The sequence below is a fragment of the Microbacterium luticocti DSM 19459 genome, from assembly GCF_000422405.1.
GTDB lineage: Bacteria > Actinomycetota > Actinomycetes > Actinomycetales > Microbacteriaceae > Microbacterium > Microbacterium luticocti.
Window position 1 is genome coordinate 1 of record NZ_AULS01000005.1, and the last position, 196367, is coordinate 196367.

Below are 196367 nucleotides of genomic sequence, written 5' to 3' on the forward strand. Positions count from 1 at the left end.
CCTCGCGCAGGTGCCATCCGATCGTGAGTGGTCCCGCGTCCAGCCCCTCTGCCGTCAGCGACCGGCGCAACGCGATGACGCGTTCCCGAACCCGGTCGGTGACCCGCTGCGGCGAGGACAGCGGTGCCCGGGACCGGGGTTCGACCGCGTCGATTCCACCTTCCCGGTAGCGGGCGAGGAGACGGTGGATATGGCGGCGCGACATCTGGTAGGCGTCAGCGGCTTCGGTGACCGTCAGCTCCCGGGCAACGATCTTCAACACGACGACACGATGCTTCGACATGCCCCCGACTGTGACCTATGACCCGACTCACCAGCGACCCATCATCTGTGACCTATGTCGCGAACCCAGACACTCCCGGGGGGGCTTTTCGGGTACGTCGGGCGCTCGCGCGCCGAGGGGGTGTCCGGGTCCGTCACTAGGATGAACGCATGGTGGGATCATCCGAGAACGACCGGCTCGTCTGGATCGACTGCGAGATGACGGGCCTCGACCTCTCGGTCGACGAACTCGTCGAGATCGCCGTGATCGTGACCGACTTCGACCTGCATCCGCTCGATGCGGGCCTGCAGCTGGTGATCCGTGCGGGCGAGGCCGCGCTGGCCCACATGAACGACTTCGTCACCAAGATGCACACCCACTCGGGCCTGATCGATGAGATCCCGCACGGCATCCCCCTTGCCGAGGCCGAGGATCTCACCCTCGCCTACATCCGCCGGTTCGTGCCGGTGCAGGGCAAGGCGCCGTTGGCGGGCAACACCATCGGCACCGACCGGATGTTCCTGGCCAAGTACATGCCACAGGTGGACACCTGGCTGCACTACCGCAGCGTCGACGTGTCGAGCATCAAAGAACTCGCCCGACGCTGGTACCCGCGCGCGTACATCCACGCGCCGGCCAAGGACGGCGGTCACCGGGCACTCGCCGACATCCGCGAATCCATCCGCGAACTCGCGTACTACCGCGACGCCGTGTTCGTGCCGACGCCGGGGCCGACCAGCGACGATGCGAAGGCCGTCGCGGCGGCCACCGTGTCGTCGTTCGCCCCGAAGGTGTGAGAGAATCTTCTGGCTGCCTGCTTCGGTGGGCGCATGGTGGGTATAGCTCAGTTGGTAGAGCACCTGGTTGTGGTCCAGGGGGTCGCGGGTTCAAGTCCCGTTACTCACCCCAGACAACTTTGCCCCCGGTTTCGATCCGGGGCAAAGGTTTTTCGTGAGACGCCTGGTCGGGGTGGTTTCCCCCGGCGGCCCGCGATGGTGATGGATTCAACATCCAGCTGACGGGCAGTCGCGCGCAAGCTTGCACCGTCCGCGATCGCGCTTCGGGCGGTCGCCACGGCGCCGCTCGCGACCGCCGGTCGCAACGGCAAGCCGATCATCAGTCATCCCCAGTGGCCGCTGATGGTGCAGGACGGACGCGAGCAAGACGTTCCCGACGCTCGGTTCATGGCCTCCGTTGCCCGCCGGGAAGAGAAGGGCTCCGACGTCAACGTCGCATCCCATCTCCTCATCGACGTGCTCACCGAGGTCGTGGCTGCCGCCGTCGTGATTTCCAACGACAGCGACCTGGCGTACCCCATTGCCTTCGCACGAGATCGAGTACCAGTCGGCCTCGTCAACCCCACCAGGGGCTATCGCGCGGGCAAGCTCGCCGGGAATCACACCGACGGCGTGGGCAACCACTGGTGGTACCAGATGCAACCCTCCGACTGGTACGCACACCAGCTTCCGCCGACCATCGGCCCGCGCATCACCAAGCCCCCAGACTGGTAGTCGGCGCCGTGGCGCTGCTACACTGGAGACACACCACCCGGCCCCTCTGGGGCCGGGTTTTCTCGTCATAGCGCTTCTGCGGCTACTCACCTCGGTACATCTGAGTCACAAGCGGCGGCGTGACACATGCGTCGCACCTGATCCGGACACGAGCCAGAGTAAGCCTCGGAATGGTCAGCCCGAACGAGTTCGAGACTGCCGACTACGGGACCCTCGTCCGCGAGCCTCTCCCCACACAGAAGCGGCAGAGAACCTGCGGCGGTTCATCTTCAACTCATGCGCTGGTCGAGGATGCTTCGACCAGGGCGCGGCGGATCGCCTTCCGATCCACTCCCGTACTCTGCGCGATCGTCGGCATGGAGGCACTGCCCGGGTAGAGCTTCACGGACTCGGCCGCCTCACCGACTCCCAACTCCGGACGACGCCGTGACACCCGGTGGCGACTCAGGTGCGCCGACAGCGTGGCACCATGTGCGCTGTACCGCTCGACCGACTCGTTGACACCCGCTTCCGCGAGATAATCGTCCACGAGACGATCGACCTCGGAGGTGGTGAGAAGAGTTTGAAGATCTTCCATCCTCAGCACCACGCCCCGAGAGTCCCGAATCGGGGCGGAGTCCCGCCGTTGAGGCACCCGGTAGACACCCCGCCTCCACAGGGTGACCAAGGTGTTTAGCCGTGGGGAGAAGTTGACGAACGTGCTATGAAGGGACCCCAAGTGAGGGAACGGCCGATGCTGCAGATGGATGCCACCAGCTTCGAGGCCCTCGTCGTCGACGAGTTGGACCGGCTGCCCGACGACATGGTGGACGGCCTGGACAATGTCGTGTTCGTCGTCGAGGACCGCCCCGAAGACGGCAGCCTCGACCTGTTCGGCCTCTACGACGGCTGGGCGTTGACGGAACGCGACCGCTACGGCGTCGGAGAGTTACCCGACCGCATCATCGTCTACCGCGAACCGCATCTGGCCGCCTGCGCCGACGAAGACGAACTGCGCGACGAAGTGCACACCACCCTTGTGCACGAGATCGCGCACTTCTACGGCATCGACGACGACCGCCTGCACGAACTGGGGTGGGCATGACCGCGCTCGCCGTGCCCGACACCCGCGAGGACGTCGACCTGCACGACGCAGTCGATCCCGACCGGCCGTGGCAGACCGTGGTCTGGAACGACCCGGTCAACCTCATGAGCTACGTGGTGCGCGTGCTGCGCGAGTACTTCGGGTATTCGCAAGAGGTCGCCACCCGGCTCATGCTCGCCGTGCACCACGAAGGCCACGCGGTGGTCGCCACGGGGCCGCGAGAACAGATGGAGCTGCACGCACAGGCCATGCACGACTACGGCCTGTGGGCCACGATCCGAAAGGCCCCGGCATGACCGCGCCGCGCACCGTCGTCCTCGAGATCACCGCGCTCGAGGCCGCACACCTCGCCGACCTGGTGCGCCAGTTCCGCGATCTGTTGCACAGCAGCGAGGCGATGGATGCCACCACCCCGCGCGATCCCGCGGTGGCCCGGCTGGTACCGGATGCGTACTCGGACGACCCCGAGGCATCCCGTCAGTTCCGCGACCTCACCGCAGCCGACCTGCTCGGTCGGCGTGATGAGGACGCGCAGGCGGTGCTGGCGGCCCTGCCGGACCATGACGCGCCCACCACCGAGGACGAGGCGCTGCAGACGCTGTCGATCGTGCTCGCACCCGACCGTCTCGACGCCTGGCTGCGCACTCTGACCGCACTGCGGCTCGTGCTGGCCTCACGGCTGGGCATCCGCAGCGAGGCCGACCACGACGACGACGATCCGCGGTTCGGCATCTACGAATGGCTCGGGTACCGGCTGGAGGGCCTGGTGCAGGCCGCCGACGGCGCCCGGTAGCCGGCCACGCGAACGCCCGCCGGGTCATCGGCGCAGCTGCGCAGCGACTCAGCGGCTCAGCCTCAGGCAGTCCACGGCGTCGTCGATCGACCAGAACTCCCCGAGTTCGAGGAATCGGCGTGCCGCCGGCTGGTAGCGACGGGCCCGATACCTCGTACCGTGCGGATCTGCGCGCGCGTCGACATGGCCGACGATGAGCCCGGCGGCGTCGAGCACCCGCCAGTGGTCGCAGCCGATCGGCACGAGACGCAGCGAGGCCTGCAAGCGCGGCCGCGTGCGCGGGGTGGGCGAGAGTGTGGTACGCATGATGTCCTCCTGCTTCGAAGATAGATGCGACCTCCGACACTGCGCCGCCGCCTCCCCAACCGGCCGTGATCGGGCATTCCGGTCGATGTGTCCACAGATCGTGCGATCGGTCCCACGACGCGGGCGCGGGCGGGCACAGTGGGGAGTGCTCCGGTGCCCTGTCGGGCACGCGGGCACCGGAGCAGCCGGGGAAGGTCTCCGGCATCCCATGTCGGAAAGGACAGCGAGATGAGCGACATGATCACCATCACCGGCAACATCGCCACCGAACCGGAGCGACGTCTCACCGGCGGCGGCGTTCCCCTGACCACGTTCCGTGTGGCCAGCAGTCAGCGGTACTTCGACCGCGACAAGAAGGAGTGGGTGGAATCCACCACCAACTGGTACCAGGTCTCCGTGTTCCGCACCCTCGGCGAGCACGCCGCCGCGTCGCTGCACAAGGGCGAGCGTGTCATCGTGACCGGCAAGCTCCGGCTGCGCGAGTGGCAGGCCGGCGAGAAGAAGGGCCTGAGCGTCGAGATCGACGCCGACGCGATCGGCCACGACCTGCTCTGGGGGACCACCAGCTACACCCGAGCCGAGCGCACGCCGCAGTCGTGGCCGGTCCCGCAGACCTCGGATGCCACGGCCACCCCGACCGGCGAGGCACAGGCCTCGTCGTGGCCGACCTCGCAGCCGGTCAGCGACGACGGGTCGGCGTGGGCGCCTGCGCCCGGCACCGAGGCGGAACCGGCCGGTACCGATCGGCAGGCCGACCTCGCCGATGCGCCGTTCTGAGAGCCACCCGCGCGCCCGCGCCCGAACGTGGGCGTGCGGGTGTGGCCGGCACCGGCGGACGTGCTCGGGCGGGGGTGCCGCCTAGACTCGGGGCATGCCCGGAACCCGTGTCGCGCCCCGACGCGTCGCCCGTCCGCGGGTGATCGCCGCGTCCACCGCCGCGTCCGTGCTCGCGCTCGCCCTCATGGTGACCGGGTGCTCGCCGACGACGCCGCACCCGACCGCTTCGACGTCGGGGCCCACCCACTCGGCGACCCCGCATCCCACGCCGTCCGCGACGCCACGGCTTGTTCCGGACGGGACGGCGAAAGACAACCTTCCGTTGTTCCGCGCCGTCGTCGAGCACGTGTGGGCCGGCGCCGACAAGGTGAAGGGGCGTGCATATGTGGACGCGCTCGTGAAGGCGGGGTTCGACAAGAAGGCCATGCAGGTCACCGCAGACCTCTCCACGGTCGGCAACCCGGCCGAGAGCCTGCAGTTCTCGGTGCGATGGAAGGACGGTCAGTGCCTGGTCGGACAGGTCGGTCCTGACACCGGCACACCGGTCACCGCCGTGCTGCCGGGTCTTGCCGGCGGGGGATGCCTGCTCGGGAGGACACGGGTCATCGACTGGTGACCGCGCCCCGCTCCGACCGGTGACGACGACCGGCATCGACGACCTGTCACGACGACCGGCATCGACGACCGGTGACGACGACCGGCATCGACGACCGGTGACACGACCGGCATCGACGACCGGTCACGACGACCGGCATCGGTGACCGGTGACGACGACCGGCATCGACGACCGGTGACGACGACGATCGGTGAGGACGTCGCCGCACCCCGCCGTCGCCCCAGGCGGACCTCCTCCGGTCCGCACCCCCCGCCGCGGCCCTGCCGGGGCCGATGCGGCCGCTGCGCAGATCGCCCGGGCGGGTCTCCTCCGGTCCGCACCCCGCCGTCGCCCCAGGCGGGTCTCCTCCGGTCCGCACCCCGCGATCACCCCGGGCGGGTCTCCTCCGGTCCGTACCCCCCGCCGCGGCCCTGCCGGCGCCGATGCGGCCGCTGCGCCGATGCCCGGTAGGCTGGGAGGCTGACCGACCAGGGCTCAGAAGGAGCGTGCGTATACCCGTGGCTGAGTACATCTACCAGATGGTCCGTGCCCGCAAGACCGTCGGCGAGAAGCTGATCCTCGACGACGTGACGATGGCGTTCCTCCCCGGGGCCAAGATCGGCATGGTCGGTCCCAACGGTGCCGGTAAGTCCACGATCCTGAAGATCATGGCCGGCCTCGACCAGCCGTCCAACGGTGAGGCGACCCTCTCACCCGGCTACAGCGTCGGCATCCTCATGCAGGAGCCTGAGCTCGACGAGTCCAAGACGGTGCTCGAGAACATCCAGTCCGGCGTCGCGATCAAGGCCAAGCTCGACCGCTTCAACGAAATCTCGGCGCTGATGAGCGACCCCGACGCCGACTTCGACACCCTGCTCGCCGAGATGGGCACCCTGCAGGAGGAGATCGACGCCGCCGACGCCTGGGACCTCGACTCCCAGCTCGAGCAGGCCATGGACGCGCTGCGCACCCCGCCCGGCGACGCCCAGGTCGCCACCCTCTCGGGCGGTGAGAAGCGCCGGGTCGCGCTCACCCGGCTGCTGCTGCAGAAGCCCGACCTGCTGCTGCTGGACGAGCCCACCAACCACCTCGACGCCGAGAGCGTGCTCTGGCTCGAGCAGCACCTGCAGAAGTACCCCGGTGCGGTGATCGCCATCACCCACGACCGGTACTTCCTCGACAACGTCGCCGAATGGATCGCCGAGGTCGACCGCGGCCGCCTCATCGGCTACGAGGGCAACTACTCCACCTACCTCGAGAAGAAGGCCGAGCGCCTGCAGGTGCAGGGCAAGAAGGACGCCAAGCTCGCGAAGCGCCTCGCCGACGAACTCGAGTGGGTGCGCTCGAACGCGAAGGGCCGTCAGGCCAAGTCCAAGGCGCGACTGGCCCGCTATGAAGAGATGGCGGCCGAGGCCGAGCGCACCCGCAAGCTCGACTTCGAAGAGATCCAGATTCCGCCGGGGCCGCGCCTGGGCAGCGTCGTGATCGAAGCGAAGAACCTGCAGAAGGGCTTCGACGGCCGCTCGCTCATCGACGGGCTCAGCTTCAGCCTGCCGCCCAACGGCATCGTCGGCGTCATCGGCCCCAACGGCGTCGGCAAGACCACGTTGTTCAAGACCATCGTCGGCCTCGAGCCGCTCGACGGCGGCGAACTGAAGGTCGGCGAGACCGTCCAGATCAGCTACGTCGACCAGTCCCGTGCCGGCATCGACCCCAACAAGACGTTGTGGGAGGTCGTCTCGGACGGGCTGGACATCATCACGGTCGGCAAGACCGAGATCCCGTCCCGCGCCTACGTCTCGAAGTTCGGATTCAAGGGACCCGACCAGCAGAAGAAGGCCGGGGTGCTCTCGGGCGGTGAGCGCAACCGGCTGAACCTGGCGCTGACCCTCAAACAGGGCGGCAACCTGCTGCTGTTGGACGAGCCCACCAACGACCTCGACGTCGAGACCCTGCAGTCGCTCGAGAACGCACTGCTGGAGTTCCCCGGCTGCGCGGTCGTCATCACCCACGACCGGTGGTTCCTCGACCGCATCGCCACGCACATCCTGGCCTACGAGGGCACCGACGACAAACCCGATCAGTGGCACTGGTTCGAGGGCAACTTCGAGGCGTACGAGAAGAACAAGATCGAACGGCTGGGTCCGGATGCCGCGACCCCGCACCGGTCCACCTACCGCAAGCTCACCCGTGACTGAGCCGCGCCGTCTGCACGTGCCCATCCCGCTGCGGTGGGGAGATCTCGACGCGTACAACCACGTCAACAACACGGCGATGCTCAAGCTGCTCGAAGAGGCGCGGGTGCGTGCGTTCTGGCAGCCGGAGCCGGGGGAGGACGCCCCCGACACCGCGGTGCTGAAAAGCGGCCCCGACAGCGGCGTGCTCACCCTCATCGCCCGGCAAGAGATCGAGTACGTGGCACCGGTGCCCTACCAGCGGCATCCGCTCGACGTGCAGATGTGGTTCGGGTCGCTCGGCGGCTCGAGCATCGAGGTCTGTTACGAGGTGTGCTCGCCTCGCCAGACCGCCGGCGCCGCCGGTCAGCAGGTCTACGCGCGCTCGACGGCGGTGGTGGTGAAGGTGGATGCCACGACCGGCCGACCGCTGCGGCTGAGCGCCGCCGAACGGGACGCCTGGACGCCCTACCTGGGCGAGCCGATCGTGTACGCGCACCGGCGCTGACGTCGGCGGCGATCAGCGCGGGTCGGGCACGCGCACCATGACCTCTTGCGCGACCGACGCCAGCAGCCGGCCGTCCCGCGCATAGATGCGGCCCTGGCCGAGGCCGCGGCCGGCGCGGGCACTGGGCGAGGATTGCACGTACAGCATCCACTCGTCGACCCGCCCGTCGCGGTGCCACCACATCGCGTGGTCGAGGCTGGCGACCTTCAGTCCGGGCGTGTTCCACGCGACGCCGTGTGCGCGCAGGATCGACTCCTGGATCGTCATGTCGGTCAGATACACCAGCGCCGCGCGGTGCACCGCCGGATCGTCGGGCAGGCGTCGGCGGGCACGCATCCACACCGCCTGGCACGGCGTCGCCGGCTCCTCGACCGACGTGTAGATCGGCGAGGGCACATGTCGCACGTCGACGGGACGCTCGGCGATCATCCGCCGGGTGTGCGGGTGGATGCCGGGCGCTTCGCCGTCATCGGAGGGCAGGTCCTCGGGGCCGGGTACGTCGTCGGGCATGGGTGCCTGGTGCTCGAGGCCTGCCGTCTCGTGCTCGAACGACGCGATCATCGAGAAGATCGGCACCCCGCCCTGGAAACCCTGGGTGCGGCGGGTCGAGAACGACCGGCCATCGTGTATGCGGTCGACGGAATACGTGATCGGCTCACGGGCGTCGCCCGGTCGCAGGAAGTAGCCGTGCATCGAATGTGCCACCCGGTCGGGCTCGACCGTGCGCTGTGCGGCGACGATCGACTGGGCCAGCACCTGACCGCCGTACACCCGGCCGTGCGGCATCGGCTGTGAGACGCCCACGAAGATGTCCTCGGTGGTGCGCGCCCGCGAATCCGACAGGTCGAGCACCTCCAGCAGCGACGCGATCGGATCGGCGAGGTCGGCAGAGGCGGGGTCCGTCACGTCGACTAGCTTAGAACCGATGGCCGAGCGGCTCGTGTTCCCCGATGCGTACGCCGCGGCCGACCTGCTCACCTTCGCCGGTCGCGCCGCGCGCGCCGGCGACGGTGCCGTGCACCTGCATGCCGCCGGCGGCACCCTCGCGTGCACGGCCGCACCGCTGGTGCGGCAGGGGCTGCTGGATGCCACCCCCACGGTGCTGGGCCTGCGGGCGCTGCCGATCGATCCCGAGCTGGAATGCGACCTGGTCGTCGAGGCGGTGCTGCTGCAGCCGGCCGCCGACGACCCGCGCTGCGTGCAACTGCCCGAGGTGGCGATCGAGCGCCCGCTGTGGGCGTCGGCGCCGGTGCCCCGCGCCGGGTGGCGCCCCGCCGGGGCACTGGATGCCGCGCGGCTGCGCGAACGCGCCCAGTGGGGCATGTCGGCGGTCGCGCACGCCCTGCCGCTGGAACCGGGGGAGCAGGTGGTGCAGGCGGTGCGCGGCCGGGTGTGGAGCGAACCCGACGACGATCTGGGCGGGTTGCCCCGCGGCGTCGCGTTCGCGGCCCTCACCCTGGGGTTCGTGGGCGAGGACGAGGAGGCGGCACCGGTGCGCATCTGCGGGCGGTGGACCCGCATCTCGTTGCGGCGCGGCCACGTGCTGTGGCGCGGCCCCGCGCACACCGGCATGACCGCGGTGCGTGCCACCGGTTCCTGACGCGTGCCGGTGGCGGGGGCCGTCAGAGCGCGGCGGCGGCCGCCCGGCCGGCGATGCGGCCTGAGAACAGGCATCCCCCCACGAACGTGCCCTCCAGCGCCCGGTACCCGTGCACGCCGCCCCCGCCGAACCCGGCCGCCTCGCCCGCGGCGTACAGCCCCGGCACCGGTGCACCGTCGGCGTCGAGCGCGCGTGACGACAGGTCGGTCTGGATGCCGCCCAGTGACTTGCGGGTGAGCACGTGCAGCTTCACGGCGATCAGCGGCCCGGCGTCCGGATCGAGGATGCGGTGCGGCGCCGCCGTGCGCACCAACCGGTCGCCGCGGTAGGCCCGCGCCGAACGCAGCATGGCGATCTGCGCATCCTTGGTGAACTCGTTGTCCATCTCGCGGTCACGGGCCTCGACCTCGGTGCGTACTCGTTCCGGATCGAGCGCGTCACCGCCGGGCAGCTCGCGCATCCCCGCGATGAGCGCGTCGAGGGTGGGCCGCACCACGAAGTCGGCGCCGTGGTCGAGAAACGCCTGCACCGGACCCGATGCGCCCTTGCCGAGACGGGACTTCAGGAGCAGCGGCACGTCCTTGCCGGTCAGGTCGGGGTTCTGCTCGCTGCCCGAGAGCGTGAACTCCTTCTCGACGATGCGCTGCGACAGCACGAACCAGGAATGGTCGTACCCGGTGCGTCGCAGGTGCACGAGCGTGCCGAGCGTGTCGAACCCCGGGAACAACGGCACCGGCAGGCGCCGGCCGGTGGCATCCAGCCACACCGACGACGGCCCCGGCAGGATCCGGATGCCGTGGCCCGGCCACACCGGGTCCCAGTTCTGGATGCCTTCGACGTAGTGCCACATCCGATCGCCGTTGATCAGGCGGGCGCCGGCTTCGGCGACCACCGGCTGCATCGACCCGTCGACGTAGGCGGGCACGCCGGTCACCATCGAGTCGGGCGGCGTGCCGAGGCGCTCGGGCCACTGGCGGCGTACCAGGTCGTGGTTGCCGCCGATGCCACCCGACGCGACGATCGTGGCCCCGGCGGTGACGACGAACGACCCGACCGTCTCACGTGAGGTGGCCACGCCCCGGGCGGCGCCCGAGGGGGCCAGGATGTCGCCGGCCGCACCGGTGATCGTGCCGTCGTGGCTCGTCAGGTGCGTGACCCGGTGGCGGGGGAGGATCGTGACGCGACCGGATGCCTCGGCCTGCTCCACGGCGGCCTGGAACGGTGCGACGATGCCCGGACCGGTGCCCCACGTGATGTGGAACCGGGGCACCGAATTGCCCGGGCCCGTCGCGGTGTAGCCGCCGCGCTCGGCCCAGCCCACCACCGGAAAGAACCCGACGCCCTTCTCGCGCAGCCAGGCCCGCTTCTCATGGTGGGCGAACTGCAGGTACGCCTCGGCCCAGCGGCGCGGCCAGGCATCCTCGTCACGGTCGAACCCCGCGGTGGCGAACCAGTCCTGTCGGGCGAGCTCGAGCGAGTCGCGGATGCCGAACCGGCGCTGTTCGGGGGAGTCGACGAAGAACAACCCGCCGAACGACCACCACGCCTGCCCGCCGAGATTCGTGCGCGGCTCCTGATCGACGATGACCACGTGCTTGCCGGCCGCGACCGCTTCGGACGCGGCGACCAGGCCCGCCAGGCCCCACCCGATCACGAGGAGGTCGGTACTGTGCGCAGAGCGGTGCACGGCATCCGTGGTCATCACGTCTCCTTCGACGGCGGGGCAGGGGTCGGCTCGAACGTGTTCACCAGGGAGTGGGCGGCGCGTTGCAGGTAGTCCCACAGCGTCACGTCGTGCAGCGGCGGCAGCCGCAGCTGATCGAGGGCCGCGCGCATGTGGCCGAGCCAGCGGTCGCGTGCGTCGGGGTTGACGTGGAAGGCGACGTGCCGCATCCGCAGTCGGGGATGCCCGCGTTCCTGGCTGTAGACCGAAGGGCCGCCCCAGTACTGCTCGAGGAACAGACACAGCCGCCGCTCGGCGCCGTCCATGTCGTGGGCCGGGTACATCGGGCGCAGCACCTCGTCGGTGGCCACACCCTGATAGAACAGGTGCACCAGCTTCGCGAAGGTGTCGTGGCCGCCGATCTCGTCGAAGAACGACAGGGGCGTGGCATCCGTCATGACGTCGCCTTCGGGTCCGTCTCGCCGTCGCCGCCGCGCTTGCCCTTCTTCTTCGGCTTCCACACGACGTCGGCCTGCACCGGGTTCGGCTTGGTCTTGGGCGGGTGGGCACCGCGCACCCGCTGCGCCCCTTCGGCGCCTTCGAGCACGACCGACCCCAACCCCGACAGGTCGATGCCGGCCTCGTCCAGCCCCGAGCGCAACCGCAGGCGCAGCTCGGCCGCCACATCGTCCTTGGCGTGCGAGCGGGTCTTCAGCACGATCCGCAGCACCAGGGTCTCGCCGGCCACCGACTGCAGGCCCCACAGCTCGGGGTAGCCGGTGATCCGGGTGCGCCACTTCGCGTCCTTCGTGAGCGTGGTGGCGGCATCCATCATCTGCTTCTCGACCGCCGCCACGTCGGCGTCGACGGGCACCGTCACGTCGACGATGACCCGCGACCAGCCCTTGGACATGTTGCCGATGCGGGTCACCTCACCGTTGCGCACATACCAGAGCGTGCCGTTGACGTCGCGCACGTGCGTGACGCGCACGCTCACGTATTCGACGACGCCGGTCGCCAGCCCCAGGTCGACCACGTCGCCGATGCCGATCTGGTCTTCGGCGACGATGAAGATGCCGTTGAGCACGTCTTTCACGATGTTCTGCGCACCGAAACCGAGGCCGGCGCCCAGCGCCGCGGTGAGCAGGGCGAACGAGCCCAGGATGCCGGGGAACAGCACGTTCACGATGAGGATGATCGCGATCACCCCGACGAGCACGTTCACCGCGTTGCTGAGGATCGTGCCAAGGGTGCGGGTGCGCTGCACGAGCCGTACCGACGCGAGCGGCGAGCGCTCCAGCGCCTGGGTGTCCTGCACCTGCGCCTTGTTCTTGGCGCCGTTGACGATGCGGGTCACGACGCGGCGTATGAGGATGCGCAGCAGCCACGCCACCACGACCGCGCCGACCACGATGCCGACCGCGCCGAGCAGGCGCCAGCCGGCCTCGATGACGAACGCGAGGATCTTCTCGAACTGCGTCGTCGCACCCGTGCCGGACGCGGCGGCCCAGGTCACCGGGGAGAAAAGGAGAGAGGCCATCGCCTCGATCCTAACGAGGGATGCCTTTCCGGCGGCTGAACGGACCGGTCCCTCCTGCGCACCACCGACCCACGGCCCGCGGGGATGTCCCACAAGGTGCGGGATGTCTCACAAGGTGCGGGATGCGGCATCCCGAACCCGCGTCTTCTGAGACACGGTGCGTGCGCGGCTCGGTCAGCGTGCCAGACCCAGGCGGTGTGCCAGGATCACCAGGTGCACGCGGTCGCGGGCGCCGAGTTTGGCCAGCACACGGCCGACGTGGGTCTTCACGGTCGATTCGCTGAGGAACAGTTCCGCCGCGATCTCGGCGTTGGAAAGCCCCCGGCCGATCGCCTCGAAGACGTCCCGTTCGCGGTCGGTGAGTTCGGCCGGCAGGTCGCCGGCGCGCTGGGCCGGGACCGTCGCGTATGCGTCGATCAGCAGCCGGGTGGCGCGCGGGGCGAGGATCGCGTCGCCGCGATGCACCGCCCGCACCGCTGCGACCAGGTCGTGCCGCGGCGCGTCCTTGAGCAGAAAACCGCTGGCCCCGGCATCCAGTGCCCCGAAGGCGTACTCGTCGAGATCGAACGTGGTCAGCACCAGCACGCGGGTCTGCGCCCGCGCGGCGACGATGCGCCGGGTGGCCTCGATGCCGTCCAGGCGCGGCATCCGGATGTCCATCAGCACCACGTCGAACTGCGCCTGCGCGCACGCCTGCACGGCTTCTTCGCCGTCGGCGGCCTCACCGACCACGACGATGTCGGGTTCGGCTTCGAGGATGAGTCGGAACCCGACGCGGATCAGCTGTTGGTCGTCGACGATGAGCACACGGATCGGTTCGGTCATCTCGGCTCCGGGTCGGTGCTGGTCATGGGCAGGTGCGCGTGCAGCACCCAGCGCCCGTCGGCGGGGCCGCCGTGCAGCGTGCCGCCCAGGTGGGCCGCCCGTTCGGCCAGGCCGCGCAGACCGTAGCCCGGTGGGGCGGATGCCACGCGCAGGCCGTCGTTCTCGATCCGCACCGACACCCCCTCGGGCAGGTACGCGATCTGCACGGCGATGCGCGTGGCGCCGGGCGCGTGACGCATCGCGTTGGTCACACCCTCCTGCACGATGCGCCCCACCGCGAACGCGACCGCGGCGGGCAGCTGCGGCGTACCGGTCACGGTGAGGGTGACCGGGAAGCCCGCCCGCTGCGCGGTGGCGACGACCTCGTGCGGGTCGGCGACGGCTACAGGCGCGAGCGGGGTCGACGTCTCGTCGGTGCGCAAGACACCCAGCATGGCGCGCATCTCGCCGAGCGCCTGCCGCGCCGTGGCGGCCGCGGCATCCGTCGCCTCGCGGGCGCGAACGACATCGTCCGTCGCGCCCGCCCCCTCGGTGAGGGCGACGATGACGGTGAGTGAGTGGGCGACGATGTCGTGCATTTCGCGGGCGATACGTGCCCGCTCGGCGGCGGCGGCGAGCTCGGCCTGCTGGTCACGCTCGGCGACCAGCTGCCGGGACCGGTCGAGCACGGCGGCGATCCACCGCCGCCGGTTGCCGACGTTCACGCCCACGAGCGCACCCACCAGCACCGAGAACCCGGTGTTGACCATCGTGTTGATCGACGCCGGCAACGCCGCCCCCGGATCGGTCATGGCGAGCACGACCAGGCTGATGCCGGTGACGGCCGCGGTGCCGGTGACCGCCGCGATCGTGCACCAGCGGGTGGACCGGTAGACCGCGAGGGCGTAGGTGCTGACCACGAGCAGCGGCACCGCGGCGCCGTGCGGCACGACGATCGCCGTCAGCTGCAGGGCGACCGACAGCACGAAGCCGACCAGCGGCGCGTGCCGCCGGAACAGCAACGCCGTGCAAGTGCCCAGCATCAGCACGACGATCCCGGCGACCACCCACGCCGGCGGGGAGGTCTGCGGGAGCGAGCCGACCGTCGTGCGCGCCGAGGCGAACCCGCCGAAGCTCAGGGCCGCGCTGACCAGCGCGATCAGCACGTCGCTGAGCACCGGATGCCGGTCCCAGAACCGCCGGATCACGCCGGGCGGGCGCGGCAGCCGCAGCCCGGCGTCGTCGACGCGCGGGCTGCGGTCTGCGGTGGTGGGCACGGAACCGACCCTACGTGCGGTCGGCGGGGGTGCGATCTCGCTCACGCATCGCGGGTGCGCAGCACGAGCCACGAGCCGACCAGGCCGGCGGCGACCCAGCCTCCGAGCGTGAGCAGGGCCACCGGAACGGTCATCATGCCGTGCTCGCCGGGGGTCGTGGTCAGCGCCTGCGCCGCGTTCATCGGCAGGTAAGCCGCAACCGTGTGCAGCCAGCTCCACGCCCCCTCGGAGGGGAACATCGACCCGACGATCGGCAGCACGAACAGCAGCCCGGCGGTCGCGGCGATGGCGCCGGGACCGTTGCGCAGGATGAAGCCGAACGACAGCCCCAGCACGGCGAACACTGCCATCGACAGGCATCCGTACAGCACGGGCAGCAGCAGGGTGCCCGGGTCGGTGACATCCAACGGCGCCGCCTTCAGGATCGCGCACACCGGGATCAGCGCGAGCGCGAACACCACCAGGCTCACCACCGCCAGCAGGGCGGCGACGACGATCGTCTTGGCGGCCAGGACGACGCCGCGGCGCGGTTCGGCGGCGAGCGTGGAGCGGATCATGCCGGTGGAGTACTCGCCGGTGATCGCGATGGCGCCCAGCGAGCCGGCCAGCAGCATCGTGAACTGGATCGGCGCGATCACCGCCATCGGCACCGCGTGCGCGAGATCGGTCGCGCTGACACCCTGCTGCATCGACGCGGCGATCGAGGCGGCGATCAATGCCGACAGCGCGACCGAGAGCAGCGCGACCACGATGATCGACCACCAGGTGGATCGCAGAGTGAGCAGCTTGATGGTCTCGCTGCGCAGCACGCGGGCGAAACCGAGGCGGATGCCCTCGTCGGTGGTGCGGGCGCGAGCCGGGGCGGGGGAGGTGACGGTGGTCATGCGATCTCCTTGGTGGCGTACTCGACGGACTGCTCGGTCAGGGCGAGGTAGGCGTCCTCGAGCGAGCCGGTCGTCGGGGTGAGTTCGTGCAGCGGGATGCCGCGGGCCGCGGCGAGATCGCCGATCCGGGCGGCGGGGCTGCCGGTGATCTCGGCGGTGTCGGGTCCGGTGGCGGTGAACTGCACGCCGGGGCCGGCGACCGCGGTGGCGAGGTCGGCGAGCCGGGGAGAGCGCACGCGCGTGGTGGCGACGGTCCACTGTTCCACCAGGTCGGCCAGCGCCGCATCGGCGAGCACCCGGCCGCGGCCGAGTACGATCACGTGGTCGGCGGTCTGGGCCATCTCGCTCATCAGGTGGCTCGACAGCAGTACGGTTCGGCCTTCGCCGGCGGCGTGGCGTACGAAGTGGCGCACCCAGCGCACGCCCTCGGGGTCGAGGCCGTTGACCGGCTCGTCGAGGATGAGGGTCTGCGGGTCGCCCAGCAGCGCCGCGGCGATGCCCAGACGCTGTCCCATGCCCAGTGAGAACTTGCCGGCCCGTTTGCCGGCGACCGAGGTGATGCCGGTCAGCTCGATGACCTCGTCGACACGGCGCCGCGAGATGCCGTGCGTGGCGGCCATCGCGCGCAGGTGGCTGCGGGCGGTACGGCCGGTGTGCACGGCCTTCGCGTCCAGCAGCACCCCCACCTCGCGCAATGGAGCGCGCATCGAGACGTACCGGGCTCCGTTGACGGTGACGCTGCCGGCCGTGGGGCGGTCGAGCCCCACGATCATGCGCATCGTCGTGGACTTTCCGGCGCCGTTGGGGCCGAGGAATCCGGTCACCTTCCCGGGCTGGACGGTGAACGACACATCGTCGACGGCGGTCTTGGACCCGAATCTCTTGGTCAGGCCTTCTGCGGTGATCATGCCCTCGACGCTATCGGCCCTTCACCCGCGGGCACATCCGACCGCGGTACCGATTCCCGGTGGCATCCGTCATACCGGAGAGGTACTCGGTGCGCCGGGCCCGCACACGGATGCCTGGGTTCGGCACCCACTCCGGGCGGGCGGGCCTGGCGACCGCGGTCCACCGGCGAGCGTGTCTGGCAACGTGCGAGCTGGTGCGTCATGAAGCCGCACGTTGTGGGACACGCGCCGCAGGGATGTCTCACAAGATGCGGGATGCCAGGGGCAGAGCCCGCATCTTCTGTGACACATCCGGGCCGGCGGGCGCCGGCGATGACCGTCGAGGCCCGCGGTCAGTCCTGCCGGTCGCGGGCCTGCACCGACAGCGCGCGCTCGGTGCCGGCGAGGTTTTCGGCCACGATGCGGCGCAGTGCCGCCGGTGCGTCCGCGTGCTCGGTCAGCCAGGCGCGCGTCGCGTCACGCAGGGCGGTGTTCGCCAGCGCCGCCGGGTACAGCCCGGTGATCAGGTAGTTAGCGATCTGGTAGGTGCGGTTCTGCCACACCGGCAGCAGCATGTCGAAGTACTGCGGCACGAACGCCTCGAGCAGCTGTGCACCGGCGGGGTGGACGAACCCGGCCGCAGCCGAGCGCACCACCGTGTTGGGCAGATCGTCGCGCGCGACCAGGCTGTCCCACGCGGCCTGCTTGGCCTCGGGTGTGGGCAGGGCCGCCTTGGCCTGGGCGGCGAACTCGCCGCCCTTGGCGGTGTTGTCGGCGGCGAGCGCCTCGTCGATGTCGGCGACGGTCACCTTGCCACCGGCGGCCAGCGAGACCAGCAGCTGCCACGACAGGTCGGTGTCGATCTGCAGACCCGGCAGCACAGTCTGCCCGTCGCGCAGCGCGCGCACCTGCTCCCACTGTCGGTCGTCGGCCGCGCCGGCGGCGAACGAGGTCACCAGCTGCAGTTGGCTGTCGCTGCCGGCCTCGGCCGCCTGCGCCAGCTCCCACAGCCGGTCGGCCACCCGCACCCGGGTCTGATCGCGGTGCTCGGGTGCGACGTACGCGGCCGCCGCCAGCAGCAGCTGGTTCAGCGTGGTGCGGATCGTGGTCGACTCGGTCTCGGCGCCGATGTTGCCCAGCACCAGGTCGACGTAGTCGCTGGGGGATGCCTCGGCGTCGCGCGTCTGGTCCCAGGCCGCGCCCCACACCAGGGAGCGGGCGAGCGGATCGGTGATCTTGTCGAGGTGGGCCACCGCGGTGGCCAGCGACCGGTCGTCCAGGCGGATCTTCGCGTAGGCGAGGTCGTCGTCGTTGAGCAGCACGAGGTCGGGGCGCGCCATGCCCTTCAGCTCGGCCACGTCGGTGCGGTCGCCGTCCACGTCCAGCTCGATGTGGTGCACGCGCACCAGGGCGCCGTCCTGCAGGTTGTAGAAGCCGATGCCCAGCCGGTGCGGCCGGATCGTCGGGTAGTCGGCGGGGGCGGTCTGCACCACCGCGAACCGGGTGATGACGCCGTTCGCGTCGTTCTCGATCAGCGGGGTGAGGGTGTTCACCCCGGCCGTCTCGAGCCACTTGCGCGACCAGGCGCCCAGATCGCGCCCGCTGGTGGTCTCGAGTTCGGTCAGCAGGTCGGAAAGCTCGGTGTTGCCCCACGCGTTCTTGCGGAAGTACGCGGCGACACCGGCGAAGAAGGCGTCGATGCCGACCCAGGCGGTCAGCTGCTTGAGCACCGAGCCGCCCTTCGCGTAGGTGATCCCGTCGAAGTTGACCTGGACGTCCTCGAGGTCGGTGATCTCGGCCACCACCGGGTGGGTCGACGGCAGCTGGTCCTGACGGTACGCCCAGCTCTTCTCCATCGCGTTGAACGTGGTCCACGCCCCGGTCCACTCGGTGGCCTCGGCGGTGGCGATGGTCGACGCCCATTCGGCGAACGACTCGTTCAGCCACAGGTCGTTCCACCACTTCATGGTGACCAGGTCACCGAACCACATGTGCGCCAGCTCGTGGAGGATCGTGACGACGCGGCGCTCCTTGACCGCATCCGTCACCTTCGACCGGAACACGTAGGTCTCGGTGAAGGTGACCGCTCCCGCGTTCTCCATGGCGCCCGCGTTGAACTCGGGCACGAACAGCTGGTCGTACTTCTCGAACGGGTAGGGGCAGTCGAACTTCTGCTCGTAGTACGCGAACCCGGCGCGGGTGATGTCGAAGATGTAGTCCGCGTCCATGTGCTGCCACAGGCTCTTGCGCGCGTACACCCCGAGCGGGATCACCCGGCCCGAGGCGCTGGTCAGCTCAGAGAACGTCGCCTCGTACGGACCGGCGATCAGCGCGGTGATGTACGACGAGATGCGCTGCGTGCGCGGGAACGTCCATGTCGCCGTGCCGTCACCGGCCGGCACCGGCTCGGGGGTGGGCGCGTTCGAGACGACCTTCCACTGCGCCGGCGCGGTGACGGTGAACTGGAACGCGGCCTTCAGGTCGGGCTGCTCGAACACCGCGAACATGCGCCGCGAGTCGGGCACCTCGAACTGCGAGTAGAGGTACACCTCGCCGTCGACGGGGTCGACGAAGCGGTGCAGACCCTCGCCGGTGTTCGTGTACAGGCAGTCCGCGTCGACGACCAGTTCGTTCTGCGCGGCCAGGCCGTCAAGCGCGATGCGCGAGTCGGCGAACGCGACCGCCGGGTCGATGGCGCGCCCGTTCAACGTGATCGAACGCACCTCGCGGGCGATCAGGTCGATGAACGTCGAGGCGCCCTCGGTCGCCGCGAACCGGACCGTGGTGGTGGACCCGAAGACCTCCGGACCCCTGGTCAGATCGAGGACGACGTCGTACTCCTGGGTGTCGACGACGGCACGGCGCTCAAGCGCCTCGATGCGGGTGAGGTTCTCTCCTGGCACTGCGATTCTCCCGTGGGTGTGGGGTGATGGATGCCGTGCGCAACGCTGCTGGCGTCGGCGACAACCTCTCCAGCCTAAGCGGTTCGGGCGGCGCCGTTGTGCCCGGCGGCCGATCGGCCGGGCCAAGACCTGCGCCAATAGGATTGGGGCATGCGCATCCACATCGCGACCGACCACGCCGGCCTCGAGTTCTCCACCCGGCTGCAGCACCATCTGGGCGACCAGGGGCACGAGGTGATCGACCACGGTCCGGTGGAGTACGACGCGCTCGACGACTACCCGGCGTTCTGCATCCGCGCTGCGCAGGCGGTGATCCGCGATCAGGAGGCCGGCATCCCGACCCTCGGCGTCGTGTTCGGCGGGTCGGGCAACGGTGAGCAGATCGCCGCGAACAAGGTGCCCGGCATCCGTGCCGCACTCGTGTGGAGCATCGCGACGGCGGAGCTGGCCCGCGAGCACAACGACGCGAACGTGATCGCGATCGGGGCCCGGCAGCACACGTTCGACGAGGCCGCGTCGTTCATCGACCGTTTCATCGCCACCCCGTTCTCGGGCGAAGAGCGGCACGCACGCCGGATCGCCCAGATCCGGGCGTTCGAGCAGGACGGTTCGCTCGAGCCCGACCCGCGCGCCTGATGCCGGAGGGGCACTCGGTCCACCGCATCGCGCGGCAGTTCGACCGCAACGTCGTGGGACGCCAGGTGGCGGCATCCAGTCCCCAGGGCCGTTTCGCCGAGGGCGCCACGCTCATCTCGGGCCGTGAGGCGACCGCCGTGCAGGCGGTGGGCAAGCAGATGTTCCTCGCCTTCGACGACGAACTGTGGTTGCGCGTGCACCTGGGCCTGTACGGCGCGTGGGACTTCGCCGGCGAGATCCTCGTCGACCCCACGATCGCGGCGTCCAACGGCCGGATGGGGCAGACGAACCAGCGCGGCACGGTGCTCGAGGGCGATGCGGTGATGGATGCCGCGGGCGAGAACTCGCTGGCATCCATCGGCGCGCCGCGCCGCACCCGCGTGCATGTGCGCATGAGCGAGCAGACCAGCGGGCTGGCCGACGAGGACGGTCAGTGGCCGCCCCCGGTGATCGGGCAGGTACGGCTGCGGCTGCTGACCGAGATCACGTGCGCCGACCTGCGCGGACCGACCGCGTGCGAACTGCAGACCCCCGACGAGATGGCGGCCACGGTCGCCCGGCTCGGCCCCGATCCGCTGGTGGGCGACCCCGACGAGGGCGAGGAGCGGTTCACGGCGGCGGTGCGGCGCCGGCAGACCCCGATCGGCCTGCTGCTGATGGATCAGGCGGTGGTCAGCGGCATCGGCAACGTGTACCGGGCCGAACTGCTGTTCCGTGCCCGGCAGAACCCGCACACGCCCGGGCGGGAGGTGCCCGAAGATGTGGTGCGCGGCATCTGGCGCGACTGGGTGCGGCTGTTGCGCATCGGCGTCGAGACCGGCCAGATGATGACGATGGACGGGCTGAGCCCCGACGAGTACCGCAAGGCGATGGCGCACCGCGACGACCGGCACTGGGTGTACCACCGGGCGGGCCTGCCGTGCCGCGTGTGCGGCACCGCGATCGTCGTGGAAGAGGCGGCGGCCCGCAAGCTGTACTGGTGTCCGCGCTGCCAGGCGTGATGTGCATGCGACGAAGCCCCCGGCGTGGACGCCGGGGGCTTCGTCGTGGCGCTGCGCGGACTACGCGGCCAGGTGGGCGAAGAGGAACCAGCGGTCCTTCTCGATGCCCTCCTTGATGGTGATGACGATGTCTTGGCTCGTCAGGTCGATCTCGTCGAGCCCGTCGATCGCGGCCTGCACGTCGGCGATCACGGCATCCATGTCGGCGATGATCGCGCGGATCATGTCCTCCCACGGGGTGAAACCGGCCGGCACCTGCGTGGCGGCGACCTTCTCGTCGATCGTCGCCAGCCGCGCGTCGATCGGCAGCCCCAGCGCGACGACCCGCTCGGCGGCGAGGTCGGCCCAGTCCTGGGCGTGTGCGACGACGGAGTCGAGAAGCTCGTGGATGGCGATGAAGTTCGCCCCGCGCACGTTCCAGTGCGCCTGCTTGCCGTTGACCGCCAGGGCCTGCAATCCCAGTGCGACCGGGGTCAGGAACTGGGCGGAGCCGGCCGCGACGGTCGCGTCGACGGCAGCAGCCGGGGTGGTGTTGGTTTCGGTCATTCGATGGCCTCCGTTTCGTGATGGCGCCTCACTGACTCCAACGTTACGGGGCGGTGTGAATTCCGCAAGCAAGCCAAGGCTCGGCTCACCGGCCGTGAGAAATGCCCGGCGTGCGGCTGCGGGTCGACTACCGTCGAGGGGTGCCTTCCGCAGACCACGACCTCGGACCGCAGGACCTGAACGCCCCGGCGGGCCCGCGCGCCCGGCTGCGCCGCGACCGCTCGCCCGAGCACGCCGAACCGTCCCGGTTCATCCCGCACGTGCAGGGGCTGCGCGCCATCGCCGTGCTACTGGTGGTGCTCTACCACTTCTGGCCCGGGCGCCTTCCCGGCGGCTACGTCGGCGTCGACGTGTTCTTCGTCATCTCGGGCTATCTGATCACCGCGCACCTGTGGCGTGAACTGTCGCTGACCGGTGGCATCCGGCTCGGCCAGTTCTGGGCGCGTCGGGCGCGGCGCCTGCTGCCGGCTTCGCTGCTGGTGCTGCTGTTCTGCGCGATCGCGGTGATGTCGCCGTACCTGATGCCCACCTCGGCGCTGCAGAACGAGGTGAAAGAGATCACCGCCGCGACGTTCTACGTCGAGAACTGGTACCTGGCGCTGAACTCCGCCGACTACCTGAACCACTCGGGCAGCCCGACCACGGTGCAGCACTACTGGTCGCTATCGCTCGAGGAGCAGTTCTACGTCATGTGGCCGCTGCTGATCCTGCTGGCGGCGTGGCTCGCGGTGCGCTGGCTGCGGCGTGGGCGGCGCGGTGCGGTGGTGGTGACGCTCGCGGTGGTGACCGTGGCATCCTTCGTCTTCTGCGTGGCGTTCACGCTCACCAACCCGGCGCCGGCCTACTTCGTCACGTTCGGGCGGATGTGGGAGTTCGGGCTCGGTGGCCTTGTCGCACTCATCCCCGCGCTGCAGGTGCGCGGGCGGGTGCTCAGCTTCGTGCTCGGCTGGGGCGGCATCATCGCGCTGGTCTGGACGGCGTTCCGGTTCGACGGGCAGACCCCGTTCCCCGGATATGCGGCCGCGCTGCCCGCGCTCGGGGTGGCCGCGATCATCGCCGCGTCGAACACCGACCGGTGGTGGTACCCGACCCGGGTGTTGTCGTGGCGCCCCGCGCAGTTCACCGGTGACATCTCGTACTCGCTGTACCTGTGGCATTGGCCGCTGATCGTCATCGCGCCGTCGGTGCCGTTCTGGGGGCTGAGCATCTACCACCGTGTCGCCCTGCTGGTGATCTGCTTCGTGCTGGCGTGGCTGACCAAGCGGTTCGTCGAAGACCCGGTGCGCCGCTGGAAGGTGCTCACCACGCGCAAGGCGCGGGTGTCGCTGCTGTCGTCGCTGGCGGCGATGGTGCTCGTGGCCGGAACCGCCGGTGCCGCCTGGGCGGTGAACGCCCCCGCCTACCGTGAGGGGGTGCAGGCGATCCAGCAGGTGCGCGACAACCCGCCGGACTGCTTCGGCGCGGCCGTCGTGCTCGATCCGTCGTGCGTGGGCACGACCTTCGGCGATACCGTGCTGCCGGCGCCGGGTTTCGCCGGGGCCGACAAACCCGACGACGACGGATGCTTCGTGCAGCTCAACGACGCCCGTCCGGTCGAGTGCACCTTCGGCTCGAAGGCCGACGGCGCGCCCAGTGTCGTGCTCATCGGCGACAGCCATGCGTACCAGCTGCTGCCGACGCTGCAGCGGATGGCCGAGCGCAACGGGTGGCGGCTGACCACGTTCTTCAAGGGCGCGTGCCCTTGGAGCACGACGCCGCTGGCCACCCCGGGGGCGTTCGGCGACGCGTGCACGCAATGGCGGCACGCCGTGACGCAGCGGCTCGAGCATCTGCAGGCCGATGTGATCGTCACCGGGGCGTTGGCCACCACCCCGTTCGCGGCCGACGGGCACGCCTCGGCGCACGACGCCGCCGTGGCCGGATACCGCGACGCGTGGAAGCCGGAACTGGACCGTGGTGCCAAGATCATCGCCGTCGTCGACAATCCGGTGTGGGAGACCGACCCGAACAAGTGCCTGCGCACCCGCGCGCAGTCCAGCTGCACCGGTGCCCGTGCCGACGTGCTCGTCGCCGACGACCCGCTGAAGGCCGCGGCACAGGGCGTGGACGGGGTCACCCTGCTCGACTTCACCGACGCCTACTGCGACCAGACCACGTGCTTCCCGGTGGTGGGCGGCGCCGACCTGTATCGCGATCAGGACCACCTGACCGTGACGTGGGTCGACAGCCTGGCCCCCTGGTACGAGAAGGCGATCACCGGCGCGCTCGCCGCCCGCTGAGCGGGGGCCGTGCGGGGTAGGGGTGTGGGCCGGGTCCCGGTGCGGGCGCGGCTGTGGCCGGTGCAGCCCGGGGTGATCGCAACGCTCGGTGGGCGCGAGCCGCCCGGGGATAGGGTCGACGCATGACGATCGACTCCGCAGCATCCGTTCTCGCCCTCGGAACGAGCACCCCGCAGATCGACGACTCGGCGTTCGTGGCCGCCGGCGCCCGCGTGATCGGGGCGGTGCGCCTCGAAGCCGGCTCGAGCGTCTGGTACAACGCGGTCCTGAGAGCCGACGGCGACTCGATCACGGTCGGCGCCGGCAGCAACCTGCAAGACAACGTGTCGGTCCACGTCGACCACGGCTCACCCGTGGTCATCGGCCGTGACGTCTCGGTCGGGCACAACGCCGTCGTCCATGGGTGCACCATCGGCGACGGCTCGCTCATCGGCATGGGCGCGGTGATCCTCAACGGCGCCAAGATCGGGGCGGGATGCCTCGTGGCCGGCGGTGCCGTCGTGCTCGAGGGTGCCGAGATCCCCGACGGGTCGTTGGTCGCGGGCGTGCCCGCGAAGGTGCGCCGCGAGTTGGACCCCGCCGAGCGCGAGCGGCTGCACGGCAACGCACGCATCTACCGCGACGAGCACGCCGTCGCGCACCGCGACGCCCGCCCGGCCTGACCTCGGCTGCACCGCCGTGCGTCGGAGTGATGGAGGGGCGGACGGGAATCGAACCCGCGTAATCAGTTTGGAAGACTGAGGCTCTACCATTGAGCTACCGCCCCGCGTGCGGAGCACCTCGGCAAGTGTACTGGATGACAGCATCCTGCCCGCGCGCGGTCTCACACCGGCGTCGGCTAGACTCGACCAGGCCGTTTCGGCGCCGCGCGCCCCGGGGCGTAGCTCAGCTTGGTAGAGCGCCCGCTTTGGGAGCGGGAGGCCGCAGGTTCAAATCCTGTCGCCCCGACGCAACGGCCCCACAGACCCCGACTTGAAGCCACGTCCGCGTGCGCGAACCAGAGGAGAACGAGAAGGCATGGTCACGAGCACCGTCGAGAAGCTCAGCCCGACCCGCGTGAAGCTGCACATCAGCGTCACGCCGGATGAGCTGCGGCCGAGCATCACGCACGCGTACGAGCACATCGCGCAGGACGTGCAGGTCCCCGGCTTCCGCAAGGGCAAGGTGCCCGCGCCCATCATCGACCAGCGCATCGGCCGCGGCGCCGTCATCGAGCACGCCGTCAACGAGGGTCTCGACGGCTTCTACCGCGAGGCGCTGACCGCGCACGAGGTGCGCACCGTCGGTCGGCCGAGCGCCGAGATCGTCGAGTGGCCGAACGAGAAGGACTTCTCGGGCGACCTCAAGGTCGACATCGAAGTCGACGTGCGGCCCGACTTCGACCTGCCCGCCTACGAAGGCACCACCATCACCGTCGACGAGGCCGAGACCGACGACGCCGCTGTGGACGCCGAGCTCGACCGCCTGCGCGGCCGCTTCGGCACCCTGGTGACGGTGGATCGTCCGGCCAAGACCGGCGACTTCGTCGAACTCGACCTGGTCGCCACCATCGACGGTGTCGAGATCGACCGCGCCGAGAGCGTCTCGTACGAGGTCGGCTCGGGCGAGCTGCTCGAGGGCATGGACGAGGCCGTCGACTCGCTCACCGCCGGCGAGGAGACCACGTTCCGCTCCACCCTGGTCGGCGGCGACCACGCAGGCGAAGAGGCCGAGGTGTCGGTCACGGTCAAGAGCGTCAAGGAGCGCGAGCTGCCCGAGGCGGACGACGACTTCGCCCAGATCGCGAGCGAGTTCGACACCATCGCCGAACTGCGTGCCTCGCTCGCCGAGCGCGTCGGCCAGCAGGCCGTGTTCGCCCAGGGGACGGCGGCGCGTGACAAGCTCGTCGAAGAACTGCTCGCCCAGGCCGAGATCCCGGTGCCCGCCCAGCTCATCGAGGAGCAGGTGCACGAGCACCTCGAGCAGGAGGGCCGTCTGGAGGACGACGAACACCGTGCCGAGGTCACCGAGGCCAGCGAGAAGCAGTTCCGCACCCAGATGCTGCTCGACAAGATCGTCGAGGCCCACGACGTGCAGGTGTCGCAGGACGAGCTGACCCAGTACATCGTGCAGTCGGCCGCGCAGTACGGCATGGCGCCGCAGGAGTTCGTCGAGGTGCTGCAGCAGAACGGCCAGCTGCCGGTCCTGGTCGGTGAGGTCGCCCGCAACAAGGCCCTGGCCATCGTGCTCGGCAAGGTCACCGTCGTCGACACGGCCGGCAACCCCGTCGACCTGACCGGGTTCGTCGCCGAGGAGCAGGACGGGCAGACCGCCGAGGACGAGGTGGTCGAGGAAGCGGAGCAGATCGCGGATGCCGCGGCCGACGCCGACGAGGTCATCGCGGCCGAAGAGAAGCCGAAGACGAAGGCAGCCGCGAAGAAGACCGCCGCCGACAAGCCCGCCGCGAAGAAGCCAGCAGCCAAGAAGGCGGCCCCGAAGAAGGACGCCGAGTAAGAGCTCACCGAGGGGCGGATGCTGCGGCATCCGCCCCTCGTGCTCTGCACGGGAGGGACATGACCGAGACCACCGACGACTGGCAGCGCCGCATCGACGCCGTGTGGGCGGATGACGCGCTCGACGACGACGACCGCGTCGCCGCGATCGACGCCCTTGCCGCCGAGCTGGGCGACGAGCATCCCGTCGCGCTGTTCGAACGGGCGGGAGCTCGCGACAGCGCCGGACGCGAGACCGAAGCCGAGCCGCTATATCGCGCCGCGCTGGGGGCCGGACTCGACCCCGGGCGGCGCACCCGCGCGGTGATCCAGCTGGCCAGCACGATCCGCAACCTCGGGCACCTCGATGAGGCGCTGGGGCTGCTGCGCGCCGAATACGAGGCGACCCGCGGCGCCGACATGCAGGACGAGGCCGCCGCGTTCTACGCGCTCGCGCTCGTCTCGTCGGGCGACGCCGTGCGCGGCGCGTCCGTCGCGCTCACCGCGCTCGCACCCCACCTGAGCCGCTACACGCGGTCGGTCCGCGGCTATGCCGCGGAGCTGCTCGACCCCCGACCGCGCAACGAGTGAACGGTCGCGTCGACGCCCGCGGGACCGCGGCGGCCGGCTGCGGCATCCGCCTGGCTATGCCGACGGCGAACAGGGGCGGGTCGCGCGATCCGCGCCGGTAGATTCGAAGCACGCAACCGAATCAGGAGCACGAATGGCTGAACCCCTTGTCGCGACCAGCGTCTTCGACAGGCTGCTGAAGGACCGCATCATCTGGCTGGGATCAGAGGTGCGCGACGACAACGCCAACGAGATCTGCGCGAAGATCCTCCTGCTCGCCGCAGAGGACTCCCAGAAGGACATCTACCTGTACATCAACTCGCCGGGCGGTTCGATCACCGCCGGGATGGCGATCTACGACACGATGCAGTTCGTGCCGAACGACATCGTCACCGTCGGCATCGGCATGGCCGCGTCGATGGGCCAGCTGCTGCTGACCAGCGGCACCAAGGGCAAGCGGTACATCACCCCCAACGCCCGCGTGCTGTTGCACCAGCCGCACGGCGGTTTCGGCGGCACCGCGAGCGACATCCAGACCCAGGCGCAGCTGATCCTCGACATGAAGAAGCGGCTCGCCGAGATCACCGCCGAACAGACCGGCAAGACCGTCGAGCAGATCAACGCCGACGGCGACCGCGACCGCTGGTTCTCGGCCGACGAGGCGCTGGAGTACGGCTTCGTCGACCACATCCGCGAGCACGCCGAAGACGTGCACGGCGGCGGCGGAACCAACCAGTGAGGCACGAAGGAGACATGCGCATGAACACCCCCTCTTTCGGTCTTCCGACCGTGCCCCGCGGACTGCACACGCCGTCCAGCCGCTACATCCTGCCGCAGTTCGAGGAGCGCACCGCCTACGGCTACAAGCGCCAGGACCCGTACAACAAGCTGTTCGAGGACCGGGTCATCTTCCTCGGCGTGCAGGTCGACGACGCGTCGGCCGACGACGTGATGGCGCAGCTGCTGGTGCTCGAGAGCCAGGACCCCGACCGCGACATCATCATGTACATCAACTCGCCCGGCGGCTCGTTCACGGCCATGACCGCGATCTACGACACCATGCAGTACGTGTCGCCGCAGATCCAGACGGTCGTGCTCGGCCAGGCCGCCTCGGCCGCCGCGGTGCTGCTGGCCGCCGGTGCGCCCGGCAAGCGGCTCGCGCTGCCGAACGCCCGCATCCTCATCCACCAGCCCGCCGTCGGCGAGGCCGGCCAGGGGCAGGCGTCCGACATCGAGATCCAGGCGAACGAGATCATGCGCATGCGCACCTGGCTCGAAGAGACGCTCGCCAAGCACTCCAAGCGCACCCAGGAGCAGGTCAACAAGGACATCGACCGCGACAAGATCCTGTCGGCTCAGGATGCCGTCGAGTACGGCCTGGTCGACCAGGTGCTCACCACCCGCAAGCGCGGGCAGAACGCGATCACGGCGTAGTCGCACCGCGCCGAAAGAGCCCCGACATCCCGCCCCGGATGCCGGGGCTCTGCTGTGGGCGGAGCAGAACGCGTCGCAATGCGGACGGATGTCGGGGCCAGCGATTAGGCTCGAACCACGCGGGCACACCTGCCCACGGCACACGAGGAGGGGCCCATGGCACGCATCGGCGAGAGTGCTGACCTGTTCAAGTGCTCGTTCTGCGGAAAGAGCCAGAAGCAGGTGCAGCAGTTGATCGCCGGCCCCGGCGTGTACATCTGCGACGAATGCGTCGAACTGTGCAACGAGATCATCGAAGAGCGGATGGCCGAATCCGCCGACGGGACGGTCTCGGAGTTCGACCTGCCCAAGCCGCGCGAGATCTTCGCGTTCCTCGAGGAGTACGTGGTCGGGCAGGACGACGCCAAGCGTGCATTGTCGGTGGCGGTGTACAACCACTACAAGCGGGTGCGGGCGCACTCGACGATCCAGTCGGCCGAGCAGCGTGCCGAAGAGGTCGAGATCGCCAAGAGCAACATCCTGCTGCTCGGCCCCACCGGCTGTGGCAAGACGTACCTGGCGCAGACGCTCGCCAAGCGCCTGAACGTGCCGTTCGCGGTGGCGGATGCCACAGCCCTGACCGAGGCCGGGTATGTCGGCGAGGACGTCGAGAACATCCTGCTCAAGCTGCTGCAGGCCGCGGACTTCGACACCAAGCGGGCCGAGACCGGAATCATCTACATCGACGAGGTCGACAAGATCGCCCGCAAGGCCGAGAACCCGTCCATCACGCGCGACGTGTCGGGCGAGGGTGTGCAGCAGGCGCTGCTGAAGATCCTCGAGGGCACGGTCGCATCTGTGCCGCCGCAGGGCGGGCGCAAGCATCCGCACCAGGAGTTCATCCAGATCGACACGACGAACGTGCTGTTCATCGTGGCCGGGGCCTTCGCCGGGCTCGAAGACATCATCTCGTCGCGGGTCGGCAAGCACGGCGTCGGGTTCGGAGCATCCCTGCACCGCAAGGACGAAGACCTCAACCTGTTCACCGAGGTGCAGCCCGAAGACCTGCACAAGTTCGGCCTGATCCCCGAGTTCATCGGCCGCCTGCCGGTCGTGGCCTCGGTGTCACCGCTGGACCGCCACGCGCTGATGGAGATCCTCACCACGCCGAAGAACGCGCTGGTCAAGCAGTATCAGCGGATGTTCCAGCTCGACGACGTCGAACTCGAGTTCGAGACGGATGCTCTCGAGTCGATCGCCGATCTCGCCGTCGCCCGCAAGACCGGCGCGCGCGGGCTGCGCGCGATCCTCGAGGACGTGCTGGGCCCGATCATGTTCGAGATCCCGTCCACCCAGGACGTCGACAAGGTCATCGTCACCAGGGCCGCGGTCGAGGAGGGCGCGGCTCCCACCCTCGTGCTGCGTCAGAAGCGCAAGAGCGCCTGAGCAGCCCCGTTCGATCCGACAGGGGAGCCGGATGAACACCGACTCGGAGCAGAGCCCGCAGGAGCGTACGGCGCAACCGGAACGGCCGCCCCGCAGACGGTGGACGCGGCGGACGACGGTCTGGGTCTCGACGGGTGTGGTCGCGCTGCTGGTGGTGGCGGCGTCGATCGCGGTTCCGCTGGGCATCACTGCCGCCGACCGTGCGAACGCCGCGGACGCCGCCCGCGCCGACGCCCCGACGCTGTCGGCCGCAGCGGATGCGGCGCAGGCAGCCGCCGACAGACACGAGCGCGCGCAGAAGATCGCGACAGCCGCGCTGGCGGCCGCGCGGCCGGCGGCGAAGACCGTCTCGGCGCATGTCGCGGAGTTCGGCCAGGATGCGGCGGACCTGCTCGCCACCGCCGTCGCCGACGTCGAGAAGGTCGCCGCGGCCGGTTCGGACGAAACCGGGTCGGCCGAGGCCGTGGTCCGGCTCGACGGGCTCGGTGACGGGCCGATCGCTGCGACGCTGGAGCAGTACTACCTCGAGGCGGACGACCGGGCGGCCGCCCGACACGAAGTGGCCGACGAGGCGGCGCGACTGCGCGCCGCGGGCGAACGCCTCGATGAGGACGAGGCGCGCGTGCGGCTCGCCGTCGAGAACCTCGACGCGGCCGTGGCGGGTGCGGCGCAGTCCGGGGCCGTGCAGGGCCGCAAGACGCTCACGTCGCTGCCGCATGCGAGTGCGAAGACCCGCTCTGCGCTGACCAAGGCGCTCGGCAAGCTCGATGCCGTCGCCAAGGCGCCGTCGCCGCAATGGCAGGCGCGCACCGCGGACGATCCGCTCGCGGTCGCCGACGGCGCGTCCGCGCTGAACGGCTACGTCTCCGGAGTCGACGCGGCCCGCAGTTCGAACAAGGCCAACACCCCGCCCCCACCGACCACCGGCGGGGGCGGAAGCGGCGGCGGCGGAACCGGCGGCGGCGGAAGCGGCGGGGGCGGAAGCGGTGGCGGTGGCGGTGGCACGTGCTGGATCTGGGGACCCTACGGGTCCATCCCGTACCGGTGTTGAGCGGGCCGCGGGTGGTGCGACGCAGACCCGCTCACCGTGTGGGCATGATCAGACTCACCGTGTGGGCATGATCAGATCGGTGCGCAGCGGCACGGCGCCCGACCGCGGGTCGGTGACGTAGGACTCGATCCAGATACCGATCGGTTGCGCACCGGAGCCGGCGACCAGGGCACCCCAGGCGGCGCCGAGCCCGTCGTAGTCTCCGACGTACGTCGTGGCGACGGCCAGCCCTTCGGGCAGCGCGGACGCCTCCACGGTGAGACCGTCCACCTCGATCGGCTTGGACGGCGCCGAGACGACAGGGAATCCGAGTTCGAGGTCGAACGTCTGCGACGGATCGCCGCGGTAGACGGCCACCGGCGGCCCGGCAGGGGTCAATGTGCCCGCCGCGAACAGCGATCCCAGCGCGGTGAAACCGTGGTCGAACACCTCGTTTAACTGGGCGACCGTGATGCCGGTGCGGCGGATGACGGCCAGCGGAGCGGCGTCGAGGTCGAGGCGGACGATGCCGTCGAACGGCTCGGGGGGAAACACGGTCTCGGTCACCCCTCGATCCTCGCAGGGCGCGGCATCCTCCGCCAGCCCGGCCCGCCGACGCCCGACCGGGGGATCCGCCCGATCAGTCGGCCCGGACGGCCTCGGCGATGAGTACACGGTCGTCGGCGCGCACCCAGGTCGCGAGCCGGTCGATGCGCAGGCCGACGGGTGCGAAGAGCGATTGCAGCCGGTCGGGCGTCGCGAACGACGCGTGGTCGCGCGGGAACGGCACGGCGGCAGGATGCTGGGCCGAAGAGTGCTCGGCATGGCTCTTGCCATGATGCCCGCCGCTGACGAAGGTCGCCGTGACGACACGGCCTCCGGGCCGGAGCACGCGCGCCCATTCCGCGATCGCATGCTCGGGCTCGGCGAAAAGATGAAGGGCCGTGACACAGGTGACGAGATCGACCGAGGCATCGTCGAGCGGCAGAGTCGTGGCATCCGCCTCGATCCAGTCGAGGCGCGGCTCGGCGGTGCGGGCGACGGCGAGCATGCCGGGGGAGATGTCGACGCCCGTGATGTGCAGACCGGGGCATCGGGCGAGCAGGGCTCGGGCGACGAGACCGGTGCCGGTCGCGGCATCCACCACCGTCCCGTCATCCGGCACGCGCGCGAACCGTGCGACCGACATGGCGAGAGCGCGGTGCATGGCATTCTCGTCATAGTCGCCCGCGCGGGCATCGAACGCCTCGCGGATCGCGGCCAGCTGATCGAACCGGTCCGTCATCCGAGCCTGCCTGCCCTCAGCCGTCCAGGCCGCGGCGCTTGAGCAGCGGGGCGATGTCGGCGTCGCGGCCGCGGAAGTCGCGATAGGCCTCGAGCGGGTCCTTCGAGCCGCCCACGCCGAGCAGCTTCTCGCGGAAGCGGTCGCCGTTCTCGCGGGTGAGCCCGCCGTTCTCTTTGAACCACTCGACGGTGTCGGCGTCGAGCACTTCGCTCCAGATGTACGAGTAGTACCCGGCGCTGTAGCCGCCCGAGAACACGTGCTGGAAGTACGTCGACGAATAGCGCGTCGGCACCGCCGGGTTGTCGAGTCCGATGTCGGCGAGGGCGGATGCCTCGAACCCGGCGACGTCGATCTCTTGCGCGGCCTGCTGTTCGGTCAACGTGTGCCACGCCTGGTCGAGCCATGCGGCCGCCAGGTACTCGCTGGTGGCGAAGCCCTGGTTGAACGTCTCTGACGCCCGGAGCTTGTCGACCACATCGGCCGGCAGCGGCTCGCCGGTCTCGATGTGCCGGGCGTAGTTGTCCAGCACCTCGGGCCACAGCATCCACATCTCGTTGACTTGGCTGGGGAACTCGACGAAGTCGCGGAACACCTCGGTGCCGGCGAAGTGCGGGTAGGTGACCGTCGCGAACAGCCCGTGCAGCGCGTGTCCGAACTCGTGGAACAGCGTGCTCACCTCGTCGAAGCTAAGCAGGGTGGGCTGCCCTGGTGCGGGCTTGGACACGTTGAGGTTGTTGACCACCACGGCCTTCGTGCCGCGCAGTGCCGACTGGTCGACGATCGAGTTCATCCAGGCGCCGCCGCGCTTCGTGTCGCGCGTGTACAGGTCGAGGATGTACAGGCCCTGCGCCGAGCCATCGGCGTTGTGCACCTCGAACACCCGTGCGTCGGGGTGGTAGGCCTGCAGGTCGTCGCGTTCGGTGAACGTGACGCCGTACAGCCGCGTCGCCGCGAAGAAGACGCCGTCGCGCAGCACGCGCTCGGCCTCGAACCAGGGGCGCAGCGCGGCGGTGTCGATCGCATACTCGGCCTGGCGCACCTTTTCGGTGTAGAACGCCCAATCGTGCGCGGCGAGCTCGAACCGGTCGCCGGACTCGTCGATCATCGCCTGCAGCGCGGCCTGCTCGCGGCGAGCATTGCGCGCGGCGGGCGCGGCGAGTCGGTGCAGCAGGTCGCGCACCGCCTGCGGGTTGCCGGCGGTCTCATCGGCGGTCACATACGCCGCGTGCGAGTCGTAGCCGAGCAGCGCGGCGCGCTCCGCCCGCAACCGCACGATCTGGCGCAGCACGTCACGGTTGTCGTTCGCGTTGCCGCGCGAGCCCCGCGCCCGCGACGCGTCCATGATCCGCCGCCGGGCGTCGCGATCGTGCATACCGGCGAGGTAGGGGTGCCCGGTGAACAGGGGGAGCGTGACCAGGTACGCGCCGTCCAGACCGCGCTCGGCCGCGGCCTGCGCCGCCGCCGACAGCTCGCCGTCGGTCAGGCCCGCCAGATCGTCGGCGTCGCGGAACAGCACGGCAAGGTCGTTGGTGTCGGCCAGCAGGTTCTTGTCGAACGTCGTGGTCAGGGTCGATAGCTGGGTGTTCAGCGCGGTGACCTCGGCCTTGGCGGCGTCGTCCAGCCCCGCGCCGGCGTGTGTCATCTCGCGGTACCAGCGCTGCACCAGGTAGTGCTCCTCCGGCGCCAGGTCGAGGTCGTCCAGCCGGTCGTGCAGGCTCTTGATGCGCGCGTAGAGCCGGCCGTCGAGCTGGATCGCGTCCTGGTGCGCGGCCATCAGCGGGGCGAGCTGCTCTTCGATCTGCTGGATCTTCTCGGTCGCATCGGCGGATGACACCGTGTAGAACGCCGTCGCGACGTCGTGCAGCAGGCGGCCCGAGTTCTCCAGCGGCACCATGGTGTTCTCGAACGTCGGCGTCGAGCGCACCCGCGTGATCGCGGCGATCTCCTGCAGGTGTTCGTCGAACGCGACCTCGAACGCCGGCAGATAGTGTTCCGGGCGGATCTGCGCGTACGGCGGAAGGCCGTACGGGAGGGTGCTGGGGGACAGAAGAGGGTTGGCCGAGGCATCCGTCATGGACCCAGCGTAACGGAGCCGGCGCGATCGCAAAGAACCACTTGCAAAGAAACACTTGCAAAAGATCATTCGCAAAGGTATCTTTGCAGACATGGACGAGAACACCCAGTCTCAGACGCCTGGCGGTGCGCGCAAGCCGCGGCTCATCGACGGCGGTGCGCTGCGCGCCCTGGCTCACCCGCTGCGCGTGCAGATCTACGACATCCTGTCGCAGTACGGGCCGCAGACCGCCAGCAGCCTGGCCGCCATGACGGGGGAGTCCACCGGGGCCACCAGCTACCACCTGCGTGCGCTCGCCAAGCACGACCTGATCCGCGAGGTCGACGGCCGCGGCACCGCCCGGGAGCGGTGGTGGGAGCGGCCCCAGGGGTCGGTCACCTTCGGCAGCCCCGAGGGGCTGAAGACCCCGGCGGGTCGTGCCGCCACTCAGGTGGTGCTGACCGAGTTCCTCAACCGCCGACACCAGCAACTGCTGCACTACGTGGCCGAAGGGCTGCGCAAGCCGGATGATCCCGACGAGACCGGCATGATCACCACCGCGACCGCCCGATTGACCGCGGACCAGATGGCCGACCTGACCGCGCGGCTCACCGTCATCATCGACGAGTTCGTCGACAAGTACCGCGACCAGCCCGGTGACGGTCTGCGCACCGTGACCATCCGCGCCGACGTCTTCGCTCTTCCCGAGGAGGGACACTGACATGACCGCCATGACCACCCGTGCCATCCGCACGCCCGACCTGACACCGCTGGAACGGATGCTGTTGACCTCGGCACGCGCGCTCGAGTGCGCGGTGCGGCGACGGATGGCGCGACGCCAGGCCGCGGCATCCACCGGCTTCGACCCGGTCGAGCAGCGCCGGGCCCACGCCGTCGACGCCTACCGGCGGCTGCACCTGCGGTGAGCGCACCGGTGCTCCGGCGCAACGCAGGCCGCACCGTCGGCCCGCCGATCGCGGTCTAGCCGAACTCGTCCTCGTCGTCGTGGCGCACGACGACCTGCCCGGTGTGGTCGAGGGTCACGATGACGCCGAGATCGAGTTCGGCCACGGGCCGGCCCTCGAGCCAGGTGAGCGTCCAGCGTGCGACGCCCTGTTCGTCGGGCGGCAGGTCGACCTCGACGGCGCGCAGCTGCGCGACGAACTCGGGCGAAAGCTGTGCCGGCGGTTCAGCTCCCGCGGCCCACCGTGTGCCCAGCTGCATGTCAGGCCTCCGGCGCCGCGAGCTCGATGTCCGACACGGTGAGTTCGTCCGCCTCGGCGTACGTGATCTCGGCGATGCGACCGACAGCCTTGAGGTCGCCTTCTGCCAGACGGATCGCGGCGACCACGTCGGCGGGGCCGGCGATCGTCACGTGCGAGACCGGCGTCTTCTGGGATGCCTTGGCCTCGGTCTTGGCGCGGCGGATGCCCACCAGCGCGGCGCTCACGGCCGACAGCACCTGCGTGTCGCCGGCGATATCCAGCGGCTCGGGCCAGTTCGCCCGGTGCACCGACCCCTGCTCGAACCACGACCACGCCTCTTCGGTCGCGAACGCGAGCACCGGGGCGAGCAGCCGCAGCAGCGTCGAGAGCGCCAGGCGCAGGGCGAGAGCCGCCGAGGCCTGACCCACGTCGCCGCGGTCGTATGCGCGCTCCTTCACCAGCTCGAGGTAGTCGTCGCAGAACGTCCAGAAGAACGCTTCGGTGACCTCGAGAGCCCGCGCGTGGTCATACTGCTCGTAGGCGGTGGTCGCCTCGCGGATCACACGGTCCAGCATGGTCAGCATCGAGGCATCCAGCGCATGCGTCACCTCGGCGCCCTCGGGAACCGGGAACGACAGCACGAACTTCGCGGCGTTGAGCACCTTGATCGCCAGCCGACGGCCGATCTTCACCTGCGTCGGGTTCTGCGGATCGAAGGCGGCGTCGGCGCCGAGCCGGCTGGATGCCGCCCAGTACCGCACCGCGTCGGTGCCGTGCTGGTCGAGGATGTCGGCCGGGGTGACGACGTTGCCCTTGGACTTGGACATCTTCTTGCGGTCGGGGTCGACGATGAAGCCCGAGATCGCGGCATCCGTCCACGGCGCACGGCCGTCTTCGAGCGCACTGCGCACCATCGTCGAGAACAGCCAGGTGCGGATGATGTCCTGCCCCTGCGGGCGCACGTCGAACGGTGCGACCAGGTTCCACAGTTCGTCGTCGCGCTGCCATCCGCCGGCCAGCTGCGGCGTCAGCGACGAGGTCGCCCAGGTGTCGAGGATGTCTTTCTCGGCCTCGAACCCACCGGGCATGCCGCGCTGGTCTTCGGTGTAGCCGGGCGGCACGTCGGTGGTGGGGTCGACGGGCAGGCTCGCCGGGTCGGGCGTGAGCACGCGGTCGTGGTCGATCTCGCCGTTCTCGTCGATCGCGTACCAGATCGGGAACGGCACGCCGAAGAACCGCTGCCGTGACACCAGCCAGTCGCCGGTGAGCCCGTTGGTCCAGTTCTCGTAGCGCACGCGCATGAAGTCCGGGTGCCACGACATGCTCTGGCCGAGTGCGATGAGCGTGGCGCGCAGCTGTTCGTCGCGGGCGCCGTTGCGCAGGTACCACTGCCGGGTCGACACGATCTCGAGTGGCCGGTCGCCCTTCTCGTAGAACTTCACGGCGTGGCTGAACGGCGTCGACACCGCGTGCAGGTCGCCGGATGCTTCGAGCAGCTCGACGATCTGTTTGCGGGCGCTGAACACGGTCTTGCCGGCCAGCTGTGCGTATGCGGCGCGGCCGGCCTCGCCGGTGATCGCCTCGGGGGCTTCTGCGATGACCCGGCCGTCCTTGCCCAGCACGGTGCGGTTGGGCAGGTCGAGTTCGCGCCACCACACGATGTCGGTCACGTCGCCGAACGTGCAGATCATCGCGATTCCCGAGCCCTTGTCGGGCTGGGCGAGGGGGTGTGCGAGCACCGGCACCTCGACGTCGAACAGCGGCGTGCGCACCGTGGTGCCGAACAGCGGCCGGTACCGTTCGTCGTCGGGGTGGGCGACCAGGGCCACGCACGCGGGCAGCAGCTCGGGCCGCGTGGTCTCGATGAGCACGTCACCGGCGCCGTCGGTGCGGTGGAAGGCCACCCGGTGGAATGCGGCCTGCTGCTCGCGGTCCTCGAGTTCGGCCTGGGCGATGGCCGAGCGGAAGTCGATGTCCCACAGCGTGGGGGCCAGGGCCTGGTAGGCCTCGCCGCGCTGCAGGTTGCGCAGGAATGCCAGCTGGCTGACGCGGATGGTGTCGTCCGAGATGGTGCGGTAGGTCTGCGTCCAGTCCACCGACAGACCGAGCTGACGGAACAGGGCCTCGAAATGCTTCTCGTCTTCGAGGGTGAGCGTCTCGCACAGCTCGATGAAGTTGCGACGACTGATCGGCACCTGGTCGGCGGGCTTCAGGCTCTTGGCATCGCCGTGGAACGGCGGCTCGAAGTCGGCGTCGTACGGCAGCGACGGATCGCAGCGCACGCCGTAGTAGTTCTGCACGCGGCGTTCGGTCGGCAGGCCGTTGTCGTCCCAGCCCATCGGGTAGAAGACGGTCTTGCCGCGCATCCGCTCGAAGCGCGCCTTCAGATCGGTGTGTGTGAACGAGAACACGTGACCGATGTGCAGGCTGCCCGACGCCGTCGGAGGGGGAGTGTCGATCGAGTACACGCCCGGGCGGCCGCCGGCCTTGGCGGCGTCGCGGTCGAACAGGTACGTCCCCTGCTCGCGCCAGACGGCATCCCACTTCTGCTCGAGACCCTCGAGTGCGGGCTTGTCGGGAATGCGGGCATCGGCCATCGGGGTCTCCTCGAGCGATATAGGCGGCACTGTGTGAGCGTGCCTGAGTGTGGGATGCCCGGCCATCCTACCGGACGACGTTTCACCTCACCCGAGACCCCGGGGGCGTCACCCGAGCTTCCCATTGTCCTGCGTACGGATTGCGCAGCGCTTGCCACGACGCAGAAGCACCCCCGGTGTTGTGGGGCGTGTACGCAACGTGAATGAAGATTGCCGGCTCGACGGGCGGTAGTGGGCTCAGGCCCGCCGGCGGCGGGCCAGTGCGGTGACGGCGAGAGCGACCGCGATCAGGGCGAGCGCCGCCGCGATGATGCCGATCAGGGCGGGGGCGGGCAGCACGGTCGGCGACGTCGTCTGTGCGGTCGCGGGCGGCGTCGGATCCGATGACGTCCCCGGCGATATCGCGGCCGGTGAGGGTGTCGCCATGGCTGACCCGGGGGTGGATGCCCGGGCGGACGCGCTCGGACGCGCCGATGCCACCGGTGTCGCCGCTGCCGGGTGTGACGTCGCCGGCGCGTGCTTCGCGGGTGCGGGCTTCGCGGGGGCGGGCTTCGCGGGAGCCGGCTTGGGCTTCGGCTTCGCCGGGGCCGGCTTGGGTTTCGGCTTGGCCGCCGCCGGGGCGGCGGAGTATGTCCCGAACACCTGCACGCCCCAGGTGTGGCCGCCGACGACGACCCAGCCGACGCCGATGTCGGTGTAGCCGCCGAGGATGTTCGCGCGGTGCCCGGGCGAGGCCATCCAGGCCGCCTCCATCGCCTGCGGGGTGGGTTGGCCGTTCGCGACGTTCTCGCCCAGTGCGCGCCACCCCGTGGGCACCTGCCCGCTCAGGTTCGGGTTGTGCGACATCGTGGCGGTGTCGGCCATGTGCTGCGCCCAGCGCTGGGCGACCGCATCCAACGCGGTGCTCTCACGCAGGGCCGGGAACCCCTGGGCGGCTCGGTCGCGGTTCACCAGCGACACGATCGTCGACGCCGTCGACGCGGATGCCGGGGTCGCAACACCGGCGAGGGTGATCGTCGTTGCCGCCAGTGCCAGCACGGCCGCGGCGGCGACGCGTCGCAGGAGGGCGACCCTCATGCGGCACCGGCCGAGGACGACTCCACCTCGACGTCGTCGTCGTGCCCGGGCTGCGGCATCCGTCGCCATGCCGCCCACGCGGCGACGAGCGTGACCGCCGACATCACGGCCAGGATGACTCCGGGATGCCACCAGGCGTAACCGGTGGACTCGCCGAGAGCGACGGTCAGCAGCGGCACGAACCCGCTCACCGTCGCCGCGATCGCGTACGAGAACGACAGGGCCGAATAGCGGAAGTGGTCGGGGAACAGATCGTTCATCAGGCCACCCAGCGCCGCCCACGACATGGTCGGCAGAATGCCTCCGATGATCATCGTGCCCACCAGGATCGGGAAGGTCGCGAACTGCAGCATCCAGTACATCGGGAACGTGATCAGCAGCGTGCCGACCGCACCCCACAGCACGACCGGTGCGGATCCGATCCGGCGGGCCCACGCGCCGAACAGCGGGATCGTCACGAACTGCAGCAGCGCGCCCACGGTGGTGGCCACCAACAGGTCCTGGAAGCTGAAGCCGAGGTGCGCGACGCCGTAGTTCACCGTGTACGTGTTCATCAGCGAATACGAACCGATGCCCAGCAGCGCCGCGCCCGTGGCGATGAGCAGAGCGGCGGGCCGCTGCGCGAACATCGTGGCCACCGGCATACGGTCGCGCCGGTGTTCGGTCACGACCCGACGGAACACGGGCGTCTCGGAGATCGACCAGCGCAGATACAGCGAGACGGCCAGCAGCGGCAACGCGAGCAGGAACGGGATGCGCCAGCCCCACGCCGCGAGCTGGTCGGCGGGCATGATCGCGGCCATCACGATGAACACCGCGGCCGACAGCGTGGAGCCGACGGGGGAGCCCAGCTGCGGGATGGCGGCGTAGAACGCGCGCGACAGGCGGCCGGAATGCTCGGTGGCCAGCAGGATCGATCCGCCCCACTCGCCGCCCAGTGACAGCCCCTGCACGACGCGCAGCACCACCAGCAGCACGGCGCCGAGCCATCCGGTCTGGTGATACGTCGGCAGCAGGCCGATCAGGCCGGTCGCCACGCCCATGATGCCGACCGTCCACAGCAGCGTGGCGCGGCGGCCGAGGCGATCGCCCATGTGCCCGAACAGCGCCGCACCCAGCGGCCGCACCACGAACGCCACCGCGATCGTCGAGAACGACGCCAGTGTCGCCCCGAACGGGCCGAGCGGATCGAAGAACAGCGGCCCGATGAAGTACGCCGAAAAGTAGGCGAACACATAGAAGTCGAAGGACTCGAGCGAGGTGCCGACCATGGAGGCCCACGCGACGCGGCGGGTGGGGACGGATGCTGCGGGCAGAACGGTCACGGGCATCCATCCTGGCACGAGTCCGGCCCAGTTGGACGCGATCCAGTAATCCTGGTTCGTGCCCGGCGCGTCGCGCGGGATGCCCTGGCCCGCGTAGAATGTCGGCACAGGCATCGATCCGGCCATCACCGGGGAGCCCTCGGAAGAACAGCGCCCGCCGCCCGCCGCGGATGGCGCCCAGTAGAACCGAGCGGGGCAGGCCCGTCACAGCCGCTGTGAGAGTGGGGCGCGTGCGCCCACGCGGGGTGGTACCGCGGTCCGGTGTCCGAAGCACAGGGTCGTCCCGGCGGATCCGGAACGAGACCTGCGAGACGCCCATGACCTACCCCCGCGAATCCGCCTTCGGCCCCGCCGCCGCGCCTGTTCCGAGCCCCCGCTTTGCCGACATCGAGCGTGAGACGCTCGCGTTCTGGCAGCGCGACGACACCTTCCGCGCCTCCATCGCGCAGCGCGAGGGCGCCGAGGAATGGGTGTTCTACGATGGCCCCCCGTTCGCGAACGGGCTGCCCCACTACGGGCACCTGCTCACCGGGTACGCCAAGGACGTGTTCCCCCGGTTCCAGACCATGCGCGGCAAGAAGGTCGACCGCGTGTTCGGCTGGGACACGCACGGTCTGCCCGCCGAGCTCGAGGCGATGAAACAGCTCGGCATCACCGAAAAGGACCAGATCGAGCAGATGGGCATCGCGACCTTCAACGCGAAGGCCCGGTCCTCGGTGCTCGAGTACACCCGCGAGTGGCAGGACTACGTCACCCGCCAAGCCCGTTGGGTCGACTTCGATCGCGGCTACAAGACCCTCGATGTCTCGTACATGGAGTCGGTGCTCTGGGCGTTCAAAACCCTCTACGACAAGGGCCTCGCCTATGAGGGATACCGGGTGCTGCCGTACTGCTGGCGCGACGAGACCCCGCTTTCCAACCACGAGCTGCGCATGGACGACGACGTCTACAAGATGCGCCAGGACCCGTCCGTCACCGTCACCTTCCCGCTGGTCGGCGAGAAGGCCGAGGCCCTGGGTCTTCACGGCGTGCGCGCCCTCGCCTGGACCACCACCCCATGGACGCTGCCCACCAACCTCGCGCTCGCCGTCGGTGGTGACATCCGCTACGTGGTCGTGCCCGCCGGGCCTGCCGGTGCGCGCGACGGCGGCGACCACCGTTACCTGCTGGCCGCCGATCTGCTCGCTAACCACGCCAAGGACCTCGGATACGACAGCCCGGATGCCGCGGCATCCGCCGTCGTGACGACCGTGACCGGCGCGGACCTGGCCGGGATCGGCTACCAGCCGTTGTTCGACTACTACGCCGACACCGACGCGTACGGCACGCAGAACGCCTGGCGCATCCTCGTCGACGACTACGTCACCACCACCGACGGCACCGGCATCGTCCACCAGGCCCCGGCCTACGGTGAGGACGACCAGCGCGTGTGCGAGGCCCACGGCATCCCGGTCGTCGTCAGCCTCGACGACGGCGGCCGCTTCCTGCCGCAGGTGACGGATGTCGCGGGGCAGCTGTGGATGGATGCGAACCGCCCGCTCATCCGGATGCTGCAGGCGAACGGCCGCCTGCTGCGCGAGCAGAGCTACGAGCACTCGTATCCGCACTGCTGGCGCTGCCGCAACCCGCTCATCTACCGTGCGGTGTCGAGTTGGTTCGTGCGGGTCACCGAGATCAAAGACCGCATGCTGGCGAACAACGAGCAGATCACCTGGGTGCCTGCCGGCGTCAAGCACGGCCAGTTCGGCAAGTGGCTCGAGGGCGCCCGCGACTGGTCGGTGAGCCGCAACCGGTACTGGGGCTCGCCCATCCCGGTCTGGCGCAGCGACGACCCTGCCCACCCGCGCATCGACGTGTACGGCTCGCTCGACGAGCTCGAGCGTGACTTCGGCACGCTGCCGCGGAATCCTGACGGCGAGGTCGACCTGCACCGCCCGTACATCGACGAGCTCACCCGGCCGAACCCCGACGACCCCACCGGCCGCAGCACGATGCGGCGCATCGAGGACGTGTTCGACGTGTGGTTCGACTCCGGCTCGATGCCGTACGCGCAGGTGCACTACCCGTTCGAGAACCAGGAGTGGTTCGACACGCACGCGCCCGCCGACTTCATCGTGGAGTACATCGGGCAGACCCGCGGCTGGTTCTACGTCATGCACGTGCTGTCGACGGCGCTGTTCGACCGCCCCGCATTCACCGGCGTCAGCTGCCACGGCATCGTGCTCGGCAGTGACGGGCAGAAGATGTCGAAGTCGCTGCGCAACTACCCGGACGTCAGCGAGGTCTTCGACCGCGACGGCTCCGACGCGATGCGCTGGTTCTTGATGTCGAGCTCGGTGCTGCGCGGCGGCAACCTCGTCGTCACCGAAGAAGGCATCCGCGCGGGCGTGCGCGAGTTCCTGCTGCCGCTGTGGAACGCGTGGTACTTCTTCGCCACCTATGCCAACGCGTGCGGGTACGAGGCGAGGTGGCGCACCGACTCCACGGACGTGCTCGACCGGTACATCCTGTCGCTGACCGGGCGGTTGGTCACCGACGTGGCCGCCGACCTCGAAGGTCTGGACTCCACGACCGCCACCGAGCGGCTGCGCGACTTCGCCGAGGCGCTCACCAACTGGTACATCCGGCGCTCCCGCGACCGCTTCTGGACCGGGGTGGATGCCGCCGACCCCCGCACCACCGAGGCGTTCGACACCCTCTACACCGTGCTCGAGACGCTGTGCCGGGTGGCCGCTCCGCTGATCCCGCTCGTCGCCGAGCGTGTGTGGCAGGGACTGACCGGCGGCCGCAGCGTGCACCTGACCGACTGGCCAGATGCCGGCGCGTTCGGCGAGGCAGCCGCCATCCGTGCCGCGATGGACGCGGTGCGCGAGATCTCGAGCGTGGGCAATGCGCTGCGCAAGAAGGCGGGTCGCCGGGTGCGCCTGCCACTGGCCGAGCTGACGGTCGTGACGACGGATGCTGCGGCCCTGGCGGCATACGAAGACATCCTGCGCGATGAGCTCAACGTCAAGGCCGTGCGCCTGGTCGAGCTGGGCGAGACGACCGCGGCCGAGTACGGCATCACCCACCGGCTCAGTGTGAACGCACGCGCGGCCGGCCCCCGCCTGGGCACGCAGGTACAGCAGGTCATCCGGGCCGCGAAGGCCGGGGACTGGTCCGAGCGCGACGGGGCCGTCACCGCCGGGGGCGTGGCGCTCGAGCCCGGGGAGTACGACCTGGTGCTCGAGACCACCGGGCGGCCCGACGGCGAGGCGCTCGCGCTGCTGCCGCGCGGCGGGTTCGTGCTGCTCGACACCCAGACCACGCCCGAGTTGGAGGCCGAGGGCCTGGCCCGCGACGTCATCCGTGCCGTGCAGGACACCCGCAAGGCGGCCGGGTTCGACGTCAGCGACCGCATCCGCCTCGAGCTGCTGTTCGGCGCCGCCGCCGACGGCGACGCGGTGGCCGCCGCGTTCGAACTCGCCGACGTCGCCGGCGAGACGCTCGCGCTCTCACACGCGCTGAAGGTCGTGGGTCGCGACGTGCAGCTCGCCGAAGACATCGCCGAACTGCCCGACAGCTGGGCGGGCGAGGTACGCCAGGGCGTGCTGTTCGACCACGACCCCGACAAGATCGCATCGTTCGCCGCCGGCGCCTACGCCAACACCGGGCCGTTCTGGGTCGCCGTCACGAAGGTCGAGGCATCCGCATGAGCAAAAAACGCCACCCGAGCGATCGGGAACGCGCCGACGCGGTCTACGCCGAACTGCTGACCCGGCAGGGCGAGCGGTGGGTGCAGCCCCGTGTCGAGCGCACCCGGCGGGTGCTCGAGCTGCTCGACGACCCGCAGCGGACCTACCGCGTCGTGCACATCACCGGTACCAACGGCAAGACCTCGACGGCTCGCATGATCGAGAGCCTGGTGCGCGCGCACGGCCTGCGCACCGGCCTGTTCACCAGCCCGCACCTGGAGCGGTTCACCGAGCGGATCATGATCGACGGCAGCCCGGCCGACGACGCAGCGGTCGCCGACGCCTGGGACGAGGTCGAACCGTTCGTCGGCATCGTCGACGCCGAGCTGACCGCCGCCGGCGATGCGCCGCTGACGTTCTTCGAGATCCTGACGGTGCTGGCGTTCGTGGTGGCCGCCGACGCGCCGGTCGACGTGCTCGTGCTCGAGGTGGGCATGGGCGGGTCATGGGACTCGACCAACACCGCCGACGGGGATGTCGCGGTGTTCACCCCGATCGACATGGACCACGCCGACCGGCTCGGCGACACGATCGAGGCGATCGCGGTGGTCAAATCGGGCATCATCAAGGACGGCGCCGCCGTGGTCTCGGCTGCCCAGCGTCCCGAGGTCGATGCGGTGCTGCGCGACGCGGCGGCCGCGCACGGGGCGAGCATCGCGTTCGAGGGGCAGGACTTCGCCCTCGTCGAACAGCGCCTGGCGGTGGGAGGCCAGCAGATCACCGTGCGCGGGCTGGGCGGTGTCTACGAAAACGAGTACCTGCCGCTGTACGGCGAGCACCAGGGCTTCAACGCCGCCCTGGCGATCGCGGCGGTGGAGTCACTGATCGGCGAGACGAGCGACCCGATCCCGGCGGGGATCGTCGCCGAGGGGCTGGCCGAGGCGACCTCGCCCGGTCGCCTGCAGTTGGTGGGCACCGCCCCGACGGTGCTGGTGGATGCCGCACACAACCCGCACGGTATGCACGCGCTGGTCGCGGCGCTGCGCACGGCGTTCGACTTCGACGAGTGGGGGTTCGTGTTCGGCGTGTTCGCCGACAAGGACGCCGCAGGGATCGTCGCCGAGTTCGCCCCGATCGCCGCGCACGTGTTCGCCACCGCACCCGAGTCCGACCGCGCGCTCGACGCGGATGCGGTCGCCGACCTGGTCGAGGCATCCGGTGTACCGGTCACCGTGCACACCGATCTGACCGCCGCCGCGGACGCGGCACGCGAGTGGGCGGCGGAATCGGAGCGTCGCGCCGTCGTGATCGCCGGGTCGATCGTGCTGGCCGGCCAGGCGGTGACCCTGGCCGCCGGGCAGGACTGGGCCCACCGGCGGGGCGGCTCGCCCGGCGGTGCCGGGAGCGCCTCGTGAGCGGGGTCGCACATCAGCGGCGGCGACGCGGGGCGGCGGAGTCGCTCGGCCAGATCGTGCTGGTGTTCGAGTCGGTCATCGTCTTTCTCGCCGGGCTCGTCGTCTTCGGGCTGAAGGCGCTCGCGCCTGCCGGCCTTCCGGACTGGTGGGGCATCGTCGGCGGTGCGGTCGTCGCCGTGCTGATGATCGCCGTCAGCGGCCTGCTGCGGCACCGGTGGGGGATCGTGCTCGGCTGGGTGCTGCAGGTCGTCGTCGCGCTGGCGGCCTTCCTCGTCCCGGCGATCCTGCTGGTGGCGCTGGTTTTCGGCGGCATGTGGGCGTATGCCACCATCAAGGGGGCGTCGCTGGACCGGCGCAATGCGCGACTGCAAGCAGAACACGACCGTGCGAATGGAGAATGACATGGCCACCGAAGAGACCCTCGTCCTCGTCAAGCCCGACGGAGTGGCGCGCGGCCTGACCGGGACGATCCTGGCCCGCATCGAGGCGAAGGGGTATTCCCTGGTCGACCTGCGCCTGGTCGAGCCCGACCGGCAGCGGCTGGAGGATCACTACGCCGAGCACGCCGGCAAGCCGTTCTACGAGCCGCTGCTGGAGTTCATGATGTCGGGTCCGTCGGTCGCGATCCGGCTGGCGGGGGAGCGGGTGATCGAGGGGTTCCGCTCGCTGGCCGGCACCACCGACCCGACGACCGCCGCGCCCGGCACGATCCGCGGCGACCTCGGTCGGGACTGGGGTCTTCCCGTGCAGCAGAACCTCGTGCACGGCTCCGACAGCCCCGAGTCCGCGGCGCGCGAACTGGCGATCTGGTTCGGTTGAGCCGGGCGCGTCACGCCCAGCCGAGGGTGACGCGGATCGTCTGCCAGATGTTCGGGATGGCGTTCAGCCGCACCTGGGCGAGCAGGATGACGACGCCGTAGGCGATGATCGTCATGAGCGGCACCCAGCCCATCAGCTGCTCGGCGACGTGCCGCGCACGCGTGCCCAGGGGCACCTGCCCCGAGCGCAGCAGGTGCACCGTCACGGCGAAGAACGACGGGATCGTCACCGCCCAGGTGACCATGCACCACGGGCACAACGTGTGCAGCTGGAAGATGGACTGGTAGATCAGCCAGCCGACGAACGAGATCGCGAACGCGAAGCCCGCCCAGAACAGCCACCAGAACCAGCGCGCGAACCGGGCGCCGGCCAGGATGGCCGCCCCGACGACGATCGGTGCGACCCAGCAGGCGACGCCGAGGATCGGGTTGGCGAATCCGAACACGCTGCCCTGCCACGACTCGATGTTCTTTCCGCACTGCACCAGCACGCTGAAGTCGCATGACGCGCTCTGATCCGGGTGCTCGAGCAGGAAGATCTTCTCGACGGTGAGTTGGAACGCCGCCCACCAACCGATGACGCCGGCGATGATGAGCCACACGGCGAGGCCGGTCGGACGGGTGTGCGTCTGTGTCTGCGGCATGCGTCGGATTATGGCACCGCCCGCTATGGTGTGCGGCGCTTCGCGCAAACCGTGTCGGAGGTGCGATAATGACACGAAGGTGCATTCGCGGCCGCGCTGCGAGACGCATCGCCGAAGACTTCGGGCGCCAGGCGCCCAGCGCAGTCAGTGCCGAGAGCCTGCTGCAGACCGAGTGAGTTCGCGGCCCCGTCCACACGGGACGGCGTCGCACGAGATTTCGCCGGGTGACGCGCGGTGTCACCCGCAGGGAGTACGCCGGTGACGGTCGATGAGAACAACGAGACCCTTGACAGCGCGACGGAACCGGAGGCGCCCCTGGCGCTGACCGGCGCCGACGCCGAGCAGGCCGCCGTGCCGACGACGGATGCCGCGGCCCCGGCCGCCGGCACGTCCGACACGGCCGCGGGCGAGGCGGATGCTGTGCCGGAGGTTGCGGAGCCCGCGGGCGAGGAGCCTGCGGCGGTGGAGCCCGAGGCTGTCGCGGCGGCGGCCGAGGAGCCTGCGGCGGTGGAGGTCGAGGAGCCTGCGGCGGTGGAGCCCGTGGCGACCGAGCCGACTGCGGCCGAGGCGACCGAGCCGGAGCCGACCGAAGTGGCCGAGCCCGAGGCGGCTCTGCCCGCGGCGGTGACGGCCGAGGCGACCGAGCCGGAGGCGGCGACCACGGGTACCGATTCGGCCGCGACTGAGGGCGCCGATTCGGAGGCGACCGAGGGCGACGAGCCGGAGGCATCCGAACCCGTGGTGGCCGAGCCGGATGCGGCGAGCGAGTCGGAGACGGGCGAGGACGCCGAACCGGCCGGCGAGGGCGCGGCGGCCGAGCCGGAGGCATCCGAACCCGAGATCCCCACCGCGGTGAGCCTGGGATTGCTGCCGGAGGAATTCGTCTCGTCCGTCAGCACGCAGTTGCACTTCTACGCACCCGAGATCACCCTGCTGCCGGCGCTGCCGGCGTCCGCACCGGCCGCCGAGGGCGGCTCGCGGCGCCGCAACCGCCGCCGGGGCGGCGAGGGACGCGACGACGACCAGCACGAGCGCACCGTCGAGATCATCACCGAGCCGCAGCGCATCAAGGGCTCGACCCGCCTCGAGGCCAAGAAGCAGCGTCGTCGCGACGGGCGCGAGGCCGGTCGCCGGCGCGCGGTGGTCACCGAGGCCGAGTTCCTCGCCCGCCGCGAATCGGTCGACCGCGAGATGATCGTGCGCTCGAAGAACGGTCGCATCCAGATCGCCGTGCTCGAAGACAAGGTGCTCGCCGAGCACTATGTGGCCCGCAGCCAGGATGCCTCGCTCATCGGCAACGTCTACCTCGGCCGCGTGCAGAACGTGCTGCCGAGCATGGAGGCCGCATTCGTCGACATCGGCCGGGGCCGCAACGCAGTGCTGTATTCGGGTGAGGTGGATTGGGACGCCGTCGAGACCGGCAACCAGCCCCGCCGCATCGAGCTGGCGCTGAAGACCGGCGACAAGGTGCTGGTGCAGGTCACCAAGGACCCGGTGGGTCACAAGGGCGCCCGCCTCACCAGCCAGATCTCGTTGCCGGGCCGGTACCTGGTGTACGTGCCCGGCGGGGCCATGAACGGCATCTCGCGCAAGCTCCCCGACACCGAGCGGGCGCGGCTCAAGCGCATCCTCAAAGAGGTGCTGCCCGAATCGTCGGGTGTGATCGTGCGCACCGCCGCCGAAGGCGCCACCGAAGAGCAGCTCACCCGCGACGTGCAGCGCCTGACCAGCCAGTGGGAGCACATCAACACGGTCGTCGAGACCACGCAGGCCCCGGCGCTGCTGCACTCCGAGCCCGACCTGCTCGTCAAGATCGTGCGCGACGTGTTCAACGAGGACTTCTCGAAGATGCTCATCCAGGGCGAGGACGCGCAGCGCACCATCGAGGGCTACCTGCAGGCGGTCGCCCCCGACCTGCTCGAGCGCGTCGAGCGCTACGAGGGCGACGGCGACCCGTTCGACGAGTTCCGCATCACCGAGCAGATCGAGAAGGCCCTCGACCGCAAGGTGTGGCTGCCCTCAGGCGGCTCGTTGGTCATCGACCGCACCGAGGCGATGACGGTCATCGACGTGAACACCGGCAAGTTCGTCGGCACCGGCGGCAACCTCGAAGAGACCGTCACCAAGAACAACCTCGAGGCCGCCGAAGAGATCGTGCGTCAGCTGCGACTGCGCGACATCGGCGGCATCATCGTGGTCGACTTCATCGACATGGTGCTCGAGTCCAACCGCGACCTGGTGCTGCGCCGGCTGGTCGAGTGCCTGAGCCGTGACCGCACCAAGCACCAGGTCGCCGAGGTCACCTCGCTCGGGCTCGTGCAGATGACCCGCAAGAAGATCGGTCTGGGCCTGGTCGAGACCTTCAGCGAGCCCTGCGAGGTCTGCGCCGGCCGCGGCATCATCGTGCACCACGACCCGGTCATCAAGCATCGCTCGTCGGGCGGCGGTTCGCGCCGGTCGCGGCCCGCCGTGCCCACGGCGACCCCGGCAGGCGGCGCCCACGTGATCACCGAGGGTGCGAAATCCGCACTCGCGCAGATCGTGGCATCCACCATCCACCACGAGCCCGGTGACGAGCAGCCGGCCGCACCCGCTCCGGCGCCCGACGCGACCGAGCCGGCGCCCAAGCGCAAGAAGCGCAAAGAGCGCAAAGAGAGAGACAAGGACCGCTCCGGCGAGCCCAAGACCGAACGCGACCTGCTGCTCGACTCGGTGCTGAACGCCCTGCCCGAGCCCAAGGCGCCCGGTCAGGGGCGCTCGCGCCGGCGGGTGACCACGGCCGCGCTCACCGGCACGCCCGTCTCGACGGCGCCGGTGTCGACCGACCCGGCGGGCGACTGAAAGGTCAGCGCCGGTCGCGGGCGCGCACGCGCAGCCCCGAGGCGATCAACCGCCGCACCAGTTCGTGTCCGTCGACCGGTTCGGCGCCGGCGGCCACCAGGCGGGCGTGCATGTCGGCGGGCACGTCATAGTGGTCGCGGTCGAACGCGCGGGGCGGGATGCCGTTGGCCCGGGCGAACGCGTGCAGTTCGTGAAGTGACGTGTCGGTGACCAGGTGCGACCACAGCCGGCCGTGCGCGGGCCAGCGAGGATCGTCGATCAGGATGGCCACGGCACGATCCTAGGCGCGACACAGCGCCGGTGTTTTGCCGGGCGCCCGGTATCCGGTAAAGTAGACCCCTGGTGCAACCGGTCGCGGCGCCGTCCCGACGCGTGACGCCGGCCAGTGAGGCCGCGGGCACCAAGACTTCAACTCTTCCAGAGCAGAGTCTCGCAAGACAACCGGAGCCGTGCGCTCCCAGACGAAACAGGTGTGAAGTGGTTTACGCAGTTGTGCGCGCCGGCGGCCGGCAGGAGAAGGTCGAGGTCGGCACGGTCGTCGTGCTCGACCGTCAGCAGGCGAAGGTCGGCGAGACCGTCGAGCTTCCCGCCGTGCTGCTGGTCGACGGCAGCACCGTCACCAGCGACGCCGACAAGCTCGCCAAGGTGACCGTGACCGCCGAAGTGCTCGGCGAGGAGCGCGGCCCGAAGATCGTGATCCAGAAGTTCAAGAACAAGACCGGCTACAAGAAGCGCCAGGGCCACCGCCAGGACCTCACGCGCGTCAAGGTCACCGGCATCAAGTAGGCCAGGGAGAGACGCAGAGATGGCACACAAGAAGGGCGCAAGCTCCACCCGCAACGGTCGTGACTCGAACGCGCAGCGCCTCGGCGTGAAGCGCTTCGGCGGCCAGTCCGTCAACGCCGGCGAGATCCTCGTCCGTCAGCGCGGCACGCACTTCCACCCCGGCGTGAACGTCGGCCGTGGCGGCGACGACACGCTGTTCGCGCTGTCGGCCGGTGCCGTCGAGTTCGGCACCAAGGGCGGCCGCAAGGTCGTCAACATCGTCGCGACCGCGGAGTGATCCGGGTTCGCACGCGATAACTTACGAGGGGCGGGCTTCGGCTCGCCCCTCGACGCATTTCCACACGAGAGCCGGGAGCACCATGGTCACCTTCGTCGACCGCGTGACGCTGCATCTGCGCGCGGGCAAGGGCGGCAACGGCTGCGTGTCGGTGCGGCGCGAGAAGTTCAAGCCGCTCGCCGGTCCCGACGGCGGCAACGGCGGCAACGGCGGTGACATCGTGCTGGTCGCCGACCCGCAGACCACCACGCTGCTGTCGTACCACCACTCGCCGCACCGCTCCGCGGGCAACGGCGGGTTCGGCATGGGCGACAACCGTTCGGGTGCGCTCGGCGAGTCGCTCGAGCTGCCCGTGCCGGTGGGCACCGTGGTGCGCTCCGCCGACGGCGAGGTGCTCGCCGACATGATCGACCCCGGCATGCGCTTCGTGGTGGCCCCCGGCGGCCGCGGGGGACTGGGCAATGCGGCGCTGGCGACCCCCAAGCGCAAGGCGCCCGGGTTCGCGCTGCTGGGCACGCCCGGCTGGGAGGGCGACGTCGTCCTCGAGCTGAAGACGGTCGCTGACGTGGCCCTGGTCGGGTTCCCGTCCGCAGGCAAGTCGAGCCTGATCGCGGCCATCTCGGCGGCACGCCCCAAGATTGCCGATTACCCGTTCACCACCCTGCACCCGAACCTCGGCGTCGTGCAGGCGGGTGAGGTGCGCTTCACCGTCGCCGACGTGCCCGGCCTGGTCGAGGGCGCCAGTGAGGGCAAGGGGCTCGGGCTGGAGTTCCTGCGCCACGTGGAACGCTGCACCGCGCTGGTGCACGTGCTCGACTGCGCCACGCTCGAGCCCGGGCGCGACCCGTTGACCGACCTCGACGTCATCCGTGCCGAACTGGCCGCCTACGAGGTGCCCGACGGGCAGGTGCCGCTGCTGGAACGTCCGCAGCTGGTGGCGCTGAACAAGGTCGATGTGCCCGAGGCGAAGGACCTCGCCGACCTGGTGCGCCCCGAGCTCGAAGAGCGCGGTTACCGGGTGTTCGAGATCTCCACGGTCAGCCACGAGGGCCTGCGGCAGCTCAGTTTCGCGCTCGGTGAGATCGTGGCCGCGCACCGTGCCGCACAGGCCGCCGCGCCGGCGGCCGCGCGCATCGTCATCCGCCCGCAGGGCTCGCGGCGCGAGTTCGAGGTGCGTGTCGAGGGCGGCACCTACGGGCCGCTGTATCGCATCCTGGGCGCCAAGCCCGAGCGCTGGGTGGCGCAGACCGACTTCCAGAACGACGAGGCGGTGGGCTTCCTCGCCGACCGGCTCGACAAACTGGGCATCGACGACGAGCTGTACAAGGCCGGCGCCGTCCCGGGCGCGACGGTCGTCATCGGACCTGGCGACGGCGTGGTGTTCGACTGGGAACCGTCGCTGACCTCGGCGGCCGAGGTGATGACCGCGCCGCGCGGAACCGACCCGCGCATCGACCCCAACACCCGCCGTACCACGGCCCAGCGCCGCGAACGCTACCACGAGCGGATGGACGCCAAGGCCGCGGCCCGGGCCGAGCTCGAAGCCGAGCGGCGCGCGTCGCGCGAGGCGGAGGACGAGCGGTGACCGCGAGCGACCGCGCGGATCTGCCGGGCGCCCGTCGGGTCGTCGTCAAGGTGGGGTCGTCGTCGGTCAGCGGCGATCGCGCCGCCGCCATCCCGCCGCTGGTGGCGGCCTTGGCGGGGGCGCACGGGCGTGGCACCGAGGTGGTGCTCGTTTCGTCGGGCGCGATCGCGACCGGCATGCCGTACCTGCAGCTGACCAGCCGCCCCTCCGACCTGGCCACCCAGCAGGCCGCCGCCGCCGTCGGGCAGAACGTGCTCATCTACCGTTACCAGGCCGCGTTGCGCGAGTTCGGCATCGTGGCCGGGCAGGTGCTGCTGACCGCCGGTGACCTGGAGAACCGGATGCACCGCTCCAACGCGCGCCGTGCCATGGAACGACTGCTCGGCCTGCGCATTCTGCCCATCGTCAACGAGAACGACACCGTCGCCACCCACGAGATCCGGTTCGGCGACAACGACCGGCTCGCCGCGCTGGTGGCCCGGCTCGTCCGCGCCGACGCACTCGTGCTGCTCAGCGACATCGAGTGCCTGTACACCTGCCCGCCCGAGCAGCCCGGTGCGCGTCCGATCGACCAGGTCGCGTTCGGTGAAGACCTCGGCGCGTTCGAGTTCGGCTCGGTGGTCGTCAACAGCGTCGGCACCGGGGGAGCGGCGACCAAGGTGTCGGCCGCGCGTCTGGCCGCGGCATCCGGTATCGGCGCCCTGGTCACCAGCGCCGAACTGGTGGCACCCGCCCTGGCCGGCGAGCACGTCGGCACCTGGTTCGCCCCCAATCCGGCACCGGTCGAGTCCACCCTCACCGGGGCGTTGCATCTGGCGTCGTCACCGCACGGCCCGCACGACTGAAGCCGGCCTGCCCGGCGCACCGTCACAGGGGCCCTGCCACCGGTCCGGCGGCACGGCCGCCGGATAGACTGACCGGATGACGCAGCCTGCCGCCACCGCCCACGACCGCATGGTGCAGGCGCAGCAGGCCGCCCGCACGCTGGGATTGCTGGGCGACGCGGCGAAACGTGACGCGCTGCTGGCCGTGGCGACGGCGATCGAACGGTCCGTGGCATCCGTCCTCGCCGCCAACGAACGCGACCTGCATCACGGCAGGGAGGCCGGACTGTCCGAGGCGCTGCAAGACCGGCTGCGGCTCGACGAGGCACGCGTGGCGGCCCTGGCGGCGGCCGTGCGTGAGATCGCCGCCCTGCCCGACCCGGTCGGGCGCGTGCTCGATGAGCGCACGCTCGACAACGGTGTGCGGCTGCAGAAGGTGTCGGTGCCGTTCGGTGTCGTCGGCGTGATCTACGAGGCGCGACCCAACGTCACCGTCGACATCACCGCCCTGGCGCTGCGCAGCGGCAACGCGGTGGTGCTGCGCGGCGGCAGTGCGGCGTTGCAGACGAACGCGGTGCTCGTCGAGGTGATGCGCGACGCCCTTGCCGGAGCGGGTGTCGACCCGCAGGCGGTGCAGACCCTCGACGAGTTCGGTCGCGACGGTGCTCGCGAGCTCATGCACGCCCGGGGCCTCGTCGACGTGCTCGTGCCGCGCGGCAGTGCGCAGCTGATCGAGACGGTGGTGACCGAATCCACCGTGCCGGTCATCGAGACCGGTGCCGGTGTGGTGCACATCGTGCTCGACGAGAGCGCGCCGCTGGAGTGGGCGCGCGACATCGTCGTCAACGCCAAGGCGCAGCGGCCCAGTGTGTGCAATGCGGTCGAGACGGTGCTCGTGCACCGGGATGCCGCGCCCCGGCTGGTCGGCCCCGTCGTGGCCGCGCTGGCGCACGCCGGCGTGACCGTGCACGGCGACGCCGAGGTGGCATCCCTCGCACCCGGTGTGGTGCCGGCCGGCGACGAGGACTGGGCCACCGAACACCTGAGCCTCGACCTGTCGATGCGCGTGGTCGACGACCTCGACGAGGCGCTCGAGCACATCCGCCGCTACTCGACCGGCCACACCGAGTCGATCATCACGACCGACGAGCGCAACGCCGAACGGTTTCTCGCCGAGGTCGACTCGGCCGTGGTGATGGCCAACGCGTCGACGCGGTTCACCGACGGCGGTGAGTTCGGCTTCGGGGCCGAGGTGGGCATCTCGACCCAGAAGCTGCACGCCCGCGGACCCATGGGGCTCGCCGAGCTGACCAGCACGAAGTGGCTCGCGCGCGGTGCCGGGCAGATCCGGGCGTGACGGCCTAGACTTGGGGCAGGCGCGCCGCGCCGCCGATGTCGTGTGAGCCGCCGCGCTCACCTGCCGTGAACGGAGTACCGATGACCCTCGCCCCGCTGATCGCCTTCGCCGCCGAAGAGGCCGAGCACTCGGGCAACATCATGCTCGAGACGATCTGGTACCCGATCGTGGCGATCGTGGTGTTCACCTTCCTCGCGCTGGTCACGCTGTCGTACCGCAACGTGGCCAACCGCCACGCGTCGAAGGCCGAGGCGTACGCGAAGGAGCACGCCACCGACGTGCAGCGGACGGGGCACGGCCACTAGGGCCCACCGCATGACGGCGACGCGAGCGCCCCGCGTCGGGGTGATGGGCGGCACATTCGACCCGATCCACCATGGACACCTCGTCGCGGCGTCCGAGGTCGCCCAGTCGTTCGGGCTGGACGAGGTGGTGTTCGTGCCGACCGGGCAACCGTGGCAGAAACACGACGTCACCACGAGCGAACACCGGTATCTGATGACGGTGATCGCCACAGCATCCAACCCCGACTTCACGGTGAGCCGCGTCGACATCGACCGGGACGGCCCGACCTATACGATCGACACACTGCGCGACCTGAAGGCGGAGCGGCCCGACGCCGAGTTCTTCTTCATCACCGGGGCCGACGCCGTGGCGCAAATTCTCAGTTGGAGGGACCATGATGAACTGTGGGGTCTCGCCCACTTCGTCGCGGTCTCCAGGCCCGGACATGTCCTGAACACGGACGGCCTCCCGAGCGACGGCGTCACCCAGCTCGAGATCCCCGCACTGGCGATCTCTTCGACAGACTGTCGGAAGCGCGTGCGCGCGGGCCACCCGGTGTGGTACCTCGTGCCCGACGGGGTCGTCCAATACATCGCGAAGCATCATCTCTACCGGAGCAAGGCATGAGCACACCCGACCAGCCGAGCACTCCGCCGCTGACACGCCGGCAGCTGCGGGAGCTGCGCAACACCGGGGCGACCCCGGTCATCGTCACCCCGTCGCCCGCCGTCGACGACGCCGAACCGGCGACGCCCGACGCCGCATCCGAGCAGCCCACCGCGGCCGAGGCCGGCGGGTCCACGCCTGCGCCCGCCGCACCGTTGCCGCGCCCGGCGAAGCCCGTCGACGTGCACACCGCGCCGGTGCCCGATGCCGCGGTCGACCTCGGAGCCGCCCCGCTCACGCGACGACAGGCCCGGGCGCAGGAGCGCATCCGCACCGCATCCGTGCCGGTGATCGGCCCCGACCACCTGGCCGCGCCCGCGGGGGAGAAGGCAGCGCCGGCCGACGAAGACTCAGCGTCGGCGCAGCAGGATGTCGCCGCCGACACTTCGGTTCCGGTCGAGCAGGATGCCGCAGCGCGCACCGAGACACCGGTCGACGCCGCGAAGGCCGAGAAGGCCGAGAGCGAAGCGATCGAGGACGAGACAGCCGAGAACGACGCGGTCGTCGTCGACGCCGAGGTCGTCTCGGAGCCGGTCGAGCCCGCTACCAGAGCCGGCAGTGAGCCGGAGTCGTCCGACGATGCGTCGACGCCGTTCGCGCCCACCCCGGCCGCGCCCTTCGCGGGCGAGCCGGTGATCGCATCGGTGCCGGGGGTGGCTGAGGATGCCGCCGGGCTTGCGCCCGAGCCGGCGCAGGATCGCCCGATCGCGGTGGCCGCGGCATCCGTCGCCGCCGATGCGCCGGCCGACAAGCCTGTGCTGAACCCGATGTTCGGTGCCGGGCTGCTGGCGGGTGAGGCCGCCAAGCCTGAGCCGGTGCCGTCGTTCGAGCAGCTGCTGGGCCGTGACACCGACACGACCGGCTCGGTGACCGCGCCGAGCGCGCTGATCGTGTCGCACACGTCGGCCGCGCCGCTGGTCGCACCGATCGCCGGTACCGGCGAGGTGCTGGTCACCGGCACGTTCGCCCTGCCCGAGGGGTTGGGTTCGACCGGTCAGGTGCCCGGCACCGCCGACGGCAAAGAGATCGATGCGGTGCTGGTCGACGGTGAACTGCCCGCGCACTCGTCACCGACGCCGATCGCGGCCAGTGCGGCGGTGAGCACCATCAAGACCAGCGAGGACATCATTCAGCCGCCGACACCTGAGAAGGGCGGCAAGCTCATGCTGACCCTGGCGATCACGGCCGGGGTGCTGGCACTGGCGCTGGTGGGCGTGCTCGTGTATGCGCTGGTGACCGGGGTCATCTCATGACGGCGACGCCGCAGGGTCTGCGGATGCTCGAGGTCGCGGCCCGGGCGGCGCAGGCCAAGGGCGGTGAAGACCTGGTGGCGCTCGACGTGTCCGAGCCGCTGCCGCTGGTGGACGTGTTCCTGCTGGTGTCGGGCCGCAGTGAGCGAAACGTCGCCGCGATCGCCGACGAGGTCGAAGAGAAGCTGCTCGAGGCCGGCTACAAGCGGCTGCGGCGCGAGGGTCGTCGCGAGGCGCGTTGGGTGCTGCTGGATTTCGGTGACCTCGTGGTGCACGTCTTCCACGAGCAGGAGCGGGTGTTCTACGGCCTCGAACGGCTGTGGAAGGACTGCCCGACGCTGCCGGTCCCCGAGATCGCCCCGGCGTCGGCGCCGTGACCGCTCGATTTCGTGGCCGGTGCGGAATGTAGTAATCTGAACGGGTTGTTCCGGAGTGATCCGGAGCCCGATCCGGGCCTGTGGCGCAGCTGGTAGCGCACCTGCATGGCATGCAGGGGGTCAGGGGTTCGAGTCCCCTCAGGTCCACCGAAGAAACCCCCGTCTTATCGGGGGTTTTCTGCATCTCAGGACGGCCTGGATGTCACGGAATCCGGGCAATTTCGGGCCCCCGTTGCCCGCATTCGCATGTGATGCCTCCGAACGCGTGTCTCTCGTCGCCGCATCTCGCGCGGGGCGGCGGGTGGTCTGGAGCGGTGCCGCAGGACCGCCCGTGCTGCACCGGGAGACTCGGACCGCGCATAGAGAGTGCATGACCACTCCCATACCGACCGACCTGGCGACCGTGCCGCTCCTGCTGACCACCGACGAAGCTGCGGCCCTGCTGCGCATCGCTCCCAAGACGCTGCGCAACTGGGTGTCGAGCGGGCATGAGCTCGGCCTCTATGGCTTTCGAGGCGGTGCGCATGGAGGCGATCAGGTCCGCGTGACGGTCTGCGGTGAAACGGATGGCCACGGCTCAGACCACGTCGGTGTGCACGCGCAGGGCGTAGTGGTCGGTCAGGGTCTCGTGGTGGTAGTAGTCAACGAAGATGTCGCCGGCTTCGGTGGCGTCATACACCTCGTCTGGGTAGACGTAGGTGACGGCCTCCCCGTCATTGAAGTGGATGGGGATGGTCGGTTCGTCGTCGCGCGGACCACCGCGCCCGAGAGTGTAGAGCCGCACCTTGCCGTCGTCGCCCAGTTTGCGCCACTCGACGGTCATCGCCTCAGCCGTTCCCGCAGCCTGCAAGAACACCGTTGGCGACCACGACGTACCCGCTTGATCCGGGAAGATACCCTCCGGCACGCGCGCGAAGGTCATCCAGGAGCGGTGGGCGGAGCCGATTTTCAACACGATGTTACGCAGAGTGCCCTCATATCCGAGCACTCCGTCCCCAAGTGTGGTCACCGACCCGTCCGAGTCGAAGTAGACGAAGTCGCGGTAAACCATCACGAGACCTTCCTCAGAATGACACTGGTGAGACCGGCACGAAGTACTCGCCGCCCTCGATGTTCTTGCGGATGTCCACGGTGCGCAGTTCCCCGGCCCAGCCGTAGATTGCCTCGAACAGGGTGCGATGGATCGCTCGGAGTTCGGTCAGATCGCGGGTTGGCTTCGGCAGACGCGCCCGCAGCCGCACCTCGCGGATCGGCACGAGGTCGGCTTCGATGGCGTCGAGTTCGGCCTGCGTCCGCGCACCGACGAGGTTCTTGAGGATGCCGGTAGCCGGATCGACGTAGGGGTCGACGACCTCACTCAATCCCGTACCGGGATCGGACGCGGGCCTCGAGCTGGTCGAGGTCGATCTCGCCCGCGACGTAGTCGGCGGTGTCGGCCCGGGTCGCCTCGGTCATCGGGAGCCCTTCCATCTCGCCGCTGTGGATCGCGGCGGTGACCGCCTTCTCGCGCTCGGCGCGCTCGGCCGCGGTGATCGTCGTCAGCGACATGGCGGGCCTCCCGGGGTCTCGATGGTGTCCTCCATTCTACCGGCGGAGCCCCGACATCGGCGGTTCGGATCAGTGCGTTCACTCCTTGGACGGGCCCGCAGGTGGGCGCAGAGATCGCCGACCATGACTGACGCCACGTCGGCGACCTGCGGCGGAGCCGACGAGGATCACTGCGCGTAGCTGCGCAACTCCGGCCCCGGGTGCAGCACGCCGTTGACGATCGAGCGGATCGCGAACTCGCTGGCTTCGCCGAGTTCGACGGCCGTCGGGTCGAGCAGCCACTGCAGCTGCAGACCGTCCATGACGGCGAGGATGCTGGCGGCCGCGGCATCCACTCGTTGCGGCTCGGCGACACCTGCGCGCGCGCACAGCACGGCGAAGGCATCGGCGACTTCGCGTCGCAGCGTGACGTACCGCTGCTCGAAGAACTCGCGCGCGGGGTGGTCGTCGGTCACCGATTCGGCGGAGAGGACCGTGTACACCTGCACGATGCCGGGCCGTCGTGCGTTCGCGAACGCGGTGCGTACAAGGTGCAGGAACAGTTCGGGGCCGTCGGGAATGTGCTTCTCTTCGAGATCCGCCACGTCGCTGGCGTCGCGATAGGAGAGCACCTCGAGCAGCAGATTCTGCTTCGAGCCGAAGTGGTGCAGCACACCGGCGTGCGTCATGCCCACCTGCTCGGCGATGTCGGTGAGGGTGCCGTTGGTCGAGCCCTTCGCTCCGAAGGTCTCGATCGCGGCCTTCAGGATCTCCGTGCGCTTGCGCTCGGTTTCGGGGCGCGACCGCGCCCCATGACCATGCGAACCGGACATGCGGCCTCCTTCCGAAGTCGGACTTGACCTTCCAACTTACTATCCAGTAACCTCCCATCTAACTTACTGGCGAGAAAGTAAGTACACAGCGGGGCAGCGGTTCGCCCCACACGACGAAGGAGAAGCAATGAGGCTCAGACTCGCTCTTGCGGCGACGGGTATCGTCGCGGCACTCGCGTTGGCCGGCTGTTCCGGCGGAGGCGGGAGCGACAACACGTCACCCGAGCAGGGCGCGGCGCTCACGATCGCGAAGCCCGACGGCGCGATCACGACAGAGTCGAACAACCCGTTCATCAGCAACGCGTCCGCGATGACCCTCGGGTATGCGAACGCGATCTACGAACCCCTGGCGATGGTCAACCTGGTGGGCAGCGACACCGACATCACCCCGTGGCTCGCCGAGAAGATCGACTGGAACGACACCTACACCGAGCTGACCGTGACCCCGCGCTCCGGCGTGAAGTGGAGCGACGGCCAGGACTTCACGGCGGACGACATCGCCTATACGTTCCAGCTGCTGAAGGACAAGCCCGAGCTCGACCTGACCGCGCTGGGGATCAAGAGTGTCACGGAGGGCGACGGCACCGTCACCATCGCGTTCGAGAACCCGATGTACGTGAAGCAGGACAAGGTCCTGCACAAGTTCATCGTCCCCAAGCACATCTGGGAGAAGGTCGCCGACCCGACGACCGAGACCAACAAGGACCCGGTGGGAACCGGCCCCTACGTGCTCTCGAAGTTCACCACGCAGAGCGTCGAGCTCACCGCCCGCGATGACTACTGGGGCGGCAAGCTCGCCGTGCCGACGCTGTACTACGTCTCGTACAACGACAACACGGCACTGACCACGGCCCTCGCCAGCGGCGACGCCGACTGGGCGCAGGCGTTCATCCCGAACGTGCAGTCCGCGTTCATCGACAAGGACCCCGACCACAACGTCTACTGGGCGGCCGCGGGTCTGGGCATCGACGCGATGTTCGTGAACACGCAGACCAAGCCGTTCGACGACGTGGCGTTCCGCAAGGCCGTCAACATGGTCATGGACCGCGAGAAGCACGCCTCGATCGCCCGTGAGGGTGGCGTGCCCGTGCTCGACTCGGTGACGGCTCTGCCGAGCCCCGCCGGCGACAGCTGGATCTCACCCGAGTTCCAGGGCAAGAAGCTCACGGTCGATGTCGACGGCGCCAAGAAGGTGCTCACCGACGCCGGGTACACCTGGAAGAACGGCAAGCTCGTCGACCCCGACGGCGACACGGTGACCTTCGAGCTGAAGGTGCCGCAGGGGTGGAACGACTACGTGACGGGCATCAGCCTGATCTCGGACTCGGTGAAGGCCCTGGGCGTCGACGCGAGCGTGCAGACGCCCGACGCCGACAGCTGGCTCGACGCCATCGCCAAGGGCGACTTGCAGGCGATCCTGCACTGGACCGACACCGGCATGACCCCGTACGACCTGTACTCGGACATCATGGACGGTCGTTTCCTCAAGCCCAAGGGCGAAGTGGCCAACTACAACTTCGGCCGCTACGACAACAAGGAGGCCACGGCGGCACTGCAGGAGTTCGCCACGGCGACCGATGATGCCACCCGCAAGGCGGCGCTCGAGAAGGTGCAGAAGATCTTCGTCGAGGACGTGCCCGGCATGGCCGTGGGCACCCGGCCGTTCATCGGTCAGTACAACACCCGCAACTATGTGGGCTGGCCCGGCCCGGACGACCCGTACATCTCGCCCGACCCGACTCAGCCCACCGCGGCGCTGATCCTCACGAAGCTGAAGCCGGCGTCCTGACACCCCAGCACGTGGAGGGCGGGTACGAGCCCGCCCTCCACGTCGAGCCCGAAAGACCCCCTGTGAACGACGCTCTGACCGACGCCCCTCTCCTGACGGTGTCCGGCTACTCCATCGTCTACGACGTGGAACCCCCGGTGCAGGCCGTGCGGGATGTCACCCTGACCCTGCACCGCGGCGAGATCCTCGGCCTGGCCGGCGAATCCGGCAGCGGCAAGACGACCCTCGCCTACGGCATCCAACGCCTTCTGCGCCCGCCCGCCGTGATCACCGCCGGGAGCGTCGTCTTCCACGACGAGGACGGCACGCACGTCGACATCAACGCGCTCGACGTGAAGGCGCTGCAGCGGTTCCGCTGGGACAAGGTGTCGATGGTCTTCCAAGGCGCCATGAACGCACTGAACCCGGTCGCCGACATCGGGAGCCAGCTCGAGGACGTCTTCACGGTGCACCGCCCGGGTATGCGCCGCCGCGAGCGGAAGGCCGCGATCGCCGAGCTGCTCGACCTCGTCGGCGTGGGGAGCGAGCGTGCGCGCTCATACGCCCACGAACTGTCGGGTGGGATGCGGCAGCGCGTCATGATCGCGATGGCGCTGGCCCTGCGCCCCCAGCTGATGGTGATGGATGAACCCACGACCGCGCTCGACGTGCTCGTGCAGCGCGAGATCCTGCAGAAGATCTCTGAGCTGCGTCATCAGTTCGGCTTCTCCGTGATCTTCATCACCCACGACCTTCCCCTGCTGCTGGAGATCTCCGACCGCATCGCGGTCATGAAAGACGGCGCGATCGTCGAACTCGCGACCGCCGAAGATCTCTACCGCAGCCCGCAGCATCCCTACACCCGGCGCCTGCTCTCGTCGTTCCCTAGCCTCACCGGGGCACGCGGAGCCTACGCCGGCCGCACCGGCTCGAGCCAGGAGAACGCATGACCACCCTCGAGTTCTCGCACATCACCAAGAAGTACCGCGTTCGCGGATCAGGAGAAATGCTCGCGCTCGACGACGTCAGCTTCACGCTGAGCTCCGAGCAGACCATCGCGCTGGTCGGCCAGAGCGGAAGCGGCAAGTCGACGATCGCGAAGATCCTCACCCAGCTCGAACAGCCCACCAGTGGCGAGGTCCTTCTCGACGGCACGCCGATCCCGCGCCGCGGCAAAGGACTGCGCCGTTACCGGCAGCAGTTGCGCATGGTCTTCCAGGATCCGTTCGCGTCCCTGAACCCCGCCCGCACCATCCGCTACCACGTCCAGCGGCCGCTCGAACTCGATCGCATCGTGCCCGCGCGCGAGGTCGAAGCCGAGGTGGTGCGTCTGCTCGAGCGTGTGCAGCTCGACGCCGACGCCGTCATCGACCGACGACCGCACGAACTGTCGGGCGGCCAGCGTCAGCGCGTCGCCATCGCGCGTGCCCTCGCTTCGCGGCCCGCGCTGCTGGTCGCCGACGAGCCCGTGTCGATGCTCGACGTGTCGTTGCGGCTGGGCGTGCTGACGCTGCTGGCCGATCTGCAGCGCGAGTCGGGCCTCGGTGTGCTCTACATCACCCACGACCTGGCCACGGCGCGTCACTTCAGCGACGAGATCATGGTGCTGCACCACGGCCACGTGGTCGAACGAGGACCGTCCGACGACGTGATCCTCAACCCCCGGCATCCCTACACCCGTGCGCTGCGCGACGCCTCACCCGATCCGCACGCGCTGTTCGGCGCCGCCCAGGAGGGCCGCTCATGAGATTCTTCCTTCGCCGCGCGGTCTTCTACCTGTTCACGGCGTGGGCCGCCATCACGATCAACTTCTTCCTGCCGCGCATGATGAAAGGCGACCCGGTCAGCGCCTTCATCGCGTCGAACCAGGGACGTATCAGTCCCGAGGCCATCGACTCCCTGAAGATCCTCTTCGGTCTCGACAACCACATGTCGCTCTGGCAGCAATACGTCCAGTACTGGGGGCTGCTGCTGCACGGCGACCTCGGCCGCTCGTTCTCGCGCGGCCTCGCCCCGGTGACCGACGTCATCGGCGCCGCGTTGCCGTGGACGGTCGGCCTCGTGGGGCTGGCCACGATCATCTCGTTCGTGCTGGGCACGGCGTTCGGCGCGATCATCGGGTGGCGCCGGGGCAGCAAGGCCGACCTCGCAGTTCCCTTCGCGACCTTCTTCTCGACGGTGCCGTACTTCTGGATGGGACTCATCGCGATCGCGGTGTTCTCATCGACGCTCGGATGGTTCCCGGCATCCCACGCGTACGGAAAGGGGAGCGACCCGGGGTTCACGTTCTCGTTCATCGGCGATGTCATCGCGCACGGAACGCTGCCCGCTCTCACCATCGTCATCTCGTCACTGGGCGGCTGGATCCTCGGCATGCGCAACATGATGATCACGGTGCTCGACGAAGACTTCGTCACCGTGGCGCAGGCCAAGGGGCTTCCGCGCGGGCAGGTGCTCTGGCGCTATGCCGCACGCAACGCGATGCTGCCCCAGCTGTCGAGCTTCGCACTGTCGCTCGGGTTCATCGTGAGCGGCACGATCGTGATGGAGCTCGTGTTCTCCTACCCCGGCGTCGGGAAGCTGCTGCTGGACGCCACGACGGCCAAGGACTACCCGCTCATGCAGGGGCTCTTCCTCGTGATCACCCTCACCGTGCTCGTCGCGAACATCCTCGCCGACGTCGCGTACGCCATCCTCGATCCCCGTACCCGCCAGATGGAGGGCTGACCCGTGGCACAGACACAGACGCTCACCGGCCCGGAGCGCACGACCTTCGTGCGTCAGCTCGGCTCGTCGTTCGCGATGTTCCGCAACCCCAAGTCGCTGGTCGGTCTCGCCATCCTCGGCGTGTTTGTCCTGGTGGCGATCTTCCAGGACCTCATCGCCCCGTACGGTCCCCTCGAAAAGGACTACACCGCCCTGCGACAGGCGCCGTCGTGGCGGCACCTGTTGGGCACGACGCACATGGGCGAGGACGTGTTCAGCCAGATCATCTACGGCACCCGGGGCGTCCTGGTGGTCGGCTTCCTCGCCGGCATCATCGCGACAGCGACCGCGATCCTCATCGGTGTGCTGTCGGGATACGTGCGCGGGTGGCGCAGCGAGTCGCTCTCGGCCCTGACGAACGTGTTCCTCGTGATCCCGGGGCTGCCGCTGATCATCATCGTGGCCTCGCAGTTCGAGAATCCGCCACTGCTGCTGATCTCGGCGGTGCTCGCCGTCACCGGGTGGGCCTGGGGCGCACGTGTGCTGCGGGCGCAGACGATGTCGCTGCGCAACCGCGACTTCATCCAGGCCGCACGGGCCAACGGCGAGCCGCTGCGGCGCATCATCTTCGTCGAGATGCTGCCCAACCTGCTCGCGATCATCGCGTCGAGTTTCGTGGGCACGGTCACCGCGGCGGTACTGAGCCTGACGACCCTGGCCTTCATCGGCGTCATCCCCATCACGAACCTCAACTGGGGCACCATCCTGTTCTGGGCACAGCAGAACGGGGCGTTCCCCGACTACTGGTGGTGGTACATCCCGGCCGGTCTGTGCATCGCGCTGTTGGGGATGGCGCTCTCGCTCATCAACTTCGGCATCGACGAGTACGTGAACCCGCGTCTGCGATCGGCGGGCGAGCGTGCCCGGGCCCTGAAGAAGCGCGGGCTCAACGTGAACTCCGCCGCCACCGCCGTCACGACATCGACCACCTCCGTGAGAGAAAGCCAGGCATGACCAGCGACCTTGTATCCACCACGCTCCCGTACCGCGATCCGACGCGCACGACCGCCGAGCGCGTCACCGACCTGCTGGGGCGGATGACCCTCGAGGAGAAGGTCGGACAGATGCTGCAGCTGGACGCCCGCGGCGACCTGGACGACATCGTGCTGCACCGGCACGCGGGTTCGATCCTGCACACCTCACCGGAGAGGATCCTGCAGGCGAACGCGCTCACGGCCCGCACCCGACTGGGCATCCCGCTGCTGGTGGCGGAGGATTGCATCCACGGCCACTCGTTCTGGCCGGGCGCGACGATCTTCCCCACCCAGCTGGGGCTGGCCGCGAGCTGGGACGCCGACCTGCTCGAGCGGGTCGCGCGCATCACCGCCGTGGAGGTGGCGGCCACCGGCATCCATTGGACCTTCTCCCCGGTGCTGTGCATCGCCCGGGATCTGCGTTGGGGCCGTGTCGACGAGACGTTCGGCGAAGACCCGTTCCTCATCGGCGAGCTGGCCTCGGCCATGGTCCGCGGTTATCAGGGCGCGGGGCTGGGCGACTCGACGGCCATCCTGGCGACGGCGAAGCACTTCGCCGGCTACTCCGAGACGCAGGGCGGCCGGGATGCCAGTGAGGCGGACATCTCGCGTCGCAAGCTGCGCAGCTGGTTCCTGCCCCCGTTCGAGAGGGTGGCGCGGGAAGGATGCCGCACCTTCATGCTCGGCTACCAGAGCACCGACGGTGTGCCGATCACCGTCAACGACTGGCTGCTGGGCGATGTGCTCAGGGGGGAGTGGGGCTACACCGGCACCCTCGTCACCGACTGGGACAACGTGGGTCGCATGGTGTGGGAGCAGCATGTGCAGCCCGATGTCGCCCACGCGGCGGCGGCCGCGACCCGCGCCGGCAATGATGTGATCATGACGACCCCCCGCTTCTTCGAGGGCGCATTGCAGGCCGTGGGCAGCGGGATGCTGTCACCGGACGCCTTCGACGATGCCGTGGCGCGCATCCTGACTCTGAAGTTCGATCTGGGTCTCTTCGAGGATCCGCGCCTGCCGCTTCCCGGTCTGGAGCGCATCGTGGGCTCGGACGAGCACGCTGCCGTGAACCTCGAGGCCGCGCGGCGGTCCATCGTGCTTCTGGAGAACGACGGCACTCTGCCGCTGGCGCCGCGTGCGGCGTCCATCGCCGTTGTCGGTCCTCTCGCCGACGACGCGCAATATCAGCTCGGCGACTGGGCCGGCGGATCCGGGCAGGCCGGCTGGCTCGACGGGCAGCCGCGCGAGATGATCACGACCGTGCTCGACGGCATCCGCGAGCTCGCGCCCGAGGGCTCGACCGTGTCGTACGCGCGCGGCGCCGAGATCCTGACCATGCAGCCCGACCCGGCGGGGGCCACGTTCCCCGACGGGCAGCCGCGGCCGCCGATCGTGCATGCGTGTCCGCCCGACGAGGCCATGATCGCCGACGCGGTGCAGGCGGCGTCGCACGCCGACCTCGTCGTGGCGGTGGTCGGCGATCACATCGAACTCGTCGGCGAGGGCCGCTCCACAGCGACGCTGGAACTGATCGGTGGGCAGAATGCGCTGCTCGACGCCGTGATCGCCACCGGCACGCCGGTGGTCGTGGTGCTGCTGGCCTCCAAACCGCTCGTGCTGCCGGCCAGCGTGCAGCGCGCGGCTGCGGTGCTGTGGATCGCCAACCCCGGCATGCAGGGCGGCCGGGCGCTCGCCGAGGTGCTCACCGGGCGCATCCAGCCGTCGGGCCGCCTGCCGATCTCGTTCGCGCGGCACGCCGGGCAGTTGCCGATCTACTACAACCAGGTCCGCGGGCAGCACGGCGACCGCTATGCCGACCTGACGCAGGCTCCCGCCTGGGCGTTCGGTCACGGCCTGTCGTACACGACGGTCGAGTACGCCGACCTGACGCTTGGGGCCACCGAACTGAGCACGGCAGACACGCTCGTGGCCGAGGTCACGGTGCACAACACGGGGGAGCGGCCCGCGCGCGAGACCGTGCAACTGTACATCCGTGACGAGGTGACCTCGGTCAGCTGGGCCGACAAAGAGCTCAAGGCCTTCCAACAGGTCGAGGTCGCGCCCGGACAGTCGCAGCGGGTGCGCGTCGAGTTGCCGGTGGCGGATTGCACGATCGTGGATGCCGCCGGCCGCCGCATCGTGGAGGCCGGCCGCTTTCAAGCGCTGGTGGGATCGTCGTCGCGCGACGAGGACCTGTTGGCCGCGGAGTTCATCGTCCGCTGAGCACGGCGGCGGTGGCGGTGGCCGTCCAGGGCCGGGCGCGGTGACCTGCCGCGGCATCCGGCATGCCCGCGGCGTCCGGCACCGGCGCACACAGTGTGCGTATGGGCGCGCTTTCATCATTGGTGGAAAAGTCCCTGGTCAGAAGGGACGTATCGGTTCAATCATTGATCGGACGCCGTTCTCGGGCGTAGACTCGCGAGCCCGGCGCACCGAGGGTTGCGCGACACAAGAGAAAGAAGCGAGCATGGCCAAAGGCCACCAGTGTCCCAACTGCGGCAAGCACACGCTTCAGCCCTACACGACCAATCAGCTCCGCTGTTCGAACTGTGGCACCGTGGTGAAGAAGGATCGACTGACCGTCGCCGCAGGCGCGGGCGCAATGCGCTGAGGCACCCCGACTCGGGAGGGGTTGCGGCACTGTTCGATGTCAGTGGGCACGCCTTGGATGCGGTGCTGTCATCTGCACCGACACCCCACCCCTGTCGCGCACGGCGCTCGGCACGGGTGATCCCCATCCGCCGGCGCTTGGCGCGCGAGCGGCCGCGGGGGCGGGGATCACCGCGCGGGGCGCCACGGTTCGCGCTGGTGCGACATCCAGACCAGCCCAGGCTCGAGCGCACGAATCAGGCGCTGTCCCTCGGTCTGCGGATCATCGAGCTCGCCGGCGAAGACCGCGGTGTCGCCGGCGATGACGATCGGGCCGTGATCCGTCTCGATGACCACGATCTGCGACCCTCTGGTGTGGCCGGGGGCAGGAACCAGCCGCACACCGGGCAACAGGGTGAACTCGCCGTCGACCGGTACGTACGCCGCCGTGGCACCCGGCGGATCGACCCACTCGCGGATGGTGTAGTCGTCTTGCTGACGCGCGTCGTCGAGTTCCTGCCGCTGCACGTAGATCGGCGTGCCTGAGAACAGATGGTTGCCGCCGCAGTGGTCGAAGTGCAGGTGGGTGTTGACGACCATGTCGACGCTCGCAAGATCGAGGTCCTGCTCGCTGAGCGGGTGCAGTTGCGGATCGAGGTCGGCGACTGCCGGATGACGTTCGGTCAGCCCCGTGTCGACCAGCACGCGCCCGGCGGGATGATCGATGAGATGAACGTAGATCGGCAGGTCGACCCCGGCCAGGTCGCCGACGTGCACGGGTGTGACGGTGATGCCGGCGGAATGAATCATCGCGGCTGTCCTCTCCGATGGGATGATGCGGGGCCTCACCTGTGCGGGCGAGGGAAGGAGAATCGGGTCAGGGCAGGAGTCTGAATCGATCAGATCTCCTGCTCTCGGCCGATTCTCCTGCACTCACCGCAAGAGCCGGCCTGCTCGGCGTGGACGACCACACGGCCCGGGCCACCCGGATCACCCGACCAGGGCGGCGGTGTCGGTGAGGGTGATCTGCGGCTCGTACAGGCTCATCACCTGTACGGCGGCGTCATGGTTCGCCTGCGTCGAGCCCGCGCACGCATCGGTGACCACGGTCACATAGGCTCCGGCATCCGCCGCCGCCAGTGCGGTCGAGATCACGCAACAGTCGGTCGACACCCCGCACAGCACCAGCCGCGGCGCGTGGCCGGTCACGGCGAGCAGCTCGGGGCTGAACTTGCCGAACGAGGGACGGTCGATCGTCGGCCGCGACGTCAGACCGCCGGCGGCGGGCACGAGCGCGAACAGCGGATCGGTCTCGGGCTTGTCGGCGAACGGCCACGCCTGGAAGTACGCGCCCCACGACGTCGCCCGGTCGGCGGTGGGCACCCATCGCGTCACCAGCACCCGGTCACGGTGCGTCGCCGCCAGCCGCTGGATGCGCTCCATCGCGTCGTCGAAGAACGGTGATCCCCACGGCGATGCCGGGTCGGCGAACACATGCTGCGGGTCGATCACGACCAGCCAGGCCGAGGCATCCACGCTCATGCCGCCTCTTGACGGCGGATCTTGCCGCCCCGCGCGAACCAGGCCACCAGGAACGACAGCACCAGCGCGAAGAACACGCCGAGGTTCGCGTACGCCCACACGCCGTCATGGCCGCCGACCAGGAACAGCAGGTACCCCTGCCAGTTGTTCCACGGCGCATCCTCGGCGAACCCGTTCACGACGAATCCCCAGCCGATGACGGATGCCACCACCATGGTGCCGATCGAGACCCAGTCCCACGAACCGTAGCGGCCCTTCGGATCGAACAGGGCGTTCTCGTCGTAGTCGGCACGTCGACGCAGGATGTCGGCGATGAGGATCCCCGCCCACGACGCCAGCGGCACGCCCAGGGTGATCAAGAAGCTCTGGAACGGGCCGAGGAACCCCTGTGCGAAGAACACCACCCAGATGGTGCCCGCGGTGAGGATCACCCCGTCGATCGCTGCCGCAGACGGCCGCGGGATGCGGATGCCCAGGCTCAGCAGGGTCAGCCCCGACGAGTAGATGCCGAGCACCGCCCCCGAGACCAGGGCGAGGATCGCGGTGATCAGAAACGGCACCAGCACCCACACCGGAAGGATCTGCGCCAGCGCGCCGACCGGGTCGTTCTGCACCGCCTCGAACAGCTTCTGATCCGACCCGGCCAGCAGCAGACCGAAGATCACCAGGACCACCGGCGCGACCGAGCCGCCGAACGTGTTCCAGCCGACGATCGCGCCGTCCGATGCGGTGCGCTTCTGGTAGCGCGACCAGTCGGCGGCGATGTTGATCCACCCGAGCCCGAACCCGGTCATCACCATCACCAGGGCACCGACGACTTGGCCGACGTTGCCACTGGGCAGGGCCATCACCGCCCCCAGATCGATGTGCGGGATCGCCAGCACGATGTACAGGATCGTGACGATGCCGGTCACCCAGGTGAGCACCGACTGCAGCTTCATGATGGTGTGGTAGCCGAGCACGGATGCCGTCACGATGAGCGCCGCGACGATCACGGTCGCGATCAGCTTGACGGCCACCCCGCCATCACCGCCCAGCTGGGTGATGATCGTCGCCGTGGCCAGCACAGCGGTGATGGCCAGGAACGTCTCCCAGCCGATGGAGGTGAGCCACGACACGATGCCGGGCACCTTCTGGCCGTGCACGCCGAACGCGGCACGCGAGAGCACCATGGTCGGCGCCGAGCCGCGCTTGCCGGCGATCGCAATGAGCCCGCACAGCAAGAACGAGACGACGATGCCGATCACCGCCACCAGCGTCGCCTGCCAGAACGAGATGCCGAAGCCGAGCACGAACGAGCCGTACGACATGCCGAACACCGACACGTTCGCGGCGAACCACGGCCAGAACAGGTCGCGGGGCTTCGCGGTGCGCTCTGACTCGGGGATGATCTCGATGCCGGTGCGCTCGATGAGCGGGGACTCGGAACGGGCGGGTGCGGACACGGCGGCTCCTGCGGGTCGGTTGCCCCCATCCTGGCATCGGCGTGGCCGCCGCGCCAGGACCGCCGCGGGCTTGCGGTCGGGCCGGGCACGGCGCACCCTGGTGGAGGGGGTGCGAGATGACACCGACACGCCCGTGGCCGGCCATGGCGGCGATCGCTGTGGTGGTGTGCGCGGCGCTCGCCGGCTGCACCGGGGCACCGCCGGGCCCGACCCCGACCGTACCGCCCATCTCGACGGCTCCGGCCCCCGGACCTTCTGCCGCCGGCGTCGTGACCACGGTCGCCACCGACCTGGTCTCGCCCTGGTCGCTCGTGCCGCTACCCGACGGCGGCGCGCTGGTGTCGCAGCGCGACGACGGGGCGATCGTCGAGATCGGCGCCGACGGCGTCACCCGCCGGGTCGGCACGGTGCCCGGCGTGGTGCCCGGCGGCGAGGCGGGGCTGAACGGCATCGCGCTGTGGCACGGCGACGGCGGCACCTGGCTGTACGCGTACCACGCGGCATCCGACGACAACCGGGTGGTGCGGATGCCGCTGCTCGGCGCACCCGGCACGTACCGACTGGGCGCGGCCGAGACGGTGCTGCGCGGCATCCGCAAGGCGCAGTTCCACAATGGCGGACGGCTGGCCTTCGGGCCGGACGGGATGCTGTACGTGACGACCGGCGATGCCGGCGACCCCGCCGACGCGCAGGACCGGCACAGCCTGAACGGCAAGATCCTGCGGCTCACCCCCGAGGGTGATCCGGCGCCGGGCAATCCGTTCGGCACCGCCGTGTACAGCTATGGGCACCGCAATGTGCAGGGAATCGCCTGGACCCCGGACGGCACGATGTGGGCCAGCGAGTTCGGGCAGAACACCTGGGACGAGCTCAACGTGATCGTCCCCGGCGGCGACTACGGCTGGCCGGTGGTCGAGGGCATCGCGCACGACTCCCGCTTTCGCGACCCGGTGCTGCAGTGGCCGACCGACCAGGCGAGTCCGAGCGGGCTGGCGGCGCGGGGGAACGACCTGTACCTGGCGTGCCTGCGCGGCGAACGCCTGTGGCAGGTCACCACCGACGGGGACCGGGTCGTGGGTGGGCCGGTGTCGCTGCTGGCGGACAACGGGCGGCTCCGGGATGTCGCGGTCGCGAACGATTGGTCACTGTGGGTGCTGACCGACAACACCGACGGCCGGGGCAGTCCGCGTCCCGGTGACGACCGGGTGCTGCGCGTGGCGGCACCGGGGTGAGCGTCCGGGTCGCAGCATCCGGGTCACGCGTACTTGCTGGGCATGCAGCACATCACGATGACCGCGATGCCGCCGAACGGAAGCAGGCTGAGGAAGATGAGCCCCCAATGGAACCCCGCGTCGCGCAACCGGCGCACCGTCACCGCCAGCCAGGGTACGAACACCGTGATCCACCAAGCCAGCATCAGCAGGCCGACGAGCGACATCACGACCCCGGCCATACCGCCGGAGGAGCGGTAGGAGGCGGTGTTGGCGATCACCACGAAGACCGTCACCGCGACGTACCAGGCGCAGGCGATGAGGCCATTGAACAGCGTCCAGTACCAGAACTCGGGGCGCCCGGCACGGCCTGCGAACGTCGCGTACTTGGCGAACACGGTGCGCACCGCGCCGCCGAGGCCGGTCACGACGGGCCGGTCGTCGGCGGGGGAGCGCCATATCCCGATCGGCGGTGCGTACGCGGCATAGCCGGGGTATGCGCCCGCGCCGGGGTAGGTGCCCGCGGCCGCGCCGGGGTAGGTGCCGCCGGTCGCACCCGGGTACGAGGATGCGGTGACGCCCGGGTGCTGTGTACCGGCGGCTCCGGGCGAGGTGCCTGCGGCGGCGCCGGGGGAGGTCTGCGGCCACGTCGGCTGCGCGGCGGTCGGTGCCGCGGTTCCCGCAGTCACCGGCGCGGCCGGACGCGTCTGGGTCGACCAGCCGACGCCGTTCCACCACCGTTCCTGCCCGGAATCCTGCGGGTCGGGGTACCAGCCGGCCGGCGGCTGTGGGGTGTTCGTCGTCACACTGCCCTCCAGATGAGATCGGGTCTTCCACGGTACCGGCAGCCGTAGGCTGTTCGCGTGAAGCATGCGCGTCTGCTGTCGGCGGGTGCCCTCGCCCTGGCGCTCGCGATGCCCGCGCTCACCGGCGCGGCGGCGCCTGCGACATCCACCCCCGGTCCGACGGCGACCGGCGCGTCGTCTTCGGTCGCCGACCCGGACGGCGCCGATCAGCAGCCGGTCACGGTGCGGCCGGCGACCGCCACCGAGATCACCGATGAGGCCGTCGCCCGCGTCGAGGCGATGAGCCTGCGTGAGCGGGCCGCGTCGGTGGTGATGGGACACATCCCCACCACCGACACGTCCCGGCTGGCCGAGTACATGGCCGACACCGGTGTCGGCGGCTTCATCCTGATGGGCGCGAACATCCCCGACGACGAAGCCGCCCTGCGCCGGGTCACCACCGCACTCATCCCTGACGCCGACGTCCCCCGCTGATCGCGGTCGACGAGGAGGGGGGAGATGTCACCCGCCTGCCGTGGGACCGATTCCCGGCCGCACGCGCGCTGCGAGACGCACCCGCCGCGCAGGCGCAGACCGCGTTCGCGGCACGGGCAGCACTCGTGCAGCGCGCGGGCATCGGCGTGAACTTCGGCATCATCGCCGACGTCACCGCCGACCCTCGCTCGTTCATCTACGATCGGGTGCTCGGCACCACCCCGCGCGCGTCGGCCGACCGCGTCGTCGCCGCCCTGCGCGGCGAAGACGGCGAGGTCGTCTCGACCCTCAAGCACTTTCCGGGCCACGGCGCGGTCGAGGGTAATTCGCATGTGATGATCCCGGCGACACCTCTGCCCCGCGCGCAGTGGCAGGCGACGGATGCGGTGCCGTTCCGCACCGGCATTCAGCAGGGCACCCCGGTGCTGATGTTCGGCCATCTCGTGTACAGCGCGGTCGATTCCGCCCCGGCGTCGCTGTCGCGCACCTGGCACGACATCGCCCGCACCGAGCTCGGTTTCGACGGTGTCGCGATCACCGACGATCTCGGCATGCTGCAGGCATCCGGCCTGGCACGGTATCGCGACCCGGTGGCCAACGCGGTGCAGGCACTGCGCGCCGGCAACGACATGGTGCTTGCCGTCATGTTCTCCACCCCGTCTTCAGCCGCGCAGATCACCGACGGGATCGTCGCGGCGGTGCAGGACGGCACCCTGCCGACCGAGCGACTCACCGACGCGGCGGTGCGGGTGATGGCACTGCGGCTGCAGGTCGGCGCCGGCGGGCTCGTCCCGTGCCCGGCATGCGACCCGGTCGGATGATCAGGCGTCGAGAACCGCGAGCAGGCTCGTGCGCAGCGTGCCGGCCCGCTCGGAGAAGCCGCGCTGCCGGCGCACATACTCAGCCTTGCCCTCGGCGGTCTCGATCCGCACCGGGTCGCCCGCCCAGGGGCGCACGTCGTACGGCGAGGCCTGCATGTCGAGGTGACGGATGTCGCGGGCCAGTTCGAACGCGTCCAACAGCACCTCGCCGGGCACCAGCGGCCCGAGTTTGACCGCCCACTTGTAGAGGTCCATGTTGGCGTGCAGGCACCCCGGCTGCTCGGTCGCGACGCGGTCGTCGCGGGTGAGCGCGCGGGAGTTGCGCGGTGACGCCTCGGGGGTGAAGAAGCGGAACGCATCGAAATGGGTGCACCGCAGCTCGTGCGCCTCGACGACCGCGTCGGTGCCGTCCTGGCCGAGCCGCAGCGGAGCGGGATGCCGGTGCTCGCGCTGCCGGTACACCATCGCCCACTCGTGCAGACCGAAGCAGCCGAACCGCCCCGGGTTCTCGGCGGTGATGCGCAGGATGCGGCCGACCGCCTCGAGCAGCGGCGCCTTCGCGGCGCGGAAGGCCGCCGCATCCACCATCGCGCTCTGCGGGGCATCGCCGGGCCGATACCAGCGCCACGCGGCGCGGTCGGCGGCGTCTTCGAGCCCGACGCCTGCTCCGGGATGCCAGCGCCGCAGCAGTGCCGGCTTGTACGAGTAATAGGTGAACAGGAAGTCTTCGACCGGATGCTTCTCACCGCGCCGGGCGCGCCGTCGATGCCCGGCGGTGAGCGCGTCGGCGCGGGCGGCATGCGCGGCCGCGCGGGCACGCCAGTCGGCCGCATCGAGCACGGTCGCGGGGGTGGTGGTGACGGCGGGCATCGCTCGAGGGTGTCTCAGTCGACCGGTTCGATCAGTTCGGGACCGTTGTTGCGCACGTTGCCGACCGCGCGCGAGACGACGTGGTCGTCGAGGGTGGCGGCGACGTCGGGTGCAGCATCGACGGCCGCATCGAGGATGTCGCCGACGTTCTCGGTGGTCGGGTCGAGCCAGGCGTCGGCGAAGTCGGGGTCGAGGAACAGGGGCATCCGATCGTGGATCGAGCCGAGGCGGCCGATCGCGTCACGGGTGAGGATCGTGAAGCTCAGCACCCACTTCGCGGGGTCGTCTTCGGCGGCCGACGGGTTCTTCCACCACTCATACAAGCCGGCGAACAACAGCGGCCCGTCGTCGGCGGGGTGGATGTAGTGCGGCACCTTCTGGTCGTCCACGAGCTTCCACTCGTAATAGCCGGATGCCGGGATGACCGCGCGTCGCTTGATCAGGGCGTTGCGGAACATCGGCTTGTCTTCGACCTCTTCGGCTCGCGCGTTGATGGCGCGGGCGCCGACCGAAAGGTCTTTCGCCCACGACGGCACCAGGCCCCAGCGGGCGGCCTCGAGCCGGCGGGTGGGTGGTTCGGTCTTGGTCGAGTCGAGCACGATCGCCGCCATGTCGGTGGGCGCGACGTTGTAGGAGGGTGCCGGCAGGTCGTCGGCGATCAGATCGACCCGCAGCACTCCGACCAGTTCGGATCCGGCATCGGCCACCACGAAACGTCCGCACATGCCCGCCAGCCTACGCGGGGCGGCCGACACCGGCGTCGTCGGGGGAGCGCCGCGATCCGGTCATCTTCGTGTCGGATGCGGAGGCTGACCCCCGCGACCGGGGATCAGGCGCCGATCACACCGGCCTCTTTGAGGCGTTCCAGGAGGGCGGCGCCGTCGCCCCCGGTCACCCAGGGCACCTGCGATGCGGAGTGGTCGTCGACGGTGGTGCGGCCTCCGGCGAACATCGCCTCGGTGGACGAGAGCCGGCGGATCGCCACCCCGGCCACGTTGTGCGGGTGGGCACCGGCGAACTCGGTGTAGATCGCGTCATCGTGCTGGCCGTCGTCGCCGACGAGCAGCCAGCGCACCTGGGGGAACTCTTCGACCAGGCGAGCCAGGTTCGAGGTCTTGTGCTCGGTGCCGCTGCGGAACCAGCGGTCGTGGGTCGGTCCCCAGTCGGTGAGCAACAGCGCGCCCGGCGGAAACAGGTGCCGGCCGAGGAACCGCAACAGGGTCGGCCCGACGTTCCAGGCACCGGTGGACAGGTACACGATGGGCGAGCCGGGGCTCTCGCGCACCAGCCGCTCGAGCAGCACCGACATGCCCGGCACCGGCTGGCGGGCATGCTCGTCGACGACGAACGAGTTCCACGCCGCCACGAACGGCCGCGGCAGCGTGGTGACCATCACGGTGTCGTCGATGTCGCAGACCACCCCGAACCGCACGTCGGAGCCCACGACGAACACGCGCGAGTCGACGGGCGCCCCGTCTTCGACCGACATCGAGATGCTGTGCCAGCCGGCGGTCAGGGATGCCGGCAGCACGGTGTCGACGACGCCACCCCGGTCGGCCACGACGTCGTGCGCGATACCGTCGACGGTGACCGTGACCTGCGCGAACCCGATCGGCACCGACACGAAGCTGCGCCACCCTCGCACCGACGCGTACTCGCCGTCTTCGCGTTTGCGGGCCGGCGGTGTGATGAGCACCCGGCCGAGCACGCGCACCCAGTTCTGGGACCCGTAGCCGGGGAAGGTCGCCACCGTCGGCACCAGTCCCTTGCGGCGTGCGCGACGCTCGCGCCAGGCGTGGAAGCGGTACTCCAGGCGCGCCGGCCAGCGGGCACCGCGCGGAGCGGAGGTGTTGTCGGGCATCCGGGTCAGTCTCCCACGCCCGGTGCCGCGTCCGCACCGTGCCGGTGCGCCCGGATGCCGGGGGAGTCGGATGCGGCCGGATCGGTCGCGTCGCCGCGGGCCGAGGCATCCGTCGCCGGCACAGCCTCGCCCAGGTGTCGGCGCTCGATGTGCTGGATCATCTTCTTGGCGACGATCACCGCCACCAGGAACAGCACCATCACACCGATGAAGATGTAGCCGGCGAAGTGCAACTGGTCGGCCAGATCGCGGTACGTGCCCGCGGCCAGACTCGACACCGTCACATACAACACCGCCCACAGCGTGCAGGCCGGGGCCGTCCACGCGATGAACCGCCGGTACCGGAACCCGCTCATGCCGACCGTCATCGGCACCAGCGAATGCAGCACCGGCAGAAACCGCGACACGAAAACGGCGATGCCGCCGCGGCGCTCGAGGTAGCGTTCCGCGCGTTGCCAGTGCGTCTCGCCGATCCAGCGACCCAGGCGTGAGTGCCGGATGCGGGGGCCGAGCACGCGTCCCAGCCAGAACCCGACGCTCTCGCCGGCGAGCGATCCGGCGATCACCGCCAGTACCAGCCACACGCCCTGCCACAGGTCGGTGACCGCAGTGGCCGCGACGATCACGATCGTGTCGCCGGGCACGAACAGCCCCAGCAGGATGCTGGTCTCGAAGAACATGGCGGCGCCGGCGATGAGCACGCGGAGCACCGGATCGACGCTCTGCACGGCATCGAGGATCCCGGTGAGCACCTCGTTCACTCCGTCGAGCTTACGGACGTCCGGTCGCTCTAGCCTGGGAAGGTGCTTCGGACCCTGCCGACCCGCGCCGCGCCCTGGCGCGGGCCGGACGACCTCTTCCGCGCCCTCGCCGCGCGGCACCGTGACGTGTTCTGGCTCGATGCCGGGCCGCACGCCGCCTTCGGGCTCAGCGCGATCGGGTGGGGGAGGCCCGACGACCCGTTCCGGGTGCGGGCCGTGCGCTGCGGGGCGGATGCCGGTGGCACCGGCGACCGCGTCGACCCGGCCGGCTGGGTCGGCTGGGTCGGTTACGAGACCGGGGCACAAGCCGCAGGTGCCCCGGCGGCCACCGACCACGCGGATGTTCCCGCTGAGCTGTGGCTGCGGGTGCAGGGCATCGCGGTGTTCGATCATGCACGCCGCACGATGCGCATCGGTGGCGAGATCGACCCGGCCGACCCGGCGCCGGCGTTGCCGGCGGCCCCGCCGGCGCGCACCGCGACCGGGCGGCACACGCCGGACGAGTACGCGGCGCTCATCGGGCGGTGCCGTGACGCGATCCGCGCCGGTGACGCGTACCAGCTGTGCCTGACCACCCGGTTCGAGGTGCCGGGTCAGGTCGACGCGGTGGCCGCATACCTGGCGCTGCGCGCGGCATCCGGCGCCCACCACGGCGGGTTCGTGCGCAGCGGACCGGTGGCGCTGCTGAGCGCCAGCCCGGAGCGGTTCCTGCAGGTGGAGTCGGGCACGGTGCGCACCCAGCCGATCAAAGGCACCCGACCACGGGGGCGGGATGCCGCGGCCGACGCGGCGCTCGCGGCCGAGCTCGCCGCCGACCCCAAGGAGCAGGCCGAGAACGTCATGATCGTCGACCTGATGCGCAACGACCTGTCCCGGGTGTGCCGGTCGGGCTCGGTGCACGTGGAGAGCCTGCTGCAGGTGGAGACCTACCCGACCGTGCACCAGCTGGTGAGCACCGTCGCCGGACGGCTGCGGGACGACGTCACAGTGGGCGATCTGCTGGCGGCGGCGTTCCCGGCCGGCAGCATGACCGGCGCGCCGAAGCTGTCGGCGATGACGAACCTGCACCGGCTCGAGGGCGGGCCGCGGGGCGTGTACTCGGGGTGCTTCGGCTGGGTGGACGTCGGCGGCGATCTCGACCTGGCGATGGTGATCCGCTCGATCGTCGTGCACCCGCACGGCGCGTACGTCGGCGCCGGGGGAGGGATCACCTGGCGCTCGGTCGCCGCTGCCGAGGTCGCCGAGGTGGGCGTCAAGGCGCGGGCGCCCCTGGCGGCGCTCGGTGCCGCGGTGCCCGACGGGTGGTGACGCCCGGCACTCGCTGGGACGGCTCAGGCTCGGGCGCTCGGGGTGATGCCGGGGCGTCGGGTACCCTGAAAGGTGCGGGTTTTCCGCGGCATCCCGACTTCTTGCGATTGGCTCCCTTCGTGTCACAGACCACCTCCATCGAGACCGCCGCCCCGGACGAGGGCGGCTACGATCCGCACGCGATCCAGGCGAAGTGGCAGCGGCTCTGGGAGGAGCGCGACCCGTTCCGCGCGCACGACGACGACACCCGACCGCGCAAGTACGTGCTGGCGATGTTCCCCTACCCCTCGGGCGATCTGCACATGGGGCACGCCGAGAACTACCTCTACTCCGACATCGTCGCCCGCTACTGGCGGCACCGCGGCCACAACGTGCTCAACCCCATCGGATGGGACTCGTTCGGCCTGCCCGCCGAGAACGCGGCGATCCTGCGCGGCGCCGACCCGCGGGAGTGGACGTACGCGAACATCGACCAGCAGAAGGCCGGCTTCCGGCAGTACGGCGTCTCGTTCGACTGGAGCCGGGTGCTGCACACCTCCGACCCCGAGTACTACCGCTGGAACCAGTGGCTGTTCCAGCGGCTCTATGAGCGCGGGCTCGCCTACCGCAAATCCAGCCCCGTGAACTGGTGCCCGAACGACCAGACCGTGCTCGCCAATGAGCAGGTCGTCGACGGGCACTGCGAGCGGTGCGGCGCCGAGGTCGTGAAGAAGAAGCTCACGCAGTGGTACTTCCGCATCACGGACTACGCCGACCGGCTGCTCGACGATCTCGACACCCTCGAGGGGCACTGGCCGAGCAAGGTGCTGCAGATGCAGCGCAACTGGATCGGCCGGTCCACCGGCGCCGACATCGACTTTCAGATCGAGGGCCGCGCCGAGAAGGTGACCGTGTTCTCGACCCGGCCCGACACCCTGTACGGCGCGACCTTCTTCGTCGTGGCGCCCGACTCCGACCTGGCCGCGGAACTGGTCACCGAAGCCCCCGCCGACGTGCGTATGCAGTTTGAGGCATATCTCGATCAGGTGCAGAAGCAGACCGACATTCAGCGGCAGAGCACCGACCGGCCGAAGACGGGTGTGTTCCTGGGGCGTTACGCGATCAACCCGGTCAACGGCGAGCGACTGCCGATCTGGGCGGCGGACTACGTGCTGGCCGACTACGGTCACGGCGCGGTGATGGCGGTGCCCGCGCACGACCAGCGCGACCTGGATTTCGCCCGGGCATTCGGTCTGCCGATCAGGGTCGTGGTCGACACGACGGCGGACGATGAGGCATCCCTCGACGACCTCGACCCGGCGGTCACCGGCGTCGCGTTGGCCGGCGAGGGACGCATGGTCAACTCCGGCAGCCTGGACGGGCTGGGCAAGAAGGATGCCATCGCCGGCATGATCGCCGAGCTCGAGCGCCGCGGCACCGGCCGCGCCGCCACGACGTTCCGGCTGCGCGACTGGCTGATCTCGCGGCAGCGGTTCTGGGGCACGCCGATCCCGATGATCCACACCGACGACGGCCGCATCGTGCCGGTGCCCGAAGACCAGCTGCCGGTGCGCCTGCCCGAGGTGACCGGGCTCGACTTGAAGCCGAAGGGATCGTCGCCGCTGGGCGCCGCCACCGAATGGGTGACGACCGTCGACCCCGCCACAGGTGGGCCCGCCCGGCGCGACCCCGACACCATGGACACGTTCGTCGACAGCTCGTGGTACTTCCTGCGGTTCCTCTCGCCGGGGTCGGCACTCGAGGCGTTCCCGCCTGCACAGGCGGCGAAGTGGGCACCCGTCGACTTCTACATCGGCGGTGTCGAGCACGCGATCCTGCATCTGCTGTACGCCCGGTTCATCACCAAGGTGCTGCACGACATGGGGCTGGTCGAGTTCGAGGAACCGTTCTCGAGCCTGATCAACCAAGGAATGGTGATCCTCGACGGCGCCAAGATGTCGAAGTCGAAGGGCAACCTGGTGCTGTTCCAAGAGGAGCTGGACGCGCACGGCGCCGACGCACTGCGCGTGGCGCTGGCGTTCGCCGGCCCGGTGGAGGACGACAAGGACTGGAACGACGTCTCGACGACGGGCGCCACGAAGTTCCTCGCCCGCGCCCTGCGGCTCGCGCACGACGTGACCGCTCCTGCGGGGGTCGATTCCGCGCGAGGCGATGCGGCGCTGCGCAGGGTCACCCACCGATTGTTGGCGGATGCTCCGGGGCTGATCGAGCAGACGAAGTTCAACGTCGTCGTCGCCCGGCTGATGGAGCTGGTGAACGCGACGCGCAAGGCGATCGACACCGGTGCCGGTGGTGCCGACCCCGCGGTGCGTGAGGCGGCTGAGGTCGTCGCCCAGGTGCTCGACATGATCGCCCCGCACACCGCCGAGGAGATGTGGGCGGTGCTCGGACACGAACCGTTCGTCGGGCTGGCGGTATGGCCCGATGCCGACACCGCGCTGCTGGTCGAGCAGACCGTGACCGCGATCGTGCAGATCGACGGCAAGGTGCGCGCCACCCTCGAGGTGCCCGCAGACATCGACGGCGACGCACTCGAGGCGCTGGCCCGGGCGGACGAGCGGGTGCTGCGATCGCTGGACGGCCGCGCCATCACCCGCGCGATCGTACGGGCGCCAAAGGTCGTCAGCTTCAGCACCAAGTAGCGTCCGGACCGGACCTGCGCCCGTTCCTGCACAGCCGGGGACGGGCGGTCGGTTCTCCACTGATCGGGCTCCCGGCCGCCGGCGGGGCACCGGCCGCGCATAGCGTGGTGCGGTGCCGCCTGCCGACCTCGAACCGCGGGCGTCCGCACGACACCGGCTCGGTGCGGGCGCCGTGGTGGTCGTCGTCCTGGCGGCGCTGGCGGTCACCGTGCTGATCGGCATCCTGCGCGGCACCGGAAGCGGCAGCACCCAGACGGTGCCGAGCACACCCACCGCGTCGGCCACGCTGGCTCCCGGACGGGTCTATGTGCACGTCTCGGGGGCGGTGCGGCAACCGGGACTGTACGTGCTCCCCACCGGATCGCGGGTGATGGACGCCGTCGCCGCCGCGGGCGGTTTCGCCGACGGCGCTGCGCGCGACGGGGTGAACCTCGCCCAAGTGCTCGACGACGGCGAGCAGCTGTCGGTGCCCACCGAAGAAGAGCAGAAGGCCGCGGCCGCGACCGGAGCGGGCACGGCCACGGGCGGAACGTCGTCGCCCGGCGGAAAGGTCGACCTGAACACCGCCGACCAGGCCGCGCTCGACACCCTGCCGCGCATCGGCCCGGCGCTCGCGCAGCGGATCATCGCCTGGCGAGACCAGAACGGCCGGTTCACCAGCGTCGAAGACCTGCTGGCGGTGCCGGGCATCGGCGAGAAGATGCTCGAATCGCTGCGCGACCTGGTGACGGTGTGAGATGCGCGTGCGCGACCTGCGGCTGGTGCCCGTCGCGGCCGCGGCGTGGGCGGCCTGCGCCGCCGCCGTGTACCTGCCGGCCGCGGCCGGTCCCATCGCCCTCGCGCTGTGGGCGACGGTCGGGGTGCTGGTGCTCGTGCTCGCCGTCGGGGCCGGGCGGCGGTGGCACACACTGTGGGCCATCGCGGCCGTCGCCTTCGCACTGGCGGCGGCCGCGGCATCCCACGTCGCCCTCACCATGCCGGCGCGCGAGGCCGCCGCACACCTCGCCGTCGGCGGCGGACGGGCGATCGTGGTGCACGCGACGGTGCAGGGCAAGGCCGAGCGCACCGCGCGTGGCGACATCGCGTTCGACGCCGTCGCCGACGAGATCGACATCGGCACGCAACGCCACCGCGTCGACGTGCCCGTCTCGATCCGCGTCGACGACACCCGGCCCGACGTGGGCGCGCGGGTGGTCGTGGCCGGCACCGCGATGCGCACCGATCCGGGCAGGCGCGCGGTGCTGGTCGTTCGCGCATCGGGCGAGATCACCGTCGTCGCGCAGCCACAGGGACCGGCCGCGGTCGCGGCGGGCATGCGGCACGCGCTGGCGCGCGCCACCGAGGGGCTGCCCGAGCCGGCCGCGGGGCTGATCCCGGGGCTGGCGGTGGGCGACACCGGCGGGGTGAGCGTCGAACTGGATGCCGCGATGAAGGCGAGCTCGCTGTCGCATCTGACCGCGGTCTCGGGCGCCAATTGCGCCATCGTGGTCGGTCTCGCGTTCGGTGCGGCGGCACTGTGCGGCGCGCGCCGAGCGATCCGCGTGCTGGCGGGGCTGCTCGCCCTGGCCGGATTCGTGCTGCTGGTCACGCCGGAGCCGAGCGTCGTGCGCGCGGCCGCGATGGCGGCCATCGCCATGCTCGGGGTGCTGCTGGGGCGTCGCGGCACCGGCGTGGCGCTGCTGTGCGCGGCGGTCACCGGCTCGCTGCTGCTGGACCCGTGGCTGAGCGGCTCGCTCGGTTTCGCCCTGTCGGTGGCCGCCACCGCCGCCCTGCTCGTGCTCGCCGCGCCGCTGGCGGCCGGAATGGGCCGCGTCCTGCCGCGAGCGATCGCGCTCGGCCTGGCGGTGCCACTGGCCGCGCAACTCGCCTGCGGGCCATGGCTCGTGCTCATCAACCCCACGGTGCCGCTCTACGGCGTCGCCGCCAACCTGCTCGCCGCCCCCGCCGCACCGATCGCCACCGTGCTCGGGCTGGCCGCGTGTGTGGCCGCGCCCGTGCTCGCGCCGCTGGGATCCGGGCTGGTCGCGCTCACCTGGCTTCCGGCGGCCTGGATCAGCGCCACCGCGTTCACGGCGACCGAGCTGCCGGCCGCGGCGGTGCCCTGGCCCGAGGGTGTCGCCGGGGCGATCGCGCTGACAGTGATGGGTGCGGCGGTCACGGTGCTGCTGCTGCCGCCGGGTGCGGGCAGGTTCGCGCGGCTGTTGCGGCGCGTGTCGGCGGCGGGCGTCGCCGTGGTCATCGGCGTGTGCACAGGGACTGCCGCCACCCGCACGGTCGCCGGGCCGCTGACCCTGCCCGCGAACTGGGCGATCGCCGCCTGTGACATCGGGCAGGGCGATGCCCTGCTCGTCAGGTCGGCCGGTGCGATCGCGCTCATCGACACCGGACCCGACCCGGCGCTGCTGAAGGCCTGCCTCGACCGCTTCGGCATCGGCCGCATCGACCTGCTCGTGCTCACCCATTACGACCTCGACCACATCGGCGGGTTGGAGGCGGCGGCACCACTGGCCGTACGGGTGTTGCACGGGCCGCCCGACGGGGCCTCCGACCGGCGCCGCCTCGCCGAGGCGGCATCCGGTGGGGCCGAGGTGGTCGATGCCAGTGCCGGGATGACGGGTGTGCTCGGCGGCGCGACCTGGACGGTGCTGTGGCCGCGGGCAGGCGACCGCGCGTTCGGGCCGGGCAACCAGTCCAGCGTCACCGTCGACATCCGCGGCGGCGGCGTGCCGCCGGCCGTCTTCCTCGGGGATCTGGACGCCACCGCGCAGCGCGCGCTGGCCGCCAGCGGAGTGCTGCGGCCGCCGTACGCGGTGGTGAAGGTCGCCCACCACGGCAGTGCCGACCAGTCTCCGGATCTGTACCGCCTGCTGGCCGGCACAGTGGCGGTCATCTCGGTCGGCGCGCACAACGACTACGGGCATCCACGGGCACCGACACTGCAGTTCCTGCACGCCGACGGCTACGTCGTGGCGCGCACCGACCAGGACGGTGTCGTGACCGTCGGTGTCGACGGCGACCGGCTTCAGGTGTGGCGGGAACGGGCGCCGCCGGCTGTCGCAGGCCGCGGATAGGCTGGACGCATGCCACCGCGCCGCACGTCCACACGCTCTCAAGGATCGGCGCGCGCGGCCATTCCGCAGCTGGACTGGCGCAGCCCGCAGCCGGCGCCGATCGTGCTGGTGTCGGGGCCGGAGGACGTGTGCGCTGAGCGGGCGATCGCAGCGGTGCGCGACTACCTGCGCGCCGAAGACCCGAGCCTCGAGGTGTCGGACCTGCGTGCCGACGACTACGAGGCCGGCACGCTCATGGCGCTGACCTCGCCGTCGCTGTTCGGCGAGCCGCGCCTGGTGCGGGTCACCGGCGTCGAGAAGGCGAGCGACGCGTTCCTCACCGAGGCGCTCGCCTATCTCGACCACCCGCAGGACGGAGCCACCGTCGTGCTGCGTCACACCGGTGCGAGCGTGCGCGGCAAGAAGCTTCTGGATGCCATCCGGTCGGGCACCGGCGGGGGAGTGGAGGTGCCGTGCGCTGCGGTGAAACGTGACGCCGACCGGCATGACTTCGCGGCTGGAGAGTTCCAGGCCGCGCACAAGCGGATCGCCGCCCCCGCGCTGCGCGCACTGGTCTCGGCGTTCGCCGACGACCTCACCGAGCTGGCCGCCGCCTGCCAGCAGCTGATCGCCGACGTGCCGGGTGACGTCACCGTCGAGGTCGTCGAGCGTTACTACGGTGGTCGGGTCGAGACATCCGCCTTCACCGTCGCCGACACGGCCATCGCGGGGCGTTACGGCGACGCGTTGATCGCGCTGCGGCACGCGCTGGCATCCGGCGCTGATCCGGTGCCGTTGGTGGCGGCGGTCGCGATGAAGCTGCGCACCATGGCGCGGGTCGCCGGGCGACGCGGCCCGTCGGCGCAGATCGCCGCCGCGGTCGGCATGAAGGACTGGCAGGTCGACCGGGCGCGGCGTGACCTTTCGGGGTGGAACGAAGAGAGCCTCGGCCGCGCCATCCAGGCCACGGCACGGGCGGATGCCGAGGTCAAAGGCGCCTCGCGGGACCCGGTGTTCGCGCTGGAACGCATGATCACCGTGATCGCCACCCGCGCGCCGTTCGGCGGCTGAACCGCCGGCTTCACGCCGGCCCCGTCACCACCCGCACGGCGGCCCGACCGGAACGGCTCGGCCGGTGACCACGAAGCCCGCCCCCGACAAGGGGACGGGCTTCGGACGACTCGGCGTCACGCGCTCAGAGCGAGGCGACCTGCTTGGCCATCGCCGACTTGCGGTTCGCGGCCTGGTTGCGGTGGATGACACCCTTGCTCACGGCCTTGTCGAGCTTGCGCGACGCGTGGGCCAACGCCTTCTCGGCGGTGGCCTTGTCGCCGGCGGCGACGGCCTCGCGGGTGCGGCGTACCAGCGTCTTCAGCTCGCTCTTGACGGCCTTGTTGCGCTCGCGCGCCTTCTCGTTGGTCTTGTTGCGCTTGATCTGCGACTTGATGTTTGCCACGTGTGGACGTTCTTTCGTTCAGGTGATCGGTTGAGTGCCGTCCGGCACGAGAGGGGCGCCGTTCGGCGTGTGCGGGAAAAACCCACACGCAAGCCAATCAGCGAGTCTACCAGCAAACGCCTGCGCGCCCGTGCGCCAGGCGGCCGTGCACCGGTACCGCGCGCCGAGTGGCGGGCCGCGTCGGCGTGCACCATGATCGAGACATCCGCACTCGCACAACGCTGTCCGAGGAGAACGATGCCCCCCATCGCAGATCCGATCGCGCTCGCCCGCCGATTTCCGGCCGGCTTCCGCTGGTCGACCGCCACCGCCGCCTTCCAGATCGAAGGCGCCCGCCATGCCGACGGCCGCGGCCGCAGCATCTGGGACGTCCAGGTCGAGGTCCCCGGCTGGGTCGCCGACGGCAGCACCGCCGAGCCCGGGCCCGACAGCTACCACCGGTGGGCCGATGACGTCGCCCTGCTGCAGCGGCTGGGTGTGGACCGGTACCGGTTCTCACTGTCGTGGGTGCGCATCCAGCCCGACGGGCGCGGCGCGGCGAACCCGCTCGGTCTCGACCACTACGACCGGTGCGTCGACGCGCTGCTGGACGCCGGCATCACACCGTTCCCCACGCTCTACCACTGGGATCACCCGCAGCAGCTCGAGGATGCCGGTGGCTGGATGTCGCGCGACATGGTCGAGCGGTTCGCCGACTACGCCGAGATCGTCGCCGCCCGACTCGGTGACCGGGTACGGCAGTGGTACACGATCAACGAGCCCGCATCGATGACGCTGCAGGGCTATGGCATCGGCACCCTGGCCCCCGCCAAACACCTGCTGTTCGACGCCCTGCCGACGGTGCACCACCAGCTGCTCGCCCACGCCCGTGCCGCGGCGCTGCTGCGCGGGCACGGCGCCGACCAGATCGGGCTGCCCAACAACCACACCCTGGTGCGGCCCCGGCACGACACCCCCGCCGACCACGCGGCGGCGGCGACGTACGACCTGCTGCACAACAGGCTGTTCGCCGATCCGCTGCTGTCGGGCACGTACCCCGACGTCGCCGAGTTCGGGCTGCCGCCGATGCCCGTGCACGACGGCGACCTCGAGGCGATCGCGTCGTCGATCGACGTCTATGCGGTGAACTTCTACAACCCCACGACCGTGACCGCCGCGACCGAGCCCGGCCCGCTGCCGTTCGAGATCGTGCCCACGCCCGGCGTGCCGGTCACCGGGTTCGGCCCGGAATGGCCGATCGACCCGCCCGCGCTGCGTGACCTGCTCCTCGACCTGCGCGAACGCTACGGCGCGCAGCTGCCGCCGGTGGTGATCGCCGAGAACGGGGCGTCGTTCCCCGAGCCCGACGGGGCCGTCCGTGTCGACGACGCCGACCGCATCGACTACCTCGCCGGCCACATCGCCGCCGTCGCCGACGCGATCGACGCGGGTGTGGCCGTGCAGGAGTACACGGTCTGGTCGCTGCTGGACAACTTCGAGTGGGCTGACGGCTTCACGCAACGATTCGGCCTGGTGCACGTGGACCAGACCAGCTCACAGCGCACCCCGAAGGCATCCTTCGACTGGTACCGCACGCTGATCGCGCAGGCCGGGACCGCGCGGGCCGAGACCGCGCAGGCCGACGCATGAACACCACCGGTGCGAAGGTCGGCAGAGCCTGGTTCGTGCTGTTCACCCTCGCCTGGCTGGCGATCTGGACCGTGCAGCTCACCCCGGTGCAGCTGCTGCTGCCTGACCAGCTCGACACCCCCGGGGGCGCCGGCACCTGGGTGTACGGGGTCGTCTACTCGGGCATCGTGCTCGGGGTCGGCGGGCTGGCCGGTGTCATCGCCGGGCCGTTGTCGGGCGCGCTCTCGGACCGCACCCGCTCGCGCTGGGGCCGCCGCCGCCCCTGGGCGGTCGGGGCGAGCTGGCTGGCCGCCGCCTGCCTGGTGCTCACCGGACTCGCCGAGGGGCCGTGGCCGATCGGCCTGGCGTGGACCGGGGTGTCGATCGGCATCGCCGTGGCATCCGCCGCGTTCACCGCGCTGATCGCCGACCAGTTGCCCGAGTCGCAGCGCGGCGGCGCCTCGGCGGCGGCGAGCTCGTCGCAGGCGGTGGGCATCGTGCTGGGCGTGGGGGCCGTGGTGCTGCTCGGTCTCACCGTGCTGGCCGGCTATCTCACCCTCGCTGTGTTCATCGCCGTGGTCGGCACGGTCACAGCCGCGGCCCTACCCGACCCGCAACCGGATGCCGTGCAACGGCCCGCACGCGAACGTCGGGGTGTGCCGTGGGAATCACTGCGCGACCGTGATTTCGCCTGGGTGGTGGCGGGGCGCTTCGTCACGAACGTCGGCAATGCGCTGCCGACGACCTTGTTCCTGTTCTTCTTGATGTACGGACTGGGCGAGAAGAAGGCACAGGCCGAAGACGACCTGCTGCTGGTGATCGTGGTCTACACCGTGTTCGTCGTGCTCGCCTCGGTGCTCGCCGGGTGGCGGTCCGACCGCACCGGAGCACGGCGCGGCCTGACCGTGCTGTCGGCACTCGTACAGGCGCTCGCGGCGATCGTGATCCTCGTCGCCCCGTCGCTGACCACGACCATGGTCGCCGCAGCGGTGCTCGGCGTCGGCTACGGCGCGTTCTCGACCGTCGGCCTCGCGTTCGCCGCCGACCGGCTGCCGCATCCCGACGACCACGCGCGCGACCTGGGTCTGGTCAACACGTCCGCCGCGCTCGGCCAGCTGGTCGGCCCACTGGTCGGTGCCGGGCTGGTCGCCCTGGTGGGCGGGTTCTGGCTGCTGCTGATCGTCAGCACCGTGCTGTCGGCGGCCGGCGGACTCATCTCGGGGCTCGCGCGCGAGTCTCGATCGTCGCGACGGCCAGATCCAGCACGGCGTTGAACACGCGCGGACGCATTGCGGTCACCAGGTGTGTGGTGCGCGGCACCACGATCAGCTCGGCATGGGGCACCAGAGAGGTGAACAGCCGCTCGTTGACGCGCAACTGGTCGTACTGGCCGTTCACGAACCACATCGGGATGCGGATGCGCCGCAGCGCCGCCACCAGGTCGAGCACCGAGAGGCTTTTCAGCGCCACGTCCTGCGCGGCGAACGCGTAGCCGCCGGCACCGAAGTCCCGCCGGGTCTGTTCGGGCAGCGTCAGCTGCAACACCCGGTCGGCCAGCCACTGGCCGTGGTCGGGCAGACCGTCCATGCTGCGGGCCAGCCAGCGGTAGGCGGCCAGCCCCGCACCGCGGGGGATCGCCGTGCACGAGGCGGCGATGTACGCGGCCACCGGCGGCGGATGCTCGGCGCCGACGTACGCGGTGCACAACAGCCCGCCCATGGAATGGCCCACCAGCAGCACCGGGCCCCGGCCGGCGGCATCCTGCACCGCCTGATCGATCGTCGCGAACGCCGCATCGAGCGTGAACGGCTCGGTCATGCGTGTGCCGTGCGCCGGCAGGTCCACCGCCGTGGCCGGGATGCCCGCGGCGTGCAGGTGCTCGACCTGGGCGCGCCACATCGTCGCGGAGGTGCGGATGCCGTGCACCAGCACCACCTGCACCGTCATGCCGTCCAGGCTACGACGGTCCCGGGCCGGATCCGGGCAGCCGCCCCCGTAGAATCGACGGGACATGTCACCACGCGCCACCACGCCCCTCGAGCCGTCGCAGACGCCCCCGGAGCTGATCCGCAACTTCTGCATCATCGCCCACATCGATCACGGCAAGTCGACGCTGGCCGACCGCATGCTGCAGATCACCGGAGTGGTTTCGGACCGCGACATGCGCGCCCAGTACCTCGACCGCATGGACATCGAGCGCGAGCGCGGCATCACCATCAAGAGCCAGGCGGTGCGGATGCCGTGGGCCACCGCATCCGCCACGTACGCCCTGAACATGATCGACACCCCCGGGCACGTCGACTTCACCTACGAGGTGTCGCGGTCGCTGGCCGCCTGCGAGGGCGCGATCCTGCTGGTCGACGCCGCGCAGGGCATCGAGGCGCAGACGCTCGCGAACCTGTACTTGGCGCTGGAGAACGACCTGCACATCATCCCGGTGCTGAACAAGATCGATCTGCCCGCCGCCGACCCCGACCGCTTCGCCGCCGAGCTCGCGAACCTCATCGGCGGCAGCCCCGATGACGTGCTGCGCGTGTCGGGCAAGACCGGTCAGGGCGTCGAAGAACTGCTCGATCGCATCGTCGCCGAGATCCCGGCGCCCACCGGTGACGCGGATGCCCCGGCCCGCGCGATGATCTTCGACTCGGTGTACGACGCCTACCGCGGCGTGGTCACCTACGTGCGGATGGTGGACGGGCGGTTGCAGCCGCGGCAGCGCATCCAGATGATGTCGACCAAAGCCACGCACGAGCTGCTCGAGATCGGCGTGTCGAGCCCCGAGCCGGTGCCCACCCGGGGCCTCGGCGTGGGCGAGGTGGGCTATCTCATCACCGGCGTGAAGGACGTGCGCCAGTCCAAGGTGGGCGACACCGTCACCGACGCGCGCAAGCCCGCAGCCGCGGCCCTGGCGGGATACACCGACCCCAAGCCGATGGTGTTCTCGGGGCTGTACCCGATCGACGCCAGCGACTACGCCGAGCTGCGCGAGGCCCTCGACAAGCTGAAGCTGTCGGACGCCGCGCTGGTGTACGAGCCCGAGACATCCGTCGCCCTCGGCTTCGGGTTCCGCTGCGGATTCCTGGGCCTGCTGCACCTCGAGATCGTCACCGAGCGACTGGCGCGCGAGTTCGACCTCGACCTGATCACCACCGCCCCGAGCGTCGTCTACGAGGTCACCACCGACACCGGCGACACGGTGACCGTCACCAACCCGAGCGAATACCCCGACGGGCGGGTGGCGAGCGTGTCGGAGCCGATGGTGAAAGCGGCGATCCTGCTGCCCAAGGACTACGTGGGCGCTGTGATGGAGCTGTGCCAGAGCCGGCGGGGGAGCCTGCTGGGCATGGAGTACTTCTCGGAGGAACGCGTCGAGCTGCGCTACAACATGCCGCTCGGCGAGATCGTGTTCGACTTCTTCGACCAGCTCAAGAGCCGCACCCAGGGCTACGCCTCGCTCGACTATGAGCCCAACGGGTCGCAGGAGGCCGACCTGGTCAAGGTCGACATCCTGCTGCAGGGCGAGCGGGTCGACGCGTTCAGCTCGATCGTGCATCGCGACAAGGCGTACGCGTACGGCACGATGATGACCGAGCGGCTGCGCAAGCTCATCCCGCGGCAGCAGTTCGAGGTGCCCATCCAGGCCGCGATCGGCGCGCGCATCATCGCCCGCGAGAACATCCGCGCGATCCGCAAGGACGTGCTCGCCAAGTGCTACGGCGGCGACATCACCCGCAAGCGCAAGCTGCTCGAGAAGCAGAAGGAGGGCAAGAAGCGCATGAAGATGGTCGGGCGTGTCGAGGTCCCTCAGGAGGCATTCATCGCCGCGCTCTCGGGCGACGTCGAGGGCAAAGACAAGAAGTAGCGGGGGCGGACCCACGGCATCCGTCGCCGTCACACGACTGCGCCTGTAATCAGCGACTGCGCCGAAAATCGGTGGCGCAGTCGCAGCGAACAGGCGCGGTCGTGTGGACTGCGGGTTCAGGATGCCGCGGCCCGGCCGCCCGGCACGCTCACGCGCCGCGCGGCCCGCGCCGCGACGTTCACGCGACGCCGGGCACGGCCTCCCGTTCCGTCCCAGCGGACGCCGGGATGACCGCGACGCCGAGCCACTGCGCCGGAGCGCACCGGGCGATCCGCACCGCGATCCAAGTGCACGCCGCGAACAGCAGCACGTCGGCCGCGAGCGTGGCCGCCATCGTCCCCACGACGGCGTTGACCGCGATGCCGACCACGACGATCGGCAGCACCCACACGCTCACCAGCCGCGCCCGAACCAGCCCGAGGATCACGAGCAGCATGCCGAGCTGGGCGAGGATCTCGAGCACGAACCCGACCGTGCCCATCGTGGCCAGCGCCCCGTCGCCGCTGATCGCCATCGCGGTGCGGAACGCGGCATCCTGATCCGGCTGCTGCGCCAGCGCCACGATCGCGAGCCCCGTCGCGTTCGAGATCGCGAAGCCGGCGATCCCCGGTACCGCGAGCGCCGCGCCGATCGTGCCGAGCACCCCGCCGCGGGTGCGCAGCGCCCCGGCCGCCCCTGCCAGCGACGCGAGCACCAGCACGAACCCCACTGTCTCGAGCACATCCTGCGCGAGCACCGTCGTCGCGTGCGCCCCCATGCTCGCGAACTGCGCGCGCATGTCGTCCCCGTCCACGCCGAGCCCGATCGCCACCGACACCGCCGCCAGCAGCGGACCGACGACCAGACCGACCACGACGATCCACCGCCGTGCGGCGTCCGTGCGTGTCCATCCCATGATTGCCTCCCATCGCCCGGCCCGCTCGGCCGGGGCACGCCCACGGTAGGCGGCGGCATCCGACCGGCGCGTCCGCCGCACGGCCGCAACGTGTCTGTCCCGAGACGGATGCGGGTCTGTCGCAGGACGGACGCGCCCGTCGCCGCCCAGGCAGTACCGTGAACGCATGGACGGCGAGCGCCGAGGCTGGTGGGCGCGGCACGGGCGGGACGTCGTGTACGACGTGGCGCCGCCGGCGGTGCTGCTCGCGCTGGGGCTGCTCGACGTCTTCACCGGCGCGTTCGCCATCCCGGTGGGCGACGCCCCGACGGTGACCGCGTTGATCCCGGGTGCGCTCTGCTGTGCGGCGCTGCTGTTGCGGCGGCGGTGGCCGCTGGCCGTGCTCGTCGCGATCCTGCTGTTGGTGTTCGTGCCGCCGCTGGTGTGGCCGACCTCGCTGACCTACTGGGACGAGTTCGCGGTGTGGCTGATCGCGACGTACTCGTGCGCGCGGCACCTGCGGCTGCGGTGGGCGCTGATCGGCCTGGCGCTGAGCGCGGCGGGCATGGTGGTGCTGCCGTGGGAGTTCGCCGAGCTGCGCGACGCCGGCGACGTCGTCTACAACTCGTTCCTGGTCGCGGCCGCGTTCGCGCTCGGGCTGCTGACCCGCAGCTGGGCGGCGTACCGGCTGCGCGCCGTGCAGGAGGCGGCCGAACGGGCGGTCGCCGAGGACCGGGCGCGCCGCCGCGAGCGCACTCGCATCGCCCGCGAGCTGCACGACGTGATCTCGCACACCATCACGGTGATCGTGCTGCAGGCCGGCGGCGCGAGGCTCGCCGCCGCGCACGATCCGCAGGCCGCGGTCGAGGCGCTCGGCCGCATCGAACGGCTCGGGCAGGACTCGCTCGGCGAGCTGCGCACGCTGCTCGCGGTGCTCGACGACGCGGGCGCCGATGATCGGGCGGGCGAGGGGACGGATGCCGCGGCCGCCGCGCCGCAGCCGGTCCTCGCCGATCTGCCTGGGCTCGTGCAGCGGATGCGGGGGCTCGGCCTTCCGGTGCGGCTGCATGTCGACGCCGGGCTCGGGCAGGTTGCCGCCGGGGTGCAGCTGGCGGGCTACCGGGTCGTGCAGGAGGGGCTCACGAACGTGCTCAAGCACGCCGGAGCGGTCGAGACCGACGTGAGCGTGCGGCGCGAGCTCTCGGGCGGGCTGTGCGTGCAGGTGTCCAGCGCGCCGGGGCGGGCCGCGGCATCCGTCCCCGGCGGAAACCGGGGACTGGCCGGCCTGCGCGAGCGGGTGGCGGCGCTCGGCGGCACGCTCGAGGCGCGGCCGCGCCCGGACGGCGGCTTCGTCATCACGGCGGGGCTCCCGGAGCGGCCGGCATGATCTCGGTCGCGATCGTCGACGATCAGCCCCTCATCCGAGCGGGGCTGCGCATGGCGGTGGAGTCGCAGCCCGACCTGCGCCTGGCCGGCGAGGGTGCGGACGGCGCCGAGGCGATCGCGCTGGCCCGCGCGCACCGGCCCGACGTGATGCTGCTGGACGTCCGGATGCCGGGCGTCGACGGCATCCGCGCCGTCCCCGGCATCCTCGCGGCCGCCCCCGCGACCCGGGTGGTGATGCTCACCACGTTCGACCTGGACGAGTACGTGTACGCCGCGCTGCGCGCGGGGGCGAGCGCGTTCCTGCTGAAGGACGCCGGCCCCGAGCAGATCATCGCCGCGATCCGGCAGGTCGCGGGCGGCGACCTGCTGCTGGCGCCGGCGCTGACCCGTCGCCTGGTCGAGGAGTACGTGGCGCGTGCGCCGCACGCGACCGACGACGGGCGGCTCGCCGCGCTCACCGAGCGGGAAAGGGACGTGCTGGCCGCGCTCGCGCAGGGGCTGAGCAACGTCGAGATCGGGGCGCGGCTGCACGTGTCGGAAGGCACCGTGAAGACGCACGTCAGCCGCATCCTGTCCAAGCTCGGGCTGCGCGACCGGGTGCAGGCGGTGATCGCCGCCTACGAGCTCGGGCTCGTGGTGCCCGGCGGTGGTCACCCGCCCAGGTGACGCAGGTGCGGGTCCGCGTGCAGGGCGCCGGGCCGCGGCATCCGTCGACGTCACACGACTGCGCCTGATATCGGCGACTGCGCCGTCGATCGGTGGCGCAGTCGCAGCGAACAGGCGCAGATGTGTGAACGGGGCGCAGCGAAGAGGCGCGGTCGTGTGAACGGCACCGGGTTCAGGATGCCACGGCCCGCGCGTGCACGCGGCTCTCAGCGTCGCCTCGCTAGGCTGAACCCCATGCGTCGAGGGACCTTCCGTGATGAGACGGTGGACTACGCAGCCGTCGGAGCGACGCAGGCGCCCGATCTCATGCAGTACCCGCCGGAGCGCAGTCGCCCCGCGCAGGAGTCCTGGCGCATCGGCAGCGGCGAAGAGCGCTTTCGCACCGCGTCGGACGCCCTGCTGTCGTGGCGCGCCCAACGCGACGGCGGACTCTCGGTCTCGGATGTGCGGCCGGCGGCCGGACCGATGTACTCGGGGGTGAGCTTCGACGCCGAGGGGCACCCGATCGCGCCCAGCAAGCTCGAGGCCGACCAGCGCTTCGACGCCGACGGCACGCCGTGGGTCGGCTCGGGCACCACGATCCGCCTGCACGGCCGCGTCGCCGGCCTGCGGGCCGACGCCGAGCTGCGGGTCATCTTCGCGATCGAAGAGCCGCGCCGCGTCGGGTTCGCGCTCGGCACCGTCGGCGACTCGGTCGTCAGCGGCGAAGAGTCGTTCATGGTCGACTGGTACGAGAACGACGAGGTCTGGTTCACGGTGCGTGCGTTCGACGCGCCGCGCGCCGTGCTGTACAAGGTGCTGCCGCCCCTGATCACCCGCCGTCGCAAGGCCCTGTTCCAGCGGTACCTGCGCGCGATCTCGCCGCTGTACGCCACGCCGGCCTGATGGGCTCCGCGCTTCCGCTCGGCGATCCGGCCCCCGCCGACGGCGCCCTGCCCGCCGACCTGCCGATCGACGTACACGCGCCCTTCGGCGCGTACCTGCACGTGCCGTTCTGCCGGGTGCGCTGCGGCTACTGCGACTTCAACACCTACACCGCCACCGAGCTGCGCGGCGCCCGCCAGGACCAGTACGCCGACACCCTGTTGCGCGAGGTCGACCTGGCCCGGCGCGTACTGGCCGACGCCGACGCGCTGCGCCCGGCATCCACCGTCTTTCTCGGCGGCGGCACGCCGACGCTGTTGCCGCCGGGCGACCTGGCCCGCATGCTCGACGGTGTGCGCGACGCGTTCGGGCTCGCGCCCGACGCCGAGGTCACGGTCGAAGCCAACCCCGACACGGTGACGGATGCCACGGCCACCGCGCTCGCAGACGCCGGGGTCACCCGGCTCTCGATCGGCATGCAGTCCGCCGTACCGCACGTGCTGGCGGCCCTGGACCGCACCCACGACCCGGCGAACGTGAGCACCGCCGTGGCCGCCGCCCGTGCCGCCGGGCTCGACGTCAGTTGCGACCTGATCTACGGCGCTCCGGGCGAGACGCTCGACGACTGGCGCGTTTCGCTCGAGACCGCGATCGCCCTGGCGCCCGACCACGTCTCGGCGTACGCGCTCATCGTCGAGGACGGCACCAAGCTGGCCCGGCAGATCCGCCGCGGCGAGGCGCCCGCGCCCGACGACGACCTGCAGGCCGACATGTACGAGCTGGCCGACCGGATGCTGGATGCCGCGGGCTTCGCCTGGTACGAGGTGTCGAACTGGGCGCGCGGCGACGCGCACCGCTCCCGCCACAACCTCGCCTACTGGCGCGGGCACGACTGGTGGGGCTTCGGGCCGGGCGCCCACAGCCACGTCGCGGGCCTGCGCTGGTGGAACGTGAAGCACCCGGCCGCCTACGCGCAGCGGCTGACGGCCGGTGACTCCCCGGCCGCGGGGCGGGAGCGGCCGGATGCGCACGCCCGCCGACTCGAGCAGGTGCTGCTACGCACCCGCATCCGGGAGGGGATGCCGGTCGCCGAGCTCGCCGACGACCGGCGGCAGGCCGTGGCATCCCTCATCGCCGTCGGCCTCGTCGACGGCGCCGCCGCCGTCCGGGGGCGGATCGTGCCGACGCTGAAGGGCCGGCTGCTGGCGGATGCCGTCGTCCGGGCGCTCACGGACTGATCCGACCGACGCGACCGACCTAACGAGCCCAGGGACCGGGGTGAGTCGGCCGGGCTGCGCCGGCCGAGCAGACGCAGCCGCCTGCGCGCTTCAGCGAGTGCACCGCCGCACTCGGTAGAATTGGCAGTCAGAACGGGTGAGTGCCAGCAGAGCGGAGGGAGCGCCATGGTCAGCGAACGCGGACTGCAGGTCCTCCAGGCCATCGTGCAGGACTACGTGGAGACGCGCGAACCGGTCGCCAGCAAGAGCATCGTCGACCGGCATGCCTTCGGCGTGTCGGCGGCGACGATCCGCAACGACATGGCGCTGCTCGAGGACGAACAGCTCATCGCCGCCCCGCACACCTCGTCGGGCCGCGTGCCCACCGACAAGGGCTACCGGGTGTTCGTCGATCACCTCGCGCGCATCCGCCCGCTCACGTCCGCCCAGCAGACGGCGATCACCACCTTCCTGGACGGTTCGGCAGACCTCGACGATGTGCTCGCCCGCACGGTGCGGGCCCTCACCCGGCTGACCGGGCAGGTCGCGATCGTGCAGTACCCGTCGTTCGCGCAGGCGAACGTCTCGCACGTCGAGATCGTCGATCTGGGCGGGCGGCTTCTGGTGATCGTCGTCACCGACACCGGGCGGGTCTCGCAGCGGATCATCCCGCTGCCCGACGGGCTCGATGAGGGCGACATCGCCCAGCTGCGGGCCCGTGTCTCGGTTGTGGTCACCGGCCGCAGCGTGCGCGACGGCGCGCAGACGGTCGCGGCCACCCTGGCCGAGCCCGCGTCGCCCACCCGGCTGGGCGGAGCGCTCGAGGCCGTGCTGCGCGTGGTCGGCGAAGAACTCGAGGAGTTCCGCCAGGACCGGCTCATCATGGGCGGCACGGCGAACCTCGCCCGCAGCGAAGCCGACTTCCGCGGCAGCATCTACCCGCTGCTCGAGGCGATCGAAGAGCAGGTCACGCTGCTGCGGTTGATGAGCGAGATGGTCGCCGACCATGAGGGCCTGGCCGCGTCGATCGGACGCGAGAACGAACCGTTCGGACTGGCCGAGGCATCCATCGTCACCGGAGACTACGACGCCACCGGCTCCCGCGCCCGCGTGGGCGTGCTGGGGCCCACGCGCATGGACTACCCGACCAATCTCGCGGCGGTGCGAGCCGTCGCGCATTATCTGAGCCGTTTGCTCGAGGACGACGACGCCTCGCACTGAGCGGACGTCGAACGGACCGTGAGCGGACGGTGACCCCACCTATGAGACCGGGCGGCGAACCCGGGCAGGAAGGCGATTGTGGCTGATCAGGACCACTACGAGGTTCTCGGCGTGTCGCGCGACGCGTCGCCGGACGAGATCAAGAAGGCGTACCGGCGCCTGGCGCGCGAACTGCACCCCGACGTGAACCCGGGGCCGGGCGCCGAAGAGAAGTTCAAGCTCGTCACGCACGCCTACGACGTGCTCAGCGACCCCGAGCAGCGCCGCCGCTATGACATGGGCGGCGACTCGCCGTTCGGTCAGGCCGGCGGATTCGGCGGCTTCGGCGACATCTTCGAGACGTTCTTCGGCGCCGCCGGCGGCGGGCGCGGTGCCCGGCCCCGGTCGCGCCGCGAGCGCGGCCAGGACGCCCTGGTGCGGGTGACGCTCGAACTGGGGGACGTCGTCTTCGGCACCCACCGTGAGATCGAGGTCGACACCGCGGTGTTGTGTGAGACCTGTGACGGCTCGTGCTGCCAGCCGGGCACGTCGCCGGTGACCTGTGAGATCTGCCACGGCACCGGCCACGTGCAGCGCACCGTGCGCAGCCTGCTCGGCAACGTGGTCACCAGCGCCCCGTGCACCGTCTGCCAGGGCTACGGCACCACCATCCCGTACCCGTGCGCCACCTGCCAGGGCCAAGGGCGGGTGCGCGCGCGTCGCACGGTCGCGGTCGACATCCCCGCCGGGGTCGAGACCGGGCTGCGGCTGCAGCTGCCCGGCTCGGGCGAGGTGGGACCGGCGGGCGGCCCGAACGGCGACCTGTATATCGAGGTGAACGTCGCGGTGCACGAGGTGTTCAGCCGCGAGGGCGACGACCTGCTGGCCACCCTCGACGTCTCGATGCCCGACGCGATCCTCGGCACCACGACGACGATCGAGTCCCTCGACGGCCCGGTCGACCTCGAGATCCGTCCGGGAGTGCAAAGCGGCGACGTGCTCACGATCAAGGGCCGCGGTATCACGCCGCTGCGCGGCTCACAGCGCGGCGATCTGCGGGTGGGTGTGCACGTGGTCACCCCGACTCGGCTCGACGCCAAGGAACGGGCCCTCATCGAGGACTTCAAGCAGAAGACCAAGGCCCCCGCGCCCAAGCTCGCCGAGTTCCAGCAGGGACTGTTCGCCCGGCTGCGCGATCGGTTCCGGAACAGCTGAGCGATGGCCCTGCACTTCGTGACGACGGATGCCACGGCCGCGGCCGTCGGCGATGTGGTCACGCTCACCGGGGCCGAGGCGCACCATGCCAGTGCGGTGCGCCGGGTGCGTGCCGGTGAGCAGGTCACCCTCGGCGACGGGCACGGGGTGTGGCTGACCGGTCGGTGCACGAAGGCGGACCCGAAGCAGGTCGAGGTGCAGGTCACCGGCCGCCGGCAGGTGCCGGCCGCCTCACCGCGGATCGTGCTCGTGCAGGCCCTGGCCAAGGGTGACCGCGACGAAATGGCCGTGCAGGCGGCCACCGAGCTCGGCGTCGACGGCATCGTGCCGTGGCAGGCGGCGCGCAGCGTGTCGCGGTGGGACGCCGCCAAGGCCGCCAAAGGTCGGGCTCGGTGGCAGACGATCGTGCGCGAGGCCGCCAAGCAGGCCCACCGGGCGTGGATCCCCGAGGTGGCCGAGGTCGCCACGACCCGTCAGATCGCGGCTTCGGCTGCGGCATCCCGTGTGCTCGTGCTCGAACCGACCGGCCGGGTGCGCCTGTCGACGCTGGAGTGGGAACCCGGCGACACCCGCGACATCGTGCTCGTGGTCGGGCCCGAAGGCGGCATCGCCGACGACGAGCTCGCCGTGCTGGCCGACGCCGGAGCCGCGCCCGTCGTGCTCGGCGACACCGTGCTGCGCACCTCGACCGCGGGCCCGGCCGCCCTGGCCGTGCTCAACGCCCGCCTGGGCCGCTGGTGAGGCCCGCCCGCCGGTGACGTGGCTCATAGACTGGAGGGCATGAGCGAGCCCTCGATCTTCACGCGCATCCTGAACGGCGAGATCCCCTCCGAGATCATCGCCGAGACGGACACGCTGTTCGCGATCCGTGACATCGCGCCGAAGGCTCCGGTGCACCTGCTGGTGATCCCCAAGAACGCGACGTACCGCGACGTCACCGAGTTGGCCGCCGGCGACCCCGGCCTGCTCGCCGAGATGATCGCGCTGGCCAAGAAGCTCGCCGCCGAGCACGGCGACGGCGACTTCCGTCTCATCTTCAACACCGGTGCCGGTGCCGGGCAGACCGTGTTCCACGTCCACGCGCATGTGCTGGCCGGGGGCCTCGACGAGAAGAGCATGAATGCCGGATGACGCACCCGCCGTCGAGCGGATCTACGCCGACGGCGTCGCCATGGTGCAACTGCTCGGTCCGCAGGACCGGCTGCTGCGGGTGGTGGAGCGCGAGCATCCCGACGTGGACGTGCACGTGCGTGGGAACGAGATCACCCTCACCGGGGCATCCGGCGCGGTCGCCGCCGCGCGCGAGCTCGTGCAGGAGCTGCTGGCCATGGCCCGGTCCGGGCAGGGGCTCGATCCCGTCGACGTGGTCTCGTCCAACCGCATCCTGCAGTCCGAGAGCGGGATGCGGCCCTCCGAGGTGCTCGGCGAGGTGATCATCACCTCCCGGGGCAAGGTGATCCGCCCCAAGACCGCCGGCCAGAAGGCGTACGTCGACGCGATCGACGAGAACACCATCGTGTTCGGGATCGGACCGGCCGGCACCGGAAAGACCTACCTGGCGATGGCCAAGGCGGTGCAGGCGCTGCAGCGCAAAGAGGTCAGCCGCATCATCCTGTCGCGGCCGGCGATCGAGGCCGGGGAGCGGCTCGGGTTTCTGCCCGGCACCCTGACCGACAAGATCGACCCGTACCTGCGGCCCCTGTACGACGCGCTGAACGAGATGATGGACCCCGAACTGGTGCCCAAGCTCATCGCCACGGGGACCATCGAGGTGGCCCCACTGGCGTACATGCGGGGGCGCACCCTGAACGATTCGTTCGTCGTGCTCGACGAGGCGCAGAACACCACGCCCGAGCAGATGAAGATGTTCCTGACCCGGCTCGGGTTCGGCACCAAGATGGTCGTCACCGGCGACATCACCCAGATCGACCTGCCGCAGGGAGCGTCCGGGCTGCGCCTGGTCACCCGGGTGCTCGGCGACATCGACGACATCCACTTCTCGACGCTCACCAGCGACGACGTGGTGCGGCACACCCTGGTCGGCAAGATCGTCGACGCGTACACCGCGTACGACGAGAAGCGCCTGGCCTCCCGCCGGGAACGCGACGAGGCCGCGGAATTCGCCAACCGTGCCGAACGGCGCCGCGCACAGCCCTCGCGCGGCCCGCACGACCATCTGCCCAAGCGAGGACGACCATGACCATCGAGATCTCGAACGAATCCGGCGTCGACGTCGACGAGACCGTGCTGCTGCGGCTCATGGAGCACGACCTCGCCGAGCTGCACGTCAGCCCCGACGCCGACGTGGCGATCCTGCTGGTCGACGAAGGCGCCATGGAGGCGCTGCACGTGCAATGGATGGACGAGCCCGGGCCCACCGATGTGCTCAGCTTTCCGATGGACGAGCTGCGTCCGGGCACCGCCGAGACGCCGACCCCGCCGGGCCTCCTCGGCGACATCGTGCTGTGCCCGCAGGTCGCCGAGACCCAGGCCGCGTCGGCCGGGCACTCCACACTCGACGAACTGTTGCTGCTGACCACGCACGGCCTGCTGCACCTGCTCGGATTCGACCACGCCGAACCCGACGAGGAGCGCGAGATGTTCGGCCTGCAGCGTGACCTGCTGTTGGGCTTCCACGCCGCCGAACGACGGCGCCGCCGCGCATGACACCGATCCTGCTGCTGGTCGCGGCCGTGCTGCTGGTCGCCTTCGGCGGCCTCATGGCCGCTCTCGACGCCGCCATGGGCGTGACCGGGCGGCAGGACCTGCTCGAGCTCGCCGACGAGGGCGGGCGCGGCGCCGGTCAGCTGCGGCGCATCGCCGCCGACCCCGACGCGCACCTGCACGCGATCGTGTTCATCCGCGTGCTCGCCGAGACGGCCGCCGCGGTGCTGGTCACCGTCGCGTTTACCCTGCTGTTCGCCAACATCTGGTGGGCGATGCTCGCGGCCGTCGTGCTGATGACCGGCATCTCGTTCGTGCTCGTCGGCGCCAGCCCCCGCTCGGTCGGCCGTCGGCACGCGCAGGGGCTGCTGCGCGGGTGCGCGCGCATCGTCCGCGGCATCCGCATCATCCTCGGCCCGCTGGTGCAGGGGCTGATGGCGCTCGGCGACAGGGTGACACCCGGCGGCGCCCGCGGCGCCTCGTTCGACAGCGAAGAGCAGCTGCTGAGCATGGTCGACGAGGCCGCCTCGCACGACCTCATCGAGGCCGACGACCGTGACCTCATCCACTCCGTGTTCGATTTCACCGACACCGTGGTGCGGCAGGTGTGCGTGCCGCGCACCGACATGGTCACGGTCGCCGCCGACAGCACCGCCCGCGAGGCGATGAGCGTGTTCCTCGACCGTGGCGTCTCACGCATGCCGGTGGTCGACGACGACGCCGACGACGTGGTCGGCGTGCTGTATCTGAAGGATCTCGTGCTGGTCAGCTTCCGCGACGAGGCCGGCTGGGGGGATGCCCCGGTCAGCCGGATCGCCCGGCCCCCGGTGTTCGTGCCCGAGTCGATGCGGGCCGAGACGCTGCTGCAGCAGATGAAACGGGATGCCGTGCACGTGTGCCTGGTCGTCGACGAGTACGGCGCCGTGTCGGGGCTGGTGACCCTCGAGGACCTGATCGAAGAACTCGTCGGCGAGATCGCCGACGAATACGACCCGCGTGCCGCCGAGGTGGTGGAGCTGGATCCGGGCCGGTTCCGGGTGAGCTCGCGGCTGCCCGTCGACGAGGTCGGGGAGCTGTTCGGGCTCGACCTCGACGACGAGGACGTCGACTCCATCGGCGGTCTGCTCGGCAAGGCGCTCGGCCGGGTACCGCAACCAGGCGCCACCGCCGTGTACGAGGGCCTGCGCATGACCGGCGGTGCCTCGCGGGGACGCGGCCGGGGGATCGCCACGGTGTTCGTGGAGCGCGCGGCCGCGCCGCGGCAGGAGGAGGACGAGAGATGACCGACACCCGATGCGGGTTTGTGACGTTCGTGGGACGCCCGAACGTGGGCAAGTCCACGCTGACCAACGCCCTGGTGGGCGAGAAGGTCGCGATCACCAGTGAGAAGCCGCAGACGACCCGGCGCGCGATCCGCGGCATCGTGAACCGGCCCGCCGGGCAGCTGATCATCGTCGACACCCCCGGCATCCACCGGCCCCGCACGCTGCTCGGGCAGCGCCTGAACGACCTGGTCGAGCAGGTGCTCGGCGACGTCGACGTCATCGCATTCTGCGCGCCCGCCACCGAGAAGGTCGGACCCGGGGACCGGCGCATCGCCGCGTCGCTGGACGGCTACCCGAACGCCAAGAAGGTGGCGATCGTCACCAAGACCGACGCGGCCGGCCGGGAGCAGATCACCGAACGGCTGATCGAAGTCGACGCGCTGCGCGAGGACTGGGCCGCCGTCATCCCGCTGTCGGCGCTCACCCGTGACCAGCTCGACGTGCTCACCGACGAGCTGCTGCACCTCATGCCCGCCGGGCCGGCGCTGTACCCCGACGACGTCGTCACCGACGAGAGGCTCGACGACCGGGTCGCCGAGATCATCCGTGAGGCCGCGCTCGAGGGCGTGCGCGACGAACTGCCGCACTCGATCGCGGTGGTGGTGCAAGACATGGCGCCGCGCGAGGGCAGCGACCTCACCGACATGTACGCCGACATCGTCGTCGAGCGCGACAGCCAGAAGGCCATCATCATCGGGCACAAGGGCAGCCGGCTGCGGGACGTCGGGGCCCGCGCCCGCGCCGGCATCGAACCCCTGGTCGGCGGGCGCGTCTACCTGTCGCTGCACGTGCGGGTCGCCAAGGAATGGCAGCGCGACCCGAAGCAGCTCGGCCGGTTGGGGTTCTGATTCACGGATGCCGGTGGCCTCCCGCCGCGGACGCGTTCCGGCGCCGGGCGCTGCCACCGGCGCGACCGCTCGGACGGGATGGCGACGTCACATGATCGGGGCGATCGGCGCGTGGGTGTACGCTGTGTCCATGCGCGCAGGCTTCGTGCTTCTCCTTAGCTGCCGCGACGAGTCCTCGTTCTAGGGCCCTCCTCGTCGCGGAGCTTGTCGTCGGCCCGCCACTCGGACACACGTCCTGACGAGAGAAGAAGCCGCATCATGCAGAACAATCAGAAGCCCTCGGCCATGCCGGTGCACCGGTACCGCCCGTTCCACGAGCAGATCCGCGTCGACCTGCCCGACCGCACCTGGCCCGACAAGCGCATCACCGTCGCCCCGCGCTGGTGCGCCGTCGACCTGCGCGACGGAAACCAGGCGCTCATCGACCCGATGAGCCCCGAGCGCAAGCGCATCATGTTCGAGCTGCTCGTGAAGATGGGCTACAAAGAGATCGAGGTCGGCTTTCCCTCGGCCAGCCAGACCGACTTCGACTTCGTCCGCCAGCTGATCGACGAGGATCTGATCCCCGACGACGTCACGATCCAGGTGCTGACGCAGTCACGGGCGCACCTGATCGAGCGCACCTACGACGCCATCGCGGGCGCCAAGCAGGCGATCGTGCACCTGTACAACTCGACGAGCATCCTGCAGCGGGAGGTGGTGTTCCGCACCGACAAGCAGGGCATCATCGACATCGCGCTGGAGGGCGCGCGGCTGTGCCGCGAGTACGAGGAGCGCATCCCCGAGACCACCGTCTACTACGAGTACTCGCCCGAGAGCTACACCGGCACCGAGCTGGAGTTTGCCGCCGAGATCTGCAACCGGGTGCTCGAGGTGTTCGAGCCGACCGCCGAGCGCAAGGTCATCATCAACCTGCCCGCCACCGTCGAGATGGCCACCCCGAACGTGTACGCCGACTCGATCGAATGGATGAACCGGCACCTGGACCACCGCGAGAACGTCATCCTGTCGCTGCACCCGCACAACGACCGCGGCACCGCCGTCGCGGCGGCCGAGCTCGGATACATGGCCGGCGCGGACCGGATCGAGGGATGCCTGTTCGGCAACGGCGAGCGCACCGGAAACGTCGACCTGGTCACGCTGGGCGTGAACCTGTTCACGCAGGGCATCGACCCGCAGATCGACTTCAGCGACATCGACCAGATCAAGCGCACCGTCGAGTACTGCAACCAGCTGCCCGTGCCCGAGCGCAGCCCGTGGGGCGGCGACCTGGTGTTCACCGCGTTCAGCGGGTCGCACCAGGACGCGATCAAGAAGGGCTTCGAGGCCATGGCGGCCACGGCTGCGGCATCCGGGGCCCCGGTCGATCAGATCGAGTGGGCGGTGCCCTACCTGCCGGTCGACCCGAGGGACCTGGGGCGCTCGTACGAGGCCGTGATCCGGGTGAACTCGCAGTCGGGCAAGGGCGGTGTCGCATACCTGCTGAAGACCGATCACGCGCTGGATCTGCCCCGCAAGCTGCAGATCGAGTTCTCGGGCGTGGTGCAGGCCAAGACCGACGCCGAGGGCGGCGAGATCACCAGCGACGAGATCTGGGCGGTGTTCTGCGACGAGTACCTGCCCGCCGACGACGCCGAGGCGCGCTGGGGACGGTTCGAGGTGCTCGGCACCCGCACCTCATCGGACATGACCGGCGACGTGCACCTGGAGGTCACGCTGCGCGACGGCGAACAGCAGGTGCAGGCCGCGGCATCCGGCAACGGACCGGTGGCCGCCTTCATCGAGGTGCTGCAGGCCTCCGGCATCGATGTGACGGTGTACGACTACGTCGAGCATGCGCTCAGCACCGGCGGTGACGCGCAGGCGGCCGCCTACGTCGAACTGCAGGTCGACGGCCGGCGGTTGTGGGGCGTCGGCATCGACGGCGACATCTCGACCGCGAGCCTGAAGGCCATCGTGTCGGGCGTCAACCGCGCCATCCGCACGCGGGCTCACCAACTCGCCGCGGTCTAGCGTTCTGCCTCTCGGGTTCCACCTCGAGGGCGCGCTCTGAGGTGGAACCCGAGCCGGCAGAGGCGTCATGCGTCGGGCCGGATGACCGGGATCGCAGTGGTCTCCACGGCGACCTTGCGCCGGTGCAGCATGCGCTGCTCGGGCAAGGACACGTCGAAGATCACCGCCAGCAGCCGGATCACCGCGGTCAGCACGATCCCGACCACCGCGGCGGGGACCAACGCGACGCCCAGGCCGTGCAGGCCGGCCAGGGCCACGCATCCCGCACCGGCCGCGACGGCGTACAGCGACCCGACGTGCATGATCGCGACGGGGAGGCCCACCAGCACGTCGCGCAGCACGCCGCCGCCCACCGCGGCGCACACTCCCACGAACACGGCCGGCACCACCGGCAGGCCGACGGCCAGCGCCTTGCTCGTACCGAATGCGCCGAACAGCGCGATGACCACGGCATCCAGCCCGACGATCACGCCGTTGAGCCTGGTCAGGGGCCCGGCCAGCAGCATCCCGACCAACGAGGCGCCGGTCGCCGTCAGCAGGTACCAGTTGCTCTGCAGGGTCGCCGGTGTGGCGTTCAGCAGCAGATCGCGGATGAGGCCGCCGCCCATCCCGACCATGATGCCGATGATCGCCACCCCCAGAAAGTCCAGGCGGCGCTGCCCGCGGAATCCGGCGGCGAACACGGCGCCCTGGATGCCGCCGAGTCCCACGGCGAGAAGGTCGGCCCACAACGGAATCACGAAGACGGAGTCGGTCACGCATCCATTGTCGTCGTGTGCCGGGATAATGAACGGGTGCCCACCTACCGTGACGAAGTCGTGGTCCTGCGCACCCACAAGCTGGGTGAGGCGGACCGCATCGTCACGCTGCTGAGCCGACGCCACGGCAAGATCCGTGCCGTCGCCAAGGGGGTGCGGCGCACCTCGTCGCGCTTCGGTGCCCGGCTCGAACCGTTCATGGTCGCCGACGTGCAGCTGTATCAGGGACGCAGCCTCGACATCGTGCAACAGGCCGAGTCGCTGGGGGCGTACGGCGCCGAGATCGCCACGCATTACGAGCGCTACACCGCCGCCAGCGCCATGGTCGAGACCGCCGACCGGCTGAACGAGGCCGAAGCGACCCCGCAGCAGTACCTGTTGCTGGTGGGCGGGCTGCGCTCGCTGGCCCGCGGCGACCACGCCGCGCGCAGCATCCTGGACTCGTACCTGCTGCGGGCGATGGCGATGTCGGGGTGGGCGCCCGGGCTCGACGACTGCGCCCGGTGCGGCCTGCCCGGGCCGCACGACGCGTTCGTCGCGCAGCTGGGCGGCATGGTGTGCGGCGACTGCGCCCCGGTCGGGTCGGTGCGCGTCGATCTGGGCACGACCCGGCTGCTGCAGTCGCTCATCGCGGGGGAGTGGGACCGGGTGGATGCCGCGACCGAGGCTGCGACCGCGGCCGCATCCGGTCTCGTGGCCGCATATGCGCAATGGCATCTGGAACGCGGCATCCGTTCACTTCAGCATGTGCGCACCGAGCCGGCCCCACCACAGGACGTGCGCCTGTGACACCCAAGCCCTACACCCACCGCGACGCGGTGCCGTACCGACCGCTCGACTGGACCGGCCAGTACCCGCCCGCCTACCCGAAACAGGCGGTGCCACACCACGTCGCGATCGTCATGGACGGCAACGGCCGATGGGCCAACCGGCGCGGACTCACCCGCATCGAGGGGCACCGTGCGGGCGAGGCGGCATTGCTGGACGTGGTGGCCGGGGCGATCCAGGCCGGCGTGAAGCACCTGTCGGTGTACGCGTTCTCGACCGAGAACTGGGCCCGGTCGCCCGACGAGGTGCGCTTTCTGATGGGGTTCAACCGCGAGGTGCTGCACCGCCGGCGCGACCAGCTGAACGAGTGGGGCGTGCGCGTGCGGTGGGCCGGGCGCAGGCCGCGGCTGTGGGGCTCGGTGATCAAAGAGCTGCAGTACGCCGAGCGGCTCACCGCCGACAACGACGTGTTGACCCTGACCATGTGCGTGAACTACGGCGGCCGGGTCGAACTCGTCGACGCGATGCGATCGATCGCCGACGACGTCGCAGCCGGGCGGCTGAAGCCCTCGGCCGTCACCGAGAAGCTGGTGCGTCGACGCCTGTACATCCCCGACATGCCCGACGTCGACCTGTTCGTGCGCTCGTCGGGCGAGCAGCGCACCTCGAACTTCCTGCTCTGGGAGTCGGCGTACGCCGAGTTCGTGTTCCTCGACACGCTGTGGCCGGACTTCACCCGCCAGGACCTCTGGCACGCGATCGATCTGTACCTCGACCGTGACCGCCGGTTCGGCGGCGCCGTGGACACGCCCGCGCTGTGACGGAACACGAGAAGCGAACACGAGAAGCGACCGAACACGCGATGCGGCGGAATACGTGAAGCCGTTCGCCGGGTTGCACCAGATGTGACTCCACCCATCACCATCGACGTCTGGTCCGACATCGCCTGCCCCTGGTGCTACATCGGCAAGCGCAACCTCGAGAAGGGGCTGGCTGCGGCATCCGCCACGGGCGATGCGCCCGAGGTCGAGGTGGTGTTCCATTCGTTCGAGCTCTCGCCCGACACCCCCGTCGACTTCGACGGCGACGAGATCGACTTCCTCGCCGGGCACAAGGGCATGCCGCGCGAGCAGGTGCAGCAGATGCTCGAGCGCGTCACCGGGGTCGCCGCCGATGCGGGGCTCGACTACCGGTTCGATCTGCTCAAACACACCAACACCGTCAAGGCGCACGAGCTGCTGCACTTCGCGAAACAGCAGGGTCGCCAGCACGAGATGGCCGAACGCCTCATGGCCGCCTACTTCACCGAGGGCCGGCACGTCGGCCGCGTCGACGACCTGGTCGCCCTCGCCGAAGAGGCGGGGCTGGATGCCGCAGCCGCGCGCGAGGCCCTGGAATCGGGACGCCACCTCGACGCGGTGCGTGCCGACCAGGCGCAGGCGGCCGCGTACGGCATCAACGGGGTGCCGTTCTTCGTCATCGACGGAAAGTACGGCGTCAGCGGCGCCCAGCCGCCCGAGGCGTTCACCCAGATCGTCCGCCAGATCTGGGACGAGCACCGCGCGGAACCCGCCGACCGGTCGGCCGCCGACTGACGCGCCAGCCGGCCTGCCGCTGACCGGCCGGCCGCCGACTGACGGCGTGCGTCGCGGAGCCGGCGTGTCTGAAGAACCCGCGACCGCTCAGCGCGGCAGGCTCCCCTCGATCACGCGCACCACGGCCGGGTCGTCGGGCTTGGTCTGCGGGCGAAAGCGGTGCACGGTGCCGTCGGGCGTCAGCACGAACTTCTCGAAGTTCCACATGATCGGACCGCGCTTGCCCTCGGCATCCTTCGCCTTCTTGAGCGCCTTGTACAGCGGCGCCGCGTTCTTGCCGTTGACCTTGATCTTCTCGAACACCGGAAAGGTCACCCCGTACGTGGTGGAGCAGAAGTCGAGGATCTGCTCCATCGAACCGGGCTCCTGTCCCATGAACTGGTTGCACGGAAAGCCCAGCACGGTGAAGCCGCGGTCGCCGTACGTGCGCTGCAACTGCTCGAGCTGCTCGTACTGCGGCGTCAGCCCGCACTTGGAGGCGACGTTGACGATCAGCAGCACCTTGCCGTCGAAATCGGCCAGCGTCGCGGTGCCGCCGTCGGCGGTGGTGAACGGGATGTCTCGGAGCGTCGCGGCGGTCGTGTCGGTCATGATCCACAGCCTAAGCGGGTCGCGTCGCGGCGGCGCCGGTTCTGGGAGAATGGACGGGTGACCGCCACCGCCGCCCCCGCACGCACGCTGCGTATCGGACCGATCGAGCTCGACGCGCCCGTCGTGCTGGCGCCGATGGCGGGCATCACCAACACGGCATTCCGCCGGCTGTGCCGTGAGTACGGCGCGGGCCTGTACGTGAGCGAGATGATCACCACCCGCGCGCTGGTCGAGCGCAACGCCACCACGATGCGGCTGATCACCCACCACGAGTCCGAGACGCCCCGATCGATCCAGCTGTACGGCGTCGACCCGCACACCGTGGGCGAGGCGACCCGGATGCTCGTGGCCGAGGACCGCGCCGACCACATCGACATGAACTTCGGGTGCCCGGTGCCCAAAGTCACCCGCAAAGGCGGGGGATCGGCGCTGCCGTGGAAGCTCGACCTGTTCCGCGACATCGTCACCGCCGCGGTGCGGGCGGCGGGCCCGGTGCCGGTCACGGTCAAGATGCGCAAGGGCATCGATGACGAGCACCTCACATATCTCGACGCGGCCCGGATCGCCGAGGACGCCGGCGTGGCGGCGATCGCGCTGCACGCGCGCACCGCGAGCCAGTTCTACTCCGGTCACGCCGACTGGTCGGCCATCGCGACGCTGAAAGAGGCCGTCACGAGCGTGCCCGTGCTCGGCAACGGCGACATCTGGTCGGCCGACGACGCCCAGCGCATGATGGATGCGACCGGCTGCGACGGCGTCGTGGTGGGCCGTGGATGCCTCGGCCGCCCGTGGCTGTTCGGCGATCTCGCCCGCGCCCTGGGCGGGCCGGGGACCGCGGCCGGCGAACCGGTCGACGCCACCCTCGGGTTCGTTGCCCGTGCGTTCCGCCGGCACGCCGAGCTGCTGGTCGAGTTCTTCGACGACGAGGGGCGCGGATGCCGCGACATCCGCAAGCACGTCGCCTGGTACTTCAAGGGGTATCCGGTGGGCGGCGACCTGCGCGCGCGGCTGGCGACCTCCTCGAGCCTCGCCGAGATCGACGAGCTGCTCGGCGAGCTGGACCTCGACGCGCCCTACCCGGGTGAGGCGGCGGAGGGCCAGCGCGGCCGGGCCGGGTCACCCAAACGCACCGTGCTGCCGGAAGGCTGGCTCGACTCCCGCGAGATCGGCCGACACGCGGCATCCCTCACCGAGTCCGAGGCGGACACGAGTGGCGGATGAGGGCGCGGTCGGGGTCTGGTCCGGCCGGCCCAGCGGGTACGACGAGGCGGATGCCGCGCGCTTCGTCGCCGAACGGCACCGGTCACAGCGTGACGACTTCGCGCGTGACCGGGCGCGCGTGCTCCACTCGGCGGCGCTGCGGCGGTTGGCGGCCAAGACGCAGGTGCTCAGTCCTGCCTCGCCCGCCGATTTCGCCCGCAACCGGCTGACGCACTCGCTCGAGGTCGCACAGGTGGGCCGTGAGCTGGCCACCGCACTGCGGCTGTCGCCCGACGTGGTCGACACCGCCTGCCTGAACCACGACCTCGGGCATCCGCCGTTCGGTCACAACGGGGAGCGCGCCCTGAACGACTGGGCCGAGGGCATCGGCGGCTTCGAGGGCAACGCGCAGACCCTGCGCATCGTCACCCGGCTCGAGCCGAAGGTGCTCGGCCCCGACGGCACGACGTACGGCCTGAACCTCACCCGCGCGAGCCTGGACGCGACGTGCAAGTACCCGTGGACCGCGGACCGGCCGCTGCCCGACGCCGGCGGCCGCATGAAGTTCGGGGTGTACGCCGACGACGAGCCGGTCTTCGACTGGATGCGCGACGGCGCGCCCGGCCGGGTGCGCTGCATCGAGGCCGAGGTGATGGACCTCTCCGACGACATCGCGTACTCGGTGCACGACTTCGAAGACGCGATCGTCAACGGCTACCTCGACCCGGCCCGGCTGACCGCGCCCGGTGAGCACGAGGCACTGCTGGACGCCATCCAGTCGTGGGTCGGGTACGGGTTCCGCCGAGACGAACTCGAAGATGCGCTGTACCGGCTCACCGCACTCGACGACTGGCTCACCGGGTTCGACGGCTCGCGCCGGTCGCTGGCACGGTTGAAGAACCTCACCAGCGACCTCATCGGCCGGTTCGCACGCGCCGCCACGGCGGCCACCCGCGACGCGTACGACACCCCGGTGCTCACCCGCTACCGCGCGCACGTCGTGGTGCCGCGGGTGATCGAGGTCGAGATGGCGGTGCTCAAGGGCGTCATCGGCGCGTTCGTCGTGTCGATCGAGGGTCGCAAGGCGCTGTACAAGGAGCAGCGGCGCGTACTCAAGCGTCTCGCGGACGCCCTGTGGCACAGTCCCGATCGACTCGATCCGGTGTTCGCCGGCGATTTCGCGGCGGCGACGACGGATGCCGCGGCCCGCCGCGTGATCGTCGACCAGGTCGCGAGCCTCACCGACCAACTGGCGTTGGCGTGGCACACCCGCCTGGTCGGCCCGGTCGACGCCGCCTCGCTCGGGGTGTGGATGCCCGCGGCGCACGCCTTCGCGGGGGCGCACTGATGCCCCGCATCGCGCAGGCCGACATCGACGAGGTCAAGGCCCGGGTGAACATCGCCGACGTGATCGGCGAACGGGTGGCGCTCAAGTCGGCCGGCATCGGATCGCTGAAGGGGCTGTGCCCGTTCCACGACGAGAAGAGCCCGAGCTTCAACGTGCGCCCGCAGGTGGGGTTCTACCACTGCTTCGGCTGCGGCGAGTCGGGCGACGTCTACACGTTCCTGCGCCAGATGGACCACCTCACCTTCACCGAGGCGGTGGAGCGGCTGGCGGCCCGGATCGGATACACCCTGCACTACGAAGAGGGCGGGCCCGCCCCCGAGACATCCGGCCGGTCCCGCCTGTACGCGGCGAACGCGGCCGCGGCGGAATGGTTCCGCACCCGGCTGATGACCCCTGAGGCCGAGACCGCCCGGCGGTTCCTCGGCGAGCGCGGGTTCGACGCCGGCGCGGCCGCGCACTTCGGCGTCGGCTACGCGCCCAAGGGATGGTCGGGCATGCTCGATGCACTGACCGCCCAGGGGTTCACCCGCGACGAGCTGCTGGCGGCGGGCCTGGTCTCGCAGGGCCAGCGCGGCGTGTACGACCGGTTCCGCGGCCGGGTGCTGTGGCCGATCCGCGACATCACCGGGCAGACGCTCGGGTTCGGCGCGCGCAAGCTGTACGACGACGACAACGGCCCGAAGTACCTGAACACCCCCGAGACGGTGCTCTACAAGAAGACGCAGGTGCTCTACGGCCTCGACCTCGCCAAGCGCGACATCTCGCGCGGCGACCCGCGTCGGGTGGTGGTCGTCGAGGGGTACACCGACGTGATGGCGTGTCACCTCGCCGGGGTGACCACCGCGGTCGCCACCTGCGGTACGGCGTTCGGCGCCGACCACATGGGCATCCTGCGCCGCATCATCGGCGACGATGCGGCCGCCGAGGTGGTGTTCACGTTCGACCCGGACGCGGCCGGTCAGAAGGCCGCCGTGCGGGCGTTCGCGTCCACGCGCGGGCTGAACGCGCAGAGCTTCGTCGCGGTGGGTCCCGCCGGGCTCGACCCGTGCGATCTGCGGCTGCAGCGGGGGGACGCCGCGGTCCGGGCGCTCATGGACACCAAGGTGCCGATGTTCGAGTTCGTCATCGACCAGCGACTGAGCGGGTTCGACCTGGGCACGGTCGAAGGGCGCGTCGGCGGGCTGCGCGCGGCTGCGCCGGTGGTGGCCGAGCTGCGCGACCCCATGGTGCGCCGCGAGTACGAGAACCGCGTGCTGGCCAGACGCCTCGGCATGGACACCGGCGAGGTGCATCGCGAGGTCGAGCGGGTGCGGCGGGCCGAGAAGACGGATGCCGCGCCCGCGCGTCGCGCCGACCCCGCGCCCGCGCCGCCCGACGGGTCGCCGGTCGCCCCGCCCGAGGTGCGGGTCACGCTGGCGTCGCTGCCGCGTGCGGCCGAGGTGATGCTCGAGCGCGATGCGCTGATGGGGTTCCTGCAGTACGGGCACCGCATCGATCCGGATCTGCTGCGCCGGGCGGCGTCGCTGCCGATGCGGCATCCCGCGCTCGAGGCGGTGCGGCGCAGCGTCGCCGCGGTGTCCGACCTCTCGCGTCCGGGATGGTCGGTCGAGGCGGTGTCGGCCGTGCGCGAGCCGTATCGGTCGCTCGCGGCGGAGCTGCTGACCGGGGAGTTCCCGGCCCGGGACGACGATCACGCGGCGCTCTCGGCGCAGGACCTCGCCCGCCGGCTGATCACCCGCGACCTCGACGCGCGCAAGCGCGAGCTGCTGGGTGAGATCCAGCGGGTGCCGGCCGACTCGGACGAGGGACGGGCGGTGCGGCTGCGGCTGCGCGAGCTCGACGCCGAGCGTCAGCGCCTGGTCGCCGAGGCCTGATCCGCCGGTCTGATCCACCAGAGCGCGAGGCGTCCCGCCTCGCCGGTTCGCGACGGGAGCCCGGAACGCGGGGAGGACGACTCGACAGGACGACCGGACGCGGGGCGGCTGGCGCGGCGCGCACCGACGCGGCAGGATGAGGGCATGGTCCGCCGACGCGACGCCGATGTCGCCATCCGCTGCAGCGATCTGTCCATCGCCCGCGCATCCGGCCGGGGTGCGGCATCGGTCCGCGTCGTCGACGGGCTCGACGCGACGCTCCCGCACGGTGCGACGCTGGCCGTTCTCGGCCCGACCGGGGCCGGCAAGTCGAGTCTTGCCGCCGTGCTGGCCGGAGCGGACGAGACCGGGCTCGCGGTGGTGGGCGGCGACGCCTGGGTCGAAGGCATCCCGGTACGCCACCCCGGCAGGGCTCACCGCACGCTGACGTATGTGACGGGCCATCTCGCGCAGGGGGCGGGTGCACGATTGGCGCCGCGACTGACCGTCGAAGAGACCATCGCGTCGCCGGTGACCAGCCGCGACCGTCGGGTGAACCGCCGGGCGCTGTCGATCCGCGTCGCGGCGCTGCTCGACGAGCTGCAGCTGCCGTTGGGCACGAGCGAGAAATACCCGTACGAGCTGAGCGCCGGCATGCGTCAACGGGTGGCGTTCGCGCGTGCGGTGATGCTCGACCCGCGTGTGCTGATCGCCGACGAGCTGTTCGCCAACCTCGACGTGCACGCACGTGACGCGGTCACCGCGGCGGTGCGGCGGCGGCGCGACGAGTACGGCATGGCGACGCTGCTGGTGGGCAACGACCGCGAGGGCGCACAGGCCCTGGACGCGCGGGTGATCGTGCTGCGCGGCGGTCATGTGGTCGCCGTCGGCGAGGGTGTCGACGACGTCGTGTGGACCCCCGGGGTGGTCGCCGACCCGCGCCTGCTCGCGTCGTGAGCACCCCGCGAAGTTTGCTAAGCTTGTCGGGCTGCTCGCGGTGACGCGGTGCACATTCCTCCATAGCTCAATTGGCAGAGCAATCGGCTGTTAACCGATAGGTTCTTGGTTCGAGTCCAAGTGGGGGAGCGTAGGCCCCGAGGCTCCACCCTCGGGGTCTTCTTCGTCTGCGGGGCGCTCTGCCCGACCGCAGCCGGGGTGCTGAGGATCGCCGGCCGGTCAGCCCGACACGGCCAGGGCCACCACGACGGTCGCCGCGGTGAGGGCGAGCACCACACCCGTGACGGCGAGGTAGCCATGCTCGCGGTGACGTGCGAACGCGCCCGCCAGGATCAGCAGCCGCCCCACCGGCAGCAGCACCAGCACCGCGATGCCGGCGATCACCCCTGCCTGGCCGATCCGGGCGAGTATGCCCGGCGCGACGGTGCACACCCAGCCGAGCACCAGCAGCACGGTGGCCGTCGCGACGCCGACGCGCAGCCACACGGCGAGCACCCGCTCGATGCGCGCGGTCCCGTGCGGGCGGCGGCCAGCGGCATCCCGGCGGCCGGTCACCGCATGCCGCCCAGTGCGGCGGCCACCATCAGCACCGCGACGGCGACCAGCATCACCGCGACCGTGACCCGCAGCACCGCCACCGGCACGCGCAGCAGAACCCGGGCGCCCAGCGCCGAGCCGGCGACGGATGCCACGGCCACGGGTGCCACCAGATCCAACGCCGCGCCCGAGCCGTGCAGCAGTGCTGCGGCGGCCGTGCCGCAGGCGGTGACGCCGATCATGAGGTTCGCGGTGGCCGACGACACCTTCAACGGCAGCCGCAAGGCGGCATCGAGCGCCGGCACCTTCAGCACGCCCGACCCGATGCCGAGCATCGACGACAAGGCCCCCGCACCGAACATCAGCGAGAGCCCCGCCGGCACGCTCCCCACCCGGTACGGCACCGACGCGCCCGCACGCGTGCGGTATGCGGCATCCAGCCCCAGCCGGGAACCCCACGTGCCCGCTGCGGCCGCCCGCGGCCTGCGGGGGCGCAACACCTGCGCGGCCGATGCCGCCAGCACCGTCACGAACACGCCGTACAGCACACCCACCGGCAGCACACCGGCCAGAACCACCCCGAGCAGGGCTCCGGCGACGGTGGCGACCTCGAGCACGACCGCCAGGCGCAGGTTCACCAGGCCGCGCCGCAGCGCCGCCGGCGCCGCCGCGCTCGACGAGGCGACCACCGAGACCAGGCTCACCGCCACCGCCGCCTCCCACGGCACCCGGAAGACCACGGTGAGGGCGGGCACGATGAACACGCCGCCGGCCATGCCGACCGCCGCCCCGAGCACGGCGGCCACGAGCACCACCGCGAACACCGCGGCCTGCATGCCGAGGCCGGTCACGCGGGACGGTCCAGCCGCGTGGTGAACGTGACCGCGTCGCCACGGTAGTGCAGCAGTTCGTAGTCCACCGGCCGACCGTCGTCGGTGTACGAGGTGCGCGTGATGTGGAACAGCGGCGCGCCGGGCGCACAGTCCAGTGCGGCGGCGACCTCGGCGTCGGCGGCGGTCGCGCGCAGCTCGTAGTCGGCGTGGCGCAGGGGCACGCCGTACCGCTGCTCGAGCAGCGCGAAGATCGGCTCGTGGGTGAGGTCGTCGCCCTGCAGCGGCCGCCCGAGCTCGGCGGGCAGGTAGGTGATGTCGAACGAGACCGGGCGGCGCTGCGCCATCCGGGTGCGTTCGATGCGCACGACCGCGGCACCGGGAGGCAGCGCCAGCGCGTCGGCCACGTGCCGGGGAGCGGCGATCTCGGTGAACGAGACCAGCTCGGCCGTGGCATCCAACCCGATGGCGGTCATGTCTTCGACGAAGCCGGTCAGGGCCACCAACGGCTGGCGGATCGCCGGCTGCGCGGCGAACGCGCCCTTGCCCTGCACCACCCGCACCAGCCCGCGCGCCGAGAGATTCGCCATCGCGCGCCGCACCGTGATGCGACTGACTTCGAACTGGTCGCTGAGCTGTTGCTCGGTGGGCAGCCGGTCGCCCGGGTGCATCTGGTCGGTGATCCGGGCGGCGAGGGCCTGCTCGACCATGTCGTACAACGGCTGCGGCATGTATTCATTATAACAACATAATGGTTGACGGGATGACCGCGGGTTCGACTGTGCAAGACTCGATTCCGGTGAGTCGCCCGGTGCTGCCGGGACCGGAGTCAGGAGGCGGAGATCGACAGCTACACGGTTGCGACCGACGGCGCGTGCTCGGGGAATCCCGGGCCCACCGGATGGGCCTGGGTCGGCGAAGACGGGCAGTGGGCGGCCGGATCGCTGCCGCAGGGGACGAACAACATCGGTGAGCTGCTGGCCCTGCTCAACGCGCTGCGCGACCACCGGGACGTGGCGAACCTGACCGTGCAGGCCGACTCGAAGTACGTGATCGACACGTACTCGTCGTGGATGGACGCACACGCCCGCCGCGGCTGGAAGACCAGCACGGGATCACGCACCAAGAACGTCGACATCCTCGAACAGCTCATCGCCGAGCGCGACGCGCGCCGTGCGCACGGCCTGCCCGACGTGGTGCTCGAGCACGTGCGCGGGCATGCCGGGCACCGTCTGAACAGCTGGGCCGACGAGCGCGCGGTGCGCGCGGCATCGCACGGCGCCAAGGGCACTCAGGGTCGCTGGTCGTCGCTGGACGGTCAGGCGCCGATCGATGTGGACGTCGACCCGCCCCGCTCGGCGCAGGACAAGCCGCGCGCCCGATGAGAGCTCAGGCGTCGATGTCGTCGACGCCGGGCGTCCAGGACTGACCCGGCCGGCCCCAGCCGCGTTTGCGGGCGATCTTCTGCGTCGTCTTCCAGTCCGCGTCGTCGAGCCGGTCGATGTAGAGGATGCCGTCGAGGTGATCGAACTCGTGCTGCATGATGCGGGCCCGCCAGCCGTCGACCTCGATGCGCACCGGTGCCCCGTCCAGGTCGATGCCGGTGACCAGCACCTCGTCCGAGCGGCGCAGCGGAAACCTCTCACCCGGGAACGACAGGCAGCCCTCGGACTCTTCGTCCGGATCGGGCGACCCGGGCGCCGGCGGCGTCATCCACAGCACCGGGTTGATCACCACGCCGCGCCACGGCGCGCCGTCGTCGTCCTGATACGTGTACACGTAGATGCGCAGCGGCACCCCCACCTGCGGGGCGGCCAGCCCCACTCCGGGTGCGGCATCCATCGTCTCGAACATGTCGGCGACGAGCGTGCGGACCTCGTCGGTGATCTCATCCACCACGGCGGCGGGGGAGTGCAGGACGGGATCGCCCATGATGCGGATCGGCAGAATGGCCACGTCTTCAGCCTACCGACCGGGCCGCGCCGCTAATGTCGAAGGGTGCTCGTGACGGATCTGCCGCTGGACGATGTCACCGACCATCTGGTCGGCGTGTTCCGTGACCCCGCGATCCTCATCGGCATTCCGCTGGCTCTGCTGGGCGCGCTGTTCATGTCGTTCGGCGCGCAGTACCAGCACCGTGGCGTCACCAAGGTCGAGCGGCTGACCGGAACCAGCGGCAGCGAGGGACTGAATCTGCGGCAGATGGCAGGTCTGCTGCGCCGGCCGTCGTGGGTGGCCGGAACCCTGATGCTGGGGTTGGCGATCGTGTGCCAGCTGTCGGCGCTCGCGTTCGCGCCGCTGATCCTCGTGCAGCCGCTGGGCGCGATCTCGCTGGTGATCACCACACTGCTCAACGCCCGGGTGTCGGGCCACAAACCGACCCGGCAGTCGATCACCTCGATCGTCGCGTGCGTGGGTGGCATCTTCGTGTTCGTGACGATCGCCGCATTCGTGGCGACCGAGACCCCGCTCACCCACGGCCAGCTGCTGACCGTGCTGATCATGCTCGCCATCGTGCTGGTGCTGGCCTGCGCGGCCTGGCTGCTGTTCCGCAAGCGCGCCCACCCGCTGTTCTACATCGTGGCCTCGGGCGTGCTGTACGGGTTCGTGGCGACGGTGGCCAAGATCGTCATCAAGCGCATCCAGACCGGTCAGTTCGACTGGATGACGGTGATCTGTGTCGTGGGCCTGTTGGCCGCCGCGGGGCTCGGTGCCTACTTCGTGCAGACCGCCTACTCGGTCGGTCCGCCCGACCTGGTGATCGCCGGACTGACGGTGGTCGACCCGATGGTGGCGGTGATCATCGGTCTCACCGTGCTCAAAGAGGCCGAGACCGCCGGCGCGTGGGCGCTGGTCGGATTCGGGATCGCCGGGGCGATCGCGGTGTACGGCGTCTTCTCACTGGCCCGCAACCACCCCCAGGTGGTCAGCGAGAGCCAGGAGCTGCCCATCCGGCGCGGCAGTCACGGCGACGGCGGGCCGCGGCGCTGATCCTCAGCGCGGCGCGCGGATGATGCTCCGCTCATCGCACGCACGCCGCTATGGGACTCACCCTGGGGCCGCGGTGCACAACTCCTCCACATTCGCGCGATCGGGCCCCGAAGGAGGCCGATTCGGGCGCTGTGGTGACGAAGTGGAGGAGTTTTGTCCGCTCGGACGTGCGAACCCGTCGCCGGTGGGCACCTCCCGGCTGCGGCGGGAACATCGTGCGAGCGCGGTAGGCTCGGAGGCCGAGGGGCGGTGGCCAAGCTGGTGAAGGCAGCGGGCTCATAACCCGACGATCGTGGGTTCAAGTCCCACCCGCCCCACATATGCCCCCGGACCGGTTCATCCCTGGTCAGGGGGCCTTTTTTGTTCACCTCAGGCGGTGCGAATTCCGGCGTTTGCCCACACTTTGCCCACATCTGCGGGAGAGACGCGCTCGTTCAGGCGGGTGGCGACGGCGTCGAGGTCGTCGTCGAACAGGTCGGCGTAGATGTCGAGGGTCAGCGCTGCGGACTTGTGGCCGAGCATCCGTTGCACAGCCTTCACGTTGGCGCCCGATGAGATCGCCAGCGATGCTGCGGTGTGCCGCAGGTCGTGCGGGGTGAGCCGCTCGATCCCCGCGGCCGCGAGACCGGCGAGGAACCAGCTGCGAGCGACGTGCGGCTGGCGGATGTGGAAGCCGCCCTCCTCGACGAACAGGTGATCGTCGGGTCCGTGACCGGCCATCAGATGCTCGAGCGCGGGCGCAAGGAACTCGGGGTAGGGGACGGTGCGCCGCTCCCAGCTCTTCGGCTCGCCCTCGTGGAAGATCCCATCGAGTTCGACGAGCGGTCGTCGCACGTGCAGGCGCCGGCGCAGCGGGTTCACGTCGCGCACCCGAAGTCCGATCGCTTCGGACCAACGCAGGCCGGTGTAGGCGAGCACGAGCACGAGGACGGAGCGGACCGGGTCGGCGATCGCCGCGGCGAACCGCAGCACCTCGGCGTCGGTGAGGTAGCGGCGGGTCTTCTTTGTCTCTTTCTTCGGCAGGTTCTCGGCTCCGCGGGCCGGGTTCGTACGGATGCGGCCGGCGCGCTGCGCGTCGTCGAGAATGCCGGCGAGTACGCCGACGGCGCGCATCACGCTGGTAGCGCTGAGCGGCTTCGGGTCGGGGATCTTCTTCGCGTTGCCGAGTTTGCGGGCGCGCGGTGCGGTGCCCTTCTTGAGCTTCGTGATCCACGCTTCGACGTCATCGGCGTCAATGCCGCTGACCGGGCCATCGCTTCACCGGGGCTGAACGTACACGCGCCAGGCGATCTCCAGCGGCCGGTAGGACGAGGGCTTCAGGGTGCTCTTCTTCTCGAGCCACGCGGGCGCCAGCGTGCCGACGGTGACCTTGCCCGCGGCGGGGTCGACGTACTCGCCGCGCGCCTTCGACACGGTCACCGATGCGAGGAACAGCTCGGCGTCGCGTTTCGTCTTGAAGCCGCGCTTGTCGGTCTGGGACTTGTCGGGCTTGCGGTAGCGGACTCGGTAGCGTTTGCCCGCGGCCGTGGCGCAGGGGGTGATCGTGCCGGCCATGGTCAGTCACCCCACATCGGCTCGGGCCGGGGCGCGTCTCCATGCAGGGAGGGGATCGTCTGCGGGGCCTTGAACCAGGCTTCGGGGATTTCGTGCGCTTTCGCTGCCTGCACGGTCACTTGAACGGATATCTGGCTGCCCTTCACGCGCAGCCATGCGGCGGCCGCCATGCCCTGCATCTCGAGGTGCCGGATTGTGGGGATGAAGTGCTCACTCGATGCTGTGGATAGCTTGCCGACGACTTGCCCGTCGATGCTGGCCTCGACGCTGTCCTTCGCGCCGGCGCGCGCTGCGTGAGCGATCGTGAGGGTACCGAGCGCGTACCCGTCGCCCTCGTGGTTGACATAGTCGGTGAGCACGTCGAGATGGTTCTCCTCGCCGGTCAGCTGCAGGGCGCGCCCGGTGGGGAGGATGCTGTACGGTGCGGCCGGGGGGTCGTTCAGCGGCAGGAGTAGGTGCGGGGCGTCGAGCGCAACGCGCACGTTCGCGTGGATCTTGAGTTTGCGGCGGTCCTCCCACTGCTCGCGGGCGACGACCCAGAGGCGAGCGTTGACCTCGGGCGCGAAGCCCGCTTCGACGATGGGCGTGAGTACGGGCTGGTAGACGGCGGCGTCGTCACGGCCGAGGTATCCGACGTGCTGGCTGTTGATGACGACCATAACCGCGTTCGCGTCGTACCTGTTGCTCGGCTCGGGGATCAGATACGCGGCGACGTCCTCGAGGATGATCTCTTCATCACGCTTGGGGCGACGTCCGATGGCCTTCACGATCGCGTCGGTGCGTGCGAACTCGCCCTCGACCTCCGTGCTCGGATAGGTGCCACCGAGCAGCCGGTACGGCTTCAGTGCGGGCTTGGCGGCACGCGGAGGGGCGGGTTGCGCGGCCGGGGGAGCGGGAGGTGCGCCGACGACGGGTTGCGGGGGCGCGGCTGACGGAGCGGGCGCGGCTGACGGAGCGGGTGCGGCTGACGGAGCGGGTGCTGACGGAGCGGGTACGGCTGACGGAGCGGGTGCGGCTGACGAAGCGGGCGACGTCGTCGCCGCGGGCTGTGCGCCATACGGTTCCCCGTAGAGCATGGCGGACCGCTGGTCGGCGGCGCTGCGCGCCGAGCGCTTGACGGCTCCGCTCTTGGCCGCGCGCACTGCAACCGTGATCCACAGCACGATGGTTGCCACAATGCACAGCAGGCCCAACGCGGAGACCCCGCCGCCCTCGACTCCACCGATTCCGCCGCCGCCGAAGAAGAGCACGATGCCTGCCCCCAGCGTGATCCATGCCCACAGTCGGAGCTTGTCCATCTTGTGATTCCCCTTTCCCCAGGTGTTCAGTTAGCCGCGTCGGAGACGCGAACAGTCATGCGACTTCAACGCGCGCCCGCCATTGGCCGGCGCCCATCCGCCCCAATAGGCTGGCCCCGTGGGCTTTGAACAGATCAGAGCCGACGAGGGAGAACGGGCGCTCGCCTGGCTCGACACACACTGGAAGGGCCCTAAGATCTGCCCGATCTGTGGCGAATCTAGCTGGGAGATCGGCACAGTCAGTGAACTGCGAGCGTTTCAAGGCCCCGGGTTCCACGCTGGCCGCAGACATGGACACGATCATAGACGTCCGCGAACTCCTCGATGCCTGAGCTCACCGGCTAACTGTTCCAGCAGAAAGCCCCCGCACACCCTCGCTCGAGGTCGTGCGGGGGCTTTTCGTCGTGGATGTCAGCACGGCTCGTCTGCGAGCTGCTCGTGCTCCTCGTAGCCCCTTTCTTCGTACTCCGCGGCATCTGCCTCGGCCGCGAGTTCTGAAAGTCGACTCATCGGGTTACCTCCTCTCTTCAGTTATGCCCAGGAACCAGTGCATCCGGGGGAGGGAAGCATATCCCCTCCTGCCCACATTTGCCCGCACTCGACCGTTGGCGAGCGCTCTCGACGCCACCCCATCCCCACCCCAGCCGTCGCGAGATTATGCGGCAGAGCGCCGTTTCCGCAGGTCAGGATAGGTTCAAGTCCCACCCGCCCTACCAGCCGAGCCACGGCGTCGAGGTCACACGCGGCATCGATCGCGCCGCACGGGTGCGCGGTGCGTCGCCGTAGCGCGTGGCACGACGCTACATCGCCGCGCCCAGGTACGAGTACTTCACGAACACCTCGTGTGCGACGCCCGCCTGCTCGAGCACACCCTGCACGGCCGCGAGCATGTACTTCGAGTCCCAGCCCATGTAGAGGAAGGTCGAGCCGTCCAGTTCGTCCCACTGGCCGTTCCACGCCTTCTCGGGAAAGAGCGGCCCGCCCCGCCGCGCACTGTACGCCACCACGTCGTCACGGGCGTCGGCCCACAGCCGCCGGAACACCCGGTTGAACAGGTACTTGACGTCGTGCACCTCCCAGTGCTCGCCGCGGTACTCGACGTACTCGAACTCCCGCTCCCAGCCCCGCGGCCAGCCGCGGCGGCGCTTCGCGTCGAGCACCGGGGTCAGTCCGTCGTCGTCGATGAGCGTAGTCGCCGGCCGTCGCCAGATCTGCAGCAGTCGCTCGGTCAGCGCGACCGTTCGCGCCGCGATCGCCGCGGTGCCCCAGGCATCCGCCTCGGCCAGCTCGCGCGTGATGCCGACGGCGCTGGCTGCGTACGCCGCCCGCTTGTCGGGGAACGACGCGCCGAACGTGCGCTCGGCCAGCGGCTGCTCGAGCAGTGTCATGTTGCCCAGCGACTGGGCGAGCGCGCGGTGGCTGTTCTGCTCGTCGTCCGACAGGTCGGCGAAACGACGGATGCCGTCGCCGCTCCACTCGTCGCCGGGCGCCAGCGGGAACACGTGCTCGACGTCCAACCCGGCGGGAGAGGCGACCCCGGCGATCCGGCCCAGCACGTAGGCCGCGTACGGCAGATCGCCGTACTTCAGAGCGACGCGGATGCGTTCGTCGGAGGGCGTGATGCGTGAGATCGCGTGGATCAGCGCATCCTGACCCTGCTCGCGCGCCCGGCACAGCCGGGCGACCAGCCGGTCGTTGCCGAGCCCGACGATCTGCCGGCGCAGCAGCAGCGCCTGCACGTGCTCGAGCAGGTCGATCAGTCCCGCCCGGTCGAGCAGTCCGGCGCGATGGTCGTGGTAGGCGCGCAGCACGAGCGGGTACATGCCCCGTCCGAACGTGTTCACGTAGGCGAGCTGTCGCGAGATGTCGGGGTCGGGTTCCCGGGACGGGTCGAGCAGGACGGCGTACGCCTCGGCGAACGTGCGCCACCCGGTCGCGAGCGTGCGCAGCGTGTCGACGTCCACGCGCGGCACCTGGGCGCGGAACGCGTCGTAGACGCCGCGCTCCCCGGCGACGGTGACCTCACGTCCGGTGGTCATGATCAGGTAGTGCCGCCAGAACCCGGCGATCTGGTCGCCGGTGGCGCGTTCGATGGGCAGCCAGAACTCGTCCTCGATGCGGGTCTGCTGCTCGTGGCTCAGCCCCATCAGGATGTAGTTGTGGATGAGCTCGTGGTCGCGCAGTGGCTCGCCGGTCGAGTTGAGGCTCTCGAAGATCTGCTGTGCGTTCGCGCCGGCGCCGAGCGTGATCGACACGTGCTCGAGCTTGCGGATGCCGCGCCAGATGCGCGGTGCCTCGTCGGGGGAGACCTGGCTGCGGAAGAACGCGTAGTTGTCGTCGAACCGCGACTCGGGCCGCGGCGTGTCGTGGCGGTCGAGCACGACGTCCTCGAACAGGTCGGCCCACTCCCGGTGCGGCCGCAGCTTGGTGCGGTCGGGTGCGTCCTGACGCACCAGCACGCGGGCGAGCTCGGCGGCCAGGTCGGGGTCGGTGCCGCGGATGCTGTGGTGCAGCGCGGCGATCAGCAGCATGAGCGTGGTGATCCGCTGCTGCCCGTCGATGAGCACCAGGTCCTGCGAGTCGGGGTCGGACGCCGCGGCCGACAGGATCGATCCGATGAAGTGCATGGTCGTCGGCTCGGCATCGGCGACCGCCCGCACGTCGGCCAACAGCTGCTCGCACCCGCCGATGTCCCAGCGGTACTGCCGCTGGTAGACCGGCACGACGATGGTCGTGGCCGGCTGCGAGAGCCACTCGATGGTGTTCACCGCGGTGGCGTCGACGTTGGTGGCACTGCCCGGGACCTGACTCACGTTCACCCTTCCCCTCGCGCCGCGAACGGGCGCCCGATCTACTCTAGGCGCGCTCTGCGGTCCGCCCGGAGCACCGATGTAGGCTTGCCTAAGTCGGGCCTGTTGAAACGTGCTGGCCCCCTACGAAAGGTGATGATCCGCACATGGGATACATCAAGTGCGAAGCTCTCGAAGAGACGGGTTACGTCGTCCTCGACAGCTACAACCAGGAGCTGGACCCCAAGGAGTGGCTGGACGTCGAATACGTCGACTGGAAGTCCTCCGGAGACACCCGGTTCGCGCCGCTGGCCAGCGCGAAGGGCGAGATCGAGTGCAACGGCTTCTGGAACCACAAGCCGCCGCGCACCGACAAGGACGGCGTCTGGATCCCGTCGCAGGTCGAGAAGGCGCCGATCCTCACCCGCCGTGCCCAGGAGCCGGGCGCGAACGTCGGCCGCTGCCGCATCATCGAGCTGCAGCCGACGCCCTACGGCGACTGCCTCTACAACCTGCACCAGGACGACAACAACCGCCTCAACCCGGACGGCACCGGCTGGGTGGTGCGCGGGTTCTTCAACCTCACCGACGACAAGGACAGCTTCTTCGTGCTGCGCGAGAACCGCACCGACCCGCAGGGTGAGGTGCGCATCGCGCTGCCGGCCGGAGCGCAGCTGATCATCGACACCCAGCGGCTGTGGCACGCCACCACGCACCTGGGCAGCGAGCCGCGGTACAACCTGATCACGTCGTGGACCAGCGGCCCCGAGCTCGACGCGTACATCGAGAAGTACCACGGGCGCAACCACGTCGAGAGCGTGCCGGTCGACCAGGACATCCTCGACGCCGGCTACGCCGAGCAGGCCCGCAAGGACGCCGCCCGCGCCGCATACTACGCGGCGAAGGGTCAGGCCGAGGTGCGCGCCATGAGCGAGGCGTGATCGCCCGCTGAGGCGCCCGTCACGGCCCCGGTTCCGTCAGGAGCCGGGGCCGTGTGCATGACCAGGGTCGTGTGCATGGCCGGGGCCGTGCGCATGGCCGGGGCCGTGCGCATGTCCAGGGTCCTCTGCATGGGATGCTGCCGCCCGCGCCGACACGGAATGACAGGCTTGTCATTCCCTGGGGTTCGGGCGATAATGAGGCCAGACAACCGAACAGCCCGGAGCCGGTGGCATCCCGGTCAGGTCGTAGGGGAAGACGCACCTGACGAAACGGAGAGACCATGGCGACGACACAGGCGCGTGGAGTGATCCTGATCCACTCCGCGCCACGCGCGTTGTGCCCCCACCTCGAGTGGGCGGTGGGACGCGCCCTCGGGCGTGCGACGAGCTTCGACTGGGCCGATCAGCCCGTGCTCGCCGGCAGTCGCCGTGCGGAGTACTACTGGGAGGGGCCCGTCGGCACCGGTGCTGCGCTGGCGACGGCGATCCGGGGCTGGGAGCACCTGCGGTTCGAGGTGACCGAGGACCCGACCCCGCGCAGCGACGGCGGCCGGTGGATGCACACGCCCGGGCTCGGCATCCACTACGCACAGACCGACGCGGCGGGCAACGTGGTGATCGGTGAAGACCGCATCCGGTACGCGATGGAGGTCGCCGCCGGGGATGTCGCCGAGTTGGAGCGTGAACTGCAGGTGGCGTTGGGGGCTGCCTGGGACGAAGAGCTCGAGCCGTTCCGGCACGCCTCCGACGACGCCCCGGTGGTCTGGCTGCACAAGGTGGGCTGAACAGGTTTCGGGCGGGTGCAGGCGCCATTACCGGCAGTCGGAGACGGCAGTCCCGGAGGCTGAGACCGCGAATGGCCCGCCCGACAGGCACGAACGGCGCCCCGCGTGCGCGGGGCGCCGTTCTCGCGTGCGGGCGGCTCAGGGGGTGGCGAAGGCCACCACGGCGTTGTGCCCGCCGAAGCCGAACGAGTTGCTGATCGCCAGCTGCGGACCGGGACCCAGCGGGATGGGCGAGCCGGACAGCCGGAACGGCACCTCGGGGTCCTGCGTGGTGAGGTTGATCGTCGGCGGCGCCTGACGGGCCGTGATCGCCTGGATGGTGAACACCGCCTCGACAGCGCCCGTCCCGCCCAGCAGGTGGCCGGTGGACGCCTTCGTCGCCGACACCGGGATCTCGTCGATCCGGTCGCCGAACACCTGCTTGAGCGCCTGGTATTCGTTGGGGTCGCCCACCGGGGTCGAGGTGGCGTGCGCGTTGATGTGCGTGACGTCGTCGGGTGAGGCATCCGCCGTCTGCAGCGCCATGCGCACCGCCCGGGCTGCGCCGTGTCCCTCGGGGTCGTTCGCGGTGATGTGGTACGAATCCGCGGTGACCCCGCCGCCGGCCACGACGGCGTAGATCTTGGCGCCGCGGGCCTTCGCGTGCTCTTCGGTCTCGAGGATGAGCACGCCGGCTCCCTCGCCCATCACGAACCCGTCCCGGTCCACGCTCGCCGGGCGCGACGCGTGCTCGGGGTCGTCGTTGCGACGCGACAGCGCCTGCATCGACGCGAACGCCGCCAGCGTGATCGGGTGGATGGCCGACTCGGTGCCGCCGGCGATGACGACGTCGGCGAGCCCGTCTCGCAGGTGCTCGAGGGCGTTCACGATCGACTCGGTGCTCGACGCGCAGGCGCTGGCCACGGTGCGGGCGTACGCGCGCGCACCGAAGTGCAGCGACAGGTTGCCCGCCGCCGCGTTCGGCATGAGCATCGGCACGGTCATCGGCATGACCCGCCGCGGTCCCTTCTCACGCAGCGTGTCCCAGGCATCCAGCAGCGTCCACACGCCGCCGATGCCGGTGGCGAAATCGACGCCCAGTCGCTCGGGGTCGACCTCGGGGCTGCCGGCATCCGCCCACGCCTCCAACGCGGCCACCAGCGCGTACTGCGAGGCCGGGTCGAGACGCTTGGCCACCGGCCGCTCCAGCACGCTGTCGGGGCGCACGGCACCTTCGGCGGCGAAGGTGACGGGAAGCTGGTACTTCTCCACCCAGTCGTACGGGAGGGTGTGGGCGCCGGAGGCACCGCTCAGCAGGGCGGACCAGCTCTCGGGCGCGGTCCCCGCCAACGGGGTGGAGGCGCCGATGCCGGTGACGACGATGCGGGACGTGCTCATAGAGGGATTCCTCGGGGGTGTGGGGTGCCGGTGGGGGCGGTCGCCCCCACCGGAAGCGATCACGCCTGGTGGGAGGTGATGTAGGTGACGGCGTCACCGACGGTCTTGAGGTTCTTCACCTCGTCGTCGGGGATGGTGACGCCGAACTTCTCCTCGGCGTTGACGACGATCGTCATCATCGAGATGGAGTCGATGTCCAGGTCATCGGTGAAGGACTTCTCCAGCGCGACCTCGTCGGCCGAGATGCCGGTCTCGTCGGTGATGAGCTCGGCCAGGCCGGCAAGGACCTCATCGTTGCTGAATGCCATTGTTCACTCCTTGTTTTCGGATGGATGCGGCCCGGCGGGCCGTGGACAAGTCTAGGGTCGCGGACGCCCCGGTCAGGGGAGCACGATCACCTGCGCGCCGTACACGAGTCCGGCGCCGAACCCGATCTGCAGGGCGAGCCCGCCCGACAGCTCCGGGTGCTCCTGCAGCAGGCGGTGGGTGGCCAGGGGGATGGATGCCGCGGACGTGTTGCCCGTGGTCTCGATGTCGTTCGCGATCACCACCGTGTCCGAAAGCCCCAGCTGCTTGGCGAACTCGTCGACGATGCGCATGTTCGCCTGGTGCGGCACGAACGCGGCCAGGTCGTCGGCGGTGACCCCGGCGGCCTCGAGCGCACGGCGGGCGACCTTGACCATGTCCCACACCGCCCAGCGGAACACCCGCGGGCCCTCCTGGCGAAGCGTGGGCCACGGGATCTTGCCGTCGCGGAAGTCGACGAGGGTGCCGTTCATGCTCACCAGGTCGGCCTTGGAGCCATCCGAGCCCCACACCGTGGGGCCGATGCCGGGGGTGTCGCTGGGGCCGACGACGACGGCTCCCGCGCCGTCGCCGAGCAGGAACGAGATGCTGCGGTCGGTGGGGTCGACGATGTCGCTGAGCTTCTCGACGCCGACCACCACGGCAAAGTGTGCGAGCCCGCCGCGGATCAGCGCGTCGGCCTGACCCACCCCGTAGGCGAACCCCGCGCAGGCGGCGTTCAGGTCGTAGGCCGCGGCCGGGGTCGCGCCGATCCGGTCGGCGACGATGGCCGACACCGACGGGGTCTGCTTGGGATTGGAGATCGTCGCCACCAGCACCGCGTCGATCTGGTCGGCGGGAACGCCTGAGCGTTCCACCGCCTCGCGGGCGGCGTCGGTCGCCAGCTCGATCGCCGTGGTGCCCGGCTCGGCGCGCACCCGGGTGATGATTCCGGTGCGCTGGCGGATCCACTCGTCGCTGGAGTCGATCGGCCCCACCAGGTCGTCGTTGGGCACCGCGTTCTCGCCGCGGGCGGCGCCGTAGGCGTAGATGCGGGTGTGCGCAGCTCCGGTGGACTGGGTGAGGGTGGCGCTCATGCGGCTTCTCCGCTCAGCAGGGCGGTCGCGGCCGCCAGGTCGTCGGGGGTCTTCACGGCCACCGCGGGCACACCGCGCAGGGCGCGCTTGGCGAGCCCGGTCAGTGTGCCGGCGGGGCTCAGCTCGATGATGCCGGTCACGCCGTGTTCGGCGAACGAGGCCATGCACAGGTCCCAGCGCACCGGCGAGGCGATCTGCGCGACCATCAGGTCGACCGCGGCGCGGCCCGAGTGCACGACCGAGCCGTCGCTGTTCGTCCACAGTGTCAGGGTGGGGTCGGATGCCTCGACCGCGGCGGCCGCGGCACGCAGCGTGTCGACGGCGGGTGCCATGTAGCCGGTGTGGAAGGCACCGGCCACCTGCAGCGGGATCACCCGGGTGCCGCGCGGGGGAGTCGCGGCCAGCTCGGCGAGGGCGCCGAGCGGTCCGGCGGCCACGATCTGTCCGGCCCCGTTGTGGTTCGCGGGCGTCAGTTCCAGTTCGCCCAGCCGGGCCAGCACGGCGGAGGGGTCGCCGCCGATCACGGCACTCATGCCGGTCTGCGCGGCCGCGGCGGCCTCGGCCATCGCCCGGCCGCGGATGCCCACCAGTCGCAGCGCGTCGGCCTCGGTGAGCACGCCCGCTGCGGCCAGGGCCGCCAGTTCGCCGACCGAGTGCCCGGCGGTGCCGGCCGGGCGTGCGCCGTCGGCGGTGAGCGCCGCGTACGAGAGCAGGCTCGCGGCGACGATGAGCGGCTGGGCGACCTGGGTGTCGCGGATGCGGTCGGCATCCCATTCGGTGCCCGCCGCGATGAGATCGACCTGCGCCTGGTCCGAGTATGCGGCGAGGCGCTCGCGCGCGCCGTCCAGGTCGAGCCACGGATGCAGGAAGCCGGGGGTCTGTGCGCCCTGGCCGGGGAAGACGGCGATGATCACCATCCCATCCTGCCAAACACGAGGACGTCCAACTGGCCGAGTGCGCACAACAATGCCCGGTTCGTTTGTGTGCGTCGTACAGCGGTCAGTGTCGCCGGCGGGTGGCGGGGGCCCGACGCCGGGTGGCGTCGGTGCCGATCGCGCCGAGGATGAGGGCGGTCTGCAGGATCAGCGCTTCGCGCGGTCCGGTGGCATCCCACCCGATCACCTCGGCCACCCGCTTGAGCCGGTAGCGCACCGTGTTGGGGTGCACGAACAGCTCACGGGCGGTCGCCTCGAGCGAGCGGCCGTTGTCGAGGTAGCTCCACAACGTCGTCACCAGATCGGTGCTGTGCGCCTGCAGCGGCCGGTAGATCTTCTCCACCAGCGTCTGTTTGGCCAGCGGGTCACCGGCCAGCGCACGCTCGGGCAGCAGGTCGTCGGCCTCCACCGGGCGCGGGGCGTGCCGCCACGAGCGGGCGACCGCGAACCCGGCGAGGGCGGCTCGGGCGCTCTGACCCGCGTCGACCAGTGCGGGCACCGCGGGGCCGAGCACGAGATGGCCGGCACCGAACCCGGGTTCGAGGTGCCGGGCGATCTGCAGGAACGGCAGCGACGCGGCCGCGTCGTCCTGGCCGCGCAACTGGGCGCGGCCGATCACCAGCACCAGTCGCGAGCCCTGCACGCCGATGAGCACGTCCACGCCGAGCTTGCGGGCGGTGCGGCGCAACTGGTCGACGTCGAACTGTGGCGGGGTGGTGCCCACCAGCACCGCCACCTCGCCGTGCCCGTGCCAGCCGAGCGCGGCGATGCGGCTGGGCAGCTCCTCATCGGCCCCACCGGTGAGGATGGAGTCGACGACCAGGGCCTCCAGTCGGGCGTCCCACAGGCCCCGGGCCTCGGCGGCGCGGGCGTACACGTCGGCGGCGGCGAACGCGACCTCGCGCGAGTACAGCAGGATCGCCTCGCGCAGATGCTCGCCACGTCCGGCGACCTTCTCTTCGGTGACCTCGACGGTCACGCGGATCAGCTGCAGCGTCTGGGTCAGGCTCACGCTGCGCAGCAGTTCGCGCGGCGCCGCCGCGAAGATGTCCGCGGCGATCCACGGCGTCGAGTTCGGGTCCTCGTACCACTGGATGAACGAGGTGATGCCCGCCTGGGCGACCAGTCCGACCGCGGACCGGCGGGCGGGCGGCATCTCGGCGTACCACGGCAGCGACTGCTCCAGCCGCTGGATCGTGGCCGTGGCGAGGTCGCCCGAGATGCGGCGCAGCCAGACGAGGGTCTGCTCCTTGTCGGTCGGGGCGTTCTCGCTGATCATCCGTCGGTCAGCTCTCTCCGCCCGCGTTCCCGCTGGTGCCGGCGTTCACGTCGTGCAGCCGGTACTTCTCGATCGCCTGCGCGGCCAGCGACCGGTCGACGGTGCCGTCGTCGGCCAGTGCCTGCAGGGTGCGCACCACGACCGAGGGGCCGTCGATCTTGAAGTGGCGACGTGCGGCGGGGCGGGTGTCGCTGAACCCGAACCCGTCGGCACCGAGGGTCGCGAACCGGTTCGGCACCCACGGCCGGATCTGGTCGGGAACCGCGTGCATGTAGTCGCTGACCGCGACGACCGGGCCGGAGGCATCCCGCAGCTTCTCGGTCAGGTACGCGGTGCGAGGCGCCTGGTCGGGGTGCAGGAAGGTGTGCTCGTCGGCCGCGAGCCCGTCGCGGCGCAGCTCGGACCAGCTGGTCACGCTCCAGACATCCGCCGCCACGCCCCAGTCCTCGCGCAGCAGCCGTTGCGCCTCGAGCGCCCACGGCACGCCCACGCCCGAGGCGAGCAGCTGCGCGCGGGGGCCGTCGCCTTCGCCGGTGGCGATGCGGTGGATGCCGCGGAGGATACCGTCGACGTCGACGTCCGCCGGCTCGGCGGGCTGGACCATCGGCTCGTTGTAGACGGTCAGGTAGTACATGACGTTCGGGTCGGGGTGCTTCCCGCCGTACATGCGCTCGATGCCCGCCCGCACGATGTGGGCGATCTCGTACCCGTACGCGGGATCGTACGCGACCGTCGCCGGGTTGGTCGAGGCCAGGAGCGGGGAGTGCCCGTCGGCGTGCTGCAGCCCCTCGCCGGTGAGCGTGGTGCGCCCGGCGGTCGCGCCGATGATGAACCCGCGGGCCATCTGGTCGCCGGCGGCCCAGTTGGCGTCACCGGTGCGCTGGAAACCGAACATCGAATAGAAGATGTACACCGGAATGAGCGGCTCGCCGTGCGTGGAGTACGCCGTTCCGGTCGCGGTGAACGCCGCCATGGCGCCGGCCTCGTTGATGCCGACGTGCATGATCTGACCCTGCGGGCTCTCTTTGTACGCCAGCAGCAGTTCCCGGTCGACCGACGTGTAGTGCTGGCCGTTCGGGTTGTAGATCTTCGCGGTCGGGAAGAACGCGTCGATGCCGAACGTGCGCGCCTCGTCGGGGATGATCGGCACGATGCGGTGCCCGAAGTCCTTCGCACGCAGCAGGTCTTTCAGCAGCCGGACGAACGCCATCGTGGTGGCGACCTCCTGCGTGCCCGATCCCTTCTTCGGCAGTGCGTAGGCGGCATCGTCCGGCAGCGCCAGGTCGACGTGCGTCGTGCGGCGCTCGGGCAGGAAGCCGCCCAGCTCGCGGCGGCGCTCGAGCATGTACTGGATGGTCTCATCGCCCGGGCCGGGGTTGTAGTACGGCGGCAGATACGGGTTCTCTTCGAGCTGGGCGTCGCTGATCGGGATGTGCATGGCGTCGCGGAACGCCTTGAGGTCGTCGAGGGTCATCTTCTTCATCTGGTGGGTCGCGTTGCGGCCCTCGAAGTGCGGCCCCAGTCCGTAGCCCTTGATGGTCTTGGCGAGGATGACGGTGGGCTGACCGGTGTGCTCGACGGCCGCCGTGAACGCGGCGTACACCTTGCGGTAGTCGTGGCCGCCGCGCTTGAGGTTCCAGATCTGCTCGTCGGTGTAGTCGGACACCAGGGCCCGCGCGCGCTCGTCGCGTCCGAAGAAGTGCTCGCGCACATACGCGCCGTTCTCGGCCTTGTACGTCTGGTAGTCGCCGTCCGGGGTGACGTTCATCAGGTTCAACAGCGCGCCGTCGACGTCGCGGGCGAGCAGGTCGTCCCACTCCCGGCCCCAGATCACCTTGATGACGTTCCAGCCGGCACCGCGGAAGAAGCTCTCCAGCTCCTGGATGATCTTGCCGTTGCCGCGCACCGGCCCGTCGAGCCGCTGCAGGTTGCAGTTCACCACGAACGTGAGGTTGTCCAGGCCTTCGTTGGCGGCGACCTGCAGCTGCCCGCGGCTTTCGACCTCGTCGAGCTCGCCGTCGCCCAGGAACGCCCACACGTGCCCGTCCGAGACATCCTTGATGCCGCGGTTGGTGAGGTACTTGTTGGCCATCGCCTGGTAGATCGCGTTGATCGGGCCGAGGCCCATCGACACGGTGGGGAACTGCCAGAACTGCGGCATCAGGCGGGGGTGCGGGTAGGACGGGATGCCGTGCGGCGCGCGCGATCGCTCTTGCCGGAAGCCGTCCAGCTGCGCCTCGGACAGGCGCCCCTCGAGGAAGGCGCGCGCGTACATGCCGGGGGAGGCATGCCCCTGGAAGAAGACCTGGTCGCCGCCGGAGGGGTGGTCCTGGCCGCGGAAGAAGTGGTTGAAGCCCACCTCGTACAGCGACGCCGACGACGCATAGGTGGAGATGTGGCCGCCCACGCCGATGCCCGGCCGCTGCGCGCGGTGCACGGTGATGGCGGCGTTCCAGCGGATCCACGAGCGGTACCGCCGCTCGAGCTCCTCGTCACCGGGGAACGGCGCCTCGTTCTCGGGGGCGATGGTGTTGATGTAGTCGGTCGTGGGCACCATCGGCACGCCCAGGTGCAGGTCTTTGGCGGTCTTGAGCAGACTGAGCATGATCTCGCGGCCGCGGCCGGCGCCCTTGGCACGCACCAACTGCTGCAGGGACTCCTGCCACTCGCCGGTCTCGTCGGGGTCGGCGTCGAGGGGGCCCTGCGAGTACGGATCCTGATCGTGGACAGTCACGGATCACCTTTCTTCGTCCGACGGATCGCGCCGGCGTTGCGGGTCGTGGGGGTGGCACGGCACGCGCCGGGCCTAAGCCTATCCATTCACAGTCGCCGTCCCGGTGCAATCGACCGCCCGGATGCTGCGGCTCCGGGCCCGGATCGTAGACTGGCCGCAGGGGCCTTTAGCTCAGCTGGTAGAGCGCCACGTTTACACCGTGGATGTCGTCGGTTCGAACCCGGCAGGGCCCACGTGAACGCACAGCCTGCGGCGCAGCGCCGCCTTCTCGACCTGGCCGAGCTCGACCTGCGCATCCGGCAGGCCGAGCACGCCCGCACCAACCCGACACAGGCCGAGCGGGTGCGCGAGCTGATCGCACAGCGTCAGGAGCTGACCCGCGAGCTGACCGCGCGCCAGGGCGCGCGCGACGACCTGCGGACGGAGCTCGGCCGCATCGAGGCCGACGTCGCGGTCGTCGACGCCCGCCGCCAGCGCGACGAGCAGCGGCTGACCACCGTCACCAACCCCAAGGACGCGCAGGGGCTCGAGAGCGAGCTCGCGTCGCTGGCCCGCCGCAAGAGCGACCTGGAGGACGCCGAGCTCGAGGTGATGGAGAAGCTCGAGACCGCCGAGGCGGCGGTCGCCGAAGCGGAGGGCCGCCTTGCCGAGGTGAACGACGAGGGCGCGCGGCTCAGCGCCGAGGCGAAGACGGCGGTCGCCGACGCCACCACGCAGGTCGAGCAGGCCACCCGCGACCGTGCGGCGGTGGCATCCGATCTGCCCGCCGAGCTGGTCGAGCTCTATGAGCGGGCCGCCCAGCGCAGCGCCGGGGCGGCGCTGCTGCGCCGGCAGACGTGCGAAGGATGCCGGATGGTGCTGTCGGGCACCGACCTGGCCGCGGTGCGCACCGCCGCCGAGGACGCCGTGGTGACCTGCCCGGAGTGCGGGTGCATCCTCGTGCGCACGGAGGAATCCGGCCTGTGATCGCCCGCGCCCGGCGATGGTGACCGGGGCCGGTTGGATCGTCGTCGGCACCGGGGGAGCCGGCGTGGTCGCGGTCGGACTGGACGGCGCCGGTGCCGAGCTGTGGCGCGAAACGTTCACCGAGGGGGAGTGGCCGGACCGGGTACGCCGGCGTGAGCGCGCCCCACACGCCGAGACGGCCGGCACAGCGGTGCGGTGGGTGTGGTCCGACACCGCGCGCTGGTATTCGCCGCTGCTGGCCGCGGGGGTGCGGGTCGGGCGCTGCCGTGACCTGCGGTTGTGTCACGCGATCCTGCGATCCAGCGCCCTGGTGCGCTCGGACGCCGCCGTGCGGTCACCCTCGCGGTGGGATGCGGCGCCCGCCGGGGACGTGCCCGAAGCGGCGCCGGCACTGTTCGCGATGACCACGGATGCCGCGGCCGACGGGCCGCCGGCGGGGATCGAGGCGGTGCTGGCCGAGTTCGCCCGGCAGCGCGCGGCGATGCAGGATGCCGTCGATCCCCGCCGGATCGAACTGCTGTGCGCGGCGGATTCGGTCGCGGCCCTGGTCGCCGCCGAGATGCGGGCGGCGGGTCTGCCCTGGGATGTCGCCGCGCATGAGGCGGTGCTCGAAGAGGTGCTCGGTCGCCGGCCGGCCGGTGGCGGGCTGCCCGAGCGCATGGCCGAGCTGGTCGCGCAGGTGCGCGTGCACCTGCGCGACCCGGCGGCATCCCTCGACTCGCCGCCCAAGCTGCTGCGCAGCCTGCACCGGGTGGGTGTGCCCGCGGCGTCGACCTCGAAGTGGGAGCTGCGCGAGTACGAGCACCCGGTGATCGCCCCGCTGCTGGAGTACAAACGGCTGGCCCGGCTGCTGGCCGCGAACGGGTGGGCGTGGCTGGCCGAATGGGTGCACGACGGCCGGTTCCGTCCGGTGTACGTGCCCGCCGGAGTCGTCACCGGGCGATGGGCCTCGTCGGGCGGCGGGGCACTGCAGATTCCGCGGCGGCTGCGCGAGGCGGTGCGGGCCGATCCGGGCTGGACGTTCGTGGTCGCCGACGTCGCGCAGCTCGAACCGCGCGTGCTGGCCGCGATGGCGCGGGATGTGGCGCTGGCGCAGGCCGCGCACGGCCGCGACCTGTACGCCGGGATCGTCGCGGACGGCACCGTGCCGACACGCGCCGAGGCGAAGGTGGCCATGCTCGGGGCCATGTACGGCGCGACCACCGGCGACAGCGCACGCCTCGTGCCGCGGCTGCGACGCGCCTACCCGCGGGCGATGGCACTGGTCGACGAGGCCGCCCGCGTCGGTGAGGACGGCGGGGTGGTGACCACGTGGCTCGGTCGCAGTTGCCCGCCGGCGTCGCCGCAGTGGCTGCAGGCGCAGCGGCAGGCCACCGGCGAGACCGGGACGGCGGCCGAACGCGATCGCGCCCGACGCGCCGCGGGAGACCGTGGCCGGTTCACGCGCAACTTCGTGGTGCAGGGCACCGCCGCCGAGTGGGCGGCCGCCTGGCTCGGGGAGGTGCGCGCCCGGCTGGCGGAGCTGCCCGCGGTGCCGCCGGACGAGGCCGCGCCGCGATCGGGTCCGGCGCTGGCCGACCGGCCGCACCTGGCCTTCTTCCTGCACGACGAACTGATCGTGCACACGCCGCTGGGGCACGCGGACGCGGCGGCAGAGATCGTGCGTACGGCCGCGGCATCCGCGGGACGCCTGCTGTTCGGGGCGTTCCCGATCGATTTTCCGCTCGAACTGGCGATCGGTCCCACCGCCGCGAAAGACTGAGCCGACCGGCACGCCGGACCGGCGCGGTCACCGGGGGACGAGCGCGGAGAGCGCGGGCGGCCGGTTCACGGTTTCGCGCGCTAGGCTCAAGGCGCGAATGGGTCGGCTGGATGGTCGCGTCGCGTGTCGGAAACGGTGCGCGCCGAGGAACGTCCGGGCTCCACAGGGCAGGGCGGTGGGCAACACCCACCCGGAGCGATCCGCGAGACAGTGCCACAGAGAGCAGACCGCCCCGGCCACCGCCGGGGTAAGGGTGAAAGGGCGGTGTAAGAGACCACCGGGGTCGCGGTGACGTGACCCGCACGGCAAACCTCGCCCGGAGCAAGGCCAGACAGGGGATGACGACGCGGCCCGCCGAGTCCCCGGGTAGGCCGCTGGAGCGGCACGGCAACGTGTCGCCGAGAGAGATGACCATCCACGAGGCATCCGCCTCCGGACAGAACCCGGCGTACAGGCCGGCCCATTCGCCCTTCCGCGATCGCGTCGCGCGTCAGTCGGCGGCCAGCGCCGCGGCGCCGATGATGCCGGCGTTGTTGCGGTGCACGGCGGGCACGATCGGAGTGCGCAGCGACAGCAGCGGCAGGAACTCGTCCGCGTGCTTGGACACGCCGCCGCCGACCACGAACAGGTCGGGGCTGAACAGGAACTCAAGGTGGCTGTAGTACCACTGCAGCCGCTTGGCCCACTTCTTCCAGGTCAGCCGGTCGCGCTCCATCGCCGAGTACGCGGCGTACGCCTCGGCGTCCCGCTTGTGCCGTGCTCGCTGCAGATGGCCGAGTTCGGAGTTGGGGATCAGCATCCCGTTGTGGATCATCGCCGACCCGATCCCGGTGCCGAGCGTCGTGAGGATCACCAGCCCGTCCCGGCCGCGCGCCGCGCCGTAGCGCACCTCGGCGACCCCGGCGACATCGGCGTCGTTGGCGAAATGGATGCCGCGGCCCAGCCCGTCTTCGAAGAACTTCTCCGCCTCGAACCCGACCCAGTCCTCGGCCACGTTGGCCGCCGACAGGGTGCGGCCGTTCTTCACGATGGCCGGGAACGCGACGCCCAGCGGCAGCTTCTCATCGGCCGCCCCGAGCGTGGTGAGCACCTGCTGCACGGCGGCGAGCACGTCCTTCGGCCGGGCACCGGACGGCGTGGCCACCTTGATCCGGTCACTGACGAGCACGCCCTCGTCGAGGTCGACGATCCCGCCCTTGATCCCGGTGCCGCCGATGTCGACGCCGACCGCTCGAGAGTTCTGTGCCATCTGCTCAGCCTATCGAGCGCGTCGAGGGCGATCGCGTCCGCATGGCGTTTGCGAACTCGCGCGCGAGGGTCGGTGCCGGTCAGTAGGATCGAGGCACGAGCCGGTGCCGACGCGCGCCCCCGGACGACAGGAGACGGCATGCCCGACGATGACGACGACAAGTACTGGTACAACCTCGCGACCGGACAGGTCGAGCGGGGCATGCAGTCACCCGCGGTCGACCGCGCCGGTCCGTTCGACAGCGCCGAGGAGGCGGCCCGCGCCCCCGAGATCATGCGCGAGCGCACCCGGCAGTGGGAAGAGGACGAGCGTCGCGAGAACGACTGGGGAACGTCCGCGGGCGAGTCCGACGACCGGTGACGGACGGACCCGGCGACGACCGGCGACCGTCCGCCGGCGCTGCCCCGGTGGCGGTCAGCCCGTTGACAAGGAACCCCGGGCAGTGAGCCCCGGATAGTGAGCCCCGGGCAGTGAGCCCCGGGATAGTGAGCCCCGAGCAGTGAGCCCCGAGCAGTGAGCAGAGAGGCGTGAGCATGGACAAGCAGCGGGATTTCGTGCTGCGCACGATCGAAGAGCGCGGCGTGAAGTTCGTGCGGTTGTGGTTCACCGACGTGGTGGGCACGCTCAAGTCGGTCGCGATCGCCCCTGCCGAGGTCGAGGGCGCGTTCACCGAGGGCATCGGTTTCGACGGTTCGGCGATCGAGGGGCTCACCCGCTCCTACGAGTCCGACCTGCTCGCCAACCCCGATCCGACCACGTTCCAGATCCTGCCCTGGCGGGGTGAGATCGACCCGACGGCGCGCATGTTCTGCGACATCACCACCCCGGATGGCCAGCCCGCCGTGGCCGACCCGCGGCACGTGCTCAAGCGCACCCTGGCGAAGGCCGCCGACGCCGGCTTCACCTTCTACACCCACCCCGAGATCGAGTTCTACCTGCTGAAATCCTCGCGGTTCGGCCCCGAGGGGCCGCAGCCGGTCGACTCGGCCGGTTACTTCGACAACGTGCCCGGCGGCACCGCGCACGACTTCCGTCGCCGGTCGGTGCGGATGCTCGAAGACCTGGGCATCTCGGTGGAGTACAGCCACCACGAGGGCGGGCCCGGTCAGAACGAGATCGACCTGCGCTACGCCGACGCGCTGACCACCGCCGACAACATCATGACCTTCCGCACCGTGGTCAAGGAGGTCGCCATCGAGCAGGGCGTCTACGCCACGTTCATGCCCAAGCCGCTGTCGGGACAGCCGGGAAGCGGCATGCACACGCACATGTCGCTGTTCGAGGGCGACGTGAACGCGTTCTACGAAGAGGGCGCGCAGTATCAGCTCTCGCAGGTGGGCCGGCAGTTCATCGCGGGCCTGCTGCGGCACGCGAATGAGATCGCCGCGGTCACCAACCAGTTCGTCAACTCGTACAAGCGGCTCTGGGGCGGCGACGAGGCCCCGAGCTTCATCTGCTGGGGGCACAACAACCGTTCCGCCCTGGTGCGGGTGCCGTTGTACAAGCCGACGAAGGGGCAGTCCTCGCGCGTGGAGTATCGCGCCTTGGACTCGGCCGCCAACCCGTACCTCGCGTTCGCGCTGATGCTCGCCGCCGGGTTGAAGGGCATCGAAGCCGGCTACGAACTGCCGCCCGAGGCCGAAGACAACGTCTGGTCGCTCACCGACGCCGAGCGCCGCGCGCTCGGGTTCGCGCCGCTGCCGACCAGCCTCGACCATGCGTTGGAGTACATGGAGGACTCCGAGCTGGTGGCCGAGACGCTCGGCGAACAGGTGTTCACCTATGTGCTGCTGAACAAGCGGCGCGAGTGGGAGGAGTACCGTTCGCAGGTGACGCCGTTCGAACTGGCGCGCAACCTCGAGATGCTCTAGGGACGCCATGGCGGATCGTGCGTCCGGTCTGACCGCCCTGGCACGGCTCGGGTTCACCCGGCTGCGTGAGGCGGACGGGCGGCTGCACGAGCTGGCCGAGGCGGTGGGCGGTGACCGCGATGCGTTCGCGGCCGCATCCGGCGGTGCCGCCGACCCCGATGCGGCCCTCGAAGGGATGCTGCGGGTCGCGCGCCGCGACGCGGATGCGGTGCGTGCGGTGGTGGCCGACCCGCACGGCGCCCGGGCCGTGTGGGCGCTGTTCGGCGCGTCGGACGGGTTCGCGGACTTCTACCTGCGGCATCCCGCCGAGCTGGCGGACCTGGTGGTGCCGCGCGATCGGCTCCCCACGGCGGCAGAACTCGATGCCGACCTCGCCGACGCGGTGGGCGTCGACGCGGACGGGTTCGCCGCCGACGGCTCCGAGACGGCGTGGGTGGCGCTGCGGGTGCGGTATCGGCGGCTGTTGGCCCGCATCGCCGTGTACGACCTGCTGGCGCCCGACCCGGTGGCGGCGATCGCGGACGTGTCGGCGGCGTTGGCGGATGCCGCGGGTGCGGCGTTGCGGGCATCCCTCGCGGTCGCGCGCACCCGCATCGCCGGCGGCGGCGGGGTCGGCCTGTTCCCGCGCGACGAGGTGGCCGCCACCCGGCTGGCGGTGATCGGCATGGGCAAGGCGGGGGCGCGGGAACTGAACTACGTCAGCGACGTGGACGTGATCTTCGTCGCGGAAGCCGCAGACGGCGTGGCCGAGGGTCGGGCCGTCGACATCGCCACCCGGCTGGCCGTGCAGACCATGCGCGGTGTCGCCGGGATGGAGGTGGAGCCCCCGCTGTGGGAGGTCGACCCGAACCTGCGCCCTGAAGGCAAGCAGGGGGCGCTCGTGCGCACCCTGGACTCGCATCTGGCCTACTACGACCGCTGGGCGCACAGCTGGGAGTTCCAGGCGCTGCTGAAGGCGCGGGTGCTGGCCGGTGACACCGAGCTGGGCGCCCGTTATGTGGACGCGGTGCACGAGCGGGTGTGGGGCAGCGCGGCACGCGACGACTTCGTCGAGAGCGTGCAGCGCATGCGCGAACGGGTCACCGACAACATCCCCGACGACGAGGTGGCGTTCCAGCTGAAACTCGGGCCCGGCGGCATCCGGGACGTGGAGTTCACGGTGCAGCTGCTGCAGCTGGTGCACGGGCTGACCGACACCGCGATCCGGCAGCCGGGCACGCTGGCGGCACTGTCCGCTCTCGTCGACGAGGGGTACATCGGACGTGCCGACGCGGCGGCGTTCGACCGGGACTACCGCACGCTGCGGGTACTCGAGCACCGGCTGCAGCTGCGGGGGCTGCGGCGCACGCACCTGATGCCGGCCGACCCCGACGGGCTGCGGGTGCTCGCCCGGGCCAGCCGGCTCGCCGAGACCGGCGACGAGGTGTGGCAGCTGTGGGAGAGGACCAAGCGCGAGGTCCGCGACATCCACGTGCGCCTGTTCTACCGGCCGCTGCTGTCGGCGGTGGCCGCCCTGCCCGAGCAGGAGCGCAGCCTGTCGACCGCGCAGGCGCACGACCGGCTCGCGGCGATCGGCTTCGCCGACCCGGCCGGGGCACTGCGGCACATCGCCGCGTTGACCTCCGGCGTGAGCCGCAAGGCCACCATCCAGCGGCACCTGATGCCGATCATGATCCACTGGTTCGCCGAGGGCGTCGACCCCGACGACGGGCTGCTGGCGTTCCGGCGCATCAGCGAGCGCCTGGGCGATACGCCCTGGTTCCTGCGCATGCTGCGCGACTCGTCGGGGGCGGCCGAGAGCCTGACCCGGGTGCTGTCGGGCTCGCGCTACATCGGCGAGCTGATGGAATGGATCCCCGAGTCGGTGGCGTGGCTCGACGACGACGCGCGGCTGCGGCCGCGGGGGCATACCGTGCTCGCGCAGGAGGCGCAGGCGATCCAGACCCGGCACGACGACATCGCGGGCGCCGCGCGCGCGGTGCGGGCCCTGCGGCGTCGCGAGCTGCTGCGCACGGCCATGGCGGCGGTGCTGGGCGTGCTCACCATCGAAGAGCTGGCGACGGCGCTGACGGCGATCACCGATGTCACCGTGCAGGCGCTGGTGCGGGCGGTGCGGCGCGAGGTGGTGCCCGACGAGGACGGTTCGTTCGAGTTCGCCGTGATCGGGATGGGGCGCTACGGCGGGGCCGAGCTCGGGTTCGGCTCGGATGCCGATGTGCTGTACGTGTACCGCGCGGGCGACGTGCCCGCGCAGCGGGCGGCGGAGCTCGCCCAGCGGATCGTGGCCGGGCTGCGCACGCACTCCGAGGACCACCGGGTTCCGCTCGAGTTGGACGCGGACCTGCGCCCGGAGGGGCGCAACGGCCCCGTGGTGCGGTCGCTGGAGGCCTACCGCGAGTACTACCGGCGCTGGTCGGTGTCGTGGGAGGCGCAGGCGCTGCTGCGGGCGCGAGGGGTCGCGGGCACCTCGGCGCTCATCGACGCCTTCACCGCGCTGGCGGACGAGGTGCGGTACCCGGCGGCGGTCTCGCTCGCCGACCTGCGCGAGATCAAGCGCATCAAGGCGCGTGTGGAGGCCGAGCGGCTGCCGCAGGGCGCCGCGCCCGAACGGCACCTCAAGCTCGGGCCCGGGGGCCTGAGCGACGTCGAATGGCTCGTGCAGCTGACCCAGCTCGAGCACGGGCATGCGATCGCCGGCCTGCGCACGACCTCGACGATGCGGGGGCTGGATGCCGCGGCCGCGGCCGGGCTGATCCCATCCGCTGCGGCGGTCCGGCTGCGTGAGGCGTGGCAGCTGGCCGGACGGCTGCGCTCGGCGAACACGCTGCTCTCGGGCCGCACCAGCGACGTGCTGCCCGCCGACCGGCGGCAGCTCGACGGGATCGGGCGGCTGCTGGGCTACCCGCCCCGCTCGGCGACGGCGGTCGAGGAGGCGTGGCTGCGCGCGGCCCGTCGCGCCCGCCGCACGTTCGAGAAGCTGTTCTACGGCTGAGCCGGTCGATTCCGGATCATCGTCGTGCACCGTGCTGCATCCTCCGCGCACCGCGGCCCGCGCTTCCTGAATCCACGCCGCGCAGAAACCTGCACTGTTCAGAAATCTGCACTGTGCAGAAATCCACCGGCCGTCTGCTCAGTGGCCGACCCGGCTCGCCACCTCGGCGCCGGCGGCCCGCATCCGGTCCTCGTCGCCGGCGATGAGGATGCCGGCGAACCGGTCGGCGTAGCCGCCGAGCGACGCGCTCACCGAGCCCACCACCGCGAACACCGGAGTCCCGGGGCGGCGCCGGTCGACCCTCTGGAGCACGTTGTCGATGAGCTTTCCCTGCGTGGTCTGCTCGTCCAGGCGGCCTTCGCCGACGACGACGGCGTCGGCCCGCGCCAGCTCATCGTCGAAGCCGACGGTATCGAGCACGGTGGCGGCGCCCGAGACCAGCTCGGCGTCGAACACGGCCCACATGCCTCCCGCGAATCCGCCGGCGGCACCGGTGCGGGGCACACCGCGTGGGTCGCGGGACAGTCTCGCCGCGAGGTCGTGCAGCCGCGCGGTGAGGAACGCGACGTCGTCGGGTGAGGCGCCCTTCTGCGGGCCGAACACGGTCGCGGCGTCTTCGAAGCAGGTCACCACATCGGCGAGCACGGTGAGCCGTGCGCCGTGCAGTCCACCGGCGGTTCGGATCGCCTCGATGGCGCCGGCGCCGCCGTCGGTGGTGGCAGAGCCGCCCGCCGCGACGAGGATGTGTCGGGCGCCTCGGGCGGCGGCTGCGGCGATGAGGATGCCGGTGCCGGCCGTATCGGCGGCACGGGGGTCGCGCGGGCCGGCATGCGGCAGGGCGATCCCGCTCGCCACGGCGAGCTCGACCACGGCGAGCCCGTCTTCGCCGAGAGCGTAGCCGGCCTCGACCGGGTCGCCCCAGGCATCGACCGTCGCCACCGGGATGCGCTGCATCCCCAGGGCGGTGGCCAGAGCATCCATGGTGCCCTCGCCGCCGTCGGCCAGCGGACGCTCGACGGCGGCCGCACCGGCGGCGCGCACGCCCGCGGCGACGGCGTGCGCGACCTGCGCGGCCGTGTACGTGCCCTTGAAGCTGTCGGGGGCGACCAGCACCGCCACCTCAGGCTCGCGCGGGGGCAGGTGCGGGAACGGGCTGCGGCAGTCGACGGCTGAGCACGAGCGCGACGATGGTCGGGATCCCCATGAGAGAACCGTATCCCGCGATCAGCAGCGGCCAGGTGCCGGGCATCGACAGCAGCGCGGTTGCGATCCACGGGGCGATGCCGCCGCCGATGGCCGCGTTCCGCGTGGAACGTCGACTGCGCACCGAACATGGCACCGTAGCCGAAGATGAGCTCGACGAACACGTCGAGCGCCAAGACGATCGAGGGCCCCGGCGTGTGCCGGAGCCCTCGATGCGTCGTCGGTGGGATCAGACGCCGTAGTACAGCTCGTACTCGAACGGGTGCGGGCGCTGCGCAAGCGGTGTGATCTCGTTCTCGATCTTGTACTCGATCCAGGTCTCGATGAGTTCCTCGGTGAACACTCCGCCTTCGAGCAGGAATGCGTGGTCGGCCCGCAGCGCGTCCAGCGAGTCCTGCAGCGAGTTCGGCACCTGCGGGATGTCCTTGGCCTCCTCGGGCGGCAGCTCGTAGAGGTCCTTGTCGACCGGCTCGTGCGGCTCGATGCGGTTCTTGATGCCGTCCAGACCCGCCATCAGCTGCGCGGCGAACGCGAGATACGGGTTGCCCGAGGCATCCGGTGCCCGGAACTCGATGCGCTTGGCTTTGGGGCTCGACCCGGTCAGGGGGATGCGGATCGCCGCGGACCGGTTGCCGGCCGAGTAGACCAGGTTCACCGGTGCCTCGAACCCCTTGACCAGCCGGTGATAGCTGTTCAGTGTCGGGTTGGTGAAGGCGAGCACGGATGCCGCGTGCTTGAGGATCCCACCGATGTACCAGCGCGCGATGTCGCTGAGGCCGGCATAGCCCTTCTCGTCGTAGAACAGCGGCTCGCCGTCGCGCCACAGGGACTGGTGGGTGTGCATGCCCGAACCGTTGTCGCCGAACAGCGGCTTGGGCATGAACGTGGCGGTCTTGCCCCACAGCTCGGCGGTGTTCTTGACGATGTACTTGAACTTCAGGATGTCGTCGGCCGCGTGCACCATGGTGTCGAAGCGGTAGTTGATCTCGGCCTGGCCACCGGTGCCGACCTCGTGGTGCGCGCGCTCGAGCACCAGCCCCGACTCGATCAGCTTGAGGCTGATGTCGTCGCGCAGATCGGCCTGCTTGTCGACCGGTGAGACCGGGAAGTACCCGCCCTTGAACGGCGTCTTGTTGCCGAGGTTGCCGCCCTCTTCTTCGCGGCCGGTGTTCCAGGCGCCCTCCTCGGAGTCCACCGTGTAGAAGCTGGAGTTCTGCGTGACCGCGTAGCGCACCTCGTCGAAGATGTAGAACTCGGCCTCGGGCGCGAAGTAGGCGGTGTCGGCGATGCCGGTGGAAACGAGGTACTTCTCGGCCTTCTTCGCCACCTGACGGGGGTCCTTGCCGTAGATCTCACCGGTGCGCGGGTTGTACACGTCGAAGATCATCACCAGCGTCTTCGCATCGCGGAACGGGTCGAGGTACGCGGTCGTCACGTCCGGGATCAGCTGCATGTCCGATTCGTGGATGCTCGCGAACCCGCGGATCGACGACGCGTCGAACATCTGGCCCACGGTGAAGAACTCCTCGTCCACCGATGCCGCCGGGATGTTGAAGTGCTGCTGCACCCCGGGAAGGTCGGTGAAGCGGATGTCGAGGAACATGACGTCCTCGTCCTTGATGAATCTCAGCACCTCGGCGGGCTCGTTGAACATGGGGCTCCTTCTCGGACGCGGTCGGGTCCGCGGTACGGACGTGCTTCGAACCTATCCCAGCCGCGTTGCCCGGCCGTGTCCCGCATGTTTCGGGCATGTTACGCCGGCCGATTAGGCTGGGCGGGTGCCCGACGCCCCCAGATCCGCGCCATCCGGCCCTGCGACTCCTTCCCATCCGGGTGAGCGATGGGGTCTTCCGGCATCCGGCCCGAAGAGTGTCGCCCGGTTCGGCAGGCGCCTGGCCGCCTTGGCGATCGACATCGCCACGGCGGCCCTGATCGGGTACGCGTTCTTCGGCAGCATCGACCCGGTCACCGGGGTGCGCCTGGCCGACCCGCTGGCGACGAACCTGGTGTTCGCGGCCGTGCAGATCGTGTTCATCCCGACCATCGGCGGCAGTCCCGGCCACCGCATCATGGGCATGCGCCTGGTGCGGGTGCACGGCGGCTGGGTGGGTCTGTGGCGGCCGGTGCTGCGTACCGCGCTGCTGTTCTTGGTGATCCCGGCGTTGATCTGGGACGCCGACCACCGCGGCCTGCACGACAAGGCGGCCGGGACCGTGCTGTTGCGGGTGTGACCGTAGACGCCGGTAGGTCGCTCAGCGCGGGCGCGGGGCTCAGCGCGGGCGCGGGGCGCGGGCGCGCATGGGGTCGATCCCCTTCGGGATCGGCAGCGACGCCAGCGACTGCGAGACCGAGTCGATGCGCTTGATCACGGCGGCCTGGGTCGCCCGGTTGATCGACTTCGGCAGCTTCTTGATGGTCTTGGCCAGGTCGGCGATGGGCACGTCGCCCTCACCGTGCCCGACGTAGATCACCGTCACCGGAACACCGGATGCCACTCGCTTGGCCTTCGCCTTCTCTTCGTTCACCAGGCGGGTCAGGCGTCCACGCGACCCTTCGCCGACGACGACGATGCCGCCGCGGCCGATCGCCCGGTACACGGCCTCCTGGGTCTTGGGGTTCACACCGACCGGCGTCTCGTCGGCGCGCCAGCTGCGGCCGAGCGCGGTCGAGAGCACGTGCCCGGTCGCCCCGGGACGCCCGTCGATCTTCTGATACATCGCCTTGGTCGACAGCCGGGTCATCGTCATCAGCGAGACCAGCACGCCGAACAGCAGGCCGGTGACCCCCCACAGGATGATGCTCCACACCTGGGAGGGCGGCAGCAGGAAGCCGACGAGGATGCCGACCCAGATCCCCGCGACGAGGATGCCGATCAGCGCCCAGGGCAGCCACGGGAAGACGTCCTTCGTGAAGACGAAGAGGGACTTGAGCTGGGAGAAGAAGTTCGGCTTCTTGTCGGCCCGGGGACTGCGTGCTGCCATACCCACCAGCCTACCTTTCCGCGTCGGTTCCTCCCCAGCCGGGGCCGTGCCACCGGTTGTCCACGGATGTGTCACTCGCCGCTTCCACGGCCGGCTGTGCCGGGCACACTGGGCCCATGGTCCCCACAGCGATCCCGACAGTGATTCCGACAGTGATTCCGACGGTGGCCGGCGGCAACGAAACGGCGGTGACCGCCGAGTCGGGGCTGCCGGCCGGTGCACGGCATATCCGACGGGTGCGGCCTCCGGACGCGCCGTGGGACGGCATCCTGGCGCGCACCGACGACGGTGTGACCGGAGTGCTCGTGTCCGCCGACGACCTCGCCGACCTGTGGACGTGGGCGGGAGCGCGCGACGGTCACCTGGCGGCGCCACTCGATGTGCTGCGCGGCGAGGAGGGCCTGCTCGCGGTGATGCCGGTGTGTGCGGAACGGGTCGATGCGTTCGTGCAGCGGCGGGTGGATGCCGCGGTGCCGGTGTCTGCGGGCGAGGCGGTCACCCTCGCCGTGAGCATCGTGCGCGGCACCGTCGAGGCGCAGCGTCTCGCCGCCGACGACGTCGCCCTGGTGGGGCAGTGGTGGCTGGCCGAGGGCGGTCGCCCGGTGCTGGTGGGTGGGGCGGGACAGCCGGTGACGGATGCCGCAGCCGCGGTTCTGGAGGCGCTCGGCGACGCGGTGGACGACGCAGGCGCCCGCCACGCGGTGGAGTGCACCCGCACCCTGCTCGCCGACGTGCGCGCGCTCGCGCACGCCCCGGATGAGGCTGAGGCGGCGCTGTTCGCGGTGGCCGACCCGGAGCCGTTGGCCACGGCGGTGTACGCGCCGGCCCGTGCGCGCAGCGTCGCGGTGGACCGGGGGAGCGCGGCGCGCACCGACGGGAACGGCGGGAGGCCACAGCGGGCGACACGTCGCGACTCCGGGCGTCGTCGTGCCGCACCGGACGACGCGGATCTGCCCCGATCGGGCGCACACGGGGCGGAGGAGGGCGGGATGGACCCGCGCCGCGGCGGGAGTCGCGGGGCCGTGCCCGTGGGAGCCGAGCCGCCCGCACACAGCGGCGGCCGGCGCGGGCAGCGACAGTCGCATGGCCCGGAAGCCGAACCACCCGCCCAGAGCGGATGGTGGGCGCCGCTGGTGCCGCACACCGATCGACCGCTGCCCGAGCTCGCGTCGGCGGCTGTCACCGCCGTCTGGCGACGGGTACGGGCCGACCGCCCGGGTCGTCGTCGCCATCCGGTGATGCTGGCGGCGGGCCTGGGTGCCGCCGTGCTCGCGGTGGGACTGCTCTGGCCGCAGGGATCGGGGGGCCGCGCAACCGCAGACGGCAGCCCTGCGACGATGCGGTCGTCGTCGATCGCCGCGACGGCCCCGGGGACCGCGGGCCCGCGCGTGCCCGCGCCGTCCTCGTCCCCGGCCGCGCCCGACGGGGAGGGGCCGGGCGATGAGACGGCCGCCGATCGGGGCCTGGCGGACGCGCCGGCCGGCGAGGTCGATCCGTCCGCCGGCTCTGACGCACCGGCGACCGGGCCCGAGGCATCCACCGCGTCGGTGGAGCGGGCGACCGAGGCCCTGCTGGCGACGCGCGCGGCCTGCCGGGACGACGCCTGCCGGGCGAAGACCCAGGAGGATCCCCGCGCGCGCTTTCCGCTGGGGGCCGCCACTCTGCCCGCGTTCCGGCGCACGCTCACGCTGTTGGACGACTTCGGCGGTGCCGCCGTCCTGCGCGTGCATCCGCGCGACGGGCAGACGCCCGATCAGCTCGTGGTCGTGGTGCGCGAAGACGACCGATGGCTGCTGCGCGACGTGCGGGACGTCGCACAGCAGCCATGACGGCTGTGCCGGTCAGATGCCGAGGGCGCCCTCGAAGTCGCCGGACTCGAGCCGGGCCTTGACCGCGCCGAGGAAGCGCGCGGCGTCGGCGCCGTCGATGACGCGGTGGTCGTACGAGAGCGCGAGGTAGACGTACGAACGGATCGCGATCGCGTCCTTGCCGTCCACCGACACGACGCCGGGCCGCTTGACCACGGTTCCGGTGCCGAGGATCGCCGACTGCGGCAGGAACACGACGGGCGTGTCGAACAGCGCGCCGCGTGAGCCGGTGTTGGTCAGCGTGAACGTGCCGCCGCCCAGCTCGTCGGGCTTGAGCTTGTTGTCGCGGGTGCGGGCGGCGAGGTCGGCGATCTCGTGCGCGATCTGGGCGATGTTCTTGGCGCCCGCATCCCGCAGCACCGGGGTGAGCAGGCCGCGCTCGGTGTCCACGGCGATCGAAAGGTTCTCGCTCGCCGGGTAGACGATGTTCTCACCGTCGACGGTCGCGTTGATCACCGGGAACGCCTGCAGCGCCTCGGCGGCGGCGAGGGCGAAAAACGGCAGGAACGACAGCTTGTCGCCGGTCTTGGCCTGGAAGTCCGCCTTGACGCGGTCACGCAACGCCGCCAGCCGGGTCACATCGACCTCCACCACCGTGGTCAGCTGCGCGGTCTGTTGCATGGAGGCCACGGCGCGCTCGGCGAGCACCTTGCGCAGACGCGACATCGGCTGGGTCGTGCCGCGCAACGGCGACACCTCCAGCGGCGCTGGTGCGGCTGCGGCGGGGGTGACGGATGCCGGGGCCTTCGCGGCCTGTGCCGCCTTGAGCACGTCCTCCTTGCGGATGCGCCCGCCGACGCCGGTGCCGGTGACCGTGCGCAGGTCGACGCCCTGCTGCTGGGCGAGACGACGCACCAACGGCGTGACATAGGTGATCTCGTCGTCGTCGCCGGCGGCAGGCATCGCAGGCGCAGCCGGGGCCGACGCAGCCGGGGTGGGTGCGGCCGGCGCGGGCGCGGCCTGCGCCGCAGGAACCGGCGCCGCGGCGGGTGCCTGCTCGGCGGGTGCCTGCTCGGCGGGGGCCGGTGCGGCCGGCGCAGCCTCGGGCGCGGGCTGGGCGGGAGCCTGCTCGGCGGGTGCCGGGGCCGGCTCGGGTGTGGCCGGGGCGGCGGCACCGGCCTCACCGATCCGGCCGAGCGGCGAGCCGACGGCAACGGTCTCGTCCTCGCCGACGAGGATCTGCTGCAGCACACCGGCGAACGGCGACGGGATCTCGGTGTCGACCTTGTCCGTGGAGATCTCCAGCAGCGGCTCGTCGACCGCGACGGTGTCGCCGACGTTCTTGAGCCAGCGGGTGACGGTGCCTTCGGTGACGCTTTCACCCAGCTCGGGCAGCACCACGTCCCGACCGGCGCCCGCCGGTGCGGTCGTCGTGGCGGGCTCGGCAGGCGCCGCGGCGGACGCGGTCTCGGCCTGCTCGGCCTCTGCGTCCTGGGCAGGCGCCTGTGCGGCTGGGGCGGCTTCGGCAGGCGCCTCGGCGGCAGGCGCCTCCGCGGCGGGCGCGGCTTCGGCGGGCTGCTCAGCGGGTGCCGACGCCCCCGAACCGTCGCCGATGCGGGCCAGCACGGCACCGACCTCGACGGTCTCATCCTCAGCCACGAGGATCTCTTCGATCACGCCGCTGACCGGCGAGGGGATCTCGGTGTCCACCTTGTCCGTGGAGATCTCGAGCAGGCCCTCGTCCTCCTGGACGGTGTCGCCGACGTTCTTGAGCCAGCGGGTGACCGTTCCCTCGGTGACGCTCTCGCCGAGCGCGGGGAGGACCACGGAAGTGCTCATGGGTGTGTCTCCTTCAAGCCGTTGTCTGTCCTAGCTTAGTGATCCCGCGCTCGGATCAGAGTGCGTGCAGCGGCTTGCCTGCCAGGGCGAGGAACGCCTCGCCGAGCGCCTCGCTCTGCGTCGGGTGTGCGTGGATGAGCGGGGCGATGTCTTCGGGGTGCGCCTCCCAGCCGACGGCCAATTGTCCCTCGGTGATCAGCTCGCCGACGCGGTCGCCCAGCAGGTGCACGCCCAGCACCGGCCCGTCCACCAGCCGCACCACCTTCACCAGGCCGGTGGTGCCGATGATCTCGCTCTTGCCGTTGCCGGCCAGGCTGTATTCGTACGCGGTCACGGCGTCGGCACCGTGGGCCCCGGTCGCCTGCGCTTCGGTCATCCCGACGCTGGCCACCTCGGGGTGGCAGTACGTCACCTTGGGGATGTGCGTCTCGGGTACCGGCAGCGGGTCGAGACCGGCGATCTGCTCGGCCACGAAGATGCCCTGCGCAAAACCGCGGTGCGCCAGCTGCAGTCCGGGCACGATGTCGCCCACCGCCCAGACATGCTCGGCGTCGGTGCGCAGGCGGTCGTCGGTGTGCACGAACCCGCGGTCGAGCACGACCCCGGCCTCTTCGAAGCCCAGGCCGGCCGTGGCCGGGCCGCGCCCGACGGCCACCAGCAGGTAGTCCGCCTCGATGCTCGACCCGTCCTCGAGGGTGACCGTGACCGACTGGTCGGTCTGAGTGGCCGAGGCGAACCGCACGCCCAGCGAGAAACGGATGCCGCGCTTGCGGAACGCGCGCTCGAGTCCCTTGCTCAGGGCCACGTCCTCGTTCGGAACCAGGTGGTCGAGCGCCTCGACGATGGTGACCTCGGCGCCGAACGAGCGCCACACGCTCGCGAACTCCACACCGATCACCCCGCCGCCGAGGATCGCCACGCGGGCCGGAACCTCGTCGAGGGTGAGCGCCTGCTCGCTCGTGATGATCCGGCCGCCGATCTCAAGGCCCGGCAGCGACCGGCTGTACGAACCGGTCGCCAGGATCACATCGGTGCCGTGCAGGATGTCGTCGCCGACCTGCACCGCACGGTCCGGCGTCAGCATCCCCTCACCGGACACGACGGTGATGCCACGCGCCTTGATGAGTCCCTCGAGCCCCTTGTACTTCTTGGCGACGATGCCCTCGCGGTAGGAGCGCACGGCGGCGATGTCGACGCCGTCCAGGCTCGCGCGGACGCCGTAGGAGGCGGCATCCCGCGCCACATCGGCGACCTCGGCGGCGTGCAGCAGCGCCTTGGTGGGGATGCAGCCGCGGTGCAGGCACGTGCCGCCCAGCTTGTCCTTCTCCACCAGCGCGACGGTCTTGCCGAGTTCGGCCGCCCGGATCGCCGCGGCATAGCCGCCGCTGCCGCCCCCGAGGACGACGAGGTCGTAGGTCTGCTCTGTCATCAGTGTTCCACCCCTTCGAGGAATGCGATGAGCGCCCGCACGGTCGAGCCGGTCGGGCCCTTGTCCGTGAAGCCATACGGGGCGCTGTGGTTCTCGCCGGATCCGGCGATGTCCAGGTGCACCCACGGCAGGCGGGGTGCGTCGTCGGCGTCGCCGCGGCGGCCGACGAAACGCTGCAGGAACAGGCCCGCGAACAGCGATCCGCCGTTGCGGTCGCCGATCTTCGCGTTCTGCAGGTCGGCGATGGGGGAGTCGAGCTCCTTCTCCATGTGCGCCGGCAGCGGCAGGTGCCACGCCGGCTCGCCGGTGCGGTCGGCGGCGCTCAGGAACTCGCGCACCGCCTCATCGTCGCCCATCACCCCGGTGTGCCGGGTGCCCAGCGCGACGAGGATCGCACCGGTCAAGGTGGCGACGTCGACGATCACGTCGGGCTGCTCGCGACTGGCCGCGACCAGACCGTCGGCCAGGACGAGGCGTCCCTCGGCATCGGTGTTGAGCACCTCGACGCTGGTGCCGCCGAGGGTGCGCAGCACGTCGCCGGGTCGGATGGCCGAACCGGAGGGCATGTTGTCGGCGATGCACAGGAACGCGGTGACCCGTACCGGGAGCTTCAGGGCGGCCGCCGCACGCACCACGGCGAGCACGGTGGCGGCCCCGGCCATGTCGCCCTTCATGCCGACCATCGATGCCGGCGGCTTCAGCGACAGGCCACCGGTGTCGAAGGTGATGCCTTTGCCGACCAGGGCGACGTGCCGGCGGGCGTCGGCGGGCGCGTAGTCGAGGCGCACCAGGCGCGGCGGGCGGGCCGAGCCCTGCCCGACACCCAGGATCCCGCCGTAGCCGTCGGCGGCCAGGCGGGTCTCGTCGAGCACCGTCGCCTCGATCGGCAGTCCCGCCACCGCCTGCACCGCGCGGTCGGCGAGGTCCTGCGGTCCGAGCCACTGCGCGGGGGTGGTGGTGAGGTTCTTGACGAGGGCGACGGATGCCGCGGCCTGCGCGATACGCGTCAGGTCGGCGTCGTCGAGGGCGTCGGCGTGCACCGTGACCCGGCCGGCAGGCCGCTTGCGGTCGGGATCGGTCTTGTAGTCGTCGAACCAGTACCCGCCCAGGGCTGCGCCCTCGGCGGCCGCGAGCTGGCGCTCTCGGTCGGCGCCGGGGACGGCGACGGCGGCCGTGTCGAAGCCGGTGAGGGTGCGCACCGCGGCCCCGACGGCCTCGCGCACGTCCGATGCGCCGGGGTCGGCGCCGGTGCCGGCGACGGCGACCCGGGCGGTGCGTCCGGGCGCCGGCACGCGCACGACCGAGCCGACGGCGCCGGTGAAACCGACGGCATCCAGCGCGTCGTACAGCCCCGGCCAGTCGGCCGCAAGATGCTGCGGTGCGTTCTCGGCCGGGGGAAGGGCGAGGATGATCAGTTCGGCATCGGACTCGGTCACGGACGCAGCGCTGCGCGCCAGCTCGGGGAACGGCATGATCCCCATCCTATGAGGCGCAGGCGGCGGGGCCGGTGCGGCACTGTTCGCTGTCAGCGGGATCGCCGCTGCGGGTCGCACACGCGCTTTAGAGTGGTGCCATGCCCCAGAATGCGCCGTTGTTCGAGCGTGCGGCATCGGCTCCACCGGTGCCGCGGGGACTGCCGCTGGTCATCGCGCTGACCGGGTTCACCGACGCCGGCGGCGCGGTCTCACAGTTGATCGACGTGATGCGCGACGACCTCCAGTCGCTGCCGTTGGCGGTCTTCGACAACGACGTGCTGCTGGATTACCGCGCGCGCCGCCCGCTGGTCACCTTCGATGGCGACCACCTCAGTGAGTATCGGCCGTCCCGGCTCGAATTGTCGCTGGTGCGCGACGCGATCGGCCAGCCGTTCCTGCTGCTGGCCGGCTACGAGCCCGATTTCGTGTGGGAGGGCTTTGCGCGAGCGGTCCTGGCCTTCGCCGAGGAGTACCAGGTGTCCACCGTCACGTGGCTGCACGCGATCCCGATGCCGGTGCCGCACACCCGGCCGATCGGCACCACCGTCAGCGGCACGCGCCGCGAGCTCACCGAGGCGCACTCGGTGTGGAAGCCGCACACCCAGGTGCCGGGGACGGTCGGGCATCTGCTCGAATACCGGTTCACGCAGCAGGGGACGCCGGTGGCCGGGTTCGTGCTGCTCGTGCCGCATTATCTGGGCGACACCGAGTACCCGGCGGCGACCCTGGCCGCCCTCGACAGCATCACCGCCGCGACCGGACTGGTGTTCACCGGCGACGACCTGCGCGCACGCAACCGGGAGTTCATCCAGCGGGTGCAGGAGCAGGTCGACGACAACGACGAGCTGCGCCGGATGCTGCGCGGACTGGAAGACCGGTACGACGCCTACATGGCCGGCTCGACACAGGCCGCGCCGATGGTGCACACCGGCGACCTGCCCAGCGCCGACGAACTGGCGGCCGAGCTGGAGCGGTTCCTCGCGACGCGTCCGGCCGGCGACGACGACAAGGGCGGCGCACCCCGGGGTTGATCCGGCGCCGGCCCGGTTCGCCGGCGGCACACACACTGATTCCGCAGGGTGCGGCGTGAGCCTTTCCCGCCGGGAATATCACCGGGGGACCGGACGTTTTGTCCATCGTGACCTCCCTGTGCGCACGTCCGGGATCACGCGTGGGATGTGCGACAATGGATCACCGACCCGTTGTCAGCACCCGCACATCGAGTACCCCAGCCGGGGAGCCTTCTCATGCGCACCGACTTGACAAGGGTCTTACTAGTGTCCGAACACAACGGGGGCGGGCGTGATACGTCCCCCGGTGAAAGGCGAAACGTGACCGCAGGCACGAAGACCACCACCCGCTCGCGCACCGACGACACCGGCGTCGACGAGGTCGCGGCGGCAGACGGCGCCGCGAGCACGCCGGATGCCGGCACCACCACCGCCCGCAAGTCCGCGGCCCGCAAACCGGCGGCGACGAAGTCCGCCGCCACGAAGTCCGCCTCGGCCGCGAAGAAGGACGCCCCGGCCGCCAAGAAGGCCGCCGCCAAGAAGGACACCCCGGCCGCCGAGAAGGACGCCCCGGCCGCCAAGAAGGCCGCAGCCAAGAAGGCCCCAGCCAAGAAGACCGCGACCAAGACCACGGCGAAGGGCAAGAAGGCCGCCGGTGGCGAGCCCGAAGAGGACGTCGAGGTCGACGAGACCGAACTCGCCTCCGACGACCAGGACGAGAACGCACCCACCGGCAAGACCGGCGCCGACGACGACCTGGGCGACGACGACGAGGATGACGAACGTCCCGCCGGAAAGAAGAAGGAGTTCACCGAACCGCTGCCGTCGGGGGCCATCGTCATCTCGTCGAAGGACGAGGACGACGTGCCGGTGTACTCGACCCAGATCACCGGTGCCACCGCCGACCCGGTCAAGGACTACCTGAAGCAGATCGGCAAGGTGCCGCTGCTGAACGCGGCCGAAGAGGTCGAACTGGCCATGCGCATCGAGGCGGGCCTGTTCGCCGAAGAGAAGCTGTCGCACATGTCCGACGCGGAGAAGTCCAGCCAGCTGGGCCTGGACCTGCAGTGGGTCGCCCGCGACGGCCAGCGCGCCAAGAGCCACCTGCTGGGCGCCAACCTGCGCCTGGTGGTGTCGCTGGCCAAGCGCTACACCGGCCGCGGCATGCAGTTCCTCGACCTCATCCAGGAGGGCAACCTGGGCCTGATCCGTGCCGTCGAGAAGTTCGACTACACCAAGGGCTTCAAGTTCTCCACCTACGCCACCTGGTGGATCCGACAGGCGATCACCCGTGCCATGGCCGACCAGGCGCGCACCATCCGCATCCCGGTGCACATGGTCGAAGTCATCAACAAGCTCGCTCGGGTGCAGCGGCAGATGCTGCAGGACCTGGGGCGCGAACCCACCCCCGAAGAGCTCTCGCGCGAGCTGGACATGACGCCCGAGAAGGTCGTCGAGGTGCAGAAGTACGGCCGCGAGCCGATCTCGTTGCACACCCCGCTCGGCGAGGACGGCGACAGTGAGTTCGGCGACCTCATCGAAGACACCGAGGCGGTCGTGCCCGCCGACGCGGTCGGGTTCACCATGCTGCAGCGCCAACTCGAGTCGCTGCTGGACTCGCTCAGCGAGCGCGAAGCGGGCGTCATCCGCATGCGCTTCGGCCTCGGCGACGGTCAGCCCAAGACCCTCGACCAGATCGGCGACACGTTCGGCGTGACCCGGGAGCGGATCCGCCAGATCGAGTCGAAGACGATGGCCAAGCTGCGGCATCCGTCGCGCTCGCAGTCGCTGCGGGACTACCTCGAGTGAGCGGGGCGGCCAACGCCGGCAAGGCGCTGACGGTCACCGTCGACGGTGCGACCTACGCGCGCATCCCGTTGCGCACCAAGGTCATCCAGCCCGAGGACCGGATCGACGAGGTGGTGCGCGAATATGCGGCGGATGCCGTCGCGCCCGGCGACATCCTGTTCGTGACCGAGAAGATCGTGGCCATCACCCAGGGGCGGTCGTTCCCGGTGTCCGAGATCCGGCCGCGCAAGCTCGCCACCTTCCTGGCGAAGTACGTCACCAAGACGCCGTACGGCATCGGCTTGGGCATGCCCGAGACGATGGAGATGGCGCTGCGTGAATGCGGCACGCCCCGCATCCTGTTGGCCGCCGCGGTCGCCGCCGTCACCAAGGCGTTCGGCCGCAAGGGCGACTTCTACCGGATCGCAGGCTCGAAGGCGCGCGCCATCGACGGGCCGACCAAGCACACCATCCCGCCCTACAACGAGGCGGTCGTGCTCGGGCCCGAACGGCCGCGTGAGGTGGCGCAGCACCTCCGGGAACTGCTCGGGTCGCGCTGTGACGTCGCCGTCGTCGACATCAACGACCTGGGCGGCAACATCCTCGGCTCCACGCTCGACAAGGCCGGTGAGGCACGGCTGGTCGCGATCCTGAAAGACAACCCGCTCGGTCAGGGGCACGAGTCGACGCCGCTGGGCATCGTCCGACCCGCCTGACCGGGTCGGAACCGACCGCCCGAGCCGGGCCGCGCGGTTCGGGGCGCCGCGTCGGCCGCGGGCGCCCGGGTCCGTCGGTGCGTGACCGGATCAGAACCCGATGGCGGCGCGGTAGCGCGGTTTGTGGCCGGTGCGGATGCCGGTGACGCTGGGCTTGTTCTCATAGACTCCCGCACCCCAGTTGCCCTCGACCAGGACCGGGCCGTCGGGTGTCACGACGATGTCCCAGCCCACGTACTGCACCTGGGGGACCACTCGCGCCACGCGGTCGACGAACGCGGTGACCTCATCGGTCATCGGCAGCTGGAAGTCCGCGATCCGGAACCCGGAGTCGGGGTGTCGTTCGTGCACGTGCCCGTGCGAGTCGTAGCCGGCCCCGACCGCGTGGCCGCGTTCGTCGAGCATCGTGTAGAAGCCGCCGAAGGTCATCTGGTCGCTGACCGCCCCGCGGCCGAACTTCTGCGCCATCGCGAGGATGTGGGTGCGCTCCCCGTCGAAGAACGCGGTGACGCGCGTGGTGTTCACCGTTCCCGGGCACACCGCCGCCAGGTCGGGATGCTGGCGGATCACCTCTTCGAGCAGCAGCTCGCCGCGCTCACGCAGTCCCCGGTGGAAGCCGTCCCAGTCGTCGATGTCGGCGGCGTGGTACCGGTGCACGCCGGTGCCGGCCTGCCCCACCGGCTCTTTTGAGACCACCGTGTCGTGCCGGCGCACGAACGCGGCGACCTCCTCGGCGTTGTCGGCGGTGACCTCCATCCACTCCCGGTGCAGATACTCGCCGAACGCCCGGTCGAACTCGATCTTGTCCTGGAAGATGTGCCGGTAGGCGGGATCGTCGAACTTCTGCGAGAGCTGGTTCGAGACCGGGTGCGTCATGTACGTGGCGCGCTCGGCGCGGTTCAGGATCGCGAAGTCGAAGTCGATGTAGTCCTGGAACCCGACGTTGCGAACCCCCGCCTGCCACAGCATGTCGACCAGCACCGCCGGCATCCACTTGCCGTGGCTGTTCGAGGCCTCCCGGGCACGTTCGAACACCGAACCGACGTCGATGCGTCGGGCCCGGCCGGCCAGGTAGCGCATGCGGGGGAGGACACCGAGACGTTGCTGAGCCATTCACGCTCCAGGGTGGGGGATCGGGGGACTCGGCTAGTCTAGATGGCGTGACCGCAGCCCTCCTGGAACCCGGATCCGGGCCGGGCGCGGACAGTGGCCCGGTGGCCCGCATCTCGCGGGGCGCACTGCGCGCGAACCTCGCACTGCTGCACGAGGCGGGCACGGCATCGCTGCCGGCCGAACTGCCCGCCGACGCGTGGGGACACGGCGCGGCGACCGTGCAGGCCGTGCTGGACGAGGCCGGGGCGACGGTGACGGCCGATCGGCTCGCGACGCTGCTCGGCCTTCCCGGTGGTGACCCGCGCGCACGCCCGGTGATGCGGCTTGGCGGTCACGTGCTCGGCACGAAAGAGCTGCGTGCCGGTGAGGGCGTCTCGTACGGGCTGACCTTCCGGGCTGCCGCCGACACCCGTATCGTCCTGGTGACCGGCGGGTACGCGCAGGGGGTCGTGCGTGCGCTCGGCAACCGGGCATCGGTGACCTGTGCGGGCACGACCTGCCCCATCGTCGGGCGTGTCGCGATGGACGTCTGCGTCGTCGAGATCGGCGACGCGCACATCGGCCGGGGCGACGAGGCGATGTTCTTCGGTGACCCGCGCGACGGCGAGCCTGCCCTGGCCGACTGGGTCGGTGCGACCGGCATGACGGCGCAAGAGATCGTCAGCCTCGTCGGGGCACGGGCGAGCCGGCGGGAGGTGGCATGACCGCGGCGCTGCACGTCGACCTGGACGCCCTGGCCGCCAACCTCGCGGTCGTGCGTGCGCGCGTGGCTCCGGCCGCGCACATGCTCGTGGTCAAGGACGACGCCTACGGGCACGGTCTGGTGCCGGTGGTGACCCGTGCGTGGAAGGAGCAGGTGCGCTGGTTCGGCGCGTTCGACGTGCAGACCGGCCTGGCGGTGCGCACGGCACTGGGCGCGGCGGCGCGGATCTTCGTGTGGCAGATCGGCGGGCTCGGCGAGGCGCGGGATGCCGCGGCGGAGGGCCTCGACCTCGGTGTCGGCGACGCGCTGCTGCTCGAGGACGTGGCGGCCGCGGCATCCGCCACGGGGCGCCCCGTGCGCGTGCACCTGAAGATCGACACGGGGCTGCACCGCAACGGGGTGCGTCCCGAGCAGTGGGCCGGATTCGTCGCCCGCGCCGCCGAGCTCGAACGGGCCGGTGTGATCGTGGTGGACGGGGTGTGGAGCCACATCGCCGAGGCCTCCGACGCCGAGGACGATCAGGCCCGCCGCGTGTTCGAGTGGGGCTGGGATGCCGCGCGGGGCGCCGGACTCACTCCCGCACGACGGCACCTCGCCGCGAGCGCCGCCGCGTTCGCGCGCAGCCCGTTCCGGTATGACCTGGTGCGCGTGGGCGCGTTCGCCTACGGCATCCACCCCGCCGGCGGTCCGGATGCCACGCACCTGGGCATCCGCCCGATCGCCCGGCTCGTGGCCCCCGTGGTGGGCGTCGGTGATCAGGTGCGGATCGGGATCGGTGCGCTCGACGGCCTGCCCTCGACCCTGGCCGGGCGGGTGTCTGTGGGAACGCCCGCGGGTGCGCGCGCGCTTGTGTCGGTGGGTGACGAGGTCAGCACCGTCGCCGGGTGGGATGGTGCCGCGCCGGGCGACGAGGTGGTGCTGTATGGACCCGGCCGGCACGGCGAAGCGACGGCCACCGGGCTCGCCGAACACATCGACACGATCGGTGAGGAGATCGCACTGCGCGTCTCGCCGCGGCTGCCCCGACGCCATCGCGGCTGATCCGGGCGCATCACCCGGAGGGGCGAACCGGCGCGGCTCGGCCGGAACCGTTCAGCCGGAACCGGTCAGCCGGCCTCGTTCAGCCGTGCGGTCTCGTCGTGCCACGAGGTGGCCACGCTGCGCAGCTTCTGCTCGAACTTGCGGCCGTGGTGGGCGCAATACAGCAGTTCGCTGCCGCCGACCTCGACGGCGATGTAGGCCTGCGCGCCGCAGGCATCGCACCGGTCCATCGCGGTCAGGCGGTACTCGACGAGGGTCTGCTCCTCGGGCGTGGTGAGTGTGCTCATCGTCGGCCTCCTTCGGAATGCGCGTGGACGGGTTCCTTCATGGAATACAACCACGCCCCGGCTGGGATCAGGCCCGGAAGCGTCGGCATTTCGCTCACCGCGTACCGTCGGGCACCTCCCCGCGTCGATCCCGGGCCGCGGGGGCCGGGCCGATATCCTTGAGGATTGTGACCGCTGAGTACTCCGCCCACCATCTGCAGGTGCTCGAAGGGCTGGAGGCGGTCCGCAAACGGCCCGGCATGTACATCGGGTCTACCGATTCGCGTGGGCTCATGCACTGCCTGTGGGAGATCATCGACAACTCCGTCGACGAGGCCCTCGCCGGCTACGGCACTCGCATCGACACCGTGCTGCACCCTGACGGCAGCGTCGAAGTGCGTGACCGGGCCCGAGGCATCCCCGTCGACATCGAACCGCGCACCGGACTGTCGGGCGTCGAGGTCGTGTTCACCAAGCTGCACGCCGGCGGAAAGTTCGGCACCGGCTCGTACAGCGCGTCGGGGGGCCTGCACGGCGTGGGCGCCTCGGTCGTCAACGCCCTCAGCGCACGCCTGGACGTCGAGGTCGACCGCGACGGAAAGACGTGGGCGCTGTCGTTCCGGCGTGGCGAGCCCGGCGTGTTCGACGGCGACGGACCGGACGCCCCGTTCACGCCGTTTGCGAAGGCCAGCACGCTGCGCACCGTCGGAAAGGTCGCCAAGGGTGTCACCGGCACGCGCATCCGGTATTGGGCCGACCCGCAGATCTTCACCAAAGACGCCACATTCGGGTTCACCGAGCTCGAGCAACGGATGCGGCAGACCGCGTTCCTGGTGCCCGGGCTCGAGATGGTGATCCGCGACGAACGCGAGAGCAAAGCGGGGTTCGACCCCGTCGAGTCGGTGTTCCGCTTCGACGGCGGCATCTCCGAGTTCGCCGAGTTCCTCGCCCCCGACGCCCCGGTCACCGACACCTGGCGGCTGACCGGGTCGGGCACCTTCACCGAGACCGTTCCGGTGCTGCAGCCGTCCGGCGCCATGCTCCCCACCGAGGTGGAGCGTCGCTGCGAGGTCGACATCGCGGTGCGCTGGGGGACCGGGTACGACATCGTCACCCGCTCGTTCGTGAACATCATCGCCACACCCAAGGGCGGCACCCACCAGCAGGGCTTCGAACAGGGCCTGATGAAGGCGATCCGCTCACAGGTCGAGCAGAACGCGCGCAAGCTCAAGGTCGGAAACGACAAGCTCGAGAAGGACGACATGCTCGCGGGGCTCACCGCGGTGCTCACGGTGCGGCTGCCCGAACCGCAGTTCGAAGGGCAGACCAAAGAGGTGCTCGGCACCCCCGCCGTCCGCCAGATCGTGTCGACCGTGGTCTCGCGCGAGCTGAGCGCACGGCTGACCTCGACCAAGCGCGACGACAAGGCACAGGCATCCCAACTGCTGGACAAGGTCGTCGCCGAGATGAAGGCGCGCATCTCGGCGCGGGCGCACAAAGAGACGCAGCGCCGCAAGAATGCGCTGGAGTCGTCGTCGCTGCCCGTGAAACTCGTCGACTGCCGCTCGAACGACGTCGCCGACTCGGAACTGTTCATCGTCGAGGGCGACTCGGCGCTGGGCACCGCCAAGCTCGCCCGCAACAGCGAGCACCAGGCGCTGCTGCCGATCCGCGGCAAGATCCTCAACGTGCAGAAGGCGTCGATCAGTGACATGCTCTCCAACGCCGAGTGCGCCGCCATCATCCAGTCGATCGGGGCAGGTTCCGGCCGCACGTTCGATCTGTCGTCGGCCCGTTACGGCAAGATCATCATGATGAGCGACGCCGACGTCGACGGCGCGCACATCCGGACCCTGCTGCTGACCCTGTTCTTCCGGTACATGCGGCCGCTCATCGAAGACGGCCGGGTGTTCGCCGCGGTGCCGCCGCTGCACCGCGTGATCATCGTGAACCCCGGGTCCAAGCCGAACGAGACCGTGTACACCTACAGCGAGCAGGAGCTGCACGCCCTGCTCGCCCGGCTCACGAAGTCGGGACGGCGCTGGCAGGAGCCGGTGCAGCGCTACAAGGGGCTCGGTGAGATGGATGCCGACCAACTGGCGACCACGACGATGGACCCCGCCGGGCGCACCCTGCGCCGCGTGGGCGTTGCGGACGCCGAGGCCGCGTCGGCGGTGTTCGAGATGCTCATGGGCAGCGACGTCGCACCCCGTCGGTCGTTCATCGTCGACTCCGCCGACCGTCTCGCCCGCGACCGCATCGACGCGTAGCGCCCGGCCGGGCTCGGTGTGGGCCGGCGCGGGCGTCACCAGCGCAGGAGAAATCACCGCATCAGGAGGATCGCGGCGATATCGTCCTGAGCCGGTGATTTGTCCTGATCCGGTGATGGCGGGCGCGGCCGCGAGCGCATCGACGCGTAGCGCCCGGCCGGGCTCGGTGTGGGCGTGTGCGGGCGTCACCAGCGCAGGAGAAATCACCGCATCAGGAGGATCACGGCGATATCGTCCTGAGCCGGTGATTTGTCCTGATCCGGCGATGTGCGGCGCGGCCGCGAGCGCATCGACGCGTAGCGTCCGGCCGGGCTCGGTGTGGGCCGGCGCGAGCGTCACCAGCGCAGGAGAAATCACCGCATCAGGAGGATCGCGGCGATATCGTCCTGAGCCGGTGATTTCTCCTGATCCGGTGATGCCGGGCGCGGCCGCGACCGCCGCGCGACCGCGAGCGCCCGCGGCGGTCAGCGGACGGCCGTGCCGATCGCGCCGATGACCCCGTCCAGCGGTGAGCCCGAGGCATCCCGCTTCGCGCCAGCCTCGGGCAGTCGACGGATGCCGCCGTCGGAGCCGACCGCGCGGGGTTCCTCACCGACCCAGGCCAGGGTCAGCGTGTCTTCGCCCTTCAAGAAGCGCTGGGCCCGTACCCCGCCGGTGCCGCGGCCCTTGGCCGGGAACTCGGCGAACTCCGACACCTTGCCGGTGCCGGCATCCGCGCCCGGAAGCACCTGGGTGGAACCGGCGACGGTCACCACGACGGGGGATGCCGCGTCGGCGGGCACGACGCCGAAGTACACCACACGCTCCCCGGCCGTGACGCGCACACCGGCCATACCGCCCGCGCCGCGGCCCTGCGGGCGCACCGCCGAGGCCGCAAACCGCAACAGCTGCGCATCGGAGGTGACGAACACCAGTTCCGCGTCATCCGGGGCCACCGCAGCCCCGACGACCCGGTCGCCGGGCTTGAGTGCGATGATCTCCACCTCATGCTTCGTGCCGATCTCGCCGGCGGCGACGCGTTTGACCACACCGTGCGCGGTGCCCAGGGCGACGGCCGGCTCGTCGGCCAACGGCACGATGGTGACCACGTGCTCGCCCTTGCCGAGCGCGAGGTACTGGTCGGCGCGGGTGCCGGCGGCCGGCTGCACCGAGTTGCCGGGCACCGCCGGCAGGTCGACCGGCGAGAACCGCACCAGCCGCCCGGTGTCGGTGATCGCCCCCAGCTCACCGCGCGTGGTGGTGTCGACGGTGGCGCGGATCGCGTCGTGCGTGAAGCGCCGGGTGGGGGTGACGATGCCGCCGGCAGGGGAATCGGCGGCGAGGTCGGCACGCACCATCCGACCGGTCGCCGACAGGAAGACCCGGCACGGCGCATCCGCGATCTGCAGATCGGCGTCCTTCGGCTTCGCGGTGCGCGGCCGGACCGGGCCGCCGTCCAGCAGCAGCGTGCGCCGCGGTGTGCCGAACGCCTCGGCAGCGGCATCCAGTTCGCGCGCCACCTGCCCGCGCAGCAGCGCCTCGTCGCCGAGCAGGCGCACCAGCTCGTCGATCTCCTTCTTCAACTGGTCACGCTCGGCCTCGAGCTCGATGCGCGAGAACTTCGTGAGCCGGCGCAGCCGCAGTTCCAGGATGTACTCGGCCTGCGCCTGCGACAGATCGAACACGTCCTGCAGGCGCGAACGGGCCTGCTCGCCGTCGTCCGACGAACGGATGACCTGGATCACCTCGTCGATGTCGAGGATCGCGATCAGCAGCCCCTCGACCAGATGCAGCCGCTCGCGGCGCCGGGCCAGCCGGTACTCGCTGCGCCGGGTCACCACACGGATGCGATGGTCGAGGTAGACGCGCAGCAGCTCGCGCAGGCCGAGGGTCTGCGGCTGGCCGTCGACGAGGGCGACGTTGTTGATCGCGAACGAGTCCTCGAGCGGGGTGAGCCGGTACAGGTGCTCGAGCACCGCGTTCGGGTCGAAACCGGTCTTGACCGTGATCACCAGTCGCAGCCCGTGCCTGCGGTCGGTGAGGTCGGCGACGTCCGAGATGCCGGTGAGCTTCTTGGCACCCACGGCGTCTTTGATCTTCTCGATCACCCGCTCCGGGCCGACCAGGTAGGGCAGCTCGGTCACCACGAGTCCGGTCTTGCGGGGGCCGAGCTGCTCGACGGCGACCTTGGCCCGGGTGCGGAATGAGCCGCGGCCGGTCTGGTAGGCCTCTTTGATGCCGTCGACCCCGGTGATCACGCCGCCGCCGGGCAGGTCGGGACCGGGCACGAACTCCATGAGCTCGTCCACGGTGGCATCCGGGTTCTCGAGCAGGTGCACGGCGGCGGCGACCACCTCGACGAGGTTGTGCGGTGCCATGTTCGTCGCCATGCCCACCGCGATGCCGCTGGCCCCGTTCACCAGCAGGTTCGGGAACGCCGCCGGCAGCACATCGGGCTGCTGGAACTGGCCGTCGTAGTTCGGGATGAAGTCGACGACGTCCTCGTCCAGGCTCTCGGTCAGCGCCAGCGCGGGCGGCGCGAGCCGGGCCTCGGTGTACCGGGGCGCGGCCGGACCGTCGTCGAGCGAGCCGAAGTTGCCGTGCCCGTCCACCAGCGGCACCCGCAGTGTGAACGGCTGGGCAAGGCGCACCAAGGCGTCGTAGATGGGCGCGTCGCCGTGCGGGTGCAGCTTTCCCATCACCTCGCCGACCACGCGGGCGCTCTTGACATGGCCTCGGTCGGGTCGCAGCCCCATCTCGGCCATCTGGTACAGGATGCGTCGCTGCACCGGCTTCAATCCGTCCCGGGCATCCGGCAGGGCACGGGAGTAGATGACCGAGTAGGCGTACTCGAGGTACGACCCCTGCATCTCGGACGAGACGTCGACGTCCTCGATGCGCTCCTGTGACGGGCTGGACGGCGAGGGGGTCTGGGGCATGCGCGTCTTCCGGGTATCGGGCTGGCGGGCGGGGCCCGGCGCGTGTGCGAGACTGGCCCCGATGACCACCAGCCTACCGGCCGACCCGCCGCACGCCCGGAGCCTCACCGACGTTCTCGTGCAGCTGGTCGCGGCCCTGAACGCGCGCTCGGAGTGGTTCGCGCCCGTCGACGCGGCGATCGTGCTCGTGGCCGACGGACTGGGCGCGCACAACCTGTCGGCCCGGGCCGGTCACGCCCGCTTCCTGAGCCAGGCACGCTCCCGCCGTGACGTGGCGCGCACCGTGTTCCCCTCGACCACGGCGGCGGCGCTGACCAGTCTGCTCACCGGCGTCACGCCCGGTACGCACGGCGTGGTCGGCTACCGCACCCTCGATGCCGAACACGACCGCACCGTCAACCAGCTCAAGGGCTGGGACGAGGGGCTCATCGACCCGCTGAGCTGGCAGCGGGCGGAACCGATCATGGCGCGCGAGTCCGCCGCCGGTCGGCCGTGCTTCGTGGTGACCAAGCCGGTGTTCACCGGTTCGGGGTTCACCGCCGCCACGATGCGGGGGGCGCAGATGCTCTCGGCGGGTTCGGCCGCCGAACGCGTACTGATCGCCGCAGACCTCGCGGCGAGGCATCCCGGTGCCCTCGTCTACGTGTACACGCCGCATCTGGATGCCGTCGGTCACAAGCACGGGTGGGAGTCGGACGAGTGGGCGGCCGCGCTCGAAGACGTGGATGCCGCGGCGCGGACCCTCGCGGATGCGCTGCCCGCTCGGGCCGGGGCGGTGGTCACCGCCGACCACGGCATGGTGGACGTGCCCCGGCACCGCCAGGTCCTGCTGCCGGAGGGCTCACCGCTGCTGGAGGGCGTGCGCCACGTGGCGGGCGAGCCGCGGATGCTGCACCTGTACGCCGAGCCGGGCCGAGCCGGGCGGCTGCGCGAGGTATGGCAGGCCGCCGAGTCACACCGGTCCTGGGTGCTCGGACGCGACGAGGCCATCGCCGCCGGGCTGTTCGGGCCCGTCGCCGACGGGGTGCGTGACCGGATCGGGGACGTGCTCGTCGCCGCCCGGGCGGGAATCGCCTATTACGACGATCGCGAGCACGACAAGGGCCCGCAGAAGATGATCGGCCAGCACGGGTCGCTCACCGAGCAGGAACGGGTGGTGCCGCTGGTGCGGCTGGGCGCGTTCGCCTGACGGGGCGTGTCTCAGAACGTGTGGGCTGGCGGGGCCGGAACCTGCGTGTTGTGGGACACGGTCACAGGGCGTGTCTCAGAAGGTGTGGCCTGCGGTGCCGGAACCCGCACTTTGTGGGACACGGCGAAGAGGCGTGTCGCAGAACGTGTGGCCTCGCGCGGCCGGAACCCGCACTTTGTGGGACACGGCCACCGGGGCCTGTCTCAGAAGGTGTGGCCTCGCGCGGCCGGAACCCGCGTTTTGTGGGACACGGCCACGGGGTGTGTCTCAGAAGATGCGACGGTGGGCAGTGGAGCATCCGACGCGTACGACCGGAGCGGCGCGCGGCCGAAGCGGCACGCGACCGGAGAGCCGCGCGGGAGCTCAGGTGTCGTCGGTGCGCGCGCCGAACACGATCTCGTCCCATGAAGGCATCGCCGTGCGGCCCTTGCGTCGCGCGTCCGAGGCGGGGGAGCGGTCGCCGGGCGCAGCCGCGCGATCCGCCGTACCGCGGTCGTCGGTGCCCTCCCGTTCGGCCTCGTGCTCGTACCCGGGCTCGAGCGCGTCGAACAGTGCCACCGGCGTCGAGGCGGACGCCGCCTGCTCCTGCTCCTCGGTGGGCAACGGCGCCCGCTGGCCGCGACGGCGGCGCAGCGCTTCGAGCAGATCCGCCGTCTCGGTCGAGGTCTGCGACTGCTCCGGGGCGCGCTTGATCGCCGCATCCTGTGCCGCGCCCCGTGCGGCGATCGCCGGATGCGTCGCCTCAGCCGCCTCGACGGCATCCGCCTGCAGCCGGCGCGGGCCGAACGCGCCGGCGTCGAACCGGGAATCGTCCTTGGGCTGCGGGGTGTCGAGTGCGCGCAGCCGGGGGATGAGCCCCTCGGGCAGCGACCCCTGCCGCGACAGCTGAGCCGCGTCGCCGTTCAGAGGCGACAACGTGCTGCGGCGCGGGTCGAAACTCCACCGGGCGTCATGGTCGACCTCGCCCGCGGTGAACTCGAGTTTGATGTGCCAGCCGTTCTCGTCCTTCCAGCTGGTCCAGCGTTCGCCGGTGGCTCCGGCCTCAGCCAGCTTCGCGCGCACGGCGCCGCCGAACGTGGGAGCGGGGTCGTCCAGGCCGCCGGCCACGAGCACCGGCACCGCCAGCGCCTGGCCGACCATGTGCTCGCGTTCGGCCAGCACCGGACCTTCGTAGCGGGTGACGTCTTCGACCGTGATGCCGAGCGCCTCGGCGACCTCGGCTGCGGTGAGCCCCGCGCGCACCCGCGCCTGGATGTCGCGGGGACTGGGGCGCGGCCCCTGCGACTGAGCGCGCTCGCGAGTGCGTTCGCGACGCTTGAGCTCGGCGCGCAGCACGTCGTCGACGACCAGCGTGAAGCGCTGACCGGTCTCGGTGGCCAGGACGAGTGCGTCGTCTTCGGATCCGATGACTCTGAGCTGTTCCATGCGAAACGCGCCTTTCGATCGGTGTGCGCCCATGTTCGCATGCACCGGGCCCGTCACCGGGAATATCGCGGGCGCGCCGCCTGTTTCACCGGGCGATCCACACCGGGGTCGCAGCGGGATGGGACGAATGCGTGCCCGCATTTGCGAAATGGTCCGGCGTCATGCAAACTATCGCCGCCCCGACCCGGGCGCCGGCACCACACGATGCGAAAGTAGAGACCTTCAGGAATGGCCACCGATTACGACGCACCCCGCAAGAACGAGGACGACAGCGAATCGATCGAGGCCCTCAAGGAGCGCGTGCCGGACAAGCTGTCCGGCTCGGTCGACGTCGAGGACTCCGACAACCCGTCGGGCTTCGAGCTCCCGGGCGCAGATCTGTCCGACCTCGAGTTGGACGTCGTCGTGCTTCCTCCGCAGGAGGACGAATTCACCTGCATGAGCTGCTTCCTCGTCAAGCACCGCTCCCAGCTCGATCACGAAGACGCCGCCGGCCCGATCTGCATCGAGTGCTCGGCCTGAGTCAACCCAGGTCGCGGTCCGCCTGCTGAGCACGGCGGATCGCGGCCGCCAGCCGGTCCGGCGTGCGCGACGAGACGACCCAGACCGGTGTGGGGTCGGCCGGATCGGTCACCGGCACCCGCACGAGCCCGTCGATCCCGCCGCGGATCAGATGCCACGCGTCGCGCTCGAGCCCCGGCCCCCGCAACGTCCGCGCCTCGGCACCGGTCGCAGCCTCCGGTCGGCCCAGCACCGCGACCGGAATGTGGGCGCGCCCGGCGCGCAGCATCCCGTCGACCAACTCGACCGTCGGCGCCGCCGCGAGCATCAGCGCGATGACCAGCACCGCGACCAGGCCGCCGGCGACGAGCGCGAGGGTGGTGTCGAACGGCACGAACACCATCGCCGCCATCGGGGCGGCCACGGCCGCCCCCACGATCGCCCAGAGCGAGGGGGTGAGCCGTTCCCGATACGTGAGGGCGCTGCCCGCAGCGCCCGTTGATGTCTTCTGCATTACCCTCGTGGAGTGACCGAAACCGTGGACGTCCCCATTATCGCCCCCGCGCTTCCGTCGTACGCGCACCCCGGTGATGCCGGCGCCGATCTGGTCGCCGCCGAGGCGGTGCACCTCGCGCCCGGCCAGCGGGCGCTGGTGGGCACCGGCGTGCGCGTCGCCGTGCCGGACGGCTACGCCGCCTTCGTGGTACCGCGCAGCGGGCTGGCCGCCAAGCACGGCATCACCGTGGTCAACGCGCCGGGCACCGTCGACGCCGGCTACCGCGGCGAGGTGAAGGTGACCCTGTTGAACACCGACACCGCCGAGGCCTACGACGTGGCCGTCGGCGACCGCATCGCGCAGCTGATCGTGATGCCCGTCGCCCGTGCCCGCTTCGTGCCCGTCGACGCGCTCGATACCAGTGTGCGCGGCGAGGGCGGTTTCGGCTCCACCGGTTACACCAACGAGACGAGGAACCACACATGACGGATGCCACGCCCGCTCCGGGCGCGTCGAAGTCGGCGCCCGACGACCGCGCCACGGCGGGGCCGTTCGACGACGCCGAGGCCAACCCGGTGCGCCCCTACATCGACCTGGGCGGCATCAAGATCATGCCCCGCGAGGGCCTGAACCTGCGCCTGGAGGTCGAGGAGCAGTCGCAGCGGATCGTCGCCGTCGGCCTGGACTACGCCGAATCCACCCTGCAGGTGCAGCCGTTCGCCGCTCCGCGTTCGGTTGGACTGTGGGACGAGACCCGCGAGCAGATCCGCCAGCAGGTGCGTCAGCAGGGCGGCCGTGTCGAAGAGCGCGACGGCCCGCTCGGGGCCGAGTTGCTCGCCGAGGTGCCGGTGGTGGGACCCGACGGTCAGCCCGGGCGTCGGCTGGCCCGGTTCATCGGCGTGGACGGCCCCCGCTGGTTCCTGCGCGGCGTGATCGGGGGGGCCGCCACCGGCGACGTGGATGCCGCGGCCCGGGTCGAGGACCTGTTCCGCTCGATCGTGGTCGTCCGCGGCGGGGCGCCGATGCCCCCGCGCGACCTCATCCCGCTGAAGATGCCGTCTGCGCCGGGAGCGGCGTGACCGGCACCGGCGACGCCGGCACCCCGGCACCGGACCAGCGGCCCGAACCGGCGGCATCCGATCTGCTCGGCGCCGCGCTGGGAGCGGCGGCACGCCGCGCGGGGCTGGATCCGGCACAGTCCGCCGGCACCGGCCACGTCGTCTGGCATGCGATGGGCGGATGGCGCGGCATCGCCGAATCGGTGCTGCCGACGCTGGTGTTCGTCGTGGTGTGGACCGTGACCATCGACCCGCACACGCACCAGGGACGGTTGTGGTGGGCGGTGGGCGCGTCGGTCGGGCTTGCGGTGGTGTTCACCGCGGTGCGCCTGATCTCCCGGTCGACCGCGTCGGCCGCGATCGGCGGACTGGTCGCGACGGCGGCCGCCGCCGCGTTGGCGCTGTGGACCGGGCGGGCCGCCGACAACTTCATCCTCGGTCTGGTCACCAACGGTGTCTACGGCACGGCCATGCTGGTCTCGGCGCTGATCGGGTGGCCGATCATCGGTCTGGCCGTCGGCTGGCTGATGAACGAGGGCACGCGCTGGCGTGCCCAGCCGCGCAAACGACGGGTCTTTTTCTGGCTCACCGTCGCCTGGGCGGGACTGTTCGCGGTGCGCCTGGCGGTCGAGTTGCCGCTGTTTCTGACCGACCAGGTCACCGCCCTGGGCGCCCTCAAACTGATCATGGGGCTGCCCCTGTTCGCGCCGATGGTCGCCGTCACCTGGCTGGCCGTGCGCAGCCTGTACCCGAAGCCCGCCCCCGGCGCGGCGGCGGCACAGGAACCGCACGACGAGTGATACATTTATCTTGATATCAAGATAAATTGGCCCTCGGACGCAGGTAAGGCGAACCTGACTGGTCTCGGTCCGCGTGCGGGGGAATGATGGGACTGCGGGCGTTCGCCTGCGCTTCCGCCGCCGACGAAGGAGACGACACGTGTCCACGGTTGACAGCTTCGGTGCCAAGGGCACCCTGACGGTCGGCAGCACCGACTACGAGATCTTCCGCATCGACGCCGTCACCGGCTACGAGAAGCTCCCGTTCAGCCTCAAGGTGCTGCTGGAGAACCTTCTGCGCACCGAGGACGGCGCGAACGTCACAAAGGAGCAGATCCAGGCCCTCGGCTCGTGGGACCCGAACGCCGAGCCCGACACCGAGATCCAGTTCACCCCGGCCCGCGTGGTGATGCAGGACTTCACCGGCGTGCCCTGCATCGTCGACCTCGCCACGATGCGCGAGGCGATGGCCGACCTGGGCGGCGACCCCACCAAGATCAACCCGCTCTCGCCCGCCGAGCTGGTCATCGACCACTCCGTGATCGCCGACCTGTTCGGACGGCCCGACGCGTTCGAGCGCAACGTCGAGATCGAGTACCAGCGCAACGGCGAGCGGTACCAGTTCCTGCGCTGGGGCCAGACCGCGTTCGACGACTTCAAGGTCGTTCCGCCGGGCACCGGCATCGTGCACCAGGTGAACATCGAGTACCTGGCGCGCGTGGTGTTCACCCGCGAGGTCGGCGGCGTGCTGCGCGCCTACCCCGACACCCTCGTAGGCACCGACTCGCACACCACCATGGTCAACGGCCTGGGCGTGCTCGGCTGGGGCGTGGGCGGCATCGAGGCCGAGGCGGCCATGCTCGGCCAGCCCGTGTCGATGCTCATCCCGCGGGTGGTCGGCTTCAAGCTCAGCGGCGAGATCCCCGCCGGGGTCACCGCCACCGACGTCGTGCTGACCATCACCGACATGCTCCGCAAGCACGGGGTGGTCGGCAAGTTCGTGGAGTTCTACGGCGAGGGCGTGGCATCCGTGCCCCTGGCCAACCGCGCCACGATCGGCAACATGAGCCCCGAGTTCGGTTCGACGGCGGCCATCTTCCCCATCGACGACGTCACGCTCGACTACCTACGCCTGACCGGGCGCAGCGCCGAGCAGGTCGCCCTGGTCGAGGCGTACGCCAAGCAGCAGCACCTGTGGCACGACCCGGCCGTCGAGCCGGTGTTCAGCGAGTACATGGAGCTCGACCTGTCCACGGTCGTGCCCTCGATCGCCGGCCCGAAGCGCCCGCAGGACCGCATCCTGCTCAGCGAGTCGAAGCAGCAGTTCGAGAAGGACCTGCTCAACTACGCCGACGCCGAGCACGACCTGGTCGACCTCGAGGTCGCCGAGTCGTTCCCGGCATCCGACCCGCCCGCGAACACGCCCGAGGACGCGCACAGCATCCACCATCACTCGCACCGTTCGCACGCGCCGGCCACGGCCTCCAAGCCCACCCCGGTGACCACGCCCGAGGGGCAGCAGTACACGATCGACCATGGTGCGGTCACGATCGCGGCGATCACCTCGTGCACCAACACGTCGAACCCGTCGGTCATGCTCGCGGCGGGCCTGCTGGCCCGCAACGCCGTGAACAAGGGACTGAAGGTCAAGCCGTGGGTGAAGACCACGCTCGCCCCCGGGTCGAAGGTCGTCACCGAGTACTACGAGAAGTCGGGGCTGACCGACGACCTCGAGAAGCTCGGCTTCTACACCGTCGGCTACGGCTGCACCACCTGCATCGGCAACTCGGGTCCGCTCATCGAAGAGGTCTCGGCCGCCGTCAACGCCAGCGATCTCGCGGTCACCGCGGTGCTCTCGGGCAACCGCAACTTCGAGGGCCGCATCAACCCCGATGTCAAGATGAACTACCTCGCCTCGCCGCCGTTGGTGATCGCCTACGCGCTGGCCGGGTCGATGAACTTCGACTTCGACACCGACCCGCTGGGCACCGACTCCGACGGCAACGACGTGTTCCTCAAAGACATCTGGCCGGATGCCTCGGAAGTGCAGGCGACGATCGACTCGTCCATCTCGACCGACATGTTCGACCGCGAGTACTCGTCGGTGTTCGACGGCGACGACCGGTGGCGGTCGCTACCCACACCCACCGGCGCGGTGTTCGAGTGGGACGACGCGTCGACCTACGTGCGCAAGCCCCCGTACTTCGAGGGGATGGCTGCCGAGCCGCAGCCCGTTGCGGACATCCGCGGCGCCCGGGTGCTCGCCAAGCTCGGCGACTCGGTCACCACCGACCACATCTCGCCCGCCGGTTCGATCAAGGCCGACAGCCCGGCCGGCCAGTACCTGACCGCGCACGGGGTCGACCGCAAGGACTTCAACTCCTACGGGTCGCGTCGCGGCAACCACGAGGTGATGATCCGCGGCACGTTCGCGAACATCCGGCTGCGCAACCAGTTGCTGGACGGCGTGGAGGGCGGCTACACCCGCGACTTCACCCAGGACGGCGGACCGCAGTCGTTCATCTACGACGCGTCGCAGAACTACCAGGCCGCCGGCACCCCGCTGGTGGTGCTGGCCGGCAAGGAGTACGGCTCGGGCTCGTCGCGCGACTGGGCGGCCAAGGGCACGACGCTGCTGGGTGTGCGCGCGGTGATCGCCGAGAGTTTCGAGCGCATCCACCGCTCGAACCTCATCGGCATGGGCGTCATCCCGCTGCAGTTCCCCGCCGGTCAGTCCGCCGACTCGCTCGGCCTGGACGGCACCGAGGAATACGCGATCACCGGCATCGAGCAGCTCAACGAGGGCGCGACCCCGAAGACCGTGCACGTGGTCGCCACGCCGACCGACGCGTCGGGCGAGGGCAAGACGCCGATCGAGTTCGACGCCGTGGTGCGCATCGACACCCCCGGTGAAGCGGACTACTACCGCAACGGCGGCATCCTGCAGTACGTGCTGCGTCAACTTGTATAGTTCCTGAGCATAAACAGCGCCCCGTCTGGCCCCGGCCCGGCGGGGCGTTGTTGCGCCGGTGTGCGGAGAGTGCCATACGGCGTGACCGGTGGTGCAGGCCAATAGGCTAACGGAGTGCACCCCGCAGTCGACACGGAAGCAGTCATCTGGACGCCGACCGTCATTGTGGCCGTGATAGGCACTCTCGCAACGATGGTCACCGCTGTAGCCGGATTCATAGTGAGCGCTCGGTTGGCCCGGACAAGCTTTCAGCGCGAGACTCGTCGCGAGCGATACCGAGAACTGCTCGAGCTGTATGCGCGGCTTGGTCGGGCGATGGTCGCTATGACCCAGATCGTGCGGGGAGTATCTGGTTCCGATTCAGCTTCCGAAGAGGAAGCCGATGCCATGATTGCGGAATTGGAGCGTGAGTACCCCGAAACACGGGAGCAGAGCTTCTCGGTTGCTGAACTCAAGCTCTACGGAGCGAGCCCAAGTGTGGTCGAGGCATACGAGGCGTGGTGGGATTATCTCCAGTTCGCGTTCGGCGGCCCGCCAGGTGAACTGACGGTTGTAGGGTCGGAGCTCTTGCCCACGCTGGAGGGACTCATCGACAGATTCCAGAGCGTGGCGGGCGAACACGCTCGATCGGTGCTTCTGCGAGAGCGCAGGGAGAAGAAGAGAAGCTCGCAGGAGTGACGATCCGGGCCGCTGTGATCAAAGGGAGGCCCCGCCTCCCGCCGGATGGGCGATCTGCTTGACGGTCATCGGTTACTCCAGGTAGCACGAATGACCCGAGCTGCTGGGACCTGGTTTCGGACTACCTGGGGTGACCGGCAGGTAACCCGAGCGGTGAACCGCTGATGCGACGTTAACAGCGCGCGCCTGCTTTACGTAGCAGGGCGAGCGCTGCGCGAGCTAAGACGGCGCGTAGCGGGCGCGAAGCTCCGCGATGCTGACGGTGTGCTGGTCGGCGTTGAGGAACGACACGAGCGCCGCAGGGATTCGCGGGCCGTTCGCGAACACGAAGCGATCCGCGCAGCCCGAGCAGATCAGCGACTCACCCTCGTGCCCGCTGCGCCATTTGGCCTGGTAGCTCTCGGATCGAACCGCATTCGTCCACGGCGCGCGGGCACCTTTCGCGTCGACGTCGAGCGCGGCACTCAAGGTGCCGCCGAAGTGCCAACCGGACTCGACGTTGAGCCGCACGGCGTAGCCGACGCGCGGAGTCTTGACCTTGCCGTTGACTGCGTGGCCAGAGGTGGCACCTCGCCGCGGTCACCGGTAAAGGCGGAGCCGGACCGGACACGCCCGCCGGATTAGACTGGGCGCAGGTCCGCTGTGCGGCGGGCGCCGGAAGGAGACCGATGGCGATTCTGCCCACGATCTCGGGACCGCGCGACCTGGACCGTCTGACGCCCGCACAGCTGACGGCGCTGGCGGCGGAGATCCGTGCCTTCCTCATCGAGAACGTGGCCCGCACCGGCGGGCATCTGGGTCCCAATCTCGGCGTCGTCGAGCTGACGATCGCGCTGCACCGCGTGTTCGATTCGCCGCGCGACCCGATCGTGTTCGACACCGGGCATCAGTCGTACGTGCACAAGCTGCTCACCGGACGGCAGGACTTCTCGCAGCTGCGGCAGCGCGGCGGACTGGCCGGCTACCCGCAGCGCGCCGAGAGCCCGCATGACGTGGTGGAGTCATCCCACGCGTCCAGCTCGCTCAGCTGGGCCGACGGCATCTCTCGGGCCTTCGCGCGCACCGGGCGGCTTGATCGCCACGTGGTCGCGGTGGTGGGCGATGGGGCGCTCACCGGCGGCATGACATGGGAAGCGCTGAACAACATCTCGGACGACAACGACCGCAATCTGGTGATCGTCGTCAACGACAACGGCCGCTCGTACGCGCCCACCATCGGCGGCATGGCGCGCTACCTCAACCGCATCCGCACCGCGCAGACCTACCGGCAGCTCGACGAGCGCTCCGCCGACCTGTTCCACCGGTTCGGGCCGCTCGGCCGCGCCGTGCACCGCGGCCTGCGCGGCGGCACCCGGGGCTTCCTGTCACGGTTCACCGGCCTTCAGACGCTGTATTCCAATCTCGACATCAAGTACCTGGGCCCGGTGGACGGCCACGACATCCCCGCGCTGGTCGAGACCCTGCGTCTGGCGAAGCGATACGGCGCCCCGGTCATCGTGCACGTCATCACCGAGAAAGGACGCGGATACGAGCCGGCGCGGCACGACGACGCCGACCGGTTCCACGCGGTCGGACGCATCGACCCGCGCACCGGCGCGGCGCTCGGCGGCGAGGGGGGACGGGCCTTCACCGACGTGTTCGCCGACGAGCTCGCCGCCATCGGCGACGACCGGCCCGACGTGGTGGCGCTGACCGCGGCGATGCTGCGCCCGACCGGACTGCTGCCGTTCGCGCAGCGCTTTCCCGACCGGGTGCACGACGTGGGGATCGCCGAGCAGCACGCCGTGGCATCCGCCGCCGGCCTCGCATACGGCGGCCTGCATCCGGTGGTGGCGCTGTATGCGACGTTCGTCGGCCGCGCCTTCGACCAGTTGCTGATGGATGTCGGTCTGCACCGCGCCGGCGTGACGTTCGTGCTCGATCGGGCCGGGGTGACCGGACCGGACGGACCGAGCCATCACGGCATCTGGGATCTGGCGACCCTGCAGGTGGTGCCGCACATCCGGATCGCCGCTCCTCGGGATGAGGCGCGGCTGCGAGAGCAACTGCGCGAGGCGGTCGCGGTGGACGATGCGCCGACGGTGGTGCGCTTTCCCAAGGGAGCGGTGGCCGAGGACCTGCCCGCGCTTGAGCGCCTCGCCGACGGGGTGGACGTGCTCTCGCGGGGCGAGGCGCCGGACGTGCTGCTGGTGGGCATCGGGCCCATGGCGCACGTGGCGATCGATGTCGCCGCACGACTGCGCGCGCAGGGCATCGGTGCGACCGTGGTCGACCCCCGGTGGGTGGTGCCGGTCCCGACGTCGATCGTCGAGCTGGCGGCATCCCATCGCCTGGTGATCACGATCGAAGACGGCATCCGGGTGGGTGGCGTGGGCACCCGGGTGCGGCAGGTGATGCGCGAGGCGGGCGTCGACACCGCGGTCGACGAGCTGGGGCTGCCCGACGAGTTCATCCCGCACGCGTCGCGGGACGAGATCCTGCGCGACGCGGGGCTGACGGCAGCCAAGATCGCACAGGACGTCGTCGCGCAGGTGCTGGGCACGCGGATCCCGACGGCCCGTCCGTCGGAGCAGAACACCGACCTGCCGGAGGTGGCGCGCGCCGGGCGGGGCGACACGTAGACAGGGCCGACCTGCCGGCTACTCGCGCGGCGCACGGCGACGGACCGACGGGCGGTGGCCGGGGTCGGTTGCGGTGATGGCGGCCGGCGGCGTGGTTGCGGTGATGGCGGCCGGGGCCGTGGTTGCGACAAGGGCGGCCGGTGCCGCGGTTGCGGTGATGGCGGCCGGGGTCGCGGTCGCGGCGATGGCGGCCGGGGCCGCGGTTACGGCAAAGGCGGCCGGTGGCACGGTGCCGAAGAACACGACGGGCACGTCGGTGCCGGCCGGGCCGCTCGCCGCGTTCGGCTCGGATACGGTGGAGGCATGCCGAAACGCTCATCGCTGCCGGGTGTGCTTGCCGGCGTCGTGGGTGTCGTGCTCGCCGCCTGGATCGCGTTCGGACGTGCGCTGTTCGGTGTCGCCGGCTCGTTGACGCCGGTCTACGCACTCACGCTCGGGCTCATATACCTGCTGCTGCATATCTTCATCGCGCAGGCGTTGGTGCGCACGGCGCGGCGCGGGCTGCGGGTGCGACGGGCGACCGTCGGCACACTGTGCACGTCATGGGGATGCGCGGTGCTGCTCGGTCTACTGATCCCCGACGTCACGGCATCCGGGCTGCAGACCATCGTCTCGGGGGCGAGTGAGCCGGCATTGGGCATCGCGATCGGCTTCGCCAATCCGGCCGGGGTCGTCATGCTCGTCTTCGCGGTGATCGCGCTCGTGCTCGCGCGCGGCGACGCTCTCGGGCGCGCCGACGCGCCGCCGGAGGAGGACGGGTACTGAGCCCGCGTGCTCAGGCCGGACACAACGGCGGGGATTTTCGGCGACACGCCGTCACCCGACCGCGACACGCCGCACGTCGGTGAGAATCCCCGCCGTTGTGCACGCGTGCGGCGGCGGGGACCGCAGCGGTGCCGGGCCCGCCAACACGCCCGGGGCCGCACCGGGGCCGGGGCCTGGCACACGTCAGGGGCGCCCCGGGCCCGGTCGGGCCCGGCATACGAGAGGGGGCGGCCCCGAACCGTGACCGGGGCCTGGCATACGAGAGGGGGCGGCCCCGGACCGGGACCGCCCCCTGGGTGGCTGCTCAGGCGCCGACGCCGCGGATCACCGGGTGGTGGAACGTGTCGCCGAACACCCGCTCGCTCGCGCCCTCACGGTCGAGGTACGGCGAGGCGCCGCCGTCGATGAACGGCCAGCCGGCGCCGAGGATCAGGCACAGGTCGATGTCTTCGACCGCGGGCACCACGCCCTCGTCGAGCATCAACCGGATCTCCTGCGCCAGACCGTCCTGCACACGTCGCAGGATGGTGGCGTCGTCCACCGGGGTCGATCCGACGGCGGGCCGCAGCACCTTTTCGGCCTGCTTCGTCCAACCCGTCACCCGGCCGCCCTTGTCCTTCTCGACGACCGCCGGCAGCTCGGCTAGCGCGTGGAAGTTCTCGTTGGCGTAGAACCGTTCCGGGAACGCGTGCGCCATGGTGTCCTGCACGTGCGCGGCCACCTTCCACCCGACCAGGTCGATCAGCTGGAACGGCCCCATCGGCAGGCCCAACGGCGCGAACGCCTTCTCGACCTTGTCGATCGGGGTGCCCTCGTAGACGGCACGGGCGGCCTCGCCCATGACCTTCGCGAGCAGGCGGTTGACCACGAAGCCCGGCGCGTCGGCGGTCAACACCGCGTTCTTGCCCAGCTGCTTGGCCACCACGAACGCGGTCGACAGTGCGGCATCCGTCGTCTGCGCTGTGCGCACCACCTCGATCAGTGGCATCACGGCCACCGGGTTGAAGAAGTGGAAACCCACCAGCCGCTCCGGGTGTGCGAGCTTCGAACCGATCTCTTCGACCGACAGCGACGAGGTGTTCGTGGCGAGCACGGCGTCCTCGGCCACGATCTGCTCGATCTCACCGAACACCTGCTGCTTGACGCCGACCTCTTCGAACACCGCCTCGATGACGAAGTCGCAATCGGCGTACTCGCTCTTGTCGGTCGTGCCGCGCACGAGCGCACGCAGTCGGTTCGCGCCGTCCGCGTCGAGCCGGCCCTTGGATTCGAGCTTGCCGATCTCGTCGTGGATGTAGGCGATCCCCTTGTCGACACGGGCCTGGTCGAGGTCGGTGATCAGCACCGGCACCTGCAGCTTGCGCAGGAACAGCAGCGCGAACTGGCTGGCCATGAGCCCCGCCCCGATCACGCCGACCTTGGTCACCGGGCGGGCCCGCGCCTTGTCGGGCGCGCCCACCGGACGCTTCGCACGCTTCTGCACGAGGTCGAAGGCATACATGGATGCCGCGAACTGATCGCCCGCGACAAGGTCGGCCAGCGCTTCGTCCTCGCGGGCGAAACCCTCGGCCTTCGTGCCGCTGCGGGCCTTGTCGAGCAGCTCGAGCGCGACGTAGGGGGAGCGCGGCACGGTGCCGATCTTGGACTCGAGCATGCCGCGGGCCACCTTGATCGCCACCGGCCATTTGACGGTGCGTTCGATCTTGCCCGGCTCGTTCTTGCGGTCGACGCGGATGCGGCCGGCGAGCACGCCGTCGGCCCAGCGCAGTGAGTCCTCGAGGTAGTTGGCCGGTCCGAAGATCGCGTCGAAGATGCCGTACTCGAACGCCTGCCGGGGCCGCAGCATCCGGTTCTGTTTGAGCGGGTTCGAGATCACCACCTCGAGCGCGTTCTCGATGCCGATCAGGTTCGGCAGCAGGTAGGCGCCGCCCCAGCCCGGAATGAGCCCGAGGAACACCTCGGGCAGTGCGATGGCCGCCGCCGACGAATCCACGGTGCGGTACGTGGAGTTCAGGGCGATCTCCAGGCCGCCCCCGAGTGCCAGGCCGTTCACGAACGCGAACGTCGGCACCCCCAGCTCGCCCAGTCGGCCGAGCACCTGGTGGCCGCGCTGCGCGATGAGCTTGGCGTTGGCCTTCGACCCGACCCGTGAGATGTCGGACAGATCGGCGCCGGCGGCCATGATGTACTGCTTGCCGGTGATGCCCACCGCCTGCACCTTCCCGGCGGCGATCCGCTCGGCGATGCCGTCGAGGGTGTGCGCCAACTCGGTGAGCGTGGCCGGGCCGAGGGTGTTCGGACGGCGATGGTCACGTCCGTTGTCGAGCGTGATCAGCGCGAGCACCGCGCCCGAGGGCAGGTGCACGTCGCGGACCGTGGAGCCTGTGACGACCTCGTCGCCTGCCAGAGCGTCCAGCGGCGAGAAGTCGACGTCTGCGTACTGCGCGGAAACGGTCTTTGCCATGTCGATGCGACTCACTTCTTCTTGCCGTCGTAGTTCGGGTTCTCCCAGATGACCGAGCCGCCCTGGCCCAGCCCCACGCACATTGCGGTGAGGCCGTAACGCACGTCCGGACGCTCGGCGAACTGGGCGGCGAGCTGGATCATCAATCGCACGCCGGACGCCGCCAGCGGGTGGCCGAGCGCGATCGCGCCGCCCCACTGGTTCACGCGCGGGTCGTCGTCGGCGAGGCCGAAGTGGTCGAGGAACGAGATCACCTGGATCGCGAAGGCCTCGTTCAGTTCGAACAGGCCGATGTCCGAGATCGACAGCCCCGCCTTGCGCAGCGCCTTCTCGGTCGACGGGATCGGGCCGATGCCCATGATCTCGGGCTGGACGCCCGCGAACGCGAACGACACCAGCTTCATCTTGGGTGCCAGGCCCAGCTCGGCGACGGCCTGGCCGCCCGCCAGCAACGACATGGTGGCGCCGTCGGTCAACGGCGACGAGGTGCCCGCGGTGACCCGCCCGTGCGGACGGAACGGGGTCTTCAGTCCGGCCAGGCCCTCCATGGTGGTCTCGGGGCGGCGGCCCTCGTCCTCGGTGGCCAGGCCCCACGCGCCGTCGGCGCCTTTGACCGCCACGGGCACGAGGTCGGGCTGGATCTTGCCCGCGTCGTAGGCGGCCTGCGCCTTGTGCTGGCTGAGCATGCCGAACCGGTCGGCCCGCTCCTTGGTCAGGTGCGGGAACCGGTCGTGGATGCGCTCGGCGGTGACCCCCATGTTCAGGGCGGCCGGGTCGACCATCCGCTCGGCCACGAACCGCGGGTTCGGGTCGGCGTTCGACCCGATCGGGTGACGCCCCATGTGCTCGACGCCGCCGGCGAGAGCGAGGTCGTACATGCCGAAGCCGATCGAGCCGGCCATGGTGGTGACGCTGGTCATCGCGCCCGCGCACATCCGATCGATCGCGAAGCCGGGAACGGTCTGAGGCAGTCCCGCCAGCAGCGCCACCGTACGGCCGAGGGTCAGCCCCTGGTCGCCGGTCTGGCTGGTCGCCGCGACGGCGACGTCGTCGATGCGCTCCGCGGGAACCTGCGGGTTGCGCTCCATCAGCCCGATGGTCGCCTTGACGGCGAGGTCATCGGCGCGGGTGTTCCAGTACATGCCCTTTTCGCCGGCGCGCCCGAAGGGGGTGCGCATTCCATCGACGAAGTAGACGTCCGAAAGCTCGGCCACTCTGCCTCCAAATGTAGGGAATGACCTCAGCCTAGGCAGGCGTGCAGACCCGGCCCGAACCGGGTGTGGCGAACCTACGAAGCCGCTTCGGACGCCGGCGCGACGTCTTGAGCGGATGCCACAAACGCATCGGCGATGATCTGTGCGGTCTGTGCAATCTGCCAGTCGCGCGCACCCAGCTCGCGCAGCACCGCGGCGACCGCCTCGGTGGTCACCGCCGCGGGTGGCTGCCAGGCCACGCGGCGCAGCAGCTCGGGCGTGAGCAGGTTCTCGGTGGGCATGTGCAGGCCCTCGGCGTGAGCCTCGACCGCCGGCCGGGCGGCCTTCAGCCTGCGGTCGGCCTCGGGGTTGCGGTCCTTCCAGGCGCGGATCGGCGGCAGACCGTCGCCGGGCACCCGCTCCAACGGCAGGTCATCGGTCGCGCGTCCGCGTTCGATGGCCTCCCACCAGCGGTCCAGCTGGCTGCGGCTGGCACGTCCGGTGAACTCCTTGAGGGCGGCGAGCTCGCGCTTGGACTGCGGGTCGGCCCGGACGGCGGCCACGAGCGCGCGGTCGGGCACCAGCCGACCGGGCGAGACATCCGTCTCGCGGGCGTACTCCTCGCGTGCCGTCCACAGTTCGCGGGCCACGGCGAATGCGCGCCGCCCCCGCACAGTGTGCAGCCCGCTGAGGCGACGCCACGGGTCCTGGCGGGGCGGCTTGGGCGGTCGGGCGAGTTCGGCGGCGAACTCCTGCCGGGCGAACTCCTGCTTGCCCGATTCCGCCAGTTCGGCGGCGAGCGCGTCGCGCACGTCGACCAGGTGCACGACATCCAGGGCCGCATACTCCAGCCACGGCTGCGGCAACGGCCGTGTGGACCAGTCGGCCGCCGAGTGCGCCTTGGCGAGGCTGATGCCCAGGGTCTGCTCGACCACCGCGCCCAGCCCGACGTGCTCGTGTCCGAGCAGGCGTGCGGCCAGCTCGGTGTCGAAGATCACCGGCGGCAGCAGGTCGAGTTCACGCAGCGACGGCAGATCCTGGCTGGCGGCATGCAGCACCCACTCCTGGTCGCCGATCGCCGACTGCAGGTGGGCGAAGTCGCCGATCGCCGGCGGATCGAACAGGAACACACCGGCATCCCGTCGGTACACCTGCACCAGGTAGGCGCGCTGCGAATAGCGGTAACCGGAGGCCCGCTCGACATCGACGGCGATCGGCCCGGTGCCCTGCGCCAGCACGTCGGCGGCCCGGTGCAGCTGTGCGCCGTCGGTGAGCACCTCGTAGTCAGTCACGCATCGTCCTCCGCGCCGTGAACAGGTCGATCCCCTCCGATCCCGGCGGAAGCCCGGCGAGCATGCACACCAGCTCGGCCCACGCCTCGACGTGGCCGGTCAGGTCGCCGTCCGGTGACCAGGAGGCGCGCAGCTCGATCTGAGACCCGTCTCCCTCGGCCGCCAGGGAGCCGAAGCCCCGCGACAGCGTCTTGGTGGCGGTGCCCGCCGCTGCCCGGTACCCGGCGTGCCGGGACTCGAGCGCGTCCACGAGCCAGGACCACGCCACGTCCGCCAACAGCGGATCGCTTCCGATCTCCGGCTCCAGAGGGGCCTGCGCGAAACTCACGATACGCCATGCGCCCTGCCACCCCTCGGGCTCGTCCGGATCGTGCAGCAGCACGAACCTTCCCGTGCCGTACGGCGACTCACCGCCGGCCTGATCGGGGCGCACGTCGCCGGCCAGCGCCAGGGCGAACGGCGCAAGCCCGTTCGGAGCGGGGATCTCGCGCACGACCAGGTCGGACCGGAACCGCGTCGCCCGTACCTCGGCGGCGGCGCGCTCGAACGGCGTCTGAAGAGGGTCGGCCACGGCGACAGACTAGAGTGAACGGTCGATGACAGCCTCCAGGCGCGCCGCACCGATCGGCGCCTCTTCCGCGTTCCGTACCGGTGTCGGCGTCGCCGCGGGGGTGCTCGCCGCGGCGATCACGGGGGCCGTCTCGCTGTGGGCGGGCCTGGCCGTGCACATCGCACGCAAAGCGGTGACACCGACGCCGCGGGAGCCCGACACCGAGATCGTCGACCTCGACCTGGCTGCCCAGACGATCACCCTGACCCGCACGCCCGACACCGAACTGCCCGGCCGATACGGGCTGTTCACGACGGGCACCTCGTCGTACCTGAAGCTCGGTACGGTGCTGTCCGCCGACGCGGCCACCGTCACCCGCAAGCTGCTGACCGAGATCGGGCCGGCGTCGCGGTTGTCGGCCGAGGCGGCGTTCAGCGGCTGGTACTACGACGAGCCAGAACAACTGCACCTGCCGTTCTCAACCGAACTGATCGGGTCGTCGGTCGGTCCCTGCCCGGCCTGGCTGTTCGAGGGCGAGGCGGATGCCACGACCTGGGTGATCCAGGTGCACGGGCGCGGCGCGCGCCGGCCGGAATGCCTGCGCGCGGTACCCGTGTTTTCCGGCCTGGGCTTTCCGGTGCTGATCGTCTCGTACCGCAACGACTCCGACGCGCCCCGCAGCCGCAGCGGACGGTACGGCCTGGGCGCGACCGAATGGCGGGACGTGGACGCCGCGGTGGGCTACGCCCTGCGTCACGGCGCCCGCCGCGTGGTGCTGATGGGCTGGTCGATGGGAGGAGCGATCACACTGCAGGTGGCGCTGAACTCGCCCTACCGCGACGCGATCGCCGGGATCATCCTGGAATCCCCGGTGGTCGACTGGCGCCCGGTGCTGGAGTACCAGGCACGGCTGCTGAAGGTGCCCGACCCGGTGACGGGCCTGGCGATGCAGACGTTGCAGTCGCCGTGGGCGGCGCCGCTGACCGGGGGAGAGACCATCCCCCTGGACCGGCTGGATGTGGTGGCGCGGGCGGCCGAGCTGAGGCATCCGGTTCTTCTCATGCACAGTGACGACGACGGCTTCGTGCCGTCGGACGCCTCACACCGCCTGGCGCAGGCGCGCCCCGACCTGGTGACCATGCAGACCTTCCAGGTGGCGCGCCACACCAAGCTGTGGAACTACGACCCGGAACGGTTCACCGGTGCGATCCGCGACTGGCTTCACGCCCGGTCGATCACCGCGCACTGACCGATCGCGTGGCGTGAGCCCGGTCAGACCGCGGTCAGCGCACGCACCTGCCGCTGCGCACGCACCAGCATCCCGGTCATGCCGGCCAGCCGCAACGGCGAGACCGCCCGGGTGATCCCGAGCGTCTGCGGGTAGTCGCCGGGCACGGCGAGCACCTGCTCGGCCGGCAGTCCGCTCAGCCCCTGCACCAGGATGCTCGCGAACCCGCGGGTGGTGGGCGCCTCGCGCGGTGCGGTGGCGTGCATGGTCACAATGCCCGCGTCGTCGACCTCGAGCGCGATGAACACCGGGGACTGGCATTCGCTCACCCGCTCGTACAGCTCGGGGTGGTCGCGGTAGCGTTCGGGCACGTCGGGCAGCTCGGTGGAGAACTCCAGGAGCAGCTGCAGACGCTCGGACTCGTCGAGCTCGAGGAACTCGTCACGGATCTCGGCGAGGGCGGCGGGAAGGGCGGACGGCGCGGTCATCTGCTCCATTCTCGCACCGGCTCAGCGCGCGGCGGGCGCCTCGCCCGGCTCGGTGCCGGTCGCGATCGGCACCCGCACCGACGAGCCCCACTCGGTCCACGAGCCGTCGTAGTTGCGCACGTGCGAAAAGCCCAGCAGGTGCTGCAGCACGAACCAGGTGTGGCTGGACCGCTCGCCGATACGGCAGTACGCGATGATCGGGTCGTCGTCGGCAAGGCCCAGTTCGTCGCGGTAGATCGCCTCGAGCTCGGCCCGGGGCTTGAACGTGCCGTCGTCGGCCACGGCCCGCTTCCACGGCACGCTGCGGGCGGTGGGGATGTGGCCGCCGCGCAGCGCCCCCTCGTCGGGATAGTCGGGCATGTGGGTACGCTCGCCGGTGTACTCCTCGGGGGAGCGCACGTCGATGAGCGGGTCGCCCAGGTGGGCCAGCACGTCCTCGCGGAACGCGCGCAGCGTGGCGTCGTCGCGCTCCACGATCGGGTACTCGACGGGTTCGCGCACGGTCGGTTCGGTGGTGATCGGCCGGCCCTGCGCGATCCACAGATCACGGCCGCCGTCGAGCAGACGCACGTCCTCGTGACCGAACAGCGAGAACACCCACAGCGCGTACGCCGCCCACCAGTTGTTCTTGTCGCCGTAGATGACGACCGTGTCGTCCCGGGCGATGCCCTTGCGGCCGAGCAGCCGCGCGAAGCCCTCGCCGTCGAGGTAGTCGCGCACCACCGGGTCGTTCAGTTCGGTGTGCCAGTCGATCTTCACGGCGCCCGGGATGTGGCCGGTCTCGTACAGCAGCACGTCTTCGTCGGACTCGACCACCACGAGTCCGGGCCGGCCCAACCGCTCCTGCAGCCAGTCGCCGGTGACCAGGCGCGCCGGGTCGGCGTACGCGGCGAACTTCGCGGATGAGGTGTCGGGCTCGATGGGCACGGATGTCTCCTCGGATCAGGCGGTCGGGTGCACGGCGTAGGGTGGATGCCGTCCGTTGTTGACACTAGTCGCCCCCTCGGGCGACGAGCCCGTTCCTTCACACTCCGTCATGTTCGGCTGCGTTCCGACATGCCCTGGCCCCGCTGGAGCACCCCTTTGACCACCGGAATCGTGCATCTGACCGACCGCCTGCCGCAGGTGACGGGCGCCGAGATGGTCGCAGCCCTCGTGCCGCCGCCGCAGTTCCGCGATGCCACGTTCGACACCTACCGGCCCGACCCGGCCTACCCGTCGCAGCAGGAGGCGAAGGAGCTGCTGGCCGCGTTCGCCGGCCCCGCGGCGGTGCCGGCGAAGGGGGGCTTGTTCCGCCGTGCGAAGAAGGCGCCCCCCGCCAAGCCGGGCGTGTACCTGGACGGCGGTTTCGGTGTCGGCAAGACCCACCTGCTGGCCGCCGTGTACCACGCCATGCCGGCGCGACAGAAGTACTTCGGCTCGTTCATCGAGTACACCGCACTGGTCGGCGCGCTCGGCTACCAGAAGACCGTGGAGCTGTTCCGCGGGTCACAGCTGCTGTGCATCGACGAGTTCGAGCTCGACGACCCGGGCGACACCATGGTGATGACCCGGCTGCTGGGTGAACTGGTCACCGGCGGCACCCGGCTGGCCGCGACGTCCAACACCCCGCCCAACGCGCTCGGCGAGGGCAGGTTCGCCGCGCAGGACTTCCTGCGCGAGATCCAGGCGATGTCCGACAGCTTCCAGACCATCCGCATCGACGGCACCGACTATCGGCAGCGGGCCGTGGACGGCGTCGCAGCGGTCTTGGACGGGCCCGGGTACGAGCGCGCCATCGCCGAGGTCGCCGCCACCGGTGTGGCATCCGACGACGGCTTCGCCGACCTGGTGGCGCATCTGGCACGCGTGCACCCGTCGCGGTACATCCGGCTCATCGACGGGGTGGATGCCATCGGCCTGCGCGTGGTGGCGCAGCTCGACGACCAATCGGCTGCGCTGCGGCTGGTCGCGTTCGTCGACCGCGCGTACGACGCGCAGATCCCGGTGCGGGCCACCGGACTGCCGCTGAGCGACGTGTTCGGCCCCGAGATGCTCGCCGGGGGGTACCGCAAGAAGTACCTGCGCGCGATCTCGCGGCTCATCGCCCTGACCACCTCGTGAACCGCCGGCGGCGACACATGATGTTCACGTGGCGGCCGATCCTGTAACACGGGCGAAACGCACTGCGCCGGGCGGCGAAACGCGCCCGACCCAGACTCGTGGGCATGGACAGTGGAAACCTTGCGTGGTACGTGACGGCGACGGCGCTCGTGCTGGTGATGACCCCGGGTGTGGCCTTCTTCTACGGCGGGCTGGTGCGGGCCACCAGCGTGGTGAGCATGATGATGCTCAGCTTCGGCGCGATGGGCCTGGTCGGCGTGCTGTGGATCTGTTACGGATTCAACCTGCAGGATGTCTCGACCGGATGGATCGGGGTCGCCGGCGATCCGTTCGGGAACCTCGCCCTGGCCGACACCATCGCAGCCGGTGACGCGAACGACCGGCTCGCCGGGGTCGCATACGGGGCGACCTTCGCCATCATCACCGTCGCGCTGATCTCGGGGGCCATCGCCGATCGCGCGAAGTTCGGGGCATGGATGCTGTTCGCCGCGCTGTTCGCGACGGTCGACTACTTCGTGGTCGCCGGGTGGGTGTGGAACCCGGCCGGATGGATCTTCCGGCTGGGGGAGTCGCTGGGACTGAACGCGGGCGTCATCGACTACGCAGGCGGGACCGCGGTGCACATCAACGCGGGCGCGGCCGCACTGGCACTGTCGCTCGTGCTCGGAAAGCGCGTCGGGTTCGGTCGTGACATCCATCGCCCGCACAACGTGCCGCTCGTGCTCATCGGTGCCGCGCTGCTGTGGTTCGGGTGGTTCGGGTTCAACGGGGGAGCCGCGGCCGCCGGTGCCGGGATCGCGGGCGAGGACTCGCCGCTGGGGCTCATCGTGGTGAACACGCTGGGGGCGACGGCGGCGGGGATCCTGGGCTGGATGGCGGCCGAGAAGCTCAGAAGCGGCAAGGCCACCTCGGTGGGGGCGGCGTCGGGGGCGGTCGCGGGCCTGGTCGCGATCACACCCGGCTGCGCGAACCTGGCGCCGGGATGGGCGATCCTGCTCGGCCTTCTCGCGGGTGTGGTGTGCGCTGCGGCGGTGGAGCTGAAGTGGCGGCTGGGGTTCGACGACTCGCTCGACGTCGTGGGCGTGCACCTGGTGGGTGGACTGATCGGCACGCTGTACCTGGGCCTGTTCGCGACCGGTACGGGCCTTGTCGTCGGCGGGGGCATCGACCAGCTGATCGTGCAGACGGTCGCGGCGGGCGCGGTGCTGGTGTACTCGTTCGCCGTGGCCGGCGCGATCGGGTGGGGCATCCAGAAGACGATGGGCTTCCGCATCCGCAGCGAGGATGAGCTGGCCGGCGTCGACACGGCGGTGCACGGTGAGAGCGGCTATGAGTTCCCCGACGAGAGCCCGATCACCGGTGAGGTCGTCGTACCGGGCGGGGAACACTGAGCGGTATCGGGGCGGGGCGCCGCGTCGCCCGGACTGTGCCGCCGAACACTGCGTGGGGCGGGAGTGCCGCGTGTCGCCGGAGCGCTGTGTGTGGGGGCGCGCTGCGTGTCGGGGAGCGGGCGGCGGTGAGCGGAGCGGATAGGGTGACCGCGTGAGAACCGGCATCCTGTCCCGACTGTTCGACCTGCTGCGGCCGGCATCGCGCGGCACGTCCGGGCACCGCCCGGTGCCCCCGGGGGCAGGTGGTGCCGAGGCGTTCCCGGAGTCGCCGGGCAGCACCGGAACAGCCGCCACCGTCGAGATCGATCCGCCGGGACCGGCGGAACTGCGGATCGGATACGCGCCGCGGCCGGACGGCGACCCCGACGCCGGCGAGATCGTGTGGACCTGGGTGCCGTACGAGGAACACGACGGCCGCGGCAAGGACCGCCCGGTGCTGGTGATCGGACGCCGCGACCTGACGCGGGTGTACGCGGTCAAGCTCACCAGCAAGGCGCATGACAGCGACCACGACTACCTGTCGATCGGCCCCGGGCCGTGGGACTCGAAGGGGCGGCCGTCGTGGGTGGACATCGACCAGGTGTACCTGGTGCACCACGACGGCATGCGGCGTGAGGCCGCGACGCTCGACCGGGAGCGCTTCGACGTGGTCGCGGATGCGCTGCGGCGCCGATACGGGTGGGCCCGGGGCTGACGCGCCGGTCGATGGATGCTCTGGGCGGCGCCGGTGCGGCCCGGCGGCGCCGGTGCGACGCGAGGCTTGGTGGTGGGCGATGCCGGACTCGAACCGACGACCTCTTCCGTGTGAAGCCGGTCGAATCGTCCGTTCCCTTGATTCTTCTGGGCCTGCGGGTGTCTCTGAGACCCCTGAATCCGTTGTCGGGGTGATTTTGGGGTGATCCGATCGCTCTTCCAGTCTGGCAAGCAAGCAGCGTCCACAAACCAACAACACGTCGGGGGGACCGCAGGTAGACCGGCGAGTGCCTTGACTCCGATGGCCGCGTAGCCGGCAGCTTCTCGTGCATCGCTCTCTTGACGCATCCGCCGGTGCTCGACACGCTCATGGACGCGGGCGCGGATCAGGAGGACGAGGCTGACCGGCCCCATGATGATGAACTTGATCGCGTTCCAGCTGAACAGAATCACGAGCAGGTTGAGCCAGCCCGGGGCGCCGTCTGCGATGAGATTGGTGCAGATGCTGACGGCGAGCAGGTAGGGCACGGCCACGAGCATCGCCGGAACGCCCCATTTGAGTCCTTGGCGGGTGCGGATGCGGTCGAGCAGGATGTTGGTCGGCATGTAGCGGCGCAGGAAATAGCGGGTGCGGACGCTCAGAGCCCAGAGCAGGCGGATCATGGCGCTGTCCTCTCGTTGCACAGTCAGATGACGAGAAAGTGCATAGAGAGCGGCCCGAGAGCCTGTCCAAGAGGACGCCATATCAAGGAGGAATCTGCCTCGCCTTCCACTGTACGCCGCACCGGCAACACTGGGAAGGGGATCAGCCGGTCGCTGACGGCGGCTCGCGCCGGCGATGTCAGGTGCGCACGGTGCGTTGCAATCCGTGCGCGAACTCGCTGAGCGCCTTCAGTGTCGCAATCGCGTAATAGACGATCTGGCTCCTCAGCACTCCGTCGATGTCGCGCGGGACGCCTCGACGTGTAAGGACCCAGATCGCCCCGTTCTGCACCCCGACCTCATCACCCACGATGTGGCCGGAGACAGTGTTCCGAATGAGACGCAAAGTCCTATTGAAGTCCTTGTCGTCCCTCATCTCTGACATCCCGTGTTTGAACGCGCTTACGGCTTCATCGAACTTCGCCACCTCGAACAGGTGGGCGCCAGTGTCATTGGGGAGAGTCCGTATCGCCCTGGATACGGCATTAACCATCCGCCCTGCCGACTCTTCTGCCTCTTCGAGCGTCAGCGCGAGGAACTTCTCGGCGGTGAGCCGATTCTGAGGATCGGCGAGCAGCGCGCGAAGCATCACGCGCATGTCGAAGTCGACCGTGAGTATGAAGAACTGGAGCTGCGTGAACTCACGGTAAATCTCGGAGTCACGTTCAAGACCGAGCTTGACGTTCTGAGCGGCCTGTTCCAGCACACGCTCCTGCTCGGGCAATATCGCGTCGAACCCCGCGATGATGCCCTCGGCGCGACCGACGGGATCGTCACTCATCATGCTTCTCGCTCCCCGCCTCGTCCTGGCTGTTCCTGGATTGCCGTGCCGCCTACCTCGTCAGATGACGGGGTCGCGCTCCCAGTTGGGCGATCGCGGGAAGTCGTCGTCTGACCGCCATCCCTCCGCATTGATCCACGGTGGGCTGGAAGGAACGTCGGAGGCGTCCCATCGCCACACGTCGGGGTGGCGTCGTTCGGTGCTGGTTGTGGGGCGGGCCGCGTAGCCGAGGGTCTGTCCTGCGGGGACGGTGTAGTGCCACCAGCAGCCAACCTGATCTTGCCCGGAATCGAATGCGTCGGGATCGAGATTGTGCTTTCTGGCAACCTGCGTGAGCGTCGTGCGCGCATCAAACGGGCCAGGGGCAAGAAGCACGGCGTTGAGGTACTCGGTATCGAAGTCGTAGGCGAAGTTGAGCAGTTCGGGCATGTGACGGTCATCGACCAACCGGCCCGCCCCGTCGAGTTCCCGCGAGCCGGCAACGGAATCTTCGTGGAGTTTGCGTAGCCGAGCACCGGCATCGTCAGCGACCCGCGGGAAGTACTCGGCCAGAGCAGCGACCAACACGATCGTCTTGGTTGAGTTCACTCGTGTCGCGTAGCCAAGGTCTCGACCGTGCAGGACACCGTGTCGCGAGACGAGACCGAAGTTGCCGGACTCATTGACATTCGCGGAGAACACGCGGCGAACGACAGGTAGGTTCTCCTCCATACCGGCTAGCGTCGCGTCATCAAGATACGGGTCTGCATTGGCTTTGGAGAAGAAGGACTGTCCCGTTAGGTCACGGCTCATCCCGTCGATCTGCGCCAGGACGATTGGGATCGACGCCTCGTAAGCACCTGCGAGATGATGCTCGATTGCCTTCTCGATCAGAGCGACGCGATCCCAGAGAACTTGCTTGAACGGGTAGTGAGAGTTTGACCACCGGCGTATCGGTGCCGCAGCGTGCCGAAGGAGAACCTGGTTGTCCGAGTTCCAGACTTCGGTGATCGCTTCGTCAATAGCCCCAGGTTCGGCACCTTCCGCCGCAAGGCGCAGAACCCGAACCGTGCCGGCCTGGTGCCAGCGACCGCACATCGCCCATCCCAGCGGGGCAAACAGCGCAACTGCTTCGGCAAGCTGGGAGACGGCGGGGTGAGCGACGACTCCAAGGCGGCGCGCCACATCGGCTGCCAGCTCAGCTTGCGTCATCTTGACCCTTCCGTTTCTACAAGGATGACAGGCCGATCTGATCCGGCTCAGAACCCGAGCCCGCGAGCCGCTGGTCTGTCGGACCGAGGCTCAGGTGCCTGCACCTGTGTGGCGCGGGTAGTGGCCCGCAATGCGGCGGCGGCGCGCTCCTGGTCGATCTTCTGCGCGTCGCTCTCCGCTGGGGGTCCGAGCGGGGATGAGTCGGCGATGCCGTAGCGATCACGGTACGTGGCCACGGTGCGCGCCGCGCGCCGCCACGCGGTCGCCGTACGCGTCTACTTCGGCTGGGTGCCGAGCGCCCTTGTCCAGCTCTGCTGCTCGGTGAGGGCGGTGTCGAGGAGTGCATCGGCGCGGGCTTCGATGAGGTCGCGTCGCTCGTTGAGGGCTCGCCGGAGTTCGGAGCTCGTGGCGCCGCCGGCTTCGGGGATGAGCCCGGCGATGAGGCGTGGGGCTTTCCTTGCTCGCCCGGACCCGGCGGGGTGAGCGGTGGCCCGAGCAATGCGGTAGTGGAGGACCGCGGCGATGTCGTCGGCGTCGGCCCGGTGGTAGTGCGGGAGCGGTCGAGGAGGCGGTTTTCTGCCGCCAGCAGCTCCTCGGAGGAGAACACCGTCGAGTGCCTCGGCCGGAACACGCTGGTTCCGTCCGTTCGTCGGAACATCGCCGGGCTCGACGCGAGCTCCGGCGGCGTCAAGCGCAGGGACGCGGCCTCGGCGGCGTCCGCGACCAAGCCGACGACGGCCTCCCGATCCTCGGTCGAGGCGAACCTGTAACCCATCGTCTGCCGGGCCGCCTCGGCGGTGAGGTTCCAGCGCCGCCAGGTGGACCGCTTCTCACCGACCGCCTCGACCACGGCGGCGCCGATGGATGCGATCACGTCCAGCGGCACGTCGTCGGCGCGCAGTAGCAGCGGCTCCTCGTTCGCTGTGACCAGTCGCGCCCACGAGGTCGCGTCCGCGCCGAGCACCTGGCCGGCGCGAGCCCGCCAGTCGGCGGTGAGGTCGGCAAGGGAGTGGACGTCCTTCTCGGGCCGCGTGGAGAGGGTCGCCTGGGCGCGGAGCTTCATAATCGTCGCCCGTGACGGGCGCCGCCCGTGCTCCTGGACGTAGCGGTCGATGAGGCGATCAGTCTCGGCGTCGATGTGCCGAGACCGGATGGAGAACTCCGCCACCAGTCCCCCCCCCGGCACCCCGACGACCGCCCAGGTCGGGTTTCGATCCCGGCCCTTCTCTCGGGCCTCCCACTCCACACCGAACATCCGGGTCAGGTGATCGGCGAACACCGCCTCGTGCAGCTCCGGCAGCGCCACGGTCGCGGCGTGCATCGGCCGTCCGTCGAGGGAGCGCCACTTGCCGTCGAGGACGGTCTGTACCTTGTTCGAGATGACGACATGCGTGTGCAGGTGCGGGTCGCCCCCGCGTGAGTTGTAGTGGTCGAACGCGGTAGCGATCAGCCCGGTCACATCGGCCTGTGCGACCGCCCCGTTGCGGGCGGTTGCACCCGTGCGGGTCGCTACAACCTCCCGCTCCATGAACGCAACCACCTCCGCAACCGCCGCGTGATGCGCCTGCGCGATGAGAGCCTGCGTGCCCGCGTCGGCGACGGCCCACAGCACCGAGGCGGACTTCGGAATCGAGAAGGTGCAGTCGTACCCCGCAACCGCTCGCCGCCTGCCTCGCTCGCCCTCCTCGGCCTCGATAGCGGCGATGGCCTCAGCACGGGAGACCGGCCCCAAGGCAGGATCAAGGGCCGCGACCCGTTCAGCGATCCGTTCCGCGACAGGCTGATACTCGGGATAGGCGCGTCCCAAGGGCTTGCCGGTGATGGGATCGCGGCCCATGCCGACGAGGAGCTGGAGCTGGGCTTCGGAGACCTGATCGCCCTCGATGATCTGTCCGCTGCCGAGCGCGGCGACGCCGGCGCCGAGCCACCGGCCAGGCGGTGTGCTCTCGGCGTTGTAGTACCTCGTCAGCGGGGTCGAGAGCGACCTGTCCCCGTCCGCTGCGGCGACCGTGCGGAGCAGGTACTTGTAGCCATCGCCCGCCGACATCACGCGCATCGAAACGGCCATGTTGCTAGGTGTCCACGGCTCGACCCCCGCTGGTGTTGCTGGGGAGGACAGTGCCGCGCCAGTACGATCGGAAGGTGAAAAGCCCGGCCATGCGCATCGTTGTGACAGTTCTCGCTGTCGTGGCCGTAGCCCTCGGGTTGTTCTCGGCCAGCGTCGCTATCTGGGGCTCGTGGTGGCGGTTCCCCGACATGCCCACTGCCGAAGAATGGTCGGCCTTCTTCGGGGCATCTGCTCTCGTTGCGCTGGGATTCGCGTGGTACCAGATTCGTCAGGTAGATCAATCGAACAAGGCGCTAATCGCGTCGAACGAGTTGGCGCGTCGGGTCAACATCGAAGCAGTTCGGCCCAGGGTCCAGGTTGCGTTGGAGCCCACGAGATTCGTCCAGAAGGATCGCGGTGCACCGGTGGAGGGCACGCTTCATATCGCGGTGCGAAACATTGGGGTGAGCCCGGCCCATGAGGTGCGTCTGAGGGTGAGTCCACAGTTCACATCGTTGGCGAAGTTCTTCAAGCCCGGCATGATGGAGGCGCATTTCGCGGAGGTCAACGAGACGTTCGACGGAAAGGTGTGTTTTCGGACGCTCAACCCAGGAAACACATACATCTGGTTTCTCGGGCGAGTCCCGGAGTTGTTTGCCGACGAGTCGGGAATCCCTCGTCGCTGGGAAGTCGAAGCCGAGTACATGGGGACGGCATCGCCGGAGCCGTTCGTGGAAACGTTCATCCTGGACCTCGATGTCGAGAAGCGCATCGAACTGCCGGTCGATCCACTCGTGCGAATCGGGAAAGACATCGAAGTCGTCGGAAGCAAGCTCGAGGCGATCAAGCGTGTTGTGCCGCAGAAACTCACACTTGGCGATGACTCTTTGGTGGCGCATCGTCAGCGCAACCTCGGCATACGACCATCAGTAGTCCGCGCTCGGCGAGCGCCCGCTTGGTTGCGAAGACGGCGTTGACCACGCAACAGACCGACCCACCCAGTCCCCAGCGGCCTGCTCGCATTGCGGGTCGCAAATCACAGGTCGAAACGATCGCGCTCTTGCCCCGCTGCGGCTAGACGAAACTCAGCTAGGAAGGTGCGAAACGCTCCGGAGGTCATACAGCCGGAATGCTTCGCTCAGCGTCATGGTGGCCGATGCGATTGCAGGCCCGACATCGTTTTCGAGATCGCCGCGTAGACGCACGATCGAACTGCCTGACTCTTCGTGCACGACCTCGTTACGGTCAAATCGCATGACGCCGAAGTGAAACTGCGCATGGGCAGCCGCGCTGCCCGATCGCCAGAGCGCTTGCGTTGCACCAAGCAAGAGGTCGTCATCGACGCCGTGCATATGCTGCGCAACCCAGTCGATGGCCCCGGTCTGATGGAACCGCATCTTTGCAACGTCCTCTTGCACACCGAGGGCCGTCGCTACCTTCTGCAAACTGGCTTGCCGCTCACGTAGTTGCTCCAGGAGGCCGTTACGAGCCTCCTCTGGTTTACCCTCTGGAACCTGCATGTCGCGGAAAGAAGTCACCTGGACACGAAGATCGTCCGCCCGGAGCCTAAGCGCGCGCTCGCGGCGTTCTTGCCGCGTTGGCGGCGCGAGGACCCACACCGCGTTCACCGCCGCAACGAATGCCGTGCGCGCAACGGTCATGTAGGCGGTCGGGTACATCGTGCTTGTTGCTCGCATGGTGTCGAGCGCGAAATCCAGGTGTTCGGACGAGATACACATCGAATACCAGACTGGGTTCTCGACACTCAACCCCTCGATTGAGCCCTGATCCACCGGTTGGGTTGGCTTGTGTAGGGCGTGCCTGTAAGTGAAATGCCCTTCTGGTCTGGGAAAATGTTGAGTGCTGAAGTCAACGTTTCCGAGAACAGAGGGGCATCTCTTAAGTGAAAGCATCTCATGGTCTGGTGCCGGTGTTCGATGACGGCAACCTCGTGTCGCATGCGGGTCTGGTTCCGGTGCTCGCGCTGGCGGAGAAGGCGGGCCTGACCGGTCTGGTCGAGGCGTGTTCGACGCTTCCGGCGGCGAACGTGGCGGTGAAGGTCCGCACGATCCTTGGCGGGATGCTCGCGGGGGCGGACAGCATCGACGA

The 196367-nt window shown here is 70.4% G+C and carries 181 protein-coding genes, 7 tRNA genes, 1 other RNA gene and 4 pseudogenes; 114 read left to right on the top strand and 79 right to left on the bottom strand.

The annotated features are described in order from the left end of the window. The coding region (locus H577_RS0107125) for a helix-turn-helix domain-containing protein (protein WP_029145379.1) at nucleotides 1–283 on the bottom strand (283 nt) is incomplete at its 3' end. Between the two features lie 149 nt (nucleotides 284–432). Between H577_RS0107125 and orn the strand changes: the two genes are divergently transcribed. The 3 genes from orn to H577_RS15485 all read left to right on the top strand — a co-directional run bounded on the left by orn (nucleotide 433) and on the right by H577_RS15485 (nucleotide 1773). Then, complete coding sequence (orn, locus tag H577_RS0107130) at nucleotides 433–1059, top strand: oligoribonuclease (RefSeq protein ID WP_029145380.1); 627 nt, start codon at nucleotides 433–435, stop codon at nucleotides 1057–1059. A 36-nt stretch (nucleotides 1060–1095) separates the two neighbouring features. Further along, a tRNA-His gene (locus tag H577_RS0107135) sits at nucleotides 1096–1171 on the top strand. A 275-nt stretch (nucleotides 1172–1446) separates the two neighbouring features. After that, entirely contained in the window at nucleotides 1447–1773 is a 327-nt protein-coding gene (locus tag H577_RS15485; RefSeq protein ID WP_156876581.1) for a PIN domain-containing protein, read from the top strand. 274 nt (nucleotides 1774–2047) lie between these two features. Here the strand turns inward: H577_RS15485 and H577_RS15490 are convergent, their stop codons facing one another. After that, on the bottom strand, nucleotides 2048–2362 hold the full coding sequence (locus tag H577_RS15490; RefSeq protein ID WP_029145381.1) for a hypothetical protein: 315 nt from the start codon (nucleotides 2360–2362) through the stop codon (nucleotides 2048–2050). A gap of 144 nt (nucleotides 2363–2506) precedes the next feature. Here H577_RS15490 and H577_RS0107150 point away from each other — a divergent pair, with 144 nt between their 5' ends. Genes H577_RS0107150 through H577_RS0107160 form a run of 3 tightly spaced genes read left to right on the top strand, consistent with a single transcriptional unit; the run spans nucleotide 2507 to nucleotide 3650 of the window. Next, nucleotides 2507–2857, top strand: a complete 351-nt coding sequence (locus H577_RS0107150; protein WP_029145382.1) for a metallopeptidase family protein — start codon at nucleotides 2507–2509, stop codon at nucleotides 2855–2857. Next, on the top strand, nucleotides 2854–3153 hold the full coding sequence (gene clpS, locus H577_RS0107155) for an ATP-dependent Clp protease adapter ClpS (protein ID WP_029145383.1): 300 nt from the start codon (nucleotides 2854–2856) through the stop codon (nucleotides 3151–3153). Before H577_RS0107150 ends, clpS begins: the two co-directional genes overlap by 4 nt. Beyond that, entirely contained in the window at nucleotides 3150–3650 is a 501-nt protein-coding gene (locus H577_RS0107160) for a DUF2017 family protein (protein WP_029145384.1), read from the top strand. Before clpS ends, H577_RS0107160 begins: the two co-directional genes overlap by 4 nt. Nucleotides 3651–3698: 48 nt before the next feature. Here H577_RS0107160 and H577_RS0107165 read toward each other — a convergent pair whose 3' ends face one another. Further along, a complete protein-coding gene (locus H577_RS0107165; RefSeq protein ID WP_036284127.1) occupies nucleotides 3699–3956 on the bottom strand; it encodes a hypothetical protein in 258 nt (85 codons plus the stop codon). A gap of 228 nt (nucleotides 3957–4184) precedes the next feature. On the opposite strand from H577_RS0107165, the gene H577_RS15495 reads away from it, so the two are divergent. The 4 genes from H577_RS15495 to H577_RS0107190 all read left to right on the top strand — a co-directional run bounded on the left by H577_RS15495 (nucleotide 4185) and on the right by H577_RS0107190 (nucleotide 8010). Next, nucleotides 4185–4733, top strand: a complete 549-nt coding sequence (locus tag H577_RS15495) for a single-stranded DNA-binding protein (RefSeq protein WP_051191844.1) — start codon at nucleotides 4185–4187, stop codon at nucleotides 4731–4733. A gap of 94 nt (nucleotides 4734–4827) precedes the next feature. Further along, entirely contained in the window at nucleotides 4828–5349 is a 522-nt protein-coding gene (locus H577_RS17935) for a DUF6993 domain-containing protein (protein ID WP_245570356.1), read from the top strand. A 497-nt stretch (nucleotides 5350–5846) separates the two neighbouring features. Further along, entirely contained in the window at nucleotides 5847–7526 is a 1680-nt protein-coding gene (gene ettA, locus H577_RS0107185; protein ID WP_029145387.1) for an energy-dependent translational throttle protein EttA, read from the top strand. Further along, entirely contained in the window at nucleotides 7477–8010 is a 534-nt protein-coding gene (locus tag H577_RS0107190; protein ID WP_051191865.1) for an acyl-CoA thioesterase, read from the top strand. The genes ettA and H577_RS0107190 overlap by 50 nt, the downstream gene beginning before the upstream one ends. 12 nt (nucleotides 8011–8022) lie before the next feature. Here the strand turns inward: H577_RS0107190 and H577_RS17590 are convergent, their stop codons facing one another. Next, nucleotides 8023–8916: an acyl-CoA thioesterase gene (locus H577_RS17590; RefSeq protein ID WP_051191845.1), complete on the bottom strand. Its 894-nt coding sequence runs from the start codon at nucleotides 8914–8916 to the stop codon at nucleotides 8023–8025. A 19-nt stretch (nucleotides 8917–8935) separates the two neighbouring features. Here H577_RS17590 and H577_RS17595 point away from each other — a divergent pair, with 19 nt between their 5' ends. Beyond that, the gene (locus tag H577_RS17595) at nucleotides 8936–9610 is read left to right on the top strand and encodes a DUF8185 domain-containing protein (protein ID WP_029145390.1); all 675 of its coding nucleotides are present in this window, start codon (nucleotides 8936–8938) and stop codon (nucleotides 9608–9610) included. A gap of 22 nt (nucleotides 9611–9632) precedes the next feature. On the opposite strand, the gene H577_RS0107205 is transcribed toward H577_RS17595, so the two are convergent. The 8 genes from H577_RS0107205 to pepN form a co-directional block, all read right to left on the bottom strand. Beyond that, nucleotides 9633–11312 carry an FAD-binding dehydrogenase gene (locus H577_RS0107205; RefSeq protein WP_051191846.1) on the bottom strand — a complete coding sequence of 560 codons (1680 nt, stop codon included), beginning with the start codon at nucleotides 11310–11312 and terminating at the stop codon, nucleotides 9633–9635. Continuing rightward, on the bottom strand, nucleotides 11312–11731 hold the full coding sequence (locus H577_RS0107210; RefSeq protein ID WP_029145392.1) for a globin: 420 nt from the start codon (nucleotides 11729–11731) through the stop codon (nucleotides 11312–11314). The genes H577_RS0107205 and H577_RS0107210 overlap by 1 nt, the downstream gene beginning before the upstream one ends. Continuing rightward, nucleotides 11728–12813, bottom strand: a complete 1086-nt coding sequence (locus tag H577_RS15500) for a mechanosensitive ion channel family protein (RefSeq protein WP_084515947.1) — start codon at nucleotides 12811–12813, stop codon at nucleotides 11728–11730. Before H577_RS15500 ends, H577_RS0107210 begins: the two co-directional genes overlap by 4 nt. A gap of 174 nt (nucleotides 12814–12987) precedes the next feature. Next, the gene (locus tag H577_RS0107220; protein WP_029145393.1) at nucleotides 12988–13638 is read right to left on the bottom strand and encodes a response regulator; all 651 of its coding nucleotides are present in this window, start codon (nucleotides 13636–13638) and stop codon (nucleotides 12988–12990) included. Beyond that, nucleotides 13635–14894 carry a sensor histidine kinase gene (locus tag H577_RS0107225; RefSeq protein WP_245570357.1) on the bottom strand — a complete coding sequence of 420 codons (1260 nt, stop codon included), beginning with the start codon at nucleotides 14892–14894 and terminating at the stop codon, nucleotides 13635–13637. The genes H577_RS0107220 and H577_RS0107225 overlap by 4 nt, the downstream gene beginning before the upstream one ends. Nucleotides 14895–14935: 41 nt before the next feature. Then, a complete protein-coding gene (locus tag H577_RS0107230; RefSeq protein WP_029145395.1) occupies nucleotides 14936–15778 on the bottom strand; it encodes an ABC transporter permease subunit in 843 nt (280 codons plus the stop codon). After that, nucleotides 15775–16686 carry an ABC transporter ATP-binding protein gene (locus tag H577_RS0107235; RefSeq protein ID WP_029145396.1) on the bottom strand — a complete coding sequence of 304 codons (912 nt, stop codon included), beginning with the start codon at nucleotides 16684–16686 and terminating at the stop codon, nucleotides 15775–15777. The genes H577_RS0107230 and H577_RS0107235 overlap by 4 nt, the downstream gene beginning before the upstream one ends. Nucleotides 16687–17018: 332 nt before the next feature. After that, on the bottom strand, nucleotides 17019–19568 hold the full coding sequence (gene pepN, locus H577_RS0107240) for an aminopeptidase N (protein WP_029145397.1): 2550 nt from the start codon (nucleotides 19566–19568) through the stop codon (nucleotides 17019–17021). A 150-nt stretch (nucleotides 19569–19718) separates the two neighbouring features. On the opposite strand from pepN, the gene H577_RS0107245 reads away from it, so the two are divergent. Together H577_RS0107245 and H577_RS0107250 are read left to right on the top strand one after the other, a co-directional pair. After that, complete coding sequence (locus tag H577_RS0107245) at nucleotides 19719–20204, top strand: ribose-5-phosphate isomerase (RefSeq protein WP_029145398.1); 486 nt, start codon at nucleotides 19719–19721, stop codon at nucleotides 20202–20204. Continuing rightward, nucleotides 20204–21205 (top strand): Fpg/Nei family DNA glycosylase, encoded by a 1002-nt coding sequence (locus H577_RS0107250; RefSeq protein WP_029145399.1) that lies wholly within the window; start codon nucleotides 20204–20206, stop codon nucleotides 21203–21205. Before H577_RS0107245 ends, H577_RS0107250 begins: the two co-directional genes overlap by 1 nt. A 60-nt stretch (nucleotides 21206–21265) precedes the next feature. Here H577_RS0107250 and H577_RS0107255 read toward each other — a convergent pair whose 3' ends face one another. After that, nucleotides 21266–21751: a Dps family protein gene (locus H577_RS0107255; RefSeq protein WP_029145400.1), complete on the bottom strand. Its 486-nt coding sequence runs from the start codon at nucleotides 21749–21751 to the stop codon at nucleotides 21266–21268. 140 nt (nucleotides 21752–21891) lie between these two features. Here H577_RS0107255 and H577_RS0107260 point away from each other — a divergent pair, with 140 nt between their 5' ends. Together H577_RS0107260 and H577_RS0107265 are read left to right on the top strand one after the other, a co-directional pair. After that, the gene (locus H577_RS0107260) at nucleotides 21892–24030 is read left to right on the top strand and encodes an acyltransferase family protein (protein WP_029145401.1); all 2139 of its coding nucleotides are present in this window, start codon (nucleotides 21892–21894) and stop codon (nucleotides 24028–24030) included. A gap of 122 nt (nucleotides 24031–24152) precedes the next feature. Next, on the top strand, nucleotides 24153–24692 hold the full coding sequence (locus H577_RS0107265) for a gamma carbonic anhydrase family protein (protein ID WP_029145402.1): 540 nt from the start codon (nucleotides 24153–24155) through the stop codon (nucleotides 24690–24692). Nucleotides 24693–24722: 30 nt separating this feature from the next. Here the strand turns inward: H577_RS0107265 and H577_RS0107270 are convergent. Further along, nucleotides 24723–24796: transfer RNA gene (locus H577_RS0107270), tRNA-Gly, on the bottom strand. Nucleotides 24797–24904: 108 nt separating this feature from the next. Here H577_RS0107270 and H577_RS0107275 point away from each other — a divergent pair. The 7 genes and pseudogenes from H577_RS0107275 to H577_RS17940 all read left to right on the top strand — a co-directional run bounded on the left by H577_RS0107275 (nucleotide 24905) and on the right by H577_RS17940 (nucleotide 30981). Then, nucleotides 24905–24978: transfer RNA gene (locus H577_RS0107275), tRNA-Pro, on the top strand. A gap of 69 nt (nucleotides 24979–25047) precedes the next feature. Next, nucleotides 25048–26523, top strand: coding sequence for a trigger factor (gene tig / locus H577_RS0107280; protein WP_029145403.1), 1476 nt, complete (start codon nucleotides 25048–25050; stop codon nucleotides 26521–26523). A gap of 59 nt (nucleotides 26524–26582) precedes the next feature. Further along, complete coding sequence (locus H577_RS0107285; RefSeq protein WP_029145404.1) at nucleotides 26583–27092, top strand: tetratricopeptide repeat protein; 510 nt, start codon at nucleotides 26583–26585, stop codon at nucleotides 27090–27092. A 124-nt stretch (nucleotides 27093–27216) separates the two neighbouring features. Then, a pseudogene (locus H577_RS0107290) lies at nucleotides 27217–27810 on the top strand (ATP-dependent Clp protease proteolytic subunit); the annotation flags it as partial. Nucleotides 27811–27830: 20 nt separating this feature from the next. After that, nucleotides 27831–28505, top strand: a complete 675-nt coding sequence (locus H577_RS0107295; RefSeq protein ID WP_029145406.1) for an ATP-dependent Clp protease proteolytic subunit — start codon at nucleotides 27831–27833, stop codon at nucleotides 28503–28505. A 156-nt stretch (nucleotides 28506–28661) separates the two neighbouring features. After that, nucleotides 28662–29930 carry an ATP-dependent Clp protease ATP-binding subunit ClpX gene (clpX, locus tag H577_RS0107300; RefSeq protein WP_029145407.1) on the top strand — a complete coding sequence of 423 codons (1269 nt, stop codon included), beginning with the start codon at nucleotides 28662–28664 and terminating at the stop codon, nucleotides 29928–29930. A gap of 31 nt (nucleotides 29931–29961) precedes the next feature. Beyond that, nucleotides 29962–30981 carry a hypothetical protein gene (locus H577_RS17940; RefSeq protein ID WP_211217901.1) on the top strand — a complete coding sequence of 340 codons (1020 nt, stop codon included), beginning with the start codon at nucleotides 29962–29964 and terminating at the stop codon, nucleotides 30979–30981. A gap of 54 nt (nucleotides 30982–31035) precedes the next feature. Here H577_RS17940 and H577_RS16960 read toward each other — a convergent pair whose 3' ends face one another. The 3 genes from H577_RS16960 to H577_RS0107320 all read right to left on the bottom strand — a co-directional run bounded on the left by H577_RS16960 (nucleotide 31036) and on the right by H577_RS0107320 (nucleotide 34319). Next, nucleotides 31036–31527 (bottom strand): GyrI-like domain-containing protein, encoded by a 492-nt coding sequence (locus H577_RS16960; protein WP_051191848.1) that lies wholly within the window; start codon nucleotides 31525–31527, stop codon nucleotides 31036–31038. A 73-nt stretch (nucleotides 31528–31600) separates the two neighbouring features. Further along, the gene (locus tag H577_RS0107315) at nucleotides 31601–32245 is read right to left on the bottom strand and encodes a class I SAM-dependent methyltransferase (RefSeq protein ID WP_029145409.1); all 645 of its coding nucleotides are present in this window, start codon (nucleotides 32243–32245) and stop codon (nucleotides 31601–31603) included. A 16-nt stretch (nucleotides 32246–32261) separates the two neighbouring features. Continuing rightward, complete coding sequence (locus H577_RS0107320; RefSeq protein ID WP_029145410.1) at nucleotides 32262–34319, bottom strand: M3 family metallopeptidase; 2058 nt, start codon at nucleotides 34317–34319, stop codon at nucleotides 32262–32264. Between the two features lie 91 nt (nucleotides 34320–34410). Here H577_RS0107320 and H577_RS0107325 point away from each other — a divergent pair, with 91 nt between their 5' ends. Next, nucleotides 34411–35019, top strand: coding sequence for a winged helix-turn-helix domain-containing protein (locus tag H577_RS0107325; RefSeq protein ID WP_051191849.1), 609 nt, complete (start codon nucleotides 34411–34413; stop codon nucleotides 35017–35019). A 1-nt stretch (nucleotide 35020) separates the two neighbouring features. Beyond that, nucleotides 35021–35224: a hypothetical protein gene (locus tag H577_RS0107330; RefSeq protein ID WP_029145412.1), complete on the top strand. Its 204-nt coding sequence runs from the start codon at nucleotides 35021–35023 to the stop codon at nucleotides 35222–35224. A 55-nt stretch (nucleotides 35225–35279) separates the two neighbouring features. Here the strand turns inward: H577_RS0107330 and H577_RS0107335 are convergent, their stop codons facing one another. The 4 genes from H577_RS0107335 to H577_RS0107350 all read right to left on the bottom strand — a co-directional run bounded on the left by H577_RS0107335 (nucleotide 35280) and on the right by H577_RS0107350 (nucleotide 40616). Beyond that, nucleotides 35280–35522: a hypothetical protein gene (locus H577_RS0107335; RefSeq protein ID WP_029145413.1), complete on the bottom strand. Its 243-nt coding sequence runs from the start codon at nucleotides 35520–35522 to the stop codon at nucleotides 35280–35282. 1 nt (nucleotide 35523) lies between these two features. Further along, nucleotides 35524–38100, bottom strand: a complete 2577-nt coding sequence (valS, locus tag H577_RS0107340) for a valine--tRNA ligase (protein WP_029145414.1) — start codon at nucleotides 38098–38100, stop codon at nucleotides 35524–35526. A 237-nt stretch (nucleotides 38101–38337) separates the two neighbouring features. Next, nucleotides 38338–39177, bottom strand: a complete 840-nt coding sequence (locus H577_RS16965; RefSeq protein WP_051191850.1) for a CAP domain-containing protein — start codon at nucleotides 39175–39177, stop codon at nucleotides 38338–38340. After that, a complete protein-coding gene (locus H577_RS0107350) occupies nucleotides 39174–40616 on the bottom strand; it encodes an MFS transporter (protein WP_245570358.1) in 1443 nt (480 codons plus the stop codon). Before H577_RS0107350 ends, H577_RS16965 begins: the two co-directional genes overlap by 4 nt. Nucleotides 40617–40819: 203 nt before the next feature. Between H577_RS0107350 and ileS the strand changes: the two genes are divergently transcribed. From ileS to ndk, 4 genes are read left to right on the top strand one after another with little or no spacing between them, the layout of a single operon-like run. After that, complete coding sequence (gene ileS / locus H577_RS0107355) at nucleotides 40820–44197, top strand: isoleucine--tRNA ligase (RefSeq protein ID WP_029145416.1); 3378 nt, start codon at nucleotides 40820–40822, stop codon at nucleotides 44195–44197. Next, nucleotides 44194–45591, top strand: a complete 1398-nt coding sequence (locus H577_RS0107360) for a bifunctional folylpolyglutamate synthase/dihydrofolate synthase (RefSeq protein WP_029145417.1) — start codon at nucleotides 44194–44196, stop codon at nucleotides 45589–45591. The genes ileS and H577_RS0107360 overlap by 4 nt, the downstream gene beginning before the upstream one ends. After that, nucleotides 45588–45992 carry a DUF4233 domain-containing protein gene (locus tag H577_RS0107365; protein ID WP_029145418.1) on the top strand — a complete coding sequence of 135 codons (405 nt, stop codon included), beginning with the start codon at nucleotides 45588–45590 and terminating at the stop codon, nucleotides 45990–45992. Before H577_RS0107360 ends, H577_RS0107365 begins: the two co-directional genes overlap by 4 nt. A 1-nt stretch (nucleotide 45993) precedes the next feature. Then, complete coding sequence (gene ndk / locus H577_RS0107370) at nucleotides 45994–46410, top strand: nucleoside-diphosphate kinase (protein ID WP_029145419.1); 417 nt, start codon at nucleotides 45994–45996, stop codon at nucleotides 46408–46410. 10 nt (nucleotides 46411–46420) lie between these two features. Here ndk and H577_RS0107375 read toward each other — a convergent pair whose 3' ends face one another. Further along, nucleotides 46421–47053 carry a vitamin K epoxide reductase family protein gene (locus H577_RS0107375; protein WP_029145420.1) on the bottom strand — a complete coding sequence of 211 codons (633 nt, stop codon included), beginning with the start codon at nucleotides 47051–47053 and terminating at the stop codon, nucleotides 46421–46423. A gap of 531 nt (nucleotides 47054–47584) precedes the next feature. Here H577_RS0107375 and H577_RS0107380 point away from each other — a divergent pair. After that, on the top strand, nucleotides 47585–49894 hold the full coding sequence (locus tag H577_RS0107380; RefSeq protein WP_029145421.1) for an Rne/Rng family ribonuclease: 2310 nt from the start codon (nucleotides 47585–47587) through the stop codon (nucleotides 49892–49894). 4 nt (nucleotides 49895–49898) lie between these two features. On the opposite strand, the gene H577_RS0107385 is transcribed toward H577_RS0107380, so the two are convergent. Further along, nucleotides 49899–50165: a DUF4031 domain-containing protein gene (locus H577_RS0107385; protein ID WP_029145422.1), complete on the bottom strand. Its 267-nt coding sequence runs from the start codon at nucleotides 50163–50165 to the stop codon at nucleotides 49899–49901. A gap of 206 nt (nucleotides 50166–50371) precedes the next feature. Between H577_RS0107385 and rplU the strand changes: the two genes are divergently transcribed. The 11 genes and pseudogenes from rplU to H577_RS18265 all read left to right on the top strand — a co-directional run. Continuing rightward, on the top strand, nucleotides 50372–50680 hold the full coding sequence (gene rplU, locus H577_RS0107390) for a 50S ribosomal protein L21 (RefSeq protein ID WP_029145423.1): 309 nt from the start codon (nucleotides 50372–50374) through the stop codon (nucleotides 50678–50680). A 19-nt stretch (nucleotides 50681–50699) separates the two neighbouring features. Next, nucleotides 50700–50957 carry a 50S ribosomal protein L27 gene (rpmA, locus tag H577_RS0107395; RefSeq protein ID WP_029145424.1) on the top strand — a complete coding sequence of 86 codons (258 nt, stop codon included), beginning with the start codon at nucleotides 50700–50702 and terminating at the stop codon, nucleotides 50955–50957. Between the two features lie 82 nt (nucleotides 50958–51039). Continuing rightward, complete coding sequence (obgE, locus tag H577_RS0107400; RefSeq protein ID WP_029145425.1) at nucleotides 51040–52542, top strand: GTPase ObgE; 1503 nt, start codon at nucleotides 51040–51042, stop codon at nucleotides 52540–52542. Then, nucleotides 52539–53387 carry a glutamate 5-kinase gene (gene proB / locus H577_RS0107405; RefSeq protein WP_029145426.1) on the top strand — a complete coding sequence of 283 codons (849 nt, stop codon included), beginning with the start codon at nucleotides 52539–52541 and terminating at the stop codon, nucleotides 53385–53387. Before obgE ends, proB begins: the two co-directional genes overlap by 4 nt. 76 nt (nucleotides 53388–53463) lie before the next feature. Continuing rightward, a complete protein-coding gene (locus H577_RS0107410; RefSeq protein ID WP_029145427.1) occupies nucleotides 53464–54723 on the top strand; it encodes a glutamate-5-semialdehyde dehydrogenase in 1260 nt (419 codons plus the stop codon). Between the two features lie 80 nt (nucleotides 54724–54803). Next, on the top strand, nucleotides 54804–55028 hold the full coding sequence (locus tag H577_RS0107415) for a hypothetical protein (protein ID WP_029145428.1): 225 nt from the start codon (nucleotides 54804–54806) through the stop codon (nucleotides 55026–55028). A 10-nt stretch (nucleotides 55029–55038) separates the two neighbouring features. Beyond that, nucleotides 55039–55635 (top strand): nicotinate-nucleotide adenylyltransferase, encoded by a 597-nt coding sequence (gene nadD, locus H577_RS0107420; RefSeq protein WP_029145429.1) that lies wholly within the window; start codon nucleotides 55039–55041, stop codon nucleotides 55633–55635. After that, nucleotides 55632–56927 carry a hypothetical protein gene (locus H577_RS0107425; protein ID WP_029145430.1) on the top strand — a complete coding sequence of 432 codons (1296 nt, stop codon included), beginning with the start codon at nucleotides 55632–55634 and terminating at the stop codon, nucleotides 56925–56927. Before nadD ends, H577_RS0107425 begins: the two co-directional genes overlap by 4 nt. Next, on the top strand, nucleotides 56924–57301 hold the full coding sequence (gene rsfS / locus H577_RS0107430) for a ribosome silencing factor (RefSeq protein ID WP_029145431.1): 378 nt from the start codon (nucleotides 56924–56926) through the stop codon (nucleotides 57299–57301). Before H577_RS0107425 ends, rsfS begins: the two co-directional genes overlap by 4 nt. 74 nt (nucleotides 57302–57375) lie before the next feature. After that, nucleotides 57376–57448: transfer RNA gene (locus tag H577_RS0107435), tRNA-Ala, on the top strand. A gap of 223 nt (nucleotides 57449–57671) precedes the next feature. Beyond that, nucleotides 57672–57782 (top strand): annotated as a pseudogene (locus H577_RS18265) (helix-turn-helix domain-containing protein); the annotation flags it as partial. 96 nt (nucleotides 57783–57878) lie between these two features. Here the strand turns inward: H577_RS18265 and H577_RS16970 are convergent. The 4 genes from H577_RS16970 to H577_RS0107455 all read right to left on the bottom strand — a co-directional run bounded on the left by H577_RS16970 (nucleotide 57879) and on the right by H577_RS0107455 (nucleotide 59661). After that, nucleotides 57879–58352 (bottom strand): hypothetical protein, encoded by a 474-nt coding sequence (locus tag H577_RS16970; RefSeq protein ID WP_156876582.1) that lies wholly within the window; start codon nucleotides 58350–58352, stop codon nucleotides 57879–57881. A gap of 13 nt (nucleotides 58353–58365) precedes the next feature. Continuing rightward, nucleotides 58366–58662: a hypothetical protein gene (locus H577_RS15520; RefSeq protein ID WP_051191852.1), complete on the bottom strand. Its 297-nt coding sequence runs from the start codon at nucleotides 58660–58662 to the stop codon at nucleotides 58366–58368. Further along, nucleotides 58655–58849 (bottom strand): antitoxin VbhA family protein, encoded by a 195-nt coding sequence (locus tag H577_RS0107450; RefSeq protein ID WP_036284129.1) that lies wholly within the window; start codon nucleotides 58847–58849, stop codon nucleotides 58655–58657. Before H577_RS0107450 ends, H577_RS15520 begins: the two co-directional genes overlap by 8 nt. Before the next feature lie 167 nt (nucleotides 58850–59016). Beyond that, complete coding sequence (locus tag H577_RS0107455) at nucleotides 59017–59661, bottom strand: TetR/AcrR family transcriptional regulator (RefSeq protein ID WP_029145433.1); 645 nt, start codon at nucleotides 59659–59661, stop codon at nucleotides 59017–59019. Nucleotides 59662–59788: 127 nt separating this feature from the next. On the opposite strand from H577_RS0107455, the gene H577_RS0107460 reads away from it, so the two are divergent. From H577_RS0107460 to H577_RS17820, 7 genes are all read left to right on the top strand, one after another. Next, nucleotides 59789–61450, top strand: a complete 1662-nt coding sequence (locus tag H577_RS0107460) for an ABC transporter substrate-binding protein (protein ID WP_029145434.1) — start codon at nucleotides 59789–59791, stop codon at nucleotides 61448–61450. Between the two features lie 62 nt (nucleotides 61451–61512). Continuing rightward, complete coding sequence (locus H577_RS0107465) at nucleotides 61513–62379, top strand: ABC transporter ATP-binding protein (RefSeq protein WP_245570359.1); 867 nt, start codon at nucleotides 61513–61515, stop codon at nucleotides 62377–62379. Then, the gene (locus tag H577_RS0107470; RefSeq protein ID WP_029145436.1) at nucleotides 62376–63176 is read left to right on the top strand and encodes an ABC transporter ATP-binding protein; all 801 of its coding nucleotides are present in this window, start codon (nucleotides 62376–62378) and stop codon (nucleotides 63174–63176) included. Before H577_RS0107465 ends, H577_RS0107470 begins: the two co-directional genes overlap by 4 nt. Continuing rightward, a complete protein-coding gene (locus tag H577_RS0107475) occupies nucleotides 63173–64156 on the top strand; it encodes an ABC transporter permease (RefSeq protein ID WP_029145437.1) in 984 nt (327 codons plus the stop codon). The genes H577_RS0107470 and H577_RS0107475 overlap by 4 nt, the downstream gene beginning before the upstream one ends. A 75-nt stretch (nucleotides 64157–64231) precedes the next feature. Further along, complete coding sequence (locus H577_RS15525) at nucleotides 64232–65149, top strand: ABC transporter permease (protein WP_084515976.1); 918 nt, start codon at nucleotides 64232–64234, stop codon at nucleotides 65147–65149. Continuing rightward, nucleotides 65146–67395: an exo-beta-d-1,3/1,6-glucosidase gene (locus H577_RS0107485; protein WP_029145438.1), complete on the top strand. Its 2250-nt coding sequence runs from the start codon at nucleotides 65146–65148 to the stop codon at nucleotides 67393–67395. Before H577_RS15525 ends, H577_RS0107485 begins: the two co-directional genes overlap by 4 nt. A 244-nt stretch (nucleotides 67396–67639) precedes the next feature. Further along, complete coding sequence (locus H577_RS17820; protein ID WP_169566267.1) at nucleotides 67640–67783, top strand: TFIIB-type zinc ribbon-containing protein; 144 nt, start codon at nucleotides 67640–67642, stop codon at nucleotides 67781–67783. Nucleotides 67784–67950: 167 nt separating this feature from the next. On the opposite strand, the gene H577_RS0107490 is transcribed toward H577_RS17820, so the two are convergent. The 3 genes from H577_RS0107490 to H577_RS0107500 all read right to left on the bottom strand — a co-directional run bounded on the left by H577_RS0107490 (nucleotide 67951) and on the right by H577_RS0107500 (nucleotide 70748). Next, nucleotides 67951–68571, bottom strand: coding sequence for an MBL fold metallo-hydrolase (locus H577_RS0107490; RefSeq protein ID WP_029145439.1), 621 nt, complete (start codon nucleotides 68569–68571; stop codon nucleotides 67951–67953). Between the two features lie 180 nt (nucleotides 68572–68751). Then, complete coding sequence (locus H577_RS0107495) at nucleotides 68752–69303, bottom strand: cysteine hydrolase family protein (RefSeq protein WP_029145440.1); 552 nt, start codon at nucleotides 69301–69303, stop codon at nucleotides 68752–68754. Then, nucleotides 69300–70748, bottom strand: a complete 1449-nt coding sequence (locus H577_RS0107500; protein WP_029145441.1) for a purine-cytosine permease family protein — start codon at nucleotides 70746–70748, stop codon at nucleotides 69300–69302. The genes H577_RS0107495 and H577_RS0107500 overlap by 4 nt, the downstream gene beginning before the upstream one ends. Nucleotides 70749–70864: 116 nt before the next feature. On the opposite strand from H577_RS0107500, the gene H577_RS0107505 reads away from it, so the two are divergent. After that, on the top strand, nucleotides 70865–71980 hold the full coding sequence (locus H577_RS0107505) for a PQQ-dependent sugar dehydrogenase (RefSeq protein WP_029145442.1): 1116 nt from the start codon (nucleotides 70865–70867) through the stop codon (nucleotides 71978–71980). A gap of 23 nt (nucleotides 71981–72003) precedes the next feature. On the opposite strand, the gene H577_RS16975 is transcribed toward H577_RS0107505, so the two are convergent. Beyond that, entirely contained in the window at nucleotides 72004–72765 is a 762-nt protein-coding gene (locus H577_RS16975) for a DUF805 domain-containing protein (RefSeq protein WP_051191854.1), read from the bottom strand. A gap of 57 nt (nucleotides 72766–72822) precedes the next feature. Between H577_RS16975 and H577_RS18090 the strand changes: the two genes are divergently transcribed. Together H577_RS18090 and H577_RS16980 are read left to right on the top strand one after the other, a co-directional pair. Then, nucleotides 72823–73239, top strand: coding sequence for a hypothetical protein (locus H577_RS18090; RefSeq protein WP_036284132.1), 417 nt, complete (start codon nucleotides 72823–72825; stop codon nucleotides 73237–73239). Between the two features lie 35 nt (nucleotides 73240–73274). Next, nucleotides 73275–74060, top strand: a complete 786-nt coding sequence (locus tag H577_RS16980) for a glycoside hydrolase family 3 N-terminal domain-containing protein (RefSeq protein ID WP_245570361.1) — start codon at nucleotides 73275–73277, stop codon at nucleotides 74058–74060. Here the strand turns inward: H577_RS16980 and H577_RS0107520 are convergent, their stop codons facing one another. The 4 genes from H577_RS0107520 to H577_RS15540 all read right to left on the bottom strand — a co-directional run bounded on the left by H577_RS0107520 (nucleotide 74061) and on the right by H577_RS15540 (nucleotide 77552). Continuing rightward, nucleotides 74061–74930, bottom strand: a complete 870-nt coding sequence (locus tag H577_RS0107520; RefSeq protein ID WP_029145444.1) for a hypothetical protein — start codon at nucleotides 74928–74930, stop codon at nucleotides 74061–74063. A 14-nt stretch (nucleotides 74931–74944) separates the two neighbouring features. Continuing rightward, a complete protein-coding gene (locus H577_RS0107525) occupies nucleotides 74945–75655 on the bottom strand; it encodes an SOS response-associated peptidase (protein WP_029145445.1) in 711 nt (236 codons plus the stop codon). 104 nt (nucleotides 75656–75759) lie between these two features. Further along, a complete protein-coding gene (locus H577_RS0107530) occupies nucleotides 75760–76791 on the bottom strand; it encodes an App1 family protein phosphatidate phosphatase (protein WP_029145446.1) in 1032 nt (343 codons plus the stop codon). 5 nt (nucleotides 76792–76796) lie between these two features. After that, on the bottom strand, nucleotides 76797–77552 hold the full coding sequence (locus H577_RS15540; RefSeq protein ID WP_084515953.1) for a DedA family protein: 756 nt from the start codon (nucleotides 77550–77552) through the stop codon (nucleotides 76797–76799). Nucleotides 77553–77594: 42 nt separating this feature from the next. On the opposite strand from H577_RS15540, the gene pabB reads away from it, so the two are divergent. From pabB to holA, 5 genes are all read left to right on the top strand, one after another. Next, nucleotides 77595–78860: an aminodeoxychorismate synthase component I gene (gene pabB, locus H577_RS0107540; protein WP_029145447.1), complete on the top strand. Its 1266-nt coding sequence runs from the start codon at nucleotides 77595–77597 to the stop codon at nucleotides 78858–78860. Between the two features lie 119 nt (nucleotides 78861–78979). Continuing rightward, a complete protein-coding gene (leuS, locus tag H577_RS0107545) occupies nucleotides 78980–81502 on the top strand; it encodes a leucine--tRNA ligase (RefSeq protein ID WP_029145448.1) in 2523 nt (840 codons plus the stop codon). Nucleotides 81503–81614: 112 nt separating this feature from the next. Beyond that, on the top strand, nucleotides 81615–82238 hold the full coding sequence (locus H577_RS0107550; RefSeq protein ID WP_029145449.1) for a ComEA family DNA-binding protein: 624 nt from the start codon (nucleotides 81615–81617) through the stop codon (nucleotides 82236–82238). Nucleotide 82239: 1 nt separating this feature from the next. After that, a complete protein-coding gene (locus H577_RS15545; RefSeq protein WP_036284134.1) occupies nucleotides 82240–84573 on the top strand; it encodes a ComEC/Rec2 family competence protein in 2334 nt (777 codons plus the stop codon). Nucleotides 84574–84582: 9 nt separating this feature from the next. Then, nucleotides 84583–85623, top strand: coding sequence for a DNA polymerase III subunit delta (gene holA / locus H577_RS0107560; protein ID WP_029145450.1), 1041 nt, complete (start codon nucleotides 84583–84585; stop codon nucleotides 85621–85623). A 124-nt stretch (nucleotides 85624–85747) separates the two neighbouring features. Here holA and rpsT read toward each other — a convergent pair whose 3' ends face one another. Beyond that, nucleotides 85748–86008, bottom strand: coding sequence for a 30S ribosomal protein S20 (gene rpsT / locus H577_RS0107565; RefSeq protein WP_029145451.1), 261 nt, complete (start codon nucleotides 86006–86008; stop codon nucleotides 85748–85750). 237 nt (nucleotides 86009–86245) lie between these two features. On the opposite strand from rpsT, the gene H577_RS15550 reads away from it, so the two are divergent. Next, nucleotides 86246–87637 carry a GH1 family beta-glucosidase gene (locus H577_RS15550; protein ID WP_051191855.1) on the top strand — a complete coding sequence of 464 codons (1392 nt, stop codon included), beginning with the start codon at nucleotides 86246–86248 and terminating at the stop codon, nucleotides 87635–87637. Next, nucleotides 87634–88890, top strand: a complete 1257-nt coding sequence (locus H577_RS0107575) for an MFS transporter (protein WP_029145452.1) — start codon at nucleotides 87634–87636, stop codon at nucleotides 88888–88890. The genes H577_RS15550 and H577_RS0107575 overlap by 4 nt, the downstream gene beginning before the upstream one ends. Here the strand turns inward: H577_RS0107575 and H577_RS0107580 are convergent. Continuing rightward, on the bottom strand, nucleotides 88829–89563 hold the full coding sequence (locus tag H577_RS0107580) for an alpha/beta fold hydrolase (protein WP_029145453.1): 735 nt from the start codon (nucleotides 89561–89563) through the stop codon (nucleotides 88829–88831). The two genes, H577_RS0107575 and H577_RS0107580, sit on opposite strands and share 62 nt — an antisense overlap. A 64-nt stretch (nucleotides 89564–89627) precedes the next feature. Between H577_RS0107580 and lepA the strand changes: the two genes are divergently transcribed. Further along, entirely contained in the window at nucleotides 89628–91478 is a 1851-nt protein-coding gene (lepA, locus tag H577_RS0107585; RefSeq protein WP_029145454.1) for a translation elongation factor 4, read from the top strand. A 178-nt stretch (nucleotides 91479–91656) separates the two neighbouring features. On the opposite strand, the gene H577_RS0107590 is transcribed toward lepA, so the two are convergent. After that, nucleotides 91657–92373 carry a hypothetical protein gene (locus H577_RS0107590; protein ID WP_029145455.1) on the bottom strand — a complete coding sequence of 239 codons (717 nt, stop codon included), beginning with the start codon at nucleotides 92371–92373 and terminating at the stop codon, nucleotides 91657–91659. Nucleotides 92374–92539: 166 nt separating this feature from the next. On the opposite strand from H577_RS0107590, the gene H577_RS15555 reads away from it, so the two are divergent. The 13 genes from H577_RS15555 to leuA all read left to right on the top strand — a co-directional run bounded on the left by H577_RS15555 (nucleotide 92540) and on the right by leuA (nucleotide 105750). Continuing rightward, the gene (locus H577_RS15555) at nucleotides 92540–93739 is read left to right on the top strand and encodes a sensor histidine kinase (protein WP_051191856.1); all 1200 of its coding nucleotides are present in this window, start codon (nucleotides 92540–92542) and stop codon (nucleotides 93737–93739) included. Continuing rightward, nucleotides 93736–94404: a response regulator gene (locus H577_RS0107600; protein ID WP_029145456.1), complete on the top strand. Its 669-nt coding sequence runs from the start codon at nucleotides 93736–93738 to the stop codon at nucleotides 94402–94404. The genes H577_RS15555 and H577_RS0107600 overlap by 4 nt, the downstream gene beginning before the upstream one ends. A 234-nt stretch (nucleotides 94405–94638) precedes the next feature. Then, a complete protein-coding gene (locus tag H577_RS0107605) occupies nucleotides 94639–95289 on the top strand; it encodes a DUF1990 domain-containing protein (RefSeq protein WP_029145457.1) in 651 nt (216 codons plus the stop codon). Next, nucleotides 95289–96506, top strand: a complete 1218-nt coding sequence (gene hemW, locus H577_RS0107610) for a radical SAM family heme chaperone HemW (RefSeq protein ID WP_029145458.1) — start codon at nucleotides 95289–95291, stop codon at nucleotides 96504–96506. Before H577_RS0107605 ends, hemW begins: the two co-directional genes overlap by 1 nt. 165 nt (nucleotides 96507–96671) lie before the next feature. Continuing rightward, the gene (gene hrcA / locus H577_RS0107615) at nucleotides 96672–97706 is read left to right on the top strand and encodes a heat-inducible transcriptional repressor HrcA (protein ID WP_029145459.1); all 1035 of its coding nucleotides are present in this window, start codon (nucleotides 96672–96674) and stop codon (nucleotides 97704–97706) included. Between the two features lie 78 nt (nucleotides 97707–97784). Further along, nucleotides 97785–98900 carry a molecular chaperone DnaJ gene (gene dnaJ, locus H577_RS0107620; protein ID WP_036284142.1) on the top strand — a complete coding sequence of 372 codons (1116 nt, stop codon included), beginning with the start codon at nucleotides 97785–97787 and terminating at the stop codon, nucleotides 98898–98900. A 3-nt stretch (nucleotides 98901–98903) separates the two neighbouring features. Further along, nucleotides 98904–99641 carry a 16S rRNA (uracil(1498)-N(3))-methyltransferase gene (locus H577_RS0107625; RefSeq protein ID WP_029145461.1) on the top strand — a complete coding sequence of 246 codons (738 nt, stop codon included), beginning with the start codon at nucleotides 98904–98906 and terminating at the stop codon, nucleotides 99639–99641. 39 nt (nucleotides 99642–99680) lie between these two features. After that, entirely contained in the window at nucleotides 99681–100031 is a 351-nt protein-coding gene (locus tag H577_RS0107630) for an HIT domain-containing protein (protein WP_029145462.1), read from the top strand. Continuing rightward, complete coding sequence (locus H577_RS0107635; RefSeq protein WP_029145463.1) at nucleotides 100021–101100, top strand: PhoH family protein; 1080 nt, start codon at nucleotides 100021–100023, stop codon at nucleotides 101098–101100. The genes H577_RS0107630 and H577_RS0107635 overlap by 11 nt, the downstream gene beginning before the upstream one ends. Next, nucleotides 101097–101567, top strand: a complete 471-nt coding sequence (gene ybeY, locus H577_RS0107640; protein ID WP_029145464.1) for an rRNA maturation RNase YbeY — start codon at nucleotides 101097–101099, stop codon at nucleotides 101565–101567. The genes H577_RS0107635 and ybeY overlap by 4 nt, the downstream gene beginning before the upstream one ends. Further along, nucleotides 101564–102847, top strand: a complete 1284-nt coding sequence (locus tag H577_RS0107645; RefSeq protein ID WP_029145465.1) for a hemolysin family protein — start codon at nucleotides 101564–101566, stop codon at nucleotides 102845–102847. Before ybeY ends, H577_RS0107645 begins: the two co-directional genes overlap by 4 nt. After that, a complete protein-coding gene (gene era, locus H577_RS0107650; protein WP_029145466.1) occupies nucleotides 102844–103737 on the top strand; it encodes a GTPase Era in 894 nt (297 codons plus the stop codon). The genes H577_RS0107645 and era overlap by 4 nt, the downstream gene beginning before the upstream one ends. A 258-nt stretch (nucleotides 103738–103995) precedes the next feature. After that, entirely contained in the window at nucleotides 103996–105750 is a 1755-nt protein-coding gene (leuA, locus tag H577_RS0107655; protein WP_029145467.1) for a 2-isopropylmalate synthase, read from the top strand. Nucleotides 105751–105815: 65 nt separating this feature from the next. Here leuA and H577_RS0107660 read toward each other — a convergent pair whose 3' ends face one another. Next, complete coding sequence (locus tag H577_RS0107660; RefSeq protein ID WP_029145468.1) at nucleotides 105816–106508, bottom strand: trimeric intracellular cation channel family protein; 693 nt, start codon at nucleotides 106506–106508, stop codon at nucleotides 105816–105818. 36 nt (nucleotides 106509–106544) lie between these two features. Here H577_RS0107660 and recO point away from each other — a divergent pair, with 36 nt between their 5' ends. The 3 genes from recO to H577_RS0107675 all read left to right on the top strand — a co-directional run bounded on the left by recO (nucleotide 106545) and on the right by H577_RS0107675 (nucleotide 108871). After that, nucleotides 106545–107297 carry a DNA repair protein RecO gene (gene recO, locus H577_RS0107665; RefSeq protein WP_029145469.1) on the top strand — a complete coding sequence of 251 codons (753 nt, stop codon included), beginning with the start codon at nucleotides 106545–106547 and terminating at the stop codon, nucleotides 107295–107297. After that, nucleotides 107294–108097, top strand: coding sequence for an isoprenyl transferase (locus H577_RS0107670; RefSeq protein ID WP_029145470.1), 804 nt, complete (start codon nucleotides 107294–107296; stop codon nucleotides 108095–108097). The genes recO and H577_RS0107670 overlap by 4 nt, the downstream gene beginning before the upstream one ends. An 84-nt stretch (nucleotides 108098–108181) precedes the next feature. Continuing rightward, nucleotides 108182–108871 carry a DsbA family oxidoreductase gene (locus tag H577_RS0107675; RefSeq protein ID WP_029145471.1) on the top strand — a complete coding sequence of 230 codons (690 nt, stop codon included), beginning with the start codon at nucleotides 108182–108184 and terminating at the stop codon, nucleotides 108869–108871. Nucleotides 108872–108958: 87 nt separating this feature from the next. Here the strand turns inward: H577_RS0107675 and H577_RS0107680 are convergent, their stop codons facing one another. Further along, nucleotides 108959–109462, bottom strand: coding sequence for a glutathione peroxidase (locus H577_RS0107680; RefSeq protein WP_029145472.1), 504 nt, complete (start codon nucleotides 109460–109462; stop codon nucleotides 108959–108961). A gap of 57 nt (nucleotides 109463–109519) precedes the next feature. Here H577_RS0107680 and dusB point away from each other — a divergent pair, with 57 nt between their 5' ends. From dusB to H577_RS0107705, 5 genes are all read left to right on the top strand, one after another. Next, nucleotides 109520–110683, top strand: a complete 1164-nt coding sequence (gene dusB / locus H577_RS0107685; RefSeq protein WP_029145473.1) for a tRNA dihydrouridine synthase DusB — start codon at nucleotides 109520–109522, stop codon at nucleotides 110681–110683. Then, a complete protein-coding gene (locus H577_RS0107690) occupies nucleotides 110673–112010 on the top strand; it encodes a deoxyguanosinetriphosphate triphosphohydrolase (protein ID WP_029145474.1) in 1338 nt (445 codons plus the stop codon). The genes dusB and H577_RS0107690 overlap by 11 nt, the downstream gene beginning before the upstream one ends. Beyond that, on the top strand, nucleotides 112010–113884 hold the full coding sequence (gene dnaG / locus H577_RS0107695) for a DNA primase (RefSeq protein ID WP_029145475.1): 1875 nt from the start codon (nucleotides 112010–112012) through the stop codon (nucleotides 113882–113884). Before H577_RS0107690 ends, dnaG begins: the two co-directional genes overlap by 1 nt. A gap of 144 nt (nucleotides 113885–114028) precedes the next feature. Continuing rightward, nucleotides 114029–114820 (top strand): ATP-binding cassette domain-containing protein, encoded by a 792-nt coding sequence (locus tag H577_RS0107700; RefSeq protein WP_029145476.1) that lies wholly within the window; start codon nucleotides 114029–114031, stop codon nucleotides 114818–114820. A gap of 56 nt (nucleotides 114821–114876) precedes the next feature. Then, nucleotides 114877–114949: transfer RNA gene (locus H577_RS0107705), tRNA-Asn, on the top strand. Between the two features lie 90 nt (nucleotides 114950–115039). Here H577_RS0107705 and H577_RS0107710 read toward each other — a convergent pair. Genes H577_RS0107710 through H577_RS0107720 form a run of 3 tightly spaced genes read right to left on the bottom strand, consistent with a single transcriptional unit; the run spans nucleotide 115040 to nucleotide 116918 of the window. Next, nucleotides 115040–115375 (bottom strand): DUF1634 domain-containing protein, encoded by a 336-nt coding sequence (locus tag H577_RS0107710; protein WP_029145477.1) that lies wholly within the window; start codon nucleotides 115373–115375, stop codon nucleotides 115040–115042. Then, entirely contained in the window at nucleotides 115372–116208 is an 837-nt protein-coding gene (locus tag H577_RS0107715; protein ID WP_211217902.1) for a sulfite exporter TauE/SafE family protein, read from the bottom strand. Before H577_RS0107715 ends, H577_RS0107710 begins: the two co-directional genes overlap by 4 nt. After that, on the bottom strand, nucleotides 116205–116918 hold the full coding sequence (locus H577_RS0107720) for a GntR family transcriptional regulator (RefSeq protein ID WP_029145479.1): 714 nt from the start codon (nucleotides 116916–116918) through the stop codon (nucleotides 116205–116207). The genes H577_RS0107715 and H577_RS0107720 overlap by 4 nt, the downstream gene beginning before the upstream one ends. A 111-nt stretch (nucleotides 116919–117029) precedes the next feature. Between H577_RS0107720 and H577_RS0107725 the strand changes: the two genes are divergently transcribed. Beyond that, entirely contained in the window at nucleotides 117030–117572 is a 543-nt protein-coding gene (locus H577_RS0107725; RefSeq protein WP_029145480.1) for a ribonuclease H family protein, read from the top strand. A gap of 4 nt (nucleotides 117573–117576) precedes the next feature. Here H577_RS0107725 and def read toward each other — a convergent pair whose 3' ends face one another. Continuing rightward, nucleotides 117577–118143, bottom strand: a complete 567-nt coding sequence (gene def, locus H577_RS0107730; protein WP_029145481.1) for a peptide deformylase — start codon at nucleotides 118141–118143, stop codon at nucleotides 117577–117579. 42 nt (nucleotides 118144–118185) lie between these two features. Between def and H577_RS15560 the strand changes: the two genes are divergently transcribed. Both H577_RS15560 and H577_RS0107740 read left to right on the top strand, forming a co-directional pair. Next, on the top strand, nucleotides 118186–119178 hold the full coding sequence (locus H577_RS15560; protein ID WP_051191857.1) for a DMT family transporter: 993 nt from the start codon (nucleotides 118186–118188) through the stop codon (nucleotides 119176–119178). Nucleotides 119179–119421: 243 nt separating this feature from the next. Then, nucleotides 119422–119495 (top strand) — tRNA-Ile (locus H577_RS0107740). A 52-nt stretch (nucleotides 119496–119547) separates the two neighbouring features. Here the strand turns inward: H577_RS0107740 and H577_RS18215 are convergent. From H577_RS18215 to H577_RS0107755, 4 genes are all read right to left on the bottom strand, one after another. Further along, nucleotides 119548–120291, bottom strand: coding sequence for a tyrosine-type recombinase/integrase (locus H577_RS18215; protein WP_342664746.1), 744 nt, complete (start codon nucleotides 120289–120291; stop codon nucleotides 119548–119550). 144 nt (nucleotides 120292–120435) lie between these two features. Continuing rightward, complete coding sequence (locus H577_RS18220) at nucleotides 120436–120732, bottom strand: Arm DNA-binding domain-containing protein (RefSeq protein WP_342664745.1); 297 nt, start codon at nucleotides 120730–120732, stop codon at nucleotides 120436–120438. Nucleotides 120733–120734: 2 nt separating this feature from the next. Next, nucleotides 120735–122030 carry an HIRAN domain-containing protein gene (locus H577_RS17945; protein ID WP_029145482.1) on the bottom strand — a complete coding sequence of 432 codons (1296 nt, stop codon included), beginning with the start codon at nucleotides 122028–122030 and terminating at the stop codon, nucleotides 120735–120737. A gap of 800 nt (nucleotides 122031–122830) precedes the next feature. Continuing rightward, a complete protein-coding gene (locus H577_RS0107755) occupies nucleotides 122831–124843 on the bottom strand; it encodes a DUF262 domain-containing protein (RefSeq protein ID WP_036284164.1) in 2013 nt (670 codons plus the stop codon). Nucleotides 124844–124986: 143 nt separating this feature from the next. Between H577_RS0107755 and H577_RS0107760 the strand changes: the two genes are divergently transcribed. Then, a complete protein-coding gene (locus H577_RS0107760; protein WP_029145484.1) occupies nucleotides 124987–125760 on the top strand; it encodes a hypothetical protein in 774 nt (257 codons plus the stop codon). A 281-nt stretch (nucleotides 125761–126041) separates the two neighbouring features. Next, entirely contained in the window at nucleotides 126042–126545 is a 504-nt protein-coding gene (locus H577_RS0107770; protein WP_029145485.1) for a DUF3145 domain-containing protein, read from the top strand. Nucleotides 126546–126683: 138 nt separating this feature from the next. Here the strand turns inward: H577_RS0107770 and H577_RS0107775 are convergent, their stop codons facing one another. The 6 genes from H577_RS0107775 to aceE form a co-directional block, all read right to left on the bottom strand. Then, nucleotides 126684–127922, bottom strand: a complete 1239-nt coding sequence (locus tag H577_RS0107775) for a beta-ketoacyl-[acyl-carrier-protein] synthase family protein (protein ID WP_029145486.1) — start codon at nucleotides 127920–127922, stop codon at nucleotides 126684–126686. Between the two features lie 59 nt (nucleotides 127923–127981). After that, entirely contained in the window at nucleotides 127982–128230 is a 249-nt protein-coding gene (locus H577_RS0107780; RefSeq protein ID WP_029145487.1) for an acyl carrier protein, read from the bottom strand. A gap of 72 nt (nucleotides 128231–128302) precedes the next feature. After that, complete coding sequence (locus H577_RS0107785; protein WP_029145488.1) at nucleotides 128303–129304, bottom strand: beta-ketoacyl-ACP synthase III; 1002 nt, start codon at nucleotides 129302–129304, stop codon at nucleotides 128303–128305. Further along, nucleotides 129301–130218 carry an ACP S-malonyltransferase gene (locus tag H577_RS0107790; protein WP_029145489.1) on the bottom strand — a complete coding sequence of 306 codons (918 nt, stop codon included), beginning with the start codon at nucleotides 130216–130218 and terminating at the stop codon, nucleotides 129301–129303. Before H577_RS0107790 ends, H577_RS0107785 begins: the two co-directional genes overlap by 4 nt. Nucleotides 130219–130303: 85 nt before the next feature. Further along, nucleotides 130304–131518, bottom strand: a complete 1215-nt coding sequence (locus tag H577_RS0107795; RefSeq protein WP_029145490.1) for a PucR family transcriptional regulator — start codon at nucleotides 131516–131518, stop codon at nucleotides 130304–130306. 7 nt (nucleotides 131519–131525) lie between these two features. Beyond that, nucleotides 131526–134252 carry a pyruvate dehydrogenase (acetyl-transferring), homodimeric type gene (gene aceE, locus H577_RS0107800; protein WP_029145491.1) on the bottom strand — a complete coding sequence of 909 codons (2727 nt, stop codon included), beginning with the start codon at nucleotides 134250–134252 and terminating at the stop codon, nucleotides 131526–131528. Between the two features lie 160 nt (nucleotides 134253–134412). On the opposite strand from aceE, the gene H577_RS0107805 reads away from it, so the two are divergent. The 4 genes from H577_RS0107805 to rnpB all read left to right on the top strand — a co-directional run bounded on the left by H577_RS0107805 (nucleotide 134413) and on the right by rnpB (nucleotide 137447). Further along, nucleotides 134413–134485 (top strand) — tRNA-Val (locus H577_RS0107805). A gap of 1 nt (nucleotide 134486) precedes the next feature. Further along, nucleotides 134487–135218, top strand: coding sequence for a zinc ribbon domain-containing protein (locus H577_RS0107810; protein WP_029145492.1), 732 nt, complete (start codon nucleotides 134487–134489; stop codon nucleotides 135216–135218). Nucleotides 135219–135234: 16 nt separating this feature from the next. Continuing rightward, nucleotides 135235–136980, top strand: a complete 1746-nt coding sequence (locus H577_RS0107815; protein ID WP_029145493.1) for a bifunctional 3'-5' exonuclease/DNA polymerase — start codon at nucleotides 135235–135237, stop codon at nucleotides 136978–136980. A gap of 98 nt (nucleotides 136981–137078) precedes the next feature. Continuing rightward, an RNA gene (gene rnpB / locus H577_RS16985) (RNase P RNA component class A) lies at nucleotides 137079–137447 on the top strand. Nucleotides 137448–137470: 23 nt separating this feature from the next. Here the strand turns inward: rnpB and ppgK are convergent. Next, the gene (gene ppgK, locus H577_RS0107820) at nucleotides 137471–138229 is read right to left on the bottom strand and encodes a polyphosphate--glucose phosphotransferase (RefSeq protein ID WP_029145494.1); all 759 of its coding nucleotides are present in this window, start codon (nucleotides 138227–138229) and stop codon (nucleotides 137471–137473) included. A 138-nt stretch (nucleotides 138230–138367) separates the two neighbouring features. Here ppgK and H577_RS0107825 point away from each other — a divergent pair, with 138 nt between their 5' ends. From H577_RS0107825 to H577_RS0107835, 3 genes are all read left to right on the top strand, one after another. Next, entirely contained in the window at nucleotides 138368–138589 is a 222-nt protein-coding gene (locus tag H577_RS0107825) for a hypothetical protein (protein WP_029145495.1), read from the top strand. Nucleotides 138590–138762: 173 nt separating this feature from the next. Beyond that, the gene (gene glnA / locus H577_RS0107830; RefSeq protein ID WP_029145496.1) at nucleotides 138763–140100 is read left to right on the top strand and encodes a type I glutamate--ammonia ligase; all 1338 of its coding nucleotides are present in this window, start codon (nucleotides 138763–138765) and stop codon (nucleotides 140098–140100) included. 7 nt (nucleotides 140101–140107) lie between these two features. Further along, on the top strand, nucleotides 140108–143092 hold the full coding sequence (locus H577_RS0107835; RefSeq protein WP_029145497.1) for a bifunctional [glutamine synthetase] adenylyltransferase/[glutamine synthetase]-adenylyl-L-tyrosine phosphorylase: 2985 nt from the start codon (nucleotides 140108–140110) through the stop codon (nucleotides 143090–143092). A 138-nt stretch (nucleotides 143093–143230) separates the two neighbouring features. On the opposite strand, the gene H577_RS0107840 is transcribed toward H577_RS0107835, so the two are convergent. The 3 genes from H577_RS0107840 to glnA (H577_RS0107850) form a co-directional block, all read right to left on the bottom strand. Further along, on the bottom strand, nucleotides 143231–144211 hold the full coding sequence (locus H577_RS0107840) for a glycerate kinase (protein ID WP_029145498.1): 981 nt from the start codon (nucleotides 144209–144211) through the stop codon (nucleotides 143231–143233). 1 nt (nucleotide 144212) lies between these two features. Continuing rightward, entirely contained in the window at nucleotides 144213–144419 is a 207-nt protein-coding gene (locus H577_RS0107845) for a hypothetical protein (protein WP_029145499.1), read from the bottom strand. A 105-nt stretch (nucleotides 144420–144524) separates the two neighbouring features. Beyond that, nucleotides 144525–145949: a type I glutamate--ammonia ligase gene (gene glnA / locus H577_RS0107850; protein WP_029145500.1), complete on the bottom strand. Its 1425-nt coding sequence runs from the start codon at nucleotides 145947–145949 to the stop codon at nucleotides 144525–144527. Between the two features lie 124 nt (nucleotides 145950–146073). On the opposite strand from glnA (H577_RS0107850), the gene H577_RS15570 reads away from it, so the two are divergent. Beyond that, nucleotides 146074–146526 (top strand): RDD family protein, encoded by a 453-nt coding sequence (locus tag H577_RS15570; protein WP_051191858.1) that lies wholly within the window; start codon nucleotides 146074–146076, stop codon nucleotides 146524–146526. 39 nt (nucleotides 146527–146565) lie between these two features. On the opposite strand, the gene H577_RS0107860 is transcribed toward H577_RS15570, so the two are convergent. Next, nucleotides 146566–147276, bottom strand: coding sequence for a DUF4191 domain-containing protein (locus H577_RS0107860; RefSeq protein ID WP_029145501.1), 711 nt, complete (start codon nucleotides 147274–147276; stop codon nucleotides 146566–146568). Between the two features lie 116 nt (nucleotides 147277–147392). On the opposite strand from H577_RS0107860, the gene H577_RS0107865 reads away from it, so the two are divergent. Continuing rightward, a complete protein-coding gene (locus H577_RS0107865; RefSeq protein WP_156876584.1) occupies nucleotides 147393–149105 on the top strand; it encodes a hypothetical protein in 1713 nt (570 codons plus the stop codon). A gap of 12 nt (nucleotides 149106–149117) precedes the next feature. Here the strand turns inward: H577_RS0107865 and sucB are convergent, their stop codons facing one another. The 3 genes from sucB to H577_RS0107880 are packed head-to-tail and all read right to left on the bottom strand — an operon-like array spanning nucleotide 149118 to nucleotide 153824. Beyond that, complete coding sequence (gene sucB, locus H577_RS0107870) at nucleotides 149118–150923, bottom strand: 2-oxoglutarate dehydrogenase, E2 component, dihydrolipoamide succinyltransferase (RefSeq protein ID WP_036284143.1); 1806 nt, start codon at nucleotides 150921–150923, stop codon at nucleotides 149118–149120. Between the two features lie 55 nt (nucleotides 150924–150978). After that, entirely contained in the window at nucleotides 150979–152352 is a 1374-nt protein-coding gene (gene lpdA / locus H577_RS0107875; protein ID WP_029145504.1) for a dihydrolipoyl dehydrogenase, read from the bottom strand. Beyond that, nucleotides 152352–153824, bottom strand: a complete 1473-nt coding sequence (locus H577_RS0107880) for a leucyl aminopeptidase (RefSeq protein ID WP_029145505.1) — start codon at nucleotides 153822–153824, stop codon at nucleotides 152352–152354. Before H577_RS0107880 ends, lpdA begins: the two co-directional genes overlap by 1 nt. Nucleotides 153825–153925: 101 nt before the next feature. On the opposite strand from H577_RS0107880, the gene H577_RS0107885 reads away from it, so the two are divergent. From H577_RS0107885 to H577_RS0107895, 3 genes are all read left to right on the top strand, one after another. Continuing rightward, nucleotides 153926–154858: a proteasome assembly chaperone family protein gene (locus tag H577_RS0107885; protein WP_029145506.1), complete on the top strand. Its 933-nt coding sequence runs from the start codon at nucleotides 153926–153928 to the stop codon at nucleotides 154856–154858. Between the two features lie 300 nt (nucleotides 154859–155158). Continuing rightward, complete coding sequence (locus H577_RS15575) at nucleotides 155159–156646, top strand: RNA polymerase sigma factor (protein ID WP_051191859.1); 1488 nt, start codon at nucleotides 155159–155161, stop codon at nucleotides 156644–156646. After that, nucleotides 156643–157341, top strand: a complete 699-nt coding sequence (locus H577_RS0107895) for a coenzyme F420-0:L-glutamate ligase (RefSeq protein ID WP_029145507.1) — start codon at nucleotides 156643–156645, stop codon at nucleotides 157339–157341. Before H577_RS15575 ends, H577_RS0107895 begins: the two co-directional genes overlap by 4 nt. A 90-nt stretch (nucleotides 157342–157431) precedes the next feature. Here the strand turns inward: H577_RS0107895 and H577_RS0107900 are convergent, their stop codons facing one another. Beyond that, nucleotides 157432–158454, bottom strand: coding sequence for a sugar-transfer associated ATP-grasp domain-containing protein (locus H577_RS0107900; protein ID WP_029145508.1), 1023 nt, complete (start codon nucleotides 158452–158454; stop codon nucleotides 157432–157434). 47 nt (nucleotides 158455–158501) lie between these two features. Between H577_RS0107900 and H577_RS0107905 the strand changes: the two genes are divergently transcribed. Both H577_RS0107905 and H577_RS0107910 read left to right on the top strand, forming a co-directional pair. Next, on the top strand, nucleotides 158502–159158 hold the full coding sequence (locus tag H577_RS0107905; RefSeq protein ID WP_029145509.1) for an alanine racemase C-terminal domain-containing protein: 657 nt from the start codon (nucleotides 158502–158504) through the stop codon (nucleotides 159156–159158). Continuing rightward, nucleotides 159155–160198, top strand: coding sequence for an alanine racemase (locus H577_RS0107910; protein WP_029145510.1), 1044 nt, complete (start codon nucleotides 159155–159157; stop codon nucleotides 160196–160198). Before H577_RS0107905 ends, H577_RS0107910 begins: the two co-directional genes overlap by 4 nt. A 65-nt stretch (nucleotides 160199–160263) precedes the next feature. On the opposite strand, the gene H577_RS0107915 is transcribed toward H577_RS0107910, so the two are convergent. Next, nucleotides 160264–160485: a DUF7455 domain-containing protein gene (locus H577_RS0107915; protein WP_029145511.1), complete on the bottom strand. Its 222-nt coding sequence runs from the start codon at nucleotides 160483–160485 to the stop codon at nucleotides 160264–160266. Between the two features lie 167 nt (nucleotides 160486–160652). Here H577_RS0107915 and H577_RS0107920 point away from each other — a divergent pair, with 167 nt between their 5' ends. Next, entirely contained in the window at nucleotides 160653–162734 is a 2082-nt protein-coding gene (locus tag H577_RS0107920; protein ID WP_029145512.1) for a DNA gyrase/topoisomerase IV subunit B, read from the top strand. 464 nt (nucleotides 162735–163198) lie between these two features. Here the strand turns inward: H577_RS0107920 and H577_RS0107925 are convergent, their stop codons facing one another. After that, the gene (locus H577_RS0107925) at nucleotides 163199–165652 is read right to left on the bottom strand and encodes a DNA gyrase/topoisomerase IV subunit A (protein ID WP_029145513.1); all 2454 of its coding nucleotides are present in this window, start codon (nucleotides 165650–165652) and stop codon (nucleotides 163199–163201) included. A 61-nt stretch (nucleotides 165653–165713) separates the two neighbouring features. On the opposite strand from H577_RS0107925, the gene H577_RS0107930 reads away from it, so the two are divergent. Continuing rightward, nucleotides 165714–166841, top strand: a complete 1128-nt coding sequence (locus H577_RS0107930; RefSeq protein ID WP_029145514.1) for an alkaline phosphatase family protein — start codon at nucleotides 165714–165716, stop codon at nucleotides 166839–166841. 363 nt (nucleotides 166842–167204) lie between these two features. On the opposite strand, the gene sepH is transcribed toward H577_RS0107930, so the two are convergent. Then, complete coding sequence (gene sepH / locus H577_RS0107935) at nucleotides 167205–168266, bottom strand: septation protein SepH (protein ID WP_029145515.1); 1062 nt, start codon at nucleotides 168264–168266, stop codon at nucleotides 167205–167207. Between the two features lie 228 nt (nucleotides 168267–168494). On the opposite strand from sepH, the gene H577_RS0107940 reads away from it, so the two are divergent. Beyond that, complete coding sequence (locus H577_RS0107940; protein ID WP_029145516.1) at nucleotides 168495–168788, top strand: DUF4193 domain-containing protein; 294 nt, start codon at nucleotides 168495–168497, stop codon at nucleotides 168786–168788. A gap of 1 nt (nucleotide 168789) precedes the next feature. Here H577_RS0107940 and H577_RS0107945 read toward each other — a convergent pair whose 3' ends face one another. Beyond that, nucleotides 168790–169281 (bottom strand): DUF3093 domain-containing protein, encoded by a 492-nt coding sequence (locus H577_RS0107945; protein WP_029145517.1) that lies wholly within the window; start codon nucleotides 169279–169281, stop codon nucleotides 168790–168792. Between the two features lie 12 nt (nucleotides 169282–169293). Between H577_RS0107945 and dut the strand changes: the two genes are divergently transcribed. The 5 genes from dut to H577_RS0107970 all read left to right on the top strand — a co-directional run bounded on the left by dut (nucleotide 169294) and on the right by H577_RS0107970 (nucleotide 174749). Further along, nucleotides 169294–169749, top strand: coding sequence for a dUTP diphosphatase (gene dut / locus H577_RS0107950; RefSeq protein ID WP_029145518.1), 456 nt, complete (start codon nucleotides 169294–169296; stop codon nucleotides 169747–169749). Beyond that, nucleotides 169746–170342, top strand: coding sequence for a DUF3710 domain-containing protein (locus H577_RS0107955; RefSeq protein WP_029145519.1), 597 nt, complete (start codon nucleotides 169746–169748; stop codon nucleotides 170340–170342). Before dut ends, H577_RS0107955 begins: the two co-directional genes overlap by 4 nt. Further along, nucleotides 170339–171121 carry a DUF3159 domain-containing protein gene (locus H577_RS15580; protein ID WP_051191860.1) on the top strand — a complete coding sequence of 261 codons (783 nt, stop codon included), beginning with the start codon at nucleotides 170339–170341 and terminating at the stop codon, nucleotides 171119–171121. Before H577_RS0107955 ends, H577_RS15580 begins: the two co-directional genes overlap by 4 nt. Nucleotides 171122–171260: 139 nt before the next feature. Further along, on the top strand, nucleotides 171261–174071 hold the full coding sequence (acnA, locus tag H577_RS0107965) for an aconitate hydratase AcnA (protein WP_029145520.1): 2811 nt from the start codon (nucleotides 171261–171263) through the stop codon (nucleotides 174069–174071). 114 nt (nucleotides 174072–174185) lie between these two features. Continuing rightward, a complete protein-coding gene (locus tag H577_RS0107970; protein WP_029145521.1) occupies nucleotides 174186–174749 on the top strand; it encodes a hypothetical protein in 564 nt (187 codons plus the stop codon). Between the two features lie 219 nt (nucleotides 174750–174968). Here H577_RS0107970 and H577_RS0107975 read toward each other — a convergent pair whose 3' ends face one another. Continuing rightward, on the bottom strand, nucleotides 174969–175259 hold the full coding sequence (locus tag H577_RS0107975; RefSeq protein ID WP_029145522.1) for a hypothetical protein: 291 nt from the start codon (nucleotides 175257–175259) through the stop codon (nucleotides 174969–174971). Nucleotides 175260–175417: 158 nt separating this feature from the next. On the opposite strand from H577_RS0107975, the gene dxs reads away from it, so the two are divergent. Next, complete coding sequence (gene dxs / locus H577_RS0107980) at nucleotides 175418–177370, top strand: 1-deoxy-D-xylulose-5-phosphate synthase (RefSeq protein ID WP_029145523.1); 1953 nt, start codon at nucleotides 175418–175420, stop codon at nucleotides 177368–177370. An 18-nt stretch (nucleotides 177371–177388) separates the two neighbouring features. On the opposite strand, the gene H577_RS17615 is transcribed toward dxs, so the two are convergent. Next, complete coding sequence (locus H577_RS17615; RefSeq protein WP_156876585.1) at nucleotides 177389–177613, bottom strand: hypothetical protein; 225 nt, start codon at nucleotides 177611–177613, stop codon at nucleotides 177389–177391. Nucleotides 177614–177673: 60 nt separating this feature from the next. Here H577_RS17615 and H577_RS17620 point away from each other — a divergent pair, with 60 nt between their 5' ends. After that, complete coding sequence (locus H577_RS17620) at nucleotides 177674–178135, top strand: hypothetical protein (protein ID WP_051191861.1); 462 nt, start codon at nucleotides 177674–177676, stop codon at nucleotides 178133–178135. A 304-nt stretch (nucleotides 178136–178439) separates the two neighbouring features. On the opposite strand, the gene H577_RS0107995 is transcribed toward H577_RS17620, so the two are convergent. From H577_RS0107995 to H577_RS0108010, 4 genes are all read right to left on the bottom strand, one after another. Beyond that, on the bottom strand, nucleotides 178440–180599 hold the full coding sequence (locus tag H577_RS0107995; protein ID WP_029145525.1) for a 3-hydroxyacyl-CoA dehydrogenase NAD-binding domain-containing protein: 2160 nt from the start codon (nucleotides 180597–180599) through the stop codon (nucleotides 178440–178442). 11 nt (nucleotides 180600–180610) lie between these two features. Then, nucleotides 180611–181813: a thiolase family protein gene (locus H577_RS0108000; RefSeq protein ID WP_029145526.1), complete on the bottom strand. Its 1203-nt coding sequence runs from the start codon at nucleotides 181811–181813 to the stop codon at nucleotides 180611–180613. A 74-nt stretch (nucleotides 181814–181887) separates the two neighbouring features. Next, nucleotides 181888–183084, bottom strand: coding sequence for an HRDC domain-containing protein (locus H577_RS0108005; protein WP_029145527.1), 1197 nt, complete (start codon nucleotides 183082–183084; stop codon nucleotides 181888–181890). Then, entirely contained in the window at nucleotides 183077–183655 is a 579-nt protein-coding gene (locus H577_RS0108010; RefSeq protein WP_029145528.1) for a DUF3000 domain-containing protein, read from the bottom strand. Before H577_RS0108010 ends, H577_RS0108005 begins: the two co-directional genes overlap by 8 nt. A gap of 25 nt (nucleotides 183656–183680) precedes the next feature. Between H577_RS0108010 and H577_RS0108015 the strand changes: the two genes are divergently transcribed. Next, entirely contained in the window at nucleotides 183681–184883 is a 1203-nt protein-coding gene (locus H577_RS0108015) for an alpha/beta hydrolase family protein (protein ID WP_029145529.1), read from the top strand. Between the two features lie 23 nt (nucleotides 184884–184906). Here the strand turns inward: H577_RS0108015 and H577_RS0108020 are convergent, their stop codons facing one another. Continuing rightward, a complete protein-coding gene (locus H577_RS0108020) occupies nucleotides 184907–185350 on the bottom strand; it encodes a SufE family protein (protein ID WP_029145530.1) in 444 nt (147 codons plus the stop codon). Nucleotides 185351–185371: 21 nt separating this feature from the next. Then, nucleotides 185372–186277, bottom strand: a complete 906-nt coding sequence (locus H577_RS0108025) for a sulfurtransferase (RefSeq protein WP_029145531.1) — start codon at nucleotides 186275–186277, stop codon at nucleotides 185372–185374. A gap of 129 nt (nucleotides 186278–186406) precedes the next feature. Here H577_RS0108025 and zapE point away from each other — a divergent pair, with 129 nt between their 5' ends. From zapE to H577_RS0108040, 3 genes are all read left to right on the top strand, one after another. Next, on the top strand, nucleotides 186407–187453 hold the full coding sequence (gene zapE, locus H577_RS0108030) for a cell division protein ZapE (RefSeq protein ID WP_036284145.1): 1047 nt from the start codon (nucleotides 186407–186409) through the stop codon (nucleotides 187451–187453). A 104-nt stretch (nucleotides 187454–187557) separates the two neighbouring features. After that, nucleotides 187558–188844, top strand: a complete 1287-nt coding sequence (locus H577_RS15590) for an ammonium transporter (protein ID WP_051191862.1) — start codon at nucleotides 187558–187560, stop codon at nucleotides 188842–188844. 151 nt (nucleotides 188845–188995) lie between these two features. Continuing rightward, complete coding sequence (locus tag H577_RS0108040; protein ID WP_084515970.1) at nucleotides 188996–189538, top strand: type II toxin-antitoxin system PemK/MazF family toxin; 543 nt, start codon at nucleotides 188996–188998, stop codon at nucleotides 189536–189538. Between the two features lie 840 nt (nucleotides 189539–190378). Here the strand turns inward: H577_RS0108040 and H577_RS0108050 are convergent. The 3 genes and pseudogenes from H577_RS0108050 to mobF all read right to left on the bottom strand — a co-directional run. Beyond that, nucleotides 190379–191020, bottom strand: coding sequence for a hypothetical protein (locus H577_RS0108050; RefSeq protein WP_156876586.1), 642 nt, complete (start codon nucleotides 191018–191020; stop codon nucleotides 190379–190381). A 60-nt stretch (nucleotides 191021–191080) separates the two neighbouring features. Continuing rightward, the gene (locus tag H577_RS0108055; protein ID WP_029145535.1) at nucleotides 191081–192211 is read right to left on the bottom strand and encodes a hypothetical protein; all 1131 of its coding nucleotides are present in this window, start codon (nucleotides 192209–192211) and stop codon (nucleotides 191081–191083) included. A 532-nt stretch (nucleotides 192212–192743) separates the two neighbouring features. Then, nucleotides 192744–194279 (bottom strand): annotated as a pseudogene (gene mobF, locus H577_RS15595) (MobF family relaxase); the annotation flags it as partial. Between the two features lie 74 nt (nucleotides 194280–194353). Between mobF and H577_RS0108065 the strand changes: the two are divergent. Continuing rightward, nucleotides 194354–195235: a COG1361 family protein gene (locus H577_RS0108065; RefSeq protein WP_156876587.1), complete on the top strand. Its 882-nt coding sequence runs from the start codon at nucleotides 194354–194356 to the stop codon at nucleotides 195233–195235. A 108-nt stretch (nucleotides 195236–195343) separates the two neighbouring features. On the opposite strand, the gene H577_RS0108070 is transcribed toward H577_RS0108065, so the two are convergent. Further along, nucleotides 195344–196051: a hypothetical protein gene (locus tag H577_RS0108070; protein WP_029145537.1), complete on the bottom strand. Its 708-nt coding sequence runs from the start codon at nucleotides 196049–196051 to the stop codon at nucleotides 195344–195346. A gap of 131 nt (nucleotides 196052–196182) precedes the next feature. Here H577_RS0108070 and H577_RS0108075 point away from each other — a divergent pair. Further along, nucleotides 196183–196367, top strand: a pseudogene (locus H577_RS0108075) (IS1380 family transposase); the annotation flags it as partial.

Excerpts from the sequence above, each read along its gene's own strand:
- hemW (WP_029145458.1), top strand. The coding sequence starts at position 95,289 with ATGGGCTCCGCGCTTCCGCTCGGCGATCCGGCCCCCGCCGACGGCGCC.
- H577_RS15485 (WP_156876581.1), top strand. The coding sequence starts at position 1,447 with ATGGCCTCCGTTGCCCGCCGGGAAGAGAAGGGCTCCGACGTCAACGTC.
- H577_RS0107880 (WP_029145505.1), bottom strand. The coding sequence starts at position 153,824 with ATGCCGTTCCCCGAGCTGGCGCGCAGCGCTGCGTCCGTGACCGAGTCC.
- H577_RS0107635 (WP_029145463.1), top strand. The coding sequence starts at position 100,021 with ATGCCGGATGACGCACCCGCCGTCGAGCGGATCTACGCCGACGGCGTC.
- dxs (WP_029145523.1), top strand. The coding sequence starts at position 175,418 with ATGGCGATTCTGCCCACGATCTCGGGACCGCGCGACCTGGACCGTCTG.
- tig (WP_029145403.1), top strand. The coding sequence starts at position 25,048 with ATGGTCACGAGCACCGTCGAGAAGCTCAGCCCGACCCGCGTGAAGCTG.
- H577_RS0107590 (WP_029145455.1), bottom strand. The coding sequence starts at position 92,373 with ATGGGATGGACACGCACGGACGCCGCACGGCGGTGGATCGTCGTGGTC.
- H577_RS15525 (WP_084515976.1), top strand. The coding sequence starts at position 64,232 with ATGTTCCGCAACCCCAAGTCGCTGGTCGGTCTCGCCATCCTCGGCGTG.
- H577_RS0107785 (WP_029145488.1), bottom strand. The coding sequence starts at position 129,304 with ATGAGCGCCACCCTCACCCAGTCCACCGGAGCTGCGCACACCCGCATC.
- holA (WP_029145450.1), top strand. The coding sequence starts at position 84,583 with ATGCCACCGCGCCGCACGTCCACACGCTCTCAAGGATCGGCGCGCGCG.
- glnA (WP_029145500.1), bottom strand. The coding sequence starts at position 145,949 with ATGTTCAACGAGCCCGCCGAGGTGCTGAGATTCATCAAGGACGAGGAC.
- H577_RS0107940 (WP_029145516.1), top strand. The coding sequence starts at position 168,495 with ATGGCCACCGATTACGACGCACCCCGCAAGAACGAGGACGACAGCGAA.
- H577_RS0107530 (WP_029145446.1), bottom strand. The coding sequence starts at position 76,791 with ATGCCCGACAACACCTCCGCTCCGCGCGGTGCCCGCTGGCCGGCGCGC.
- H577_RS15550 (WP_051191855.1), top strand. The coding sequence starts at position 86,246 with ATGCCCCCCATCGCAGATCCGATCGCGCTCGCCCGCCGATTTCCGGCC.
- H577_RS0107470 (WP_029145436.1), top strand. The coding sequence starts at position 62,376 with ATGACCACCCTCGAGTTCTCGCACATCACCAAGAAGTACCGCGTTCGC.
- rpmA (WP_029145424.1), top strand. The coding sequence starts at position 50,700 with ATGGCACACAAGAAGGGCGCAAGCTCCACCCGCAACGGTCGTGACTCG.
- H577_RS0108020 (WP_029145530.1), bottom strand. The coding sequence starts at position 185,350 with ATGACCGCGCCGTCCGCCCTTCCCGCCGCCCTCGCCGAGATCCGTGAC.
- H577_RS0107775 (WP_029145486.1), bottom strand. The coding sequence starts at position 127,922 with ATGAGCACGTCCCGCATCGTCGTCACCGGCATCGGCGCCTCCACCCCG.
- dnaG (WP_029145475.1), top strand. The coding sequence starts at position 112,010 with ATGCCCCGCATCGCGCAGGCCGACATCGACGAGGTCAAGGCCCGGGTG.
- H577_RS0108055 (WP_029145535.1), bottom strand. The coding sequence starts at position 192,211 with ATGACGCAAGCTGAGCTGGCAGCCGATGTGGCGCGCCGCCTTGGAGTC.
- H577_RS0107295 (WP_029145406.1), top strand. The coding sequence starts at position 27,831 with ATGAACACCCCCTCTTTCGGTCTTCCGACCGTGCCCCGCGGACTGCAC.
- H577_RS0107245 (WP_029145398.1), top strand. The coding sequence starts at position 19,719 with ATGCGCATCCACATCGCGACCGACCACGCCGGCCTCGAGTTCTCCACC.
- H577_RS0107410 (WP_029145427.1), top strand. The coding sequence starts at position 53,464 with ATGACGCAGCCTGCCGCCACCGCCCACGACCGCATGGTGCAGGCGCAG.
- H577_RS0107350 (WP_245570358.1), bottom strand. The coding sequence starts at position 40,616 with ATGCCTGTGCCGACATTCTACGCGGGCCAGGGCATCCCGCGCGACGCG.
- ybeY (WP_029145464.1), top strand. The coding sequence starts at position 101,097 with ATGACCATCGAGATCTCGAACGAATCCGGCGTCGACGTCGACGAGACC.
- H577_RS0107475 (WP_029145437.1), top strand. The coding sequence starts at position 63,173 with ATGAGATTCTTCCTTCGCCGCGCGGTCTTCTACCTGTTCACGGCGTGG.
- H577_RS0107235 (WP_029145396.1), bottom strand. The coding sequence starts at position 16,686 with ATGATCACCGCAGAAGGCCTGACCAAGAGATTCGGGTCCAAGACCGCC.
- H577_RS0107575 (WP_029145452.1), top strand. The coding sequence starts at position 87,634 with ATGAACACCACCGGTGCGAAGGTCGGCAGAGCCTGGTTCGTGCTGTTC.
- valS (WP_029145414.1), bottom strand. The coding sequence starts at position 38,100 with ATGGCCGATGCCCGCATTCCCGACAAGCCCGCACTCGAGGGTCTCGAG.
- zapE (WP_036284145.1), top strand. The coding sequence starts at position 186,407 with ATGCCCTGGCCCCGCTGGAGCACCCCTTTGACCACCGGAATCGTGCAT.
- H577_RS0107900 (WP_029145508.1), bottom strand. The coding sequence starts at position 158,454 with ATGGCTCAGCAACGTCTCGGTGTCCTCCCCCGCATGCGCTACCTGGCC.
- H577_RS0107205 (WP_051191846.1), bottom strand. The coding sequence starts at position 11,312 with ATGACCACGGATGCCGTGCACCGCTCTGCGCACAGTACCGACCTCCTC.
- lpdA (WP_029145504.1), bottom strand. The coding sequence starts at position 152,352 with ATGACAGAGCAGACCTACGACCTCGTCGTCCTCGGGGGCGGCAGCGGC.
- H577_RS17595 (WP_029145390.1), top strand. The coding sequence starts at position 8,936 with ATGGCCGAGCGGCTCGTGTTCCCCGATGCGTACGCCGCGGCCGACCTG.
- H577_RS0107525 (WP_029145445.1), bottom strand. The coding sequence starts at position 75,655 with ATGTGCGGACGTTTCGTGGTGGCCGATGCCGGATCCGAACTGGTCGGA.
- H577_RS0108050 (WP_156876586.1), bottom strand. The coding sequence starts at position 191,020 with ATGAGTGACGATCCCGTCGGTCGCGCCGAGGGCATCATCGCGGGGTTC.
- sucB (WP_036284143.1), bottom strand. The coding sequence starts at position 150,923 with ATGAGCACTTCCGTGGTCCTCCCCGCGCTCGGCGAGAGCGTCACCGAG.
- H577_RS0107285 (WP_029145404.1), top strand. The coding sequence starts at position 26,583 with ATGACCGAGACCACCGACGACTGGCAGCGCCGCATCGACGCCGTGTGG.
- H577_RS0108015 (WP_029145529.1), top strand. The coding sequence starts at position 183,681 with ATGACAGCCTCCAGGCGCGCCGCACCGATCGGCGCCTCTTCCGCGTTC.
- H577_RS0107780 (WP_029145487.1), bottom strand. The coding sequence starts at position 128,230 with ATGGCATTCAGCAACGATGAGGTCCTTGCCGGCCTGGCCGAGCTCATC.
- leuA (WP_029145467.1), top strand. The coding sequence starts at position 103,996 with ATGCAGAACAATCAGAAGCCCTCGGCCATGCCGGTGCACCGGTACCGC.
- clpS (WP_029145383.1), top strand. The coding sequence starts at position 2,854 with ATGACCGCGCTCGCCGTGCCCGACACCCGCGAGGACGTCGACCTGCAC.
- H577_RS0107505 (WP_029145442.1), top strand. The coding sequence starts at position 70,865 with ATGACACCGACACGCCCGTGGCCGGCCATGGCGGCGATCGCTGTGGTG.
- H577_RS0107815 (WP_029145493.1), top strand. The coding sequence starts at position 135,235 with ATGGTGACCGGGGCCGGTTGGATCGTCGTCGGCACCGGGGGAGCCGGC.
- H577_RS0107375 (WP_029145420.1), bottom strand. The coding sequence starts at position 47,053 with ATGCCGCAGACACAGACGCACACCCGTCCGACCGGCCTCGCCGTGTGG.
- H577_RS15500 (WP_084515947.1), bottom strand. The coding sequence starts at position 12,813 with ATGGCCTCTCTCCTTTTCTCCCCGGTGACCTGGGCCGCCGCGTCCGGC.
- ileS (WP_029145416.1), top strand. The coding sequence starts at position 40,820 with ATGACCTACCCCCGCGAATCCGCCTTCGGCCCCGCCGCCGCGCCTGTT.
- H577_RS17935 (WP_245570356.1), top strand. The coding sequence starts at position 4,828 with ATGCCCGGAACCCGTGTCGCGCCCCGACGCGTCGCCCGTCCGCGGGTG.
- H577_RS0107495 (WP_029145440.1), bottom strand. The coding sequence starts at position 69,303 with ATGAGCGTGGATGCCTCGGCCTGGCTGGTCGTGATCGACCCGCAGCAT.
- sepH (WP_029145515.1), bottom strand. The coding sequence starts at position 168,266 with ATGGAACAGCTCAGAGTCATCGGATCCGAAGACGACGCACTCGTCCTG.
- obgE (WP_029145425.1), top strand. The coding sequence starts at position 51,040 with ATGGTCACCTTCGTCGACCGCGTGACGCTGCATCTGCGCGCGGGCAAG.
- H577_RS0107770 (WP_029145485.1), top strand. The coding sequence starts at position 126,042 with ATGGCGACGACACAGGCGCGTGGAGTGATCCTGATCCACTCCGCGCCA.
- H577_RS0107995 (WP_029145525.1), bottom strand. The coding sequence starts at position 180,599 with ATGGCAAAGACCGTTTCCGCGCAGTACGCAGACGTCGACTTCTCGCCG.
- H577_RS18220 (WP_342664745.1), bottom strand. The coding sequence starts at position 120,732 with ATGGCCGGCACGATCACCCCCTGCGCCACGGCCGCGGGCAAACGCTAC.
- H577_RS0107335 (WP_029145413.1), bottom strand. The coding sequence starts at position 35,522 with ATGCAGCTGGGCACACGGTGGGCCGCGGGAGCTGAACCGCCGGCACAG.
- H577_RS0107415 (WP_029145428.1), top strand. The coding sequence starts at position 54,804 with ATGACCCTCGCCCCGCTGATCGCCTTCGCCGCCGAAGAGGCCGAGCAC.
- H577_RS0107645 (WP_029145465.1), top strand. The coding sequence starts at position 101,564 with ATGACACCGATCCTGCTGCTGGTCGCGGCCGTGCTGCTGGTCGCCTTC.
- H577_RS0107485 (WP_029145438.1), top strand. The coding sequence starts at position 65,146 with ATGACCAGCGACCTTGTATCCACCACGCTCCCGTACCGCGATCCGACG.
- H577_RS0107680 (WP_029145472.1), bottom strand. The coding sequence starts at position 109,462 with ATGACCGACACGACCGCCGCGACGCTCCGAGACATCCCGTTCACCACC.
- H577_RS17620 (WP_051191861.1), top strand. The coding sequence starts at position 177,674 with ATGCCGAAACGCTCATCGCTGCCGGGTGTGCTTGCCGGCGTCGTGGGT.
- H577_RS15555 (WP_051191856.1), top strand. The coding sequence starts at position 92,540 with ATGGACGGCGAGCGCCGAGGCTGGTGGGCGCGGCACGGGCGGGACGTC.
- H577_RS0107885 (WP_029145506.1), top strand. The coding sequence starts at position 153,926 with ATGCCCCAGAATGCGCCGTTGTTCGAGCGTGCGGCATCGGCTCCACCG.
- H577_RS17940 (WP_211217901.1), top strand. The coding sequence starts at position 29,962 with ATGAACACCGACTCGGAGCAGAGCCCGCAGGAGCGTACGGCGCAACCG.
- H577_RS0107520 (WP_029145444.1), bottom strand. The coding sequence starts at position 74,930 with ATGCCCGCCGTCACCACCACCCCCGCGACCGTGCTCGATGCGGCCGAC.
- H577_RS0107165 (WP_036284127.1), bottom strand. The coding sequence starts at position 3,956 with ATGCGTACCACACTCTCGCCCACCCCGCGCACGCGGCCGCGCTTGCAG.
- H577_RS0107700 (WP_029145476.1), top strand. The coding sequence starts at position 114,029 with ATGGTCCGCCGACGCGACGCCGATGTCGCCATCCGCTGCAGCGATCTG.
- hrcA (WP_029145459.1), top strand. The coding sequence starts at position 96,672 with ATGGTCAGCGAACGCGGACTGCAGGTCCTCCAGGCCATCGTGCAGGAC.
- H577_RS0107160 (WP_029145384.1), top strand. The coding sequence starts at position 3,150 with ATGACCGCGCCGCGCACCGTCGTCCTCGAGATCACCGCGCTCGAGGCC.
- era (WP_029145466.1), top strand. The coding sequence starts at position 102,844 with ATGACCGACACCCGATGCGGGTTTGTGACGTTCGTGGGACGCCCGAAC.
- H577_RS15495 (WP_051191844.1), top strand. The coding sequence starts at position 4,185 with ATGAGCGACATGATCACCATCACCGGCAACATCGCCACCGAACCGGAG.
- H577_RS0107945 (WP_029145517.1), bottom strand. The coding sequence starts at position 169,281 with ATGCAGAAGACATCAACGGGCGCTGCGGGCAGCGCCCTCACGTATCGG.
- H577_RS0107450 (WP_036284129.1), bottom strand. The coding sequence starts at position 58,849 with ATGTCGCTGACGACGATCACCGCGGCCGAGCGCGCCGAGCGCGAGAAG.
- nadD (WP_029145429.1), top strand. The coding sequence starts at position 55,039 with ATGACGGCGACGCGAGCGCCCCGCGTCGGGGTGATGGGCGGCACATTC.
- H577_RS0107720 (WP_029145479.1), bottom strand. The coding sequence starts at position 116,918 with ATGCCGCAGCCGTTGTACGACATGGTCGAGCAGGCCCTCGCCGCCCGG.
- glnA (WP_029145496.1), top strand. The coding sequence starts at position 138,763 with ATGGACAAGCAGCGGGATTTCGTGCTGCGCACGATCGAAGAGCGCGGC.
- H577_RS0107230 (WP_029145395.1), bottom strand. The coding sequence starts at position 15,778 with ATGACCACCGTCACCTCCCCCGCCCCGGCTCGCGCCCGCACCACCGAC.
- clpX (WP_029145407.1), top strand. The coding sequence starts at position 28,662 with ATGGCACGCATCGGCGAGAGTGCTGACCTGTTCAAGTGCTCGTTCTGC.
- H577_RS0107210 (WP_029145392.1), bottom strand. The coding sequence starts at position 11,731 with ATGACGGATGCCACGCCCCTGTCGTTCTTCGACGAGATCGGCGGCCAC.
- H577_RS0107630 (WP_029145462.1), top strand. The coding sequence starts at position 99,681 with ATGAGCGAGCCCTCGATCTTCACGCGCATCCTGAACGGCGAGATCCCC.
- H577_RS0107825 (WP_029145495.1), top strand. The coding sequence starts at position 138,368 with ATGCCCGACGATGACGACGACAAGTACTGGTACAACCTCGCGACCGGA.
- H577_RS0107955 (WP_029145519.1), top strand. The coding sequence starts at position 169,746 with ATGACGGATGCCACGCCCGCTCCGGGCGCGTCGAAGTCGGCGCCCGAC.
- H577_RS17820 (WP_169566267.1), top strand. The coding sequence starts at position 67,640 with ATGGCCAAAGGCCACCAGTGTCCCAACTGCGGCAAGCACACGCTTCAG.
- H577_RS0107865 (WP_156876584.1), top strand. The coding sequence starts at position 147,393 with ATGGTCCCCACAGCGATCCCGACAGTGATTCCGACAGTGATTCCGACG.
- H577_RS17945 (WP_029145482.1), bottom strand. The coding sequence starts at position 122,030 with ATGGACAAGCTCCGACTGTGGGCATGGATCACGCTGGGGGCAGGCATC.
- orn (WP_029145380.1), top strand. The coding sequence starts at position 433 with ATGGTGGGATCATCCGAGAACGACCGGCTCGTCTGGATCGACTGCGAG.
- H577_RS16965 (WP_051191850.1), bottom strand. The coding sequence starts at position 39,177 with ATGAGGGTCGCCCTCCTGCGACGCGTCGCCGCCGCGGCCGTGCTGGCA.
- H577_RS0107910 (WP_029145510.1), top strand. The coding sequence starts at position 159,155 with ATGACCGCGGCGCTGCACGTCGACCTGGACGCCCTGGCCGCCAACCTC.
- H577_RS0107250 (WP_029145399.1), top strand. The coding sequence starts at position 20,204 with ATGCCGGAGGGGCACTCGGTCCACCGCATCGCGCGGCAGTTCGACCGC.
- H577_RS0107325 (WP_051191849.1), top strand. The coding sequence starts at position 34,411 with ATGGACGAGAACACCCAGTCTCAGACGCCTGGCGGTGCGCGCAAGCCG.
- H577_RS0107760 (WP_029145484.1), top strand. The coding sequence starts at position 124,987 with ATGGGATACATCAAGTGCGAAGCTCTCGAAGAGACGGGTTACGTCGTC.
- H577_RS18215 (WP_342664746.1), bottom strand. The coding sequence starts at position 120,291 with ATGCGCGCCGTCGGCGTACTCGCCGGCATTCTCGACGACGCGCAGCGC.
- H577_RS0107795 (WP_029145490.1), bottom strand. The coding sequence starts at position 131,518 with ATGATCAGCGAGAACGCCCCGACCGACAAGGAGCAGACCCTCGTCTGG.
- H577_RS0107255 (WP_029145400.1), bottom strand. The coding sequence starts at position 21,751 with ATGACCGAAACCAACACCACCCCGGCTGCTGCCGTCGACGCGACCGTC.
- H577_RS0107425 (WP_029145430.1), top strand. The coding sequence starts at position 55,632 with ATGAGCACACCCGACCAGCCGAGCACTCCGCCGCTGACACGCCGGCAG.
- H577_RS0107490 (WP_029145439.1), bottom strand. The coding sequence starts at position 68,571 with ATGATTCATTCCGCCGGCATCACCGTCACACCCGTGCACGTCGGCGAC.
- H577_RS15590 (WP_051191862.1), top strand. The coding sequence starts at position 187,558 with ATGGACAGTGGAAACCTTGCGTGGTACGTGACGGCGACGGCGCTCGTG.
- H577_RS0107580 (WP_029145453.1), bottom strand. The coding sequence starts at position 89,563 with ATGACGGTGCAGGTGGTGCTGGTGCACGGCATCCGCACCTCCGCGACG.
- H577_RS16970 (WP_156876582.1), bottom strand. The coding sequence starts at position 58,352 with ATGGTTTACCGCGACTTCGTCTACTTCGACTCGGACGGGTCGGTGACC.
- H577_RS0107930 (WP_029145514.1), top strand. The coding sequence starts at position 165,714 with ATGACCACCAGCCTACCGGCCGACCCGCCGCACGCCCGGAGCCTCACC.
- H577_RS0107455 (WP_029145433.1), bottom strand. The coding sequence starts at position 59,661 with ATGTCCGGTTCGCATGGTCATGGGGCGCGGTCGCGCCCCGAAACCGAG.
- H577_RS0107315 (WP_029145409.1), bottom strand. The coding sequence starts at position 32,245 with ATGACGGACCGGTTCGATCAGCTGGCCGCGATCCGCGAGGCGTTCGAT.
- H577_RS0107265 (WP_029145402.1), top strand. The coding sequence starts at position 24,153 with ATGACGATCGACTCCGCAGCATCCGTTCTCGCCCTCGGAACGAGCACC.
- ppgK (WP_029145494.1), bottom strand. The coding sequence starts at position 138,229 with ATGGCACAGAACTCTCGAGCGGTCGGCGTCGACATCGGCGGCACCGGG.
- H577_RS0107330 (WP_029145412.1), top strand. The coding sequence starts at position 35,021 with ATGACCGCCATGACCACCCGTGCCATCCGCACGCCCGACCTGACACCG.
- H577_RS0107925 (WP_029145513.1), bottom strand. The coding sequence starts at position 165,652 with ATGCCCCAGACCCCCTCGCCGTCCAGCCCGTCACAGGAGCGCATCGAG.
- H577_RS0107600 (WP_029145456.1), top strand. The coding sequence starts at position 93,736 with ATGATCTCGGTCGCGATCGTCGACGATCAGCCCCTCATCCGAGCGGGG.
- H577_RS0107460 (WP_029145434.1), top strand. The coding sequence starts at position 59,789 with ATGAGGCTCAGACTCGCTCTTGCGGCGACGGGTATCGTCGCGGCACTC.
- H577_RS0107220 (WP_029145393.1), bottom strand. The coding sequence starts at position 13,638 with ATGACCGAACCGATCCGTGTGCTCATCGTCGACGACCAACAGCTGATC.
- H577_RS15545 (WP_036284134.1), top strand. The coding sequence starts at position 82,240 with ATGCGCGTGCGCGACCTGCGGCTGGTGCCCGTCGCGGCCGCGGCGTGG.
- H577_RS0107320 (WP_029145410.1), bottom strand. The coding sequence starts at position 34,319 with ATGACGGATGCCTCGGCCAACCCTCTTCTGTCCCCCAGCACCCTCCCG.
- H577_RS0107860 (WP_029145501.1), bottom strand. The coding sequence starts at position 147,276 with ATGGCAGCACGCAGTCCCCGGGCCGACAAGAAGCCGAACTTCTTCTCC.
- H577_RS0107605 (WP_029145457.1), top strand. The coding sequence starts at position 94,639 with ATGCGTCGAGGGACCTTCCGTGATGAGACGGTGGACTACGCAGCCGTC.
- H577_RS0107360 (WP_029145417.1), top strand. The coding sequence starts at position 44,194 with ATGAGCAAAAAACGCCACCCGAGCGATCGGGAACGCGCCGACGCGGTC.
- H577_RS0107625 (WP_029145461.1), top strand. The coding sequence starts at position 98,904 with ATGGCCCTGCACTTCGTGACGACGGATGCCACGGCCGCGGCCGTCGGC.
- ndk (WP_029145419.1), top strand. The coding sequence starts at position 45,994 with ATGGCCACCGAAGAGACCCTCGTCCTCGTCAAGCCCGACGGAGTGGCG.
- lepA (WP_029145454.1), top strand. The coding sequence starts at position 89,628 with ATGTCACCACGCGCCACCACGCCCCTCGAGCCGTCGCAGACGCCCCCG.
- H577_RS0107915 (WP_029145511.1), bottom strand. The coding sequence starts at position 160,485 with ATGAGCACACTCACCACGCCCGAGGAGCAGACCCTCGTCGAGTACCGC.
- rsfS (WP_029145431.1), top strand. The coding sequence starts at position 56,924 with ATGACGGCGACGCCGCAGGGTCTGCGGATGCTCGAGGTCGCGGCCCGG.
- H577_RS0107150 (WP_029145382.1), top strand. The coding sequence starts at position 2,507 with ATGCTGCAGATGGATGCCACCAGCTTCGAGGCCCTCGTCGTCGACGAG.
- H577_RS0107190 (WP_051191865.1), top strand. The coding sequence starts at position 7,477 with ATGCCGCGACCCCGCACCGGTCCACCTACCGCAAGCTCACCCGTGACT.
- H577_RS0107835 (WP_029145497.1), top strand. The coding sequence starts at position 140,108 with ATGGCGGATCGTGCGTCCGGTCTGACCGCCCTGGCACGGCTCGGGTTC.